We start from the raw sequence: 230686 nt of genomic DNA, 5'->3' as shown, positions 1-230686 counted from the left end.
AGTCTACGCTTTTATGGTCCCTTTCAGCCCCTACACATCGATCTACTTCAAATAACACGTACCATTAATGATCATGCCTATTTACATATCAGCGGCATGCTCTCCGAAGAACAGGGAGCAGCTTGTATCGGTCAAAATATGGAGCAAGAGCCGATTGTGATTCGTCAGTTGGATGATCAGGGACAATCGTTGAGAAGGCTGTTTCATGGGATTGTTACACGTATGTCCGTACACTGTGTGCAAGGCGTGTATACATTTGAACTGGAAGCCGCTTCCCATTCGTACCAGATGGATATCAAACGTAAAAGACGCTCCTACCAAGATATTCACCGCACCTATGATGATCTGGTCACTGCGCTGGTTCGAAAATATCAGTACGGAGATGCCATTGATACGGTAAGCAACCATGCCAAATTGGAGACATTTGTTTTACAATATGATGAGACGGATTGGGCGTTTTTAAAACGTCTCGCTTCTCGCTTTGGCTCCGTACTTGTGCCAGAGGTAACCGCAGCCTCACCCAAGGTTTTCTTTGGAATGCCAGAAGGCAAGCAGCATAAGGTGGAACGGGAAGTATTTTATCGTGTACGAAAAACGTTTCATGAACTGGATACGGAAAAGCCCGGAGAGCGTGCTGGCTCGTATGTCACCTATATGATCGAAAGTCTGCAATACTATGCGCTGGGCGACCTCATCACGTTACCTATAGGACAAGGAAAAGAACTGGTCGTAGTTCGGGCAGTGACCACATTAACGGATGGCTTACTGCGTACCCGTTACGATCTTCAATCCGAACAGGATATCCGCTATGCCCGGTATGAAAACGATCTGTCCACCGGGATTTCGCTGACAGGAACGGTGCTCAAGGTACAACGGGATTTTGTACAGCTTCAACTGGACATCGACTCGAAGCAAGATACTGCCAAAGCCTGCTGGTTTCCCGTAGCCACCCGTTATGTCGCGGAAGAGCATAGCGGCTGGTACGATATGCCTGAGATCGGGGAACAGGTGGAATTGTATCTGCCTACCCACCGCGAACAAGATGCCTATATAACGGATTCACTGCAACAACAACGCCACGCAAATGGACAGCCGAACGTGAAGGTATGGCACATGTGCAAGGTAGCGGCGTAGAAATGTCTGAGCATGAACTAACTCTATCCACCTCCGGTGAATTTTCCATTACACTGCATGAAGGTAACGGCATTACCATCGATAGTCCGGGGAATGTGCAGATTCAGGGTGGTCACGTGAAGCTCAATGCTGGCGAGGAACTTTCATTGGAAGCTGGAACGGCGCTGTATTTAAAAGGCGGAGCTAGCTGCATGGTGCTGGATGGTGAGACGGATACCAAAGCTCCGGTGATTTATCAGGAAGGTACGGTGAAAGCTCCTGTTTTCGTAGCTGACCTCCCTCCTGCGCCTGAGCCACCATTGATGAGCATCAAAGCCTACGAGGCGGCGCAAGCTCCATCAGCAGCTAAGACATCAAGCAGCACTCCTACCGCTAAAGTGACAAGTCCGGCTGCACTTCAACAGGCCAATTCTTTGTTGGGCACGGTATCCAAGCTATTAGGCTCCATTCCAGTGATGGGAAAAGTGGCTGGTGTTGTTGCGGGAGCGTTAAGTGGACCTGCGGCGGGCGTCATTCTAAAAGCAACCGCAGTTATCCCCGTTCGGAGCAAAGGAACTCCTACGATTGGAGGCGGTAAGGGGAACGGCATTCATCCGTTGAAACACTTGGCTGGTTTAGCAATGCAAGGGTTGATTACTCAATATGAGCATGAGCAAGCGAGACATGCCTACTATAGCAAATGGATTCTGGGAAAAGTGTATACAAGCGCACGTCAATTAGCGCATTCCGGTGGCCCATTAGAGCTGGTTCAAAACTTGCTGGCAGCATCAAAAACTATGGTTCATGCCTATCAACAGGTACCTAAAAGTGTTAAAGATAGAATGCTGAGGGAATATAAAGAACAAGAAAAAGCTAGGGCTGAAACTGCTCTTAAAGCAGAAAAAGAAGCTAGAGCTAAAGCTGCCCTTAAAGCAAAAAAAGAAAATACTCCTCCTAAGATCAGTGATGAAGAGTATGAGAAAATTAATAGAGACCATCTCCATTGGGCTGCATATGAAAATTATAGACCTGAAATTCCGCTAGGAAGCTACCGTGCTGAGGACGGGGTAGTACGTAAAGCTAATGGAGATCCAGACTTTAAATACTACGATGACTGGAAACAAAATTATCCAGGTGATTTTTTGATTTTATCCAATCAAGTAGGTATTACTCCAGAGGAACAACGATGGATGAGCTACGCAAACTTATCAGCAGAGCCAGTACCACTTGACGGTCGAGGTGGTGAAGGTAGAGCCCTCAAAAATGAATTCTCCAGAATGGGAAAAGAAGGGGCTTCTGAGAGTGCTAGGCTTGCAAAAGAAAATGTGAGGAGAATTCAACAAAAGATAGATCAAAAAAGCATTACAACCAAAAATTCTGCCGAACCTATTGAGAACACATCAGAAGCTATGCCTTCAAGATCAGGCAACCCAAAGGAGAAAGCGCCTAAAACTGAGGGGACGGCTAAAGCTAGTGAATCTTACTTATCACCAGAGATGGAGCAAAAAATATTAGGGGGAGAGAGAATACCAGGTAAAAATGGACTTAGAGGAGGTCATTCTCCTAATGTGGTAAATAATGCAAATCCAAATTATGCAGTAGAAGTTCTCAGGGAGAATCCAGACGGAACTAAATTTGTTCAATTTTACCATCAGTTTCCAGATGGAACTCTCGCAAAGCTTAAAAAAAGCACAGTATTTCCTAATTCATGGAGTGATGAGAAAACTATAAGCTCTATAAAAAAAATTAGCGATACGCCAGCAGTTGGAAGTCGTACTTCAGATGGGGTAACTACAACTTTGCATAGCGGTACTGTAGATGGTGTTGAAATAGATGTTATTAAAGAAGGCAATAACATTACTGCTGGATATCCGGTGGGAGGTAAACCAACTCCAGGATTTGAACCAATAAATTAGTGGAGGCAAATTTATGAAATATGAGGAATTTGACAAATTAATAACCGAAATGTCTGGAGAGAATGCTTCAGATGATTATTGGTATGATGTTGGAGTAAATGATGCGATGACCTTGTTGGAAAAATTTTCTGAAATAGATTGGGAAGTGCTTGGAAGAAATATAATGGATAAGTCGTTAGAGTGGCAAAAAAGAGTAGTATATTGCTTTGAAGAAGAAAATGATGCAAGAGAAATTAATATAATATTATCACTTATTGAAACAACAGACAAAGAACTATTTGAAATGTGTATTGATTCTTTAAGATTTTTAATTAATGATAGTAATAAAGATTGTATAATAAATAACAATGAACTTTTGGATAAATTGAGAAAAATGGCATTAATTGATAATTTGTCAGGTAGAATATGTAGGGAGTTTCTTAATAAATTACAATAGAGATGATAATATATGAGTTGTTAAATTTTCATAACAATAGGCTGCAAAACTTATTATTTCTAATTGACTTATAATGATATTTATTAACATTGCTTCATATAACGAAATCATTATGAACAGTTCAGATTTCTATAATTGTTTGAAAGAAATATGTATGGAAATTTATTGGTGAATGTCCGGAACAGAAAGACCAAGTGCATTTTCTTATGGACAAGATAAAGGCTATTTTTAATTTGTGAAAATTCCACACTGAGTTGAGTAAACCAATCAATCAAAAAATGAAAAATAGGTAGGTTTACAAAGTGACAACAAGATCATACAATACAACCAACAATGCCACAATGCGAGCTAGCCGCCCGTGTTGTGGTCTTTTATATCCTCTGATATGAATGGCGGGTAGATGAAATAGATCCCACCCAGTGCCGAATGAATCCAACATTCAACCAATAACACATATAACCCATGTAATACCCGTATAAAGATTTCGTCATTTTGTTTGTACGCACATTAAGTCTTTAATTTTATAACCTAAATAACGCTATTCCTTTACATCAAACAGGTTGATTATGGTCAGATACCACCGTAATTGACCTGTTTTTGTTATGTTCTTTTTCTCACAGTTTTTTGAAATCAACCGTAACTGTAGCATACATCGCCCCGATAGGGAGGCTGAAAAGGCAAAGCATCTTTTGAGATAGATAGCCCGACCATTAATATTGTCAGAATTAATCTGCAAATTGTTCGCAACGACGGAGCTACTTGCCGTGATGGTTACAGTGAACGAACAATCTGGAGAGCTAACATAGAACAGGTAAGGATACGTTTTAGGCTAGCCGCCTTCATGACTGCATAGCCGCCGTGCGGCGGTATAACCAAAACGAGTAAGGTATGGATTGAAATGACAACAAGGACGAATGATAAATAAACACCAAATGTTTGCTCATCATTTAATTTCTAGAAAAACTTAAAATTATGGAGTTACTTCATTAAGTATTTCCTTCAACTCAAACTAGACTCGCATAAAAATGCACCCCCTAGCGTTCATCAGACAAACCAAGAGGTTTGATCCAATGTCTACACTAGGGGGTGCTCTTCTAATAAGGGAAAATTTGATTTACCCCTTAACTGACCCTGCCGCGATTCCTTCCACAATCCGGTCACTCATGATGAGAAACACGAGCAAAATGGGCAAAATGCTGATCATCAACGTAGCTCCGATAGCTCCCCAGTCGGTCGTATATTGTCCAATAAAGTTTTGGACGCCTACAGTCAGTGTTTTGTTTTCGTCCGAGCTGATGAACGTATTGACGAAAATAAACTCATTCCAGTTATAGATCATGTTAATAATAGATGTCGTTGCCATGACCGGGGTTGTCATGGGCAGCACGATTCGGAAGAACATCCGGTTGACAGAGCAGCCGTCCATAACGGCTGCTTCTTCCACTTCACGGGGCAAGGCGTAATAGAAGCCCAGCAAGATCATCATCGTTGTCGGCAGATTAAAAGCGACATACGACAGGATGATGGAGAGTGAAGTGTCTGTTAAATGCAGTTTGAGAAACATACTGAACAACGGAATCAAGGTGGAATGGACCGGAATCATCAGTCCTACCATAAAGAGTCCGAGAACCAGCTGGCTTCCTTTCCACCGCATACGTGTAATGGCGAACGTTACAAAGCTGGCTAGCAGCACCGTCAACGCCACGGATATGACCGTAATCCACACACTATTGAAAAAATACCGCCCGATATTGCCGCTGGTCCAAACATTCATATAGTTCTCCCAATGCGGCTGGGACGGGAGTGCAAACGGCGGAAGGTTAAACACTTCCTGATTATTTTTAAGTGAGAAAAGCATCAGCCACACCAGCGGTAAAAGCTGCGTCACCGCCAAGATGATTAAAATGATATACAAAGCGGCATAACCGACCCGAGTTAACATTTTGCCGCGGGTAGCGACTCCAAGCGGATAGCTGGCGGCTGCCTGGGTTTTCATGTCCGTTCCTCCCTCTTCCTGTCCTTTGTTACCACCATCTATTGCATGACTGCATTATGAATACTGGATTGTGTCACTCGAAGCCGTAACCTTGCGGATCAGCCACGTAGCGATCAGACAGATGAGCAGCAGGGCAAAGGATGTGGCGCTGCCGTATCCAAAATCAAAACTGCGGAATGCCTGGTGGTACATATAAGAGGCCATCACTTCACTGGCTCCATTCGGTCCACCGTCCGTCATGACGTAGATGAGGTCAAAATATTTGAGCGAGCCGACAATCGACAATATGATCGTCACGTTAATCACCTCGCGCAACAGGGGCAATTTGATACGAGTCGCAATCTGCCAGGCACTGGCCCCGTCGATCCGGGCAGCCTCCATCAGCGTTTCGGGAATGTTTTTCAGCCCGGCATAATAGATCAGGATATAAAAGCCTGCATATTGCCAAATAATCGGAATGAACAAAGCAAACAGCACCAAGGACGGATTAGCTAACCATTCAGGCGGATTGTGGACTCCGACCGACGCCAGTATGGAATTGAACACTCCGTTCGTTGGATGATACATTTTGAGCCATAGCTGTGCGATCGCTACAGATGACAACAGCATGGGAATCAGATAAATTTTCCGCAGCAGATTCGCTCCCTTGATTTTTCCTGACAAAATCATTGCAATGACCAGATAACCGATCAGACTGATGCCTGAAAACAAGGCCAACAACAGCGAATGCCAGGCACTTTGCCAGAATGCACTGTCTGTGAGCAAATGTTGATAATTGTCCAACCCCACAAAAGTCATAGAGCCGATTCCATTCCACTCATTCAGACCGTAATAGCCGGTCAGTACTATGGGTACATAAATCACAGCAAATAACAGCAGCAGGGAAGGCAACACATACAGAGCAATGACAATCTTATTGGACATGACCTTTTCCACGGCCGGACCTCCTTAGGTGGTCAATTTCAATTTCCTTTCTCGATGGCAGCCTTATGCTGGTCGGCAAATTGTTGTGGTGTCACCGCTTTACCAAACAACGCCTGAATCATATTCAAATGTACCTGTGCCGCATTCGGCTTCATCTGTACATCGGCGAACAATGTAATGCTGCTGGCTTGATTCAGTCCGTTCAGCAAATCAACATATAGCTTGGGCAATTTTTCTTTGGAGGTGTCCACTTTCGTCGCCGGAATTACGCCCGCCTGTGTGACCGATTGCTCTCCCCATTTGACTACGAAGTATTCAACGAACGCTTTGGCCTCTTCTTTTACCTTGGAATTTTCCGAAACGTACAAGCCTACTCCCGGACCTCCTACCCAACTGTTCTCGTTACCCTTGCCGCCTGCAACCATCGGGAATTTAAAGAAGCCGATTTGATCTTTAAATGCTTGCGGGATTGCGGGATTGGTCGTAAAATTCGGCAATTCCCAAGTAGCCATCAAATACATAGCTGCCTTGTCGTTCATAAATTCGGATTTTCCCTCATCATTGGACAAGCCGTTAAATCCCTTGTTAAAGGCATTCATATCCACAAGCGTCTGGATTTCGGAGGCCGCCTGAATTAAACCAGGGTCATCGAACGATCCTGAGCCGTCAATCGCTTTTTTCAGCGTTTCGTTACCCGCTATACGATCCGCCAGATACATGTACCAGAGCGAGCCGGTCCAGCGGTCTTTATTGCCCAATGCAATCGGTGCAACTCCATGATCCGTAAGTGTTTTCACAACCTGCTTAAACTCGTCAAATGTCGCAGGTACCTTCAAATTGTATTTTTGGAATATGGCTTTGTTGTAATAAATAGGTGTAATGTTCAATTCAATCGGAAGCGCATACGTTTTGCCATTCAGCGCATAGGCTTCGGTCGTTCCCGGTACGAATTTGTCCTTCAACTTGGAACCTTGCAACAGGTCATCCATCGGTGTAAACAATCCACCTTTAACGTAAGGCTCCATGAAGCCCGCTGCCCAGGTGATGCCGATATCTGGTAATTCATTGGAAGCTGACAACACTTTGAGTTTGTTTTTATATTGTTCATTTTCCAGCACTTCCTGCTGAATGACGACATTCGGGTGATCCTTTTGGTATTGATCTATAATCTGAGTCACAAGCTTGCTCTGCTGTGCCGAGCTTCCCTCTGGCCACAGGTGCATCATTTTGAGTGTAACCTTTCCCCCTTCTCCACTGGAACCGCCTTGACCATCCTTACCACCACCGCAACCGGATAGCACCAGCATGAATGACAGCAGCAGGGTCAACCCAGCAACCCATTTTCGGTGTGAGCGCTTACGAACTGAATACTCGTTGGACATCGTTAGGCCTCCGTTATTATAATTATATTTTTGTAACCGTTATCATATGTAAGTTTAGCACTCCATTCCTGCTTCCAACAGGGTACGCTCATTGGGTATAATTCCACTTTTATTGGGTTTGATCTGCCTACACTGTCAGTCGATATTCTCCGGCCCTGTACGCATCTGCTGCCTGTAGCGGCTGGGACTTATCCCCTCGGTCGCTTTGAATACTTTAATAAAATATTTATCTGTCCGGTAGCCTGAACGCTCGCCGATTTGGGCAATCGTCAACTGGGTATGCAGCAGCAGCTCCTTGGCCCGTTGGATCCGCAGCCGATGCAGATATTCGCTGAAGGACAAACCACTTTGCTCCTTAAATAAAACACTAAAATAGCTCGCATTCAGGTGTGAATGCGCAGCAGTCTGCGCCATCGTAATGGATTCGTGAAGATGCTCCGCCATATAAGTAAAGGCACGTCGTACTGGATCACTAAGAGTAGCCGCTTGGAGGTCAAGCTCTAACAGAACAGGGTCAGCCAGCTTGTCCAGCTTCTCGTACCGCTGCCGTTCCTCTTCCAGCCGGAGCGCTTCATTGACCGTATTCAGCAGCTCCTGCTTATCAATCGGTTTGAGCAAATAATTGACGGCTCCCAGACGAAGAGCCTGCTGAACATAATCAAACTCCGCATATCCCGAGATGACAATGATCGCTGGTCGTCGTGAATCCCGTTCCAGAGAGCGGATTAAATCCAGCCCACTGAATTCCGGCAACCGGACATCCGTGATCAACAGATGAACGGTCTTTGCACGCAGTATATTTAGTGCTTCCAAACCATTATCGAATGTCACAATCCGGTATTTCCCGGCGGCCCATTGCTCCAATGTCTGGTGTATCCCCTGACGTGTTCGCTGTTCATCGTCTACAATGACAATGGTTTTGGATGAAACACTCATTCCTACCGCCCTCCATATTCATCAGGTATTTCAAAAGCGACCACAGTTCCTTCCTGCTCAGCACTATGTATCAGCATACCGTCCGTTGGATAAGATGCGCTGTCATAATAGAGAGCGAGCCTGCGCTGCACATTCACTAGCCCCATACCGGTTCCCTTGCTCTCGCAGGCTGCTCCCCCCGTCAGCGCTGTCCGCATAGCCGCAAGTTCCTTCGGTGTCATTCCAGGTCCGTTATCTATGACCGCGATCTTGGTCCAACCCGGTCTGGCCGAAGGAGTGACACGGATTTCAACGCGGCCGTTGCCGATCCGATCTTCGACGCCATGCAAAATGGCATTCTCAAGAATGGGCTGGATCAGCAGCTTAGGAAGCGGAATTCTGGCTGTCTCCGGAGGCATATAAATTTGCCAGCTCAGACGTTCACCCAGACGCATCTCCATCAGTTCCAGATAACGCCGGACTTGTGCCATTTCTTCCCCGAGTGTCACCCAAGAGTCATGGTGAGCCGGTTCGATAACATAACGAAACAGTCGCGACATGGATACCATCAGCCCGGCAAGTTCCTCCTCTCCCTTTTCCTGTAGCGACCAGTTGAAAGCATCCAGCGTATTAAAAAGAAAATGCGGATTGATCTGCGCCTGCAGAGCTTTAAGTTCGGTCTGGCTTTGTAAAGCCTCCTTCTCGCAAATAACACGGATCAATTCATTGATATCGACAATCATCGTGTTGTACTCTGCGTTCAATTCCCGCAGTTCGACCGCTGCTGCCGGTTCTGGATTCAGGGCCAATGTCCCTTCCCGTGAACGACGCATCGCCTGAATCAACTGACCTATCGGTCTTGTAATCAACGTAGACAACATAAAGGACATGAACAGAAATAGCACGGCACCAAGAGACGCGGAAATGATAAGTGTAGTCCGTAAAACCGTAATTCCGTCTGTGACGACGCTAACCGGAATCAGGATCAGCAGCGACCAGCCCGTCCGCTCCGACTGCTGAACTGCCTTCACATATTCCCGCTCCCCAATATGAACCGTCTGTGTCTTGCTATGCAGTACACCTGACAAATCCGTCTGGTTCATAGGTTCACCCGACAGCAGCTGGCCTTGACGATCGACAAGCAGCATGGTCTCATCCGCTTCTTCATTGACCGCTGACGTACCATTCAGTCCAAAATAACTTCGCTCCATACGGGTAATCAGGTACCCTCCGCGTGAGAACCAGCGATCCACCAGGCTCACCTGCCGAATCGCCAGCAGTGACCGGGGGTCCTCGGGATCAATGCCGATCCAGACCAGTCTTCCTTTCATCTGATTCGCTTCCCGGATATCTGCCTGTCCGATACGTTCCTCCAGACTGCCCTCTCTAATCGGAAACAACATCTTCCCTTCGGCGGTATACAGCTCCAGCGAGCCGACACTCGGCATATATGCCTGATAGCTATGCATCACTTGCAGTAGGGATTGACGCTGTCCAAAATTTACCTTGCCCCCGTTGCGCTCCTCCAGCAAAATATGCTGAACAGACGGGTGATTCGCGACCTGCTCCGTCAAGCTGTCCATCTGGCCGATTAATGCATCCAGCCTACCGCTTGCTTGTACCGCGGTCTGACCAATATGTCGCTCGGCACTGTTTTTCAACAGGTGAGAGACATTGAGATAAATGAACGCCCCCGCTACACTCATCATAATAAGCATCACCAGTATAAATCCAATAAAAATCTGATTACGCAACGTGTTTAATGGTTGGAACCTTGAACGCATATGCCTTCTCCCCCTGGACCATCGTAGAAAAGTTGATAATGATAACGCTTTCTATTTTTCTATTCTATCGCATCGTTCTCCTTTGTTGGCATATTTTCAGCAGAGATTAATAAAGATGGACAGGACGGATATGAAATAGAAAAATCACAGGGTAAACGAAAAAGATGACTCCCAAAGAATGCAGGAGCCATCTACTCGCTAGTTATACCGAAGCTTCTTTCAAAGCGCCCAAACCAAACTAAGGTACAGTTCAGGCTCCAAAGCTTGCATATTTAATTTGTATCCTATTGGAGCGCAGCCAAAATGCGGTCGCACAGCTCCATCGTTTTCACGTTATCCCGTCCACTTGAATCAGGCGTCCGTCCTTCTTGGCAGCAGTTCATGAAATGTGCGATTTCACCAACAAAACCGCGCAAGTACAAATCACGGTATCCGCCCGACATCGCGGAGGCTGACGGTGTCAGAACCGTATCGTTTTCCGCAAGGGATTTCCAAGGAAGCTCTGTATGACTCTCCGACTTGTGAATGATCAGTGTATTCACCTCATCCGCGTTCGCAAAACCGTGATCAAAGGTTACCGTAATACCTTCACTCTCGCGTGTCCATGCTGTCATACCTGCGAAGTATAGGCTACCCACTACACCATTTTCAAATTTCAGGGCAATCGTATGGGAAATACACTCGCCGTTATCGTTCGCAAATCCGGTAACCTGCACCACTTCCCCGAACAAATAACGTACCAGGTCGACCATATGAACCGCCGCCAGCTTCATGAAATCTTCGCCAGTTTTACAAAACAGGGTACTGTCCACGAGAAATTTTGCCTGAAATGAGCGTGCGGCTCCAAGCGAGCCACCCTTAATCAATTCTTTTAATTTTATGTATACAGGCGCGTAGCGCTTCATGAAGCCGACCATCAGGACAACGCCTGCTGCTTCTGCCGCATCTGCAATTTGGGCCGCTTCCTCCGCATTCCAACCCAGTGGCTTGTCTACAAAGACATGTTTTCCAGCCTTAATGCAGTCTAGTACGAGCGAAGGATGATCTGCCGCTTGTGCAATCACGACAACTCCATCACAGTCTTCCTGCTCCAGCATAGCCTTGTAATTGTCATAAGGTGTGCCGCTGCTTCCAAACCGCTGAAGTGCTGCCTTCGATCTGCTTAGATCTCTAGTCGCAATCGCCTGAATTTCAGCACCTGCTCCAATAACAGCAGGATATATATTCGTTGAAGCGTGAAAGCCAGCCCCGATAAAACACAGCTTCGCCTTGCTCATGTTAGTCCCTCCCATGTGTATACCAAAATATTCCGATACTATCGTACCATACTGCCAAAGTATATATACAGTGGCATAAAGATCAAGGAATGATTTTTAAGGGGAACAAGCTAAAAAAGCCTTAACAAAGATAATCCCTTATCCTTGTTAAGGCTTTGTCTGCATCACCAGTAACAATCCTTAAAAATACATTCAATGTAAGGTTCAGACATTATCTTGTGGATAACGAAGCCCATTTTTGCTCCAGCCACTGATCAAACTCAGCACCCTTGTCACCTTCATAGACGTCATAAATATCGACTCTCATCTTGTGCAGCTTCTCGCGAAAATCGTTATAGGTATGGTCGGCTGGCAGGCTTTTTTTAATCCGCACCAGAATCTTCGTCAGGCCCTTAACAAGCTCACCCTCTTTACGCACAGGCGGCTGCACATTCTCGCCCCATTCCTGAAGCTTGCGGTAAGCGGCTTCCTGAACGGCATATACCGTATCATTATTTAATCGGTGTGTCAGCAAGTCAATCGTCTGCTGGTTCTTCCATGCACCCAGATCATTTACCGCAGCTAGACGCGTTTTCCAATCGGAAGTTCGGTTTACAGCTACTTTAAGTTGTTCATATACTTCTGCAAATTCCTGCTGAGTTTCGTTGTTTTCCAAAATAATCTCATCCTTTTCTATAACTGAGTCAATCTATATTCGATCCTGTAGCGGTTCCACCATCTGAACGCTTTGCACACTTGTTCTCCAGCCCTGTGGCTTTACTAAAAAAATCACTACATTTGCTGTTCATCATGATTGCCGTTTGTTAAATATAACATACTTGCAGGTCTTCTTCTAAAAAAAGATAAAAATGAAATGTATCGGACCCAAAGTTCAACTAATATGAACAAGAAAGAACCTGAGGTTTGTCTCAGGCTCACTGGTGCAGATCAGCAACTGAAAACCTGCATTTGTACATTTTTTTACATCGGACATGGACAGAAGGCGTTCATTCGCCTCTGTTGTCTGCCGCTGAAAGGCTTCGTAAATCCATCCAGATCTTGTGGGATATAAACCGTATTTAGTAAGGGAATTTATAGAAAATCTTCACGTGCTGGTGTAAATGCATCTAGCAGAATACCGCCATCCTCCAGTGGGATACAGCCATGAAGAGTATCGGATGGAAAATGGATGCTGTCTCCTTCTTTGACGGTCTGCACGTCCTTTGTTTCGCCATTATCGATCATGAACTTAAAACTTCCCTTTATTACATAAGTGACTTGTTCATGGACATGCTTATGCAACGGGATCTCCCCTGTTTGGGCTTTAGCAAACATCACTTTGACATACATAAGCTGGTCGCTGTGGGCCAGCACTTTCCGGGTGGTATTACTGTCAACGATATCAATTTGAATATCTTGGTCGTTAAAAAACATGGATAATTCCTCCTCTTTTAGAACACAAATTATTTAGATGAGTTATTTTAAAAACTTCATAAATCGATTTAGTTTAAAACCAGCGGAAAATAAGCCAAAGTACTCCGGAAAGGGTAGTAAAGTCCGGATCTGCGAACGTTACCCCTTCGGCACCCAAAAAAGAAAAGAGCGGCAAGGTGAGAGCCGGCAGCAGACAGAGCAAGAATCCATTAAGACAACTGGAAATAACAGCTCCTCTGAAACCACCGCTGGAATTGCCGAATATCGCGGCTGCACCACCAGCGAGGAAGCAGGCCATGATCCCCGGCACAATGACAGGCAATCCGACAAGCGGGAAAAAAAAGACGCAGGCAACGCCTGTGAAGAAGCTGACCAAGAAGCCTACCAACGCGGAATTGGGTGATTTGTCGAACAGTACCAGAACATCCACACCAGGGATTGCTCCAGGTGCGAACACTTGGGAGAACCCTTTGAAAGCGGGTACAATTTCAGTTGTGAACAGCTTAACACCTGCTTTTGCGATATACAAGCCGGCAGCAAAAATAGCTGACTGTTCGAGGATGAAGACGATGTATTCTTTGCCATCAGATAATTTGCTGACATATTCAGAACCAGCAACCAGTCCGGATACTAGCAAAAGCACAAGCATTGTCAAGGTCGTTGCAACATTGGGATCGCGTAAAAAACTGATGCGGTCATTAATTTTTACATTTTCGGTGTCATTTTTACGGTTGCCGAAAACTTTCCCTAAATAGGTGCCGAGAATGTAAGAGGTCATGGAAGCATGAGCAATCGTATATTCATCAGATTTGATAATATTTTTGCTGGCATTCCGGAGCAGGTAAGGGAACACCGCCATGTAGCTCCCAATTACCAAAGAACCGACGATGATCGTAGTCAGTGAGCTGAGACCCAGACCTTTCATAACGGCTGTAGCAGCAAAGCTCATGAACAGAATCAAGTGAAGAGACAAATAAATGTACTTGAACTTGGTCAGGCGTGCAAGCACGATGTTAAGGATCATGGAAAAGAGCAGAATGAGCGCAGCATCCGCCCCGACCTGATCAATGGTCAGTGCCATAATGGCTTCATTGCTTGGTACGACACCTTTAAGGTTGAACGCATAAGAAAAAATTTGGCTGAAGTTGGTAAGAACGCCTCCTAAAATTCCGCCGCCGACTTTGATCATGGTAAAGCCCATGAAAGAAAGGGTAGTTCCCGTAATGATCTCTGATACTTTCTTCCTCTGGAATATAAGGCCGAGTAATGTCACAATCGCGATAATGATGGATGGCTCTCTGATAATGCTCATAAACATTTCCATAGTGATCTCCGACTTTCTTTTATTTATTTTCCATTCTTACTAAATCGATTTAGTAATACTCGAAAAAAATTTCCCTCTCGGGAATGTAAAAAGAAGCAGAATCATATTTTTTGTGAATTAAATCACAACTCACTTCATACATTATTCGTTTAAGCTTCATTCCTCCCCTCTCTCTTCAATCGCAATCATCACTAAAATTAGGAAACAGAAATGAAAGGGTATTCATGACTCGAATCATAAGATCATTATAGCTCTTTATTTTCTTTTTACAATAGAATTCATAAAAACGTTTTCAAAAAGATTAAAAAGCCTTATTCAAATCATTCAGTTCAAATTTTGGACAGATTCTCTGTGGTTAATGGTCGGATTCAATCGGATGATTTCTGACAACTCCTCATGATCCTGTTCTTTTTGATCGATTTTCTCCAGCAGCAGCCTCGCACTTCTTTTCCCCATTTCAAAGCTCGGCTGAGAAACGGTAGTGATCGGCGGATTATAAAAAGACGCAAAGGATACATCATCTATGCCAATCAAGGAAAAGTCATTAGGTATGGTCAGACGGTTATTTTTTGCGTAAATCAGCACCTGCTCCAAAATCATGTCATTCGTAGCAATAATTGCAGAGGGCGGATTCTCCATGTGGAATAGTTGTCCAATCAGATTAGGCATTTCATCCAACCTGCCGCTTTTGATATAGTTTTCATTCACTTGGATGTCATGTTTGCCCAGCGTATTTCGATAACCGGACAGCCGCTCACTTCGTGTGGTGATCGCTTTTTTTCCTAAGGGGAACGTGATGATGCCAATGTTCTTATGACCATGCTCAATGAGTGCTTCAACCGCAAGCTCGCTGGCTTTTTCATTATTCAACAGCACCGTGTCTACGCTGATTTCATCGATTTTCCGGTCCACAAACACGAATGGATAGCCATTCTTGGCAAGGGAAACATATAAATTCTTATTCTCTTCCGTCGGAAAAATGATAAGTCCATCCACTTGCCGAGCAATCATCGACTGGACATACTTTTTCTCTTTGAGCGAATCATCATCGGTATTGCAGACAATGACCTGGACATTTTCCAGTTGGCATTCATCTTCAATTGCACGCACGATTTCTGTTGTAAATCTCGATAAAATGGTTGAAGAAATAACACCCACAATGAAGGTCTTCTTCTGCTTGAGACTGCGTGCCACCTCATTGGGAATATAACTGAGATCCTCAATCGCTTGCTCGATCTTCTTCTTGGTGTTTTCACTCATATAGTTGTATCTCTTTTGCAGAAACTGCGAAACTGTACTCTTCGACACCCCGGCACGTTCTGCAACTTCCTTCATCGTTGTTACCATAATTACCCTCCTTTCTTTTTCTGCATATCAGGCATGTTAATTTTCAATATATATATTCTGCAACCTGTATGTAAAGTGAATTTCACTTTATTATATACCATCTCTTACAGCAGGAAAATATAATAAATCAAGAGTTAGAGCGTGCCCTCCAGCTTATAAACATTTCCCCACAAATGCTGGACACTTAGCCTGACCCTCCGTTGTTACAAATCTATTGAATTCAAACGAAATCTTAGAAATATACGAATTTTATGAACTTGTTTGATGGAAGATTTGAACATAAAATGAAATTGTAATCGGTTACAAAAACATTCAAATAAAGGAGGAAGCAAAAAACATGAAGAAAAAAGGATTAAAAAAAACATTTTTCGTCATTGCCTCCCTCGTAATGGGCTTCACACTGTATGGCTATACTCCCGCTTCAGCAGATGCAGCCAGTGTGAAAGGATATTATCACACCCAAGGAAACAAGATTGTAGACGAATCCGGGAAAGAGGCGGCATTTAACGGCCTGAACTGGTTCGGTCTGGAAACTCCTAATTACACCTTGCATGGACTGTGGAGCCGCTCAATGGACGACATGCTGGATCAGGTGAAGAAAGAAGGCTACAATCTCATCCGTCTGCCTTACAGCAATCAGTTGTTCGATGCCAGTTCCCGTCCGGACAGTATTGATTATCACAAAAATCCTGATCTGGTCGGATTGACTCCGATTCAAATTATGGACAAGGTGGTCGAAAAAGCTGGACAACGCGGTATTCAGATTATCCTTGACCGTCACCGTCCAGGCTCAGGTGGACAATCCGAGCTGTGGTACACATCCCAGTACCCTGAGTCCCGCTGGATTAGTGACTGGAAGATGTTAGCCGAACGTTATAAAAACAACCCGACCGTCATCGGTGCGGATTTGCATAACGAGCCACACGGTCAGGCAAGCTGGGGGACAGGCAATGTCTCCACAGACTGGCGTCTGGCGGCACAACGTGCAGGGAATGCGATTCTGTCCGTGAATCCGAATTGGCTGATTCTCGTAGAAGGTGTGGACCACAATGTTCAAGGCAACAATAGCCAATACTGGTGGGGCGGCAACCTGACAGGTGTAGCCAACGATCCTGTCGTTCTGGACGTACCGAACCGTGTCGTATATTCTCCGCATGATTACGGTCCTGGTGTATCGTCGCAGCCATGGTTCAACGACCCAGCCTTCCCGTCCAACCTGCCAGCCATCTGGGATCAAACCTGGGGCTACATCAGCAAGCAAAACATAGCTCCGGTACTGGTCGGTGAATTCGGCGGTCGTAATGTTGATTTGTCTACTACTGAGGGGAAATGGCAAAATGCACTCGTAGACTATATTGGTGCCAACAACCTGTACTTTACGTACTGGTCCCTGAATCCGAATAGCGGCGACACAGGCGGTCTGCTGCTGGATGACTGGGTTACCTGGAATCGTCCGAAGCAGGATATGCTGAGCCGGATTATGAAACCTGTTATTTTTGTAGCGGAGCAAGCGAAAGCAACCGCCAAATAAGCCTGTCGCCTGCTCCACGGGTGTATGACAACGGTCCATCCTTTGGGCGTTTGACACAGGAGGTCGAAATCAGTACGGTTTCGGAAGCATGTGTTAACGAATGACCACACTTTTAGGATTCGATTCGGTGCTGATGTTTCTGCCGTAGCACTTACTGGAGACCATTACGCCGCTGAGTGTGTAGCTTTTCTGGCGGGCTGCCCATGTTTTTTGCTGATTGTCGTGAATGAGTAACTACGTGGTATTCTCATTGTAAAAGCCGCTTTTCCCCAGGATCAGGTCATGCCAGACCTATAAAGGGGTGAAAAAGCGGCTTTTTTACGTAAACTTACATATACGTATAACAGATATCGAAGATTGACAATGAGCTATTTACTAAATTATCATTACCTTTTAATGTATTTCATAATGAAGAGGTGGTGCTCACAAAATGTTTGGAATCGTAAATTATGAAGTATTTTTGCTTACTGGAATCCTCCTAAATCTAATTCCTGGTGCAGACACAATGTATATAATTGGGAAAAGTATTGCACAGGGGAGAAAAGCCGGTGTGTATTCTGTTTTCGGTATCATTAGTGGTTCTTTGATCCATACGTTGTTAGTTGCTTTTGGTTTATCAATTATACTTACAAAGTCAATTATCTTGTTCAACATGATTAAAATAATTGGAGTTATTTATTTAGTTTATCTAGGAGTTAGAATGTTATTGGATAAAACAAATGCAAGTTTTAGTGCATCTGAATCCAATAAACAACACAGCAATAGAAAAACATATATACAAGGGATGTTGACAAGTCTTACGAATCCCAAGGTTTCTTTGTTTTTCATTGCCTTTCTTCCACAATTTATTGATACAAAGGCTTCTGGTCCCATTCCATTTATCCTTTTAGGGCTTACATTTTCGTTCACCGGATTGTTATGGTGCTTGTTTATTGCTTATTTTTCCTCTTACATTACCCAAAAAATAAAAGTCAACCAAAGGCTTGGCAGCTATTTAAACAAAATAACCGGGATAATCTTCATCGGATTAGGATTAAATCTTCTTCGAGCAAAGGCTCCTCAATAAACCTGAATAATTGTTCTCAAATGCTCCACTAACAGGAACGTTTTTGAATTCATCATGTGGCCGCCTATAGCTAAATGGTGGTCATATTTTTTTTCGAGAATCGACACAGTACAATAACAGACTAAGCTTTCTCTCCCCTTCTTGACGCTTCCCTTCCAGTTTTACACATTGTAACCCCCCCACTGAATGGGTAATTTTGTAAATTAAATCTCTCTTTTAACCGATAAATACATATGTTGGATTTGAATTATGAAAGTAATAGTTTGAAGAGGCTATCTATCATTTCGACGAGGGCACTCACCATGAAAGTAAACTAATCAGGAAGGAAGTTTTCATGTGATTATTTGGAAGGGTTTCGGTATTTTAAATATCGTTGTTCCAGGGGTTTTATTTGTTATTGTCGGGAGTTTAGTATCCGCTCTAGGGCTTGACTCCATAGATTCCCGGCTGCCGATGGCTTTTGTGTTCATTGTGTCGGGAGTTATTATCTGGCATTTGGGAAAAGCACTTAACGCCGACTCGGACAAAGTGCTAGTTGATATGGAAACGGGGCAACGCTATCGAATGGGAACCCAGCACAGTCTGTTTTTTATTCCTATGCATTATTGGGGCCCTGCCGGTCTAGTGATCGGATTTATTTTAATCGTTGCATCGATATTTACATAACGTTGATTGCAAAACATGAGCCATTCCTTGATCAAGGGTGCCTGTAAAGTAATATAGCAAAAACTATATAAAAGACCACAATGCGAGCCAGTTGCTCCCATCGTGGTCTTTTTCCTTTCGCAGGTCGATTATGATCTGATATCGCCATGGTTCACCTGTAATAAAGTTTTTCTCACAAGCTGGTCAGCTTGTCGAGTTGTCTCGGGTAAGCGATATTGTGGACAAAGCTTTAATATCCAGTTGCAGGCCGTTTCTAATGAAATACGATGACCTACGGATACAAAAAGAGGTTTAATGTTTTCCTGGGTTCTTAACACTCCGCCGATGATCTCCTCATGATCAACTAATAACGAACATGCCCCTCTTTCTTGAGAGGGTTCATTGAAATCACCCAATAGCCTCGTTTTACCACAACCGATTGTAGGAATATCAAACATAACCCCTAAATGACTAGCTAATCCGAATCGTCTAGGATGAGCAATTCCTTGTCCATCGCAGACGACCAGCTGAGGAGAGGTCTTGATTTGCTCAAATGCTTTGACTATAGGCGGTAGCTCCCTGAATGAAAACAATCCGGGTCTGTAAGGGAACTCTACAGAATCTTCCACTACTATAGATTCCACTATTTGTAATGAGCTTGCATCTAAAATAACGATGGCCGCTACTAAGAGATCACTTTGTTCACTATATGCGACGTCTACCCCAGCAACATATTGAATTTCAGGGAGTTGATCTTCTTTAATGACTTTTAAAGATAACTCCTGCTGTAATTTCACCGCTTCTTTTTCATCGATATCCCATTTATGATTTATGATCGGTTCCATTTTTTTGTGCCTCATTTCTATACACTTAGAATGGTAACTGGTTATTCAAACTTGCGAAAAAAGTAGCTGTCTAGCTATTGGGCCAATTGATTTGGGGCAGGTGAAAAACTAGCTCATGTTTCTCCCCAGCTGCTCAACCTTGCTCAGCCAATCGTTGCGCTGCTGATCCGATAATTTATTCATGAGATCAATCGCAGTAGAATGCACCGGCTTGACACCACATAGGTGCAGCGTGGAATCCTTCATCATCCGATGCCCAGGCTGTCCCTGGAAAAATCGGTAGTACCAGTGCGGACCGTCCATCGTTGTAATGAGACGGGCCGTTCTTCCTTTTAGAAGCTTGTCAGGCATGGGTTTTCCTTTTTGATACTTAAACGCAAACCCCGGCATAAAGGTACGGTCAATGAATCCTTTCATTAATGCAGGCAAGCTGCCCCACCAGATCGGAAAGACAAAAACGAGATGTTCTGCCCATTTAATCGACTCCTGTGCTTGGATCAAATCAGGTTCCAGCGGCAATTTATTACGATATCCACCTAATAGATTTGGATTAAAATCAAGCTCGGATAGCTGCAACAAACGAACCTCTGCCCCTCCAGCCTTCGCTCCTTTTACATAGGATTGAGCCAACGCTTCTCCATAACTGCCAGCGACCGGATTCCCTTGAATCACCAATATTTTTTTAGACATATAAACCACTTCCTACCCTCATATTATGATTTTAGTTAGAAAACACTAACTTTATATTTAAAAAGAAAAGGTCACTACTGACCTTTACTTAATAAAGCGGTTAAACGTTGTTTGACCTCTGTTGCAAATGGAACCAACTGCTGTGGAAGTTCACCTTCCAGGCTGGACACGGACAAGCGTGTAATAGCTCCAATGATGAGCACACCGGATAGCTGAGCATCCTGCTTCGGCAGTTCACCTTGTTGAATCCCCTGTTCGATGAATTCAGTCAACGCCTCCAGCGGCTGACGCACATTCTGGCTCTGACTTGCTTCAACATAAAGCTCATGGTGCTGTGATAGTAGAAGCAATCCATACTGGTCCTCATCATGCATATCCAGCACTTCATCCACCAGTTGATGGAAACGACTAACGAAGCTCCCACTCTGCTTGCGATAGAAGTCAATTAATGTGGTGTAGCTATTACAATACTGCCCGAATACTTCCAAGGCCATCGCATCTTTACTCTTAAAATGCTTATAAATCGCGGCATCCGTCACACCGGCAGCCTCTCCAATTTCTTTGACCGAAATCCCGTCAATTCCTTTGGTTGCAAATAAGCACATCGCTGCCTGCAGAATATCTTTCTTTTTGCTGTCTACATGTGTTTTCTTATTCATAAGCTTATAGTAAGTGATAACTAACTAAAATGCAAATTATATTTATGCAGGCTCATTCTGTCTTTATACCTTAGTTTAAAATTAAGTTGTAATCAACACAAAATACCATGTTTTTATAAGTTAATCACCATAAATATGTTAAATAATATGCGTATCATCTCATTTTATTCATATAACTTAGATATGTAACCGAATAAAAACGAGCGACTGAACCGTGAATAAAGAGGAGTGAACCCAATTGAGCTTATTGTTTCAACCACTTCAAATACGCAATGTAGAGCTAAAAAAAACGGATTATGATGTCTCCAATGGGTACCGTTTCAGCCGCAAAAGACGGTAAAGCAACCAATTGGCATACGCTGCATATGGCGCTCGGGCGCTAGGACAGGTGGGACTAATCATGCTTGAGGTGCATGCAGTCACCCAGCAGGGAAAAGATTCGGGTATCCTTGGCATATGTGACGAGCATATTTCCCCGCTGCAAAAAGTCGTGCAAGTCATCCATGACCAAGGCTCCAAAGCTGGTCTTCAGCTTTGGCATGTCGGACGCAAAGGCTCGGTGCCTCAAGAAACGGCTGTATCCGCCTCTGGTTTGCCTCACCACGAACGGGCGCCCCATGCACTGTCTATAGAAGAAATTCATAATCTTGTGCTTGCCTTCAAGGATGCCGCTGCACGGGCCTCGCAAGCCGGAATAGATGTCATTGAACTGCACGCTGCACACGGATATCTGATTAACGATTTTTTGTCCAAATATACGAATCAACGCAATGATGCATATGGCGGCTCGGAAGAGCGGCGTTATCAGTTTTTACGGGAAATTATTGATGCTATTCGTACCGTGTGGAATGGACCGTTATTTGTACGAATTTCCGCTGACGAATATAGCACGCTCGGCAATGGAATTCAGGATTCCATTCAATATGCCCGCTATATGAAGAAACAAGGTGTCGATTTAATTGATGTTAGCTCTGGCGGCGTACTACCAGACGCGCCGAGTGTGTATCCGGGCTATCAAGTACCCTACTCAGAGGCCATTCGTCAGGCTACTGATATGCCTACCGCTGCCGTAGGATTGATTACTCACGGTATTCAAGCCGAGGAAATTTTGCGTAATGGTCGGGCCGATCTGGTTGCGGTAGGACGGGAACTACTGCGTAATCCATTCTGGCCCAGACAGGCAGCCGAACAGCTCGGTGTTCGTATTGAAGGGCCTGCGCCATATAACCATTTTTGGTTTTGAAATAACCTCCATAATATGAGGCATTACATCGCGAACAGTGTCATGCACTGGATCGCACACTAAATTGAACAATTTCCACAATAATAGGTGTGCCGGAGACAATTGCCTCCCCTTCGTTGAGTTGAATCGTCAGCGATGCAGGTGTCAGACTGTACGATGTGCTTTCTTGTATCATTCCATTAATGTACAGATTGGCATAACTGTTGTTTCCGACGTTAAAACGCTGAAAAGCCTCCTGGACACCATCTACAGAAAATTGATCAGCCATAATCGTGACTGAAGATTCAATCTGATCAGGAGCAAAATAAAAATACCGCTCAGCCGTAGGGACAATTTCAATATTGGAAATGTCAGGCGCCGGGCCTGAAGGGCCTGGTACACCTTGGGGTCCAGTAGGGCCCGCTATGCCCTGCGCTCCAGTAGGGCCGGGCAAGCCTGTTGCACCTGAACTACCTTGGGCTCCGGCTGGACCCGGCACTCCTTGCGCTCCCTGTAATCCTGCTGGACCCGGTATTCCTTGGGCTCCCGGCGCTCCCGCAGTTCCTGGTATGCCCTGCAATCCTGCTAAACCTGAAATCCCTTGAACTCCTGTCAGGCCGGTTTGACCTTGCTGTCCTGCCAAACCGGGAATACCGTGTGCTTCTGCCGAGCCCGGTACGCCTCGCTTTCCCGTCTGCCCCAATCTCTCTCGCCGCTTTCCAGGAATATTGTAATATCGTCGTTGCAAGTTTAGCTTTGGATACTTTTTGGCATGGGACCCCGTTTTTCTTCTACCTTTGAATAGATGACTTGTTTTACATTTTTTACGATTGATGATTTTGCAATGTACGGTTCGCTTTCCATGCCTTCTTAGTGATGAATCGCGCCTCTTCATACCAGCCGTCTACACCTCCCTTTCTCATCCTCATGTATAATATGCACATTTCCCTTTAGGGTTTTAGGCATTTAAACAGACAAATACCAAGTGGTCGCTCCCATCTACACTTGCAGCAAAATAGGGCCTCCCCTATCCACCCCATTATTAATAAAAAAGTTAATGTGCCGTTTCCGAATAGGTTGAAAAATCATTTATTGATTAAGAGCCATCGAATGGCTCATGCCTGCAATGAAAGGAGATGAGAACCATGCCAATCATAAAACCTGTGTATCTAGCAGTAGCTACTGCCCCCGTAGCCTCTGGTGGTACCATAACTACGACCATTACCCCAGCCGTGACTCGTTTTTTCGCAACAATTACAGCCGGGATGATTGGAGCAACAGAAACAACCGTTCCTGCTGCAAGCTTTGTAGATGACGCCGATGCTCCAGTTGCTGCTTTGCCGACATTAACAGCTACTGATTCTGCTAATTATTATATTAACGGAGTTATTCAGCAGAGTTCCTTATTCACCCTAAGTACGGCAAGTCTGGTCATTGCCTCCATAGATATTACACCAGGTGTCCCAGTTGTCATAGAGATATCAGACTTTAGTGGAGCAACATCCACCATCACAACACAGCCTACTATCTCTCCTCCTACCGTCACTATCATCACTTAAGACGTTTCACTATTTTGATTCAAGATGGACTAAACATTCACTCTCACTGTACACTACCCCGCATAAGCCATAAAAGACCGGTTCAGATATATCTGAACCGATCTTTCCTGCTCAAAATGATAGTTAATCTTATTCAAACGACCCAATACGGGATGATTAAGGCAAAATAGCAAAGGAACGCACCGGAAATCCGGGGGAATCCTGAATGCTCGGAACGATATTATAAATGACCGCACCCGTCGGGGGCAGCTTGTCCAAATTCGTCAGCACCTCAACCTGATAACGATCCTGCTCCAATATGTAATATTCCCCTACCAGTTTGCCTGCTTTGCGATAAGCTACAGAGGAATCGGTATCCAGTGTTTCATGTCCGATGGCAGTGACATTCCGTTCTTCTACCAAAAAACGCAGCGCCTCCAGCGACCAGCCTGGGCAGTGTGCGTCTCCGGCGTCATCCTTGTTCGAGAAGGCATCTGAATCAGGCCAACGCTTGCTCCAATCACTGCGAAAGGCGACAAAAGACTGATCAGCAATGCGTCCATGCTCTTTTTCAAAGTCCAAAATATCCGTAACCGTAAGCTCATAGTCGGGGTTAGCTGCAACGGCTGCTGAACGGTCAATGACAACCAGCGGCAAAACCAGCTCCTTCAACGAAAGCTCATGCAAGTAACGTTTGCCCTTCACAAAATGAACGGGCGCGTCAATATGAGTTCCATACTGACCCGGAAAGCAGTATTGTTTTACAAAAAAGCCATCGTCGTGGGTAAACAGGGTATCCACCTGAACATTATCGAATACCGGAAAATGAGGGATTTCAGGATAAAAGGCGTGGGACAAATCCACCCACTCTTTTTGCTTCAACAACTTCAAAATATCTGCTAAATGCTCTGCCATGATGCCCATTCCTCCTCAGCTTTATTACAAGCATTTTACCTGAGGATTCTGCAAAAATCTATAAATCGACCTGTCATTCAGCAATTTATAGATCGAAATGATTTTAGTCTATATATCGCATCTGAGAGGGGTTTAGCCTTGACCATTATTGAACGACATACTGCTCGTTATTAGACTTTCTGACAAAGGAAAAGACATTCCATCCCTTGCGCCACTGCCCGCATCAATCCATCCTTTGTTCACATCCCAGTTAATAATTTTTCAAGAAAAATACAAAAACAATTCCATATATTCATATATACATTTCCTATCCCGTGTGATTGTTAACGTTTTCATTATTACATATACGCTTTGATTGGAAAAACCAGGGGCCTATTGAATTATATAAAAAATTCGACAAAAATTTTAGTATGTAACTTTTATTATATTAACAAATACTGGAACGCGAAGTATGATAGAAAATGTAGAAACCACAGGAGCACCCGGGACTCCCTTCGTTTATCTACTCCACTAACCCCATATACGGAGGTAACTTTATGAAAAAGAGATTTTCACTCGGCATTGCAGCAGCTCTGCTGTTCACTACCTTGTCTCCTCTTGGTGCACCTGCTCATGCAGCCAGCGATATTGGTAAAGAAACGCTCGGCAGCAAAAACGGTTGGGCAGCCTTTTCTACAGGCACAACGGGCGGAGCTGCTGCCTCTTCTTCCAATATTTTCACCGTAACGAATCGCAAGCAATTAGTCGATGCTTTGGGCAAAAGCAGCAATAGTACGCCTAAAATCATTTATGTCAAAGGCACAATCAACGCCAACGTGGATGACAATAACAAGCCATTGGGATTAAACGATTACAAGGACTCCAAATATGATTTCGATGCATACCTCAAAGCATATGATCCATCTACGTGGGGTAAAAAGGTTCCGTCCGGCACATTGGAAAAGGCACGTGAAGCTTCACAAAAAAATCAGGCCAGTCGAGTCATCATTGATATTCCGTCCAATACAACGATTGTCGGTCTGGGTAGCGATGCCGTCATTAACGGCGCAAACTTCCAACTAAAAAAAGGGACAGACAACGTTATTATCCGTAATATTGAATTCCAGGATGCCTACGATTATTTTCCTCAGTGGGACCCAACTGACGGTAGCACAGGCAACTGGAATTCGGAATATGACAGCATTACAATTAACGGCGCCACACATGTATGGGTAGACCACAACACCTTCAATGATGGGTCTCACCCCGATAGCCAAAACGGCACTTTTTACGGTCAAGAATACCAGCATCATGATGGACTTCTCGATGTGATTAACCAAGGTGATCTGGTTACCGTTTCTTACAATCACTTTTACGACCATGATAAATCGTCGATTATTGGCAACAGCGACAGCAAAACAGCAGATGAAGGAGCTTTACGTGTAACCCTGCATCACAATTATTATGAAAACACAGTACAACGCACACCACGCGTACGTTATGGACAAGTCCATCTGTACAACAATTACTATACAGGTGATGTAAATCGCTCTGAATACCCTACGCTGTATATATGGGGCGCGGGCAAATCCTCTAAAATCTTCGCTGAAAACAATGTCATTGACGTTGCGGGATTATCCGCAGCCAAAATTGTGACTGTTTTTGGAGGAACTGCCTTGTCAGACACGGGCACACTCCTGAATGGACAAGCCGTAAACGCAGGTTCAAGCGCGGGTCTTAGCTCCTCTGTAGGCTGGAAACCATCGCTGAACGATAAAATTTCCCCATCCGCCAGCGTGAAGGCAGAAGTCACTTCCCAAGCCGGTTCCGGTAAGCTGTAAACTGTAAACACTGCCCGCTAATACAAATAACCACAGGCTCACACAACCTGCGGTTTTACACCAAAAAGGCTGTTCCTCCGTAGAATTATTCCACACGGAGAGAACAGCCTTTTTTATTTCTCAATTGTTTATTTACAAATTAGATCGTGCTTTAACCGCCGTATTGTTCTACCAAAACCGGCTTTTCAAATGCGTTATCCAGCTTGCGAAGTTTAGCCTTTACCGCTTCGGGTGGCTCAACCGCAGGCGCATCTGGATGCAGCAACCATGATTTCACAAAGTGCGTATCGGATAATTGAAAGAGTGGAGGCTCTTTCTCAAAGTCAATTTTCATGGCATAAGCACTGCGGGCTGCAAAGGCATCCCCTACAGGTGGGTGAAGCAGATCCGGAGGTGTTCCCGGAATAGCTGCCAGCTTCTGACCATGGCTGTCCAAACTTGGCATGGAAGCGAGAAGGCCCCATGTATATGGATGTTTCGGGTTGTAGAAAATTTCATTAACCGTACCTGTTTCCACGATTTGCCCTGCATACATAACAGCAACGCGATCCGCCATCTTCGCCACAACACCGAGGTCATGAGTAATAAAGATGATAGAAGTATCGATCTTTTTCTGAAGATCCTTCATCAGCTCCAAAATTTGAGCTTGAATCGTTACGTCCAACGCAGTCGTCGGCTCATCGGCAATCAGAAGTTTCGGATTAGCAGCCAATGCCATGGCAATGACGACACGTTGACGCATACCGCCACTAAATTCATGCGGATATTGGTTAAAACGCTGTTCTGGATGTGGAATACCTACCAGATTCAGCAACTCAATACCCCGCTTGCGAGCAGCATCCTTGGATATTTTTTCATGCTTGAAAAGCACTTCCGTGATCTGCTTGCCCACTTTCATCGTCGGGTTAAGCGAAGTCATTGGGTCCTGAGAAATCAGGCCAATTTCCTTACCACGAATTTTTTGCATCTGTTTTTCCGTTTTATGAATCAGCTCTTGTCCGTCAAACATAATTTGACCCTTTTGATAAATGCCCGGAGGGGTCGGAATCAACTTCATAACAGCTTGTGAGGTTACGCTTTTGCCTGAGCCGGATTCGCCTACAATCGCCAGCGTCTCTCCTTTATTGACATGAAAGTTTACGCCACGAATGGCCTGCACTAGTCCCTGGCGGGTCTTGAAAGATATCGTTAAGTCCTTCACTTCCAAAAGGCGGTTCATCTCATCACTCTTTCATTTATTATTCATCACTATTATTGACCACTATCTAAAAAAACGACGTTCATGAGTCAAGGTATATACGAATAATTTTACTCAGTTTAGTACCTGCCAGTCAAGCAATATCTAAAATAACATCAAAAACCTGTCATCATTTGTTACATTAGCGGAATGTTTAAGTGAAAAAACGATCATTTTTAACCATTTCTGTACTCATTTATAACATGTGCTGAATATAGCTGAAGCGTGCCCCACCCAATGGTGAACGTGTGCAGAGTAGTTCTCCGTTCAATCGGGAAGCAATTTGACGGCAAATGGCCAATCCAAGACCTGTGACACCATTCGAGCCCGTATAGAATCTTCCGAACACTTCGGCTGCCTCTTGTTCGGTCAGCCCTTCCCCATCATCATCCACATGCATAACCCATACAACCTCCGGTGTTGTCCCCGCCTCCAAATGAATGGCAACCTCTGTAGAGGTGTGTCGAACTGCATTTTGCAACAAATTCAATATCATACGGAACAATTGCTCGGCCGGAACGGCCACATGCAGGCCCTCCCCCTCCACTCGAAGCGAGATAGAGCGTTCAGCAGCCACTGGCATCAACAAATGAACAGCGTCCTCCGCCATGTTTCTAAGATCAATCAGAGAGACAGGCCATTCTTCATTCAACGCCTCCAGCCTCGAAAGCTGAAGCAGCTTTTCCACCATATCAATTAATCGCTGGGACTGGACTTTGATGATACTCAGCCCCTCGTCCTGGGATACCACTTGATCCTGAATGGCATATACATAGCCTTGAATGGACATTAACGGTGTCCTTAGCTCATGAGATACATTTTGCAGAAATTCAATTTGACCGTGGTGGTGCTGCTGAATACGGGCGGACATGGAATGAAAGGTGCCGATCAGTTCGCCAATCTCGCTTTTGTCCGCCTGCGGAAAATTACTATCCTGCGGCTGATTCGGCTCATAGTTGCCTACCGCCTCCTTCAATCGTTTGAGTGGACGCACCAGACGTGAAACAACCATTAGACCAATGACGAGAATCACCAGAAAACCCGCGACGATAGACAGTAATGTGGTTCTCATTAACGGTACATACAGTGCTCTTAAAGAAGATAATGGTGAGTATACAAAAATGCGAAAAGGTTGTCCGGGCAATTCTTCATTCGTAAACAGTATCTTTTTACCTTGAAGTACAGCAACTCCTTCATGTGTAGCGGCCAGGTCGTGGACAGACGGATGAACCGATGCAAAAAATCCCTGGCGCATTAAAAGCAAACTCTCTATCTTTTTGTCTTCCATTCCAGAGACGCTTGAGTCGATGATGCGGTTATCCGTGCTTAAAATAAAGTAATCGGCAGATAAAAGCACGCCCTTGATAACATAGTTAAATTCAGCATTATCCAGTCGGTCAAAGCCTCCGTCACTCATAATATGGACGGCTTTGCGTGCCTGTTCATGAAGCTTGGATTTGGCCTGATTCACCAGAATGTCGTCAATGAGCCTGATGAACAAAACCACTGTAATACATACGGTAATAAGCATTGCGATGGATAAGGACAGCAGTATTTTAGCTCTCATCGTACGCATGGCTACAACTCCTGAACCGTTGCTTTATATCCGAATCCCCATACGGTGTTAATGACAAGCGTAGAGTGGTATTCAGTCAGCTTTTTACGTATCCGTTTGACCAGATCGTCTACAACTCTCACATCACCTATAAAATCATAGCTCCACACCTGCTGAATCAGATGCTCCCTGCCAAAAGGTCTCTCCAGATGATTCGCAAGAAACAGCAGCAGGTCGAATTCACGTGAGGTCAAATTTAGCTCTTGTCCGTCCACTGTGACTTTACGAAAGTCAGCAAAAATACACAGATTGCCCGCATGGCATATATCTGCGCTCGCTGCTGCTTGCTTATCGTCTGATGCAGACATTCCAGCCCTGCTCAGTCTCAGCATCGCCTTGACCCTTCCTACCAACTCCCGTGGATTAAAGGGCTTGGTCAAAAAATCGCTGCATCCCAGCTCCAGCCCGTGAATACGGTCATTTTCTTCTCCGCGGGCAGAGATCATAATGATTAGCAATTCCGTAAACTCACGGAGCTGAGTCAGTAGGGAAAGCCCATCAATGCCCGGCATCATAATATCCAGAACGAGACAATCCGGGCGGTTCGTACGGATATGCTCTACCAGTGTTTTACCACTCGAAAAGGAAGTTACCTCGTAGGATTCTTTTTTCAAATATTCAGATATTAATTGCAGAATGAACACATCGTCATCCACTACTACTATTTTTGTCATGGCCTTAACCCCTTGCCGTTGTTCTGATGCTTGCATCCTCTCTTTAAGCTTAACAGACGCGCCACAGAATAGACAAAAGACGGGTATACCGTTCCCGGTCCCGTCTTTCTTATCATGAATCCTTGCTGTATATGCCAGGCGAGCTGAAAACCTAACTACACTTCAACCTTATTTCTTGATTGTTACTACTTTAGCTGCCGCTTTTGGAGCTGTTTTCACTTTTTTTGGAGCTGTTTTTGCTGGGACTACTTTTTTAACTGGAGCTTTGTGGATCACTTTTTTAGCTACGACATGATGTACACGAGTTTTATGAGCCGTTGCTTTGTGTTTAACAGCGTTATGTTTTTTTACATGATGTTTAACTGTGCGGTGTTTCACTTTTACTGCTTTTGCTTTGTGACTTGCCACTTTTTTCGCAACGGCTTTTTTGGCAGGAGCTTTCTTCGCTTTGGTTGTTACTTTATGAGCTGTTGCAGCTTTTTTAACGGGTGCTTTCACCACAGGTGTTTTCGTCGCAGGTGCTTTTGCCGATGTTTTGGTAGCCGGAGTCGTAACCGCAGGAGCTTTGGTTGCGGGTGCAGTGGTCGCTGGAGCTGTTGTTGCTGTAGCGGCGAATGCGCTGCTTGCTCCTCCCAGTACGCTTACTACGGTCAATACGGCTGCTGCATTTTTAGTCCATTTTTTCATAATTGAATCACCTCTCCTTTAAAGTATCTTTAGCTTATCAGGAGAATTCGGGATAATTGTGGTGCAAATGTGTGAAAAGTATATGAAAAAGCGTGCAGCTCTGTATTTAGAAAATACATGAGTCTGCACGCTATGAGTTTTACATAACCGCCTTCACTAACCGATGGCAATCCAGGAAATAATACCGTAGTTATGCGCGGTTTCATTCCACTTGGTTACGACGATCACCGCTCCATTCGGCGTCTGAGATTTCAGCGTCGCATGGAAGAGAGGATGGTTGGTCATCGCTACTAACGTGTAGTCCGGGTTCATAAAGGGCTCCCCGAATACAATGGTCACTTCCGTCTCTCCTTCGCTGCCCTTCAAAAGAAACGGTGCTCTGCCAAACTGCTGCAATGCAGACTGATTCGCACAAGTTCGAACCGGGGTGATGCTCAAATGCTCCGGCTTCACTGCATTCAGCTCCAGCTCACGTGAGCCTACGGAGCCTTCCACCAGATGATGACCTTCAATGCTCCGCTCCGCCACATGATGGCTTTGTACCGCAGCGGCCTGTAGATGCTCCGATCCCACCGCTTCCGGGCTCAGCACCTCGCTGTCGACGGCCTGAGCTTTCAGATGGTTACGAGACACACTGTTTGCCTGAAGTCTGTCGCCACTGATACCTTCCTCCGGCAAAAGCCCAGAGAGATGAATATCTGTGGACAGTTGAGCCAGTGTCACCGAGCCGGGCTTCAGGTGATGCGTATCAATGACTTCCTCTGCAATATGGTGACCTTCAATAGCCTCCTCAGCCACATGGCGGGACTCCACCGTTCCATCTGCGAGCTTGCCGGATGTCACTGCTCCTTCCTGTAAAGCATCCTCTGACACCGCCTGCCAGCCGATATGCTGTGGTTGGATAGCCCCTGCTTGCAAATGCTCCGACTGGACAGAATCCAGTGAAATGTGCCTAGACTCCACTGCACCCTCTGCCAGTGCTGATCCTTGAATCGCCCCATCAGACAAATGCTGGGAGTGTATGGCATGCTCTGTCAAATGTACGGAGCTTACGCTGGCTTCCGCCAGATTCGAAGCACGTACCGCCCGAAGCGCAAGCTTCTCAGCGTTCACGCTGCCTGCCTGAAGCGCATGAACCGATACACTCCCCGGCGCAATATGCCGGGTCATCACTGCCGAAGCCTGCAAGTGGGCTGAGGTGACGGATTCCGGCGCCAGATGGCTCGACTGGATGGTCTCTTCTGCCAAATGATTGGCTTGCACAGCTTCGTCCGTAATATGCCACGGCTGTACGGAGTAGGCCGCTAGCTTGGCGGCAGTTACGCCCTCATCCGCCAGTTTGTTGGACGTAACGGACTTATCCTGTAAAGCATCGGTCGTTATCGCCTGGGGTGCGATATGCTCTCCCTGAATGGTTCCAGGTTGCAGATGGTGCGGTTGGATCGATTCCAGAGCAATGTGTACGGACTTCACTGCACCCTCTGCCAGCGCTGTATCCTGTACGGCACCAGTTGCCAAGTGCTGGGTGTGTATCGACTGTGCGGACAAATGTAAAGGGCCAACGCTGCCTTCCGCGAGATTCGTCGCTTGCACCGAGTGGGCCGCCAGCTTTTCCGACGTGACGCTTTCCGCTTGAAGCGCACTACTAGATACGCTATCCTGGGCCAGATGGCTCGTAAGCACCGCCGAAGCCTGCAGATGGGCAGAGGTGACGGATTCCTGGGCCAGATGGCTTGACTGGACGGACTCTTCTGCCAAATGATTTCCTCGCACAGCTTCGTCTGTAATGTGCCACGGCTGTACGGAGTGAGCCGACAGCTTGGCGGCAGTCACACCCTCATCCGCCAGTTTGTCAGACGTAACGGACTTATCCTGTAAAGCATCGGTCGATATCGCCTGAGATGCTATATACTCTCCCTGAATGGTTCCAGGTTGCAGATGTTGCGGCTGGATCGACTCCGGAGCGATATGCACGGATTTCACTGCCCCCTCTGCCAGCGCTCTATCCTGTACGGCTCCGGCTGCCAGATGCCGGCTGTGTACGGACTGTGCAGACAGATGTGAAGGGCCGACGCTACCTTCCGCGAGATTGGTCCCTTGCACCGAGCGCGCCGCCAGCTTTTCCGAGGTCACACTTTCCGCTTGTAGCGCACGACCGGATACACTATCCGGGGCCAGATGGCTCGTGAGCACTGCCGAAGCCTGCAAATGGCGAGAGGTGACGGATTCCGAGGCCAGATGGCTTGACTGGACGGACTCTTCTGCCAAATGATTTCCTCGCACAGCTTCGTCTGTAATGTGCCACGGGTGTACGGAGTGGGCCGCCAGCTTGGAGGCAGTCACACCCTCATCCGCCAGTTTGTCAGACGTAACAGACTCATCCTGCAAAGCATCGGTCGATATCGCCTGAGATGCGATATGTTCTCCCTCAATGGTTCCAGTTGATAGATGATGCGGCTGGATCGATTCCGGGGCAATGTGTACGGACTTTACTGCACCCTTTGCCAGCGCTGTATCCTGTACTGCGCCGGTTGCCAAATGCCGGGTGTGTACCGACTGTGCGGACAGATGTGGAGGGCCGACGCTGCCTTCCGCGAGATTCGCCCCTTGCACCGAGTGGGCCGCCAGCTTTTCCGACGTGACGCTTTCCGCTTGTAGCGCACGACCGGATACACTATCCGGGGCCAGATGGCTCGCAAGTACCGCCGAAGCCTGCAAATGGGTAGAGGTGACGGATTCCGAGGCCAGATGGCTTGACTGGACGGACTCTTCTGCCAAATGATTTCCTCGCACAGCTTCGTCTGTAATGTGCCACGGCTGTACGGAGTGAGCCGCCAGCTTGGCGGCAGTCACACCCTCATCCGCTAGTTTGTCAGACGTAACGGACTCATCCTGTAAAGCACCGGTCGTTATCGTCTGGGATGACATATGCTCTCCCTGAATGGTTCCAGGTTGCAAATGGTGCGGTTGAATCGACTCTGGAGCAATGTGTACGGATTTTACTGCTCCCTCTGCCAGCGCTCTATCCTGTACCGCTCCGGCTGCCAAATGCCGCGTGTGTATCGTCTGCGCAGACAGATGTGAAGGACCGATGCTGTCTTCTGCGAGGTTCACTCCTTGTACCGAGCGAACCGCTAGCTTTTCCGAGGTAACACTTTCCGCTTGTAGCGCACGACCGGACACACTATCCGGGGCCAAATGTCTCGTAAGCACCGAGGAAGCCTGTAGGTGCACCGAGGTGACCGCTCCGGCTGCCAGATGCGCCGAATCCACAGCTGCCACAGCCAAGTGGTTGCTTTGTACAGCTTCGTCCATAATATGCCCGGACTGCACTGCATGGGCTGACAACTTAGTGGGGGTCACGCTTCCCTCCGACAGTTTGGCAGAGGTAACCGCTTCATCCTGTAAGGCTGGAGTCGCAATAGCCTGCAATGCGATATGCTCTCCCTGAATGACTCCATTTTGCAAGTGCTCCGATTGGATAGATTCTGCCGCAAGATGCGCAGACTTCACAGCGTTCTGGGCTAATACCGTTTCCTGTACTGCTCCTGCTGCCAAATGCCTGGTTTGTACGGCCTGCGCAGCCAAATGTCCGGGACCCACGCTGTTTTCCGCCAAGTTGGTAGTCTGCACTGCCCGAGCCGCTAACTTCTCGGAAGTGACGCTTTCCGGCTGAAGTGCATGGCCGGATACACTATCCGGGGCGAGGTGTTTGGTTTGGACCGATGCAGATTGCAAATGGTTGGAGGTGACGGATTCCGGAGCGAGATGATTCGCCTCCACCGCTTCAACAGCCAGATGGTTACTCTGCACCGCTTTATCCGTAATGTGCCACGGCTGCACGGAACGAGCAGACAGCTTAGAGGAAGTAACACTGCCCTCAGCTAACTTAGGTGCAGTAATCGCCAAATCATTAATTTTATCCGTAGCCACACTTTCCGGCGATAGTTTCAGCGAAGTAACGGCATGATCCTGCAAATGATGGGAGTATACTGCTCCACTGGCCAGATGGGCGGTTTGAACAGCACCTTCACCCAGTATGTCTGCGGTAACGGACTGTTCTTGCAAAGCCGAGGTCCCAACACTGTCTTCCCCAAGATGTGTGCTCAGCACAGAACTCTGGGCCAGATGTGTCGAGTCAACTGATTGAGACTGCAATGCCTTTCCACCCACACTGTTGTTGGCAAGGTGGTTTTCACGAATTACGCCCGTTGCAATGTGTACGTGTGTAATGGCTTGAGACGCAATTTTATTTCCGGTTACCGCCCCTGTGCCAATTTTAGTTTCCGTCACTGCTTCGTCAGCGATTTTGTCAGACTTAATAGCGTTCGAAGCAATGTGATTTTCCTTGACAGCCTGATTCGCCACATGGTGATCCAGAACTGCGCCCTTCCCTAATTTCTCGCTCGTCACAGCCCCGGATTGCAAATGCCGCTCCGTAACCGCCTCTGATGCAATATGATCTTTCCGAATGATTTCGGACTGGAGATGCAAGGAAGAGACTGCCTCTGGGGAAATCTGAGGTCCTTGTATGGCTGCTGGAGCGATATGTCTGGTAAGTACCGCCTCATCGGCAATTTTGTGGGGCAGAATGCTCTGATCCGATATTTTGGATGAAGTGACGGATTGATCGACAATTTGCAACGAGCCTACAGACTGATCCGCCAGTTTATTGGACTGAATGCTCCGATCCGCCAGATGGCGGGCTGTCACTTGGCCCGTTCCAAGCTGCTCTTCCCCGATGGAGCCAGGACTCAGATGCTTTCGTTCAATCGCTCCAGCCTGAACGTGCGCACTGGTGACCGCCTCAGGCTCCAGATGACGCCCGCTGACAATGCCTTCCTCCAATTGGTCCTTGCCCACAATTCCGTTGGATAGCTGCTTGCGATTAATCGAACCGGGGGCCAGATGCCGGGCATGAACGGCATGCTCGGTCAGGTGTGCGCTCTCAATGCTGCCAGCCTGGATTTTAGATCCATCCACAGCCCCATCCCGCAGTTTGGAAGTGGTCACAGACTGATCACCAAGTTTGGAGCTGTCGACAGCTTCATTAGCCAAATTGTTCGATTGAATCGTACCGCTGCGGATTTTATCAGAGGTAACCGCCTGGTCTTGAAGCATATCTGAAGATACGATCCATTGTTTGAAGTGACGACTCTCAATGGAGCCATTCGCAATATGATCGCCGCTGATAATCTTATCGGCCAGCTTTTCTGGTGTGATGCTGCCATCCCGAAGTTTTTCACCGCCAATGGAACGATCCTGCAATTTGCTACCTGCCACAGATGCATCCGACAGATGCTCCACCGTAATGGAATCCGGCGCAATCTTCGAAGAAGTCACAGCACCGTCGGCTATTTTAATCGTATGAACGGCATAATCCGCCAGAGATTCCGTTTGGATACTCTCTTGTTTCAGCTTGCTGGAATCTATGGAAGCGGGAGCGATCTTCTCACCCGTCACAGCGAGATCGCTCAAATCGTCTGTATAGATGAAAGCGTTGTTTACATGCGGAGCCTTCTTATTGCTCAAAATTTCCTCCACATCAATTGGATCAGGTTGTGGCTCTGGCTCTTGGGGTTCCTCCATCGAAACTTGAGTCTCCTCTTCATCCGCACCTTCAACCTCTGTCTCGTGCGAAGCCTCGACTTCAGGTTCGACAACAGTCTGTAGCTCCGACTCCTCTGTTGTTGGGGGAGGCGGAGAAGCAACTTGATGAAGTCTTGCTTCTGTCTCCCTCTCCGCAGGCTGTAGCTTCACGCGCTGTATCATGCTTAATTCATTCATATCCGGGTCAATTACACGATAGAGCGGCTTTTTGTTTCTGGTGGTTTTGCGGCTCTTATTCTTCAAGCAGCTCTCTCCCTTCTCATGTTTATCGTTACAGCATCATATGCAGACCCTTAGGCACTTGCCACCCTGTACAGGGATACACTTTTTAGTAAAAAGGATACTTACTGAAATCCACGTTTGAAAAAAAATTGTTAAAAGTTAAAATAGTAAGGGTGAGATCGCTACAAGAAGAGAGGAATTACAATAACATGATTATCAAACCAAGAACACGTGGCTTTATCTGCACCACTGCTCATCCGGTGGGCTGTGCCCAACATGTTCAGGAGCAAATTGACTATGTACAGGCCCGTCCTGCTATCCAGGGACCCCGTAATGTGCTTGTGATCGGGGCATCTGCCGGATATGGGTTGGCCTCTCGAATTACTGCCGCTTTCGGTGCGCGTGCCAATACAATTGGTGTATATCGTCCTAGTAATGCTACGGCTACACGTACAGCATCGGCAGGCTGGTACAATTCTGCTGCATTTGAAAAAGCTGCGCAGGAAGCTGGGCTTAAATCCTTAAGCGTGACAGGAGATGCCTTCTCGGATGAGGTCAAAGCCAAAACCGTGGAAGCCATTCGCGAAGAACTGGGACAAGTCGATCTGGTGGTGTACAGTGTCGCTTCAGGTCGCCGTACAAATCCCCGCACAGGCGAAACGTTTAATTCCGTGCTTAAACCTATTGGTGAACCCTACACCAATAAGACCGTTAACTTCCACACCGGTGAAGTCAGCAGCGTGACGCTCGAACCCGCAACAGAAGAAGAAGTACAGAGGACTGTAGAGGTTATGGGCGGTGAGGACTGGAAAATATGGATTGACGCCTTGCGTGAAGGCGGTGTACTCGCTGATAACGCCACTACCTTCTCATTTTCGTATATCGGTTCAGATATTACACAAGCCATCTACAGAGAAGGCAGTATCGGAAGTGCAAAAGATCATCTGGAGTCGACAGCACGTCAGCTGAACGATCAACTGAAAGCTACAGGCGGACGCGCCTTCGTCGCAGTCACCAAAGGACTCGTTACCCAATCCAGCTCCGCCATCCCTGTCGTTCCTCTGTATATTTCCGCTTTATATAAGGTGATGAAGGAAAAAGGGCTGCATGAAGGGTGCGTAGAACAGAGCTACCGCCTGTTTGCCGAGCGTCTGTACGCACCAGAAACTCCTGTAGATGAAGAAGGTCGTATTCGCATTGATGATTGGGAACTGCGCGAAGACGTGCAGGCAGAGGTTGCGAAAATATGGGAGGCGCTGACGACAAGCAATATCTACGAATTGTCGGATCTTGAAGGATATCGTCGCGAATTTTTCCAACTGTTCGGCTTTGAGTTCGAGGGTGTGGACTATGATGCTGACATTGATCCCATCGTAAATATTCCTAACGTGCGCTAAGTCTTTTAGTGCTGTCCTTATGTCAGAAAAACATAAAAAAGCTGTCTCCGGCAGAGAAACATTTCGTTCTGCATGGAGGACAGCTTTTGTTTTTTAATTAAAAGGGACACTTGTGTCCGCTTTGAACTACAAAATAAAGCAAACATTGCAATTTTAAAATTCATTTGATATTGTACAAGTAGGCATAGCAAAATCCCTCTTTTTAACAAGAGGGTAGATACAGTTGGACAAGTCCTACCTTGACTAACCGTGATACTATTTGCTCAGCCCATCACATCCATATAAGGAGGTGAACAACATGGCAAAAGACGTTTTGTGTGAAGTCAACTCATGTACGTACTGGGCTCAAGACAACAAATGTAGCGCTAGCTCCATTTATATCGTAAGCAACAAACCTGCGAACACTCACACGTCCGAAGAAACAGACTGTAAAACCTTTGAAGCCAAGTAAACCTTTGATTTCAAGCCAAACCATAGCTTTATAATGAAGGAGCCCATGCCCGGGTTCCTTCTTTCTTATGATATTCTAACAAGAATGATAATTATTATCAAGTTCTTTTTGCAGTAATGGATTGAATCTTACGAAGCACAAAAGAAGCGTTGCCTGAACGATTCGCTCCGCTTCTTTTGTTTTTCTGTATAAGGTCAATTACTCAACGGGATTACCATTTCTAAGTCTTTATGGTATGTTTTAACCTCTTTACCCTGGGCATCCTTCATAGGCGCCCATTTCTTGTTGACGGTCAGCGTATACGGCCTGATGGTGATGGAAGAGGGTCTGGTTGCAAACGGAGCATACATTTCATCTTCGTGATATTTGAGCGCCGGAGCCTTGTAATAAATTCCCCTCATTTCTTGAGCAATCAGTTTGCCTTGCGGGTCCGCAATGTCATAATACATCTTGGTTGCACTCCAATTTCCAGTCTGTTTGGATGTACTCGGCACTTTACCATTGCTATCAATAATGATCCGGGTATTGGCCGAGGAGAGCTCAATCTGCTTGACGGTATAACTGAAATCTCCGCTGCTCTGCGTTTTTTCCGGCTTAAGGACCAGTTTGTCCTTCACCGTATTCTGCACAGGCACCTTAAATGCAAACGGTTCTTTAATGCCGCTAACATTGATTTTTAATGCCATTTCAAATGAGTCTGGCAGATTTTTTTCTGATAATCCTTTGTCTAATGTAATCTCTATTGTATTATCCAACATTTTCTTATTTTCGTCGAATACCGCGTTTGTGAGTCTCGTATAATTTATTTTTTCTCCATTAATAGATATTTGAGGATCTATTAGGTAACCCTTTTCTAACTTCTGGGATTTGTCCTTGCTGAAAGGAGGCATTGTACTGATCTTGTTGATCCCCTTGCGTTCAATTTGCACGGTCAGACGAATCCCGTCATATTTCACCTTTTTGACCGTCAGTGTGACGCCATCCCGGGTCAGACTGCTTGCGCTTGCCGTTGGGGCAGTTGATTGTGCAGCTGCTGCCTGGATTTGCGATGCAGTATCGGAAATCGTCACTCCTGTACCCATAATCATAGTTACTGAAGCTAGAATAGCCGATTTGAACATTATATGCTTCACTTTAATATATTGCTTCATTCGTATTTTCTCTCCTTTATCGTCCGGGTTGGGTTGTTTTATCATTGAGATGGGACTGGGATCGTCATTTCCAAATCCTTATGATATGTTTTGGCCCAATTTCCCTCTTGATCCTCTATCACAGACCAGTCCTTCTTAACCGTCATAGTGTACGGCTTGATCGTAATAGAGGTCGGTTTTTTTGCAAATGGACTGTATGCTTCATCCTCATGGTATTCGGAATCAGGACTGCGATGGAACAGACCTAACATATGTTGCTCCAGCTGATTTCCGTCCTGATCCACAATGTCGTAATACATTTTAGTCGCGCTTAAATCGCCTGATTGCTCCGCGGTGCTCGGTACTTTGCCCTTGCTGTCCACAATAAGACGGGTTGTTACCGGAGTCAGCTCGATCTGCTTCACCGTGTAACTGAACGTTCCGCTGCTCTGTGTCTTATCAGGCTTCAGCAAAATTTTGTTTTTGGATAAATTCTTCACCGGCACCTGAAATTCAAATGGCTCATGGAAGCCGCTCACATTCACTTTTACTGTAATCTCAAATTCGTCAGATAGATTTTTCTCCGACAGTCCTTTGATGATTTCATACATAGCCATATTGTTGATGAGCTTGCCGTCTTCCTTTTTGCCAACCGCGTCCGTAAACGAACCGTACACCATCTTTTGTCCTTCAATAAAGACCTTAGGTGTGAACAAATACCCCTTTTTTTGCTTTTCCACGGGTACCTTCTCCAATGTATTCCCCTCGACACTCACGGCATCCTCGGGCAAATAAGGGGACATAATCCTCTCATCTTCTACCCCTTGGCGTTCAATCATGAACACCAGCCGTGTTCCGTCAAACATAACCTCTTTGATGTTCAAGGTCACTCCATCGCGGGATACACTCAAATGGGGTGTCGTCGTCAATCCAGATTTACTGGCTTGCTGCAAGCTTCTGTCAAAATTATATTGGAATACGCTGCCGATCAACGGGATGTTTTTTAACGTTTCGGCCATAGCCGGAGACACAAAACCGCTTCCCAGCACCAGTCCTCCCAAAACTGCCGCAGCAGACGCACTAATAGCCACTCTTTGGGCCCATGTGCCTTTTTTATGAGTCAACTTCCTACTCACCATGTCCATTTCCCTCAACCTCTTCATAATGTCATCCGTATAGCTAACCTGAGGCATCTTCTTATTTTGGACCGTGCGGCGGATTTGCTCCATTTGCTCGTGTTCAGTTTGATCCTGCCATGCGCTCATTTGTTAGCCCTCCTTTTTTCATTTTTTGCTGAATCAGCTTTTTGCGTAACCGTTCATACTTTTTTCGCAAAGTCGCGGGCTTGCAATCCATAATTTCTCCGATCTCCTCAAAGCTGTACTGCTCAACAGCTTTCAACAGCACAAGATTTCTTTCTTCCGAATTCAGATTCATTAAAAGCTCATCGACTTCGCGGTCATCATCGGATGGATGGTAATCATCGAAATGTTGCTGTTGCTCTTTTTGTATCGATATTAATCGATGCCAGCGGCTTTTTTTCCTGATTTGATCCAGGCAGTGATAGTACGCTACTTTATAAAGCCACGCCGAAAAGGAAACCTGCTGTCGATATTTACCTATCGCCTGATATACTTTGATAAATATGTCCTGTACCGCATCCTCCGCTTCCTCGCGGTTTTTCAGGATGTAATAGCAATACGTATATATCTGCTTTTCAAAAGTACGTATGATGGTGGCATAAGCCTGTTGATCGCCAGCTTTGACGCGTTCCACGATGGATTCTACATGTTCTGTATGGTCGTTGGCCCCGGGGCTGAACCGTTCCATAGGATCACCTCCTTGTGTGTCCGTCATCATCCTGTATAACGAATACTGTCTTCATGATTGTGACAACTTCTATAAAAAACAAAAAAATTCTCGCTAAAGACAAAAAAAAGAAGCGTCGCTCTGAACGATTCGCTTCTTGTGCTTTATTTTTTGTAATAGTTCCTGCTTGGTTGGCTTCATTCGCACATGCTGTGAGATCTCGCCATAATGACCATTCGTTTTGCGGCTCTGTGCAGCGCAATAGGTTCCAGCGCGTTTCGCCTTGCTCAGCGCTTTTTGTGTTTGAGTACGTGCCATCCGGCTTCACTCTCCTTCATTGGACTCCTTTTATCATAACATCCAATAGTCAAATCGTGAATGGTTTGTCTGACTCAAGCATTCTTCAATTCATTAAATATCTGAAAAAATATCCGGATCGCCACTTGAGGCCGCCACAACTAAAACAACAACTAAGAAAATGATGATCAGCGCATAAATCAGTGTACCAATAATACTGCATACCAGTCCAGCAATGGCCATACCTCTGCCTTGCTCGCCATGACGGTTAATTTCCTTCAGGGAAAGACTGGACAAAATAATACCCACAATTCCGATAATCAACCCAAGATAGGGAATGACAACAGATAAAATCCCGAGCACCATCGAGGCAACAGCTTTACTGTTTGTAGGTGGAACCACTGGGGGCGGGTTAAATGGGGCGTTATAATCGTTCGTCTCCTGAAAAGGATCGGAAGATCGAGGCTCCTTGTAAAAATCACTCATCTGTTTAATTCAACTCCAATAAGTAAAATAGCAATATATAAGTTCTAGGGTACCACAATCTTACAAATCAGGACAGTACTTATTTCAAATTTCTAAATTAGAACGTTAAAAAGAAAAATCATAGCTACATAAGCACTTTTTGAGGTAACCGGGCATACAGTATTTTACCTATTACAGATAAATTGCGCTCCATGAGAGCATCCTGCCAAGGAGGACGGAGCTATGTTATATCGTGTAACATCCCGCAAAAAGGGCTCGCCTCACAAACGTTTAACCGCTGACACGCTCAGGAAAATATCTGCCGCTATGCTGCCATTTTACAAAGCTATTGCAACCCGCCGTGCTTTTGCCGTCCAATGGTCACGAGCTGTCGTTCAGGGCAATTTGGATCGGATGAAATCCCTCCTTTGCTCGGTAGCTCCATTTGCCGCCAAGCAAGGCTTAGGCACGAATGGCATCGGCTACTTTATTTCCTTTTTAGCTCAGCCGCCGATGCTCTATTATACGAACGGAACGACGATTCCACCGGGGACTGTGCAGTTTACGTTTGAGCCGAGGGTTCATCGCGCCATCGCCAAAGCCGTTTTTCCGCTGTATCGCGAATTGGCACGTAATCCATGTTTTGCTTCTGCCTTAGCCAAAGCGATCAACAGGCAAGACCAGCGTGCAGTTCATGTCATGATCCGTAGTTTAATTCCATCCTCTACGCTAAAATCCGTGCAAATTGAGGATGATGGCTTTGCATTACTTTTTAAGTACGCCTTTAGTAAGTATCCATATCGCAATCTACTCATTCGGGAGTTCACTTAAAAAGATCGCTACAAGCGTACTTGCTTGAGTTCTCCAATAAGTTCTTTTCCCAGTTGTATAGCCATGTCTGTCAGCACTCGAATCTCATCCTTGGTTGCATGATCCAAATGCGCCCCGCAGCAAATGGCAAAGTTGCCTGCAAACTCTTTTCGCAAACGAACTGCAATTTCTTCGGTAATATAAAATTCCTTGTGGGTTTGCAATTGCACAGTTTGAATCGGCTCGAGCCTGGCCCCTGCTGTAATCGTTCCCAAATGGGGTTGATCACCGCCTGAAATGAGTACAACAATATCTTCCCCCATAAAATAGGCATCCAGCACAAGACGGATACGCCCGCTTTCTTTTTGCAAATGAATCATATGATCCTCTCCTGCTTAAAAAAATATTATTGTGAAACGATTCACTTCATAGAATTCTATTCAATTGTATCGCTTCCTGAACGGTTCGACAATTTAAAAAAGACCCACAGCAGCCTCTATAAACCGGGGCTTGCTGTGGGCCTTCATTGCTATTCTAAAAAAAGCCTTCCATTCCCTACTCGCTGTTAACGGATCGTGATCGTATGCACAGTCTTACCGCTTGCGCCGTCATTATCCGTCACCGTTAGCTCTACGGTATACGTTCCGGCTGTGGTGAATTTATGCTTCACCTTGGAACCGATCGCTGTATCGCCATCGCCAAAATTCCAGCTGTAACTGACAATTTCACCATCTACATCACGTGAAGCTTTGGCGTTAAATTGTACATTTTTGTTCTTCTTGGCTGATTCGTTAGCCTGAATAATGGCTACTGGCTTTTCATTCGATGTAGGTGGATTCGGATCAGGGTCCTGTCCTCCACCATTGGTAACATACAATCTTCCCGGCGCCTCCGTCTCCACTTCATTTCCCGCTGCATCCCTTACCCGGATCACGATGACTCCGCCTTCCAGGTTCAAAGAAGATGAAGTGAAATAAGTACCTTCATAGTGGCCTGACGAAGTTTCGTTTAACGGAATTTCGTTGCTGGCCAAGGTGGACAAGTTGAAGGGCAGCTCCACATGGAAGGCCGCCTCCAAGCCGGATGCACTGTCAAAGGATACTCGTACCGGCTGTCCTGGAGTGATGCGCACATCCTCAGCAGGGCTAATATTTTCGAGCTTAGGCAGAGCTGTATCGACATACACCGAGCGGGTAACGGTCGTTTCGTTTTCGGCAAGATCCTTGGCCGTCACCGTAATTTGATTTTCACCTTCGTTGATAAGTAACCGCTTGTTAAAGCTGCCGTCACTTCCAAATTCGGCTGGCTCGCCGTTAATCGTCAATTCGGTGAGGAACTCGTCATACACCGTACCGACTACACTTACGACACCTGCATTCGTACGGGCTCCTTCATCTGGCGAAGTCAGGATCAGGCCCGGTTTAGTCTGGTCGAGCGTCACGACCACCGGCTCGGAACGATCCGTTAATTTGCCGTATACCGCTGCTTGAACACTTAGCGGATTAGCACCTGGCTGAAGATCGACCGACAGACTGAACTGACGATCCTTCACCTTGGTTGTGCCAGCCAGTTCCTTGCCGTTAAAGAGCTGAATATCGGCTCCTTCTGCTGGGGAAGTGCCTGTTATGGTAATCGACTCTTCCTGCGTATAGGTTGCCTTCGTAGGTGTTGTAATTGTTGGAGCATTCACCGGATATCTGACGATAGCCCGGATCATGTAATTGCCTTCGTCTTCAGGTGATTGGCTCCATGTGCCGCTCACACCCTGCCAGCTGCGAAGTGCATTCGGTCCACTCTCATCTGTAGCAAGACCCGGCGACTGTGTGCCTACAGCAGACTGCGTATAAACGATGTAAAAGTCACCTTGAACCGTCACCGGCTCTGGCAGCTGTACTGTCGTCCATTGTGTCTCATCCCGTACGGCAGTACCATCGAATGGACCAGCCAATAGACGTCCAGGTGCGCCCGCCGCACCGGAGGCATCATAGACAGAGTATTGGAATGCCGTTCCTCCCGGAGTCGGGAAGGCTGAGTTCCAGAACAAAAGTGATGCACCTGTCACTTGAGCCACTTCCGACTCAGGTGTCATTCTGACTGCCCAAGAGTTGCCCGCCGCGTTAAAGGCTCTGGCATTTTCTCCTGTACCGTCATCATAGGCGATGCCTCCCTGGAAGCCGATGAAAGGTTTCAACGTGACATTCGCTTCCACACTGCCGTTTGGAGGGGCAGTAACGGATACGCTATCGCTATAATAATTCTCGGCCGCAATGGACAATGTGTATGTTCCTTCCAGCACGTCCAGCGTAAATTCTCCAGCCTCATTCGTCTCTACCGGAGCAATACGTGCATCCTCCAGTACCAATACTTTCGCTTTTTGGATCGGTTCACCGGATTGCTTGTCGGTAATGACCCCGTGAATCGTACCATGAGGTACGGCCTGGAGACTAAAGTTCGCTCTAATTACCTTGTTATTCTCAATAGTAACTGCTTTCGTTTGAGGCACGTAACCATAGGCTTCAGCCTTCAACGTATAGTCACCCGCTACATGAGTGAAGCTGTATTTGCCCGTGGTCGGATCGGTTTTCACCGAACGGCCGGTTTCCAGTACCGTAACCGTAGCGCTGGCTGGAAGACTGTCGAGACCGACACGTCCACTATCCACCGTTGTTTCTGCTGGCTTCACTTTCTCCTGGAATTCACTCTTTTCAGTGCTTGTAATTTTGTACAGTGGGAATTGTTCTTCCGCTTTTTCCAACTTGATATTCGACTCAGGTACGAGATCCTTGGTCACTGTCGAAGCTGGAATGCCCAGCACACGGAAATCGTCAATGTACCAGCCGTTTTTGTTCACACTGTTATCCGATTTCAAGCGGAAGCGAATTTGGATCTCATTGCCGGTGTAGCTATCCAGATTGTAATAAACCGGTGCCCACTTTTTACCACTCGTGTTGTGAGAGAATTTACCCAGCTCTGTCCACGTGTCGCCATTGTTTTTGGACACTTCCACATAACCGTAGTCATAGCCTGCCTCAATTTCAAACCAGTGGTTGAAGGTCAGTGTTGCGTTGCGCACACCATTCAAATTAATTTTTGGAGAAACCAGCGAAAAGTCAGCTCCGTTCTCATAGTTGCTATCAAGATCGGTTGCCCACACATTCGGTTTGGACACTGCGCTCTCGGGTCCTACTTCCTTAGGAATGCCGCGTTCCCATTCATCCTTGGTACCGGAATGAGTCCAGCCATTATCCGAGCTGCCGTCAAAATGATCACTATACAGCGTATCGGGCACGTCTACTCTCAGAGAAGCCTCGTTCGACTTGATTCCTTCGTTACCGCTATAATCCTCGGCCGCCACTGCATAATGATAGGTCGCACCGCCGACGGTGATCGTATCTGTGAATGTCAGTCCCGAGGTTGTACCGATGGAAGTATAATTTTTGCCTGATTGGGTAGAACGATACACCTTATACTGCTTCACATCTTCATCGGATGAAGCATTCCAGGCCAGTGCAACGTTGCCCACAGTATCCGCTTCAGCAGTCAAGTTGCTCGGTGCAGCAGGTGCAGCGGTGTCTGGTTCCTGAATCGACAGATCGTCGATATACCAGCCATCTTTCACAATCGTATTGTCACTAGTAAAGTTGAACAGGAGGTATACCTTTTGACCCGCGAATGCTCGCAAATCAAGATATTGTGTTTTCCAGCCGCTGCTGGTGCCGGTAAACGATAATACCTGCTCAAACGCATTCTGATTGTTTGTGGTCGCTACGTACACTTTGCCGAAATCAGAATTGTTTTCAAGATCGTACCAATGCTTGAAGCTGACCAGTGCTCCTTTTGAGCTCTCGGTCAGATCAATCGGAGGGGCCATAAAATAACTGTTGGAGTTGGCCTGATATTGGCCTTCGAGATTGGTCGCGATGACCTTTGTACCCGAATGTGCGCTTTTAGGGCCGCTTGTCGGGGTTCCCCATTTCCAGACACTGCCCTGTCCACCGATATTGATACCGGCAATGTCTTTTTCAAAATCCTGTGTGTAGCCTGGTTTAACGCCTTTAGAGACATTAACCTTGTATACTTCAGTTTCAAATCCGTTATTACCGTAATCATTTACACGAATATAGTATTCCAGACCAGCGCTGTCCACCAAAAAAGTCGGGATGGACGCTTGATATGTACCGTCTTTGCTGTCGCCAGAGGTCCGTTCCAACGGAATATATACATAGTTTGACGTACCCGCTGTTTTGGCAAATGCCTCAACGGCTGTCACGCCGACATCATCCGTTACATGAGCAGTCAGAGGTATATCAATACCCTCGAATGCCGCAGCAGGCGGTGTATGCTCGAGAACAGGTGCTTCCAGATCGTCGCCACCCGTTACGACTTTACCGGATACGGAGCCCAGACCCTGCATGACCGATCCGACTGCATCCAGCGCATTAATGACACCATGTCCGTATCCATTGTTTGGCGAAGTAGGATATGTGCTGTCCGTGCGCGGTGTAGCAGTGTTCATCAAAATTTCCTCAAGCTGATCTACGGTAAGAGAATGATTCGCTTGTAACAACAGAGCTGCAAGTGCCGCAACATGAGGTCCCGCCATGGAAGTACCGTTATATCCGCCTTTATAGGCGCCACCAGCCACAGATGACCGGATATTCACACCCGGCGCGGAAACTTCAGGCTTTACCTCACCATATGGTGATGGTCCTAACAATGAGAAGCTTGCCAGTTTATCATTGCTATCAGTAGCTCCAGTGGCAAAGGATTCCGGATAGTTCGCCGGATTGGCTACCGATGCAGGTCCGCCCGGATTGGAAAGTGAGGTATTACCTGCGGAGAATTCGGGGAAGATTTGAGCATCCCGCCATGCCTGAACCACAGGCCGGAACCATTCATCAAGACCCGGTCCGCCTCCCCACGAGTTGTTCACTACGTCTGGAGCAAGCTCGGGATGAAGATTACCTTGGGCATCTTTTGGCGCAAGCAGCCATTGACCGCCATCCAGTATAATCGCATCCGTCGTTTCCGGATTAAAAATCCGAACCGCAATCCACTTCGCACCAGGTGCAACGCCAATTCGGTTCGTTCCGTTTTCTTCGGAGCCGACCATCGTGCCCATCGTATGTGTACCATGGGAATCGTCTTCCTGATCGACCGGAAGCGTCGCATGACTATGCGGATCGTACCAGCTCAGCTCGGGATTCACGACATTGCCTGCCGCGTCCAGACCCCGCCATTTGCGATGGAGAGCCGGATGTGTATAATCTACACCTGTATCGAGATTAGCAACCACGATTCCGGTTCCGTCGATTCCTTTTTCCCACACTTGTGGTGCGTTAATATGGGATATGTTCCATTCCACCGTAGACGGGTCTACAGCGTTCTTACCTGCATTGCCAGGCTTAGCCGATGTTTTGCCATCGTCCTTCTCCAGCTCTACAGCTTTCTCTGCCGTTTCAGACTTCGCCGTTTCTGTTGTCGCTTTTTCAGCCGTTTTGGCGTCTGCTCCCTCTGCTTGCTTGTCAACCGTCACCTTTTGCAGATAACGTGTTTCATTCGGCAAAACTTTGTCGACCTCAGGCAGCTGCGAAATATGATCCAGCACCTCCTTGGTGCTTGTTACAGCCAATGCATTGACAATAAAGTAGCTTTTATATTCCTTCACTCCGCCGCTCTCTGATTGTTTATCCAAATAATTTTCAAGCCCATATTGGGTTCTTGAAGCCGTTTCGCGCAGAGAGCTAATCACATGGCTGCGCGCAGCCATTTTGGCAGCGGAGGGCGTTATTTTCTCAAGTAAGGCCTTCTGGAGAGCATTTTTGGAAACCTTGTTGGTGTCTACCTGTTCTTTTAATTTGACCAGATAGGTAACATAGTTGTTCTCCTCAAACTGTTTGGTCAGTTTCGGGGATACCTTCGCGGTCGTGACCTTGTGCGAGGCTGATTTCAGCTCCAGCTTGGAGCCATCCGGTGTGTTATTCGCCAAAGCGGGTTGAACAAAAGAAAAGGCCATAAGCAAAGAGAGTCCGATAGATAGTGGTTTCTTGAATCGTTTAGGTTTAATCAATTACTTCTCCACTCCTTTTACTAGGTTTAATGTTTCTGGAATAACCTGTACAGAGTAAGACCTCATGCCTTGCACATCAAACACACGGGTTGCGCAACACGATGTGGTTGGCGACCACCTCCTTCATAGATTATAGAGGCACAAAAATATTTGGTTGTTCATAGGTGGCTGTACTTCATAGGTGAGTTTACGATCCCAATAGAAAAGCGATGAAATTCTGTAGATACCAAGGAGAAAAAGCAGGAGCACTTCGAAGAAAATACATGTTATATCATTACAGTTTATATTAAAAATTGATATATAATCATATATTATGGATAGTATAAAGTTACCAAAACAGATATACAAGTCATTTTTTTGCATTTTTCTTGAAATTTTATGACTTTTATATTCTTTTATGTACGAAAACCCCTTATTAGCGGCTACGTAAATAGTGCATCACACGGTTAGCAGGTGTATGCAATCTCTGTACGAGCCGCTCAAAGGGATTTTCGGGGTCTTTTTTAATCCTGTCTGATCATTCTAGTTCAGGATTATGCAAAATTCGATTTCAGTCGCTCCGAAGTGCAATATATAGACGAACTAAACCATTTCGATCTATATCTTGTTCATTGGAAATCGCTTATGGGATTTTTGCAAAATCCTCAGTTAAGTACTGAATTCACCGCAGCAAGCGCGTCGATCAGACCGTATCCGTAACCATTGTTCGGTGAAGTCCGATACTGGCTGTCTGTCAGCGGCGTCGCTGTTTTTGAAATAACATCCTCCAGTTGATCCACTGTCAAGGATGGTTTGGCCTGAAGCAGCAATGCCGCTAATCCGGCAGTATGCGGGCCTGCCATGGAGGTACCGTTCCATCCACCCTCATACACTCCGCCAGGTACAGAAGAACGGATGTTTACACCAGGAGCCGAAATTTCAGGCTTCACTTCGCCATAAGGAGAAGGACCGCGCAGCGAGAAGCTGGCCAGCTTGTTGTTAACGTCGGTGGCTCCTGTGGCATAGGCTTCCGGCAGATTTGCCGGATTGGCTACAGACCCAGGTCCACCCGGATTTGACAGTGTTGTGTTGCCTGCGGAGAACTCAGGGAAAATCTGAGCCGCTCTCCACGCCTTGGTGACTGGACGATACCATTCATCCAGGCCAGGTCCGCCGCCCCAAGAGTTATTCACCACATCCGGCGCAAGCTCAGGGTGCTTTTTACCGTTTTTATCTACAGGAGCAAGAATCCACTGTCCACCGTCCAGTAAGATGGAGTCGGTGGTATCTGGATTGAATACTCGAACCGCAATCCATTTGGCGCCAGGAGCAACACCGATTTCATTCGTACCGTTGCTGTCCGAGCCAACGCTCGTACCCATCGTATGTGTACCATGTCCATTTGAATCAGTTGGCAGCGATGCTCCATCAACCGCATCATACCAGCTCAGCTCTGGATTCACGACTTGACCGGAAGCGTTCAAACCGCGCCATTTTCTTTTCAGTGCCGGGTGAGTATATTCGACGCCTGTATCCAGATTGGCGACGACAATGCCTTTGCCGTCAATGCCTTTGGCCCAAACCTGTGGTGCTTTGATTTTAGAAATATTCCACTCGACACGGCTTGGCGTTACAGCATCCTTATAAACGGATTCTTCCACCGATTTTTGTGCATTTTCTTCCGTTACAGCTGTGTCTACAGCGGCTTGATCTGCAACCGCTTGGTCAGCTGTCGATTCCTCAACTACTGGCTGAGCATCCTTATCTATTTCTACCTTTTGCAGTTCTCGCTTTTCATCCGGTAAAATTTTGTCGATCTCAGGAAGTGTGGCGAGATTATCCATTACCTCTTTGGTACTGGTTACCGCAAATGCGTTCACGATGAAGTAGCTCTTGTACTTTTTGACGTTTCCGTTATTGACTTCCTTCTTTAAGTATTCTTCCACGGATTGTTGAGTTTTTTCTGCTGTATCCATGAGGGAGTTCACCACTGTTGTACGTACAGAAAGCTTAGCGGCAGCAGGGGAAATCTGCTCTGCAGAAGCCTTTTGGAAAGCATGCTTGGCAACCGATTCCGTGTCCACTTGATCTTTTAATTTAACCAGATAGGTGACGTACTCGCTGGTACTAAATTGCTGGTTCAGCTTGGCTGAAACCTTGGCGGAAATGGTCGATGCTCCTGCTGAGGAGGTTGTGCTGGAATCTCCATACGCTGGAGAAATCAGAGAAAAAGCAAGAAGAGCGGTAAAACTGACCGACAGCGTCTTTTTGATATTTTTCGATTTAATCAATACTTTCCATCTCCCTTTACTTGGTTTTTAATTCTCAAGGACAACCTTCCGACAGCTGTGACAAAAGCTCACAAAATAGCCTCTGGTACTCACCTCCTTTAAAAAATATAGATTCTGGGGTGAAATCCATAGGTCATCATTCTGAGGTGAACAACCCTTGGTGCAGACCACAAGGAGACGACAATCAGGTATGAACAGGTGGACAAGTCTTGAAAAAAGTAAGTGAAAAAAATGAAGAAAAAGGTAGGAAAGAAACTAGAAGTAATCGAGGAGGTTAATATGCATGTATTAAATACAATTTAAAACAAAAGAATGAAACATATGGTATCTTTTGAATCTAGTATAGTGTCATAAAATCAGATATTCAAGCATTTTTTTGAATTTTATTCCTTTTTTTCTTTAAGCAGAGAAAAATCTCTTCCATTTTCGAAGCAAAATGCGAGTCTTCATTGTGCACTTTGTTTCAGAAAATAGAAGAGATTTTTCGGCATTCAGCTACAAATTTAGAAGAATGCTATCTGCCACTATTTACAGGTATGGGAACCGAAACGGCTCCATCCGGAAAGGAAGATTTGGATTGCAGCGATCTGCGACACAGACTCGTACATTCCCGAAAAGCCATTTGCCTGCATCCACAGCATTGATCCTGATTCACCAGTGCAAGGGCTGCCGTAAGGGCCTCTCCCGTATGTTCGAAAAAATGCTTTTGTCCGATCATGTCGTAGCATCCGGTTTTCTGTAGTAACGCCAGCGGTTGAGACTGGAGTCCGGAAACAAGCACCGTCCCACCAGACTTCCGGTATCTCTGAATTAATGCGGTAAAGTTAGCCTCTCCCGTCATATCCATAAAAGGGACCTTTCCCATACGCAACAACAAAATCCCTTGTAGGTGGTCAGTCTGCCCCCCCACACCTGAGTTTTCCAATACCGAAGCTGCACCGAAAAACAGGGGACCTTCCACATTGTAAATAGCCACCTGCGGGCAATCATGCTGCTCTGTGACCATATGTGCGCCTACTTTTTCATGTTTTACAGAAGGATCAGGAAGTACCTTATCTACTGAAAGTGTATTGCTCATACGTTTGACAAACAGTACAATCGCCAGAATTAGACCCACCTCCACAGCCGTTGTCAGCGTCGTAAAAACCGTCAGCAAAAAGGTGACGACCAGCACAATAGAATCCGCTGTCCGCGTTTTGAGAATGTGCGCAAAATGCTTGCGCTCACTCATATTCCAGGCTACTACCATCAACACCGGAGCCATACTGGCCAACGGAATATTAGATGCATAAGGTGCAAAAAGCACCAGAATGAGGAGCACAACGAACCCATGCACGATGCCTGACATAGGAGAAACAGCCCCGTTGCGGATATTAGTGGCTGTGCGGGCAATTGCACCTGTTGCAGGAATGCCGCCGAACAGTGGTGTCAGCAAATTAGCAATCCCTTGTCCAACCAGTTCACGATTGCTGTTATGCCGGGCTCCCGTCATCCCGTCAGCTACCACCGCTGAAAGCAGAGATTCAATAGCTCCCAGCATCGCAATAACAAGTGCTGGCGGCAAGAGCTTCACGATCAAATCCCACGTCATCGCAGGAATATGAAGCTCGGGCAAAGATGCCGGAATCGCGCCATAAGCAGTTCCAATCGTAGCCACCTGCCCTGGAAAAAGCAAGGCTGCCACCAGCGTTGACAAGAGTAGGCCGACCAGTGAGCCGGGTATCTTGGGCCATTTTTTAGGCACCAAAATAAGCGCGGCAAGACAGATACAAGCCGTCAGGATACTATACACATTCAGTGAAGGAAGTCGATGGATGAGCTCTGCCATGGAAGGCAGAAAAGTTTCATGCCGCTCTACCCCGCGCAAGCCGAGAAAGTTAGCAATCTGACCACTGAAGATCGTCACGGCAATCCCGGCCGTAAAGCCAATCGTTACTGGCTTGGGAATAAACTTGATCAGTGCCCCCAGCCTTAGCACACCCATTAAAATGAGCATAATGCCCGCCATAAAACCGGCTATAAGTAAATTTTCATAACCGTATTGCATGACAATAGCCAGCAAAATCGGAATAAACGCACCTGTAGGCCCTCCGATCTGGAATTTGGACCCTCCCAGCAACGAAACCAAAATTCCCGCTACAATGGTTGTGTACAGCCCATATTCCGGCTTTACTCCTGATGCAATGGCAAACGCCATACCGAGCGGAATCGCCACAATCGCTACAATACTTCCGGAAATCAGATCCTTTCGCAAAGCCCCTGCGTTATAGCCTTCGAACCTTCCTGTCCACTTCATTCCTATAACCCTTCTTTTCTGTAGTAGCATTACTTCTCGTTACGTATACCTTCTAGCAACGAGATCGCTTCGACCAAATGATTGTCAAAAATTCGCCGCGCCACCGCAAGCAGCTCCGTCAAAAGCGGATCACGTAATGAGTACACGACCGTTGTACCTTCCTTGAAGCTGTTCACCAAATTTTTGGCCCGTAAAACGGCCAATTGCTGCGATACGGCAGAACCTTCGGAGCCGAGCGCAGTCTGCAGCTCGTTCACATTCCGTGCCCCTTCACTCAGCACCTCCAAAATACGGATGCGCAGAGGGTGAGCCAATGCTTTGAAAAAGTCGGCCTTAAACTTCTGGAGATCTCCTTCCATGCTTGCTCCGTCCCCCTCACAGAATTGTCCTATAAACGATCAACAATATCTGAATATTTGAATATTTAGTACAATAACAGCTTTGGTTCAATTGAACTATGATGTTACTCACACTCCACCATGAGTAAAGTCACATTTTTCCACTCTTCTGCCTTTCAGGGTTGACAGCTTCCACAGGTTTCCATTAACATAGCAGTTAACTTTAAGAAAAGGGGGCCGACAGACATGACTGAGCTTTACATGATAACGACAGACAGTCAGCATGATACAACCACATATTTGAATTTTCGTCTCATCGGCCCCGTTCGGGCGACATGATGGGTGATATCACGCTGTCTTACGGCGTGATTAGCCAGGCTTTTTTATTTTTTATGCTATTGGAAGAACAGGTTATTTTACGTATTTATGATGTACTGAATCATAAAATGTAATGACACTTTCGGTGCAGGAAGCCGTAGACGACAAGTCTGCGGTTTTTTTTGTTTTTTCAAATCATTTTATGCAAGTATTTATGAATTTACATGAAGAAGGGAACTACCCAATTATATGAATATACAGCATACAACCGACTCGTCCTTTCATGAAGGACCCTACAGCCATCTGATGAAGCTTCCGGCAGGTGATCTGACCGTATATGCTTCTCAGCAACTTTTCTCCTCGCTGGATTACAAAGTGTTCGAGATGGCTAATAACAATTTACAAATTCCAGGTATCCGCTATATGGGATACACACCAGATGTACATGTAGGCGTCGGAACCTGCATCGGTACGACTGCTGTATGGGGAATGGAGGACGGCTATGTATCTCCCTCCATCGTCGGTAGTGATATCGGCTGCGGCATGCGCGTACACCTGACCAATCTGCACAAGGATGCTTTGAAGGAAACCAAGCTGCGCCGTAAGTTGGTTAAGACTATCGACAAATACTTGCCTATGGAAGCCCACCAACGCGGGCATTATTCGGATATTCGACTGGAGCATATTGTACGCAAGGGTCTGCATGGCTTACCCAATAAATATATTCCGGATAGCTACACTCCTAAGAAGTCCACCTCACTCACCCATGTAGAGCACAGTAAGTTCTCATTTGACGAGGAGGTGCTGAATCTCGTAGAAGACCGTATATGGCATCGGGCTCACCGGCAGCTCGGCACGCTGGGTGGAGGCAATCATTTCGTCGAAATTCAGGCGATTGAAATCGCGGAAGAAAACCGCGAAACAGCTGAAGCTTGGGGTATGTTCGACGGTCAGGTGGCTGTGATGATTCATTCCGGATCACGGGCTTGGGGTGGAGCCGTCAGCCAGACCAGTTCATCTGCCATTGCCAAGGCGATGAGCCGTCTCGGACTCGGTACCTCCGACCCGAGACTGGTATTCGCACCGCTGGATCATCCCGAGGCTGCACATTATGTCGATATGATGTATTCGGCGCTGAATTATGCCGTGGTGAACCGACATCTAATCGCATATTCCGTGCGTGAAGCCTTCCGCGATGTCTTTGGTACAAAATGCGAGTTGCGTACTTTGTACGATCTGATGCACAATTATGCTTGGAAGGAATCCCATCCGGATCACGGCAGCGTGTTTGTGCATCGTAAAGGTGCTACGCGCGCTCTCCCAGCAGGGCACCCCGACAATCCGCGGCCTTATCAGGCGACAGGGCATCCGGCCCTGATCCCCGGCTCTATGGGGACAGCCTCTTATATTATGGTAGGTTTACCGGGCGGTCAGGATAACTTCCACTCCATTTGCCATGGAGCGGGCCGCATTCGTTCGCGTTCTGCGACCAAACGGCTCGTCAGTGTGGACGATTTTGCAGGGGCACTGGGTGTAGGGACAGACGACGAAATTGTGGTCAATCAGGCATCGCTGGAAAGCATTATCGACGAATCTCCGCAAGCCTACAAAAATGTAGATGATATTATCGAAAGTGTTACCGGGGCAGGACTCGCAGCAGTTGTAGCTAAATGCAAGCCGCTGGCCGCCCTGAAAGGAGCCAAATAATTTGAGTATAGACATCCCGGCTATTTACGAATTTGATGAACGTACAGATGGGCGCATTACCGGTTATGCCGCTTATGCCCGTCTGATCGACGGTATCAGTGAAGCACTCTATAACCGCTATGGCGTAAAATACGAGCTGTATGCCAGCGATGATCCCAATATTGAGTATTGGGATTTGCTGGAGGAGGATATTCGTTCAGCCAGCCCTGATCTGGAGCATGTGGCGCGGGTCTTCGATCGTTTGGAGGAACGCACCATCCAGTATGATGATGACGGGCCGACCCCAGAATACGGCGTGCATCTGTCGATGCGTAATAATGTATTCGCCTATCCCAAGTGGGGCATCGCGCTGGCGCGAGTTCCCTTTTTCCGTGATAATGGCGTATATAATGAAGATTACGTATTTGCGATAGGCGACCAGGAGCTGCAAGGCTTCCTCGCGGGAGTACGCGGTCGTGAACGCAAGCAAAATATGAAGCGTGTCACCGTCTTTACCGACACAAGCCGTGGACTTTCACGGCAGGCGGAGCCGATAACCCGCGCAATTACGCGGGATGACGTGATTTTGAAAGCGGAAATCAAGCGGGATATTTTCCGATCACTCGATCAGTTTTTTGAAGCAGATCGTTCTTTCTATCAGACTTATAACATTCCTTACAAGCGTGGTATTCTGCTATACGGCCATCCGGGCAACGGTAAAACAACACTTGTAAAATCAATTGCCAACAGTGTACCGGGTCCGGCCGCCTACTGGCAAATTACGGAGTATACAACCAGTGAATCGGTCAAAGAGGTGTTCGAGGCGGCTACTCGCCTGGCTCCGATGGTGCTGGTCATTGAGGACATTGATTCTATGCCTCAGGAGGTTCGTTCCTTTTTCCTGAATACCCTCGACGGTGCTACATCCAAGGAGGGCATCTTCCTGATCGGAACGACCAATTATCCCGAAAAAATTGACCCGGGTCTAATGAACCGGGCGGGTCGATTCGATCGGGCCTATGAAATCAGTTTACCTGACGAAGCGCTGCGACTTGCGTATCTCAAGCTGCGTAACTTCCTTGTTTTTGCAGGGGAGACAGGTACACAGAAGGCGGCAGCGATGACTGACGGCTTTTCCCTCGCTCAGCTCGGAGAACTGTATGTCAGCACTGCTTTGGAATGGCATGAGCAGGGAAAAGCCGATATTGAGCTGATTATTAAAGGTATGCGAGGCGAGCTCGATAAGAGCCGCAAGCAGGACTGGTTAAAAAATGTGGCCGAAGGACGAGTTGGGTTCTTCTGATTTTTTCTTTTTCGGACGTGTATCATCATATGCAAAGAACCTCTGATGCCCATATTGGCGCACTCAGAGGTTCTTTTCTCTTCTTTAGGGTTATATAAGCTGAACGCGACAAATTTACATGGAAAACGGAGTAAGCGGAGTGGTGCTGTACAAGCGGCAGCGTTCGCCTTTGCCCCCGGATTCTACCATTGAGTATTCAACCAGGAAATCTGGGGGCAACAGCGATGGGAAGCACCATCCGCCTGCGCAGTGGCGCACCATGGAATTTTCCAGCTCAACTTCTATGACCTCCCTTTATTCCGCTTCCCCGCTCAGACGATTCAAAAACTGAATAGCCCGTGGACTGGTGGGCTGCTCCAGAACCTCATGCGGCGTACCCTGCTCAACGATTACACCCTGATCCATCAAAATCACATGGTCCGCGACCTCGGCCGCAAATTTCATTTCATGGGTGACAATGACCATGGTCATCCCTTCGGCAGCCAGCTGCTTCATGACCTTGAGCACCTCACCTACCAACTCGGGATCAAGAGCGGAGGTCGGCTCGTCGAACAACAGTACCTCAGGTTCGACCGCCATTGCCCGGGCAATACCGACCCGTTGCTGCTGTCCTCCCGACAACTGATGCGGATAGGATTCCGCTTTATCAGCCAGTCCCACTTTTTTAAGCAACTCCAATGCACGTTTACGCGCCTCGTCCTTGCTCTTTTTCTGAACCGTGACTTGTCCCTCCATCACATTTTGTACTGCTGTCATATGCGGAAAGAGGTTGTAGGATTGAAATACCATCCCTGTCCGCTTACGCAGCGCCAAAATGTTTTCTTGCCGGAGCTTCGTTCCTTTCGCAAAATTCAGTGCAATATCTCCCACCTGAATCTCTCCCTGATCGGGAACCTCCAGCAAATTCAAGCAGCGTAAAAGCGTTGTTTTACCAGAACCGGAAGGACCGATAATAACAAGCACTTTCCCTTTACCCAACGTCACGTCAACACCCTTAAGTACTTCCAGCGAGCCGAACGATTTGTGTATATTCCGAATTTGGATCACCGGTACAATCTCCTTTATCTGACGGAAAAACGGCTCAGTCGCTTTTCCAGGTAATTTTGTAGCACAGTCAAAATGGTGCTAAACAGCAGGTAAATAACTCCCGCCTCGGTATACACCAATAACGGTTCGTATGTGGTAGCTACAATCTGGTTAGCTGTTCTGAACATTTCCACATAAGTGATGGTCGCAGCTAGTGAGGTATCCTTCACCAAGCTGATGAATGAATTAGCCAACGGAGGTACGGATACACGGGATGCTTGCGGAAGCACGATACGCCGCAACACTTGCCAGCGCGTCATCCCCAGGGAGTATCCCGCCTCCCATTGGCCTTCCTGAATGGAAATAATAGCCGCACGCATAATTTCAGAGCTATAGGCCCCCACGCTGAGTGTAAAGCCGATCACTGAAGCAATAAACGGGTCTAATGTAATACCAACGGAAGGTAAACCGTAGAAAATAATATACAATTGCACCAGCAAAGGAGTTCCCCGAATTACCCATACATAGAAGCCGAAAATCAGCTTGAGTATTCTCCATTTGGACAGCCGGGCCAACGCTGTAATCAACGCCAGCACGAGTCCAAGTGCAAAGGAGATAAGCGTGAGCGGAATCGTAAAAGAAACCCCTGCTTTTAGCAGAGGCAATAATGAATCCATAATGATTTGTATTTGGCGATCATCCATTGTACAGACATCCTTTGAAAAGATAGGTTTGAGAAGATTCGGTTCGACTTGGCGAACTTTTGGTCTTCATTTATTATTTGGATACGTCGGCTCCAAAATATTTCTCAGAAATTTTCAGGTACGTACCGTCAGCCTTCATATCAGCCAGCGCTTTGTTTACTTCCTTGATCAAATCTTCGCTTCCTTTATTAAATACAGCTGCGCTGTGTGAAGCATCTGAAGATTCGTCCACCTTTTTGATTGGAGCGTCAGGCTTTTGCTTTTTCAGATCAAGATAGGATAATCCGTCATTAACGGTCGCATCCACCCGTTTGGATGTGAGGAGGTCAATGGCTTGGTTGAATCCCTCTGTTGCCACAATTTCCGCACCGTTGCTTTTCGCGATTTGAGTCAGGTTACTAGTCAGGGATTGCCCAGCCTTTTTCCCTTTCAGATCAGCAAATTTCTGGATGTCCGTATTATCTTCGCTCACGATCAGAACCGCCTTGGAGACAATGTACGGATCGGAAAAATCATATTTTTGCTTGCGCTCATCTGTAATGGATACTTCATTGAACACCGTGTCAAACCGCTTGGAGTTCAATCCTGCGAATATGCCGTCCCATTGCGTCTCGATAAACTCCGGTTGTACACCCATGCGTTTACTCACTTCGGTCGCAATATCGACGTCGAAGCCTGTCAGTTTACCAGCAGCATCATGGTAGGTAAACGGAGCATAGGTGCCTTCCGTGCCAATTCTCAGCTTGCCGCTCGCTTTTACAGATTCAAGAGTAGCTGTAGCAGTTGTATCTGCTTTACCATTATTAGATCCGTTATCTCCGGTAGCTGCATTATTCGTATTGGCGCCTTTATCGTTGTTACCGCAGGCCGAAACCAGCAATGCTATCACGATGAGTATAATCGGCAAAAAACTAAATTTTTTCATGTTATCCACACTCTTTCCCTTTTTCTTGATAACCTAGCACGTGGCTGACTCATTGAATAGTACATCATTCATTTTCACGCGTCAATGCTTTTATCCAATAATCCCTATGCAAAAGGTAAGTTATATCTCATTTGCAGCCTAAAGTTATTCTAGGTTGACTCATTCATAGGCAGGCTATTCATCTTAACTTCCCTCACAGCAACTTTTTCTGTACAATATTACGTTACAGATTTAGTATAATAGGTTTCAATATGAAGTTTAGTAATATTTACCTCAACTCTGATTGAAAGGAATACATACTGTATTTTACAAATTGCTAATGGAGTGTGATCATGGATACCCAAAACTCAACCTTATCCTCTACTTCACCTGAAAGAAGTCCCTCGGCCTGGGCTACTTTCACTTCACCTTTAAAGCAATCCAAAGCGTTCACCCTGCTGTGGCTTGGACATTGGATCGCTATGCTAGGAAGTTCAGTCACCACAGTCATTTTGCCACTGGTTATCTATTCTCTGACAGGCTCGACTACCATCATGGGACTGGCGATGACTGTTTATATGCTGCCTAACGTACTTATTCTGCCTTTCGCAGGAATGATCGTGGACAGAATTGACCGAATCCGTCTCCTTCTGTTTACGAATATCGCCCGGTTTGGACTGATGTTCGTTGCGGCGGTACTGATGTTTACTGGCGGGATGAAATTGCCGTTTCTGTTCGTTGGCCTTGCGTTGTACGGATTGATGGACGGTATCTTTAATCCGGCTTATTCTGCCTTACGTGCACAGGTATTCACACCGGACATTCGCAATGCAGCCAACGCGCTTAGTCAGATCAGTATACAAGCCGTCCGTCTTCTCGGTCCTCCGTTAGGAGGCTTCATTGTATCCTTTTCCTCACCGGGTGTCGGCTTTGGACTGGATTCTATCACTTATCTCCTATCTTTTGCCTGCTTTTGGATGCTGAGCACTCATTTGGCCTCAATGTTCGGCAAGCGTCAGGCAGAGCCAGAACAGCAAGATCAGGGTGGACAGCATTTTCTCAAGGATTTTATAGCAGGCTTTACCATTCTCAAAAGCCACCCTTGGCTATGGATTACGATTCTTGCCTTTTCCTTCATTAATATTTGTTATTCAGGCATTATCGCTGTACTCATTCCGTGGCTGTTCAAGGTTCATCATATCTAAATTCCAGTCGTGTACGGCATCGCGATGGCAAGTAGCGGCATTGGCGCCATGCTGGGGGCGTTTGTGTATGGGTCACGCAAGCATTGGAAGCATCGCGGCCTACTCGCTTACTTAGGAGCTTTTGTCAGCGGTCTTGCTTTACTACTGTTATCTATAGTCACCTGGATGCCAGGATTGATTATGAGCATGATGCTTGAAGGATTTGGCATTATGATATTTGCGATTATCTGGGAGACAAGCCTTCAGGAATTAGTTCCCGCCGAGTCCTTTGGGCGTGTAGCTAGTCTGGATCTGATGTTTTCCTTTGCCCTGCTCCCTGTCGGCTATCTAGCAGTAGGTGCTATGGCGGACAAACTTGGTGGTATCTTCACAATTGGCATGTTTGCAACCATCGGCATGTGTATCGTACTGGGCGTTCTAAGTGTTCCTCATATCAGGCGGTTTCAATAGGAAAAACCCGTCATTTTTTCTCAAAAAAAGCTGCTCCCACAGGTTCATTTTGAACCTTACGGAAGCAGCTTTTTTCCATTTTAGCCTTGTGCCCCATGGGGGCTAGTCTATTCAATGATTCGTAAAGTTAGCCTCTGCTCCGTCCAACGGAACGGAAGATCAAGCTTACAATCACGACCAGCACAATCGCACCAATTAATGCAGGAACGATGTAGAACGATCCGATTTCAGGACCCCAGTCTCCCAGAATCAAGCTACCCAACCATGCACCGATAAAACCAGCGATGATGTTACCTATCACGCCACCCGGAACATCACGACCTGCGATAATTCCTGCCAACCAACCAATAATACCGCCAACAATCAATGCCCATAACCAACTCATTTTGCGTCACCTCGTTTAAGTTTTTATCGTTGTGTTCTATTATTAACCACTCGAACTCCTTTTGAACACACAGGGCACAATTGGTTAATATTACCATTAACGAAACACTGATTTAGGGGCTTGATACCATCCTACGTGCCTCCCCGACTATTTATACCCCGTGCATGAAAAGTGTGCCTAATATGCGTTTATCCTTGTATTCCTGCTTTTTTTGTGCCATCCTCACATTATGGCTTCATTGAAGTCACTTCATGCATAAGTTACAAAAATAACAGATTATAAGGAGTGACCCCAACTGGAGTGTCGAGTAGGATGCGCGGCGTGCTGTATTGCCATTACGATTTCTTCCCCTATTCCCGGCATGCCAGATGGAAAACCAGCTGGTGTGCCTTGCCCTCAGCTTACTCCGGATTACCGTTGCCGATTGTTTGGCAAACCTGAGCGCCCAGCCGTATGCAGTGGATTTCATGCTGATGAGGATACGTGCGGAAGCACTAATGAAAGAGCATTTGAGCTGCTGAGAGATCTCGAGGAGTCTACTTTACCGGGTAAAGCTTAAGGAGAAACTCATTCTATATGAAGGAGAATTTTTATTATGAATGTCATTGAAAAAAGAATTGACGAATTGAAGCAATATCGCCCCGATCTTACCGCCCCGAAGGATATAGATTTATTCTGGGACAAAACACTGGAAGAAGTCTACGCCAAACCTGTACGTGCGTTCAAAACTCCCATAGAAACTCCGTATCCTCATATTCTTGCCTACCGGGTTACTTTTGAGGGTGTCGATGATACGCCGCTGTATGCCTGGTATGTACGCCCTCGATTTGCCGGAGATCAAAAGCTGCCGTGTATCGTTCTATTTCATGGCTATACAGGCGGAAAAGGTTATCCTGAAGATTATTCCTCCTGGCTAATGCTTGGCTTCGCTGTATTGGCGGTAGATGTACGTGGTCAGGGGGGAGAAACGGGAGACCGTATGGATGATCCTCACGGTACGGTTAAAGGCTGGGTAACGAAAGGAATATTGGACAAGGATACCTGCTACTACAAAACCATTACGACCGATGCCCTTAGAGCCGTAGATTGGGTGGCAGAGCAGTCGGATGTCGATTCGGCTAAAATTGCAATCAGTGGCGCCAGCCAGGGCGGCGGAATTGCATTAATCGTGGCTGCGCTCAGCGATAAAGCTGCCATTACGGTAGCTGATATTCCCAATATGTGTCATATGGATTTTGGTATGATGAATTCTACCAGTTCACTGACGGAAGCTGCCGAATTTGCAAACCGATTCCCGGAGCATTTGGAGCAGGTACTACATACATTAAGTTATTTTGACGTGATGAATCTTGCTCATCGCATTCGTATCCCAGTCATGGTATCGGTAGGATTCAAGGATACTGTGTGTATGCCAGAAACGATTTTCGCTGCTTATAACCGCATTGAATCGCCGAAAACGATCGGAATTTATCCATTTACCGGACATTGGGTTGAAGGCTTCCAAAGACGCAAGGCAGCTGAATTTTTAGTTCAGCATTTTTCATAATTCCTCCGGTGCACAAAAAAAGAACACCACGCATCAAACTGCGTAATGTTCTTTTCTACTGCATCGGGGCCAGTCCCGCTTACGCCCGACAAACTCCTCGACAACTCACACGAAACAAATCTTCTAAGATTACGATGCAGCTCGCTGTTCTGCTGCCGAATCCCCAGTCCATTTTCGCACCCAAACAAAATCCATAATCATCAGACCAAACGGAATAAAAGATGCAAACATAATAAATAGAGGCCGCCGGATAGGCCAATGCAGCGCTGTTTTGCCATAGATCAAGGCAACGAGGAGCAACAGAAAGCTCACCCTGTATATGTTACCAATCGCCATAACCGCCTGGGTCAAGCCCGCAGCTTGCAGCGGCTGGTGGGTGAATAGTATCGCCAAATACGCTATAGCTTGAATCCAGAGCATGAGTCGGACACGCCCCAAAGGTGTTCTTAACACAAATTCATTCCCCTCTCCATAAGCAAGGATGTTCTCTCATCCTTTACACATCCTTTATTATAACGAAAAGGTCCCTAAACTCCAACCTATCCATTTTTGAGTTTTGACCTAATGAGTTGTGTCTGATACAGTTGTGTAAGAGGTGATTGCAAAATGCTTAAACTAGGTATACTGGACCAGTCTCATATTCCTGAAGGCGGTACCGCTCAGGATGCATTATCCAATACAACAGATTTAGCGCGTGAAGCTGATCAACTGGGATACAGCCGTTATTGGGTATCCGAGCATCATGCGTCCAAAACACTAGCGCACTCCAGCCCTGAGGTGCTGATTGCGCATTTGGCTGCTCATACATCACGTATTCGTGTGGGTTCAGGTGGTATCATGCTGCCACACTACAGCGCGTATAAAGTCGCCGAAAACTTCCGCTTGCTGGAGGCGCTCCATCCAGGACGCATCGACCTGGGAATAGGGCGTGCTCCCGGTGGTTTACCGCTAGCTACTCGCGCCCTGCAGGAAGGCAAGTACCAATCTGTCGAACAATATCCACAGCAGATTCTCGATTTAATCGACTACTTCCATGATTCGGTGCCTGACAATCATCGGTTTGCCGGTCTTCATGCCTCCCCGATGATATCGACCGTTCCTGAATTATGGTTGCTTGGCTCCAGCGGAGAGAGCGCCAGATTGGCCGCGATGATGGGTGCCTCCTATGCCTTTGCCCAATTTTTCGGGACTCCAGGTGGTGTAGAAGCTACCGCGCGTTACCACGAGCAATTCCAACCTTCTATCCTGGGTGATAAGCCCCACTCCATGGCGGCAGTTACGGTAGCCTGCGCTGAAACCGAAGAGGAAGCTGAGCAGCTGGCGTCCAGTGCTAGTTTGTATTTCCTTTTGCTCATGCAGGGTAAAGAAATGAGTTCTCTTCCGTCGGTAAAAACAGCAATGTCCTATCCGTACACGGAGTTGGATCGTGAGCGGCTGCGTCAGTCCGCAGCATGGCGTGTTGTTGGTACCCCTGAACAGTGTAAAGAACAGCTGCTAAGACTGGCTGAGCAGTATCGTACCGATGAGTTGTTGGTCGTTTCTTCTATTCATGACTTTGATAAACGTGTTCAGTCCTACCGTCTGCTGGCCAAAGCTTTTGATTTGGTATAAACGCGGTTGAACGGAGGGTGAGCTTCAGAAACATTAAAACCCCCGCCTGCCTATAATGGCAACAGCGGGGGTTTGTCGTAGAGAAGGGTCCATTGGAACCAAATCCTCTGCACTATGGAAGTAATTCAAGCACCACAAAAGTTGAATATCATATGGTACTTTGGTAGTACATACACCGAAACTAAAGTGTCAGTCGTTCCCTCCTAAAGTTCCAGTCCCCATATACCAAAGGCGCATACTGTATACTCCAAAGCTCGGAAAGATTGCACCCAAAAGTCCCATATCTTTACTCGTTCCGATAAAGTTAGTTACGGTTGGATTCTAAGGTTCTATGCCCCAAACCAGCTTACCCTGCTGATATACAGTGCCATGGTCCCAGTCTGCGAATGCTGTTTGGGTAGCACCATAGGAGTAATCGTTGGTCTCATCAAAATTGCTCCAATTTGCAGCATGAATACGGGGTTGAATTTCTCCACTTTCCCCGCCGGGCTGGATAGTTCCCGATCCATCTGTGAAAGAAATCTCCACATATTTATCAGCCTTGGCCTTCGGATTTGGCAATGTTACAAAAGTTGCTTGAACCTTTTCATTGCCAACCCTAGCCCAGTCCACAAAAAACTGCTGAGCTTGTTTGCTTTCATCTGTGTAATAGTAGCGAATTTTTAGATCACTCAACTTCACAGCTGTTTTCCCTGTATTTTTGATATTAAATTCAGGACGGATTGCGTTATCCTTGGCGTTCGTGTCATTGGTGCGATACTGTAGCACAATCCCTTGATCATTACTGCCTGGTGTACTTCCTCCGTTGCCGTTATCGCCGCCGTTGTTGCCACCACCGTTATCACCGCCAGTGTTGCCATCTCCGCCATTATTCCCACCGTTGTTTCTGCCTCCACCATTGTTGCTGGAGCCTTCCAAAATCGCCTGTTTTACGAATTTGCCGGAAGCGGACAATTGTGAATCAGGCCATCCGCCCTTACGGTCAGCCCCAGGCAACAGCGCAGCAGAGGTCTCATTTTTGTCTGCCAACGACCAGTTTGCCCAACTGATTCCACGGCTGGCCAGAAAATCAGTCCATACTTTGGCTTCATTCAGGAACGGACCACCGTTACCCGAAGCATCGCTTGTACCCCACTCGGTAGCAAATATGCCCACACCTTTGTTCAGCGCATAATCGACCCGATCGCGCAAGTACTGTCCATGCGTACCCGCATAGAAATGTACGGTATACATTGTATTCTTGTCTGGAAGTGGATGGTCTGCTGCATCATGTACATCCTGACTCCATGTACCTGTTCCTACAATAATAATATTGTCCGGGTCCTTAGCGCGAATAATCTGAGATACCTCAGACGCATAAGGTCGGATTTGATTGTTCCAGTTCACATTCCCATTCGGCTCATTGGCAAGTTCATAGATTACGTTAGGCAAATGGCCGTACTGAGTGGAAAATTCATTAAAGAAAGCTTTGGCTTCATTTTTATGAATGTTCGGATCGCCATCTGAAAGAATATGCCAGTCAATAATGACGTACAAGCCCAGTTTCTGTGCTGCCTCAATCGCTTCCTTCACTTTATTTTTCAATGAAGGATTGGCGATATAACCATCTTCTTCAGTGTACAACGCAACCCGAAATACGGAAATGCCCCAATCGTCCCGTAACCATTTCATAGAGTCCTGATTCACCAGATCCCCAAACCATTGGACGCCGTGAGAGCTAATACCTTTGAGTTGTACATGTTTACCATTTTTATCCACCAGTTTACCATTCTTTACTGAAAGTTGTCCGTAACGTTCCACAGGGGTCGTCCCAGCAGCCTCTGCTGTTTGCGTATTCCAGTTGAATCCGTTCGTTAACGTTAACAGTAATACTGCTGTTAGCATCACCGCTACTCTTTTTGCGATCCTCGGCAGGATCCATTGCCCATTCATCATTTACACATTCCTTCCTTTTTATAAAGTAGATGAGACTTATCAGTACGTTGTTCTCCGCTCTTTCGCCCCCTCCTTCATACAACAAGAGGATCAGGTCCAACATTCGATGTACTTACCTGTATATGGATGTTACTACTATTATAGTTAGTTTCATGTTACATTTCGACTTTATCATAGAAAATGAACAGGAAGTCACGGTTTTTGGGATGTGTACCACTTGGTTGGCTACTGTAGAGTACTCAAGGGACAAAAGACTCATTTACCCATTGCAAAATTTAGCGAATTTTAGCTGGTTAAAAGATTAAAAAAAAGTCTCTTACCACACTTTAACCTAAAAAAAGACTGCTTCCCGATGCCTTGGCTCGGTATAGCAGTCTTATAAATGATCTTATATGTGATCGAATAATGTTACAAATATCGTCTTAACGTATGATCTCCCTATTACCCCTGAGCGGCTGTCTGAGGTTCTTTGGTCGTCTGATCTTCCTTCATATCGCCGCCATCCGTCGCTTGATCTGTCAGTACAGTCTCAGATGAGTTACCCATTACCTTGTCTATAAGTTGCAGCCAAGGTTCTTCACTGCCTCCACAACTCTCAATATCACCGAGCAGGGACTCTAGCGTGGTTCCTTCTTCTGGCAAATCAATAACTAAACTGTCTTCGTCAACTTGGATGGTGCAGCAGGTTTTCATTGTAAATCCCTCGCTTAATTCATATTTGAGCATGCAGTAAGCTAGCTCAGATGGGATGAACTCCCATGGATTCCGGGATAAGCCCTTTGAATCCGTCTGAAATTATAAACCTAATGCACATCAATTGCAATGAACAAACCTTGAATTTTTAAGAATTAGCGAGTGTTACAGGTGAGAATGGATAACTAAACGAAGTGTTCGCGAGAGTATTTTGGATATACAGAGAATCATTTCAAACATTCAGCGAGCTTCGTAAAAATCACCCCAAGCGCATAAGCCCCCGCGTCTGGATAACCAAGGCTTCTCTCTCCGACCGTTCCGGCACGACCCATGCGCGCCACGATGTCTTCCGTCTTTTTGGCCCCTAATACAGCGGCTTGAGCACCTCTTACAAAGGCTGCCTTCATGTCAAAATCTGATTTCGCGCTCTCCAACCAGCTATCCGCACATGGCACTAATGCATCTATAAGCGTTTTATCGCCAACGACGGCTCCTCTGCCGAAAGAACGTTCGCCTGTCGATTGTATGCCTTGCACCGCAGTCTGCATCATATCCGCGAATTCAGAAACGGTGAGTTCGGTTCGTTCGCCCGCAGATCGTGCCGCTGCGCGAAATGCTGAGCCCCAGATCGGACCCGAAGCGCCACCGCAGTATTCCATGATGACGAGCGAGCATGAATGAAGAAAGGTTCCTATCGTCAAAGAATCTTGATTCAAGATGTCTCTCCATTCCCGTTTCAGCTGACGAAATCCCTTTGCAACGCTCATGCCAAAGTCGCCGTCGCCTGCATGAGAGTCAAGATCGCAGAAAGGCACCTCATTCTTGATGATAACCTCGCTCATCTTATCGACTAGGTAGATAAGATTGTTCAGCGTAATCTTGTTGTTTTCAATAACCGCGAAGGCAGAGTCCGTTTCTACCTCGAAGGATACTTGCCGCTTTTCGTCTGATGCAGTTGAAATATCCGTGAATACGACATGATCAACAGGTCCAGCCACCTTGAACGCAGGCGCGTTGCTTTCATGGGAAAGGAGCGTTTTCAGTTCGTCGTCCAGCTTCATGATGGAAACCGAGATACCTGCCATATCGATACTGGTCATATAATTGTTGACAAAAGTGCGATCGATCTTGATTCCCTTCGCTGCTAGTTCGCGAGTGACCGAATGGTTGAAGAGGTACAGTTCTTGCAGAGGCGTACCGCCGAAACCATTGATCAACAGGGCGATTTCTCCGCTGAATCCAGTTTCGATCTGCATGTCTCGAAGGAGATCGGTTACCATTCTGCCTGCCAACGTATCCGCATCCGTCAGCTTCTCGCGACTGGTCCCAGGCTCGCCGTGAATGCCGACGCCGTACTCGATTTCATCATGCCCGAGCTCTAATGTTGGCGAGCCCTTCGCCGGCACGGTACACGAAGTCAATGCGAATCCGATACTACGTACATTCGCAGCGGCTTTCTCGGCCACTGCTTTAACTTCCGCCAGACTCCGGCCCTCTTCCGCCGCTGCGCCCGCGATCTTATGGACGAGTACCGTTCCCGCCACCCCACGCCGTCCGACCGTATATAGGCTGTCTTCTACAGCGATGTCGTCTTCAACCTTTACATAGTCCACTTCCAGACCGTCTTCAGTGGCCAGATGGGCGCCGTTTCTAAAGTTCATAATATCGCCGCTGTAATTTTTGATAATCAGCAGCGCACCTTTTTTCCCGGTTGTCGCTCGGATGGCCTGATATACTTGAATTTGTGAGGGAGAGGCGAAGACATCACCGCAGACCGCGGCATCGAGCATCCCTTTGCCAACGAAGCCAGCGTGGGCGGGCTCGTGCCCGCTGCCACCGCCGCTGATGAGCGTTACTTTCTCCGCGTTCAATTCCTTTTTCTTGAGCACTTTATATTTTGGCAGAAATTCCAACTCGGGATGCGCGAGCGCAATACCGCTGCACATCTCAAGGACCAGATTTTCCGTACGGTTGATGACCTTTTTCATGCTACTTTACCTCCGCTTTGTACTGACTACCGATACGGTCAGCCGCAGCGATTGCCGCTGCAACCTGCTCCACTGTGACCGGAAACGGCATGGAATGAATCGATTCCTCCAGAATGCAGGCCTTTGCAGCTACTTCCATGAGTTCTTCCTGGCTGATATGATCTACGCCGATATCAGCCAAGCAGACCGGCAAACCAACGGTTAAACAGAAATCAAGTACCTGGTGCAATTCTTTCGTCGGCGCGTTTTCGAGCACCAGCTGTGCGATCGTGCCGAATGCAACTTTCTCTCCATGATAATAATGATGCGTGCCTTCCAAAATCGTGAGTCCATCATGAATCGCATGGGCCGCCGCAAGTCCGCCGCTTTCGAAGCCAAGACCTGAGAGTAAAATATTAGTTTCAATGATATTTTCGAGTGCTTGTGTAACTTGATTTTCATCACATGCGGCTTTTGCTTTGGCACCGTCTTTCAACAACATTTCATAACATAGCGTTGCAAGTGCAATCGCCGCATTCGTACCTACTGCTGGCGCACACTGTCCTTCGTGTACTCCGTTAGGCAATCCCGCATTGACCCTGGAGTAAGAACGGGAGGTCGCACGGGCTTCAAAGTAAGTCGACAGTGCATCACCCATACCTGATACGAGGAATCGGGTTGGTGCATTGGCGATTACGGTGGTGTCGACTAATACGACACTCGGGCTTTGCTTAAAATAGGCGTAATCGTCGAAAGCGCCTTCCGGGGTGTAAAGAACGGCCGAGTGACTTGTCGGTGCATCCGTCGCAGCAATCGTCGGACAGATGATAAGTGCTTCTCCTTGAGCCACGCATTTCGCCGCGTCGATCGCTTTCCCGCCGCCGAGACCAACGATGCAATCGCATCCATTCGCAGTGGCGATTTCCTGGAGTCTAGACACTTCCTGTCTGGAACACTCACCCATAAAACCGCTTTCAATAAAGGTCACGTTATATTTATCCAAAGTGGAATCAAGCTTATCTTTTACCCGAGCCACATCGGCAGGATGCGCAATCAATAAAGCGGATTTGCCGAAGGTGCTCACATAGTAACCCAAATTCAACAATTCGTTTTCACCTTGTACATATTTGCTTGGGCTGATAAAAGCTTTTCTCATCTATAATTCCTCCTTATGATTGTGTTGGCTTCGTTCTGATTAAAACTATAACCGAACCATGTAAACTTTACATTGGAGGAATCAAGGAATATATTATAATCTACAATCGTATTTTTTTGCACTGAAGATCACGAATTGTACTTTTTTGTTATTGCTTACAAGATAATTTACCATTAAGGGATGAGAATCTTGATACGTGAACATTTGAGCATCCAGAAAATTTTTGATTTGAAAAAGTGGGAGCAGTTGCAGGATTCATTAGCATCCGTTACCAAATTAGCCATTCTCACCGTCGATTATAAAGGGAATCCCGTAACTAGCCACAGCCAATGTCAATCGTTCTGCAAGAAGGTTCGCCAGGATGAGAATCTCCTTCCCTACTTAGTGCTTTATATATAAACAAGGTTTTCCCATGAAAAGTAACCTGATTCCCTAGTTCAAGGACATGATTAGTCTCTACAATATAGTCTATAAAATGGTTTTCTTGGATAGTAGCTGTACCATTTTCAGAAAAATAGCGGAAGGAAGACATACGTTTACTAATGGTATAATGATAATTTTCCAAGTTCACTGGGGCATTAACTTCTTCCACACCAAAATAGAATTTGGGGGTGCTAAACGTAGAAGCTGGCATGAGAGATGTATGATAACGTGAAGCGATCCGTTTAAGAAATTCCCAATCTGTTTCGCGGTACTGTATTGTTAGTTGATTTAATGATGCTCCTGCGGTTGCTGAGTCAATAATATCAATTCCAGGATAATCGTTAGCAATAACCTTCAATAATCCAGCCATTTTCATATGTTTATCTTGAAATGAACGACTCTTCTTACATATGTCAAGCTTGTAGGTATGAGATATAGCCTCAACTTCAAGATAGTATACCCCTCGTACGAATTTCACTTCAATCTCCAACACTATACCACTAAATATCAATAAATACTCGCCTTCCTCTGTAATCTGGGATACCTCGATTAAAGAATCTGCCTCAGTCATTTCTACGTAGGTATCCTTCAGTTCTTCGGGTACAATAGCAGTAAATTTTAAACGTGTGTGATGGTTCAATTGCTTCTCAATTGTCAACTCCTGTAGATTAACTAATTGATAGGGTGTAATTTGCACATTGCTGTATGTTGTACTTAAAACCTTCATATTAGTTCACCTTCCCTGTTGGCCTGAATTTCTAAAGACCCCATCATACCTTTTGCTATCGGCCGCCACAGTTTAACCTCTTCTTCCATACAGCTAAAAGTAATGATAAGAGCACGCTCCTCTAATGTGACAAAACAAGCCAGATTGTAGAGCGGTGTACTCAAAGTGGGCGTTATAAATTCACAATATCCAGCCAACTGATTTTTAATATTGATAATGCCGTCTCCGTACCATTCCATAAGCTTTTCTGTACTTTTAAGAATATTGACCATTTCATTTTTAAATGGCTCCATCTCGGACTCCGAAAGCTCACTTGATGTATGGTTAAATGTGAGATTTGTTGTACCCGTATTATTCGTAAAAATAAGTCCCGGTCGATGGCAAGATGGATACTTTAACAAAGCATCTTCTTCCTCCATTTTCTTAAACGTTTTCGGCATGGTCATGGATATACGCTCATTCAGCAAAATGCGTTCAGTTAAAGAAACAGTCTCACCGTTTAAATGTATTAACGTCTGCAGTGAAATCGTTGACCAGTCTTTTACAGATACAGATAACTTCTCTTGCTTTAATGAGTTCATTAATGCTAAGATTTGCTCGTCCATATACTCCATATCATCAGCTCCTTGGCCTCATTATCAACCCATCGATAATATGACCGTTTTCCAAATTGATTCTCTTACTCAATAGCTCCTATGACTCTAAACTGCTAATCTACCAGCATCCGTTGACCACCTGAGCGAGCGACACCCATGTTCATACGGCGTCCCCCTTTTTCCTCCAATACACGAGACATGACCTGATGTAACTTACTGGAATCGTAGTCTCGGTAAGCTGTCCCTGATCGGGATGACAAATAATGAAGAACGGCTTCACGTTCAATAAAGCCTTGATTTAGACACAGCATCGCAAAGGACAGATCAAATGGATCTGACGTTCCACGGCTGATAAGCTCACGTGCGAACATTTTGAAAATACAGGAAGGTAGCGTCGGCACAGTTGTACCTGCCTGTTGTACTTGAATAAGGTTAAATGTGTTGAACTCTGTTGCCAAATCGGCAAAATCCACATAATCAGATCGTAATAGAGCGCCTGTTTTGAGCTTAAATCTGCCTAATTCCAGCTCACGCTGATTAACTTGTTCCTCTTCGAGAGCAATTTCACCCAAATAACGCTGAAAATCAGCAGTGGATTGCTCTTCTTGAAATTTGATTTTCAACACCGACAGCCGCCCCGTGGCCGCATACGGCACTTCCTGCTCCTGCTCCAGCAGGTATAGTCTGTCCTTGTGCTTCACGATGCCTCTACCAATGGTCAGTGTGTGCTCTCCGACAGTTACGTTCATTCCGGTGATAATGCCATCCGAAAAATCCTGATACCGGATATCCAGAAAACTGCGAGAGTAGTCCCGCAGGTTCTCCAGCATCTCGGTTTTTAGAATACGGCCTTTTTCAAACTTCGGAACGATATGGGTTAACATGGTGCTCCCCTCCTTTCACTATTCTTCTTTATTTAGGGGAACGGATAGCCGATTTACACCGGGCGCAGGAGGCGGAACAGGAACTCCATCATCGGTGGGTTGAGCTTTACTTACTCCAAGTAATCCAGTAAATAGACGAAAATTCTTTTCTAAAAATCTGCGTATATCCATCGTGCTCCCCCTGATTGAAAACTACGGTTCATTATAGTCTTAGGATCTTATTTATCTGCCTTACATCCCGGCTCCGCGTTGAGCCTGCTCACGAAGGATATAGTCCAGCTCGCGTTTGTCCATAACATAAGTATGGGCAATCAGATCGTGGAGAGCCTGTTTTTTAGCCGTAAAGGCTGCCATAATAAAGCCGATGAACACAATGATGACCGATAGAAGCTTACTCCAGTAGCGGGCACTTGCACGTCCAAAGCTAAGCTTGTGATTAAACTCATCTACCACAACGATGCCGAGAGCCAGCTTGCCCACTGTGGCTTTGCATTTGGACGATTCCATGAGCGCATAATATAGCCATATAGCTCCCCAATTCAGCAAAGTCTGTCCTATTGCTTTAATTGTAAAAATAGAAGGCGATCCGGCTGAGAGCAAAGAGCTTTCTGCCGGAGATGGTATCCAATCCCCTAAGGCCCGAATTACAAACCAGATCAATCCAAATATTAAAAATAAAAACCATAAAATAAGACTATCGATGATATAAGCTAAGGTGCGTTTCCAAAAACCCGCATACAGCATGCTGTCCCCTCCAAATGTGTTTACTTTTCTTATTCATCTATTTCGTGCCGTCAAAGAAATCCAGCTCGGAGAGATCATTTTCGAAGGCAAAAAAGCGTTTGGGTCCCAGGTGCAGTAATTCATCTCGGCGGGTAATCGGCACTACATAAAAGCCCCAGCGGCTATCCCCCACAAAAACAAAATATTTCGTTTCCCCATTACGGATGGAGTCCGTATCATCCTGCGGGATATCCCGCCCGTACAACACGGCAATTTCCTCATACGGCATGGGTTCAAAAGCTTCTGGCCGACTGCGGTACACATGGCGCTGACGCAGCTTACCCCCGTTGGCCGTCAGGAAGAACTCCACCTCAGCCGCATGAGACGGCCGGGAAATGGAACCACGCACCCGGTTGCTCTCCAAACTCGCAATCAGCTCCTTCTCGCGTCCCGTATGCGTCCATGCGCTGACCGTGTACGGAATAGCCGGAATATGATTGGTAATGACAGGCTCAATCGTGCCCATTTTTTTAGCGTTCAGGTAACGGATAGCCCCGCGCAGACAGGCCATTTTCAACTCAGGTACCCGGCTCAGGTCCTCTGCCTTTTGACGAAACTCAATACTGCGCCCCGGTACAAATTCCTTGAGTGCTTCGCGAAATACGTCAATCCGGCAGGACTGCCCGGTTAGCTTGATAATCGAATAATCCTGCAAGCGTCCATCCTGATAAAAATCATCCAGAAACTTGCGCACTATATTGTAGATATCCGCTTTAAGAAGCTGCTGTATTTCCCGAATGTTAAACACCACATCAGGCAAACCATATTCATCACGAAAGCGTCCGTTTTCGATGACTGAAACCAGCCAACGGTCCATCACTGCAATGTTCAGGTCGCTTTCAGGGGATGATACCTGCTCGGATTCGAAACGGCTGCGCAATATACCCGTACGTAGAAAAAATTCCTTTTTCATATTTTCTGCCGCGCTCCACAACAGATGAAAATTGCTCAGCACCCGCTGATATTCATCCCGTGTAGCATGTTCATATTGTTTGAACGCGGTAGGCAAGATAGCCTCTGCCTCGCGGTAATGCTCTTCCAGTCCTGCATATACAGCATCTACACCAAACTCATCCACATGACGGTACAAATCTCCCGAAGGAATACCAATCAGGGCATCAATATCGGTGTCAGGCAAACGCGTCTCGGCAGCATAATAACCTGCAAATACAATTTTCATAAACTGCATAATCCGATATGTCAGATTGTTTCCACCAAAATTGGTATCCCCATTTTCATACGTTGTGTGAATATCCAGCTTGTAAGCAATACGTCCGTCCTCAATACGGAAGCGACAAGAAGACAAATCTGTGGTGCCTCCACCGCAATCAATGACAAGTGCCTGATACTCCTCACCGTCCGCAAAAGTCCCTCGTTCCATCTGGTCCGCCAGCGTGTTGTACAGCACAGCCAGCCCTTCGTCCAGTGCATCTTCCGTCTCAATCCGATAATCAGGCAAAATATCGCTAAACATCTCAATAAACTGGGGTTGCAGTTTGACGGGAGCAGAAAAGTGCAGGTTGCGGAACCGACACTTAAATTGCTGCTCGGCTGTAGCAATCACATAACGGATAAAAGCAGCTAAAATATCGCTGCGGGAAGCAGTTGCTGTATTCCCCTCGGAATCCATTAATTCCTCGATTCGCTTGTAGTCGTTAACCCAACGCTTGATCCCCCGCAATACTGTCGCACGACTGCCTGCCACGTCAGTTCCACGTAGTGCATCCTCCCCAAATACATAAACGATATGTTCCGGATTAGAGCAGTCCGCGACGCGAATGGCGGTCGGCAATACTTCGATCCAGTCGCCCTCTGCCCCTTCTGGGCCGGGGAATGATACATAATTGATGGCGTTCAGCCTTACCGTGCTGCTCATACCTTTATCAGGGGCAGTGACGTAGGAACTATCCAAATAAGCACCTGCCGTGGTGTTCGAGGTGCCAAAATCAATCGCCAGTACCGCATCTGTTGTTTCCGGGCCCCGAATGATCAGCTCTGCCACCGGAATCCGATGACCTTGAAGCTTCAGCGGCAGCATCGGCTTATCTCCATAGTAGAGATTATAAAAATATTCCGATTCCTGTCTTCGCAGAAACAATAGGCTATAACTATGATTGGACGTTTCTCGCAGTTCAGCGTCGCGATGACGCGAAAGATAATATACGCCTGTTCGTCCCTCATCCTTCACCAAATTCAAAACACCGCACAGCTCTCCCATCGCATTCACCAGCAGCACATTAGATGAGCTCAACCAAGGCAAATCGGATTCGATCCGGTAGTTGTCCATGCGACCTGTCCGCACACCCTGATACAGCGTGATTTTAGCGGGAACCCGAATACCGCCGCTCTCCTGCCGTCGATCATTCCAATTTCGCTGTAGTGCTGATTCCATGCGTTCAAAACTGCCAGGATTCGGCCTCGTGATAAGTAGATGCTCCTCCGCGCTCCGAAATCGCAAAATCACGCGAATCAATTCTTCACGTGCCAGACGATTGGCAAAGCCCTCGACCAGTCGCTCCTTATCGCATATCCCGCGCAACTGAAAGGTCGTCATTTGCTCCAATTCTGCCCGCGTGTATTTCGCCGTGAAGCGTATGCTTTTTCGATCGGTGAGCGGGTCTAGCAACCTGTATGTATAGGGTCCGTTCATCGTTCACATGTCCTTTCTTAGCCATTTAGCCTTAATAGAGGGCGATAGCGTCTATTTTCATCGTAGGATCTGCCTCCAAAATGCCGAAATGACTTGTCCAATACAATTCCGTCGTAAAACGTGCCGGAAGAAACAAATCCAGAATCAAATCCACTTTAATCCGTGACAACGGCGTCTCCTCTTGGCCGATATAGATGAGTAGTTCGTCTTTCTCCTCACAATTGGTGTAAATGATCGAGCGATGAAAGACGCGCCGCATCGTTTCTTTTAGCAGATGTACGGCTTCCCCCGTCTCATACAGGCGCAGTAGTCCTTCAGCAATCGCATCCTGATCCTCACGATTTAATTGTCCAAAGCCTTCCTTTACCTTCGGGCCAAAAATGCCCTCTGCAATATCACGCCGAACAAACTGGATATGGTACTCCCGCCGATTCATCCCTTGATACAAGTCCATTTCCGCCAGAAAATGCATCATAATATCAAATAGCGATTCTCTAAGCTCCAGATACTCTTCAGCATCCGGTGGAAACAGATCCCGAAAAATAGAATAAAAGCGGTAGTACGGATTTATTTCCACTACCTGCTCCAAATGGGAAGTATTCAACTCTGCCAGACTAAGCTCCATATACGGAGAGTAGCTGACAGCGGGTACGAAGCGGAATTTATCTACATCCAGCCCCTGTTCTCTCGCTCGCATGAGCAAATCCCAGACGTAATTCACACCCATTCTCCTTCACACTTGTACTCTGGAAAATACATCTGCACTTCCGATACCAGAAAGCTCATTAAATCGGATAAAATATAAGCAGGCGCGGTGGGCAAAACATCGTCAGAACCACGTCTGAACCCCAAACGCATGATCTGCTTGCCTTCCTCTGTCCGCACGTTATCGCTGACAAACGGATTTAACGGATACGTCTGGGTTTTGGTTAAAAGGTTGCTTACATCATTTCTCCCTGTACCTCCCAAGATGTCCACACATTCCAGCTCCAGCCCTTGCGCTGCTTCAAACGAGTTTACGATGCGCATGATTTCCGCCTTGGCACGGACAATCACGGCCTGTTTTCCAGCATATCGACCCAAAAAGCTGTCCTGTCGCCGATTTGACAATACCGGATAAGTCTGACGACTAAGTCTTGTCGTAGCTGGCTTCGTAACCTTCAACACATTCCATTCGCCAGATTTATCACGTGGTGTGACAATCGTCAGTTCCTCTTCTGTACGCTTGATATACCGGATATCGCCTTCAGTCCCGTCAATCAGGTAGCCATGCTCAGGTCCTGTTTTACGCAAAGGCAGCACATGCTCATAGTTCACACGATCCATAGCGGGTATAGGAAAACCGCTGTTCTTTAGAGCCAGCCTTTCAATGTTCCAAAGCGGAAAAACGTCGCCCTTCTTAAAAACGTCGAATTCCTCCAATGAAATTGTAATTTCATGAATTTCCTCATGGACGGCTGGCTCGCCGTCTCCTCCAATCAATACACAATCGACAAATTTATAAGCGTACGGGTGATTAATCGTTTTCCACGGCATGCCATTTTGCATAAACGTATGATATAGCTGCTCAATCTCCAAAATATAAGAACGGTTATGTTCCAGACGAAAACGAATCGGATAGTTTCCGGTTTCCGTTACCAACATTCCTGAGAAAATTCGCTTGCTGCGTACCAGCGCTGAGATTCGCTCGGTCTCCATCTCGAGAAAAAGCGTAAACAGCGGCATCGCCCCGCCTTCGCGTACCACCTCTGCCACACGACTGATGTCCACCTGTTTTTCCTCTGTATCGGACGGTAACACAGGATATAAAAATTCATGAATCGGGTCATAGTCCTCACGCGATGTCAATGACACGTACACATCAAATTTTTCTTCCGTATTCTCAATTTCCTCAAATACCCGCCGTTCTAGCTGGCGGGTCATTTCTTCCTGATATTCGACGAGGTTCATAAATACCCCAGCCATCATATTTTTCAGTAAACGTCTCTGCTCTAAATCGTCCATCTTGCTCAAACGGTCCTGCACCAGTTCTTTCACGACGTCTCACTCCTTTCCGGCTCCAGCATTCATTGAACATGAAAAACTTAACTTCCGTTCGCAGCAGCCCGATCTTGATTCTCTGAATCAGACGCCCCTGCTGCTTTAGAAGCGGAATCAGCAGTTCCTTGCTCTTTGTTGGTATCCACCTTGGCCGAAGGGGCAGTTCCATCGCCTATACCCATGCTCTTTGCAGCCGAAGTAGCCTCCTTCTTCGCGGGTGTAGTTCCCGCTGAAGCCGTCGGTGCAGTCTTCGTTTGCGATTCTGCAGCAGGAGTTGCAGCAGCGGAAGGCGAAGCTTCGCTCGCTGTGTCCCCTGCGTCCGTGTCGTTCAACGCTCCGTCAGACAATCCCAATCCAGCAGGAAGCTGACCATTTTTCTGCTGCTCCGCGCTCTGCTTTTCCTCCGCCTTGGCTATGCTCCGCTCCAATGCCAGAACACTTTCGAGCTTATCAATCTCCTGATAAATTTCCTGTGCCCCGCTATAGGCATCAATGGCTCCTTCATAATCGAGATCCTTCATCATCCGATCCCCTTTGGCCTGAAGTTTGCCAGCTTGAATCTCCTTGAGCTGCTGCTGAATAGCTGTCAATTTATCGTTGGCCTCGGTAATTTTCTTCTCCAGTTCTTTTTGCGCGGACGTATAACCGGATTCCATCGCAGCCTTGTTTGCTTTCTTGTACAGCTTAAGCGCATTCGTGTAATCTCCGCCCTGAAATTTTAAATCTCCGTCCTTCATCCAGCTCGCTGTCTCGGCATAGCTGTCCAATTGATCGATTTTATGCTCAATATCCTTCACATTAAACGGTGGATATAGCCCGGCGCTTTTCCGTGCTTTCTCGTAACTGGCTTCAGCTTTGGTAAAGTCCGCCTTTTCCACGTAGCCGTCTCCGTCCACCAGCAATTGAGATAGTTTCTGCTCGGCTGTATACAGTCGCTTGTGAATTTTATCGTTAATTTTAACCGCCGCGTTTTTCGCTTCGCTGTAGGACTTGAGCGCCTTCGCATAATCTCCTGCCCTTGCGTAATCATCTGCGGTCTGGGCTGATTCGATCATCGTTTCCAGTGCAGCCGCCTTATTCGCAGCCATACGCGCCAGCGTAATCCATGCTCCCCCGCCCACAACCATAAAGACAAGCAACGCAATCAAAATCCTTTTGATCAGCTTGCGGCGATTTTTAGGCTTTTCCTGAAAAACTTTGTTTACATAAATGGCGGCAGCCGTGTAATTATTCACAGCCCGGCGCTGTTTGCTCAGCAGGACCTCTTCCAATGTATCTGTCAGCATGACCGGGTCCTTCGCTTCCTCCAGGGCACCGAGCATTTCTGCCAGCTCGACGTCCTCCCACATCCCTGATGTGGCGAGCAGCATCACATCTCCATCTGCAAGTTGTGTCTTTTTGGCGTAATGGGCATGAACCCCATTCGGATTTCCCAGGTATTCGAGCAGATTGCCCCGTTCCTCGTGTGTGCTGGTCGCTTCGTCTGGAATACGTCCATCATCTGCCAATGACTGAGCCAGGCTATGATCCTTACTGCGAAAATTAAGCCTTCCATTGCGAAAATGATATAGCCGCACATTACCGCACGAAACATACACCATTTTGTTGTAGTTGGTCACTACCATCAGCAGACTGGCTTTGAGCCGAACACGACGGCTTTCAAATTGCAGCCATTCCTGCGCTTCACGCAGATCTCTCATCAAGCGCCGTTTGGACATGGAAGGCTTCTCCATGAAGTTTTCCAGCACCGTTTTGACAACCATTTCTGCGCTGCGCAGTTCCTGATCCGAATCCAGACCGTCTGCGAGGACATAACAGGCCATGTCGTCCGTCTCCATGAATGCAAAATAGTCCCGGTTGTCAATGTAAGAGCCCGCTTCCGACACAAAGGCGGTACTAAAATCGCTGTTGTCCTTGCGCATCGCTACCCCCGTCTTTCTTGTTTCATCCTATCGCCAAAATAAGTACTGTCGCATTATCCTGACTTTTAAAGCCTTTATCATTAATGGCGTCGATCATGGCATCCGCCATTTCCTGCGGTGTTCCACCCTTGCGCATGATCTCTTCCAGTTCAATCTCCGTTAACGCCTCCTGGATGCCATCGCTGCACAGCAACACATGATCGCCCGAATACAGACGAATCGGCGCAGTACCAAGTTCCATGCTCTCAAAGCCCTCATAGCCCAAGTAGTTGACCAGTTGATTACGCACTGGACTCGTTTTGGCTTCCTCCGAGGTCATTTGTCCGGCAAGCACTCGTTCCTCCAGCAGTGTTTCCGCTGTATGCTTGGAATTGACTGTCTGGAAATGACCATTGCGGTAAATCGTAATCAGGCTGTCGCCCACCGCTCCGTAATACAACTGATAACCGCACACAATGACCGCCGCCAGCGTCGTTCCACCGCCCTGCCCATTCAAATTTTGCAAAATGCCGCGATTGCTTTGAGTTGCCGCCTCTGCAAAATATCCGTTCAAATTCGTTGCATCTTCCAGCTTGGCAAACGCCTTCGTAAAAGTCGTCACCGCCAAGGTACTGGACATGCGTCCATTGGCCAGCCCACTGATACCGTCTGCGACAACAGCCAGCGTACCGACAGGTGTCGTCATACTGGAGAAATAATCATCCTGCTCGCTCCGGCTCCCGATCGTTTGACCATTTCCGATCTCAATTCCACTCATGGTACGGCTGCCGGAACTTCGTGTCAGTCGTATACGGATCATGAGAAGAACAACGAATAGCACCGCAGCTACACATACAACAAAATAAGGTTGCATATCGTTACCTCCCTGCACTATTGCCCACTTCCGTCCTAGTTTTCGTTATCCCACTCAAAATGGGCACCGCACAGCGGGATAAAGATAAATTTGCTGTGTCCCAGCTGAATCACGTCATAAGCAGCCAGCTCTGCTGGTGAATATACCGCCTCGTTATTGTGGTACGCCAAACCTGACGAATCGCCTGGCAGCAAGTAAAAGTTACGTTTCTTCGGATCATACACAATGACTGCATGATTTCTGCGGGAAATGGTGTTGTCCCCGATAATGCGGACATGCATTTCCTCTGCGCGCCCGATAAAGTTTTTCTCCGCCATAATGCGATAGTCCTGACCCACCTGTGCTCCTTCGATGCATACCAGCCATCCGGTTACCGGGTGAATCCCCACCGTCTCGCCCAAATACGGCATTGTTTTGTCGTTATCTCCCGCGACGTTTGTTTTCGCCACTGGCTCCGCGCTCTTGGGTGCAGCTATATTTACTACCGTGTTGCAATATGGACACGTATTTCCGTGCTTTCGTGTACTGAACATGTGTCCGTTCGGGCATCTTGTCAAACTCATAGTCGGTCCCTTCCCCCATTGTCATGATTGTCTTTTCAGCTATTTAACGAGCAGTCTCGTATTGGCAATATATAATAAATCACCTGAGTAAATCCGGTATGGCTCACCGCTTTCCAACTTCTTAGTTACACTTTCGTTGGCAGACCGCAAGCCTGTACCATTACCGGAATCTACATCCTCCACAAACCAGTCGCTGTTCACCCGGTTGAGCACCGCATGCTCCACACTTACCAGGGAGGCATAATCTGTACCTGCCAAATCAATATCCGCCTCCGAACGTGACGTTGTTTTACCGATTAATAGCGACGTTTCGCCTTCGATATACCATTCTTTAATGGACTCGCCCTCTTCATCAATCAACACCAGCTTGGCAATCCGCTGACGCTGTGCCTTTGGCTTAGCCATAGGTACAACGGACACCAGATTACGCAGTATGTATACAAGCACGCCGATTCCAATACCTATCGCGACCACGGTTTTCAGACCGCTGTAGCCTGTACGATTAAACACATAAAAGGCGATCGCCAGCATCAGCCCGAACATGGCAACATCTATGATGAAAACCCATCTGTTCTGCGCCGTTTTCACTGCTTGCTTCCCCCATTTCTATCCTGAAATCATCACTTTTTACGAATACCGAAAAATTGGTTAAACATCGCTGAGGTATCCGTCGGATCACCGGATTTTTTCGTTTTTTTCCCTGGTGAGCCCTCCTTCGTTTTCGGATGAAAACCAAAAAATTGCTCGAAATCAGTTCCTATATCAGCCGGATTGAATCCTTTGGCTGCCGTACGCGCACCGCCGGAAGATGCAGCCCCTCTCCCTCTCTCTTGCCGTTCTCCGCCAGCTCCCTCAGTTTTTCGGATGAGCTCGGCATCGTATGCCTGCCGCAATGCTTCGTCACGCAAGGTATTGTAAGCCTCGTGAATCAGCTTGAACTTGCGCGTTGCTTCCTCGCTTCCCTGGTTGGTATCAGGATGATACTTTTTGGCCAGTTTACGGTAAGCCTGCTTAATCTCTGCCTCCGAAGCATCCCGGCTGACACCGAGCAGCTCATAGTAGTTGGTCATTGTGTGATGTTCCCCTCTCCGAAAAAAATAAATATTAAGAGACCCGTAGGCCTCTTAATATTTATCCACCCTGCACTTTTATGCCGGGTGAGTGTGTGTTTAAGCTACACTTAACGTGAAGACGTTAAGCTTAAACCGGATATCCGCCGTCGATTGTAGCCAGCTCGGTTTTGTCTTTCTTTTGTTTGATGTAGAGTGTAAATGCACCTACACCTTCTGTGTCGCCGAAGTGCTCGTTGTAGTCTACAACGAAAGCATTCGGGAAGTGGATTTTACGCACAACTTGATCAGCTGCGATAACTTCCAGTGTTACTTTACGGTAGCTGTCTGCTTTTTCAGCAGGAACCAGAGACCACAAAGCCAGTTTCAGCGTGTCATCCGCGCTGTCACCGTCTACTGCTGTGATGATTTTGCCGCTGATGCGCAGCGTGGAGCCTACGTCAGTGGAGCGTGCATTGGAATCGTCCGGTGTATCGGTGTCATAAATAACCGTTTGGATGTTATCCAAGCCCAGCTCGATTGTTTCTTGTCCTTCTACTTTCAATCTGAATCCCATGTGTGTTGCCTCCTTGAAATTAGGTAATATGATGGCGGGAGATGCAGAGCTTCTCCGCGATTTATGTATAAAGACGGTTCTGGATAGAAACGCCTCTAACATCTTTCGTAGTGCTCGGATCATGATTTGACCGAGCTGGTTCCCTTAGTGATCATGACTTCCAGGTTCTTCACATTACCATTGAAGACCAGGTCGATATGGCACATATTGCTTTTCTCATCAATAATGAAGCTCATATCGTCTCCGTCCTGAATGATCGAGTTAACAGATCCTCTGCTGCTCAGCCACTTGCTCTTCTGACTGCTCGGATTGTTACTGAAGAAGCGGACGATATTTTCGTGTTTGAAGTCCCCTGTCTGGTAGCGCAAAATACGTTCAATGTACGTGCTGACCAGCGTCTTGTAGATGGAGTCGAAACCGTCTTCGGACATCGCCATGCTTCTCGCCTTGTAGACGGTAATCCGGCGGATATCCTTATCCTGGATCTGAGCATTCTCCGACGAGAATACAAAGCCGAAGTTTTTACGGTTGATGGCATCCTTGATCGTGTTGGTGAATCCGGTGATTTCCTTGGCCATCGTCGTTACCGTGCGCAGGCTGTTGTCTCCTGCTTCGATGTCGAAGCGTACGCCAGGGAAGTTTTTATTGACCGTTTTGAACGTCTCACGCAGGTACTCAGGACACTGATATGAAGCGACCAAGCCGGCGGCAACGTAGGCTGCACCCACATAAACGCCCTCGATCCACAACTTGAGAATATCCTCTTTCTCCTTAGAGAGCTGTACACCGTCTTCGGTCTGTAGCATTTTGCTGTCGATAATGACACCCGATTTGTCCTTAGGAATAATCGTAAAGTTCGGTACACAAGGAATGGCAAATTCGCTATATTCTCTGCGAACGAGACTGGCACATTTATCGACATATTTGTCGATACCTGCTGTCGCCATACTGTTGAAAGTCGTTTCTTCACCGGATTCAAAATTAAAGAACATTTGAATTTTGTAATCCTTCACGACTTGCAGTAGCATCGAGAGCGATTCCATAGAATTTCCGCCCTGCTTAACGACCTTCTCGTTGCCCTTGAAGCGTTCACGTGAAACCTTTACCTTACCAGCTGCCTCCAGTTCGACAGATGGAACGATACCGAACCAGATCGTGTCGCTGAATTCATTCTTAGCATTCACAGTGTTCAGGTACGTTTCCAGGCGCGGGATATTGCTGCTTTTCACCAGCATGTCCAGCTTGTTGTTCGCCACCAGCATTGTCGGCAGCATGCCTTTGCTCTTCGTTGCATATTGATCGAAGAACATTTTGACACCGAGGATTTTCTCCACAAGCGGCTTAACCGCCTTTACGAAATCGTCCTTGGCATTTTTATAGAACTCCAGATACGTGTTGTAGTTTTGAACTTCAACCGCTGTATCCACCTTGGTCTGAACAGCTGGCAGTGGCACAAATGTGCGAACCACCAAATCCTTCACATAGTCAGAAGGCGTATCTGTAATGGAGTTATAATCCTCTTCGAATACTTGGGAGAGATCGCCAGTGCTGTTCTCATCCAACAGCATCAGCTCAGTGCTGTCGCTCTTCGGCGCTTCAATAATTTTCAGTTCGCCGCTTTCCCCAATGGAGAGCATACCCACCTGAATCAGCTCACCGGAGTTTTCCTCTTGGGCGCCACCGAGCAGAAGGCGGGTTTTAATGTCCTCAATTGCCAGTGGGAGCATAGCCATAACGTTGTTATAGTTCTGACTCGCTTCCTCGAACATTCCATTCAGCTTGTCACCCATGTCGAGTTTCTTCGGATCGCCATCGTCCAGCTTGTCGTATTCACCGTACATATAGTGAATTTCTTTGCGGACTTGACGAATATCATCCATGACCTTTTTCGGTGAAATCATATCCAGCAGATTTTCAAATTTGAAATCTACATTGGTGATTCCTTGACTGCGCTTGGTATCAATGAGCGTAAACAACATTTTCAAAAAATCATTACTTTGATTTATACGAATTTCAGAAATGCTATCCTCATCAATTCCCTCTGGCTTTTTAAGGGTGTAGACGACTTTTTGATTGGCCGCGTTAAAAAACGAATACACGGTTGGTGAAAACTTATCCAAAAATTCGTCAAAGCTGCGCACCAGAAGGTGCTGATTAATTTCCTTGATCTTCTCATCGCTCAAGCTGTCAATACCCTTCACATCACCTACAATGGTGATCAGGTCCAGCTTTTCCGGGTTAATCTCTTCAAAAAGCATTGTCCGGTTGGTTTGATAAATGATTTCCATCGCTGTCGGCAAACGAATAAAGTATGAGTATAGGTCCATTGCTCCATATACAGACATGGGATGTCCAATTTGGAACGGACGAATGCCCATTTTAGTTCATTTGCCTCCTCCCCCCTACATAACATTTAAATTCGTCAAAGGATTCGGCTTATACCACATTCACGGTACAGGCATGTAACCTCGAAAATCGGTCCGAAGCGTTATTCGGCTTTTAATGGCAAAGCATGCAAATGAGATATAATTTTCAAAACCAAAAGTCAGATAACACAGAAATTTTAGATTTTTGATTTCGTATTCCTAACTTCAATCCCAATTTTTGCCGTTGATACGAGAGCTATCATACAAAGCACTCTTTAGTTTTGTCAATTTCTGTAGTCTCAGATTGAAACAGGGCATTTTGACTCATTTTATGCGTAAATACGTAATTTTTATGATATGTTAGACCTGTTTCTTCAGGGAAATATTCACAAATGGAACTCAATTACCGATAGAAGTCCATTGGATATTTCTGATAAGCGTAAAAGTATCAAATTCATGGCTAATGTGAGGTTTATCATCTGTTTTGATCCTTTATCCCTTATATCCCAAGGATTAGGAGAGTCGGTACACCCACATTGGCCTCGCCGATGGAGGAGCCTATGTTCAGAATAAGGAAACTAGGGATTATCATTTTCATGACTTTTGTACTATTTTTTCAAATGGGCTTAAATGGGGTCATTTGCACTGTAAATCAGGCTAATGCAGCATCTTTGGGAGCTGTCCCGGTCGAGGGTTATGATGCCGTTTTTGTGTTGGATACCAGTTATTCCATGAGGGATACCGATCCTGAGGGCATTGCCGCCGAAGTCATCAATATGTTTATGGACTTGAGTGATGCTGACCGTACACGCGTCGGATTCGTTGCCTACAATCACCACGTGGTCGCCTCAAAACCCCTTACCTCGATTGCCGTGGCAGCGCAAAAATCCCAAATTCAACAGGAAATCAGAACGCTAAACCGTTCTGGTTATACGGATTTGGGACTTGGGTTGCGTAAAGGTTCGGAACTGCTTGCCGCAGGAACATCCAAAGGACGTCAACCTTTTATGATTCTGTTATCAGATGGAGAGACTGATTTCGGTGCCTCCTCTGGTTCCCGATCCAAAGGGGACTCCAACAACGATGTGTCCTCAGTCATCAAATCTGCACAGACCAAGGGATATCCGGTATATACGATTGGTCTGAATCATGATGGTACGGTGAACCGGCAAGAGCTCGAACGGATCGCTTCTCAAACGGGAGGAGCTTCTTTTATTACGAGTAGTGCCGAGGATCTGCCGGAAATTCTAAACCGTATTTTCGCCAGTCAAATTCGCTCCAAGCTCGTTCCAGTTGCTGCAATTACGACCACTGGCGAGATGCAAGAATTAACAGTAACTCTACCGGACTCTAGTATGGAGGAAGCCAATCTGGTGCTTTTGTCAGAGCATCCCCTTCTGGAAACACAGCTATATTCCAATTCAGAAAATGTCCGTAGGTACAAGTCGAGCCGATATGCGATTTTAAAAATTGAGCATCCACAGGCAGGTAAAGTGAAGTTGAAACTACGGGGCATACGCGGGGATTTGGTCAAAATCAATTTACTTGGCAGCTATCGACTGGAAGCCGAAGCTACCATGGGAGGAAAGCAAGCAACAGCAACTAATGGCAACAAGCCAGTGCAGTTGCTGAAAGGGCAAGCCACACCTTTTCAAGCTCAGCTCCTGTTACCGGACAGTCAAAAGCTTACGGATGAAGCCGTATATACGTCTCTCCAAGCCCATATTATAGTTACCCCTGTAAAGGGTGGCACAGCCAAAAAGGTGCCTATGACCTATAAGTCAGGAGCCTTCCACACCGAATATGCGTTCCCTCAAATCGGGGATTATACTTGGCAACTATCTCTGGATAGTCCGCAATGGTACCGTAAGGGAACTGTACATAAGGTTCACGCGGCCAATGCAGCGCCGCAGGTCTTAAAAGACCTGACGATTCGCCTGGTAAAAGAAGACGGAGATTCCCGTCGAAGTTTATCGGATTTTTTTGTTGATCCCAATCATGACAAGCTGAACTATAAGCTGGATTCAGGAGCCTCCGGGGATGCGGTAAATGCTGAAATTAACGGTAGTGATCTGCTGCTATCCGAGCTCCACACAGGTGACTCTCAGCTAAAAATTATCGCTACCGATCCGGAAGGAGCATCCAGCAGCGCTACACTGACCGTTTCTGTACAATCCCGGTATACAGCCATTAAATGGACGATAGCCATCAGTGTCGTGGTAGCCGCTCTTCTGTACTGGTTTTTGCGGCCTAAACCGCAGTTTGCAGGTAGAATCGAAGGATATTTTCTCGCTACAGCAAGTGGACAGGAGATTCCGGTAAAATCTTGGCCGCTCACCTCCTTTCCGGGTCGTAAGGTCAGCTTGCAGGAGTTGTTCCGTACGCTTGACGTTCACGAACCGTTGCCAGAAGCGGAGCGGATCATATTTTCCGCAGGTAAAAAAGGGAGTCTGATCGTTAAACATGATACACGCTGCGCCTTACAGCATGGAAAGATCAGATTAACCCGTAACAAAAAAGCAATAATGGAGTACAGCGACAAACTGTACATTACGTTCGAGGATGGTGTCACTGAAATCGAACTGCGATACAAAGCGATTAAACCGAATACTTCAGTGTACACCGATCATATTCAAGCTCCGACAGGATAACGTCCGTCGGAACATAAGAAAAACGTCTATCGACGTACTTTCACGGAAACCAAACCGCCCTTAGCAGAAGTTTTTCTTGCGATTATAGAATTGTTCAGCTCCGCTGAAAATTTATAAATTCTATAATCTTAAAAAAGAGAAGCACCCTCTCTTACGATTAACGAACCGTAAGAGTAGGGCGCTTCCCTTTTTTTATCCAATATTCCGCACGTAGTGCGGCTTTAAACCATCGAAGTGAGCGGCAACGCTTGTTAGCCTGTACCTCCAGACCCCGCCGAATGACATACGGCAGCAGAGAAAGTCCTGCATTTTCAATCTGAATCCGCTCGGAATGATCTGCAAACAATCGGCCTGGCACATCTGGCGGAGGTGCTCCTTTTCGACAATAATACAGCGTGGCGGCCAAACTGTAGATATCCGACACAGGTCCCTGCTGCGAACGATTAGAGTAAAATTCCAGCGGAGAATAGCCCGCCGTGGTGAAGATCGGATGCTCTTTGCCTTCAAAATGCACAGCCGAACCGAAATCAATCAGCTTAATGTTGCCATTCTCCCCAATCATAATGTTCCCCGGCTTAATATCCCGATGAATAATTCCTTTGTCGTGAATGTACTCCATGGCATCAATTAAAGGTAGCAGCGTTTGGTACAAAAAAGTAGGATCAGACGTTGGCGCAGCCTCTTCTTTCATCATTCGATCCAGTGTCTTGCCTGCACAGTATTCCATGACCAGATAAGCAGTTCCATTTTCCTCAAAGTGATCTATATAACCGACAATCCCCGGATGACTTAACTCCTTCAACATTTGCCCTTCACGCAAAAAATAATGCATAAACTCCACATATTTGGATTGCATAGAAGCGCCGCAAGTGACCGTTTTTCGATCCGTCCCCCGCAAAGCCAGTGCATTCGGAAAAAATTCCTTCACAATGACCTTTTCTCGGTTATCCAACAGCCTTGCCGTATACACGATGGCCAGCTCACTGCGGGACAAGGCGCTTCGAATTTGATATGTATTTCGCAGCTTCGTATTGCGGGCAAGCAGATTCCCGCTTGTATCCACGATCATGACTCGTCCTCCTGTCAGGTTCTTAGCTTATGTCTTTTGTATATATCGGCTTATTACACTTCTTTTTATTATACCGTAAAATAGATTATTGGAAAAACAAATAACCTGCCATAATCTCCCTTAGAGAAATGATGACAGGTCTTTTGGCATTCATCTGGTCCTTTTTTCTCAAATCGTTTAACCCAGTTTCGTTCCGGGCTTCATGCTGCGCACACTGTTAGTATTTTTCTTCCGTTCACTGCGCAGTTTGCCTTTGCCTTGTTCTGGAGTGCGAATGGTGAGGGCAATCAGGAACGATACGACACACAGCACAGCAATCGTGGTAAAGGTCGGGATGAATCCGCCGAGCAAGGCTGCGATAAATGATCCCGCCAGCGCACCGAGGCCAAAGCCCTGATACACAATACCATAGTTTTTGCTTTGATTTTTCAGACCGAAGAAATCAGCTACGATGGCAGGAAAGACAGTAATGTTGCCGCCGAAGCAAAAAGCGATTCCTGCTACACAGGCAAAGAACAAACCATAATTCAGCGGTACCAGACTCAGCACTGTAACTGCGACCGCCGTTGTCAGCAACGCACCCGCTACCACTTTCAGACGACCTACTTTATCCGATAGCGCACCTAATATGATCCGACCCGCCGTGTTGAAAATAGCAACCATAGCGACCGCATTAGCGGCTGTTGCTACATCTAGTCCGGCCATCCGTACGCCGATATCTTTGACTACTCCAATCAAGTAGAGACCACTCATACAAGCGGTAAAGAACATTACGAACAGCAGGTATGCCTGCTTGGTGCGCAGCATTTCTTTAACGGTGTAGTCCCGCTGCACAACCCCATTTTGTACCGAAGGCTTGTTCACGACTACAGCTTCTCTCACCAGGAAAGAACCACCCACAATCATGATTAGCACGATCATTCCCCAATACAGAAACGCCTGCGATACGCCAACGGACTGAATCAGCGAACCATTAATATACTTGAATATAAGACTGCCTGTTCCGTATGCCCCAACCGAAATACCGGAAATGAGTCCTTTTTTCTCAGGAAACCATTTAATCAGATTCGACAGTGATGTAATATATGCCGTTCCATCTGCAAAACCTACGACAATACCCGCCAAAATGTAAAGTAGGGACAGCGAAGTTACCTGTGAACTGAGCATAAGTCCTGCCCCTAACACGACACCTGCACACAAAATCAGACGACGTAGTCCCCATTTATCCTGTAGCTTGCCTGCGAATAACGTAGCAAACGCCAGTGCAAAACTGGTAATTGAAAATGTAATGGCGACCGAACTGAGGTTCCAGCCAAAGCGGTCCACCAACGGTTGATTAAATAAACTCCATGTATAAATGGTTCCTAATCCCATCTGGACAATAATCGTTCCAAGTACAACCAGCCAACGGTTTCCGCTGTTTGTTTTCATATAAATCTCCTCTTTTCATTCCGGCTCTACAGCGTCAATTTGTTATCATGATAACCGGGAATCCAGTACGCTTTGCGCCTGTGGAGGAGCAAGACGGTAAGGATTCTCTCTACATGGGTTATTATAACGCTGCATGTCAGCCAGAAATCATTTGAGGAATGAAATGCACATATAGCGGAATGAAGTGCCTTTAAAGCCGCATAATTTGCCGAAATTCCTTGGCCTTGCTGCGGCTTACCGGAATTTCTGCTTCTAGTCCACGCAAACGCAGGAGATACGTATGATTGAACCAAGGTACAATTTCACGGATCTGCGACAGATTAACCGTGTAAGATCGGTGACAGCGGAAAAAGTCCTGCTGCGGCAGCCGGGCATGAAATTCCGAAATGCTCATCGGCATCGTATATTCCTCGTGCCTTGTAAAGACACGGGTCACCTTTTCCTGCGCGCACGCATAGTAAATATCGTTCGCATCCGTTACGATAATTTTGTCGTTTTTCAGCAGATTGATGCGGCCCGAAGCGCTGACCGTGCTTGTTTCAGTAGCTCGAGGCTGTGCAGTCGAGACAGCATCCTGTGACTGAACATTCCGCTGCTCATAGGCATTTTCCAACTTGCGCAGCATGGCGGCGATCCGTTTTTCATCATACGGCTTGAGAATGTAGTCGAACGCCTCCAGTTCAAAGGCCTGTGCCGCATGTTCTTTATAGGCGGTCGTAAAAATAATATAGGGCTTTTTGGCAAATTTGCTAATGTTCTGAGCCAACAGCATCCCATCCAGCGAAGGAATGTTAATGTCCAGAAAGATAGCATCCGTCTCTTGCTCCTGCAAAAACCGGAACACATCCAGTCCGTCCTCGAAACTATCGGTCACCTCAATGGTACTATGAGTCTGAATAAGATACTCCAGTTCTTCACGCGCCGGAAGTTCGTCTTCTACAATTATGGCCTTCATGACTTCTCCTTTGGTATGTCAAAATAAACTTCGGTGCCCGGCTCATGTTTAAGAATAATAACTCCTTCACCGTACATAAGCTTGAGTCGTCTATGCACATTGTACAAGCCTATCTGTTTAGCCGGAACCCGATCATGATACAGATTATCCACAACATCATCCCGTATACCCACCCCGGTATCTGCCACAGAAATACGCACCTTTTCTCCACGATCCTTTACAGAAATGGTTACTGTACCCGATCCCTTTTTCTTGAGGATTCCATGATTAATCGCATTCTCAACCAAGGGTTGGATAATAAGGCTTGGAATACGCACAGACACCTCATCCATTACATACTCCACCTGAAGCCGATTACCGAAGCGTGCTTTTTCAATTTCCACGTAATCAGACACCTGCTGAAGCTCTTTATGAATTTCGATCAAATCATCATTCAGCTCCAAATTATAACGCAGATAGCCCGACAAATTAATGATCAGCTCTCGCGCCTTATCCGGCTTGGTGCGAGTCGTAGAGGCAATGGCGTTCAGCGCGTTGAACAGAAAATGGGGATTAATTTTAGTCTGGAGCGCCTTCAATTCGGCTTTATTTGCCGCTTCCTTAATTTGCTCCACACGCGACACTTCCATTAATGTGGAAATGATTTGAGACAAGCCAATCGCCATCGTCTGCAACGGATACGTGATTTTATAAGCTTTACGGTAGTAAATTTTCAGGGTTCCGGTTACTTCTCCCCGCTCCTCTAGTGGAATAATGAGCAGAGACTGGATTTGGGGCGTTTTATCGTCAGCAATATGGTTGCGGATCGTGATTTTACCGCTGCGGATCGTCGATTTAGTCACATCGCTAATGATCTCATCCCCGATATGATAACGCTCTTCGCCAAAACCGACATAGGCCAGCACATCTCTGGTATCCGTAATCGCCACCGCGTCCGCCTTGATATCTTCTTTTATAATCGAACAAATGGTATGCAAGGATTCCGTATTAATGGAGCGAAAATAAGGCAACGTCTTGTTGGCAATATCCAGTGCCAGCTTGGCCTGTCTGGCCGCGATATTCTCCTTTTCCCCCTCCACACTCTGGATCAACAGAACGATTAAACCGATACTGACTTCTCCGATAATCATCGGTAGACCGATCTTGGAAACGATGTCCAATCCAAGGTCATAGGGTTGTGCCATCACCAGAATGAGCAGCATCGTCAACGCTTCGCAGACCATACCTGCGGCGATACCGACCAGCCATCTCTTGGATCGATTAACCCGGCGGCCGATGTATCCTGACACCACACCCGCCAGGATACTCGTAATGAGACACGGAATCGAGGTCACTCCCCCGATATCAATTAGATAACGATGGATACCCGATACAATACCTGTAACGATCCCAACCCATGGTCCAAACAAAATACCGCCCGCCATAATTGCAATGATTCGAACGTTAACAAGCGAACCTTCGACTTCAATTCCGGTGTACGTACCGAACAGTGCAAACATGCAAAAAATCAATGTTAGTATAGCCAGCTCTGCCGGAGAATGGCTGTTCTTTTGCAAGGTTTCCTTAAAACGTGGAATACGTGTAATAAAAAATAAACAAATCAGTAACAACGCTGCGCGCTCAAATAGCTGCATCAGCATTTCCAACAAGGCGTTCACCTGCGTTCCTCCCAAATAAAAACGGATATGCCTACATAGGTTATGTTAATTATTCACATATTTCAATACTCACCCTGCCATCACGGGCACGGATGCTAGCCTTCCCGCCAATTGGATATGTAAACTGCGGCGTGGTATGACCAAAATCAGCATCTGCAATCACTGGGATGGAGGTCAATTCCCTTTTCGAGCTAATGATTTGCCGCAGCAATGCTTCTGTCATATGCGACGCCTGCTGAAATCGTCCTATGATGATCCCCTTAACTTGATCAAATCCAGGCTGGTGCAACAGTGATTGCAAATCCCGATCAAATGTTGCAGGAGAGCTTTCATAATCATCCTCAACAAATAGAATGCTTCCTTCCAGACTCGGCATATACGGAGTTCCCTGCAACAAATTTAGGGTACACAAGTTTCCGCCCACAATCGTACCCGCTGCTTCCCCTTCATGAATCGCATACGGACCCGCATTGCGGTGAAAGCTTCTTTGATCCTGATCTAGATACCAGGTATCGTCACTCCACTCCGACGAAGACTCGATTTGAATGCTGCCTTCTTCCAACATCAACCTTTGAAAATACGCCGTCGTATAATCATTTCCTCGCAACATGGCAAACGTCAAAAAATGAGGTCCTGCATACGTAATAAGTCCCGTTTTGGCATAAATCGCGTGGCTTAACGCTGTTATATCCGAATAACCACATAATCGTTTAGGATGAGCTCCAATCAGTTCATAGTCAAGATGGGCAAGGAGCTGATTGGCATTATAGCCCCCAATTGAAGTCAGAATGCCCTTTACCTTTGGATCGACAAAAGCTTCGTGCAAGTCTGCGACTCTGAACTCTATCGAGGAAGATGTAAAATCATCACTTTCCAGCACATGTTGCGAAAAGCTCACTTTAAACCCAATCTCTTCCAGTCTTTGTTTGGCAATCAAACGATTTTCCTCAGAAACGATAGACAAGCTTCTGGACGGCGAAAGAATGCGTATCTCGTCTCCAGCTTTTAATTTGGGTGCTTGCTTTCCTATGATCATGGTCATCCCCCTTAGTCACAAAGCATTTAAACTGCCACAAATTATACCATCAACTTCCATCTAATTATAGCTTCTAGAAATCCCCTCTTCATCTCCCTTCTTCAAACGCAGTAAAAAACCGGAGAGTACCGCTTGATAGCGATAATCCCCGGATCTCTAGTCCGCTAATGAAGCATTTCAGTTATTTGCTTTTGCTGATTTCGGTAGGAATGTTGTCCTCCTTCTGATCATGTACCAGTTCTTTTAACTGGATAATCAACGTCTCCAGCTCATTAAACCCGGTCACCATATTGGAGGTTATATTTCGTTGCTCCTCTACTCCAGCCAAAATTTGCTCTGACGCTGCACTCGCTTGTTCTGTAACGCTTGAAAACTCCTCCATCTCTTGAACGACCTGAGATGAGAATTGCTGCATACTATTCGTACTGGCTTCCACCTCCACGGCCTGCAGCAGCACTTTATTGGCATTTTGCAGGATATCCTCCAGTACAATTTCGGTCGAATGGGCCGATTCCATACTCTGCTGTAGTCTTTGCTGTCCCATGTCAAATTGGCTTACGACAGAATCCATCTGAGTTCTCAGTTGGGTCAAAATACCTTCCATTGCCACCGAGGTATTCCCTACCATTTCAGCCAAATTACGCACTTCGCCAGCCACGATGGCAAATCCTTTTCCATGCTCTCCCGCTCTGGCGGCCTCAATGGATGCATTCAAGGACAGCAAATTAGTTTGTTTCGAGATTTGAGTAATATCTTTGAGCATGGCAGACATATTATCACTTTGTGTTTTAAACTCGTCCAACTCTTCTTTGGTACGACTCATAACCAGACCCAAATCCTTAATTTGAGACGTTAATGCAAGCAGTTGATTGCTCCCTCTGCTCCCGGCACTTTTCGTATCTTCGGAGAGCTGCTTCAATTCTCGGGAATGATCGGCAACCTCGCGCACGTGCTGGTCAGACTGAGCCAAGTTATCCGTTACCTCAGTGATATTCGAAGCTTGCATTTCTACCCCTTTGGCAACCTCCTGAAACCCGATGGCGACTTCATTCGTCACGCTGCCCGTAGCATCCACTTGATTCCTGAATCGTTCTGTGAAGCTATGCAATCCAGCTACAGCCTGTCTCACTTGTTCAAACAAAAATTCAATACGTTGCCTTGTGGCATCCATATCTTTATTTTGCTCTTCCGTTTTCTTAAACTGCTTTTGATTTAACACCGATACCACTAACAATAGCAAACCAATCAGTAAAACAATAATAAACTCGTGCACATAACGCAAAGGACCGGTAGCCGGGGGAGTTGCTGGCGTACCGATGGTAATTTGTATAAAAATATTACACAGATTTAAGACCATTGCTATCAAAAAGTATCGGTAAGATGGGTAGAGCAACAACAATGAGCAAATAAAGATCGTAGTCACTGCCTCCACGCTAGATAAGTTCACAAATATACATATTAATACGCTATATAACGTAATAATCCAAGGAATAAGGCGGATTCCTTTCTTTTTCATATTCAGAATCGTCAAAACTGCGGCGACTACAAATCCTACACCACTAGACACCCACACCGATGGATTAGATAATGCCGGGATGGTGCTGCTCAAGGTCATAATCCAAAAAATAATGATCACCAATTTGTTTCTTTGCCACAACAATTCATTCGTTCTGTCCATGATTGTGTACGCGCTCCTTAGATATATATTAGGTATTTATAAAATAAAAATGTAAATACCATACTATATATATCGTCATATCAGAACGCGTATTGAATGAAAATCGTACAAACACCACATTCCCTTTTAAACACCAAATCACAACAGGACAACTTTTTAAAGAGAAAGAGTATGTAAGTGTAAATAAATGAATGCAAAAAATCGCCCCCTAGCAGGGAGCGATTTTGAATACCTTTTTGATGATCTTCTGCAATTGAAAAAGATTCATAAACCAACTGAAAACATTAGGATTCCTTGTTTTCGGAAGCCTCTTCAGTGCCTTCAGTTGCCGCTGCATCACCTTCCACAGCAGCATTTTCTACTTCAACTGCACGCGGAACGATAATAGAAGCAAGCAGTTCTTCTTCAGGGACGTGCAGTGTTACTCCTTTAGGGAGCTTCAAGTCGCTAGCGCTCAGCTTGTCGCCAACATCCAGTGCGGATACATCCACCTCAATGGTAGATGGTAAATCAGCAGGAAGACCTTCGACTTCAACTTCCGTTTCCTGAACTTGCAGAATACCGCCTGTTTTTGTACCTACAGGTGTACCCTGATAATCAATAGAAACACGCACGCGAAGCGGTTTGTTTTTGGCAATTTTCAAAAAATCGGCATGCAGCCATTGGTTGTCACGCTGTTGATAATCTTTAATAATAACCGGAATGGTTTCTCCACCCTCTACAGTGAGGTTAAACACCTCTGAACGTCCGGTTTTGACTACTTTATTAAATTCCTTGGCATCGACATGTACAGGGGTTCCTTCAAGCTCAGAGCCGTAAACCACAGCTGGAATCCGTCCTTTTAACCTCAATTCACGAATAGCCGAACCCTTCTTCTCTGTTCTCGGCTGGGCGGTCAGTTGAATACTTCCTCCATTAGAACTCATGATATACAACCTCCTTCAGGTTACCTTACAAATGATTTTCCTCCAAGAATCTTGCCTGTTTACCAGTCGTACTACAGGATATAAGCCAGCAAGCTGGCAAAACTAAACAAGTCTATAATTCTATTTTACCCCTTTTTTCTGAAACTGACACACATTTACATAAAAAAATAGCATTTCTCGAAATAATCGAAAAATGCTACTTTCGTATATATAGCGACCAAGCATACAAGTCTATCCGGCCCGATTATCATTTACCAGTAGCAAATATTCTTCTCTGCCACTATGAATCAATACCTGCATCACAGACTGGTTCAGGTCTATATCAATATAGCGATCTGCCTCAACATCCTTGGCATCCCAGTGATTAAGCCGGACAATGTAGCCAATTCGCTGTATATCAGGAGCCACCTGAATACGCGCTATTGCACGACCGTCATCCAAATCACGAAATTCGACATGTCCGTCGCGGTGCCCAGTTCCCCATACCCATACGTTCCAGCCAGTGTATTGCCGATCTGCACGCTCGTAGATCAGCTCAATCGTGCGAAATGGAGCGACTTCACTATCTTTTCCTTTTCCAAGCTGGACATCTGTCAACGCCATGGCTGTACCTGCAATTTCTTGATCTGTTCCCTCATCCGAGTCTTCCAATTCGTTCTCCGCCTGACGATTAGCCTGATCTTGTTCAGTCACAAAAGAGACTCGCGCAGGTTCTTCCTGATCATATAACACCATCATCGACCAGCGTGATACGGTTACACGATGGCCTACGACTTCATACCGTGTCTCATTACCAGCCCCGTGTGCGTCCACGACCACATGCCAACGATCCGATTCCGCAGGCAATAATATCGTTTGCTCTACATCCGAGCCGTTATAAATCACCACAATATGATTCCAGGCATCGCCGTTAGCGTGGTGCCTCAAAGCAAAAGCGACCACATGCCCACTGCTTTGCAGCACTTCCATATGCTGCTCCACCAGCTCACGATGGTCCATTCGGAATGCCGGGTGGTTGCGCCGCAAAGCAATTAAGCCTTGGTAGTAATCAAACACTGGGCGAAACCTCGCCTTGTTATCCCAATGGATGGCATTCACCACATCTGAGCTTCGGTAGCTATTATGGTCTCCATATTTGGAGCGCAGCAGTTCATCCCCTGCATGAATAAAAGGGATGCCTTGCGATGTGAGCACCATACCGTTAGCCAACAGGGACTTGCGTACGGTTTCGTTCTCTAGCAAGTTATCTTCATCCAGTTCCCAATACGGGTCTGCTTCGGCAACAGCTTGTTCAGGTGTCCTCCCATCCTGTGGCTTCCCCTGCTCCCATTGTGGAAAACGACAGTGCTCCCGCAAATGTCTTACCGTCAAAATTTTATCCCACAGATTGAGATTATCGTGGGCAGTTACATAATTGACGGTCTCCGATGGCTGAGCTGTGAAATCATGAATAGCCCCAAAAGCACCTTTGAGCACCTGTTCCTCCTGATGTTCTGCCCCCGTGGCAAACCCGCTCCCAGTACCGTCGCTATCCCCCTTAATAGCAGAACGGTAGTTGTCATTAAAAACGGCAAAGCCTTTGTCACGTTGCGTTCCTTTTAGCGTAAGCAAGGGTTGCGGAGATTCTCCTCCCGTCCAAGGCTCACCATAGATCAGCAGATCGGGACGCACTTCAGAGCGAAGCTCCTGGGTAAGCTGCTCTACGGTCGGTGTATCAATCAGCCCCATCAGATCAAATCGAAAGCCGTCTATATGATATTCCTCTGCCCAATAGCGTAGTGAATCCTTGATATACTTGCGCACCATCGGACGTTCGGTTGCCACCTCATTACCTACACCTGATCCGTTGGTGAGCTGCCCTTGCTCATCCGTGCGGTAATAATATCCAGGTACAACAGGCTCAAAGGGCCCCTGTTCCACCGAAAAAGTATGGTTGTATACGACGTCCATAATGACACCGATGCCGGCAGTATGCAAAGTCTGTACCAGTAGTTTCAGCTCTCGTATACGCGTCTCCGGGTCAGCCGGATTGGAAGAATAAGACCCCTCCGGCACATTATAATGCTGGGGATCATATCCCCAGTTATATCCAGTTTCGAATTCCGCAAAGTCATTCACCGTATGAAAGTCAGCCACTGGAAGCAAATGAACATGTGTAATGCCGAGCTCCAGCAAATGATCCAGCCCGATGCTGTTACCCAGGGTATCCTTCAATCCCGTATACGTAAAGGCTGCAAACCGCCCCTGAGCGGCAGATAAGTCTTTTTCACCCGTATTAAAATGGGGATCCATCGAAAAATCACGCACATGAAGCTCATATATAATGGCATCCGTCGCCCGCTCAAGTGTAGGTCCCGCATCCAATTCCCATCCGTCCGGGTTGGTTTGAGCCAAATCAATGATAGCCGTACGCTGCCCGTTGGCTGATACCGCTGTGGCATATGGATCGGCAGCATAATGAATGGTGTTGTCCGCCCACTCCAGCCTGTACATGTAATAATATCTGTTCCAGTCGCCTTCCAACTCTACAGACCATACACCTTGATCATCACGGCTCATGAGAAATTCCTGACCACCGCCGTGCTCCTGAACGATCCCTTCCTGATCGTACACCCCCGCGTCGTTATACAACGCTATATGGACCTGCTGCGCAGTCGGTGCCCATACCTTAAACTTGCTGCCCTCAGGCGTATAAGTAAGACCCAAATCATAACCTTCATATATGGGATATGTTGTGTGCTCAAGCTCCTTGAGCTGATTGAAATCAGACATTCCTGTTCACCACCCATTTCTGTACATCGGCTTACAGCCTCTGTTCATCCATCATTTATGATGTTTATGACTTGTCAATATACCTCAGGATTTTGCAAAATTCGATTCCAGTCGCTCCAAGATACAATATATAGAGGAATAAAACCATCTTAATCTATATATTGCAGATTACACGTCGCTTTGTGGATTTTTGCAAAATCCTCACCTAATAGGCTATCAAAATAAGACAAGCTTGAAAAGCTGGATGATTTAAATAAGGATGACGCTTCCATTTCAACGCACACTCCATTTTATGACAAAACCATGAACAGGCTACAGCTTTTGCCCTCAAGGTATAACAATAATTTCCTGGATTTCATCACCTATACGCAAAAAAGTACGCTAAAAAAGTACGTTAGAAAAGTCAGGACAGTCGACGGTTATCCATTTGAAAAATATCGTCAGCAATCCGCATGGTAGAGCTTCGATGCGAAACAAGAATAATCGTTTTATCTTGCTGCTGTTCCTTTAACGATTTTAAAATAATCGCTTCGTTCAGGCTATCCAAATTGCTGGTTGGTTCGTCGAGCAGTAAGAGAGGCGCATCATGGACAAAGGCTCTGGCCAGCCCCAACCTCTGACGTTCTCCACCAGACAGCCTGTCCCCCAATTCTCCGACTCGGCTCTCATATCCTTGAGGCAATGTCATAATAAATTCGTGCACTGATGCCTTGCGGGCTGCTTCCACAACCTGCTCATGTGTAGCATCAGGCTTTCCGATTTTGATATTAGCTGCAATTGAATCATCAAACAGGAACGTATGCTGGTCGACGTAGCTCTGTAAGCCTCTCAAATGTCGGGTTCCAATTTCCTTTAAATCGTGTCCAGATAGCAAAATTCCACCTTGTTGCGGGTCCCTGAATCGCATCAGCAACTTCAGCAGCGTAGACTTGCCAGAGCCGCTTTTACCCTGAATGCCTATAATCCGCTTATGCGGTATCGTGAGACTTACATCATTCAGCACCGTTTGACCATCGTATGCAAAAGTCACCTTGTCTACCCGTGCTCCAGTAAAGGCAACGCTCATTCCTTCGATATTTTCCTCTATCTCCGGGGTTTCCTCCAGTAGACTTAGCACTCGTTCCCCGCTCGCCAGCGTTTGAAGCAAATTGTTGGACAAATTGCTCAGCGCGACCACCGGACCAAATGAACTAAACAGAGCAATGACAGAAATCAGCATACCTGTAAAGTCGACCTGACCTTTAGTCATACCGTACAATCCAGCCAGCAGCATCAAGAATGAAAATCCGACTACAGCCGCATCTGTGATTGCTCTTGTGATGCCTTCATGATGTTTCAAGTCCTTCTGCTTGGCATCCAATTGATCCGTGCGACGGTTAATCTCATTCAATCGTTGTTCTCCTTGCCCATATTGCACAATTTCCTTCATACCCCGTAGGCTGTCCAAAAAATAACTGCTCAGCTTGCCAAAGCTGCTTCGGTATTCCATCCCCTGACGCTTGCCCATACGCGACGTGAGTAAGGGAATAAATAAACCGACAGTTATGTAAGCAAGCGCAGCGAGCCAGCCTAGCAGAGGCTCATAAAAACCAATAAATAACACCATTAGCATTGAAGTGATGATACCGATCATAACAGGCGCTATCGTATGCGCATAAAAAACTTCCAGCAGCTCAATATCACTCGTAATGAGCGAAATCAGATTCCCCTTGTCCTTGCCTTCAAGTTTGGCTGGAGCCAGTCTGCGCAGGGCATGAAGCACCTTGTCACGCAGCACAGCCAGCAGCTTGAAAGCGAGGTAATGACCACTCATTTGCTCGCCATAACGGAATACGCCGCGCAATACGGCACACACCACGATCACTGTCAGCAAAAACGACATGGTGTAGTCTGTCGTGATGCCTGTTGCTGTAAGCAGAGCAAGGGCTCCATAAACTATAATGCCGATAGCACATACAAAACCAAGCACTCCTGTAACAATCGTTATGAGCAGCACAGGTAAAAGAGGTCCCGCTAATACCAATAATTGGCCCATGATCCGTAATCCGTGTCTACGCATATACAGCCCCCCCTTTTGCAAACTGCTCTATTCGGTGTTGACTGAGATACATCTCCGCATAATGTCCCTGCTGGCTCAACAGCTCATGATGCGTTCCGGATTCTGCCACCAAACCGTTTTGCAGCACATAAATACGGTCGGATTGGACCACGTTTTCCAGTCTGTGAGAGATGAGAATCACTGTTTTTTGACCTGCCAGCGCATGTATAACCTCCATAATGCCTTCCTCACTCTCACTGTCTATGTTAGAGGTAGCCTCGTCAAAAATGTACACACGACTATCGTGCAGCAACGCTCTGGCCAGTGCTAGCCGTTGGCGCTGCCCTCCTGACAGATTCGCTCCCTGCTCCTCCAGTTCTGCTTCCAGTCCTCCTTCTGAGAGAATGAAATCATACAGCTTCACTTGTCGCAAAGCTTCGAGCATTTGTTGCTCATCCGCGTGCTCATTGCCCATTTTTAAATTTGCTTCCACTGTACCTTTAAAAATGTAGCTGTTAAAACCGATCCAGGTCATGTGACGCATGCGGCTTTCTTCCGAAATGGCGGTAACCTCGGTTCCTCCAATCGTCAGGCTTCCTTGATAACCCTCGTGATGCCCAACGATCAATCCGGCTACCGTACTTTTACCAGAGCCTGATTCTCCAACAATTGAAACAAAACTGCCTTTGGGAATATCCATGGTTATATTTCGTAAGGTATCCCTTTCGTCGTAGGCGAAACTCACCTGTTCCAGTCGAATATCTGTGGTTTCTATGCTTTCTTGTCCTTGTATAAGGTCCTCTGTACTCAACATTTGAAATATTTTGTCGCTTGCTGCCATTCCGTTCATGGCGATATGAAAGTAAGAACCCAACAGACGCAGCGGAATGAAAAACTCTGCCGACAGCAAAACAATGATGATCGCTCCTGCCAAGCCAATATGGCCCGAAGAATATTCGCTTACCGCGACCAGCACACCCGCAGCGGCACCACCAAATGCGATAAGATCCATGACGGCAACGGAGTTAAGCTGCATAGTCAGCACTTTCATCGTCATTTTGCGAAAATCCTCAGCCGCCGTGTTCATTTCCTGATGTTTATCCTGGTCTGTCCCGTACATTTTGAGCGTAGTCAGACCTTGTACATTTTCCAAAAAGCTGTGACCCAGATTGACGTAACTGCCCCAATATTTCCGAAACAGCTTTTTAGCCATCCTCATAATGACAATGATCGACACTGGAATTAAGGGAACGCAGATCAATAGAATAATGGCCGCTTTGAAGCTGACAAAAGAGAGGGTGATGAACAACGTTAGGGGTGCAAGCAGACTGTAAAATAGCTGAGGCATGTATCTGCCGAAATAGGTTTCAAGCTGCTCCACCCCTTCTACAGCAACCTGAATAACCCCCGAGGTGGAGGTATGATCTGTATATGCTGGCCCTATCTTCAGCAACTTGCCGTAAATTTGCGAACGCAGCGTTTTTTTAGCATTTACCGAAGCCCGATAGGACAGCATACTGGATGCATAATTGCTCAGGCAACGAACTGCAATGGCAGCAATGACAATAACCGTCATAGATAGAATCAGCTTGCGAGTCACTTGTCCTTCCCATGCCTGTTGCATAACAAAGGCCATAGACAAAACAGCGGCTATACTCCCTAAAAGACCGATCCACTGCACAAGCACACCCAATACGATATATTTTCGAGAATGTTCTACTAGACCGAGCAGACGGTTGTCGACCATTTTAGACCTTTTTTTCGGTGTAATGGCAGATGAAGAGGAAGGCGTTATTTCCGCTGCAGCGTCTCTCACTGTTCCGATTCGGAATATAAAGTAATAATATTTAAAAAGGATGACCAAGACGATGAGCGTTTTGCCCCATACATTAGGAGTGAAAATAAAACCTGTAATCAACATAGCTGACGCTAAGCCCAATGTCGCGATTTTCGTAGATAACTTCAACGACCTTGTTTGAACAAAACTCTCCAGATACTTATGGTACAAAGAGGTATTCGAAAACCACTGGTGAATCCTTTCGGATCCCCGCATAAAGAAAAAGGTCGCCAGCAGCAGAAACGGTGTAGTGGGCAGCAATGGTATCACTACGCCAATCACTCCAAGCGCCAAAAATAGAAACCCTAAGGTAATATAGATCAGTTTCACTGTAATCCTCTCCTAAATAGATATAATAATGATTCCGTATTATAGATAATGATAATCATTATCAATATAAACAATTTAGGCAGGTTGTTATGTGATGTAAATCACGCATATAAAAATCCTCTTGAAGCACATCTCTACAGAACACTTTAGTGTTGATGTAGAGATTTTGTCTTCAAGAGGATTATCGAAAATAGTGCGCGACATTTCGTTGTTTTATGAACTTATAATATCATATTGCTCCAATACCTGCCGATGCAACGGGTGATCTGCGGGTATGGATGTATAACGCGTCAGCGCCACACCCAGTCCTTCGCTGCGGATCACCTGCTGAAGCTCGACTGCCTCGGGGTCTTCCGTAATATCAAATTTACAGGCAGCTGCCATTCCTAACGCCAGATGATCCGTCGGGATGCCATACTCCTGCGCTTGCAGCGCGGGACGTACAAGACGGTCATTGGGAGACAGCTTGCGCAACGGTGAACGTCCGACCCGGGTAACCTCGTCTGTCAGATTAGGATTACGGAAGCGATCCAAAATTTTAGAGATGTACTTCTTATGCTCCCCTTGATCCAAACCGAAGCGCTTCACAAGCACCGCTCCTGTTTCCTCCAGTGCCCCTTGTATCGAATCCACCACCTTGTTATCCTTCATGGCCTCCTGAATCGTAGCATAACCTGCGGTATAACCAAGATAGGCCGCCACGCAATGCCCCGTATTCACCGTGAACAGCTTTCGTTCAATGTAAGGCTCTAGATCCTGCACGTACAGGATACCTTCGATTTCTTCATGCTCAGGTGCCATTTGCGAACGATCCACAACCCACTCGTAAAAAGGCTCTACCTGCACATGCAACGGGTCCTCGTGGTGCTGGATCGGCACAATCCGGTCTACAGCAGCATTTGGAAAATACACCGAAACCTCGGCCTTGGCACGGGTCGCCTCATCCAATAGGGCAAAAACATGCTCTTTCAGTTGGGCGCTGCCTCCGATTGCATTTTCACAGGCAATCACATGCAGCGGCCTTGCTCCTCGCTCTACCCGCCGCTTGATTCCCTCCGCAATGCCTGCTGCTATGTGCTTGAGGATGCTGACCCCTACTGCGGTCGTTACCAGATCAGCGTGGTCTACCGCATCGGCTACAGCCGCTGCATCCTTGCCGTCAATCGCCGTTACATTCGTGACCAGCTCCGTATCCTTTGTATCATTGGCTAACTCAACGGTGTATTGTTTACGACGACGTAACTCGGATACAAGGGTGTCGTTGACATCTGAAAAGACAACCTCATAGCCTGCACGCGACAGAATCAATCCGATAAAGCCGCGACCGATATTTCCTGCTCCAAAGTGGACGGCTCTCATAGCTCCAGCTCACTTTCGAACAGATCTATAATTTCCTGTGGGGTCACCGCGTTGCGAAGTTTATCCATATTTTCTTCCTCCGCACACACCACAGCGATACTCGTCAAAATCTCCATATGATCGCCGCCTTGTGCTGCAATGCCGATTACCATGTATGCTTTTTCTTCCCCAAAATCTATGCCTTGCGGAAACTGAACGATGGAGATGCCTGTGGATTGAATAAGCATCTTGGATTCCTTGGTGCCATGTGGAATAGCCAGCCCGTTCCCGATATAGGTGGACACGATCTCCTCGCGTTCCAGCATCTTGTCAATGTACTCACTTGAAATATGTCCTGCATCCAGCAGGATTTGTCCAGCCATACGAATCGCCTCATATTTGTCTTTAGCGGTTGCGTTCATTTTTACTTTGTCTATCGTCATAATACTCACGGTAGGTTCCTCCCTGTCCCTAATTTACTGTGGAAAAATTCAGCCAGCTCACTCGATATATAGTTGACAATATGATCCCTGCTACCGTGTTCCAGTAGCGTAACCATGTCTTCCTGCAAGAGTAATGCACTAATCTCGCTCAATACCTCCAAGCTTTCTCTCGGCAGCTCACGAGGTCCCAACATCAGCAGCACGCATTCTACCTGTTCGTCTGCATTCGCCAGCAACGGCTCTGCCAGCCTATACAAGGTAAGCGAAGGTCCGCGAATATAGTGGCTGCGCGTATGAACTAAAGCAATGGAGGTATCAGAGATCACCTGACTACCTTGACGCTCTCTTTCCATGAGTTGTGCAGCAACAGCAGAAGGCTCTGTGACATTCCCACGCCCCGCCTCCAACATGCATATAGCCTCTACGGTAGCCCGCATATCCATCCCCTGATTTTCCAGCGGATATACTTGAAATTGCTGTACAATGTGTACAATTTCCTCGAGACTTTTCCGCAACCCGGTAAGCCACTCCATGCCCTGGCCGGGCTGAACGGTCTGTTCCTGCTGATGATCATTAGGATGATTGAGTGTAATATGCTGAATGAAATGGCGCAGGCGTTCACTCTCCTCCTGCGTCAGCAGCGGGCTGATCTTGAGATACCGATCCGGTTCAAGCGGCAGTTCCACTGTCGAAATGATCAGATCATAATCCTCCTTGGGAATCCGCGCCGCCTCGTACCATGAGGCCCTATCCACAATTTTGATCTGTGGCAGCTCTTTGGCGAGCCTTGTTGCTAGAAGTCTGGATGATCCAATGCCGCTCGTGCAGACTACGATGGCTCGCACCTCCCGCCGCAATTGTCGCAGCCGCTCCAGCGAAGCGCCGAAATGCATGACAAGAAATCCGATCTCTTCATCAGGCACTTTCATTTCTGTCATGTCTGCCGCAGCCTTTTTCACCGAGTCGAACAAGCTGCTGTAATCCTTGCGGATTTGCTGAAGGAGCGGGTTACGGATCGACCTGCCTTCCTTCAAACGTTTGAGTACCGGAGCCATATGGGCAATCAGTCCTTCACGCAGAACACGGTCCTCTTCCAATGGCGTGCCTGTCTCTTCCCCCACACGACGAATCAACTCGCAAACCGACTCCAACAGTACGAGATCATCCAACGGCAGCAGCCGGGTGGAGTGATCCTCGGCATCACGAAATAACAGTCTGAAATAAGATCGTTCCGGCTCTGGAAATTCAATATTCAGCGCCTCTGACAACTCCGTGCATATGCGATCCACCATAGCTGTGCGCAGCATGATATTCTCATCCGAATCTGTTTTTAAATACGAGAGAAGATGATCCACAACGTACCCGAGTCGCAGACGTGCCAGCGAAACGCAAATTTGAATCAGCAGCTCCATATATTTGCTTTCCACCATGTTTTCCAGCCATTTCTCATGGGGCTGCCAGAGGGCTTTTTCCACGGTCAGCAGGTTCTCTCTGCCAATCATCTCCAGCAACTTGTCGGCGACACGGGTCACAGGACGAAGCTCTTCCCGGCTGGAGAACAGATCTGATTCATCCAAATATTCGAGAGCCAGCTCGGATATCGCTCGTCTCTTGTCTATCTCCCGCCCTGTAATCTCGACGCCGTACCCCCGTCTGCGCACAAGCACGAGTCCCCGTTCACCGATCCAACCTTCCAATTCGTCCAGATCATGACTGACCGTAGTTACCGTGACTTTCAAATCTGAAGCCAACGCCTGTAGCTTGATCGGCTCCTGTGTATCCAGAAGCATGCAGAGAACCACGATCTTTCTCTCCTCAGCCGAATATTCGTCCGACTTTGTATGCATCAATTGCTTCCGCAGATATACAAGCTGAGCCGGGTCAGCATCCACATAGATACCGATCCCTGACTTTTTCTCCAGCTTTACTTCATGAGCCGCCAGCCAATACTCGACTGCGGTGAGTTCCCGGTGGACTGTCCTTGTGCTGACATTGATCTTCGTGGCAATTTCCCCGGCTGTAACCTCTTTGGACTGCTCCAGAAGATATTCCACGATGTCACGTTGTCGTTTCGTAATATTCATAAGCGCATACCGTTCCTTCCCAAGCTCATCCCTTCAGCAGGAAACACAAACTGCACACAGGCGTCCTGACTACTACGGGGATTAAGAATCGGATTTCAGACGTTCAACCAGCGCTTCGTATTCAGGACTCTTCAGAAAATTGTCAATGGAAATGTGTTCAGCATTCGGGGCTACCGTTTTAGCCCGGTCTGTCAACGTTTTTTGCGTAATAACAATATCCGCATCCTGTGGAATTTCACTGATTGCTGTGTTCGTTACCGTAACGTCCACACCCGCCTGCTTCATTTTTTTTCGTAAAATCGAGGCGCCCATAGCGCTTGAACCCATACCTGCATCACAGGAAAAGACGATCTTGTTTACTTCGGATTTATCCTTGAGCGTTCGATCTGCGGCAATTTCGGCAGCACGATCAGATTCGCGGTTATCTTCTGTTACAGTGGCGTTAGCACTTGCACTCTTGCTTTGACTTTTCATATCTTTCAGGCGGGATGCGGCTTCCTCCAGCCCCTCTTCTTTTTGCTTACCTGTCTTGAGTAATACTGCAGCCACAGCAAAGGATACGACCGCAGCAGCGATCACACCGCTCAGCATTGGCAAATATCCGCCTTTTGGCGTCATCAGGAAATAAGCGATGATACTGCCCGGTGAAGGAGCAGCAACCAGTCCGGCACCTGTTAACATGAAACAGAAAGTTCCCACAACACCCCCTGCTACAGCAGCGAGAATCAGAATCGGCTTCATCAAAATGTAAGGGAAATAAATTTCATGAATCCCGCCGAAAAAGTGAATGATTACTGCGCCAGGAGCCGACGACTTCGCAGAGCCTTTGCCAAACAGGCAGTATGCCAGCAAAATACCGAGCCCCGGCCCAGGGTTGGATTCAAGCATGAACAAAACGGATTTGCCTGTTCTTGCAGCTTCCTCCAGCGCAATCGGACTCAATACTCCGTGGTTCAATGCGTTGTTTAGAAATAATACTTTACCGGGCTCAATAATGAGGTTTACGAGCGGCAGCAACCCTGCGTTCACGAGAAACTGTACCCCTGCCGACAACACTTGACTGATAATTTGTACAAACGGGCCGATCGCCACATGGGCAAGCAGTGCTAGAATGGCACCGATAATCCCGGCCGAGAAATTATTGACCAGCATTTCAAAACCTGATCTGACTTTGCCTTCAATAGCCTTGTCGAACTTCTTCAATATCCATGCAGCCAGCGGACCAGCTACCATCGCGCCCAGGAACATCGGGATGTCCGCCCCGACAATGACACCCATCGTCATAATGCCCCCGATCACACCTCCGCGCTGTCCGTGAATCATCGTGCCACCTGTGTAACCAATCAGCAGCGGCAGCAAATAATTTTTCATCGGATCAACCAGTTGTGCAAAACCCTCGTTCGGGAACCATCCAGTTGGAATAAAGAGTGCCGTGATCAACCCCCACGCGATAAAGGCCCCCATATTGGGCATAACCATACCGCTAAGAAAACGGCCAAAACGCTGTACAACGACGCGAGCGCCTCCGTTTGAATTGGACTTTGCGTCCACTTTGCTCATATTCATTTCCTCCTTGTAGGTAAATAGCATCACTACCTTTTCTTAAAATTCATACTAAGTGAAAACGCTATCTTCATCAACGAAATGAAAACGTACTTTCGTCATGAACGTTGATGACAACATTTAAATTTAAAATAACCGGGAAGATATTGTACCTGCATAATTCCTCTTAATATGGCCTATAACGATAGAAATTAGTCGAAAAAGCATGCTGTAATCTGTACAATTCTTATACGGGGATAATCCTCTAAACCAGAGTAAAACACGTAATTACGCTTGCAAAAAGACAAAAAAAAAATAGCCGCAATGACATATCATAGCGACTATTTTATACAAAAATCGAGCGGACAAACGACACTCTTATTTCATACTACATTGCTCCATTATTGCTCATCGGAAATCAACTGCTCGTACTGATCCGCAGACAGTAGCTTGCCCAATGCTTCCTCCACATCTTTACCGATCTCCACTTCGACCATCCAACCTTTTTCATAGGGAGATTCATTCACAAGTTCAGGCGTACTTTCCAGTGCTTCATTCACTTTCAATACGGTTCCCGTCACCGGAGCGAAAAGGTCGGATACTGTCTTCACCGATTCAATCGTACCAATCTCCGCCCCCTGCTCAATCGTTGCTCCCGCCCCAGGTAATTCCACAAAAACAATATCACCCAGTTGATGCTGTGCAAAGTCTGTAATACCGATTCGCACCGTTCCATCCTCTGTGCGCTGAACCCACTCATGTTCGTCCGTATACCAAAGTTGCTGTTTCACTTCACTCATCCTGTTCCGCCTCACTTTCATATGAATAAAATCGCTTTTGCTCACCTGTATTAGACAGGTTAAGATTATGACAACAAGAACATCCATGTCAATAATACTAACAAAAATACTTCATAACACCTTATGAAGCGTACGATATAAAAATATGATAGCTTATAATAAACGCTTACATATCCTTATTTATATATTAAATGTTTTTTCGATTGTTTTTGATGACATTTTTATTGACATTTTGAATGAATTTGCGTATTAATGGGTTATAGCAAATGCTTTTGGAAACACCCCGACAACTACATACGCGGATGAACGCGGAGGGAGAGACTACCAAAAAGATTCGCATAGCTGTTGCCGATTGTGAGACATAGGTGGACGCGAATCGGATCAAGTTGTTATCTGCAAAACCAGGTAACATACCGTTGATCCCAAAGGTAGCGCCGAAGGAGTAAACCTGCACTGCAGGTGAATCTCTCAGGCAAAAGGACCTCTGCCGGACGCATCTCTGGAGAGCATTCGCTATGGAGCGGATCACCCAAGGGGAAACCTGGTACACACCGGGGTAACTTTCAGGTATCAAGGACAGAGCTGAAAAAAGAGTATGGACTGCCGTCTATACGTTTTTTTCGGCCTGTCTTTTTTGTTTAGCCGATCACACCGGATAGGAGTGGAAAAATGACTAATTTGCGAAAAACGCCACTATATTCGTCCTACGGGACGCGGCCTGGGGTTCGTTGTATTGACTTTGGCGGCTGGGAGCTCCCCGTTCAGTTTAGCGGGATTCAAAAGGAGCATGAGGCCGTCCGGCAACGTGCGGGTTTATTCGATGTATCGCATATGGGCGAGTTTTTGGTTGAAGGCAAGGAGGCCGAAGCTTTTCTGCAAAGGGTAACCACGAATGATGTCAGCCAGTTGGAACCGGGTCAGGCACAATATTCGCTCCTGTGTTACCCCGATGGAGGTGTAGTAGACGACTTACTTGTTTACTGCAAAGGCCCGGAGCGCTACATGCTCGTTGTGAACGCCTCCAACATCGATAAGGATTGGGATTGGCTACTTCGTCATGTACCCGCATCCGTTCACATGGAGAATGTGTCTGATGCGATAGCATTGCTGGCGTTGCAAGGACCGGAAGCAGCACGTATTGTCGCAGCCGTGGCAGATACGGATATTACGAATCTGGCATCTTTCCGATTCCATGAGAACGTGCAATTGTTCGGAGCAAAAGCGCTTGTCTCACGAACCGGATATACGGGCGAAGACGGTTTTGAATTTTATGTACCTGCTGCGGAAGCACCAGCCGTATGGGATGGTTTGCTTCGTTCCGGTGAGTCGTATGGGCTGATTCCCGCTGGACTTGGTGCTCGGGATACACTGCGCTTTGAGGCGCGGTTGCCGCTGTACGGACAGGAGTTATCTGCCACGATTACACCACTCGAAGCTGGTCTAGGTTTCTTCGTCAAGCTAAATAAAGGAGATTTTATCGGCAGAGAAGCGCTGCAACGCCAGAAAGAACAAGGGATTCCTCGCAAGTTGATCGGGCTGGAAATGATTGATCGCGGTATCCCACGCGCCCATTATCCGGTATTCGCAGAAGGACAACACATCGGTGAGGTCACAACGGGAACCCAATCGCCCACCTTGAAGCGTAATCTGGGTCTGGCTCTGGTGGACAGTCGTTTTAGCGCCCTATCCACACCGCTGGAGGTTGAGATTCGTGGTAAACGCCTGCGTGCCGAGGTGGTGGCAGCACCCTTTTATAAACGCCCACGCTAATCTTAAACTCTCTTCATTTCTATAGAGCGAACATGTCAGATATGAACTTCTGGATTTTCCATTTCACGATTATTTATTAGCTAATTTACGATTTTAAATTTTGCTTTTCGAAAGGAGCCAGAACCTATGAAGCAGCATCGCTATCTCCCCATGACCGAACAGGATCAAACCGAAATGCTGCGTGTGGTGGGCGTATCATCCATTGATGATTTATTCAGTGATATTCCAGAGGCTATTCGATATCAAGGGGAACTCCCTCTTTCTTCCCGACTTGACGAGAGAGCCTTAACCCGCCACTTGGCTAAGCTGGCCGGACGCAACGCCAATACAGATACACATGCCAGCTTTCTTGGTGCAGGAATTTATGATCATCATATTCCATCCGTCATCCAGCACATCACTTCACGTTCGGAATTTTACACAGCCTACACCCCTTATCAGCCGGAAGTAAGTCAAGGCGAGCTGCAAGCCATATTTGAATTTCAGTCGTATATCTGCGAATTGACGGGCATGGCTGTAGCTAATGCCAGCATGTACGACGGAGCGACTGCACTGGCGGAAGCGGGCTCACTGGCCGCCGCAGCCACCCGCCGTAAACAGCTTATCGTATCAAGGTCCGTCCATCCGGAGGCACGTCAGGTATTGGCAGCCTATGCACGCGGATTGGATTTGGACATCGTGGAGATCGGATGTTCGGACGGCGTAACGGATGTCCATGCGTTAGCGGCTGCCGTATCGGAACAGACGGCGGCTGTTTTGGTCCAAAGTCCCAACTTTTTCGGAGCCGTGGAAAATCTGAAGCCGATGGCTGACCTGATCCATGCGCACAAAGGGCTTTTGGTCGTCAGTGCCAACCCGCTGGCACTTGGCTTGCTGGAGACACCCGGCAAACAGGGCGCGGATATTGTCGTAGGAGACGCGCAGCCGCTTGGCATCTCCTCTTCTCTCGGTGGTCCGACCTGCGGTTACTTTGCCGTTTCTCAGGCACATATGCGCCGTATCCCCGGCCGTATTGTCGGTCAGACCACAGACCGTAACGGTAAACGCGGCTTCGTGCTGACCTTGCAAGCGCGGGAACAGCATATCCGCCGCGAAAAGGCCACGTCTAACATATGCTCCAACCAGGCGTTGCTTGCTTTATCTGCATCTGTATACTTGTCCGTCATGGGTAGACAGGGTATCAGGGAAGTAGCCGAGCTAAATTTGCATAAAAGCCATTATGCTTTAGAGCAATTGCTGAGCTTGAAGGGCGTAACTGCCTCGTTTAACGCACCGACCTTTAACGAGTTTGCCCTTAGACTGCCTGAGGGTACGGATATGAGCAAACTTCAGGACGAGCTGCTAGCTGCGGGATTTATCGCTGGCTACGATTTGGGCCGGGACTATGAAGAACTTACTGGGCACATGCTGATTGCCGTGACGGAGCAAAGAACAAAAGAAGAGATCGACCAATTTGTACACACCTTGGGGGGATTGCTATGACACACACCGGACAGGATCAGAAACAAGGGCTGTTGAAGGAACACGATCAAGCGCTCATTTTTGAATTGAGCCGTCCGGGTCGCATCGCCTATTCCCTACCCGAGTGCGACGTTCCCCGTCGCCCGGTGGCAGAGCTTTTGCCGGATTATGCACTGCGCAGCGAACCTGCGGCATTACCCGAGGTATACGAAGTAGACGTTATTCGGCATTATACCGCCCTGTCCCGGCGTAATTTTGGCGTCGACAACGGATTTTATCCGCTCGGCTCCTGTACGATGAAATACAATCCGAAGGTGAATGAGGACGTCGCCCGTTATACAGGCTTCGCCAAAATTCATCCATATCAGCCTGAGGACAGCATCCAGGGTGCCATGGAGCTGCTGCATACGCTCCAAAATGATCTGGCTGCGTTAACCGGCATGGATGCCGTCACTCTTCAGCCCGCTGCTGGCGCCCATGGGGAATGGACCGGGCTGATGATGATCCGCTCGTACCACGAAGCACGTGGTGAGCGACGTACCAAGGTGCTCGTGCCGGATTCCTCGCACGGAACGAATCCCGCCAGCGCAACCGTCGCGGGCTTCGAAACAGTCACCCTCCCCTCCACTCCTGAGGGGCTGGTGGATCTGGATGCGCTGCGTCAAGCCGTAGGCAACGACACCGCTGCGCTCATGCTGACCAATCCGAACACGCTTGGCCTGTTCGAGAAGCAAATCACTGACATTGCTGCCATCGTGCATGACGCGGGTGGTCTGCTCTACTATGACGGGGCGAACTCCAACGCCATCATGGGAATTACCCGTCCCGGGGATATGGGCTTCGATGTAGTGCATCTCAATTTGCACAAAACGATGAGTACCCCGCACGGCGGCGGCGGCCCCGGCGCTGGGCCCGTCGGCGTAAAGCAGCGGCTCATTCCCTATTTGCCCAAGCCGCTTGTCGTACGTGATCCGCAGGGTATGTACCGCTGGGACCGGGAGCAAGGAGATTCCATTGGGCGGGTCAAAGCCTTTTACGGCAACTTCGGCATTCTCGTCCGTGCCTATGCCTATATCCGCAGCTACGGTCCTGATGGCTTAAAGCGGGTATCCGAATGCGCCGTACTCAATGCCAATTACATGATGCATCGGCTCGCTCCGCATTTTGACCTGCCCTACCCTGGACATTGCAAACACGAATTCGTGATGTCTGGGCGTGGCTTGAAGAAATTTGGAGTACGCACGCTTGATGTAGCCAAACGATTGCTTGATTTCGGCTACCATCCGCCTACGATTTATTTCCCGCTGAATGTAGAGGAATGCATCATGATCGAACCGACGGAAACGGAAAGCAAGGAGACGCTTGATGCTTTTGTCGACACTATGATTCATATTGCGCGGGAAGCGGAAGAGAACCCAGAGCTGTTGCTCAATGCACCATATACCACTCCAGTCACACGACTGGACGAAACCACCGCAGCCCGTAAACCTGTATTGAATTGCTCATGCAGTTAAAAACAAATTAAACTTAAAGCATACAAAAAAGCCGGTATCTGTTTAGATACCGGCTGCTGTATGTACACAGCAATTTTTTGTTGGAAAAAGATATAACCTTTGAAAATGTGATACTCTTCCTTATCCTTCGATGCTTTGTACCAATTCAACAACCTGCTCGGCTGTTTGCATGTCCAGAGCTTTTGTAGCCAGTTTCTCCATGTCCGCACGGGACAACTTGGAGATTTGACTACGTGCTGGCAGAATGGAAGTTGCGCTCATGCTGAACTCATCAAGTCCCAGACCCAGCAGCAACGGAATTGCTGTTGTGTCTCCTGCCATTTCACCACACATACCAACCCAACGTCCTTCACGGTGAGCGGCATCAATAACCATTTTCACCAGACGCAGAATGGATGGATTGTATGGTTGATACAGGTATGAAACCCGCTCGTTCATGCGATCCGCTGCCATTGTGTATTGAATCAGATCGTTTGTGCCGATACTGAAGAAATCTACTTCTTTTGCGAATTGGTCAGCCAATACCGCCGTAGAAGGAATTTCTACCATGATGCCCAACTGAATTTCTTCAGATACGGATACACCCTCGGCTACCAACTTTTCCTTTTCCTCCAACAAAACAGCTTTAGCTTCACGGAATTCGTTCAGCGTAGCAATCATCGGGAACATGATGCGCAGGTTACCATGCACACTCGCCCGCAACAAAGCACGCAATTGAGTGCGGAAAATATCCTGGCGATCCAAACACAGACGAATAGCACGGAATCCGAGGAACGGATTCATTTCTTTCGGCAGGTCCAGATAAGGAAGTTCTTTGTCGCCACCGATGTCCAAAGTGCGGACTACAACTGGTTTACCTTCCATTCTTTCCAGAACGGTTTTGTACGCCGTATACTGTACTTCTTCGGATGGAAGCTTATCGCGTCCCATGTACAAGAACTCCGTACGGTACAAGCCAACGCCTTCACCACCGTTATCCAGAACACCAGCTACATCGTTAGGCGTACCAATATTGGCAGCCAGTTCGACATGAACACCATCGACAGAAACCGTAGCTTCGCCGCGCAGCTTACGCCACTCTTCGCGTTGCTTGTCATATGCCACCTGTTTAGCACGGTATTCCGCAACGATCTCTTCGGAAGGGTTCACGAATACGTGACCATCCAGACCATCGACGATAATCAAATCGCCGCTTTTAGCTTGAGACAATATATTTTTCGTTCCCACAACTGCAGGAATTTCAAGTGAGCGAGCCATAATAGCCGAATGCGAAGTACGTCCGCCGATGTTCGTTGCAAAGCCCTTAACAAATTCACGGTTCAGCTGAGCTGTGTCGGAAGGTGTCAAATCTTCTGCAAGCACAATCGTTTCTTCGGCAATTTCTGCAGGACTGACAAAATGAACACCAAGCAGGTGATTCAGGATCCGCTTGGTTACATCACGCATGTCCGATGCGCGTTCTTGCAAATAGGCACTTTTCATGTTTTCAAACATGGAAATAAACTGTGTAGCTACTTCATCCAAAGCATAGTCAGCATTAAGTTGCTCGTCTTTGATTTTAGCTTTAACTGGATCGATCAATTCAGGATCATTCAGGATCAATAGGTGAGATGCAAAAATTTCTGCTTTTTTCTCCCCCAGCTCCTGAAGCGTTTTTTCCTTAATCGCTTCCAATTCGGTTTGAGATTCTGCTAAAGCCGCATCCAATCTTGCAATTTCAGCTTCAACATCACCAACCGCGCGTCTCTCTACAGCGTAATTCGGATGCTCCAAGATAAACGCCCGGGCAATGGCGATGCCTGCCGAAGCGGCAATCCCGGAAATTTTAAGCATGAACTTCGCCCAGCCCTTCGTTAACGATTACATTTTCAAGAGCTTTCAATGCTTCGGCAGCTTCAGCGCCTTCGCAGATAATGTTAATGGTATCACCTTGTTCCAGACCAAGAGACAATACACCCAGAATGGATTTCAAAGTTACTTTTTTACCGTTAGCTTCGGCAAAAGATTCAGCACCGCTGAATTTGTTAGCTGTATTTACCAGCGCAGTTGCAGGACGTGCATGGATACCGTCTTCATCCGTAATTCTAAAAGTTGTTTGCATAATTTGTTCCTCCCACTTTCCTAAAGATAATATTTGTTTACACGCAGTATACCGGGCTGATGATCAGACGGCCTAAGCCGCCCAATCAACTAATCCGAAACACATAGAGTTTATTTTATCGTAATTATACCATCTTCGCCAGCCTTCAATACTCCAGTTTTGTTTAAAGTTACCGAAGAGCCTTCTGGAAGGTTGGTAAAAATGACAGGTGAGATGATGGATTTAGCGTTTGCCTTCACGTATTCCAGGTCTACTTTCATAATAGGCTGGCCGGCTGACACAAGATCGCCTTCGTTCACCAAAACGTCAAATCCTTGACCTTTAAGCTTCACTGTATTCACCCCGATATGAACAAGCACTTCTTTACCGCCATCGGATTGGATACCAATAGCATGCTTGCTTGGGAATACATTGAATACTTTACCATAAACAGGGGACACAATCGTTCCATCATTTGGCACGACCGCAAAGCCGTCTCCTGTCATACGTTCTGCAAATACCGGATCGGGAACTGTCGAGATATCAACCAATTCGCCGTTAACAGGCATCACAATATCTTCTACAATAATGGTCTGTTTCTCTTCTCCAGCTTCTTTCTCCTCTTGTGGAGCAGGTTGTGCCGGAGCTGGTGCAGGTGTGCGTCCAGCCATAATATCAGCCATTTGAGATTTAATGGTGTCGGAACGTGTACCGAAAATCGCCTGTACGTTGTTGCCGACTTCAAGGACACCCGATGCGCCAAGTTGTTTCAGACGAGCTTTGTCAACGTTTGATTTCTCATTAACTTCGATCCGAAGACGTGTAATACATGCATCCAGATGTTTGATATTCGATGAACCGCCGAAAGCTGCCAAAATGTTGTGTGGGAGCTCGTCACTACTACCGGTTGCTGCGCTATCCACATTTTCTGTAGCTTCTTCACGTCCTGGTGTTTTCAAGTTGAACTTCCGTATGATGAATCGGAATCCGAAGTAGTAAATAACCGCCAAAATCAGACCGACGATGATTACATACCACCAAGGCGTACGGGTTGGAATAATCCCGAAAATCAGGAAGTCAATAAATCCGCCAGAGAAGGTCATACCGATTTTGACATGTAAAATTTGCATGGTCATAAATGACAGACCTGCGAATACACAGTGTACTGCAAACAGCAGTGGAGCTACGAACAGGAAGGAAAATTCCAGTGGCTCCGTAATACCTGTCAGGAAAGAAGTCAATGCTGCTGAACCCATGATACCTGCTACATATTTTTTGTGTTCCGGTCTTGCTTCATGGTACATCGCAAGCGCTGCTGCTGGCAAACCGAACATCATGAATGGGAATTTACCCACTTGGAACGTACTTGCTGTCAACGCCACTCCGTCGCGAAGCTGGCTGAAGAAGATCTGCTGGTCACCGTGAACGGTTTGACCTGCTTTATTCACATATTCGCCAAACTCAAACCAGAACGGTGAATACCAGATGTGATGCAAACCAAATGGAATAAGCGCGCGTTCGATAACCCCGAACAGGAACGCCGACAAAGTCGGGTTGGAATACACCATAAAGTGAGATACTGCGTTAAGTCCTTGTTGAACTGGAGGCCAGATCAGAACCAGTGCAAGTCCGACAATCAATGAGGATACCGCTGTTGCAATTGGAACGAAACGCTTACCTGCAAAAAATCCCAGATACGAAGGAAGCTCAATTTTGAAAAAGCGGTTGTACATGGCAGCAGCCAGTATACCGATGATTATCCCGCCGAACACCCCGGTTTGAAGCGTTGGAATCCCCAACACGTTTGCATAGCCCGGGACTTTTTGAGCAATCAGACCAGGTGTGACACCCACGGCTGTACCCAGCGTAATGTTCATAACGAGGTAACCGATGATCGCAGCCAAACCTGCTACACCTTCTCCGCCCGCCAGACCGACGGCTACGCCGACTGCGAACAACAGTGCCAGATTATCAAAAACGATTTGTCCGGCATTCATCATGATCGTCGCTACCGATTGAACCCAGCCCGCATTTAATGCCGGAATGTACTGAAGAAAATCAGGATTGACCAGCATGTTACCGATACCCAATAGAAGCCCCGCAGCTGGCAAAATCGCTACAGGAAGCATTAATGCTTTACCGACACGCTGTAAAACGCCGAAAAGCTTTTTAAACATACCTTCCACATCCTTCTCTGAAATTTAGAACAGAGGCAAAACAACAAAAAAGGCATGAGCCGATTTAAGTATGTTTGAACACAACCTTGGGATATAGCTTACCCCATTAGGCTGTAAACAATCATAACTTAAAGCAACTCATGCCTGATCGAATCAGTAACACGTTAAATGTTCAGTTGTTGTCTTCCTCATTGCAGAATTGATTATAGCACCCCACTAAAAGTGAGGCAATACTTTTTTATTCCGGTTTTATCACTGTTTGTTGCTCTCCCTGCTCTTTGCGTTGGGACAACCGCTGCAGATGCATCGTCAAATAGCTAACCTCAGCCGGATACACAGATTTACGGAGTCTTTTCTCCATAATCTTCGTGAGCTTCCATGCCAGCATATACATTTCCGGATACTCCTCATTCAAAAGCTTGTCCAATCGGTAAATCTCCTGCACGATCTCTCCCCGGCGCACACGTTCAATCGCAAACCTCAGATGAGTCAGCAGACGAGAATAATCAAGGGATTGGAGAGGAATACGATAATCCAGCGTCGTCTCGACTACCTGAACCATATCAGCAATCAGACGAGAATCCTTCCTAACCTCGGAAATATGCTGGTTCGTCATGGCGCTATAAATATGCAAGGCCACGAATCCGATTTCATCTTCTCCCAGATCTACATCCATCTTATCCTTGATTAAGGCAACAGCCTGCTCAGCCATCTTGTATTCCTGAGGATATATTTCCCTAGTTTCATACAAAAACGGATTATGAATCGTAATCCCCTGTTTATGACGGTTAATGGAAAAAGCGATATGGTCGGTTAAAGCAATCAGTATGTGCTCATTTAGAGGCTTCTTAGCTTGAAGTTGAACAAGATGAAGCACCTCACCGATGACCTCAATGAGCTTTTCATCCAGCTCAGGAAGCAATCGTTTGTATTGCTCCTGCTCTTCATGGCTTTTTAATATAAATAATTTTTCAACTGAATCCAACGGCATAAGATCGCCGGGTCTGCGATTGAAACCGATTCCTTTTCCAATCACGACAACCTCATCATGCTCGGGATGCATCCCTATAATCACATTGTTATTCAGCGCTTTGGCCACTTTTAGGCTGCTCACATCCGCACCTCTTTTATCAGAACCTTGATCCTAAGAATTATAGCATGAAGCTCAGAGGAATCCACGTTAAAGTACCAAATATTCCGCTAAAGGTCAATAAAAAGAAAACGCTTTTCATCACAATTTCCGGGAAATGTTGTGATGAAAAGCGGTCTTTTGGTTCGGGGGCATATGCTCCCCAAAGGCTTATCGTTATTCTTTATCCGTTGGTGCTACCTCAACCGGGGCTTGAATGTTCAGCTTATTCGCTTCACCGGAGGACGGTACGGAATGAAGACCATTTTTCCCAGTGGTTAGCCCCTTGATTAACTGCTCCACATCAATACCGGATACACTCTTAAGCATCTCGGGGGCCGTCGCCATCAGTTCGGTGACATAATTGCTGACACGCGCTGCTCCTTCTCCTTTACCCGTATCAACAACGGTGAGCTTATCAATGGACGCAATCGGTTCGGCAATGCGTCCAGCCAGATCAGGCAGCATTCTCACGATAATATCGAGCACAGCGGCCTCTCCAAACTTCTGGAACGCCTCCGCCAGTTTTTCCTTAGCCTCGGCTTCCGCCAAACCACGCAAACGGATGACGTCTGCGTCTGCCGTACCTTTGGCACGTTCTGCATCCGCTTCTGCTTGCCCGTTTAGACGTTTTTGTTCAGCTGACGCTTTAGCCTGTGTCTCGATCGAGTATTGCAGCGATTCCGCCTCACGCATTTTACGCGATTTATCTGCTTCCGCCGCTTGTTCTACCGCATACCGATCGGCTTCCGCCTTCTTTTTCACTTCCGCATCATATTGCTTTTCACGTACCTGAATTTCCTTCGTTTGAAGATCAATTTCCCGTTCCTTACGCACCAGCTCGACCTTCATCTGCTCCTCGACGGCAGTTTGTTTGGCACGGGCCTCCTGAATGTGATAGGCCTGATCAGCTTCTGCCTTCGCTGTATCCTGTTCTTTCTTAAACGAAGCCACTTTCAGTTCCTTCTCCTTGGCTGCCTCGGCAATGTTGGTATCCCGCAGCAGTTCGGCCTTTTGACCCTCCTGTTCCGCACGTGCCTTCTGAATCCGGGCATCCCGCACGGCTTCAGCTTCTGCGATCTCTGCATCCCGTTTCACAGCGGCAATTCTCGGCTTACCGAGCGCATCCAGATATCCATGTTTATCACGCACATCTTTGATGGTGAATGAAACGATTTGCAAGCCCATTTTTTTCAGATCGCGAGCAGCCACGCCCTGTACTTCCTGCGCAAACCGATCTCGATTACGATATACTTCCTCCACTGTCATCGAGCCGAGGATTGCGCGCAAATGTCCCTCCAGCACTTCCTGAGCCTCTCCCCTAAGAGCCTCCAATGGTTTTCCGATGAACTGTTCGGCTGCTGTGGCTACATCCTCAATAGAACTGCCGACCTTGATGATCGCCACACCATCCGCAATCACGGGAACTCCTTGCTCCGTATACACTTCCGGTGTGGTTACGTCCAGTTTGTGGGACAACAGAGAGATAAATTCGGACTGCTGGAAAATAGGCCAAATGAAGGCACCCCCACCACGTACAATTTTAATTTTGCGACCAGAGTCATCCTCGGAAATATTTTTATTTCCCAGAAAAGAACCTGTCACGATCATCCCTTCATCCGGTCCTACCGTTTTGTAGCGGGCCCAAAAAGCGATCCCTAATATGATGATAACGATGACAACAATTCCAGGGACCAACACAACATCTTGCAAATTTGACACTCCCGATCACGCTCCCTTCATGTTAAGCGAATGCGCCGTCTATGTGTCCAGGTACGCTACGCGGACGACGCCCTCTGCGACCTCAACCACGACGATACGGGTTCCCGCAGCTAGCGGCTTGTGATCGAAGCTCGATGCTGTATGTATGGTGTTGCCTGCACCCAAGCGGATCATAACTTCCCCGTAACCAACCTCAGGTACAGGAATGGTGACCTCACCGATCCTGCCAGTCAGCTCACGCATGGAGAAGCCGCTGGATACCTCCGAATTCGCCATGGGCTTTATAAAAGCAAAGAACACGAGTATTCCGATGACAAACGCAATCCCTAAAGCAAGCACAACCACCCACCCCATGCTCAGCCCGGTATACTTTGTCAGTAGTACACCAGCCCCGCCAAAAGCGGTCATGGCTCCAAGTAAAACGACTGGTCTGAACCAATCGAGGCCCGGCAGCTCCAATGCACCATCCAGCCAACCACCGAGTACATCCCCGATCAGCACACTAACTACAGTAAAGATAGCGCCCCCTGCCAATAGCCACCAAAATATGGTTTCCATGCGACTCCTCCTTCCATATACCTTTTCAGTCTGGTTTCCAGTCTATAACTATGTTTACGTATTCAACCTTAAAAAGTTTCAAAATTTTCCTCCAATATTCCAATTCAAACCCAAAAAAGCACGTTCGTACGCCTAATGACGCACAAACGTGCTTAAAATAATCCAAATGCCGGTTTATAGGGATGCTTTGTAAATTTCGACTACATCTTCGCGATTGAGCTTGTTAAAGCCACCGAAAGATCCGAATTTCACAGCTTTATCAGCCATAACATCGATTTTGGACGCATCAATATCGTAATCAGCCAGACGGCTTGGTGCGCCAATCGAGTTCCAGAAATCACGCAACGCCTGAATACCTTCCAGCGCCACTTCTTCATCACTCTTGCCTTCTGGGTTCACATGGAACACATTTACAGCCAGTTGCTTGAAGCGTTCAGGCTTCACATGCAGATTGTGTTTCATCCAGTTCGGGAACAGAATAGCCAGTCCTCCACCATGTGGAATGTCATAAACAGCAGACACAGCATGTTCAATATTGTGAGTAGCCCAGTCACCCGTCAGCCCCATGTTCAGGAAGCCATTCAGGGCCATCGTACCACAATACATAATCGTTTCACGCAACTCGTAGTTTTCCAGATCGTTCACCAGACCCGGAGCCGCATCAATGACCGTACGCAAAATCGTTTCGCACCAGCCAAGTTGGACCGGAGTGTTAGATTCCAAATGGAAATAATGCTCCAGCGTATGTGACATCATATCCACGATTCCGTAAACGGTTTGATTTTGTGGCAGAGAGTATGTGTTCACCGGATCAAGAATAGAAAACGCAGGGAACGCAAATACGCTGCCCCATCCCAATTTTTCCTGTGTTTTTTCATTTGTAATGACAGAACCCGCATTCATTTCAGAACCGGTGGCTGCCATTGTCAAAACCGTACCTAGTGGCAATGCTGCCTGTGGGGAAGCTTTACGCTCAGCAAAATCCCACATGTCGCCATCATATTTTGCACCGACAGCAATGGCTTTAGAGCAATCCAGTACACTACCACCGCCCACAGCCAGTACGAGATCGATTTGATGTGTTTTACACAATTCCACGCCTTTATGTACTGTAGATAAGCGAGGATTCGGTTCTACACCGGCCAGTTCCGTTACCTCTGCACCGATTTCACCTAGCAAGCTTATTACATTATCGTACAAACCGCTGCGTTTAATGCTGCCGCCGCCATATACAAGCAGTACACGTTTACCATATTTAGGAACTTCACGCTTGAGAGCCTCCAATTGTCCTTTACCGAAGATCAATTGTGTAGGATTATAAAATTCGAATGCTTTCATCGCAAACGCTCGCCTCCAATATTTCTAAAGTTTAATGTTAAGAAACTACTCTATTATAACCTTTTCGGTTACAGGAAACAAATCTGCTTTATTTTCAGAAAAAAAACCACACTCCTTGAGGAGCATGGTTCCATGGTTAATATCTTGGGAGGGTTCTCATACTGTATTATGTGTTGCGCAAGCTATTTTATTCTCCCAAAGTATATCCCAATTGTTTCATAAAACGACCAAAAGCCTGCTGACCGGACGGATTCCGTTTATACACTCCTGCATGCTCTAAAATTTCACTGAATTTCAGTCCGACCTCATTTTGTACGGTACGAACAGCCGATTCCTTGTCAGACAGACGACCGAACTGGGTTTTTAAGTGGTAAATCCAGTCTGCATGCTTAAACAGCGGATGTTCTTCCTGCTGCATAGCCACAGTCAGCTCGTCGTCCCCACACAAAATATCTGCAATTCCATCCAGTTCATCCTTAAGCCGCCCCGGTAATATAGCAAGTCCCATAACTTCAATCAGACCGATATTTTCCTTCTTGATATGATGCATCTCGCGATGAGGATGAAAAATACCTTCCGGGTACTCTTCACTCGTTCGGTTGTTGCGCAGTACGAGATCCATCTGATACCTTCCTTCGGAATCCCGGCGCACAATCGGCGTCACTGTATTATGCGGAATCGTTTCCCCCTCCTGCTCTGTATGAGAGAGGACGTCGGCTACAGGATCACTATAAGCTTTCCAGGCCTCTAAAGCAGCATTCCCCGCCTCCAACAGCGCCTCGGCATCTGTTGACGTAAAACGGATTACCGACATCGGCCAGTTTACAATACCTGCCGTAACCTGCGGAAACGCTTCATTACGGTATACGCCGTCCACACCCGCTTTTTCAATCGGGAATGTATGACGACCACCCTGAAAATGGTCATGGGTTAGGATCGATCCACCGACAATCGGCAGATCCGCATTGGAACCAATAAAATAGTGCGGAAACGCTTTCGTAAAGGCTAGCAACCGCCGCAGCGTATCCTTCGTGAGCTTCATCGGTACATGATCATGATGGAACACGATGCAATGCTCGTTGTAATACACATAGGGTGAATATTGAAAAAACCACGGTTCCCCATTCAATTCCACCGGAATGATACGCAAATTTTGACGGGACGGATGATTTACCCTTCCGGCATATCCGACGTTTTCACGGCATAATTGACACTTGGGATAAACAGGTGGCGGAAGAAGCTTCGCCATCGCAATTTCATTGGGACTTTTTTCTGGCTTGGACAAATTAATCGTGATTTCCATCTCTCCGTAAGATGTCGGCTGATTCCAGTACACATTGCTGGCAACCCGATCCATTCGGATGTAGTTCGAATCGATGGATAATTGATAAAAAGCATCTGTCGCTGCCTCTATGCCACGTTCAGCCTCCGTTTGATGAAAGTCACGGATGACTTCAGACGGTCTCGCCATCAGCAGTCCCATGATTTTGGAATCCAGCAAATCACGATACGTATCTGTGTTTTCAGGGATAAGTCCAGTGGCAAAACCATAATCTATCAATACATTAAGCACAGGTTGGAGGGCTTCAGGGGCAATAATGCCCCCTGCTTCCCCACCTGAATAAGGCTCCGAAAACCCGAACTGCTCCAACAGCAGATTACGGCTGTAATCTGTATCTTGCGGACCAATCAAGCCCCTTTTTTGTACGAATGCAACCAGTTGCTCCACCGCATATAGAGCAGATTGCTGTACAGTTTCGCCGATGTCACGGGCCAGATGCCGGGAATGTTCCCGGCCTTGGCCTTTATCTGCGGAATGGCGCTCGCTCATATGTCATCGTCTCCCGTCTATTCGTCGCCGTAGCCGTGAGGGTGCGACTGATGCCATCCCCATGCTCCGCTAATAATATCCTCCAGTTGGGTACGTGTTGGACTCCAGCCCAGCACAGAACGGGCCTTGTCGGAAGATGCAACCAACACTGCGGGATCACCTGCGCGGCGTGGTTCTGTAACAACTGGAATGTCGAGCCCAGTGACCTTGCGTGCCGTCTCAATAACTTCTTTCACGGAGAAGCCCTGTCCGTTGCCCAGATTGAATACGTTGCTCTCATTGCCTTCCCGCAAGTAATTTACTGCACGCACATGAGCATCCGCCAGATCACTCACGTGAATGTAATCCCGAATGCACGTTCCGTCCGGTGTCGCATAATCATCACCAAACACAGAGATGTGTGGACGCTGTTTCAATGCTGTCTGGAGCACCAACGGGATCAGATGGCTTTCTGGTCGGTGATCTTCACCGATCTTGCCGCTCTCATGCGCACCAGCCGCATTAAAATACCGTAAAGACACATATTTGATGCCTAAGACTTTATCAAACCACGACATCATGCGCTCCATCATCAGCTTTGTTTCACCATACACGTTGGTTGGCTCTGTACGGTCACCCTCTTCAATCGGCACCTTTTCCGGTTCGCCGTAGGTAGCCGCAGTAGAGGAAAACACGATTCGGCGCACTCCAGCATCCTTCATCGCCTCCAGCAAGCTCAGCGTGCCAAATACGTTGTTGTCATAATATTTACCAGGATTTTGCATACTTTCCCCAACCAGTGAGTTGGCTGCAAAATGGATAACTGCGTCGATACTATTTTCAGAGAACAGTTTGGACAGTAATTCTTTATCCCTCAAATCCCCTTCATACAACTTGCCCCCAAGCAATGCTGCTTTGTGCCCGGTTTGCAAATTATCCAGCACCACAACTTCTTCTCCCAGATCCAACAGTTCTGCTACGGTATGTGAACCAATATATCCAGCTCCGCCTGTGACTAAAATGGCCATGTTATTCGTCCTCCTTCAGTTCTTTAACTCCGTCTCCTGCCTTGCATACATAAAAGCTGGCTTCCAGCCCTGTGCGGGTCTGATAAGCTTCGCCGACTTCCTTCACAAAACGTTCCACATCGTCCTCATGAACCAACGAAACCGTACAGCCCCCAAATCCGGCTCCTGTCATACGAGCACCCAGCGTGCCAGAAATGCGTCGTGCTTCTTCGACCATGACGTCCAGCTCCGTGCAGCTGACCTCATACAAATCGCGTAATGAATCATGAGAAGCATTCATTAACTGACCAAAAGTTGCAAGTTCATTCGCCGCGAGAGCATCGACAGAGGCCAACACACGAGCGTTTTCCTCCACCACATGCTGTGCCCGCCGACGCACTGTTTCGTCCGCGATGTGATGCTGAAGCTCTTCGAAACGCTTCTCATCCAGCTGAGCGAGGTATTCCAGTGACGGCTCCTGTTGCTGCAAAATGGACAGTGCTTCGGCACATTGACTACGACGCTCGTTATAGGCTGAGTCCACCAAACCGCGACGCTTGTTTGTATTGCCGATCACCAACTTATAATCTCCCGTGCGGAATGGCACTTTACGGTAATCCAACGTATCGCACATCAGTAGAATTGCATGATCAGCTGCTCCGTTCGCTACAGCGAACTGGTCCATAATGCCGCAATTGACACCAACGTAATTGTTTTCTGCCCGCTGGGACAACAAAGCGATTTCGACCGTATCTGTTTTCTGTTTTTCGATAGTGAGGAACGCGTATCCTGTAACAACCTCAATGGAGGCTGAAGAGGATAATCCAGCACCGTTCGGTATTTCTCCGTGATAGAGCAGATCATATCCGTTAGACGGATAAACTCCCTTTTCAGCTAGCTCCACCAGCACACCCACCGGATAGTCCACCCACTCATCCGTTTTGTTTTTACCTATTTCTCCGCGGGAGATAGACACTTCATACGACAGGTTTGTCGAAGCAAAATGAATTTCATCATCATTGCGCGCACGAAGGATCAGCGTCGTTCCGAATTCCAGCGCAGCCGGGAGTACATAACCACCGTTATAGTCGATATGCTCTCCAATCAGATTGACACGTCCAGGTGCATGAAATATCCGCAGTTCATAACTGCTTTCACCATATTTTTCAATAAAATGTTTCTTTAATTCAGTAGAGTTCATATCCGCATCCACCTCATTCACCGTTAGTAAAGGTCCCCCTGATTTCCCTGTAATCATCTTAATCAGGTTGACATTTCTTATGATTTCAGTATAAATGAAAGCGTCACACAATGTAATGCATCCATGTGTTTAAGCTATGGATAAATGTGACTTGGATATGTACAATGTAAGTATACCGCATCCGCTAAACTATTCACAAATGCAGGAAGGATGACCCTATTTTGCAAGCGCATTCATATAGTTATGCTGTCGCCTCTAATCCGGTGTTTTATGAAAATAGCCCGCTGCATGTGCTTTTTGCAGGAGAGAGCCAAACCAAATCGGGTCATGCCGTGGGCCCGAAAATCTATGATTACTATCTGCTTCACTTTGTAGAATCGGGCAAAGGCATCTTCCGAACGGAACAGCACACATATCAGCTTGAAGAAAACGATTTTTTTCTTATCCATCCCGGTCAGCTGGTGAGCTATACTTCCGATGAAGAATATCCGTGGCGTTATCGTTGGTCTGCGTTTACCGGACACCATACTGAGCAAGTTGTGCAGGAAGCAGGACTGCGTATTCATCAGCCTGTCTTCCATGCTTCCGATAAAAGTCCCATCCCCGGTTATTTGGAGCAAATGCAGTTGGCCTTTTACAGTAGAAAATCTAGTTCACATCTTTCAGCTCTGGGCTATTTGTACCTGATTATGGGGGAAGCGGGCAATTATCTGAGTGACTGGACTGATCCGTCCGGGGCGGATTCACAAATTCGACGTACAGTCAAGCATATGGTTCAATATATGTCCACTCAGTACGCACATCCTGTTTCCATTGAGCAAATGTCTGAAGGACTGGGTTATAACCGTGCGTATTTGTCACGGATATTCAAAAAGGAAACGGGCATCTCACCCGTCACCTATCTGCTTAAGCTACGGATCGACAAATCACGTCAACTGCTGCGCGAGCGTCCTGAGCTATCGGTAGAGCAAGTGGCCGCTTCGGTTGGATTAACTGATGCTTTATATTTCTCACGTCAATTCAAACGCTTCTGTGGTCAGTCTCCGACCGAGTATCGAAGCAAAGTTAAGCAATATCCACAGCCATAGAGTAGGCTTTAACAGTTTGCATGGGGTCTGCGTTTCTGTCAGACAATTGATCTTCTTTTACAGAGAGGCAATGACAGGTACAGCATGGTCTCCAAAATCCCCAAAATGACAAACAGCCCGCATCCTTCAACGGATGCGGGCTGTTACGTATAAGAGGATGTGAAATTAAGCCAATGCATTACAAATATCTTTTTGCCTTACGCTGTACCGTTGTCCTGTCCGTTCCCGGCATTCAGAATCGAATCAATCCGATCCAGTTCCTCCTGAGAAAAGTCCAGATTGGATAAGGCAGCAACATTTTCTTCAATTTGGCTGACACGACTGGCCCCAATCAGGACAGAGGTCAGACGTTCACCGCGCAGAGCCCAGGCCAGCGAGAATTGAGCCAGACTTTGTCCACGCGCGGCTGCCATCTGATTCAGGGCGCGAACCTTGCGAAGTGTCTCGGGCGTCACATGATTCTCATTCAGGAAAACCGATGTACTCGCTGCACGTGAATCCTCGGGAATCCCGTTCAAATATTTATTCGTCAACAATCCCTGAGCCAGAGGGCAAAAGGCAATGCTGCCTATCCCGTTTTCGTCCAGTACATCTTGTAATCCGTTTTCAATCCAGCGGTCGAGCAAAGAGTATTTCGGCTGATGAATCAGAAGCGGGGTTCCCAACTCCTTCAAAATGCGAGCTGCTTCTGCCGTTTGCTCCGCAGTATAATTAGACACGCCCACATACAGGGCTTTGCCGGAACGTACGATATGATCCAGTGCCCCCATCGTTTCTTCCAGCGGCGTATCAGGATCAAATCGGTGAGAGTAGAATATGTCGACATAGTCCAGCCCCATCCGCTTCAGGCTCTGATCCAGACTAGATATCATATACTTGCGAGATCCCCAGTCACCATAAGGCCCTGCCCACATATGGTAGCCCGCTTTGGTGGAAATGACCATCTCATCCCGGTACGGTTTCATATCACTGGCTAATACTTGTCCGAAAAATTCCTCAGCTGATCCCGCAGGGGGGCCATAGTTATTAGCTAAATCAAAATGCGTAATTCCCAGATCAAAGGAGCGAGTAATCATGTTACGGCCATTCTCCGCGTTGTTAATCCCGCCAAAATTGTGCCACAAGCCCAGCGAAATAGCGGGCAATTTAAGACCCGATCTCCCTGTACGGTTATATTTCATACTTTCATAACGATCCTCGCCAGCTAAATAAACCATGCTATCCCAGCCTCTCTCGAAACATTGTTATGTCCATCACAACATCATCATAGCGCTTTTATCCGGGCGTTGACAAGAAAACGATTACAAACCCAATTGATGACCGAGTTTTTCCATAACCTTACCGATTGGATCGGTGATCAAAAGATCCGCCTTGTGATCATACGAGGTGGGATCTGTATTTAGCAGCACTGTATGTTTACCGCGAAAATAAGTAATCAGACCCGCCGCAGGATGCACTGTCAGCGACGTTCCTCCAATTAACAGCAGATCTGCTTGAGAAATGGCCTGAACGGATTGAATAATGGTATCCTGATTCAGCTCCTCCTCATATAAAACGACATCCGGTTTGATAATTCCTCCATCTATCGGACATTTGGGTACTACCTCAGAGCTGTTCATCACTTCATTTAGACTGTAAAAGCGTCCGCATTCCATACAGTGGTTGCGATGCACCGAGCCGTGAAGTTCCAGTACATTCACACTGCCTGCAGCCTGATGTAATCCGTCAATATTTTGTGTCACAACAGCTTTAAGGCGGCCTTGCTTTTCCAATGACGCCAGGAAATGATGGCAGCCGTTCGGCTCCGCATCGGGATGCAGCATTTTGCTGCGATAGAAGCCGAAGAACACTTCAGGATGCTTCACAAAAAAAGAACGGCTAAGCATAACCTCAGGGGAATAAGGCAATTTTTCCTCACTCTGATACAAGCCTGCTGCCGAACGAAAATCCGGAATACCGCTTTCCGTCGATGTCCCTGCTCCACCGAAAAAAACAATATTCTGCGATTGCTGTATCCATTCCGCCAACGTATTTACTTTCATGCTCTACGCACCTCCAGCTCTTCATATCCACGAACGACCTTATCCGCATCCAGCAAATGACCGGAACGTTCCGGCTCCGGCGCAAATCCAATGGCTAACCGTACTCCGGCACGCTTGCCCATCTGCATATCCCCATTGCTGTCTCCAATGACTACTACGTCCGCCGGCGACAGTCCTAGTAACGCGCAGGCTTTTTCAGCCATTTCCGGGTCAGGCTTGCCGTATGTAACCCTATCGTGTCCGATGACCTCGTCAAAATAAGATGTCAGCCCCATCCACTCCAAATGCTCCTGTGCAGCCTCTGTACTGTCAGAGGTCACAACCGCCAGCTTCAATCCGGCGCGGCGGCTTTGCTCCAGCAACGTCCGCAACCCCGGAAACACCTTTGCTGCCCGATGTCGCCGAATATCAGCCATCGCCGTTTTATTAAAGTCGCGAACAAGCCGCACAGCTTCATTCCACGGTACACCGGCAGTATAAAGCTGCCAAGCCAGTACACCCGTACTTTCGTCCACCGTCCCCATGGCCAGCGGGCCAGAAGGATCATAACCGATTACACGTCCCTCCAGATCGTGAACAGTACCTAGAACGTTGCCTTTTTCTACCGTAAAACCGGCACCCGCCACGGTAAGATGCTGCTCCATCATATCCAGTATAGAACGAGCCCAGGGGCCCCACAACTGAATAAAATCCAGCAACGTGCCATCTTTATCCAATAAAATGCCACGGCATGGGTACCGCTCCCCCTGCACGATCAGCTCAGACATGCAGCACACCTCCTTTACTGGTTCTTAGGAGCTGAATCCACACTCTCTTTCATCCAGTCCTGTAAAGCCGTTACCGTCTGATTCCATTGCTCGATAGCGCTAATTTTCGCAGAGTTATCCCCTTTTTGGGCACCATAACTGCCGAATTGGGCATGATTCCCGCCCTCGACTGTAAAATACAGCGTGTTAGCTGGTAAATAAGTTCTTCCACTTTGGACATTTTCCATCTGGATGACTCCGTCGTCACTTCCTAGTAGAGAAATAACTGGCAGATTTTTATCCTTTAAATTACCCTTGTTATCTGGGTAGGAAGCAAGGAAAAATACACCTTTGACCTGATCAGGATGTGCAGCTGCATATCGGGCCGCCATCACACCGCCTAACGAATGGCCTCCAATAACAAATGCTTCATTCGGATATGCCTTCAGCACTTCATTCGCCAGATCCGGGGAGATCATTGCAAGGTTCAGTGGCATTTTTACAATGATCACATGATGACCCTTTTCCGCCAGACGACGTGCCAAGGGCGCATAACTTTCGGGTTTCACCAACGCCCCTGGATACAAAATGACTCCCGCTCCGCTTCTTTTTACAGGCTCAAAACCGACCCAATGTTCTTGTTCATTTACCTTCACAGCATCTGCTACTTCAGCTAATGCAGCAGCGGCCGTCTCGTCAGGCTGATAAGGTGTAAATACCTTCCATGCTCCCCACCCTGCGATCAGCACAATGACAATCAGGATGCCTAAGAGAATTTTCCATATTTTCCGAGGACCGCGTGTCCCATATGAATTGTATGATCTTCTTGTTCTTCTTCTCATTGTAAAAGTTCCTTTCGACTTTCATGCCTCGTAATTCGTAATTTGAATATAAAATGTGTCGCTGTATTCATCAGCGTAACTATAGCCTTGTTAGGGTAACATCGTTCCACATACAGGGTCAAATCAGCATACATTTCCAGGCATTAGCCCATCTTTATCCGTTGTTCAAGCTTTCGCCACATAATAAGGACATGATAGCGCTTACCATTGTGAATAAAATCACAATGGTAAGATCCAGAGTATCGTACCTTGTTCCTTGTAAAGAATTATTTTTTAAATAGTTCAGTCGGCAGAAGCCGTTCGGAGGGAAACACATGACGACAAGCCATGATGTACAAGGGGAAAGCTTTTTTCTCAATTTGCGATTTCTGTTGATTATATGCGTATTTGCAGGGAATGCCCTGGAGCCACTGGTCGGTTCACTTCATATTGCCCAACAAGGGTTCAGCTGGATATTCATGTTTCATATGCCGTTGTTTGTACTCGTCACAGGCTACTTTGCCAAAACATCTTTGACCGGACTGGCAGGCCGAAAAGTTCTGCTTCAGATCGGTATGCAATATCTTATTTTCCAATCGCTCTATTCGATCTTGGATGTTGCACTCTTCCACGTTCCCCATATCCATCATTCTTTTTTTGCTCCTTATCTGCTACTCTGGTTCCTTGCCAGCCATATCTGTTGGAGACTGCTGATGCTGTCTTTTCAGAAAGTACCACCTGCCTTCCAATTGGGTATATCCGTGCTACTAGGTATCCTTGTCGGATATCTCCCAGTGGATGGTATATGGCTAAGCGTATGCAGAACCTTTGTTTATTTGCCTTACTTTGTAGCAGGTTATCATTTGAATTATGCGGACGTTCGACGCTTCTTCACAGCTCCAGTCCGCATAATTGCTGGCATTGTATCTCTTCTGCTTATGGTCCTGGCGGGAACATCATATTTCGGCATCCCGGCAGGCTGGCTCTATGGCAACATGACTTATGGTGAATTGGGCCATACCGAATGGTACGCAGGGATTTACCGCATCGGCATTTATGGAGTTCAATGGATAGCATCCATGGCGTTTCTAAGCTTTGTTCCAGCCATCACAGGACGTATAACCGAGATGGGACGGCGGACACTATATGTTTTTTTACTCCATGGCTTGATCGTCCGTACCGTTGTTGCGAAGGGAGTCTACGAATATATAGATACTCCAGTGGAAGTCATGTTAATTCTAGTGTGTGCCGCAGGTCTGTGCTGTCTGTTGACCATGCCTTGGGTTCGAACTGCAACACGGCCTCTGATTGAGCCACAGGTAGAGTGGATGCTGAAGCCAGCTCCTTATCTTTTTAGACGGTCCGCGTAATCTTTTTATCCATCTTTATTTAACAATGAACACGCGACAACCCACTTACAGACGAAAATGTAAGTGCCCCTAACCCCTCTTTACTTCGCATAGAGCCTGTTTCATATAGGCGTGATGTGGTAAGTAAAGGATGCGCGCAACAAAAAACAACTTTTTAATAAGGAGTGATTTGTAATGGCACGTAATCAAAATCAGGGTAAAATGAGTCGCGAAGAAGCAGGTCGTATGGGTGGAGAAGCTACTTCTAAGAAGCACAATAAGGAATTTTATCAGGAGATTGGTAAAAAAGGCGGGGAAGCAACCGCAAACTCTCATGATAAAGAATTTTATCAAGAAATCGGCAAAAAAGGCGGCGATGCTACAGCTGAGTCGCATGACAAAAATTTCTACAGAGACATCGGTCGTAAAGGCGGCAGAAATTAAGGTATAGTGTCATATTCCTCCCTCCTTTAACATAAAAACAAGCTTGAGCCCATCCGCTTTATTGCGGAATGGGCTCTTTCATATTTACCCTGATACGCAAACATATCAGTATATCAGAATTTCGAAAAATCAAATTCTAACCTTTTCTAGATGCAATATATAGACAAATAAAACTCCTCATATCTATATATTGTTGATTACAGAACACTTCTTATACTTTTTCAAAATCTTCATATATGTAGAAAAATGCGCACATCTATGATAGACTCTTTAGAAAACATCTGCGCTATTACGGCGTCAATTGAACGCCATACTATTTTTATACTTTGGGGGGAAACCAGCATCATGACAGCTAAGACGAAAATGCGTTCCGATATGATTAAAAAAGGCTTTGACCGCGCTCCTCACCGCAGCTTGCTGCGCGCAGCGGGTGTCAAGGAAGAAGATTTTGACAAACCGTTTATTGCGGTATGCAACTCGTATATTGACATCGTACCGGGCCACGTCCATTTGCAGGAATTTGGCAAAATTGTCAAGCAGGCCATTCGTGACGCAGGCGGTGTACCTTTCGAGTTTAACACCATTGGTGTAGATGACGGCATTGCCATGGGACACATCGGTATGCGTTATTCTCTGCCAAGTCGCGAAATTATTGCCGACTCTCTTGAAACTGTCGTTTCCGCGCACTGGTTTGACGGCATGGTCTGCATTCCTAACTGTGATAAAATTACTCCCGGCATGATGATGGGGGCATTGCGTGTTAACATTCCGACTATTTTCGTCAGCGGCGGTCCTATGAAAGCTGGTAAAGACAAGAACGGACGATCTATTTCCCTGACCTCCGTCTTCGAAGGCGTAGGTGCATACCAGGCTGGTAAAATCGATGATCAAAGCTTGCTTGAATTAGAACAATATGGCTGTCCAACATGTGGCTCCTGTTCAGGGATGTTCACAGCGAATTCCATGAACTGTCTCGCTGAAGCGATGGGTCTGGCTATGCCAGGTAACGGCACCATTCTCGCAGTAGCGGAAGAACGTAAAGAATTCGTCAAACAATCTGCACGCCAATTGATGGAATTGATTAAGCTCGATCTTAAACCACGTGATATCGTGACTAAAGAAGCCATTGATAATGCATTTGCACTCGATATGGCGATGGGCGGTTCCACGAATACAGTATTGCATACATTGGCACTTGCTCATGAAGCTGAAGTGGACTACCCTATCGAACGTATTAATGAAGTCGCAAACCGCGTACCTCATTTGTCCAAATTGGCACCTGCTTCCGACTACCACATCGAGGATGTTCATAATGCAGGCGGCGTAAGCGCGGTGCTGAATGAACTGTTGAAGAAACCGGGCGCACTGCATGGTGACTGTATTACTGTAACCGGAAAAACCATTCGTGAAAACGTAGAGGGTCAGGAAATTCTGGACACTAACGTCATCCACAAGCTGGACAACCCTTATTCCGAGCGCGGCGGTCTGGCTGTATTATTCGGCAATCTGGCACCGCAAGGCTCTATCATTAAAGTCGGTGCAGTTGATCCTTCTGTTGGTGGTTATCACAAAGGTCCTGCCATCTGCTTTGATTCACAGGAAGAAGCATTGGCTGGCATCGCCAACGGTAAAATCACCGAAGGACACGTTGTTGTTATCCGTTATGAAGGTCCAAAGGGCGGACCTGGTATGCCTGAAATGCTCGCTCCAACTTCGCAAATCGTGGGTATGGGGCTTGGTGCCAAGGTTGGTCTGATTACAGATGGACGCTTCTCAGGCGCTTCCCGTGGTATCTCCATCGGTCATATTTCTCCCGAAGCCGCAGAAGGCGGACCTATCGCTTTTGTTGAGGATGGCGATATCATTGAGCTGGACCTGAACAATCGTAAGATTGAGCTCCAAATTACGGACGAAGAATTCGAACGTCGTCGCGCCAACTGGAAAGGCTTCGAGCCGAAGGTGAAAACGGGCTACCTGGCGCGTTATTCCAAGCTGGTAACAAACGCAAGTAACGGCGGAATTATGAAAATCTAAAGCTTTGCTAAGACATGCTTTATGAACGGCTAAAAAGCCTCCCGACCCCTAACAAAGGATCGAGAGGCTTTTTTTATTAGGTCAATTGCTTGATCCTGTATCCGCTGCTTGTGAAGCCCTGACTGATGTCTGAACAGGATTAGCCTCTTCGGTCACTTCACGGTTGAGTGTATGGACAACATCCCTCTGATTAGTTTGATCAAGAGCTTGGTCTGAGCTGAGTGAGCCTCCCTGATGGAAACGGTCAAACAAGGTATCCATTGGCATCACAATCAGTTTCGGTACCATTACATCTTTTTTTTCACTCAACTGTTCTGAACCCGAAGGATGGATGACACTAAATAAAAGCTTTAAATATACGGTGGACACATGCTTGAACAGTCCTTGGGGAAGCTCTCGAACTTGAAATCCCAACTTCTCTGGTCCCCGATGAATCATACTTACTGCATAGATCGCCTTTACACCATTCATTCCAGAATCATGTACAATCCGTTGGGCAAGATCAGGAAGCTGTCTTTTCACAATCCGAATCAATTGAATAGCTAGATGCACCATAGACTTTGCCGTCGAACCCAATTGAAACAACATTTTATTATCAAAATGAAGCTCGATTACCGGGTCCCCTTTTTCTAGCCACCTGCCGTTCTCCATATTTACATTTGGCCCATGATAGATACGGCGACGATAATAAAAGATCGTATCCTCCTTGCTTACGGGACGAAGACGGAACAAAGCGTGGAATAACCGCTCGTACTGTAGCCATCCGAATACCAGCGTTCTTTTAAACCAGCCCGTACTGGACATCTCGGAGGCAGTGGGTTTATTGACAGACTGACGGCAAAACAATGTATCCACCCGTACGCTACGTAATTGCCGTTCTTGCGCGACCATCAGTAGCTTCTCCAGCGCGATTAGCATATTCTGTGGCGCTTCTACGTCTGCCCCCAATGTCGTACCACAATCATGGAGCAGCATCACCTCGCCACCCCTCAGCTTTTTGAGCATTCTCTCCGCTAATTGTTTCGCTCCGATGCTGGCCTTCCAGTCCCCGAACATGGAAGACCATAATACGATTCGACGACCATTGGTTTTGGAAATATCAAAAAAATTCACAATCCCCCAAGGCGGACGATAAAAGGTCGTTCCTTCGCCAGTTACTCGACGGATAACTGACTCTGTCTGGGCAATTTGTCTTCTGACGGTAACAGGCCGCATCAGCCAATTCGATTTGTGCACATAATTATGAATACCGATCAGATGACCTTCATCATGCATTCGTTTCAGAAGCTCAGGGTGTTTTTCTGCATTCATCCCTACAACAAAAAAAGTAGCCTTGGCATCAAAACGCTTTAGTAAATCAAGCAACTGTGATGTATACACTGGATCAGGACCATCATCAAAGGTGAGCGCATATTCTTGCTCACTTTTGCCGCGCCGGAACACCCGGAACCCAAATATACGACTAACCAGCGCCGGAACAAAAGCATAAAAAGTTGAAATGTAAAACATCCATAACAGCAAAGTCTGCACGTTTTATCCCCACTTTTCTATTCTGAACTCCCAAGCAGGCTTCCTGAGGAAAACTCACTTACTTATATGTTAGCATAAAGACGTAAGCATGCCGAGATTTCACTATTGTATATGGTCAGCATTGAGGTCCAATTTAGTGTACAATAAGTAAAAATCTTAAAGGAGTCGTTGTATACATATGCTTCCATTGTACAAAAAATATTGGCGTACCGTTTTTGATATCGGACTGATCGTATTAACCGTGTATTTAATTATGTTCGTATCCAGCAAACTGTACCAGCTGGCGGCACCTGTGTTCCTTTCGTTCGTCGTGTTCTGGTGCATTGAACCTGTCGCTCGTTATTTTCATCGCAAGGGAATGAAGAAGCCTTTCGCCTCTGCGCTCTCCGTATTGCTGTTTATCATCCTTTTACTTGCTATTTTTTTCGGACTGGGCCTGATTCTGGTTACGCAATTTACGAAAGTCGCGCAAAACCTCCCACATTATACGCAGATTATCCAAACGGAATTCACTCGGTATCTTCATCTTTCTCAAGATAAAATTGCTGCTTTACCTCCGGGTGTTACCGAACGTGTAAATGATTATTTTGCGACTGCCACCACCATTGCTACTAAATGGGCACAGCTAGGGTTATCCTTTTTCATACAATTCCTCAGCTCTTTCACTGTTTTTATGGGCAACTTTGCGGTTGCGATCATTTTAGCGTTCTTTTTAAGTATGGAAATTAATCTTTGGAAGGGAATTGCCCGTAGTAAAACACCCAAGACAGTAAAAACGGCTTACCTTTTTCTGAAAAATCACGTACTAAAAGCCATCTCCGCCTTTCTCAAAGCTCAAGCTCTATTGGTAGGGATTACCTTTATTCTCGTATTTATAGGTTTACTCATTTTGCAAGTGGATAATGCCCTATCGTTGGCGCTCGTGGCAGCTTTGTTTGATATCCTGCCCTTGTTGGGTGTGCCTGTTATTTTTATTCCGTGGGCAGTGTATTTGTTCATCACAGGCAATACCGGCCTGGCTATAGGGTTGCTTATTGTCATGGCTGTCACGGTTATCGTCCGCCAGCTGGCAGAGCCTAAAATTACTGGTAACTCCATCGGTGTTTCATCTGCCTATCTGATGCTTTCCTTTGCCATTATATCGTTATCCATCTTCGGATTGGCCGGATTAATCCTGTCCCCAATTCTGATCATTTTGCTCAAGGAATTGTGGCAGCAAGGTTATCTGCAGCAATGGATTCGGTTTCCGACAGAGGAATTTGATGAGCCTCCATTTATCGTCAAAATTCAGGAGGAAGATCGTGTAGCTACTCGTGGAACTGAGGAAGATTGAGCTAGTAGATCCATTACTTGACCGAACAGTGCTGTAGCTTGATTTGCAGAATGCGTTGAAGCATTTTGCACAAGGACGGCAACCGCATAACGAGGCCGCTCTACCGGACCATAACCAATAAACCACTGGTGATTTATGGGGCGACCGTCCTTTAAAGCTTGGGCTGTACCCGATTTGCCGGCCAGATTCCATGATTTATTACGCAAGGAGGCACCTGTACCGTGTGTCACAACCTTTTCCATTGCTTCACGAAGCGTGCGAGCCGTTGAGGTGTGAATCGAACGGCTTCCCTGGGGCGAAGGTGAAGCGTGAGCAGGTAGTTCCAATAAGGTACTTCCGTCTGCGTAGCTGATGCGTTTCACGAGACGTGGTGCATGTACTTGACCCTCGTGCAATAAGGTGACGATGAGATTGGCAGCTTGGAGAGGCGTAACCAGCACGTCGCGCTGACCGATAGCTGTCTGTACACGTACGCCCGGATCAGACGCATTCGTACGGGAGCCGAATACGGCTCCCTTTTCCTCGTGATCCAGCGGTCTGAATTGAGGTAGCCCTGCAAGATTCCGCTCCTGCCAGCCCACGGTTCGGCTCAATCCTAGTGCAGAGGCTGCAGCCTGAATTTGATCGGGGTTAAGCCGTTCGCCAAGATGAGCGAACACACTATTACAGGATACGGCAAGCCCTTCCTCCAGGTTCAGGGTGCCGTGTCCTTCTTTTTTCCAGCATGCCAAACCGTACTTGCCATAGGTTCCATGACAATGGAATTGCTCCTGCGGTTGGACAATACCTGATTCAAGTGCAGCAGCAGCCGTAACCAACTTAAAAATGGAACCGGGCGTTACCGCCTTGAGGGCACGATTAGACCAGTCTGTTCTTTGCTGCGGATCAACATGACCGGGGTTATAAAAAGGGCGAGACACCATTGCCAACACATCCGCATTACCTGCATCGAGCACAACTACCGCACCTTCTGCCAAATGACTAGTTTCCGTCAGCTTTTCAATCTGTTCCTGTAATGGGAGATCAATTGTAGTCTGCACCTGTAAAGGATAGTGAGCATTGGATGGAGCACTGACACGCAGCGGCAGATGAGCCAATGGACGACGCTGCGCATCTACAAACCGGGAGACGAACGTTTCACCGACGCCGCTCAGCAGCGGCTCCAGCGTTCTTTCCAGCCCGGCCGCCCCGACCGGCAGTTTACCCGCTCGATCGGCACGTTCATACAGAAAGCCTAGCCATTGCCTGCCATTGGGCAAATTTTTGTAACGTTTCGCATAAGGTACAAGTTCTATGAGCGAAGGGGCTAACTTCAGCAGCTTGCTCGCTTCATTCGGATTGATTTGTACGGGCTCTCCGCGCTCATCTCGCCATATTAGCGGGGATTGCAGTCCTTTCCATCGTGTCAGTAGTTGCTTCTTGCTTGTACGCAGTAGCTTGGCCAGTTCTTCGCCATGTAAAGCCGCTTTGCCATCTACATCGGGAAAAAGCACTGACGCCCATACTACTCCACCAGTCAAGGGTTGCCCATGTCGATCCGTAAAATGTCCACGCCCAGAGTCGATGGCAATTCCCTCCTGTCGCTGACGTGCTGACATTTCCTTAAGCGAATGCCCCCCATAAGCGGACATATGAATGCCCGCTGTCCCCTGAATCCAAGCCAGTCGGAATAATAAAATCAGCAGTAGTGCCATCATCCCCAAGGCCATATATGCAATTCGACGTTTTCGAATGAAACTGCTACCACGCCTGTGCACACGCATCCTACTTTCATCTTTTTTCCAGTAGTATGTCCTGTAGTTGAAAAAGAAAACCCACTCAACTTTTAACGTTGAATGGGTTTCCGAATTTAATTACATATTTATAGTATTTATCTTGACCTTTTCGAGGAAAAGCCCATAATCCGTTTCCTTCTTGAGAGATTTTAAAGCACATCCACATAAAAAAAGCACAAAACCACGGAGATCAGTGCACGCTCCTGATTCCCATGGTTTTGTTACACCTACACCGTAAATCGTGAAAGCTGCTCCTTCAAATTCACCGATACTCCTTCCAACTTATCAGACAAACCTACCAGTTGATTACCGATATTAGCCTGCTCAGTGCTGAGGGAAGCGACTTCCTGCGAAGTGGCCGAGGATTGCTCGGCTACCGCGCTTACGTTGGTCATTGCCTCGGACAAAGTTGTCTGCGATTCACTCAGTTCCTGAATGGAGGAGGTGACCGTTCCCAATCGAAGTGCAAACTCTCCCATTTGCTGCTGCACCGATTGGAAAATGTCCGTCGTTTCCTGCACGGCTCCCATCTGCTGCCGGAACAGCGGGTACACCTCGGATAACGCTTGTACCGTTTCATTCATCTCATTGACGATGTTGTTAATAATGCCTGTAGCCGTACGAATGGCTTGACGTGATTGTTCGGCCAACTGCCGAACTTCATTTGCTACCACCATAAAACCACGTCCGGCCGTCCCCGCTCGTGCCGCTTCAATCGTCGCATTCAGTGATAGAATATTCGTTTGTTTAGCAATATCCTGTAAAACGTCCAGCACCTTAAAGACATCGGAAGTTGTCTGCTTCAGTTCATCTACCTTGCCTACCAGAGCATGCGTAGTTTCTTCCGTAACCCGAGTCTTGCTTAACAGGTTTTTCAGCTGAATCGTCCCTTTTTCACTGGACTGTTCAACCTCCTGTGCAGCCAGGCTCATTTCATGATTAGAAGCCATCACCATATCCATTTGCTGAGATATATTCCTGGTTAGCCCGCTGCCACGTTCAGCCTCTGTTGCCAGACTGGCGGAGCCATGAGCAATTTCCTCCGTTGCCGCTGCAATTTCTTTGGCTGAAATGGCCGTCTTCTTCGAGGCATCACTCAGTTCCGTCGCTGTATTCAGAACCTCCTGAGCTGAGGCGTTCGTCTGCTCTACCAGCAATGTAATTTGCTCCATCATCATATCAAAGCTTTCAGACAATTGCCCAATTTCATCCTGAGCCTTATAGTTCGTTCGAATTTGCAAGTTGCCTTTGGCGCCTTCGACCATTAAATCCTTCAGATGCGTCAATGGACGAGCCACAAGGCGCACGATCCACAGACCAATGAACAATGCAATGAGTGCAGCCACCGCAGCAAATATCCAGGTTGTGGTTAGAATTCCCTTAGCGTCTTTCACCAGCTCAGATACAGGTACTACACCCACGAGAATCCACTTGGAAGTTCCCAGCGTATTATGAACCGTAAGCACATGTTGCTCTTTGCCGTCTGCTTCCTGCTCCATAATTTGATTTCCTTCGATCCCTTCAAGCTTGGAAACGTAATCCAGCTTTGTCTTTCCTCCTGCTAAGCTATCCTTGTTAGAGCCCACAAATTCACCCTTGTCTGTCACAAGGCTAATCATACTGCCTGAGCCCAAATTAACACCTTTCAACTCGTCCTCCACCGCACTGGACTTTAAATCCATAACCAGAACGTAGGTCCCTCCCAATCCAGACATACTGTTCATGGAACGTGCCAGACGAAAAGTTTTACTCCCATTGTCATTCACCTGCGTAGGTAACCAAACAATTCCTTTGTTTTTCAAAATATCCTTAAACCATGCTTCCTGCCGTACATCCTTTTGTGTGCCTGTGCCCATCGCAGCTAGACTGGTTTCTTCCGGGTACAAGTACAATGAATCAATCGCTTTATTCGTAAAAGCAAGATTCGTTAGCTTCTTGTTTACTTCGCCCATAGCAACAAAAGATTCAAAGGAGTTTTTCTCCTGCTTTACTGCCTTTTGCAACTGATCACTTAATTCAGTATCGAAAAATACTTGTGTCGATGTGTCTTGAAAGCGCTCTAGAATAATATCCAGCTTTTCTGAAGTTTGCTGAACGGTTTGCTGATAAGCCGTAGCCGCATTTTGCTCAATCGTACTTTTAGCCCTGTAGTATGAGAGCATCCCCAAGCTGACCACAAATAACATAATTGCCGCAAAAAAGATCAGAAACAATTTCATTCCAACCGAACGGATTGGATTATAGTTTTTGACCAAATGCATGAAATCCTTACTGTACCTTTCCGGCTTAAGTAAGCGCTTTAAATTATGTGTACCTTTACGAGTGGCCTTAGCTACCCGGGGGACAAGCTTCGAAGACATCGCAACCGTTTGTTCCCCTTTATCCGTGGTCACTTTACTGCCTTTCAAACCTTTCATTTGATCCGTTTTTTTGGGTTGCCTTTTTGCTGTATTCCCCTCTTTTTTCCGAAAACCCATTCCTCTCACCCGCCTCCATATAATTAGTTTCTTATTCCACGTCATCCATTATGTATCTATTATCTATATAACATCTATCGGAACTATTCGACAAGGAATGTAGCTTTCCTTTGAGTATTAACTAAATTTCATGAAACTTTTTTCCTAGAAAACTATTCAAAAAAAAACCTCTCCAACCGATAGGAGAGGCTTTTGAATCTTTTTCACCTGCGACTTAAGGCTTATTTACTTCTTTTTACGCATCATATCAAAATACGATACAGGCTGATCTACCTTCATTCTAATTCGTTGAAGCGGGTGACGGGCAGCATCCAATTCGTTGCCTTCCTCATCCCAGATCGTTCCGACCGTTTGTTTAAAGAATGTTCCGTTCGGACCGAAAAATTCAATTTCATGACCCGGTTTAAAATGGTTGCGTTGTTGAATAGTTGCGATGCCACTCGCGGTATCGTAGTCCATGACCAGTCCGGCAAAATCATAAGGGACTGCTTTTTCTTCCGGCTCATAAATATGATCCTCATGATCTGGTGTATCGTAGAAAAATCCTGTATTCAGCGGACGATTGGCTGCCTTGTTAATTTCTTCAATCCATTCTGGCTTGAGCACATAATTTTCAGGATCAGCCATATAGGAATCAATCGCTTGACGATAGACATTCACGACTGTAGCCACATAATGGATGGACTTCATACGTCCCTCCACTTTAAAGCTGTCTACACCCACATCAATCAGATCAGGGACATTTTCAATCATACACAGATCCTTGGAACCCATAGAAAAAGCATTATCGCTCTCTTCAAACAGTGGAAGCTGGTTAACACCGAGCTGGAACTGCTTCAGTACATTGCTGTCCTGTGCCTCTTCCTCAGATATCCAGACCTCATCCGGGCGAGCATCCTCAAACAAATCGTATTTCCAGCGGCAAGACTGACAACATCCCCCACGATTGGAATCTCGGTCTGTAAAGTGATTGGACAACACGCAGCGACCGGAAAATGAAGAGCACATCGCACCATGGACAAAAGCTTCGATTTCGATATCCACATGCTTTTTAATTTCTTCGATTTCCTCCAAGCTGGTTTCACGTCCCAGTACCACACGCGGCAGACCCTCGTTTTTCCAAAACTTTACCGCTTGCCAGTTCAGCGTGGACTGCTGTGTACTCAAATGCACTTCCAATCCGGGAACAGCACGCAATGCTACGGATACAATGGCCGGATCAGCGACGATAACGGCATGAATTCCCGCCTCGTACAGATTGCGCAAGTATTCCTCGATTCCGGCAATATCTTCATTGTGGGCATAGATATTGGTGGCCACAAGCACCTTAGCACCGTACTTGTTGGCAAATTCTACACCTTCGCGCATTTCTTCAAAGCTGAAATTATCGGCGTTAGAACGCAGGCCGTATTTTTGTCCACCAATATATACAGCATCCGCGCCATAGTGAACGGCAAACTTCAGCTTTTCCAAATTTCCGGCAGGAGCCAACAGCTCCGGCTTATCCAAACGATTCCGTTTACCTATATATTTTCTCGTTTTGGTCATCGTCCCCATGACGTTCCCCCCTCTGTGAATTCATTTTAAAATTAATAAACCTGCTCTTTATAGAAAAATCCGAAGGAAAGTTCCCGTTCAGGGTCTTGAAGACGGCGAACCTCATCCAGCCAGCTTTCATCATAAACATAAGCATCCGGGTCGGCTGTATAACTGTCTATTGCTTTACGATAAGCACGAACAACCGCCTCATTGTAAGCCGTAGGTTTCAATAAGCCCTCGATCTTAAAGCTATGCACACCCGCCTCCATCAGAATATGCAGGTCCTCCATGATACAAAAATCATCTGAACTCATAATATGTGTCCCATTAATATCCTCGTAGATGGGGAACTTCTCTTCCTTCCGCTCTGCTTCAATCAGAAACAAGCCCCGCCCTCTGCCCAGATCACCTTCTACAGTACGTCCCTGGTGCAGCATATAGCTTTGAACAAGCTTACGCTTGGAGTGATAAATATTGGTCATGCCATGTACCTGAACCTGCGCTTCTATATTCAACTTTGGTATCATTTCGGTAATTTCATCCATACTGAGCTCACGAGCCAAAATGACCCGAGAAGCCCCTTTCTCACCCCAATAGTTGGCGGTTGCGAAGTTGGTGGAGATCATCTCACCGTTCCAGAACAGCTTCAGATGGGGAGCATACTCCTTCACGGCCATGAGCACTGCCGGATCATTAAACTCAATGGCGTCTATGCCGCATCCAGCTAGGGTCTGCACATATTCGGGAAGGAGCGGCAACAGCTCGTTCGTCATCAAATTCGTCATAGATACATATACCTGCGCCGTATGCTTCCGTGCCTCTTCCACCACTTCACGGATTTGGTCCGGTGTAAAATGTCCCGGCAGCCGCATTCCAAAGCGGTCATCTCCAATAAGTAATGCAGTAGCTCCAGCCTCCAGCATATGGCGGGCATCCTCCGGAGAGCTGGCAGTTGCCAGTAGTTCGGGTTTGTAAGCCATAGGCTCACCTCCTAATTTGTCTTACGGTTACTTACCTGAATGTTATGCAAATGTTCTTTATACGTTTTGGCAAACAAATGTTCATGTGTCCCATCTTTTTTGGTCACATAAAATATATAATCTGTAGATTTCGGCTGTAAAGCAGCCACCACTGATTTCAAACTGGGACTTGCAATCGGTCCTGGCGGAAGTCCTTGATGCACATACGTATTGTAAGGACTTTCTACAGCCAAATCCTTGTAATACAGCCGTTCCTTTTGCTTATCCAGCATATATTGAACCGTAGCATCAATTTCCAGCTTCTTCTCCTGTTTGAGCCGGTTATAAATGACGCCAGCTACTACAGGCCGCTCATCATCCACAACCACCTCGCGCTCTACCAGAGAAGCAACCGTTAGCAGTTGATGCAGCGTTTCACCCCGCTGTTTCAGCTTGGCGTCCAAATCGGGAACAGTCTCCAGCCGTTTTTGCGTCTGCTCTAGCATGGCCTGTATAATATCTTTGGTCGTACTGCCCTTTTTCAGCTCATAGGTTTCCGGGAAAAGATAGCCTTCCAGCGCATAGCGAAGCCCCGCCTGCTTTGGAATGTCCCGCACCAGCGCGACGTCAAAAGCGGACGGATCGTTGGCCAGCTGCAAAAATTGCTGCCGGTCCGCCAGTCCTTCCTTTTGCAGCTTATCAGCCATCTGTCTAATCGTAAAACCTTCCGGGATCGTAAAACGAATCATTTCTTCTTTGACAACGTCCCCAGTCGATAGCTTAGCAATCAACTGATCAAAGGTTGCGCCAGGCTGCGCCTCATATTTTCCGGCCTGAAATGCGCTTCCTTGCTGTTTGAATTTTAGATAAGCCTTAAACACGAGCGCATTACGTATAAGTCCCTTTTGCTCCAGCGTATCTGCAATAGCTGATGTTCCAGTTCCCTTCACCACCGTAAAAGCAACGGGTTGTGTTTGGGGCTGAACAGGCTGCATGGCATTCCAAATATAGAAGGGTGCTCCTCCTGCTATAATGACAAGCAGTAGAAACAACGTAAACATCCTCGTCCTTCGCTTCACATCCACCCAACTCCTTCACAGCCAAAAAGGGCGGACTGGTCCGCCCTTTCAGGTTTGATCTCCTCGTTATCCAGACTTACAGCTCTTCCGGCAACGTACATTCGTCGTACAGCTCGGAAATATCTTCCCACTCATCATCATCTTCAATGGTGGTGATGGAGATTTCGCCGTCTGTGGATGAGCTTACATGATATAGCTCATGTTCGCCAGCAGCAGCCCCGGGTCTACGCAATACGGCGTACCGTTGCTCACCTACCTTGAACTCTGCTTCCAACTCCATGCGTATCGCATGGCCCTGTTCATCCTGCAACTCTACATCGCCGTCGAACGTTTCCTTCAAATCAGAGGTCCAACTCAGGTCTTCACGTGAATAGCTCGTCATTTCCCGTCTTCCTCTTCGTCTTCTTCTACAAATGTATTAAAGGTCTCTTCGACGATTTCCCATTCGGCATCGTCTTGGATCACAAACAATTTAATATCATCGCCTTCTTCCTCGTAACGGAAGGCGTACACATCGGACTCATCAGCTTCAGGGTCCACTGGCGCAACCATCATGTACTTCGCTTCGGAACCATCTACCTCAAACTTCATAATGACCTCGAACTCTTCCTCGTTGCCCTCGTCATCAGCAATGTAAATAATTTCCGGCTCTTCTTCCATACCCACTTGATTTTCAGCCATTACGAAATCCCCCTCACCTTGTACTGTGTGCGTCCAAATAGTTTTGCAAGATCAGGCTTGCGGCCAGTTTATCTACCACCTGCTTGCGTTTTTTTCGGCTGACGTCGGCCTCCAGAAGCGCACGCTCTGCCGAACGCGTCGTCAGCCGTTCATCCCAAAGGTGAACGGGTAAACCCAGTAACTCCTTGAGCCGGTTCGCAAACTCAATGCAAATCTCACCGCGTGGACCCACGGTTCCGTTCATGTTTTTCGGCAAGCCTACAACAACCTCGCCGACCTCATTGTCACGAACCAAATTTGCAATTTTACCGAACTCGCTGTCGTCACCGCGTCGTTCTATGACTTCCAATCCTTGGGCGGTCCAGCCGAAGGCATCACTTACGGCGACCCCGATCCGGCGATCCCCGTAATCCAATCCCATTACTTTCATGCCTGTCTCCTAACGGTGCTTGGCGAGATAGAAACGAACCAGCTCTTCAATCAATTCATCGCGCTCTTTTTTACGTACCAGGCTTCTGGCATTATTATGCCGTGGCACATAAGCCGGATCACCGGATAGCAAATACCCGACGATTTGATTGATCGGATTGTATTCTTTTTCTACCAACGCATCATATACGGTCAACAAAATCTCCTGAGCAGAAGCTTCCTTCTCATCCGCCTTGACATTAAATTTGACCGTTTTGTCCATGGAATCCATTGTTGACACCTCGCTTCCACAAAACATGTGTACATGTTTATGCCAGCTTATTCTTTTACATCATACCATAAGCAAAGCCCTTCAAGGAAATGTCTAAGTCCGTTTTTATCCAAAAATCCGCAAAAATTATCGAACTTTATCCTTGTGAGGCTGCCGACACCAGTTCATGCGCACGTTGAAGTGCTTCGTCCAGCTTGCTGGCATCTTTACCACCGGCTTGCGCCATGTCAGGCCGTCCGCCACCACCGCCACCGCATACGGCAGCAATTTCTTTCACGAGCTTGCCTGCATGAAGTCCAGCTTTGGTATGCTCTGCCGGAACAGCTACGACAAAATTAACTTTGTCGTCCATTGCAGCGCCGAGCACCAGCACAGCAGCCGGGAGCTTACCTTTCAGCTCATCAGCAATCGCACGCAACGCATCCATGCTGGAAGCCTGCACACGTGCAGCCAACAGCTGCACCCCACCAGCTTGCACGACCTGATCGGTCAGCTGACCCGCCTCAATAACGCTCAGCTTGCTTTGCAGCGATTCATTTTCACGACTGAGGTCTTTGATTTGTTGCTGCAAAGATTCGATGCGCTTTGGCACTTCGGACAGCTTGGATTTTACAAGCCCAGCTGACACCTTTAACAGCTCCAATTGACCTTCCATATATTCAAAACCAAAACGCCCGGTCACCGCTTCAATACGACGTACACCTGATCCGATGCCGCTCTCGCTGACCAGCTTGAACAAGCCAATTTGCGAAGTATTGCTGACATGACAACCACCACACAGTTCAATGCTGTAATCGCCTACTTTAACGACACGTACGATATCCCCATATTTTTCACCGAACAGCGCCATTGCTCCGAGAGCCTTGGCTTCATCAATCGGTTTCAGTTCAATATTAACATCCAGCTGGCTCCAGATGGCACGGTTTACCCGCAGTTCAATATCCGCCAGCTCTTCTGGTGTGATGCTTCCAAAATGGGAGAAGTCAAAACGCAAACGCCCAGGCTCTACCAAAGAACCCGCCTGATTGACATGGTCACCCAGCACTTCTTTAAGTGCTTTGTGAAGCAAGTGCGTAGCCGTATGGTTTTTTTCGATTTCTCCACGCGAGGCTTGGTCCACTTCTGCTTTCACCGTATCGCCAACGTGCAGCTCACCGGTCTCTACAACGACCTGATGCACATGCTGACCTTGCGGGGCCTTGAACAGTCCTTCAACCCTTGCCGTAACTGTGCCTCCACGCAGCAAGCCCTGGTCACTGACTTGCCCGCCGCTCTCGGCATAGAAAGGAGTCACATCCAGCACGACCTGACAAGACTGTCCTTCACTAACACTGTCCACCAGTACATCTTCATATACAATAGCCACAATTTTAGACTCAGTTATGAGGTCATTATATCCAACAAAATCACTTTTAACCGCCAAATCGGACAAAGCTCCGCCCTGAATCTTCATGCTGGCATTGTCCTGATGAGCGTCACGCGCACGTTTCCGCTGCTCCTGCATCGCTTCATCAAAGCCTTCACGGTCTACTTTCAAGCCCTGCTCGTCCGCATAATCCTCTGTGAGATCGAATGGGAACCCGTACGTATCATACAGTTTGAAAGCATCTGCTCCGCTAATGACATTGCGACCTTCAGCCTTCGCCTGAGCACTGATATCAGCCAAAATTGCCAATCCGTCTGTCAGCGTTTCATGAAAGCGTTCCTCTTCCGTTTTGATCACCTTGATGATGAAATCACGCTTGTCCACTACCTCAGGGTAGTACACACCCATAACATCCCCAACAGTTTCCACCAGTTCAAACATAAATGGACGGTTCATGCCCAACATTTTTCCATAACGCACAGCCCGGCGCAGCAAACGGCGGATCACATATCCCCGTCCTTCATTGGAGGGCAGTACACCATCACCAATCGCAAAAGCTACGGTGCGAACATGGTCAGCAATGACCTTGAGAGCCACGTCACTGTCCACATTTTCGTTATATTTAACTCCTGCCATTGCAGCTGTTTTCTGGATTAGTGGCTGGAAGATATCCGTATCAAAGTTGGAATCCACATTTTGCAAAATGGATGCAAAACGTTCCAAACCAGCCCCTGTATCAATATTTTTGTTTGGAAGCGGCGTGTAGCTACCGTCTTTGTTATGGTTGAATTGTGAGAATACGAGGTTCCACACTTCAAGATAACGCTCATTTTCTCCGCCCGGATACATTTCAGGGTCCGTCATGTCGCTGCCGTAGGCTTCGCCACGATCATAAAAGATTTCCGTACAGGGTCCACATGGACCTTCACCGATATCCCAGAAGTTATCTTCCAGTTTGATGATACGTTCCGCAGGAAGTCCAACTTTTTCGTTCCACAGCTTGTACGCTTCTTCATCCTCAGGGTACACAGTTACAGCCAGACGTTCCGGATCAAAGCCAATCCATTTCGGATCAGTCAGAAACTCCCATGCCCACGTAATGGCCTCTTCCTTAAAATAGTCACCTATGGAAAAGTTGCCGAGCATTTCGAAAAAGGTGTGATGACGACGCGTTTTACCGACATTTTCAATGTCGTTCGTCCGAATACATTTTTGCGAATTAGCGATACGTGGATTTTCTGGCTTCACACGTCCGTCAAAATAAGGCTTAAGCGGCGCCATACCCGCATTAATCCACAGCAGGGAAGGATCTTTATGTGGAACAAGCGGTGCGCTTGGTTCAATCACATGTCCTTTGCTTTCAAAAAACTCCAGCCATTTGGAGCGGATTTCACTAGCTTTCATAATAAGTAGCCTCCTAATTATGGTGTCACTGGTTTCTGGCACAGGCCATAAAAAATAGAAAAACGCCCCTGAACGGATCAGGGACGATTGTATCGCGGTACCACCCTGGTTATCGCCGTCCCCTCTGTACGAAATGCCAAATGCGCAAGCGCACACCAACATCTGCTTAACGGACGATCGATCGCCTTGTTTTCACTGGTAACGGGAGCATCCCGGCGGGTTCAGCCCGCACTTCGAAATGAGCTTTCCCTACTGGATAAACACATTTAAACATACTCAATTCAGTATATCCGTGTCATTTAGCCGTGTCAACGCGATTTCAGACAGCATGCATACGGTATATAGACAAAATCAGATCGTTTTCCGCTTCACGTAATAAGCAAAAAAATGCTGAAGCCCTACCTTCAATACCGCCATCACAGGAACTGCCAATATCAAGCCGGTAATTCCCGCAATTTCCCCACCCACTAGCAGAGCGAAAATAATGGCTATCGGATGCAGATGCAACGTTCGTCCCACCACCTGGGGAGAGATGACATTACTCTCCAGCACTTGAATAGAGGTGTTAACAACCACGACGAAAAGCACCATTTTTAAGGAAACCGTAGAAGCCATGACCACTGCCGGAGCGGCTCCCAAAAAGGGGCCCAAATACGGAACGATGTTAAAAATCGCCACCACTCCTGCAAGCAACAGCGCATAAGGCATGCCAATCAGCATATATCCGATATATGCCATCACTCCAATAATGACGCATACCAGCAATTGACCCCTGACATAGTTGCCAAGCGCCTGATCAATTTCCTTAAGCACCGTTACAATCGCCTTACGGCGAGAACGCGGGAGATAAGACACTATCGTCCGCTCGAACACATCAAAATCCTTCAAAATATAAAAAATGAGAAACGGCACAATGAACACATTGAACAGCATGTTGATCATTCCGCCGATGTTGTCCATAAAGGTAGAAATCCCTGTAGCCATCCGACTCTCCAGTTGGAAAAACCATTGATTCATACCGGTTCGCACCCCTTGGGGCAAAATACCACTATCCATATTCGTCATTAATCCCTGTGCATGCATGGTCAGCTCGGGCAGATGCTCATTCAGCTCATCCAGTTGTTCAATGAACATCGGAATCAGATTCATCAGGATAACAACAAGACTGGCCAAAAACACAGCGTAAATGAGCAGCACAGCTACACTTCGAGGTACCTTGCGACCGCCCAGCATACTGACAACGGGATTAAGTACATAGGAAATGATCATCGCTATCGCAAACGGGGCAATGATTGTTTTCAGAAATTCATACAAATGCAAAAACAAAGGTCGCAGCAGCCAGATAAAATATAAAATGACAAGTCCCAGCAGCGTCCATATTCCGTACCGGAACAGTCTACTTTTCGTTAATTGCTCCATTTCGTGCCCCCTTACCGGACTAGCCTCCTTTAAGTATATGCCTGTACCTCTACTTTAATCCTTCCCTCGAGTCTGGAATGACCTATAAATAACCATTGTAAAATAAAGATGAAATCGGAAAAAAAGATTAACAAAGTCATTCCATCTGACGATATAAGTACAAAGAACTATCCTAAGCTTTCACATTTCTGAATCATCGGGGGTCGTTACATGAACTTAAAAATGAAACTTATTCTCCTTTTCACTTGCATTGTTGTTGTTTCAGCTGGGCCTTTATCCGTCATTAGCATGACAAGCATTAAAAATCAGGCCAACCAAGATATCCAAGAACTTATGAACAGCAAAGCCTCCGAAACCGTCAATCAGCTCGACGGATGGATAAGCGGCAATGCCAAAATTATCGAGACACTGGCTGCAGGTCTGGAATCCAGCGATATTTCATCGGATGCCAAAATGGTATCTCTGAAAGCGGCCTTTCAAAACTATAAGGATCAAAATATTTCCAACATTTACGCCGGCTTTGAGGATGGAACATACTGGGGCGGCTCTGACTGGTTTGAAGAGGGTTATGATCCTCGCGTCCGTCCGTGGTACAAGGATGCCAAAACCAAGAGGGAAATGTATTATTCCTCACCTTACATTGATGCAGGTAGCAAGGATTTCACCATTTCGATTGCAAAGCCTCTCAAGGATTCGAATGGCTCCATCACTGGTGTAGTCAGCGAGGATATTTTGCTCAACGATATGACAAAAATGATTAAAAGCATTGACCTAAACGGATTGGGTTACGCATTTCTGATTGACCAAAATGGAGTCGTGGTCGCACATCCAGACAACCAGCTGGCTGGCAAAAACCTCAAGGACACGCCTGAATTGGGTTCATCAACCGCAGCCCTGCTAAGCGCAGCTTCGGGAAAAACAGACTATAGCTACAATGACAGTGACCGTCAGCTTTATTTTAAAAAGATGCCCAGCACAGGCTGGATTGTAGGATTATCTATTTCAAAAGACATAGCTTTTCAGGAGTACTACTCCACTCGTAACCAACTATTGATTACTGTTGCTATTATTTTGGTCGTTGCTATGCTTTTGGCGATCTGGGCTGCAAATAGCTTTATTAAGCCGATTCGGAAGCTTCAAGTGAACGTCAAACGGGTAGCTGAAGGGGATATGACAACAAGAGTAGACATTAAGGGTAAGGATGAAATTGCCAGTCTGGCTACGGATTTTAATCTCATGTCGGATAATCTCTCTAACCTGTTGCGTAAGGTGGCAGATACAGCTGCCGATGTCAGTTCAGCTTCCCATGATATGCATCAGCACGCCAAAGATACTGGAACCATTGCATCACAAATCTCCAGTGCAGTTCAGGAGCTTGCCCAAGGAGCGAGCGATCAAGCTGAGGCCGTATATTCCGGCTCTGAGAAGCTGACACACATGACAGGCTCCATCGACCAGATTGGCGAAAGTGTCAAACGGACCCAAACTGCCGTGTTCGAAACAGATTCTGCCGTGCTGGCAGGGTATGAAACAGCAGAGCGTCAAGCAAAACTGGCAGCCGAGTCCAGACAAACGACGACTGCGGCAGGAGAAGCGGTAGATTCACTCGCGCTGAAAACCCAGGATATTGAGCGGCTGGCTGGAGCCATCCACGATATCGCCGCACAAACAAACCTGCTGGCACTCAACGCGTCAATTGAAGCAGCACGAGCCGGGGAGCATGGACGAGGTTTTGCCGTCGTCGCAGGGGAAGTTCGCAAGCTGGCCGAACAAGCGGGAAGTTCCAGTGATAGTATCATGAATAAGTTGAAAGAAATTAAAAAAGCGGGATTACGAAGTGCGGAGGAAATGAAGAAAGTTCTCGCCGTAACTGTAGAGCAGGAGCATGCTGCCACCGAAACGAAACAGGCGTTTGAATCCATCCGTGATGCTTCTCAGCATATGCTTACCCAAATTGAGGATGTTTCCGCCGCAGCAGATCATCTCCGTGTGAATGCCGGACATATTTCCGATGTCATCTCCAGCGTTGTCGCCGTTTCTGAGCAAAGTGCAGCATCTACCGAGGAAGTCGCTTCCTCCGTACAAGAACAAGGTCACTCCATGAACAATATTGCCGACCTTTCCGCCAAACTTGACTCACACGCAGATCTTCTGCTGGAAGAGGTCAAACGTTTTAAACTGTAGAACTAGCTATCTTCACAAAAACGGTATACAAAAGAGGGTGCCCCCAGGCCAATACGACCATTCGGGGCACCCTCTTCGTTGTTTTTATCTAGCATTATCCAACCCACTAAGCTGTATTTCAAGCAATAGGTTGTAGATCACACCTCTTAGTAAGCAGCCTGTCCACTTCAAGTGCAAGCTTAGGAAGAAGCGTGGATTTGCGGCAGGTCCTGTTGTGCCATCTCATCTCCAAAGAATAGGTCGTCCAGCGAACTGAGCGTTCCATCCTCTTCCACTTGGTAGACAGACATTTTTTCACCATTCACCTGAAGTTCGATAAAGCATCCCCAGCAATAAAATTGATGGGAGCCAATTTTGCCGATATCTTTGGAATTACAATTCGGACATCTCAATAAACTCACCCTATCCATTAACAGAATATATGGCTTTTTCCAGACGTTGCTCGCTTAACGGGGGAACCATAACAGCATTTTCCCCGATGGACATATCTTCGGTGCAGGGCAGCCATTTCCGCCCTTCTATAATATCCGATACAAAACCATCGCTGATTTCCAAGCCTATTATGTTATTGCCCATTTCCTGGTCAAAATAAACATCCGAGATGTGCCCGAGCATAAGCCCTTGCTCTGTTAGCACGGATAGATCCTTCAGTTTACCGGGTCCAAGCAAATACGTATGTTGTATATCATGAGCCTCCGTTTTACGGACGGCCTGCTGATTGCGAATCATGATCGCATCCTCACCATAAGCAACGATGTCATCCCAAGCAACCATTTTCACGTGAGAAGAAAAAAGCCCTTTTCCTTCCAACTCGATCCCTGTTATTCGCCAATCAGCTGTCACGATAAAGTCATGTATTTTACCAATCTGCTTCCCGTCCTCCACATCGAAAACGGCAAGTCCGATCATATCTTGAAGCTTCATATATAGGGTACCTCCTCATTCTGCAATCCGAACGAAGGTGCGGTCCTTTTCCTACATGCCTGTCAGACCTTGCTTCCGTTCATGCAATGAAATGGAAAACCGCCCCTCCCTTCTTATTAAAATGCGGAGAAATCCCTAGTACCTAGTACGCAGCCGCTTCCATATGGTTTCAATTTTCTTGGCCGTGTATTCCATTTCTTCCGTAGTATTACCCAAACCGAAGCTAAACCGAATCGCTGAATTCAAAACATCTTCAGGAAGATCCATCGCTTCCAATACATGCGATAGCTCTAGAGACCCGGAAGTGCAGGCTGAGCCGCTGGCCGCTGCGATTCCTTCCATATCAAGATTCATCAGCATTGTCTCTGTTCCAATGGCCGGAAAGCTAACATTTAGGACATTAGGTAAAGAATGTTCAGGGTCACCGTTGATCACAAAATTTTGGCTACCCAGAGTGCCTTCCAACCCTTTTACCAGCGTCTGGCGAAGAGCCGTATCGTGCGCCCCACGCTCCTCAATGGAAGCATTGGCAAGAGTTGCGGCTTTAGCCAGACCAGCAATGCCGGCGATGTTTTCTGTACCGGCACGGCGTTTCTTCTCCTGAAGTCCCCCATGCATTAGCGGCTGAATGCTCGTACCCTGACGGATATACAAAGCACCAACCCCTTGCGGTCCGTTAATCTTATGGCCAGACACACTAAGTAAGTCAATTGGAAGGTTCCGGCAGTCAATTGGTATATGACCGAAAGCTTGAACCGCATCTACATGGAATACAATGCCCTGTTCTCTCGCAATCTGTCCTACTTCTTGGATCGGCTGAATGACGCCCACCTCATTGTTGGCATACATCATGCTGATCAAAAAAGTATCCGGTCGAATAGCTGCCTCGATATCCGCAGGGTTCACGCGCCCAAAACCGTTGACCGGGATATAGGTCACTTCGTATCCCGCTTTTTCCAGCTCATCGCAAGCATGAAGCACCGCGTGATGTTCAATCGCAGTTGTAATCATATGCCCGGAAGTACGACCTTCTGCCGTAGCCGTCCCAAACAGGGCCAGATTATCGCTTTCTGTCCCTCCGCTCGTAAATATAATTTCTTCAGGCTTGCAGCCCAAAGAGGCCGCAAAGGCATCCCGCGCAGCGCTGACGGTGCGCTTGGCATCGCGGCCAAAGGCATGAACGCTCGAAGCGTTGCCGAATTGGCCGGTCATAATGTCCATCATAGTCTGCGCAACCTCAGGATGCATAGGAGTCGATGCGGCATGATCCAGATAAATTCTGTTCATGTTAATCCACCTCAAATGTAGAACATCTTGTTTTTAGTGTTGCCGAAGTTCAATTATATACTTCTTTCCTAACATAATGCACTTTAAAAGTTTTTGTAAGAGGATTTCAAACGCAAGTATTCGCGGGTATTCGCCGGAATTGTGATTTTTTATGTGATTTTTTGTGATTCAAATAATCATGTTGCCCACATAAAATCGGTCCCATCAACAATTTCCTAACAATTGTATATCAAGGTGTGCAGAGCTAGCAATGATACCCTTATTGACTTTAATATTCCTATCGTTCTCCATCACCCATCGCATAATGATCTTTTGATCACAATCCCAGCCCTCAGGATTATGATGTGCCGTGTGTGTCACTCTTGTTAGCCCTTACAATAATCGATCATTCTGACCCGCTACTTTTCTTGCGTTCGTCGAGCCCCCCGTTAGACCATAATGTCAATGACACCCCAGTTCTAACAAAGATCGATATGCAAATGTGATTACCCATTTCACTTCACTCATTGTTTATTAATTACAATCGATAATTTGTAGTTTGCATGTTCGTTTAAACCTACTAGGAATTGATCTACGTGTTCATTGGATGGAAATCTGCACTCAAGAAGATAACAACCATCCCCTAATTTTATAATTATTTAATACGTATTTCTCTTGTGTTTTTATAAAGGAAAGATAAGGTTGGTGATAAGTGCTATCCATAGAGATCGTAATAAAAGCATGCATGTGACACCCTAATTTAGCTTGATTAACTTTAATGGTATAACCCTCAAGTACACCATTATCCTCTAGTTTTGCAACCCTCGATGCTGTTGCTTGTCCTGTCAAATGAACTTTCTCTCCTAATTCTTTCATTGTAATACGACTGTTCCTGGATAATTCATCCAATATTTGCTTATCTGTTTGATCCAACATAAATTACAATCCTTTCATGATTAGAAATAATTCATTAATGCATCGTTTCTAATAAATTGGACACCATTTGAAAAGCATATCCGCCTAGCGTTAATATGATCTGTCCCGTAATTCTTTCTCGATTGACTCCAATATTTTATCCAATAATTACAATCCATAGGTACGTATTTCCTCTTGAAGATTGATTAAATCAATAACAATTTCAAAAATCAAGTCAAAACGTTAAATGACTTGATTCTATCTATGTATCTGATAGTTGTTCATCGTGTACACTTATCACACAAAAGATAAGGAGATGATAAAATGAAAGTAACCCAAATTAGAAATGCAACTCTTGTGGTGGAATATGCTGGGAAGAAATTTTTGATTGACCCATTCTTGGCCGAAAAAGGTGCATACCCGCCTTTTCCAAACTCGTTAAGACAAGATCAATTTAATCCTCTGGTTAGCTTGCCAACGTCCCTCGATAATATTATAAATGTCGACGCTGTTATTGTAACGCATCTCCATTTAGATCACTTTGATGATGCTGCCAAAGAGGTATTGCCAAAAGATATAAAAATGTTCGTACAAAATGAAGAAGATGCCCAAGAAGTAAAAAAAGCAGGTTTTAGAAATGCAGAAGTTTTACAAGAAGATACAGTCTTTGAAGATATCCAACTCATTAAAACAAAAGGCGAGCACGGTAGAGGAGAAATCTTAAAAGTCGCAGGTAATGTATGTGGCGTTGTTTTTAAACACCCAACTGAAAATACTTTTTATATAGCTGGAGATACGGTCTGGTACGAAGCAGTTCGGGAGGTAATCGAAACACACAAACCAGAAATCATCGCAGTAAATGGTGGAGACAATCAGTTCCTACAAGGCGGTTCTCTAATCATGGGAAAAGACGATATCTATGAAGTGTTTAAAGCTGCCTCTAATGCAAAAATTATTGTCAGCCATATGGAAGCTGTAAACCACTGGACACTTTCAAGAAAAGAATTAAAAAGCTTCAATAATGAAAAAGGAATCTCCTCTTTTGTATTAATTCCAGATGACGGCGAATCCTATACTTTTTAAAATAAAAACAAAGTGAGGAAGACTAATCATGTCAGTTGAAACTAATAAAGTCGTTTTTATAAAGCACTTTACTCACCCTAGCTTCCAATTTTGGCAGCGTTATAAGGATGATTGCAGTCAGCGCCGCAAAAAATATTGAGGTAAATGAATTATAGATAATATCAGCTCCCTTTATTATTATGTCTATCTCATACCCGATGAAGAACTTTTACTACTTCACTACTAATTAAATAATAAGAAGGACTCTATCGGCTATATACCAGTGGAGTCCTTCTTTATTACATCTACTCTAAATTCAAACTGATTGCGGAGGAAATAAGATCCGTTAATCTTGATTGATTCCGGCGTTATCTTCTCGACTGTACCACATAGTCCACAACCTCTACCATATCTTCACTCAACGTCTGGACTACATATACTCTTACCTGACTTATTGCAGCCGCAAACAGTTCAATATCCGACTTTAACACTTTATATGTATGATTCATACTGATCACCTCAATAATTTATTCGGTCAAAGGTATGGTAATTCCTTCAACAAAATAAGCTCTGCCGACCAGTTAAGGTTAGCAGAGCTTTTTAATTTTATTTAGAGTATTCGCTTACTTCAAACGTCAGGATACGATCATACAGCATATAATCCTTACGGCTGCTGAATGGGCCTTTGTTGTTATCGTGTTTGTTAATGGCGTATGAAGCCGATCCAGATCCAGCCTGCTTGCTTTCGTACCATGAAATAAAGTCATTGACCTCTTTCATGCTTAGATCAAATTCCTTCTCCAAACCGGTTGTCATAGTAACTACTAGAATAGCATGATCCCCGTTTGAAGTTGGATCCTCTGTTCCTGGATTAGGAGTGGAGCTCGATACTTTAGACATCATCTCTAATTCGCTAAGAGCTAGATACTGACTTCCGTTATTTGCCTTAATATTAATTCTATAATTCTTATATGAATTAGAATTAGAAAAAGTGAATTTTTTAGGAGTGCTATCTACCCATCCAGTGATATTTGACTGAGTGTCTAGAACGTTCCAAGTAACTCCATCATTTGAGCCTTCAAAAGTCCAATCTTTAGGGGCTCGGTCAGTTACCGTTGTCTGTGGATAAATAACATATTGCTCAATAACTTCAGGATTAGGAAAGTCATATCTTAACCATGCTGTATTTTCATTTGATCCCCACGCGCTAGAGATAGTAGCAAAATCCCCGTCAAAAGCTCTATATGCGTATGAAAATTCGTTGCTTGCACTTGCCTCTCCAGATGGCAAAGTGTTAGATGTCATTTTTGGAATTAAATTTTCTGAATACTCTGCCTCGGCTGCAAAAGCATTCGATAAGGGAAGAGATAAAAGAACTAAAAATAAAATTGTTATACACGCTTTCTTCATTAAATAATCCTCCAATATGTGTAATAGAACTAAGAATAATTTAATTAAGGAATTGTGTCTAAACAAAAACTTGCTGATCTATAAATATAATCTAAATATTTGCATATTTATTTTTTATTGGGTATGAAAGAAGGGCTCATACTGGTTAAATACCAGTCGAGCCCTTCTTGACATCTATTCTAAATTCAAATTGATTACGGAAGAAATAAGATCCGTTAATCTTAATCGACTCCGGTGTAATCTATTCGACTGCACCACCGTAGTCCAAAACATCTATCAAATCCTCTCGCTAACGGCTGTACTACATATACTCCTACCTGGCTTAATGCAGCTGCAAACAGTTCTGTATCCGATTTTAACACTCTATATGTATGGTTCATGCTGATCACCTCGATAATTCATTCGGTGAACAATGTGGTAATTCCTTCAACAAAAAAATCCCCGCCGACCAGTTAAGGTTAGCGGGGATTTGCTTTGCTTACGTTTAAGCACCTCCGATGGTAACGTAAGGCTGAATACTATTGTGGTGGTTAAGGGCTTGATCCGACACAGTAACAATAAACAAAAAGCTAGCCGCGATGATTAGCAGTACCATTTTTCTCAACATTTCTTCTCCCACCTTTTCATGAGATTACTATATTTTTACCATTAGAGCTGTTTGCTTTACCTACGTTTAAGCACCTCCATGTTGTACAAGAGGTTGGATACTATTGTGATTATGTGGCTGAACAGGTACAGTTAGCAAAAATAAAAAGCTACTCGCAACGATTAGCATGACCACTTTTTTCAACATTTTTTTCCCACACCTTTTCAATGAAATTGTAAAACTCTGTTTTGGTTTCAGGAACCGCATGGACTTTGAAACGCACAAACAACCCCATACAATTTATAAAATATGTCTCATTATTTAGTATATGCGCTTTTACCATTGCACAAAACAACTGATTAAAACCATCACTGTATATGCCCTGATTTAAGTAATAGTAGGCTAATTCGTAACCACACCACGCGAAATAATCCGGTACCACTTGTTGAGTATACATATCACCTGACGCTAATTCTTGTGATAAAGACGCAATGTCTTTTTCAAAACGTTTAATTATATTATTCACATCTAACTTGTATCGGTTAGCCGCAATCATAATGTTCAATAGTTGAATAACCCTATCTTCTTGAGTTGTATCTACCGACGCATCAATATATTCAACATAATCTTGTAACACATTTATATCTCCAGATAAAAGCTTATTCACAATAACATTAGCTTTTGCCCAGTGCTCAAACAAGCCGATCCAGTATTGGGTATCCTCGTCGGTTTCTTTAACCCAATCTAAATTGGCATAGGCGTATGTATATTGAAGAGCTTGGTCGTAATCGCCTCGGGCTTCACAGACACTTGCACACAATAAATCGGCATAGGAAATGTATACAAACAAGGGACGACTTAGCTGCTTGTTAGTCTCGTCACACTCTCGATTCTTTTGTTGATGTTTCAACGAATATTGAGCTTTCGCTTTTTGCTTCATTTTTTTCGCTGTTTCATCAACCTTATCCCATTTACGCAATGAACGATACACGTTAGCTAAATCCTTCAATGCGTCAAGCTGGTTTATTTCATCTAGGCGTTCAACAAAAGCTTCAAATATCGTAGCTGCACTGAGATTGCGGCTTTGATCGTCTCCAACTTGAATAGTGAATATACGATATTGACAGATGGCTAAGCGTTCAGAATGTTGGTACTTCTCCGCTTCAGCTACACCCTCATAGAGCAGCAACGCAGCATTATGTCGTCCCTGTGCCAATAACGTTTCTGCAATCTCAAATAGTTTGGGCGAATAGAGTAGATTGTCCATGATGGTTCCCACCACTTGACGGATCGTACCCAGCTTGTCCAACTCCGCACAGCGAAACAAAAACGGCTCGATTCGCCTCATATTCGGGGGGGTGTCGATGATGTAGTTTTCTATAAATAAGTCGTAAAAGTAGCCCTCCGGTAAACCCATAGCCTCAGTAATTAGGTCAAGCTGGTTAATAGACATAGACTTATTCCCCGTCACAATAGCACTTACTATTCCCCTATTCATGCCAGCAATATGCCCGAATTGCGTTAGGCTCAAACCCTCTTGTTTTAGGTATCTGTCTAATTCCGCCCGAATCGTAGGTGTATGTTTCATGCCATAGCCACCCTTCACATAAAAATTCCAAAATTTTTATATTATTGCATTCTATTGTTGTCCATAATTTAACAGTTGTCAATAACTCTTTTGTTACTTTCGCGAGGTATTCCCTTTTGGTGAAATGTATGTGAGCAATATAACACAAAAAAAATACCCTACCAGCTAAATGCCAGTAGAGTCCTTCTTTACATCTACTCTTAAATTCAAACAGATTACGGCAGAAATAAAATCCCTCAACCTTAACGTAGTGGGGTTATGCCTTAAAGGGAAATTATTTTTGTTGGGTATACCATTTCCGGAGTTGATTAATATTTGCTGGATGATACCTGCTGTGATCAGATATGTGCCAAATCCCCCACTTGATGGTGGATTTTCTCCCCTCTTCATAGTTAACCACATCATTCAAATCTTCATCGTTCAATTGACAGCATATAGATTCCAACAGCTTAACCACAAAATCATAATCCGATAAGAGATCGTTAAGTGGAACATCCCTGCTTTGTGGAATATTATTATTTTTATCAACCATTGGACCATATTTTTCTTCAAGATATTCAGGAATATCTTCTCCTTTAATTCTGTAAACCCATTTTAAATCTACATAAGACAAATGCCACTTAGATCAAAAATTATTTAAAAACCTCATTTCATGGGAAGATATAATTCATCATATTTTCTATTACTTACTCTATTAGATTATTGATACAGTTTCCACACTGCTAGAGTCTCTCATCCTTATTTCACGATAAATTCAACTTTTATTCCGTCCGGATAATCATCCAGCTTGTGACCTACCCAACTACCTGCACCACGGAACCTCAAGACAAAGAGATTTTCTATTTGTTTGCTTTTTCGGGATTCCGTTCCGGGGAGTTATATTCTTTAAAGTGGACGGATATTGATTTTGAAAACAATACGATTAGAATTACAAAAACAATAGATGCTGACAGTTTTAAAAAGTATGAACTAACTACTCAATAAAGACTATGCACAAAGTACAAAAAATAAACTCCAGATCATTGGAGGTTTAATACCGTATAATGCCTATTTCCAGACGAGGAAATGTAATGATCTTTTGGTCACCATCCCAGCCCTCTATGATTACAATATAGAGCGTATATCGCTCTTGTTGTCCCCTTCTTCCCAAAGCCAGCAAACGCGCGCCCTTATGTCCACTACACTGCTACCTGTCTTTATCTCCAGTTCCTTCATGTTGGACCCCCGTCTTCGCTCAGCAGAATAATTGTAGAGTATTGGTAGTAGCGTTCGATATCGGGTAACAAAGCGTTCAACTTCTTTGTTACCCGGCGTTTCCGTATACTATACAGATCAGAACAATGAACGACGAAAGCGGACACAACTATTATGCAACAATAGCGGAATAGATGGTTGCCAAAGTTACACTAAACTTTTGCAGAAGTTTACGATGGCGCACGTGAAGCCATGGAAAGAATATGGGGGCGATATTCCTGAGCCAGTAGGATAAGACAAGAACAGCAGTAAATTTAGTGTGTATATTCCTAAGCCTACGTCGTCCATTGCCAAAAGGGGCTGCTGCCGAAAATTCTCCCTTGAACCAGCATTGCCTTTACAAATTGAGAAAATGAGGGATTTACAATAAAGTTCGGACCTCCCCCCCATTAACCCAGCCTAAACAGACGCATCGCAGTTCGTGCCAACCTCAAACGGCAGGTCATTCACCGCATTGGTGCCAAGATGCCAAAGGCTGAGGATAGCTGCGAGTTCCCAAAAAACAGTTTTCAATAAAGCGTACAATCGCAGCACGTTAGATACATTTAAACTAATCAGGAAATTATCCAAGTAGGAGGAAATAACCATGGCATTTGAAGGTTATAGAGAAGACAAGCGAGAACATTGGTTTGACTGGCCATTCCCCTTGTCGGTATCAATACTGTATGTGGATGCGGATGTAGATCTACATGTAGATGAAACAGAAACGAAATGGTATCTCATTGACGAACAAGAAAAACACTTGATCCGAATTAGGGATGAAAAGCAAATTGAACTGCTTCATCACTGCATGTATGGAGTCTTGTTAAATGACGAGAAGATCAATTGGATTATTGATAAAAATGGCGGTAGATTTACCTATCACGATAGTGTGCAAGATTTTATCAAATTCCAGAAAGAATACCTTGATACATTATAAGAGGCGTGAACAGTAAAAAGCTCTGCCGACCAATTAAGGTTAGCAGAGCTTTGTGTCTAATTCTGATTTCTGGCAGATTGCGGAAGAAACTTGATTGATGTGGGATTATCATACATTATTTCCACAAAATTAAACCCAACATGATTTAAGGATGATAACCAAAAGGATATAGAGCACCAAAATTGCCGCTGTAGAAGTCCCCACACCGCAAACAGTTGGACCTGCACATCCACTCATAGCTTAAGCCCTCCTTTATCTATCGGTCACCTTAGTATATGTGTAAATACACTCTGTGACCGGGCATTCAGGTAAACAAAAAAAGCTCTGCCGACCAATTAAGGTTAGCAGAGCTTTTGGATTACTCGACTATTTATTTTTTCTGAATATGAACATCCCAATAAGTGCAACAACTATTATAGCGGGAATTCGCCATGGATTCGGTAGAAATTTTGTTAGCCATAGGGCAGCAAATACTGTAGCTACATCTAAAGCCTTTATTAGCGCATCGACTTTGACAACATTAATAAGATTCTTTTTGACACTATCACTTACAGGAAGCCAATCGATTGTTGTTTTTATAACATTATCAATTTTGCTTGCCTGTGATTTAAGAGCTGCCTTTATTCCTTTAATTGTCCAAGAGACTTTTCCTTGCGTCGTTACATCTCCATTAAGACTTGGATCAGTACCGTTAATTACTGGTGGCACAACGCCTTCTGGTTGATTGGCGGATTCGCTATATGTAGAAGAAGTCACAGATGTACTTGCAGCAGAAGCGGAAAATGGAGACACAACAGAAAATAGCAGGGCAGCAGTTGCAGAGCTTAACATGATTTTTTTGTTAATGCATTTACACTCATTTCAAACTCTCCTTATTATTGTATTTACGTCTATTAATATATAATTAATCACATGTCGAAGTATGAGGAATAAAAGCACAAGAAAATAAACAGTCAGAAAGAACCATACTAAAATCCTTATATATTGCATCACCTCAACAAGTTAGTTCTGAAATTTTGACTTAATTCACTAATTCAATTTGTTACTTTTTACCTAATAGAATGCTGTTTTTATGTCGAAATACAAATAAAAGGACTCCATACTGGCTACATACCAGCGGAGTCCTTGTTCACATCTACTCTAAATTCAAACTGCTTACGCAAGAAATAAGATCCGTTAATCTTAACAGACTCTGGTGTAATCTTCTCCACTGGGCCGCCGTAGTCTACAATATCTAATCAAATCTTCGCCCAACGGCTGAACGACATATACTCTTACCTGGCTTAATGCAGCTGCAAACAGTTCAATATCCGACTTTAACACTTTATATGTATGGTTCATGCTGATCACCTCAGAAATAGGTATTCGGGTAAATCGTGTGGTAATTCCTGCACTGAAGAAAGCTCTGCCGACCATAAGGTTAGCAGAGCTTTTTAATGACGTTTAAGAACCTCCAACCTGTACAAGAATCTGGATACCAGGTACGGTTATGAAAACCAAAAAGCTACTCACAACAATTAACAGTGCCATTTTTTTCAACATTGTCTAACCACACCTTTTCAATTAGATTGGAGAACTCTGTCTTGATTTCAGGATTCGCATGGACTTGGAAACGCATAAACAGGCCAATACAATTTATGAAGTAAGTTTCATTATTTATTATATGCGACTTTACCATTGCATACATCAAGCATTTGAAGCCATCACTGTATTTCACCCGATGTAAATAATAATGAGCCATTTCGTAACCAAACCATGCGAAGTAATCCGGTATTACTTGTTGGGTGTACATATCAGTAGATATAGGGAGTTGAGTAAAGGCATCAATATCTACTTTAAACCTTGTAAGTACATCATCTACATCCAGATTATGTCGGTTAGCAGCTATCATAACGTTTAACAGCTTTGAAAGTTTCTCACCTTCCATGGTATGTGCTGTTTCGGCTATGTATTCAACATAGTCTGAGAGCACGCTGACATCTCCAGACAGGAGCTTATTTACATAAATATTGCATCGGGCCCAATCTTGATACATTTCTACCCAATAGAGGGTATCATCATCAGTCTCTCTAACCCAATCCAAGTCCGCATAGGCGTATGTATATTGTAGAGCTTGTTGGTAATCGCCTCGGGCATCACAGACACTCGCACATAGTAAGTCGGCATACGTGATGTACACAAACATCGGACGACTTAGTTTCTTAGCAGCCTCATTGCGTTCTTGGTTCTTCTGTTGATGTTTCCAATTGTATTGGATTTCCGCTTTAGCTCTCATTACCCTCGCTATTTCATCAACCTTGTCCCATTTACGCAAAGACCTGTACACATTAGCCAAATCCTTTAACGCATCAAGTTGTTCTAAATCATCTAGACGCTCGACATAAGGCTCAAATAGTATAGCTGCCTTGAGGTTGCGGCTTTGGTCGTCACCAATCTGAATCGTGAACATGCGATATTGACAAATCGCCAAACGTTCGGAGTGCTGGTACTTCTCTACTTCTGCTACGTTCTCATAGAGTATCAGTGCCGCAACATATCGTCCCTGTGCTAATAATGTTTCTGCAATCTCAAATAGTTTGGGCGAATAGAGAAGATTGTCCATGATGGCTCTCACCACTCGACGGATCGCATCCAGCTTGTCCAACTCCGCACAACGAAATAAAAATGGCTCGATTCGCCTCATATTCGGAGGATGGTCGATGATGTAGTTTTCTATAAACAGATCGTAAAAATGCCCTTCCGGTAAACCCATAGCCTCAGTAATTAGGTCAAGCTGGTTAACAGACATAGACTTATTTCCCGTCACAATAGCACTTACTAGTCCCCTATTCATGCCTGCAATATGCCCAAATTGTGCTATGCTCAAACCCTCTTGTTGTAGGTATCTGTCTAATTCCGCCCGAATCGTAGGTGTATGCTTCATGTCATATGCACCCTTCACATAAAAATTCCAAAATTTTTATATTATTGCATTCTATTGTTGTCCACAATTTAACAGTTGTCAATAACTTTTATTTTTTTGCAGTCATTGTCGATTCCTGTAGAATAAGCAGTTCCAAAGAATCATTTTCCAAAATATTAATATATTTATATAAATATTTCCTTTTTCATGTGGTATAATGGTTAAGTATTCCACATGTTATAGAAAAGGAAGTGCTTTCGAATATTAAGGTTGAAAAAAACAGCAGTTATCCTTACAGGTGTTTTAGCTCTCACGGCAGTAGCTCCGCTGGCTGCTTCTGCCGCACCAGTTACGGGGATTGAAGTATCGAAGGATCATGGAGGTATAGTTATCCAAAAAACTGGTCCAGAGACACATGAGGTTCTTGGTGGGACAAGTCCGTTGATGGAATTTACTGTTGAAAAAGGTTATGGGCACGTAAGTATTAAAGTGAAGAATGCAGGGACATCAACAATTACGTGGAGCTTGGTGCATAAAGATTCTGGGAGACAGTACATTACAAAGACCGTAGGCAAAAGAGACACATTACCATGGGATAGTCGCAATTCATTCCCAAATGGAATGCCTTCAGGGAAATACGAAGTTCAATTCAGAGCCAACGGAGACAGAGTTGAAGGCGAAGCTTGGGCTATTACTGGTCAGTACCCATCAGACATTAGCTAACCGTCACTACAAGCAATGGAGAATTATTAAATGCTAGATTAATTACCATTACGAAAAAAGGTGACTTTATAGTAAGTATGAGTAACCTTAATAATAGCGAAATATTATTAAATCGTGTTCATATAGTAAAAATAACTTACTTTATAGAAGAACGCCCTTCTACTAATTAGGGCGTTCTTCTTGCACCTATTTGCTTACTGTAGCTGTATTAGTTTTGTCGTTCCAATCCACTGTAGCGCCCTACGCCTCGCCCACGGCACGTAGCTGAACATAGGTTTTACCGTCGATCATATTAACGTCAGCGATAGTCTTACCGTTTACAATCACGTTAACCTTGTCCACTGTCTTATCCTCTTTAGTCTCTGCGAGCGACAGTATTGTTGAACAGAGCCCACTCTGCATTTCTACGGCGTGTCAGACCAGCCAACACCTTCCCGCCAGCCTTGTTATATTTCGTGATGTTGGCGGCAATCTGCGCCACCGTGCGTCCTTTACAGAGTGTTCTCAGACTTCCAGCCCCGCAGTTGTAACAGAAGCTAGTGAGCGCGTCGAACTGGCTTTGCGTGAGCTGGTCGGTTACCGGGACATAGGCCGGGTTGTTTACATACGCCTCGTATTTGGATAAATCCTCCACCAGCATAGCATCGGCCTTGGCTTGTGCTATGGTCATGCCTGCTTTAACGTCCGGTCCGTAATGCCCCCAACCTATGGTCCAGGACGTTTCGGTCGGAACAGGTTTATAAGCTGTCAAGCGGCAGCCCTCGAAGTTCTTAATTAAACTAAGGCCCGCTTTCGATACTTTCCGCATTACTTGTCAGCTCCCTTTTTCATTTGCTTGACCAACTGATTCCCGTACACGGCGAATGCTCCAGCAAGTACGCCCTGAATGACTGCCTGTGGCCCCCAACCTAGAATCCAGACCGTTAGGATCACAGCAACACCCGTGACGATATATACAATGCTCCAGTCCGGCACTTTAGGCGTTTGCTTGATCCCTATACCAATAACCCAACAAACAGCTACAACAATTAACAATTTAGGGTCGATTAACGACCATACTGTATTCCAATCCATTGTTAAATTCCTCCCGTTTCTTCTTTTCGATCAAGTCGTTTATGAGCCTGTTTCGCTGATTCTTTAACCCGCGTAACCCGTTCGGATAAGGCATCAATCCTTTGCCCCTGCACCCGCTGTTCGAGCCGAATGTCGTCCACACCGCGCTTGATGTAATCAACATCCGCACGCTGCAAAGCTTCCGCTCCCGCCTCTTGAATGATGTCTTGCCGCATTGACCTGCTGCGCCCGGCCCAACCTAAAATAATCCCACTAATCGCAGCAATTAACGAAAAAATAACTGTAATATCCATCGTGTTCCCCCGTCTCTCTGTTCAGGAAACTTTTCCTGAGCTATCATTGTCTATTTTCTGTTCCTTTTCCTCTTGGGCCTGTATCTCTGCTAATGCATTTCCTACTGCTATATCCAAACCTATAAGTATTTCTTTCCGGCGTGCTGGCTGCGAAGCAATGACAGCAGAAATGACTACAGTTAATTCTTCAACCGGTCTTGTTATATCCAATTGAATATCTAATGTAGATTTTATCTTTGCCACGGGTTTCCTCACCTCCTAAAAACTTAAAATAAGCCCCTGAGTTATCAGAGGCTTTCATACTTATACTTAAATTGGTTCTGCTGCTATAACGCTACGGATTTTAAAAACCCATATGTTATTAACCTAATACGAACGAGCAGGATAGTTGAATAACAGTAATCAATCTAAGGAGCATGGCGACCTACGCGAGGCTTCAGCCTAATCGGGACTACGCAGGTTGTAGTTAAATTACTATTGTGATAAACTGAATGTAATTTGATGATGGGAGTTGAACGGATACATGTAGAACTTTCTTGCTTCGAGATCACGAAAAGAACGGACTCAGCGATCGGCTGTGGTCGTTTTATTTCATCTCTGCAAGAAAGGTCTGCGTTACGTTTGCGCTCCCTCTCCGGACAGTCATACGGCCACTTGGAATGGGGCCGTATTTCCTCGTATGGATTAGAGCCGCAAGATAGCACCTTTCTTGCGGCTCTTTTTATATCCAAACGAAAGGATGATTGCCATGCCCGCCATTCAGGTAACCAATCTTACTTTTGCCTATCCAGGCAGCTATGACCCCATATTCGAAAATGTTCATTTTCAAATTGATACAGACTGGAAGTTGGGCTTTACGGGGCGAAACGGTCGGGGGAAAACGACGTTCTTAAACCTGCTGCAGGGGAAGTACGAATATAGCGGTACGATCTCCACACCAGTCGCCTTTGATTATTTTCCGTTTCCCGTCGAACACCCGGAGTATTTGACCTTAGACGTCGTCGAAGAGATCGTGCCAAGCTATGAGAGCTGGAAGTTGATGCGCGAACTGAACCTGCTTAAGGTTTCAGAAGACGTGTTGTACCGGCCTTTCGAATCGCTGTCCCAAGGAGAACAGACGAAGGTATTGCTGGCCGTGCTATTCATCCAAGACAATCGATTTCTGCTCATCGACGAGCCGACCAATCATCTCGACTTGCACGCACGCAAGCTTGTCGCCGATTATCTGAATACGAAGCGCGGTTTTATTCTTGTTTCACACGACCGGGCTTTTCTCGACCGCTGCGTGGACCATATTCTATCGATCAACAAATCGAATATCGAAATCCAAAAAGGCAACTTCTCCAGCTGGTGGACGAACAAAACTCGCCAGGATACGTTCGAAATAGCACAAAACGAAAAGCTGTACAAAGACATACAGCGTTTATCAGCTTCTGCTAAACGTACTAGCGGCTGGTCTTTCGAGACCGAAAAATCGAAAAACGGCACACGAAATTCCGGCTCCAAGCTTGACAAGGGTTACGTCGGGCATAAGGCAGCAAAAATGATGAAACGCTCGAAATCCATCGAACAGCGGCAACACGCCGCTTTAGAGGAAAAATCGAAACTGCTCCGAAATATCGAACAGTCAGAAAGCCTTGCGATCTCTCAGCTCGTGTATCCCAAATCGGAACTGGCGATGCTGGATCACGTCACGATTTACTACGGGGAAAGAGCGGTTTGCAAGAACGTTAGTCTGACGATCGAACCAGGAGATCGAATTGCAATTTCAGGTCCAAATGGTTCAGGTAAATCTAGCTTGCTCCGCCTGCTCAACGCTGAGGCGCTACACTATACAGGTACGTTTCAGCGGGAGCCGCAGCTTCGCGTTTCCTATGTATCCCAGAATACTTCTCATCTGCGAGGAACGCTTTCCGATTATGCAGCAGAGCACAGAATTGACGAAAGCTTATTTAAGGCCGTATTGCGTAAGCTAGATTTCGCCCGCATCCAGTTTGAGAAAGATATATCGGCGTTTAGCGGCGGGCAGAAGAAGAAGGTTCTGATCGCGAGAAGCCTATGTGAGGAGGCTCATCTGCATATTTGGGACGAACCGCTCAACTTTGTCGACGTGATTTCCCGGATGCAAATTGAGGAGCTGCTGCTTGAGTACACGCCGACCATTGTATTCGTGGAGCATGATCGGGAATTTCATGACCGTGTCGCCACGAAAACGATTGAACTCGGTGGGGATTAGAATTTTACAAAGTGACTTGGAGTAAGACATGATTTCAACGGCAGAAAGTTTGCACAGCAACTTTTATGAAAAGGGAAGAGATTGAACTAAAGGGACACAATAGTTCAATAAAAAAACGGCAGTCTAGGATTTTATTTTCTCGTCCATAGCTGCCGTTTATTCTATTTGAGTGCAGCCTAATACTTATTTCATCTTATAAAAACAAAAGCCCTCCATATTAAGAGGGCTTTTTGTGTATCTATATTGTATTCAGTGTTTAGTACCTTTTCACTACGTTTTTATCACATAAAGTACGACAGCACGCTTATTTTAGCGCTGCTATAGCCTTATTTATTTCTTCTAGTTCAGTCTTATATTTAGATAAATCTTCCTCGATGCCATTTAATTCTTTCTTTGTTTTGTTCACATTTTCTTCCCCAATTGCTAAGGCTTTGTCTGAATTAAAGGGATTTGATTCTAGTAACTTGTTAGCAATATCAAGTTCTTTCAATAATTTTTGCTTTCCATTTTCAGATTCCTGAATATTTTTCTAAATCCGATTTTCTTTGGTCTAGTCTCGATATACTCCAACCGTCATACTTTCCATCTTTTACTGCTTTATCAGAGTTCGCATTTGTGTTCGAACTAGGCACAGAAGTTGTATTAGTAACAACCGATGAATCTGTGTTTATCTGAATTGTTTTTCCATCCACTTTTAGATTCGCCTGCCACCTTTTCTCCGACCAAAGATTTGATTTGATCTACGAATGCGCTACCAGTTGTCCTTTGGGTGTAGTAGAAATATTTTAGTTGAACTTTGCACTTCCCAGCCGCAAGGCTGTTTAAATATATCAAAAAAAAGATCATATGTTCTTATATTTCTAAAAGTAAGGAGTCAAATCTGTGAAAAAGAAAGGAAGTTCCACGAAGAGGGAGTTGCCAACAAATGTCAGGGAACGTGATGGCAAGTATTCTTATCGCTACTACATTCCCACTACCAAATTCGTTGATGGGGAGGAAAAGAAAAGCAGCAAAGAAATGGATTCGCCTAGGTTTGACACGATTCAGGAGGCAGTTGATTTTGGGATATTGATCGAGGCGAAAAAGATACAGAAAAAGTTGAAATACACAGACGAGCTAACAGTAAGGACTTGGAGTCAGACATGGCTTAAAGCATACATCATGGAGCGAGAGCCAGCTGAAAACACGATCAAAAGTCGTATGTATGGACTAGGGGTTCTGTTGAAGCAATTTGGTGGCTTTGCGCTCGTAGACGTGACCGCGAGTCAATATCAGGATTTCCTTTATAAGCTAAAAGAAGAGGGTATGAGCCGCAGCACTACTACCACTATACACACCGCAGCTTCTCTTATGTTTGAACACGCTAAACGAAATGGCTTGATCGAGTTCGATCCAACCGCTGATGCAGTTATACCAAAGGAGAAAAAAAAACGCGGAAAACCGGAGAAAAAAGACAAGTCCTCCCCAAATTTCTTGAGAAGGACGAACTAAAAAACTTTTACAATTAGCCAAGTTTATGCTTACAACCAACATGTGGGCTTTTTTCATTGTACTAGCCTACACAGGCTTACGAATCAGTGAAGCAGCAGGACTTCAGTGGGACGATATTGATTTTGACGCACGAACGATTAATGTAAACAAACAGATTTACGGTACAAGCGTTCTTAAGTATTCCTTTATCCCTCCAAAGAATGAACAGAGTGAACGTATCGTAAGCTCTGGAGATACCGTAGCCAAGGCTCTCGGATTATTGCAGGAGTGGCAAAAGGATGAGCGCCTTTCTGCCAAATCAACAATTAGAAATGCGGGTAATTTGCGGGTAACTCGCTCGAATCCATAACCTCGAAAACCCTTGCCACATAAGGCAATTTGGCTATATAACTAGCTCTTGGCTAAATATAGAACATGTAATTATCCAATTCATCATGTTCTTGGTATGTGATCAAGTCCTTAAGTGTAGTAGAATCTAACACTTCAGCAATGCTGTCACGAATTCGCAGCCAGAGCTGGCGTTTTGCCGGATCGTCTTCTTCCGTGAAATCGACCGGAGAAATCGGACCTTCCAGTACACGAATGATGTCTCCCGCTGTTACCCCTGCCGGTTCATTCGCCAAAATATAACCGCCGTAAGCACCACGGATACTTTTTACCAAACCTGCATTACGCAAAGGCGCAATAAGCTGTTCCAGATAATGCTCCGACAGCTGATTTTTTTCGGCAATACTTTTCAAAGAAGTTGGCCCTTCGCCAAACCTGGCTGCAAGTTCCATCATAATGGTCAGGCCGTAGCGGCCTTTCGTTGATATTTTCAATTGTGCCACCTCACTTATAGTAACAATTCCGTTAAACACGCGGAATAACTGGTGTTGTAAACCTCTCTATTCCGATCCTAACCCTCAGCTTATGTTAACATATTAGGGCAGGTAAAGGGAAACATTACGGTAATAATCTTAAAAAAAGTTGCTTTCGGGCGATTTGGAACGGCTTTAGCCCGTTTTATGCAGCTTTCTTCCATCGTTCGCCGTGTCGTTTGATCGTCCAAACATCGTAACTTGTTATCGTTTATGTTACAATAGGTGGGTTCTACAACAATATTGAAAGAATTGGGTGATGACCATGGCTAAAGCCAATCATGAAACCCGTGTCGTCGTCGGGATGTCCGGTGGCGTCGACTCATCCGTTACCGCGCTGCTGCTGAAGGAGCAGGGCTATGACGTAATCGGCATCTTCATGAAAAACTGGGATGACACGGATGAATTTGGCCGTTGTACGGCTGAGGAGGATGCGGAGGATGTGCGCCGCGTCTGTGAACAGATCGACATTCCTTACTATACCGTCAACTTTGAAAAAGAATACTTTGATAAAGTATTCTCCTATTTTCTTGATGAATATAAAGCTGGACGCACACCCAACCCGGATGTCATGTGCAACCGTGAAATTAAATTCGGCGAGTTTCTAAATAAAGCGTTGGATTTGGGAGCAGATTATGTTGCTACTGGACATTATGCACGGGTTGTGGAAGAAAACGGCCGCTTTACTTTGCTGCGAGGTGTGGACAGCAACAAAGATCAGACTTATTTCCTGAATGCGTTAAGCCAAACACAGTTGTCCCGAGCAATGTTCCCCATCGGTCATCTGCCGAAACCAGAAGTACGTAAAATTGCGGAATCTGCGGGACTATATACGGCCAAGAAGAAAGACAGCACGGGCGTATGCTTTATCGGCGAGCGTAATTTCAAGGAGTTTCTAAGTGGATATCTGCCTGCAAAAGGTGGAGACATGGTGGATATCGCTACTGGTGAAGTTAAAGGACGCCACGATGGTCTGATGTACTATACACTGGGTCAACGACAAGGCTTGGGCATCGGCGGTTCAGGTTCAGGCGAACCGTGGTTCGTAGCGGATAAGGATCTGGAGAAGAATATCCTGTATGTGGTACAGGGTGATCGTCACCACAGCCTGTATTCCACCAGCCTGATTGCAACTGATGTGAATTGGATTGAAGGCGCAGATACCCGTCCGTCCGGCGAATTCCGCTGTACAGCCAAGTTCCGTTACCGCCAGCCTGACCAGCAAGTAACTTTACAATGGCTTGCGGATGGAACTGTACACGTCGTATTCGATGTACATCAAAAGGCCATTACCCCTGGACAAGCTGTTGTATTTTACGACGGGGAACAGTGTCTGGGTGGCGGAACCATTGATAAGGTAGAAAAGCTTCAGCCTGAAACGATTTAAATGAATGACCATTTTGCATTGATATAGCAGTAATTAAAAAGTCGTCTCTCCGGATTTGGGAGGGACGACTTTTTTTCTGAAAGATGTTTTTAGTCAATGGCTTAAAGAGAATTCATGATCTGCTCTTTAAATGGACTTCTAGCATGAATATTAACTTATCCCCTCTGTAATTCTTTCAACTATTTCTTTATCAAAATCATCGAGTTCAGACATTAACAGCTCATATTGTTTTATAGATTCAGAAGTATTCAATACTCGAAGCACAGCAATACTATAGTGTCCAAGAGTATCAATACCAAAAAGCTTGTTTATCTTGGGATCTCTGAACTGGCTGATATGTTTCAATTTTTCGATTATTTTCTCATTGCACAGTTTCTTTTTAGCGATCTGACTCATTGCATTCAACTGAACCTGATTATGCTGGATATCCAAACATTCCACCAATTGATCGTCACTTATTTTTCCCTCTCGTATTTCTTTAGATAAAGTAAGTAGCTTCATTTTATGATCTCCATTCAATCTAGTTTAACTGGTCCATAATTCTCTAAAAGATACTGCCGTTCATCTCTGTAATTGTTCCAAAGGTGTTCTGCAAGTTCCTTATTTCCAATCCTTTCTGCTTCTTTTATTTCCACCATATAGGCTCTAAGCTCCATGATAATCCTATTTTTGAATTCATATGTTACATCCAAACTAGGAAATCCTTTAGCTTTATCATCAAGAAAATGTTGGTACTCATGCCGTAGTGCACTAATTGAAGCATCCTCATATATATTCAATTGCCCAGGCTTCCCTGATCCTTTAGGTGCATACGCCATAATGTCTCTATCCAGAATCCTAACTTCAACTCCGGCTTCTTGTGTATTCTTAATAATGGCACTCCACTCTTCTGGATGAGAAAGTCGTCCAGGACCATATATATCCCTAAATGGGTCGGCATCATTCTTCCCTAACATCGTATCAGATAATCGATTCGAAGTCCCTTCTACTTCAATAGCAGCTCCAGATTTTACCTCAATTTTTATTAGAGATCCCAATCCAATTTTAGGCTTAATTACTGAGCTGACTCCTCCAAATATTCCTGCTGTACTGATCATGTTAGCCCAATGTTCCTTTGACCATGCATTTGTAGGAAACATTGCTTCTCTGATTGTTCCATGTACACCAAAAGTCCAGAAGTTAAAAAAATCATTCCCTGAATCAAACTGTTTGGATGCACGCTCTGCATATCCTTGATACAAACCTTTCGGAATACCAAACGTCCAATAGTCTAAAAATCCTCCTACAGAGTCATAGCGTTTTTCGTACCTGTCCTCCGCAGCAGCCATAAAATCCTCACCAAGCTCTACCAAACTATCTGCCGATTTTTCCAAAGCATTTCTAGTATCTAGAGCAGGAGCAGCACATAATTAGGTGGAGGTGGTAAGCAGCTTGTATCAATGTTACCTGCTTCCAGCAAATCAGCTAATCTGAATTTGTCCGCATGATGACGCAATTCTTTTGCAATAGAATCTGTTAGTGTAACAAAGTCATTCATATTCTTCTGAGATGTTTGAAATCTATAATAAAACTGCTCTTTGGTCAATCCATCCCACAATCGTTCCATTGATGAAATTTGTTTCACTAAATTGCAATTCATTTGGGTCACTGTTTGCTGTGCAAGTTCAAATTGCTTGGAGACAGTCATAAGCTGCTCAGGTGTCACTTTAATTGTTGTCATAATATACCTCTGGTTAGAGTTAATCATGACATAAAACACTATTCAAATTTATGGAGAACCATCCTAATTCCTAATTGTTATAAGAAGGATTAACCTTATTGCCTATGTCTAAAGACTTAAAACTTAAATTTTTAATTGTTGAACCTGAAGGAAATTTCGTGACCAGAAACATTACCAGTAGAATATCGTTAATAAAGACCATTAATATATAAGTAATTTTTGATAACACTCCCATTTGGGTATATGATGTAGACAAGATATTACTTCAATTGAAAAGGAGCGTGCCTTTATGTCTGATTCATTAGGAATGCTGACACCGGGTAAAAAAGTTTCTTTGAAAGAATGGGACCCCAAGGATACGAAGGGTATCAAAAGTAAAGAAGAAATCCGACAGGAAACAGATCAATTGAAGGAACGCTTCGCGGAATTACAGAGCAAATTATTTACGGAGAAAAAACAAGCCGTTTTGTTTGTATTTCAGGGTATGGATTGCAGCGGAAAAGATGGCGTTATCAAGCAGGTATTTTCCAATCTTAACCCTGCGGGGGTGACTGTCCACAGCTTTAAATCACCTACGGCTGAGGAATTAAGTCATGATTTCTTGTGGCGTGCTCATAGCGTAACCCCGGGACGTGGATATATTGCAGCATTCAACCGTTCTTACTATGAGGATGTGCTGATTACACGTGTTCACGGGCAGATATCCGATAAGCAGGCCAAACGGAATATTAAGCATATCAAGCATTTTGAACAGTTGTTGCTGGATAGTGGTGTAAAGGTGGTTAAAATCTTTTTACATATTTCAAAGCAATTCCAGTTGGAAAAGCTGATCGACCGGATTGAGAAGCCTCACAAAAACTGGAAGCTTGATCCAAGTGATTTGCAGGAACGAAAATTTTGGAAGCAATATACTCAATACTATGAGGATGTACTAGAATTGAGCGCAACCAAACAAGCTCCTTGGTATGTCGTCCCTTCTGATAACCGTTGGTATAGGGATTATACTGTGCTGCGGATTGCCGTCCAAACGCTGGAGGAAATGAAGCTGTCTGATCCTGATCCAAGGCCGGAGCTGGAATCCCTTTTGCCTGAGCTGTATAAAGAACGAGATAAAAAATAGCTGTATAGGAACAGCACTTAATGCAATACTTGATCATATATTCATAAACATACCAAATGAAAAAAGCTTCCGAACCCTTATTTACGGCTGAGAATGCCTTGAGTCGGGTTTGGGAAGCTTTTATTCCGTTTTGCAGTCTTATGTTGGTTGATCCGCCACGATCGCAAAGTTACCGTAAAGAATCAGCCTAGGAGCAGACAGCCGATCCAATTGATTAGCAGTACGCCAAGGGAAAATCCGCCCCAGCCGCAGGGCATCGTAATTGCCAGGCTGTAGCAAGCAGAGTGACGATATCGTACACACTTCGTATATCAGGTCGCTACATATATTAAGACTGTGAATCCCGCCAGCGCTGGTTTTGCCTGATTTTTGACTCATTCCCCTGCTCAGTAGCCTGGTAAAAGGTCTGGTCTGCTATCGAATCGGGCAAATATTGTTGTTTCACATAATGATTCGGAAAATTATGTGGGTATTGATAGCCGACATGCCCGAGCTTTTCCGAGCCTTTGTAGTGTGCGTCACGCAAATGCAGTGGCACCCCGGCTGATTTGATATCGTCCATAGCCGACATTGCCCGTGAAATCGCCGTATATACGGCATTCGATTTGGGGCTTTCCACAGCGAACAAAATGGCCTGTGCAATGTTCAGCTTGGCCTCGGGCCAGCCATTATTGCGATAGGCTTCAAGCGCACTCACTGCTTGTACCATTGCCTGCGGGTTCGCCAGGCCAATATCCTCACTGCTCGCCGCGATGAGGCGGCGGATAAATGTCATCGGGTCCATGCCGAGCTTTTCTACGGCGTACAGGAACCAGAACAGTGCGGCGTCGCTGGAGCCGCGAATACTTTTGTGAAAGGCCGACAGCACGTCATACTGCGTGGACTCATCTGCCTTGACAATCGGGCGGCGGATGGATTCCTCTGCAACTTCCAGCGTCACGTGAATCGTGCCGTCTGCCAGCGGAGGCGTCGTAAGCGCCGCCAGTTCCAGCGCGTTCAAAGCGCGGCGGATATCGCCGTTTGCCATGGACGCGATGTGATCCAGTGCAGCTTCATCTACCTGAAGCTGCATATAGCCAAGTCCCTTGTCTGCATCGCTCAAGGCGCGGCGCATAGCAGCCAGCGAATGCTCCTGCGTCAGAGCTTCAAGCTGGAACAACGTAGAACGGCTCATTAAAGCGCCGTTGACGTAGTGAAAGGGATTTTCAGTCGTGGCGCCAATAAACACGATCGTCCCCTTTTCCACCGCAGGCAGCAGTGCATCCTGACGTGAGCTGTTGAAACGGTGTACCTCGTCAAGGAACAGAATGGTCTTTTTGCCATACATGGATTTATTCGTTTGTGCACGGTCAATGACTTCTCTTACGTCCTTCACAGATGCTTCTACTGCATTCAGACGAACAAAATCGCCTTGTGTGTGTTGCGAGATGATATGTGCCAGCGTCGTTTTGCCACACCCCGGTGGTCCGTACAACAAAATAGAAGAAACCTGATCTGCCTCTATAGCTCTTCGCAGCAGCTTGCCCGGACCCACAACATGCTCCTGTCCAATATATTCATCCAGCGAAGTCGGACGCAGGCGATCTGCAAGCAACCGATTGCTTGGCGTTGACTCCTGGGAATATGAAAATAAGTCCATTTCATTCACTTCCTTATGGTTTATGAACGAACACTTTCTTTTTTTCTTTGAAAATATACTATATTATGTTCGCTCATACGGTTGAAAATCATGAAAATTCAAGTCATCTATGATCCTGAAACGGTATAAACCGCCTTTTATTCTACCATATCCGTTAACAAGTTGCAGATAGCATGTCACGGCACAGCTGTAAACTTACAAGTCTGTCGCCTACAAAAAAAGAAAGAACAGCCCTGGACGAAAGATGAATTTCGTGGCTGTTCTTCGACTAGGTAAACAGAAACTAATACAACAACTCAAATACACTCTACAACGCTTTTCTGCTTACTCCGACTGTGCCTGTACGTAACTTGGAAGTGAACCGCCATGCAATAGCCACAGCTCATGCAGCGCACGGGTACATCCCACATACAACAGCTTGGCATCCCATGCCCGTTCTCCATAATGCTCATTGTCGGCATCCGCCACAATAACTGCATCGAACTCCAGACCTTTGGACAGGTATACAGGCAGTACAGACAAGCCGCCTTCATATTGCTTTTTACCACCGTCAATCAAATTCACATCCAACCCCGCACTTGTGAAAACCTCATGCAACTCCACAGCCTCTTTTAAGGTGCGTGTTAGCACAGAAACAGTACGATACTCTTTGGAGGAAAGCTCTTTTAAAGCGGTGAGCAAACTCTGCTCACGCAGCGACGAGTCATAAGACACGGTGCGTACCGGATCGCCACTACGAAATACCGGAACTGCCGTAATGCCGCCACGAACTCCCTGCTCCAAAATCGTATTTGCAAATTCTATAATTTCCAAGGTTGATCTATAGCTTCGGGTCAGTGCAAAATACCCCGTATGTTCCGGTGCAAAAAGAGAACTCATTTCCTCCCACGCATGTACGCCACGATATTCATGAATCCCCTGCGATAAATCGCCCAATATGGTAAAGGAATGCCCTTTTACGAACAAATCCAGCAATGCGATATGAAAAGGTGAAAAATCCTGCGCTTCATCAATGACCACATGGTCAAAACGTTGAGATGATTCTACCTCATGAATCAGCACGTGAAGATACACCAAGGCAGTCAGATCCTCTTCACGGATAATTTGATTTCGCAAGTCCGATTGTGTGGCCTTAAAAATAACAGCCGGCAAAGAAGCCTTCATCTCCGCAGCCGTATCTGCGGGTAATCCTTTAGCTGCCTGAAAAAGCTGCTTGTAGAGTGTCAGTACGTCGTATTGGGGCCATTTTTTAGCATATGCCTTTTCCCGGGAACCAGCTTTTTTCTTGCGTTCCTTGAGCGCAGCCGCTGAAGGCGACTTTTTCAGCTCCATTTCAATCCAACGATGGACTCTTGCCAGCACACGCTCCTTCCGCTTCGCGAGCGGATATGGCTTATATTCCTCATTGAACCAATTCAAAATCTCAGCTCGCGGCAGCACCGCCCCATCCCATGGTGAAAAATCACCCTCCGGCACGGAAATGGACTCCAGCCGTTCTACAAAAGCTTGAAGCAGCTTCATAAAGTGAACCGAACCCTTGAATCTTCCCGGCGCCTCATCCATGGATTCCGTTCTCAAGCTGCCACTCTCAAACCAATAAGATAATGTATCGGCAGGATCAGCCAAAGGTAAATCCAGCCCTAACAAACCCAGCGCCCAGTCTGCAAATGTACTTTGCTGAATATTTCCGACCCCCAGCTCTGGAAGTACATCTGAAATATAATCGAGAAACATATGGTTTGGTGCGAAAATAACCATTTTGTCCGCCGACACCTGATCCTTGTATTGATACAACAAAAATGCGAGACGATGCAGCGCTACCGTCGTCTTGCCACTACCCGCTACCCCCTGAATAACAAGGGCTGTATTTTTAGCCGCGCGGATGATCTGATCCTGCTCCGCCTGAATGGTAGATACGATATCCCGTAAACGGTTATCCTTGTTCTCTCCCAAACGATAAACGAGAAACTCATCGGAAACGGCAGGCTCGTCGCTTTCACGATTGTACGTATCAGCTACCCGTTCCAGGATCCTTTTACGAATGACCACGTTACGCTTCAGATATACCAAGCCCTCAATGGTTCCCTCGGGAGCATCGTAGGACGCGGTTTCTTCACCACCTGTAAACGAATAAAACAAGCTGGCAATCGGTGCACGCCAATCAATCACCAACGGATACGCCGACGTTTCTTCACGCTCCACTCCGATTTTACCGATATAAAGCGGCTTCCGCTGCCCTCTGCCACGCTCGTCAAAATCCATACGCCCAAAATAAGGCTCCTGCGAGCTTTTGGCCAAAGCCTGACGTTTTTCCTCCCGTGCCGATTCCAGCACTTGCTCCGTAAAATCATGCCCGGTGTACACCGGCGTATTGCGAAGCCGTTCCAATCTCCGATCAATTTCCTCCATAGCAAGCGACAGCCTGTGCTGTTCTTCTTGATAGGCACTTTGAAACTCATTCTCCATTTCAGTTACCTCCTAAGAATATCAAGTCTCGATTTCTGCATCTCATTCACTTGCTCCGACACAAAAAAAGGAAAGTAAGCGTAACACATTTAACCACAAAAATCCAACCTTATTTCCTAATATGCAAGTTTTCATATATGAAAGACCTCAAGGCTCACTTCTACACAGCTTCATCCACAATTATCTCTTTTCATAAAAAAATCCCCCTTACAGCAGTAGGTTTTACGAATTAACCTGTCTGTTGTGAGGGGAACATATCACTTTGGGGACAGCCCTTTTTCATTAAAATGGGTCGGCTATGAACCGCATTGCCGTTATATTGCAGGTGGCGCTAGACATAAATATTCCAACATGATTGTGACTGCCAGTAAATCAGCGGAACCACCAGGACTAACATTTTTTTGCACAAAATCATCGTTCATTTGATGAATCATGGCGACACCTCTCTCTGACAAGATACCGCCCGCCTCTAGCGCCTGCTTGGCATATTGCTGGACATAGGTTAACATCTCCCTATCGTGTCTACCAACGACATTCGTATCTTCGTTGACAACCATCAGTTGTAACAGGGTTTGAACACAGATATCATTCACATGGTATCGTTGCGATGACTTCAACTCACGATAGACGGGCAGAGCATACTCTCGCACGGTGGGAAAGCCTGCTTCCACCTCACCACGTATGCCCGTCATGCCCCACTCTTTATATAACCGTTCGCCGACCGTTAAGCCTGTTGATTTTTTTAGGGATGCAAGCTCGCTCGCACATAAACCTTTGGTCATCTGAGCAATGGTCTCACAAATTATTTGTTCATCCAGCCTGCTAGCAACTGCTCGTGTCGTACAACAATACGCGGCGGCGGCACAAATAATTCCTAGCGAAAAAATAAGACCTTTATGTGTGTTCACCCCGCCTGTTGCGGCAAACATAGCCTGTTCGGCTTCCTGTCCCAAGGGGCGTAGATTCGCAAATAGTATACGGAGATCCTCTCCATGAAAGGAACCTCCCGCCTTTGTACATCTTTCAAAATAGCCGGAAAGTGCGGCCGCACTAGACATAAACGTAAAGAAGTCCATATCCTTGTGAGCACCACGATTAAACCGATCTACCAGTCCCGGCTTTGGGCTGGCGGAGACCTCTGTTAGCAGCGCAAGGACAGCCTGTTGACCAAGGCTTTCACTTAATAGGCTTGTTGCAATCATACATACTAACAACCTTCTTCCCTGGATTTTTTAATGATGATGAACGATCATGCTCGTTTGACTACTTGATGCTTTCGCGTATAACTGTCCACCAGTGCTTTGATAGCTTTCAGCAATTCGGGAAGTGCATGTGCTCTACTCCGTCCACAACCATGCGCAGCTTGCTCGCACATGAGACATTTTCGCTTGCCCAAGCCAAGTTCATCTCTGGAGATTGCCCTTCCATTGAGTCTAATCACATCCAGATCCAGTAATCTTCCTAGTGGATGCCCATCTTCAATCGCAATGACCAACTTTTTCAATATTCGCGCGTCTGCCTGAACGGCAACATATGCTTCTGGGCCTGTTAGCAGATCATACGCTTCACTGTGCAGCGGTGTCATTTGGTTCACCGCCAGCTGACTTATCAAGATACGATAGCCTTCTTGAAAAACGTATTCACTCGTTGGAGAGGACTTCTGTGGTCCTGGGATATTGATCGTCATGCTGATCAGAGGTACCGCGTACCTGCTGATCAGTTGTCTTTGTCTATCTGCCCGGTTTTCGCGTGCCTGTAGCATTTCTTCAAGGGTAACCTCATACGAATACATGTTATGACATCTCCCTGATACGCCTGATGATTTCTCCAGCTTCAACTGACAATAAAAACTGATAGGTCGTGTCCGGTACAAGCTGCTTCACTTTATCCATTTGACCCAGACGGATATATTTGCGGACCGCAGAGGCGCTGATTACGTCCCCTTCCCATAGCAGTCGCGGTATTTCCTCTACGTCGATTCCAACGGAAGGCAGTAATTTTTTCATGACCGTGTTATACCTGCAGGTCAAGACACAGCTTGGCTCCTGCCCGATATACCGTTTTTGAATATTTAGCAACGGAGCTATATACTGGATAAATATTTTTAAATCTAGTGCTATATGCGTACTTGCTGCCTCTTCATCATTTTTGAGGAAGTAAGAAGGAAACGTTGCGCCCGAGATGATATAGTCTTTGCCTTTGTGCAAGACCACATTGGCCAAATGTCTCACGCCTTCTTCCACTAGTCTGTATCTGGCATCTGATGGAAAAATGGATCGGTCCTCCCAGACTACAAAAAGATGTACCTTTTCCCAAACCGCCGCTGCATACTCGATTAAGTGCAGATGTCCAAGTGTGAATGGATTACAGTTCATGACAATCGCAGCCGAAGGTACGAGATCGCCCGATTCCTGCAAAAGCTCTTGCTGATACTGTCGCACACCATCCCATCGGTTTTCCAACAAGACAGCCTTGGAGGATTCCTCCACGATTGGATAAAAGCCGAGATTCTTGAAAATTTGTTTATTTACTGGTTTTGTATAAATAAACAGGTGAGCCCTTCCCCGCCTGTATTCTTCATTTACTAAATGGCTAACGATTTGTGCCGATAGCCCCTGGTCTTTATAAGCTTCATCCACAGCAATGCACTTCAGTACACTGCCTGAAAAGGAACCCGTACCGGCAATGTTGCTGCCATCTACAATTTCCATCGTATATTCAATTTGATGGTCTATTCTAAGACCTTGGCGCTTGAGGAAATCGCGAAACTTTCTTTGAGCATCTTCAGAGGTTGGATTTAAAATCTCTTCACGCAAATGTTCCATCCACATAGCCATAATTATCACCGTTTTTCTGCATGGAAATCAGAATAAGTAGAATGACGCATCCCACACTCTGCAAGCGAAAGTACAGGATGCGCATCCTGTTTCTTTGTTCTGAAAAGACAATGTCTTTATTTTCTTACAACACCGCTTTGTTCTGCGACGATTTTTACTGCTTTACTAACTGCTGCACTTACTCTTTTGTCAATCGCATCTGGAACGATATAGGTATCATCAAGCTCCTCGTCTGTTACCAGATCTGCGATGCTTCTGGCTGCCGCTAATTTCATTTCCATCGTGATGTCCGTGGCTTTGGCATCAAACGCGCCTCTGAAAATACCAGGGAATGCCAGCATGTTATTGATTTGGTTGTGAAAATCCGATCTGCCGGTCGCAACAATTCTTGCTCCGCCTTTGTGTGCTTCCTCCGGCAAAATTTCTGGAATCGGATTGGCAAGGGCAAAAATGATGCTTTCATTGCTCATGGTTTGCACCATTTCTTTTGTCATCACATCTGCAACCGATAAGCCGATAAAGATGTCCTTGCCTTTGATGACTTCTGCAAGACTGCCTGTTTCTTTATCACGATTCGTCACCTTGGCGATTTGCTGCTGAGGTTCATTGAGAGAGGTGTCGCCTTCGACCAAGGCACCATTAATATCGCAGAGAACCATATGCTTCGCTCCTGCAACAAGCAATAGCTTGGCGGTGGCAATACCCGAAGCTCCTGCTCCATTGATGAGGATGCGCACATCCTCCATTTTTTTGCCCACAAGTTTCAAGGCATTAAATAACCCTGCAAGTACAGCAACTGCCGTTCCATGCTGATCATCATGATAAACCGGAATGTTCAGTTTTTCTTTTAATTTGTCTTCAATATAGAAGCATTCTGGCGCCTTGATGTCTTCAAGATGAATGCCTCCAAAACCTGGGGCGATCACTTCAACCGTGCGCACAAACTCGTCTGGATCAGTGCTGTCGATACAGATAGGGAACGCATTCACCCCACCAAATTCTTTGAGCAACAAGGCCTTGCCCTCAATGACAGGTAGCCCTGCCTCAGGGCCAATATCCCCCAGACCCAGCACTGCTGTCCCATTCGTCAGAATCGCCACGGTGCTCCCTTTAATCGTGTATTCATAGGCTTTGCTCTTATCTTTGGCGATTTCCTTGCATGGCTCGGCAACGCCAGGTGTATAAGCTATCGCTAAATCCTGTTTACTTACGACCGGTACTGTCCCTACAATCTCCAGCTTACCGTTTCTTACGCGGTGTGCCTGTAAGGCGGCTTCTTTTATACTCATAAGTTTGTTTGTACTGAGCAGCTGCTCAATACTTCCTCCTCTTGGTTTATAATTTTAGCGTCCTTGTTTCACTTGACGAATTACATCAATTACAGAACCATCACGATATTTGATAACACCCACAATTTTATCCTCCCATTGAACCGGCTCTGGTTTGCCGACAATCCGCGTAGCCTTCTCTTGCAACTCTCCGATCGTGAAGACAGGGAGCTTGGCGGCTTTGAAGCTAGCCAGGAGATCTTGGCGGAGAGGGTTCACAGCGATGCCCTGATCGGTAATCAGTACGTCAACCGTATGACCTGGTGTGATAATGGTATTTACACGATCAAGAATGGCAGGCATTCTTCCGCGAATCAGCGGAGCGACGATGATGGATACTGCAGCGCCTGCGGCAGTGTCGCAGTGTCCGCCGGAAGCTCCACGGATGACCCCATCGGACCCGGTAATTACGTTCACATTAAAATTCAGATCAATCTCCAGCGCACTCAGCACAACAACATCCAGTTGGTGAGCAGCACAGCCTATATTTTCAGGGCTTGCATAATATTCCGCACAAATTTGTTGATGGAATTTGTTCTTTGTCAGCGATTCTACGGCACGCAGGTCGAAGCTCTGAACGTCCAAAAGCTTTTCAATCAATCCTTCTTCATGCAGGTCAACGATTTGTTGGGTAATACCACCAAGCGCAAAGCTTGCTTTGATATTGGCGGCAAGCATTTTTTCCCGCAGAAATCTGGTAGTTGCAAGCGCAGCACCCCCGGATCCGGTTTGCAATGAGAATCCATCCACGAAATATCCGGATGCTTCAATCACATCTGCAGCGTTTTTGGCAATTAACAGTTCCTTCGGATTCTTCGTGTAACGGGTAGCCCCTGAGACAATCCCCTTCTGATCACCGATACGATCCACGACGACCACATAATCCACCTGGGTTTCAGGAATGGCGAATGGAGTGTTCGGATAGGAGACCAAATTGTCAGTGATCATCACAACATTGCGCGCATACTGTGCATCTACCATGGCATAACCCAGGGAGCCGCATGCCGATGGAGCTTCGTTTACGCTGGAAGTTCCGTTTGCATTGCCGTATGCATCGCAAGAAGGAGCGCCCAAAAAGGCTACGTCAATCGGGCATTCCCCTGATGCAATCGCTCTTGCGCGACCACCGTGAGAGTTAATCGTCACCGGAATATCAAACAATCCGTAGGAATATGCCTGAGCCAGCTCGCCTCTAATGCCACTGGTCTCTATTCTGCAGATGACACCGTTTCGCACATGCTCTACCAACGGCGCATGAATATCCGTCAAGGAGCTGGCTGCCAGGACAAGATCACGAATACCCATTTTGGCGATTTTATCAATAACCATATTCACGATAAAGTCCCCGTTGCGGAAATGGTGGTGGAACGAGATCGTCATCCCATTACGCAAGCCTGTAGCTTCAATGGCTTTCTCCATCGAATCAATGATTTTGTTTTTGGCAGGATTTCGCTGGCGGTCTTTTAACCGCTCTGTATTTTTAAATTGCCCGTAAGTCGATTTGCGATCAAAAGGAGTTATCGCATCAAATCCCTCAATAGCTAGAGGAATTTCTCTCCCAGCACCATTTAGCATAACATTCACCTTACTCTACGTTTATTTTTGCCGCTTCCGCCAGGTCAATTACTCTACGTGCACGTTCTACAATCGGACGGTCAATCATTTTACCGTCGAGACTGATCACACCTGAGCCTTTTGCCTCCGCTTCGAGACTGGCCTCAATGATCCGCTTTGATTTTTTGATCTCTGCTTCTGTTGGCGTATAGATGCGGTTTACAATCTCGATCTGACGTGGGTTAATAATGGATTTGCCATCAAAGCCTAGCTGTTTGATCAGCTTCACCTCGTTGGCAAAGCCTTCCTCATTATTTACATCCGAGTAGACTGTATCGACAGCAGCAATGCCAGCAGCTCTTGCCGCAAATAATATAAGGCTTCGTGCTGTAAATAGCTCAATGCCTTCTGGCGAGCGCGTTGTCTTCAGGTCTGTAACAAAATCCTCCGCTCCAATGGCGATGCCGATAAGCCGCTTGCTGGCAACCGCAATTTGCGCCGCATTCAATGCGCCCTTGCCACTCTCAACCGCTGCAAAAAGCTTGATTGTCCCATGCTCCATGCCGATCTTTTGTTCAATTTCGGTAATCAATTCATCCGCCTCAATCACGTCATCGGCGGTCTCCGTTTTCGGCAATCGAATGGCAGTTGGCTTCGCTCGTACAATCGCTTCAAAATCGTCTCTGCCATACGGCGTATTGAGTGGGTTTACCCTGACCAGCACCTCGATGCCCCCGAAATCAAGAGTTTTCAAAGCCTGGTAAACCAGCAAACGTGCCGCATCTTTTTCGTATAGGGAAACGGAATCCTCAAGGTCGATCATAATCGAATCTGCCCCATAGATATGGGCGTCCCGGATCATCCCTGGGTTATTCCCTGGAACATACAACATGGTCCTTCTCAGTTTCTGCATCTATTCCGCCTCCCATGGTCGGCAGTCGCCCTCGACCACTCTGCTTACGGCTGTCATTACTCTAGCCTTAATGGCGCAATCCAGTGCGCCTTTATCATTCGCTCGAACATATGCATGTTCAATGCCCATTTCTTGTAATGTTTCGAGAATCACTTTGCGAATCTGGTTCCCAAACTGGTTCTCTACGGTACTTTTCAACTCGATTTCAATACCTTTCGTCCCGTTCGGCTCGATGGAAATCGTAATATCGCTTGATTCCAGTGTACCGGCCATGCCTACTTGCTGAATAATCAATGTCTACACCTCTTTTGCCAATTGAATGGTAGATACTCTCCATCTTCAGGATTGCAGAACCTTATAAATCATTTGTGCCATATCTGAACCTGCTGCAGGCTTACACATGTATTCATCAATGATCAATCTCTCCTTGCATGCCACCACATGATCCTCGACATAACCGGTAATCAGGATGATCTTCATACTTGGGTTGATTACCTTGATACGTTCAGCCAATTCCGTACCAGTCAGATAAGGCATTGCCTGATCCGTAATGACCAGATCGTAATTGTTTGGAGACTTTTCAAACCGCTGCAATGCTTCCACACTGTCTGATTCTGTCTCAACGTGGAAACTATACGATTCCAGTCCTCTTCTCATCGCTTTCAATACGCGCTGTTTATCATCGACCAAAAGAATGCGCTTTTGTTCAGTAAACACAGGGTTCTTATTTATCTCTGTCTCTTTTGCTACAAACTCCGTTCTCGGCAGATATACCGTAAACGTACTACCCTTGCCCAGCTCCGAATCCACGGTAATAAATCCTTGATGTTTTTCGAGAATGCTTTGGACAATATACAATCCAAGCCCCGTACCCTCTCCTGTCGGTTTGGTTGTGAAAAAAGGATCAAATATTTTCTGCAAGGTGTCGTCACTCATCCCCCTACCCGTATCCGAGACAGATAAAGTAACGTAATCGCTGACTTCCAAGACGTTCTCGCGGATTTTTTTTACCTCTAGCAAGGGAATGGTATCCAATATGATTTTTAGTTCGCCACCGGTTGTTTTCATTGCTTGATAGGCATTGTTGCACAGATTCATAATGACTTGATGAATCTGTACTTTATTTGCAAAAATAACGGCTGAATCTACCCGTTTTTTGAACACAGCATTCACTTTGGGCGAGAGGAAGGATTTTATGAGTCCCAGTGCCTCTTCGACCTGCTCTTCAACTTTGACCGGAGCGTTTTTCTTGACCTTTCCACTCTCCAGCCGGCTCAATAGCAGGATTTCCTCGATTATCAATCTTGCTTTCTCGGAAGCATCATAAATCTCACTGACGTAATCATAAATTTCTTCAATAGGTTCTATCCTGCTAAGCATGATTTCTGCATAGCCTCTGATAGGAGTTAGCAAATTATTAAAATCATGGGCAATTTCCCCTGATATCGTGCCGATCAACTGTAGCTTCTGCGAGTGCTGCAATTGTAGATCCTTTTTTCTCAACAGCTCGTTTTTGTTATTCAGTTCCCGCAAATACCTCGTCTCGTATTCCAGAGCCTCTTTATTTTTCTTCGTCCTCATGATGATATAAACGGCACAAGCCAACGTCAGGACGATCATTGAAAATATCTCAATGGTTTTAATTCGATTTTGTGCAATCGGTTCTCTCACATCATCGTAGTTCATGGCGGCGGCAACCACCCAAAACGAGTCACTGAGATGAACACGGGAAAATGCCTCGATCTTTTTCGTCTTGGCATAGAATTTGTCACCCCACCAGTACGAATGGTAGAAAGCTGAGCCTTGTTCCTGGGTAAGCTGCATTTTGAACAGTTTCTCCAGGTCGTGGTAATCAAGCCCCGGGTATTTGGCCTTAATCGCTGATAGCGATAACCCGATATTTTCTTCGCTCGGGTGCATGAGATAGTAGCCTTGCTGATCCTTGACATGGATATAACCCTTGGTCCCCACGCGAATCGGCTTCAACAGCTTCTCATATACAGCGTTTAGATTTACCACACTGATGAGCGCACCTTGAAATTTCCCATCGAGATATACAGGCTGAAACAGATGCACAATATAATTGCCTTGCTTCTCCAGCTTGGCACTTGCGATGAACGGTTTTTTTTCTCGCAGCACCCTTTGTATATCATCCTTGATTAATTCATAGGCTTTAATCGCATCCGCACGATTGCGCTTGGGAAAAGTGTGTACCACTCTCCCCTCTAGGTTCACCTGGCTAATCCGATAGATGCTATCTTTTTTGGCGGCATAATAAGCAGATAGGTTTTCGTCAATCACAGCTTCATTCTTATTTGCTATGGCGAGCGACATCTGCCGGTTGCCTGCCAATATTTGCATCGTGTGCATTTGTTCGTCGAAAAAAGATTCAATAGACGTGCTGTTTAACTTGGCAATCGTTAGCAATTGCTGCTGCTGCTGTTCAATTACGGTACGTTCTCCGTCCATATACGAGCCGTAGGCCATCCACAGCAGAACTAGGAAAGAAATCGGAAGCGCTAGCATAGTGATGAATGAAAAATGGCTTCGATAATGAAACAGTATCTCTCGTTGAAATCTCATCCTGTTTTACCTTCTCCATCGAGCTAGTAGCCCATCAGTCCCTAGTGCTAGGGCTAGGGCTAGTTCGTTTCCGATTATATCAAGTATTCATGTTCGTCTACTAAATAGTGTCTCAAGACAACTTCATTGTAATGACAAGATCTTAAAGTATCCTGTCAAATTATTAATTTTTTTTAAGATTTTGCTTCCTTAGTGTGTAAGGTATCGCAGCAGGAAAATAGCAAGTGTTACCGTTGCTGCACCACCGAGACGTGTGGATACCTGAGCAAATGGCAAGAGGACCATTCTATCGGCTGCAGAAAGAATCGCAACATCACCTGTTCCACCTTGGCTGCATCGAGTAGAAGTAATAATCGCAGCTTCAACCGGATACATTTTCATCCACTTACCAGCAAAATATCCACTCACAACCACGGTTAATACAGTTACAAAAATGGTGATGAAATAAGCAGGGCTAATTACAGAAATCAGGGCCTCCCATGGTGTTTTAGCAACACCTACCGCAAGCAGGAGCGGGTACGTTACGGCGATAACAAAGAAACGTTGCATCTGTTGCGCTCCGTCTTCAAGGAATTTTGGCAACCAACCAAAATATTTTGCCAGGAATGCCGCAAAGAGCATTACGATCGGACCAGGCAGACCAACTAACTCTGCGGCTAAGGTACCTAACATGAAGAATCCGATAGCTAAAATGGCTCCGGCAGCCATTTGGTAAAGATCAAGCGGTTTTTTGTTTTTATCCTCTGCAAGTCCCAAAACATCGCTATCCCCTGTTTTGAGTAGCGTGCCGTTACCGGTAAGTTCCGGTTTTCTATCTCCCAGTTGTTTCAACAAGCCGGACAGGATAATAGCGCACAAGCTACCCAACATGACCGCAGGAATAATCATGGCAAATTGTTCACCTTGGGTCGAACCTAAAATTTGGCTGTAGCCGATAGAGAGTGGAATCGCACCTTCACCAACGCCTCCCGCCATGATAGGAACAAGGATGTAAAACAAGGTATCATACGCAGGGATTCCCAAAGCCACACCTGTAAGCAAACCGACGCCTGTTCCGAGAATGGATCCGATCGTCAAAGGGACAGCCAATCTAACGACCGCTTTTACCATGAGTTCCCGGTTCATACCAAGGATACTGCCAGCGATAACAATTGCAATGTACACATACAGGAAATTGGTATTATCCATAAAGACAGTAACGGAATCAATTGCTGACTGCGGGAGAAGATGAGCATACACCATGTAAGAAGGAACAAACGTTGCCATAATTGCAGCGCCGCCGATATCCTTCAGAATAGGAATGCGCTTTCCAATTTCCGCCAGAATAAAACCATACAATACCATGACAGATACAGCCCCAGGCATATCATTACCGAGCTTTCCGGAGTTCATCAGCAAGTAGACAACAGCCATAAACGGGATATAAAGGCCTACAGGAATGACCCCTCCAATCTTGTAATTCAACACCTTTTGCCATTTGGACTCTGTTCGTGGCTGTAGCTTAAGCTCTGCGGCTTCTTGTAGATTATTACTGACCACTTGATCGCCTCCTAGATGATCAATCTGCGTTTTATCCTCGAATCAATCGCTAGCCCAGGTATTCACAAGACTTTGTAGTAGAACGCTTTCTCTCATTGGTGATTCGAGATAACTAAATTGTAAAAAGCAAATCTTAAAGTATTCTGACTAATCCTTAAATGTTTTTAAGAACCATGTGACAAAAATATGTCAACGTTTTCAAGGCAAAAAAACTACGGTTGACTCATTTACTAACACAGTTTGTTCAGCATTTTGCATAATTCCATTCCCAACGCTCGTAAGTACAATATATAGACGAACTAAAGCGTTTCGATCTTTATATTGCTGATTTGAAAACCCTCTTGGGATTTATGCAAAGTGCTCTGTTTTCAACGTGGTTGAGGTAGGCCAAAGGATCTCGATGAGCACGACAAACTCACCGCAGCGGAGAATATGTTCGTTCCCACTGCAGTGTCCCGTGGTTCGTCGGTGCATCGTCCTGGTTTGACTAAAAAACGTTCATGGTCATTATTCGTGCGAGGGATTTTGTGTCCGGTTTTATGTTAGCAGTCTGTCGCTACAATTTTATTAGAGGCATTGTGATGCCGCCCTCCAAAGTTATGTATTCCCTTATTACTAAATTAAGGATGGCTAGAGAAATAATCAGCCGTAGAAAAAAAAGCCCCCCGGGTTCATCGGGGTGCTTTCAAGAGAACAGAAGTATATAGTTAATCTATCTTTCAACGGAAAAACGATACCCGATTCCCCAGACGGTTTTGATATATTTCGGATTAGTGGGATTTTCCTCAATTTTGGTCCGCAGGTGTCTGATATAGACCATAATAGTATTATTATCGACAACCACATCTTTCCAGATGTTTTGATATAGCTGTTCTTTCGAGAAGACCTGATTGGGGTGCTCCATAAAAAATTTCATGAGTTGTAATTCTTTTGATGACAACGCGACTTCCTGATTATTTTTTTGAAACGTATAGGTATGATGATTGAATAGAAATGGTCCCAGCGCAATGTGTAAGGCTTGTTGTTTTGATTCCTGAAGCTGGCGATATCTTTTAATCTGGTTCTTTACCTGAGCACAAAGCACAGGAGGACTAAATGGCTTGGTAATATAGGCATCTGCCCCAAGTCCAAGTCCAATGATCTGATCTGTGTCTTCTTTTTTCCCGCTCAGAAAAATGATTGGCGTATGGATGCCCATATTACGCGTTTGACCAAGCACATCATAGCCATCAATATTTTCCATCATAATGTCCAGGAGGACGAGATCGAATGGCTCCTCGCTAATCATCCGCATGGCTTCCATACCGTTTTCAGCCTGAAGCACAACCATTCCATCGCCTTCAAGAACCGTTTTAATCAATTTTCTAACAGCGTTTTCATCATCAACAACCAATACTCTCGGTTTGCTCATTCTTGCCCCCATTCCTTTCTAAAAGTCCTCTTACGAAAACCCTTTTTAATAATACAAAAAAACATCACTTTTTTATTTATGACAAATATTTAAATATCTGCTATATAAATGAGTTTATACGGAGTCAATCCCATTTATTTCTTAGCGCGTTAATGGGAGCAATGACCCAAAAACAAAACGCGCCCTATGGGTTGCAACGCCTATGGTACTTCAAATATTCTCTCTTCTCGGTGTCCACTTTTTAGTCTAGCATCATATTAGCCAACTCTATATGTTGTATGTCATACAGCTTCAAAAAACTCCCTGATTCCTTGTTGAATATCTTTATAAAACCTTTTCTTCAATATTTCGGAAAAACTAATTCCGCCCCACTTGCTGTGGTGAGTGACATCTCCCAGTGCAGTGACATGGACTTTTCACATCATTCTTTTTGACTTTTTCCCCAGTTATAGCCTGAGCATTTTCTTAACGCAACACATTTAGTCGCAAAAATCTACTTTATTCTCTTTCCTCTAAAAACCCAAAGATCACTTCTTCACAGCTTCATTCACAATTATTTCTTTGCCCCTACTCTTATGTTTTGCTCTTATACTCTTGAACTTTGCCCTTGACCTTCCCTGCCCTTACATAAAAGTATGGACCTTTGCCGCAGCAGCGGAGCGGGTGATTTGAATCCGAAGAAGCGGAGCGATCGGAAGATCAAATCACACGCGCAGCGGCTTCTAAAGCTCTACCTTTTCCCCCATCTCCACAAACTGCTTTTGAGCCAGCTCTCGGTATACCTGATGGGACTCTAATAACTCGGTATGAGTTCCAGCACCAGTCACCTTGCCCTTGTCCAACACGATAATTTGATCGGAGTGAACCACCGTAGACAAACGATGAGCGATGACAATCGTCGTGCGTCCTTCCATCAAGTTCGCTAGGGCCTTCTGTACCTCATGCTCAGATGAGCTGTCCAGACTAGATGTAGCCTCATCCAGCATGAGAATGTCCGGGCTGCGGAGAAGCGCACGCGCAATGGCAATCCGTTGACGCTGCCCGCCGGACAGCTTCATTCCCCGTTCCCCTACCTCAGTGTCGTAGCCTTGAGGTAGATCCATAATAAATGTATCCGCATACGCCATCGTGGCTGCTCGTCTTACTTCTTCCAAATCAGCTTCGCGCCCCAAGCCATAAGTAATGTTATCTCTGACCGTTCCGGTCATCATCGAGCTTTCCTGCGATACATAACCAATTTTGGAGCGCCAAGAAGAAAGTGTATATGACGATATCGGTTCGTCTCCATAACGAATTTCTCCTGTATCTGGCACATAAAAGCGCTCCAACAATGAAAACAAGGTGGACTTACCACTCCCGCTTGGGCCCACGAATGCTGTCGTACGGTTAGCAGGAATGACCAAGTTCGCATTATGCAGAACCTCTTCACCTTCCGTATAGGAAAAGGCAACATCACGAAGTATAATATCTCTGCTCTCTTTTGCCGCTTCCTGCTTCAACTCCAACGGTTCCTCTTCATGATCCAAAATAGTCTGAATCCGTTCAGTGGCCCCAACCACCTTTTGCAGACGTGAATACAGGGTCGTAAATTGTGCCATCGGTGTAATCACCTGAAACAGTAGCAAAATAAAAGCCACCAAATCCCCAGCAGTCAGCACACCCGATGCGACGCGAACACCACCAACACCCAAAATAATGACCAGCACTGCAGTCAGCAAGAAGGTAGAAATTGGACCTACAAGGGCCAAAATACGTGACTCTTGCAAACCGAAGCGGAACATACGGTAAATACGATCCTCTCCGGCCTGTGCCTCTCTGCTTTCGGTTCCATAAGCCTTCACCAGCCTGATTTCGCCGATAACCTGACTCAACACTGAGGTCAGATCTGCCATCTCATCCTGTTGTTTTTTGGAGATACGGTACATTTTCCTGCCTACCGGAAATAAAATCAGGGCTGTTAGCGGAACAATAGCCATAATAATGAGCGTCATGACCCAATCCAGATAAAATAACAACGCAATACCACCAATAATTGCAATCACATTAGAAATCAAATTGACAAGATACTCCGTAATTAAGTTCATAATCAGGCTTGTATCATTGGTGACACGACTCATCGTATCTCCTGACCGATTCCGGTCAAAGTATGGGATGGGAAGAGATAAAATTTTATGCCATAAGCGTTTGCGCAAATTAGCCACAATTTTATGCCCTGCGTAGTTCAACATATAGATAGAAACAGCCGAAGCCACCGCTTGAAGCACAAAAGCGCCAAGCAGACCAAAAATGACCATACCGTTTAGTGAAGAAAAGGTCAAACCATCGATCAACCCTTTGGTCATCAGCGGTACAATTAAACCAGCAATCGTCTGAATCAGGGTCAGAATCAGGGCGATGATCAGAATGGCCTTGGGTGGATGCGCACTCGCAATCAATTTGATAAACCGACCCATGCCAGCCTTATCCGGTCTTTTACCCGGCTTTTCCTTCATCCGGTCCTCCTGATCATCTTGCTGTACATGATGATCTTTTTCCATATACCATTAACCTCGCTTCCTGTCTGACCATTCTTGTTCAAACAACAACACCCGCGCTCTGCGCGGGTATGAACAGTACAATCTATTTTCAAGTTTACTACACCAGAGAATGAAGCACAAAGTTAGCCACAAACAGTACAGAAATGATATATAATGCGACAGGCACTTCCTTACCCCGTCCTGCTGCCAGCTTGGCTACGGGGTATGCAATAAAACCAAATGCCATCCCGTCTACAATACTGTAAGTAAAGGGCATCATCACCATAATCAGAAATGCAGGAAACGCTTCGGTAAAATCACTGAAATCCATCTCTCGCACATTTTGTACCATTAGACCCCCAATGATGATTAACACGGGCGCAATGGCACTATCAGGAATATAAGCCAACAGTGGAATAAAGAAAAACGTCGCCCCGAATAAAATAGCAGTTACTAGCGGTGTCATTCCCGAACGTCCCCCCGCTGCAATACCAGCCGTCGATTCCGCAGCGGCTACCGCGGGACTGCTGCCCAAAATACCAGCAAAGATATTGGTCACAGCCAACACACGCAAACTGTTCTTAAATGTATCCGGTCTTCCAATCATGTTGGTTTGCGCAGTAATCATACCAATATTCTCGAATAGTACAATTAGTAACAGCAAAAAAACAGCAATCCAGAAGGCTACCGAGACGATACCGGAAAAGGAGAGCTCTCCAAACAATTGCCCATACTGCCGCACTGTTTCAGAGGTTTGCACCGTGCTTGCAGGCTCTACAGCTCCCAGTATGTAAGCAAGTCCAGTTCCCGCCAAAATACTGATTAGCAAACCTCCCTGAACATTACGCACAAACAATACAATAGCAAGCAGCAGCGTTACACAAGCCGTAATCACCTTGGGATCATTAAAATGACCAATAGCCACAAAAGTCGTTTGATGAGCAATCACGATGCCGCTTTTTTGCAAACCGATAAAGGTTAAAAACAAACCAATGCCTACCGTAATTCCGTGCTGCAAATTATGGGGAATCGCCTGACTAATCAGCTTGTACAAAGATGTAAAAGCCACAATGGCGAATAAAATCCCTGTGATGGCAACCACCATCAACGCTTCCTGCCAGCTCAGCTTCATAGAATGTACGAGCGTATAAGTGAAAAAAGCATTAATCCCCATCCCTGGTACGACGACCATTGGAGATTTCCCACCAAAAGCCATAAGCAGGCAGCCGATCATTGATGTCAGCAGCGTTCCGAGCATCGCCCCTTGGAGAGGAATCCCGGCATCTGCCAAAATAGTTGCATTAACCATAACAATATATACAACGGAAAAATAAGAAATGGCACCAGCGGCTAATTCCTTTTTCCAATGATGCTCGGGCTTGAAACCGAGACTTCTGGACCATAGTCCATCCTTCATACCAAAACCCTCCAGCAAGTTGTTCAATCTGTTTGCAGTAAGCAGCGCTTTTTCAAAACAAAAAGAGCTGTAGCCGACTGTGACACCAAGAATGTGATGCACAGAGCTACAGGCCTTCAAGTGAATACAGACTGCTGTAAATCTACGAATGTACTGCTATGCTACTTTTTCAACTTACACGCCAGCGTGCTCTAACAAATCCTTCACGGCCACACTAACCATGATCAGGCCTGCTACCGGAGGTACAAAAGCATTGCTTGCAGGCGGTTGCTTCGCCTTCCGGATTTCAGGTGCGTTTGCAGGTACAATTTTTTTTGTAATTTCTTCACGTGGCTTCATTGGCTCCTCATCGGAGAATACAACCTTGACGCCTTTGGTAATACCTTCCTTGCGCAACTTGGTGCGGATGACACGGGCAATCGGGTCCATTCTCGTTTGGGAAATATCCGCCACTTGAAAACGACTCGGATCCATTTTATTCGCAGCGCCCATACTGGAGATCATCGGAATCCCCCGTTTTAAGCATTCCTTAATTAAATGAATTTTGTAAATAATTGTATCCGAAGCATCCAGCACATAATCCAGTTCGTACTTGAACAGCTCCTCATATGTTTCTTCCGTATAAAACATGTTCAGTGCAATCGCTTCACATTCAGGATTAATCAGCTTCACACGCTCTACCATCAGATCAGCCTTTTTTTGACCTACCGTCGTCGTCAGCGCATGAATCTGGCGATTAATATTCGTAATATCTACGACATCTTTATCAATCAAAATGATGCGTCCAACACCCGTCCGCGCCAGCGCTTCCACTGCAATCGAACCGACACCGCCGATACCCAGCACGGCCACCGTGCTATTTTTCATAACCTCTAGACCTTCAGTTCCGATGGCCAATTCCGTTCGTGAAAATTGATGCAGCATATGGTATATCCTCCCTCACTAGTTTAAACTCTATGCTTGAAAATCCAGCATACAAACCACGAACCCATTATCCATAAGAGGGTAACGGGTTCATGGCATTCTATAAGCTATTCACAAGCCAATGGATGGCACTTGCAGAGCCAAACGTTCGTCTTAAGCTTTAGGAGCAACAGGCTTCGGAGCAAGTCGGATGTGCAGCTGTTCCAATTGAGCTTGATCCACTTCGGCTGGTGCATTCATAAGCGGGTCTGTCGCACTGGCTGTTTTCGGGAATGCAATGGTTTCGCGCAGGTTTGTACGACCTGCAAGCAGCATCACAAGACGGTCAAAGCCGAAAGCAATACCACCATGTGGAGGCGTACCATATTCGAACGCATCCAGCAGATAACCGAATTTATCATCAACTTCTTCCGGCGCCAGGTTGAGAGCTTTGAACATTTTCTCCTGAACCTCACGTTTGTAAATCCGCATCGAGCCGCCGCCCACTTCGTAGCCGTTCAGCACGATATCATAGGCTTGAGCACGAACTTGACCTGGTTCTGTGTCCAAGAGGGCAATGTCTTCGTCCTTCGGACGAGTAAACGGATGGTGTTCCGCCACATAACGTTTTTGTTCTTCGTCATAGCCAAGAAGCGGGAAGTCTACGACCCAGGCAAATTTGAATGTGTTATCGTCGATCAGCCCCAAATGACGGCCAATTTTCAGACGAAGCGCGCCCAATACATCAGCAACTACTTTTTTGTTATCCGCAGAGAAGAGCAACAAGTCGCCTTCTTCAGCTCCCGTGCGCTCCTTCAGTGCTTCGATTTCTTCCGGTGTAAAGAATTTAACGATAGGCCCCTTGAATTCGCCTTCCTTCACTTGAATCCAAGCCAAGCCTTTAGCTCCATAACGTGCAGCATAAGGACCCAGATCATCAATGTCCTTACGGCTCCATGTGCCACATCCTTTGGCATTGAGGACTTTTACCTCGCCACCCTTTTCAATTACGGAAGCGAACACTTTTACACCACTGGTTGCCACGATATCATTTACTTTAATCAACTCAAGACCAAAACGCAGGTCTGGCTTATCAGAGCCATATTTGTCCATCGCCTCAGCATGTGTGATTCGTTGGAACGGTGTTTCTAGTTCCACACCAATTGTTTCTTTGAACAGTTTGACCATAAGACGCTCCATCATAGGCAGCAAATCATCCTGTTGCATAAAGGAGGTCTCAATGTCGACCTGCGTAAATTCAGGCTGGCGATCAGCACGCAAGTCTTCATCACGGAAACAACGTGCAATTTGGTAGTAGCGCTCCAAGCCGCCCACCATGAGCAATTGCTTGTAAAGTTGTGGCGATTGCGGCAAGGCGAAAAACTCGCCTTCATGTACTCGGCTAGGTACCAGATAATCACGGGCGCCCTCAGGAGAGCTTTTCGTCAAAATCGGTGTTTCCACCTCGATGAAATCTTCACCGTCCAGGAAGTCACGGAATATTTTTGCTGCTTTGGAACGCAGTTTCAACGTCTGGTACATTTCCGGACGACGCAGGTCCAAATAACGGTATTTCAAACGCAGAGACTCGTCCACTTCCACGCCATCTTCAATGAAGAATGGAGGTGTTTTGGATGCATTCAATACTTCGATTTCAGTGACGCGCACTTCAATTTCACCTGTAGGCAGGTTCGCGTTAATAGTTTCCGCATCACGCTTGACAACGGTACCAGTAACCTCAAGCACATATTCACTACGAACACGGTCCGCAATTTGCAGTGCGTCACCGGAATATGCCGGATTAAACACAATTTGTACAATTCCGCTACGGTCACGCAGGTCAATAAAAAGTACGCCCCCCAAATCACGACGGGTTTGTACCCAACCGTTCAATGTAACTGTTTCTCCGATATGCGCATGAGTCAATGCGCCGCATTGATGACTCCTTTTCATAATACACACTCCTGTTTATGTTTAGTAGTTAATGCTATATGACAGCCAGAGGGAAGCTCCCCCCCGATTGATGTTACATAAGTTCTTTACCCTAATTCGTCCACCAGCTGATCCAGCTTGACGGTACGCTGCTCGCCAGTTTCCATGTATTTCAGTGCAATTTCACCTTGAACCAGCTCATCCTCACCTAGAATCGCAGTATACCTTGCTTTAAAGCGATCCGCTGATTTCATCTGCGCCTTCATTTTACGCCCCAGATAATCTCGCTCAGCGGAAAATCCGGCTTGACGTAACTTGAACAGTTGTTTGGTCACTTCCGTTTCTGCCGCTTCACCCAACGCTACCATATAGATATCCAACGGCTTGGCTTCGTTCAGTTTGACACCCTGATGCTCCAAGATCAGCTGAATTCGCTCCAGCCCAATGCCAAAACCAATACCCGGCTGATCCGGTCCGCCCAGATCTCCAACCAATCCGTTATAACGGCCGCCTCCACCAATCGTGTCGATGGCACCAATTCCTTCGGCTTTGAATTCGAACGCTGTCAACGTATAATAATCCAGCCCCCGTACCAAGCGCGGGTTAACTGTATATTCCACGCCCATAGCATCCAAATTTTGCTTCACTTTCTCAAAGTGCGTACGGGATTCCTCGTCCAAGCTATCCAAAATCGAAGGTGCACCGCCAAATTTGTCCTGGTCATCTTTGCTATCCAGCACTCGTAGCGGATTACGCTCAATGCGTGCTTGACTCTCCTTGGTCAACGTATCCTTAATCGGCATCAGGAAGTCCACCAGATGCTGTCGATAAGCTGCACGGCTGGCCGCATTACCGACGGAGTTAATCTCCACCTTTACCCCTTTCAAGCCCAGCTCACGGCAGAATTGATACCCGAAAGCAATAACTTCTGCATCCAGCGCCGGATCAACCGCCCCAAATGCTTCAATTCCAAATTGGTGAAACTGGCGCTGACGTCCAGCCTGTGGACGCTCATACCGGAACATTGGGCCGATATAATACAGCTTGGTTACATCCGGCTCCCCATATAGTTTGTTCTCCACATAAGAGCGGACAACACCTGCCGTTCCTTCCGGACGCAAAGTCATGCTACGCTTCCCTTTATCCTCAAAAGTATACATTTCTTTTTCCACCACATCCGTCGTTTCACCCACACCTCGAACGAACAAATTCGTTTGTTCGAACATTGGTGTACGAATCTCTCGGTAATTAAAGCGGCGGCTAATCTCACGGGCTTTTTCCTCGACAACTTGCCATTTTTCTACACTGCCCGGCAGTAAATCCTGTGTTCCCGTCGGTTTTTGAAAGGCCATTAACGTATCCCCCCGTCTGTACATTTCTTATTGTGCGCTTTCTTCTTGCTCCACTTTTCAATATAAAACAAAAAATCCCTCGTCCCTGTTAACATTAACAGGGACGAGGGATTGTCGTTTACAAATCACCCGTGGTACCACCCACATTCCGGAGTTTACCGGGACAGCCAGCGCGTAAAAACGCTCAGTGCCCGTCAGCCTTACACTGACTCCGCTCATACGTATAACGCCCGTAACGCGCAGTACGGCTATTATGCAGGATCATCCACTGTCAGCACAGTTGCAATGTACTTTCAATAGGTATTCCTCAATTGTTCGCCGCCTGTTCTCGGGGAGGTCATTCGTCCGCTCATCAAGGGAATTTTTACAGCCTGGAAATTCCTCTCTGCGCTTGTGGGTACGGAGTACTTGGTCCCGTCATCAAATCATTTTTCATTATTTTATGATTTTAATGAACCGCTTCGACAAAGTCAAGACATTCCCCCTAGAATCAGACAAATAAGTCTCATAAAAAGAAAATAACCTACGGAAACGGTCCGCAGGTTCAAAAAGATATATTAAAAGGGGGTCATGCCATTATTATAAACAACGAATATTAAGGAATGATGTTTCGAATATTACAATTGTATTACAGTCACTCTAGTGTGACTAAATTCCTCAAGTATCGACAATCTTGTGACACTCTCAGCTTTAATCCAGCTGCGCCACATATGCACGATTGGAACGCAGCTTATAAATGATCTCATCATAATCAGCATCATTCACCTTTGCGGACAATACATACCGCAATTCATCTTGATCGCCGTTAATATACACATCTGTCGCACGGAGCAAACCTCCATCATGATTCGTTGTTCCACTCCGATCCTCATTCAGATCCCTTTGGGCTGAGCCAGAGTTAACCTCGTCATCCTTCGCACTTGGTAGGATATTTTCGCCATAAGCAACCGCGGCAGGAATTCCCGCACCAGCAGAGCCTCCTGTGCTAACAGACCCCGTATTGTTATAGGGTACCAGCGGAATTAAAACCCTCGTCTCCCGACCGAGCGCATCATCCAGAGCACCTACCTCCAAATGTTCGGTTCTATAAGCCTGAAGCGAAGCTCTGGCACCCTCAGCTTCATCTTCTGTGCGAAAATAAGCCTGAATCTGCTTTGCCATATCAAATCCTCCTCGTATGGGAATTATACTGGCATACATTTATAGAATCATCCACAGCGATATTACAATGCCTTTAACAACTCACGGACAAAAGCAGGCTCATCCTTAGGAGTCCGAGACGTAATAAAGTTACCGTCCACAACCGCCTCTCGATCCTCAAAATGAGCACCCGCATTAATCAAGTCATCTTTCAATGGGGGATAAGCTGTAATCGTCCGGCCTTGTAATAAATCGGCACTCGCCAAAATTTGCGGCCCGTGACAGATAGCACCAATCGTTTTTTTGGACTCGTTAATTTCAGTCACAAATTTCAGAACATTTGCATCCAGTCGCAGATTTTCCGGGGATGATCCGCCGGGAATAACGACTGCATCATAGTCACTTGATTTCACATCTGCAATGGCTTTTTCAATGGTGTAGCTTGCTTTGCCTTGCTTACCGCTCACTTTCTCACCTTGTTTCAGCCCAATAATATCTGCCTCATGTCCAGCCTTTTTCAATTCATCGTAGGGTACCTTCATTTCGGAATCCTCAAATTGGTCAGCCAACAAAAATGCAATTTTACTCATTATCGTTCAGATCTCCTTTCCGGTTATCCTCAAACGAGTTTAAAGTTAAGTTTGTTTGTCTACCACGATTTGTTATTACCCGCTTGATCTGCTTTTATAACAATTCGCAGCAGCGAAAAAGAAAAAGGAGCCTTTCGGCTCCTCCTCTGATTTACTGCTACATGCTTTATTTTTGACCTCTTTATGCTAACTTCGGGTAGCATCTCGTTAACGCTTCATTCACTATTTAACCCGTTGTTACCTGCGCGGCAAAGTACCACGTCCCGGCTTATCTATGGCTGTTGCAACATGCTGCAATAACGCATCAGCGTTACGGGTAAGGCTGATCGCCTCCTGTATACTACCGGGAAAAAGCATCACAGCGCTTCGACATCCGTCCATTTTTGGGGTTTGACGCATAGCTTCGTCTCTCCTGTCACCCTTAAGGCTATCCGCCTGGCTAATCACCAACCGGGATGACATTATGGTCCCTCTGAACAGCTATTTTATTCTGCTCAGTGCTCAGATCATGTCCATGTACGCATAGCTACGAACGTTCGCTATCCAAAATTAGCGTCACTGGGCCCCAGTTCGTCAATGAAACATCCATCATAGCCCCAAAAATTCCCGTCTCGACCTCCAGTCCCTTGGCTCGAAGCTGGCTGTTGAAAAAATCATACAGCTTCTCCGCTTCCTCAGGTTTGGCCGCCCCCATAAAGTTGGGTCTTCTCCCTTTACGGCAGTCACCATACAACGTAAACTGAGAGACAGACAAAATGGCCCCACCGACATCCAGAACACTGTCGTTCATTTTACCTTCAGTATCCTCAAATATACGTAATCCCGCTGTTTTATCCGCCAAATAAACGGCATCGGCCGCCGTATCTCCCTGACCAATACCCACCAGCAGCATTAATCCGGTTCCGATCTTGCCGACCACCTTTTGATTCACCGTTACCTGAGCGTCTTTACAGCGCTGAATAATGATCTTCATCGCCTATCCGCTGTCTCCTTTAACCTTCCCCTTTAAAAGGTGCTCACAGCCGTATTACGACTCTTATAGCAACCTATGGGGCTTTGTACCCAATCTGTGTTACAAAGGCTACAAACCTACCTTTACGCTTAACAAGGTTATTGCATAATCCGATGCACGGTGTATACATCCTTCACCCGTTTGATCCGTTCGACAACAGAATGCAAATGATCCGTATTGCGAATGAGAATCGTGATGTGGATCATCGCCATTTTATTTTTATCCGTACGACCTGTAACGGCCGAGAAGCTGGTTTTGTTCTCAGAAATGGCCTGAAGCACCTCGTTCAGCAAACCGTTGCGGTCATGCCCCGTTATCTCAATATCAACGCTGTAATTGACCTCTGTTGCTGCTTCCCACTCAACTTCAATCACACGCGCCTGATCTTCGCCCGTACCCGAAGGAATATTTGGACAATCCGTCCGGTGAACGGATACTCCACGTCCACGTGTTACATAGCCGATGATGTCGTCTCCCGGTACGGGATTACAACATCGTGCAAAACGAACGAGCAAATTGTCGACGCCTCTGACGCTGACACCGTTGGTCGGTGTTTTTTTCCGTTCGCCCTGCGGCTTGTATTCCTTGACCTCGGTCGTCAGTTCGATCAGCCGTGCCTCTTCTTGTTCCCTACGTAGCTTCTCCGTCAGACGTGTACAGACCTGCGCGGCGGTTATACCGCCAAAGCCAATCGCAGACAGCATATCCTCGATATCGTTAAAAGAGAACTTTTGTGCCACTTCCTGAAGCTTGTCGTCGCTCATCCACACCGAAGGCTCGATATCACGTTTTCTTAGCTCACGTTCCAGATTTTCGCGGCCTTTTTCGACATTCTCCTCGCGCTTTTCTTTCTTGAACCATTGCTTGATTTTACTGCGCGCGTGAGAGGACTGAGCAATTTTAAGCCAGTCCTGACTAGGTCCATAAGAATGCTTGGACGTCATAATTTCGACGATATCGCCGGTTTTAAGCCGATAGTCCAAAGGTACAATTCTTCCATTTACCTTGGAACCAATCGTTCGATTGCCAACTTCGGTATGAATACGGAAAGCAAAGTCCAGCGGAACGGATCCGGCTGGCAACTCAATGACCTCTCCCTTAGGAGTAAATACAAACACAAGGTCTGAGAAAAAGTCCATTTTGAGCGATTCCACAAATTCCGACGCATCCTTCGCCTCATTTTGCAGCTCCAGAATTTCACGAAAAAAGGTGATTTTATCCTCAAAGTTAGTGTTGTTTGCTCCGTTGCCTTCTTTATAGGCCCAATGGGCCGCAATCCCGAATTCAGCGGTACGGTGCATATCCACCGTGCGAATTTGCACCTCGGTAGGCTCTCCGTTGGGACCTACTACTGTCGTATGAAGGGACTGATACATATTGGCCTTAGGCATGGCGATATAATCCTTAAACCGCCCCGGCATCGGCTTCCACAACGTATGGATAATCCCCAGTGTGGCATAACAGTCTTTAATGTTATCCACAATAATTCGAATCGCCAGCAAATCATATATTTCATTGAATTGCTTGTTTTTCGTCGTCATCTTTTTAAACACACTGTAAATATGTTTAGGGCGTCCGGACAGATCAGCCTGAATGCCCATCTCTTCCAGCTTCTCTCTGATACGCTGTATGACATTATCAATAAACTGCTCTCGCTCTGCCCGCTTCTTATGCATCAAATTGGCGATGCGATAATACTGCTGAGGATTCAGATAGCGCAAAGCAATATCTTCCATTTCCCATTTAATCGCTGAAATACCCAGTCGGTTCGCAACCGGACAGAAAATCTCCAGCGTTTCATAAGCGATTCGACGCTGGCTTTCCTCCGACTGATATTTCAAGGTACGCATATTATGCAGACGATCTGCCAACTTAATGACAATGACACGAATATCCTGCGCCATGGCAATAAACATTTTTCGATAATTTTCGTTCTGCTGTTCTTCCTTGGAACGGAACTGGATACGCTCCAGCTTCGTCAGACCATCGACAAGCATCGCACATGTATCGCCAAAATGCTCGCGAATCTGCGCCAAAGACACCGTCGTATCCTCCACAACGTCATGTAAAAGAGCGGCGATAATGGAGATGGTATCCATCTGCATATTAACGACGATATCAGCAACCGCAAGCGGATGCAGAATATAAGGTTCACCGGACTTACGAGTCTGGCCGGAATGGGCCTGCTCGGCAAAATCATAGGCGTCCCTGATGCGGATAAGATCTGCTTCTCTGGTATAGGCCCCGGCCTTTTTAAGTAATTGCTCTATCCCCATTCTGCTCTATTCCGTGTCCTTTCTATGCAAAATGGAACCCGCCGATCAATGTCGCGCAAAGGTTCCCTTTTAAAAGTGATTTCCTACAATTATGACGGTTAGCACGTCACACGTCAACTATTACAGGTTTGGCATTGTCGCATTATTCTGTCACACATGGATAAGTAAAATCAGGATTGTTGACGAAATGAAACGAATTATATTGAAAAAATTACGAAAAGTAATTAATGTATATAAGAATAATTGAAAGAACTAAGGAGTGAACTGCGTTGCAACGCGAAATTCAAGTTAATGAAAAGCTTCCGGCAGGACCTGGGTTCCTGCTCAGCGTACAGCATTTGTTTGCCATGTTTGGCAGCACCGTGCTGGTGCCGAATATTTTCGGCGTCGATCCTGGCATGATTTTGCTAATGAACGGTATTGGCACATTGTTGTACATTTGGATCTGCCGTGGCAAAATTCCCGCCTATCTCGGCTCCAGCTTCGCTTTTATCGCTCCCGTCAGTCTTGTGCTTAAAAGCAACCCCGGCAGCAACGGCTATGCTATGGCCCTTGGTGCTTTCATCGTTACAGGTATTATTTTCTGCCTCGTCGCACTGGTGATCAAATATGCCGGAACACGTTGGCTGGACATCGTTTTTCCACCGGCTGTCATGGGCTCCATCGTAGCCTTAATCGGTCTGGAGCTGGTTCCGGTTGCAGCAGGCATGGCAGGCATTATCAATGCCGATCCTACTAAAGCCTGGACTCCAGATCCCAAAACGATTACTCTTTCCCTCGTTACACTCGGAGTCACTGTTCTGGGTGCGGTATTGTTTCGCGGGTTTGCCAAAATCATTCATATTCTGATCGGTATCGTGGTGGGCTATGTGCTTGCTTATTTTATGGGCATGGTCAATACACAAGCCATTGCGGACGCTCCTTTTTTCGGACATCCCGCAATTACCACTCCGGTATTTAATACCTCGGCTATGCTGACGATTCTTCCTGTTGCTCTGGTCGTCATCGTAGAGCATATTGGTCACTTGCTTGTGACTAGCAATATCGTCGGACGCGAGCTTTCCAAAGATCCTGGTCTCCACCGCTCTCTGCTGGGTAACGGTATTTCCACCGTCATTTCCGGTTTTGTCGGTTCTACGCCTAATACGACTTATGGTGAAAATATTGGTGTCATGGCATTAACAAAAGTGTACTCTGTATGGGTCATTGGCGGAGCGGCTGTCATTGCCATCCTGCTGTCCTTCTCAGGCACATTCTCAGCGATTGTTTCTAATATCCCGGCTCCAGTTATGGGCGGCGTATCCTTGCTATTATTCGGTGTCATTGCTGCCTCCGGTCTAAGAATCTTCGTTGAGCAAAAGGTTGATTTCGCCAAGCCAACCAACATGCTGCTTGCGACCATCGTGCTTGTTGTCGGAATCAGCGGTACTACGCTCACTTGGGGCGCTGTCACCTTGAAAGGTATGGCATTGGCTACAATCATCGGCATCATCCTCAGCTTGTTCTTCAAGCTGATTGACGTGCTCGGCTGGTCCAATGATAAAACACAGGAACCTTTAACGGAAAAAACACCAGATTGATACCTGTTTTTAAACTTTAAAACGCCGCTCCATGTAGTCACGGATGAACACGCTCGGGTTGTTTAGACAAACGTGTAATGATCCGTCTCTCATGGAGTCGGCGTTTTTTTATGCACGGCCTTTATTTATTTAAAATAGATATTCCTTCACCTATCTCCAGAGCACCCCATCCACGTTTGTTGCAATTTCCGCTTTAACCCTCGATAAGCAATGATCAGCATTTTGACTTATTTCCGTATCTAGCTTCTGCTTAGCAAAAATATAAGACAAAAAACTGAAATGAACCCAATATGACCACCTCTGCTCCTTTTTTATTGTTCATCTTCATTTTTTGAATTTTTTTATAACTATTTCCAATAAAACAGTTGGTAGTTTGTGATAATCAAACAAAGCTCAAACTTAGAACACCGCTAAACAAAATAGTCCGATGGAGCAACTCTTTAGGTAAAGAGATGTTCCATCGGACTATTTAGGCGATCCATACATAAATATTTCCCGGGAAACCCCGGTTCGAAACAATTAGTACGTAATCAGGGTGAATACATCCACGTCAGGCAGTTTCGCCCGTCCGTTCAGATCAGACAGCTCGATAAGAAAAGCAGCTCCTGCCACATTGCCACCAAGCTGACGTACCAAGTTCACGGATGTAGCAATGGTTCCACCTGTAGCTAGCAGGTCATCCGCAATCAAAACATTTTGACCCGGCTCAATAGCATCCTTATGCATAGCCAGCGTATCCTTGCCATATTCCAAACCGTATGCTTCCTCAATCGTTTCCCCAGGCAGCTTTCCGCTTTTACGAATAGGAATAAAGCCAACGCCAAGCGCATAGGCCAGGGGCGCACCTATGACAAATCCGCGTGCTTCGGGACCCGCAATCAAATCAATTTTTAAATCCGATACCAGTTCCTTCATATCGTTGATAGCCTTGCGGTACAGTTCACCATTTTTCATCAGGGTCGTAATGTCCTTAAAACTAATCCCTGGTTGTGGAAAATCGGAAATCACCCGAATATATTCTTTGTAGTCCAACTTAGTTCCTCCTACTGTAACTTCTAATTAGTGTATACATTTTACAACATAAACTGCGAAGTAGTATCTTAAGACGCACCCTTCATAAGCGACATAATCCAGCTCGTCATCTGGGTGGTGTCCGCATCCAGCAAATACCGCTCCATCTCAGCCATATTATACAATTCCTGATAGCGCGGAGAAGCGGTTAAATCCCGCTTGGGTGGATTGGACACAAAACAGAATTGACCATCTGTACGCGTCATAAACTCAAGATCTTCGAAAATATCCAGTACTTTGGATAACATGCGTACTGAACAGGAACACTGCCGGCTAAGAGCAGGCAGCATTGCTTTTTCATCAATAGGCTGTGTCCCCATTCGGGAAAGCACAACGTAAATACGCTTGAACAGCTCTCTGTCGGGGCTTACGAGCCGACCGCCACGCTCACTGACCGAATGAAGGAGAAATACGTTCTCTACATTCTCAAAGGTAGACCATAATGCCTGGAATTGCTCAGGTGTATCTGGCGGCTCCAGCACGAATAGCGATTTCACAGATTGCTGTGCATCTCTTTGACCATCACTAGGAGTAACGCTGCCATCTTTATCATATAACCATAAGGATTCAGCGTCCACGGAGCCCGATGGACGAAGCCTGGATGACGGATGTATCAACACCGCAACGTCATTCTTTCTTTCCTCTATACGTGGATGAAAGATTTTCAGCCCCCGCTCCAGTTCAGCAAAAGGGTCCGATACTCCACGGTAATCAAAAATTTGCGGCGTCTGCACACGAATGTCCTGCATCATCAGCTGGAGGGACCGTTTACCGTTCCATTCGTTAATTGACAATTCACCCAACAGATCTATCTCCGTTTGTTGCTGTAAAAAATCAGCCAAATCGCCACGCCGGAAGGCAATCGCGTCCAGGGATAAACCGTTCTGCTCCAGCAGGAGCTTCACATGATTTTTCTCACGTCCCATTTTACGAGCCTCGCGCAATTGAAGACCCTGTAATACGAATCGTGGAGAAGGATTCCCCATACCGAAGGGCTGAAGCAATTCCAGTTCTTCAACCACTTGTAAAGATACCTCGTCCAGACGACAGACCATATCGGCCTCAGCTACAGGGATGAGATCTTCCGGTGTCAGAATGGAACCAGCATAGCGGTTCAGCTGCTCTTCAAACAATTCCAGATTGTCACGGGACAGCGTCATACCCGCAGCCGAAGGATGGCCACCAAAATGCTCCATAAGCTCATGGCTATCCGTAAGAGCACTATAAATATCCAATGCGGGAATAGAACGAGCAGAACCTTTGCACGTGCCTGTCTCCGCATCAATGCCAAGAATAATGGTTGGACGATAATAGCGGTCCAATAGCTTGGATGCCACAATTCCAACGACGCCGACATTCCAGCCTTCACCAGCCAACACAATAACAGACGGGAGCTTGCCTCCATTCAGTTTGGATGCCAATTGCTGCTCGGCTTGCTCCACAATACGTTCGACTACCTGTTGACGCTCACGATTGAGCAGGTCCAGCGCATGCGCAAGTTGATCTGCTTCTTCCTCTTTTTCTGTCGTCAGCAGGGAAACAGCTCGTCCCGCATGATCCAGGCGCCCGCTGGCATTAATCCGCGGAGCCAAGGCAAATGCGATGTTGACCGAAGTCACTATAGACATATCCACGCCCGCTACATGGAGCAGCGCCCGAATCCCTGGAAATGCAGAGTTTCTCATGGATTGAATCCCTCTACGTACCATCGTCCGATTTTCACCATGTAATGGCATCAGATCGGCTACCGTACCGATAGCGGCGATTTCAAACCATTCCTCGGGTACCTCACTCAACAGCGCCTGAGCCAGCTTCAGGGCAACACCAACACCTGCAAGGCCTTTAAATGGGTATGGGCAACCGGGTAGCTTCGGATTAATCAAAGTATACGCCTCAGGAAGCACAGCAGGCGGCTCATGATGGTCAGTCACAATAACATCTATCCCTAAGGAAGTCGCATAAGCAATTTGCTCTACTGCACTAATTCCCGTATCCACCGTAATGACCAGCGTAACTCCCTGCTGGTGAGCCCAATCAAGGGCATGGTTGTGCAGACCATATCCCTCATTAGAACGATGGGGAATATAAATATCATAAGAAGCCTTCAGAAAACGCATAAGCTGAATCATCAATGATGTACTGGATACTCCGTCCGCATCATAATCGCCATAGATTAATATATGCTCGCCACGCTCCAGAGCCTGGCGTATTCTCGGCACGGCCTCCTTCATGCCAAGAAGCAGAAAAGGGTCGTGTACATCATCCACGCTTCCGTACAAAAAGCGGTTTGCTTCCCCGGCCGTAGTGACGCCCCGGTTCACTAAAAGCCGGGACAACAATGGTGAAATCCCCAGCTCTTCTGTCAACGACTGAGCCGCTTCCAGCTTAACCTCCGGGGTCTTCCATCTGTACTGCGAATGAAGCAATCCTATTCACCTTTCTTTCATAGTCGCCCTACTTATTGCAGCAAGGACGACACATCATTATCTGGCAGTTCATGATTGGATTTGTAAGGATACCCGGCTTGATAAGAAATGAACTGCATTTGTACATGGGTCACCTGTGGAAAACGGGCTAACAGTAAATTTTTTGCCCGATCAGCAATTTCCTGCGCTTCCTGCACCGTAATCCGGGGGTTGACGCTTATTGTTACATCAACTGTTATGAAATGGCCCGTTTCCTGGGCATGTAAGTGTTCAACCGTTACAATACCATGCACCCGTTGAATCGTCTCCATAAAGCGCTGAGAGTCTTCCTCCTGCAAGGGCTGAGCAGGCACCTGATAAACGGTATTCATTACCATCAGATATCCTTTACGCAACACCAGACAGGCTACCAGCAAAGCTGCGGTTGGATCAAGATATAATAATGCAGGCCATTCCATTGCTTCACCAGTCATTGCGCCGATCATGCCGATCAATGCAATCAACGATGCATACAGCGAGTACCGTTCATGGTTAGCGTACCGATCTGCTTCCGCTTTATGACCATGTTTAATCGAGTAGCGATATTGAAACTGAAATAACGCTTCTCTCAACACCAAAGCAACAAAAACGGTAATTAATGCATACAGACCGGGAGCCTGCGGTTCCGAACTGCTCAATGAGCGAACAGCCGAGATAGCTAGCTGAAGACCGCTCATCAGCACCAAAATAGCCAGCACCACAGATATGACAGTCCGAACTTTTTCACCGTTCCGCAAACGTGCCAGCATTCCGTGCCCTGTACCACCTTTGGAAAACAGAAGCTCCTGCAAACGGGAAGCACTATCCGCAGCCGTGTGCAGTGCATCCCCCAACAACGCCTTGCTGTTTGCTGCATAACCGACGGTTCCCTTTAGAACAGCCAGCGCGAGATTACCTACAATCCCGCTCAACGCCGCAGTTTCCAATGATCGGCTGCGTTCGCTATTCACAACGTTTCCCCCTCAATCCTGAACTAACCATTTCCCGGTAAAGCTCCATTTCAAATATAACCGAACTCCTCAAACAAAACCATTCACATTCAAGTGTCCACTACTGGGCCTTGGCTCAAGGTAAATCTCAAAACCTTAGAAAACCGCGCCCAAGCAGACGCGGCTTCCTCTTTAATTTATACTACTGGTATTTGCGCAACTTAAGATTTTGCAGTTTTGGCCGCGCCACCGCCAGCTGTCGGAGATTTTTGTTTCCCCTTCATAGCCACCCACAGTGGACTGGCAATGAAAATGGAAGAATATGCACCAAACAACAAACCGATGACCATCGCGAGTGAGAACATACGGATCGATTCGCCGCCAAAAATGAACAAACATAAGGAGGCAATAAACACAGTAAACACGGTTGCAAGTGAACGAGTCATTGTCTGCGCAATACTGTGATCGACTACCTGCTCCAAGTCATCCCTGGACTTCTTCTTCGCAAATCGTAGGTTTTCACGAATACGGTCAAAGATAACGACGGTGTCATTTATGGAGAAACCGACAATCGTCAGAATTGCCGTAATAAAGGTCAAATCCACCTCAAGACGGAAAATCGAGAAAATACTGATGACGAGGAAGGCATCATGCAACAACGAAACAATTGCTGCAACGGCAAACCGCCATTCAAAACGGATTGAGATATAAATAGCGATAGCCACAGAAGCCAATAAAATCGCCCATAACGCATTTCGTTCTAGTTCTTGCGCCATTTCCGTATCCACTGTATTGACCTCAAAGGAAGCCTTCGGATCAAGCTCTTTATTAAAAGAAGTCTTAAAGTTATTCACTTGCTGATCCGTCAAAACCTGCGAGAAGCGAATACCGAAGCGTTCTTTACCCGGCGTATAATCAACCTCTTTGCCGATCCCCTGCTCGTTCAGCAAAGTCTGGATCTGTTCTTGTGTAACTACTTTGGTCAGATTGACATCCACATTGGAACCGGAACGGAAATCCACCCCGTAATTCAAACCAAATATCGATAAGCTTAAAATACCAAGCAGTGTGATAATAATCGAGAACGTGTAAAACCACTTGCTCATCTTGATATATTTCAAGTTCCAATTAAAGCGCACTGATATCACTCTCCTTCACACCAAAATACTTTGGCTTCTTCACAGCATCCGCTTTAACCAGCAGATTCAGCAAGAAGCGGGAGAAGAAGATATTCGTCAAAATACTGGTGACAATATCAACGATGAGCACCAGAGCGAATCCTCGAACGGAGCCTGTTCCCAGACCAAACATAACCGCTGCTGCTATAATTGTCGTAACATTGGCATCCATAACGGTACGGAACGAGGCCTTACTACCTGCAATGACAGAAGAACGAATCGTTTTGCCTGACTTGATTTCTTCTTTAATCCGTTCATACGTAATGATATTGGCATCGACCGCCATCCCGATCCCGAGCACGAAGGCTGCAATACCCGGAAGCGTAAGCACGAAACCGCCCAAATAGAAGATCGCAAGCACTACCCAGGTATGAACGATGAGACAGAAGCTAGCCACTAGTCCCGGTACACGGAACATCGCAATCATAAATACCAGAATAATGATCGAGCCGATCAAACCGGCACGGATCGTTTGATCCAGTGACAGTTGACCCAGCGTTGCGCCTACGCTCTGAGAATATTTTTCCGTCAACTTGAGCGGAAGTGCACCCAGATTAATCGTATCCGCCAGTTTGTTCGCTTCATCACGAGTGTAGCTGCCTGTGATAGACGCACTGCCATCCGTCAATTCTCCACGTACTGTAGGTGCAGACAGCAATTCCTGATCCAGGAAAATAGCCAACTCCTTGTTAAGAAGTCGCTTTGTAATCTCTGCAAATTTGGCTTTGTCTTTTACTTTGATACTAATTTCAGGTTGGTTCAGCTGGTCAAAGCCGACAACAGCGCCATTCTCCACAAAATCATTACCGCGAAGCTCAATTTTGCTGTATTGGCCTGGCTTTTTAGCATCCGCTGCCGTTGCACTGCGGAAGGTCAACTCGGCAGGCTTTTTCAGCATGGAGCGGACTTCTGCTTCATTGGAGACACCAGCAAGCCGCACACGAATACGGTTGGTACCCTCCGTTGTTACTTCCGGCTCAGTTGTACCAAGCGCGTTTATCCGTCTCTCCAGACTTTGAGCTGTTTGTATAAGAGACTGTCTGGTTACACTCTGCCCGGCTTCCAAAGGCTGGGCTTCATATAAAATTTCAAAGCCTCCCTTTAAATCGAGGCCTAATTTTAAACTGTTCAGCAGGCCCGGGCTTGTCCCGACCATAACACCAGTAGTTATGAGCACGACCACGATGAAACTTAAAATTCTTTTCATTCCGTCCCATGTTCCCCTTTCATTCTCAATATTCCTATTATAGCTACCCCTCAAAAAGCAGTCAATTTGAACGCAAAAAAAGACCCCCCTCTATTCGAAAGTGGAGCCCCGTAATGCGGACATAGTCAAATAGTTCATAAAGCTCGTCGCTTTAAGGGAAAGTATATCGTTAACGAGCTTGTGCAGCGGAGGAATACCCTCCTTTTCATATTTATGGCTGACGCAATTCCACACGTCCTTACTTGTGACATGCTTATAGCCTACGAGAATCAGCTCGTCCGCCTTACTTTGACATAGCATCTCAATTGCGTCATCCCAGTCCTGCTCATCCAGCTCTTCCATACCCACGATGGCTGTTCCTCCTCCCAGCGACTCCGGTTCCGCAGATCAGCAATTAGCGGGGTTATTGACTGCTTTATAGAACATTTCTGTCCTGATCCTGGAAAACCCTTCTTTTCGTCGAAAATAGCCGTAAATCAACAATATATGCATTCATTTCGTCCGTCAATAGCAGAATTCACCACCCTCCCTCTTATTGCCTTGATCACTTTGTTTCTGAACGGAAAAGCTTGTCATGAACATGGACAGGTCCAGCATATCTTCTAAAGTAACGCATAGACGTAGAATTACATTTTGGGGAAGAGGGAGTTGCGATTGAAAAAGCAGACATTCATCCATGGAGCAATTATTTTATTGGCAGCGGGAATCATCAATCGACTACTAGGTTTTATTCCCCGAATCGCACTCCCGCGCATCATCGGCCCCGAAGGAGTTGGCTTGTATCAGCAGGGGTATCCCTTTTTTATCGTACTGGTGACTCTTATTACCGGGGGTATCCCTCTTGCGGTAGCGAAGCTTGTAGCCGAAGTTGAAACGGCGGGACAACCCGAAATGTCGCGGCGTATTTTGCACACCAGCCTGCGCTTCACCGTTACACTCAGCCTGATCGCCATGGTGCTCTGTCTTGTGTTTGCACCTTGGATCACAAGCCATCTCCTGACCGACAGCCGCGTATACTATACATTTGTGAGCATGAGCCCAATGATTGTCATTGTTGCTGTTTCCTCAGCTTATAGGGGCTATTTTCAGGGAAAACAAAATATGATCCCGTCCGCCAGCTCCTCCATTGCGGAGACTGTCATGCGCATTTTTTGCGTCATTTGGTTTGCTTACTTGTTACTTCCCCATGGGGTAGCCTACGCTGCTGCAGGTGCCATGCTCGGTGCTCTGGCGGGTGAATTCATTGGTATGATTGTGCTGCTATGGCAATACGCGTGGAACCAGCGAAAAGATCGCATCCTTCAACCGAAGGCATCTTTACCCTCTGAGGTTCATCCCGAGCAGTCATCCATTTTGTCACGTCTTATGTCTATATCCGTTCCCGTTACTGCCGGAAGGCTTGTCGGTTCGTTATCCTATTTGCTCGAATCTATCTTATGCATGCGCAGCCTCGCCGTAGCAGGCATTGCAACTGGCGTGGCAACCGCACAATATGGAGCCATGCAGGGCATGGTCATTCCTGTGTTATTACTACCCGGTGTCCTTACCAGTTCGCTAGCGGTTTCACTCGTCCCTTCGTTATCCGAAGCGGCTGCCAAAGGGCATATTACAGCCATTCACAAACGTTTGCATCAATCGCTTCGACTCGCTTTGGTTGCAGGAGCCCCATTTGCCGTTATCATGTATGTATTGGCAGAGCCTCTGTGTTTGCTACTCTACAATAATGGCGATATTGCAGGTATGCTTAAGCTCATGGCACCCTTTGCTCTTTTTATGTACATTCAGGCCCCGCTTCAGGCAGCACTTCAGGCGTTAGATCGTCCTGGAAGTGCCTTATTGAATACCTTTATCGGAGCCGTCATCAAAATTGTGCTGATTGTCTGGCTTGCTTCCCAGCCTCAGTACGGTATCTACGGAGCTGTCATCGCCATTTGTATTAACAGTGCTATTGTTACCCTCCTACATGGCTTCAGTGTCAGCAGACTGCTTCGCTTTCGTGTACGTTTGCTCGATTTCTGGAAAACCGGGATGGGCATGATCATCATGGCGGCTGCGGTATTATATACCTATAGACATCTAACGTTGTTCGATCAAATGTGGCTTCAGTTTATTTTTGCCGCAGGCTTGGGAATTATACTGTACCTTTTCCTGATGACCTCAATCAAAATGATTGACTGGGACAATCTTACACGCATTCCCATTCTGAGAAGATGGTTTAAAGCCAAAGAAATCTAATCGAAAATCTAATCCGAAGATTCCCCATAGGCTGGTGGTGTAATATACACATCACCTCTATGGTTAACCGAGCATAAGAAAACATCCTTAAAATCTTTGTGTCCCTTCGCTTGAATCTGATTTTTAAGCCAAAAACGGTTCATATCCATCCGTTCCAAATTTCGGTCCAACACCTTGCCGTCCATAATTAATGGAATAGGCAGTCCCTCATATCTAAACTTTCCGCCGATTTGCGGAGAGGGATGGACTTTATTCACTTGTTGCTCTTTGTTTGTCAAATCTCTTTCGCTTAGTTCCTGCTTCATTTTTTCGTGTTCAGCTCTAACGTTATCATCCCTGCTTATAACCGTGAGCTTACCTGTCGTTTCTAAAATGACATATTCAACTTCATCCAGACTTTCTATATTTTGTTCGCGAAGTTGTAACAGCAAGTCATCTAAATTGTAACGTTGCTTAACCATTTCGTCCTTGTTTATTTGTCCATCGGAGTACAATACACTGGGCCTACCATCGAATAGTAAGCGCAGACGCCGACTTTTCAGACTGAAATAGGAAATCCCGATTTGCAAAATTAACAGCACTCCTAAAGGAATCAACCCTTCATAAAGTGGACGTTTTATATCCTCCAGGCTGAATACAGCAATTTCCGCAATCATAATGGATATTACGAGATCGAAAACAGACAATTTTCCGATCTCCCTTTTACCCATCAAACGCATCACCAGATATACAATAAAATACATGAGCAGCGTCCGAAAAATATGAGCAAAAATTTCGTGACTCAATATGTTCGCCTCCTCTCCTGTACTTGCGACAAGACATTAGTCGTTCATTGTACACGTATTCTGACCGTTCCTCACATGGCTCATACAAAAAACAAAAGGCTAAATTATTGAAATAAAGAAAAAGTCTGCTTACGACTTGGTACTAAGCCGGGAGGCTTGGCCATAGAATGATAATAGTTCAAACCTTGGTACAGGAGGAATTATCAATGGAGCTCATTCGCCGCTGGTGTTCGTTTCGTCTGGCCCATCCCATTTTATCCGGCTTATTTTATGCTTTTGCATGGATGCTGCTTGGCGCATTGATTCTTTCACTACTCTTGTGGCTGACACAGATGCAGGAACAGGACTTATCATTGTATACGTACATCGTCCACGCATTCGCCATGCTATCTGGCGGCTTCGTCGCCGGTAAAAGATCCACGAACAAAGGCTGGTATCAAGGCGGTATTACAGGCATCCTGTATGGACTAATCGTTCTTCTGGTCGGTTTTCTGGCATTGGATGCGGGCATGAACGGCAAGGACCTGTTACACTTAGGAGTCGCGTTTGTCATAGGCGCAGGTGGCGGGATGTTCGGCATTAACCTCAGCAAATAATCAAAATGTATGTGCCCATGTTATGAAACAACACAAAAAAACCGAGCCCCCTCAAAGGCTCGGTTTTTGCATATCGGTCATCAGCATTTTACGATTTGGAAACAACTTCCTCAGATGCCGTATCTTTTGCAATCGCATTGCTGATTGCACTACGGTCAAAGGTCAGCTTCGTGACATCATTCACACGCAAAACTACTACATCATCCGTAATCTCCACAATTGTACCGTGAAGACCTCCGATCGTAATCACTTTATCTCCCTTTTTCAAAGCTTGAAGCATCGTTTGACGCTGCTTTTGTTTTTTCTGATTCGGACGAATCAGCAAGAAATAGAAGATCACAAACATCAGAGCCAGTGGCCAGATCATTTGAAAAAGTCCGCCAGTTCCAGCGGGTGCAGCAGCGGCTGTAGCAAAATGAAACATGTTAAATCCCCCTTTCGTATACTCTCCCTAAAACTTAAAAGCCTTTATCATTATCATGAAGACCGTACTGCTCAAAAAATTCATCGCGGAAATCAAGCAGCCTGTCATCCATAATCGCTTGTCTGACATTACGCATCAATTGAATTAAGAAATGCAAATTATGATACGTTGTCAGTCTGAGCCCGAAGGTTTCATCCGCTTTAATCAAATGTCGCAAGTAAGCACGTGAATAATTGCGACAGGTATAACAATCACAAGCCGGATCAAGCGGGCCAAAATCGCTTGCATATTGGGCATTGCGAACGACAAGACGACCTTGGCTGGTCATCGTTGTCCCGTTGCGAGCAATTCGCGTTGGAAGTACACAATCAAACATATCCACACCACGGATAGCGCCTTCAACCAAGGCATCCGGAGAACCTACGCCCATCAAATATCTTGGCTTGTTGGTGGGAAGCAGAGGAAGCGTGTAATCAAGCACTTCATACATCAAATGCTTCGGCTCACCTACGCTCAGTCCACCAATAGCATACCCCGGGAAATCCATGGAAGTCAAATCCGCTGCACTTTGCTTGCGCAGATCTTCATGCATACCTCCTTGAACTATGGCAAACAACCCTTGATCATGAGGACGCGCGTGTGCCTCCAAACAACGCTCAGCCCAACGGCTGGTGCGTTCCAACGATTTTTTCACATACTCATATTCAGCCGGAAACGGCGGACATTCATCGAAGGCCATCATAATATCCGAGCCAAGCGAGTTTTGAATTTCCATCGCCACTTCCGGCGAAAGAAACTTCTTATCTCCATTCAGATGGGAACGAAAATGAACGCCCTCCTCCGTAATTTTACGCATTTCACTCAATGAGAACACTTGAAACCCACCGCTGTCCGTTAGTATAGGGCGATCCCAATTCATGAACTTGTGCAGTCCGCCCGCTTCACGGATAATATCGTGGCCGGGACGAAGAAACAGATGGTACGTGTTACTCAAAATAATTTGAGCATCCATCGCTTTCAGTTCCTCAGGACTCATCGTTTTAACAGTAGCTTGAGTTCCCACAGGCATAAAGGTTGGTGTCTCAATAACTCCATGAGGTGTGTGTACACGCCCGAGACGGGCTCCCGATTGTTTACAGGTTTTAATATGCTCGTATCTTATTGCTGGTGCCATATTTTCTCTACCATCCTTAATTAATAAATGAACATTGCGTCCCCGAAGCTGAAAAACCGATATTTTCGGTCAATCGCCTCCTGGTAAGCATGCATAATATTCTCCCTGCCCGCCAGTGCGCTGACCAGCATTACCAAGGTGGATTTAGGCAAATGAAAATTCGTAATCATCGCATCCACCACGCGGAATTCATAGCCTGGATAAATAAAAATCTGTGTCCAGCCACTGCTAGCCTGTAATACTCCATCTACGAATTTATTACCTACCGTTTCCAGCGTCCGGCAACTGGTCGTTCCCACCGCCACGACTCTTCCGCCGCGCGCCTTGGTTTCATTGAGTATATCCGCCGTTTCCTGCGACAATGAATAATATTCTTCGTGCATCACATGCTCTTCAATCGTATCCACGGACATCGGTCTGAACGTCCCTAAACCGACATGAAGTGTGATAAAGGCAACGGTAACGCCCTTCTCTCTAATTTGGTCCAGCAATTCTTCTGTAAAATGCAGCCCTGCCGTTGGAGCCGCAGCAGAACCTTCATGCCGAGCATAAACTGTCTGATAACGCTCACGATCATCCAGTTGCTCCTTGATATATGGCGGAAGCGGCATCTGACCCAGACGGTCCAGGATCTCCTGAAAAATACCATCATATGAAAATGAAAGCACCCTTCCGCCCATATCTCCTTCTTCCTCAATAACTGCTTTCAGCTCATCACCGAAAACGATAACAGCTCCCTTTTTCAGCTTTTTACCGGGTTTCACCAATGCTTCCCATCGGTCCCCTTGCAGTTGCTTAAGCAGTAAAACCTCGGCCTTAGCTCCCGTGTCTTCCTTGATCCCGAACAAGCGTGCAGGAATCACTCTCGTATCGTTCAACACCAGCGTATCCCCTGGCTGAAGATACTGCACAATATCGGAAAATGTATGATGACCCACTTCACCGTTATTTTTGTTCAATGTTAGTAATCTGGAAGCGCTCCGATCAAGCAAAGGCGTCTGTGCAATTAATGTTTCAGGTAGTTCAAAATCGTAGTCGTTTACGTTCATATATTGGTCAGTCCTTAACTATATCCACATTTTTATAATAGTGTTGCAAAATTTTCTTGTAATCATACCCCTGCTCGGCCAAACCGTTGGCACCCCATTGTGATAAGCCCAAACCATGACCATTCCCTTTGCCTGTAAAAATAAAGCTTTGTGTTTTGTCAATGACTCGTGCATGACGATCATCATTCATGACGATCACCCCGTTACCACTTGAAATGCTGCTACCAGAAGACGACAAGATTTGAGTGCCTTGTGTACCACTTACATGAGAAGTAGCCCCATCAGCGCCTAGTACAGTATAACTGCCGGTACTCGCAATATCAAACAGTGTGCTCGGGAGCCCTCCCATCGCTGAGCGATACATATCCGGATATTTCACTTTCAAAGGTGATCCGTTCGCTTCAACCTCCAACACTCGCCCTGACGGACCACGCTTGGTGACATCGAGGTGATTAATAGAGGACGGTACTGTGCCCGTTACTTTCCCTTGTAAGGATTTAGCAATCTGGGCTGCCGTAAAGGGTCCCCGCACCCATGCATAGTCTCCGGATTGAGGCACCTTTTCCAAAACAATCATCTCTTCACCCGGCTGCGCCTTAGCTATTGGCGCAGCAGTTGATTGGATTTGGGGAATAGGACGTACATTTGTATTTTCCGCAGTGACGGTGATTTTGTCTAACCCCGCTTCCGTGACTCCCTCCAGTTCCTTGGCATTATCCTCACGAATATAACCAGTCTTGCCGCTTGACAGAAGTACATGATACCACTCCTGTGCTCCTTTTTGCGCCGAAGTATCTCCCGAGCTGTCTATGCTGGCAAACGCTTCGCCACCACTGTTCCACACCTCGGAAGCATCTGCTGTCACACCGCCCGCATTAGATGAAAATACAGCTTCGACCACTTTCCCGCCACTTTTAATTACTTCACCAGCCGTTGCATCTACAGCCTCGTTGACATTCGCATGTTCCGAGCTCTTACCGTTGTATGCCTGGCTTAACGTTCCATCTACCACGTTGCCGATTTGAAACCGATTGCCTTGGGCAAGCGCATAGCTGCGAGCCGCTACCGCTTGAGCCTTGAGAGCTTCGTCTGGCCATGAGGAATAGACCTCTGCTCCTACCACGGAATACAAATACTGCTCCATAGGGACTTCATTTACAAGCGCCAGCTGTCCTGACGTTATGCCAATCTCCATGTCTCCGCGATATGTACGCTGTGATCTTTCGACCACTTGAATTCCATTATTACCGCCGTTGACAATTACCTTGCTATTATCAGAACCACTTAACATGTAATGAGACATCACCTGCGAGCCTGTCGTTACTCCTGCTTCCTGTCTTATGATGAGGCCGGTTTGAGTAGCATTAACTTTAGAAAGCGTGAGTCTGGGCTGCTTGCTCTCCAACTCTGTTTTCAAAGCCGACAGCTTGCTGTCATTACTTTCTTCTCCAACCCACACAGCATACTGACCTCTTGATTGAATCACAGTAAAAGCATCAAAGCCTGCGGCAGCAATTGTCGTTCGAACGAGATTAGCCTCCTGCTCGCTTCCGTAGCTTCCCGTAGACCAATGCTTGTTTCCCTTAACCTCGGCCTGCGCTCCGGTTGCGGAAGAAATCCGCTGTACAGCAGCCTGTGCGGCCTGTTCACTTGCATATATTCCCGCATATACCTGATAGACAGAGCTACCGTTTTTTGAACCGATAAAAACCGTAGGTTTATCATTGGTCTTTTGCAGTACTTGAGCCGCTTTTATCGCAGCTGCTTCATTTCCTTCAAGTACCTTCACACGATAGCTGTCTACACTAAAACGAGCCGTGCTGTCCGGTAGTCCCATCCAAGCCTGAAAACTGCCTCCACTGTTCTGTCCGACACTCAGACCCCCTGATGATTTCAAGGTTACAGCGGGGACTGTCGCTTTATATTTGCTACCTAGATCCGCAAAGATCACTACACGAATATCCTCTTGGATGGCAGCAGCGTGAACACCCGAAGACCAGGGTATGCAAACTGTAGCTAATACCATAATCGCTGCTGCTCGTTTGGCCCGGCCCGTCCATGCACCGAAAATCCTTTTTCGGTTCAATGCTTCTCCACTCATTTCTGGCTCCCCCAATTCTAGCTGTCTAGCACTTATATTGGTGATTTATCGGGATCTCGACCCTTGTCTGTCCCTTTAAATACATCGGCGTAATAAACCAAAATTTTGAACCCGCTCGAATCTTACTTACACACTCTCTTTCATCAATCCATCCGTCCCGCCAATATCCTATTCACCATAGTTGCGCTGGAATGATTATTAAAAGTACACCATTCCTAATCACCGTGGATCCGTTGGCATGGGAATTCCAAGATGAGCATATGCCGCCGGAGTCACCGTTCGTCCCCGAGGTGTTCTTTGTAAAAGACCAATTTGTAACAAATAGGGCTCGTACACATCCTCAATCGTCTGGCTCTCCTCACCAATGGTTGCAGCAATTGTGTCCAATCCTACAGGTCCGCCTCGGAATGAATGAATCATTGCCTTAAGCATTTTATGATCAATTTCATCCAGCCCGAGTGGATCTATTTGAAGTCTCTTTAGCGCCTCTGCGGCCAACTCTGAATGAATGATACCGTCTCCGGCAACTTGGGCAAAATCACGCACCCTTTTTAACAGTCGGTTAGCAATCCGCGGTGTCCCCCGTGAACGCAATGCGATTTCCTCCGCCGCATCCCCGACAATCTCAATCTCCATAATATCCGCGTTCCTGGACACGATGTAAGCCAGCTCGTCTGTCGTATAAAACTCTAACCGACTAATAACACCAAATCGGTCACGCAATGGCGCAGAAAGCAGCCCAGCGCGCGTAGTAGCCCCTATAAGGGTGAAAGGCGGTAAATCCAGACGGACCGAACGCGCACTCGGGCCTTTGCCAATCATAATGTCCAGCGCAAAATCCTCCATCGCCGGATACATGACTTCTTCCACCGTACGATGGAGGCGATGAATCTCATCAATGAACAAAACATCACCCTCTTGAAGATTGGTCAGCAATGCTGCCAAATCTCCGGGTCTTTCAATTGCAGGACCTGAAGTCGTACGCAAATTAACCCCCAACTCATTGGCGATAATGTTAGCAAGAGTCGTTTTACCCAATCCAGGCGGTCCGTACAACAGTACATGGTCCAGCGCTTCTTTACGCATCTTGGCCGCTTCAATATATATTTTCAGATTTTCCTTAACCTGATTCTGCCCGATATATTCATTTAGATAACGGGGGCGAAGGCTTAGCTCCGCCGTCTGGTCTTCCATCATCAAATTGGCGGAAATAATCCGGTCATCCATATTCCATCGCTCCTCTTTTCACCAGACTTATGTTAATGGACATCAGCGTCCTATCCGGCAAACAACAGTTGCAAAGCCCGCTTCATCAAAATGTCGGCAGATTCATCAGGTTTCGCATCTTTCTTCATTCTGCTCCATACCTTATCCAACTCAGAATCAGTGTAACCGAGCGCCTTGAGCGCCTCGCGTGCCTCGCCCCAATACGAACTTTCGCCCTCTTCTACGACAGGTTCCGCAAACAATCCGGTCGCCATCCCCAACGAGCCAATACCGTCCAGCTTATCTTTCAAATCCAGAATCATACGTTGTGCCGTCTTTTTACCGATCCCCGGTAATTTTGTGAGAAATGTGATATTCTCCTGATAAATCGCCGTCACCACATGAGCAGGTGTACCGCCTCCTAAAATACCAAGCGCCACACGCGGTCCAATGCCGGATACATCAATCAGTTTACGGAACAGCTGCTGCTCCTCACGGGTCGCAAAACCGAACAGTGAAATAGCATCCTCCCTCACATGATGGTGAATGTAAATAACCACTGGCCCTTCTGTTTTGGCGAAGGCGTAAGGATTCGGACAAAATACCCGGTACCCTACACCCTGCACGTCTAAAACGACATATTCATTTTCCAAATGGGCCACAGAACCACGCAAGAAATCTATCATTTTCGCAATACCTCATTTAATTTTGAATTTAGTCCATAGGAATGCGCATGACAAATAGCCACCGCCAAAGCATCCGCTACATCGTCCGGTTTGGGCACAGCTTGAAGCTTTAGAAACATTCTAACCATTTCCTGTACCTGTTTCTTCTCAGCCTTACCATATCCTACAATAGCCTGCTTTACCTGCATCGGCGTGTATTCCCCTATAGGCAAATTACGTTGTTTTGCAGCCAGCACCAGCACCCCACGTGCCTGACTTACAGACATAGCGGTTGTAACGTTGCGATTAAAAAAGAGCTTCTCCAGTGCTACCGCATCAGGCTTATATTTATCAATTAATTGCAACATGCCTTCGTACACATGAAGCAGCCTTTCTTCTTCTGGTGTATGGGCCTCCGTCTGGATGCAGCCATACTGCACAGGAACCACCTTACTGCCAATCTTGTCTACAAACCCGAAGCCCACAATGGCAATACCCGGATCAATTCCTAGAAAACGCAAAAAAATCTCTCCTCTATCGCTTAAACATGGCGTAACTAACCAACAGCGAGCGCTATCTTTAAATCATGGCCAAGCACCATACAAAGCGAACATATGTGTCGTTCTTTTCATTATAACAAAACTTTGTATCTAATAGAGGAAAAAATTTAACCGTGAGTGAAAACATAAAAAGAGACGCTACAAACCTCACCTCATGGGCAAAGCCTAACGTCTCCGTACTTGTAATCAATAGTGCTGCTTTAATACCCTCTGTGTTCGCTCCACCGCAAAGTCACTAAAAGTGGAGATTACACTGTTATACTCGTTCATATCCTGTACACGGATTCCCTGCTGAAGTTGTTTATACACCCCTTCTGGCAAGGCCGTCTCCATGGAGCCCACGTCCAATTGAAAAAAAGTGCGGATAACTTTCTCCTTTTTAGGCAGCCCTTCAAACAATGTAAGCTGGCCATCCGTGCTCAACCCCATGTAGCCACGCTCTTTGCATGACTCCGACAAGTCTTCAACCCTCCGCTCGAGCCACACCTCTCCTTTGGTATTAAGTCGTCCCTTCCAATCGGGATGTTGCTTCAGTAAGCTCTCTAGCTGCTGCGAACTTAGCGTTCCCAAGGAAATTGTTTCCGTACCACACACGTAGGTGGTTAACAGACGGGTCTTCCTGCTTATACCGGAAGTACGAATGCTTTGCAATAGTTGCATCTGTGAGGATCGATCTTCGGTCGGAGTCATATGTGAAGACTCCTCCATATCCACCTCTGCCATAACGGTAGTAGCGAGTGGCTGTGACAGCATAGCCTGCATATGATTTGAAAACAGAATACCCAAACCTGCCAGCAGACAAGCCGCACCAAAAATGGTACAGGCCCACACTGTTCTTCTCCACTGCTTCCAGCGCCGTTTCATCTGTTTTTTCCAACTTAATCGCTTCACAGTAATCCCTTCCGTCCCACTTTTTGTGTTAGTGTGACCTGACGATTACTGATTTATGCAACAAGGTAATAATATAATAAAAAAAGTCGCTGCTTCCAGCGACTTTCCTTTTAAATCGGGATGACACGATTTGAACATGCGACCCCCTGGTCCCAAACCAGGTGCTCTACCAAGCTGAGCTACATCCCGAAATAGATGCCGGTGAGAGGACTCGAACCTCCACGGTTTCCCTCACGATTTTGAGTCGCGCGCGTCTGCCAATTCCGCCACACCGGCTTATGAAGTTAATGGCGCGCCCTGAGAGATTCGAACTCCCGGCCTTTTGATTCGTAGTCAAACGCTCTATCCAGCTGAGCTAAGGGCGCAAATATGGAGCGGACGACGGGAATCGAACCCGCGACCCTCGCCTTGGCAAGGCGATGCTCTACCGCTGAGCCACGTCCGCAATATAATTATTCCATGACATATAAGTTCATGAATGGTGAGCCATGAAGGACTCGAACCTTCGACACCCTGATTAAAAGTCAGGTGCTCTACCAACTGAGCTAATGGCTCCCAACAGGGTAATGTAACTTTGTGAAAATGGCGGAACTGACGGGATTCGAACCCGCGATCTCCTGCGTGACAGGCAGGCATGTTAGGCCTCTACACCACAGTTCCATAGTAGTTTCCATTAAAAAATTAATTGGTTGCGGGGGCAGGATTTGAACCTGCGACCTTCGGGTTATGAGCCCGACGAGCTACCGAACTGCTCCACCCCGCGATAATGTTAGGGAATGCTATTAAAAATAAATGGTGGAGGCTGAGGGGATCGAACCCCCGACCCTCTGCTTGTAAGGCAGATGCTCTCCCAGCTGAGCTAAGCCTCCATATTACTTATGACCCGTAGGGGATTCGAACCCCTGTTACCTCCGTGAAAGGGAGGTGTCTTAACCCCTTGACCAACGGGCCATGCAATAAAATAATTCTGGCGGAGAGAGAGGGATTCGAACCCTCGAGACGCTTTTGGCGCCTACACGATTTCCAATCGTGCTCCTTCGGCCAACTCGGACACCTCTCCACATGGCTCCCCGAACAGGACTCGAACCTGTGACAACTCGATTAACAGTCGAGTGCTCTACCAACTGAGCTATCAGGGAATAATAATCATAAAACTCTGCTTGGCGGCGTCCTACTCTCCCAGGACCCTGCGGTCCAAGTACCATCGGCGCTGGAGGGCTTAACGGTCGTGTTCGGGATGGGTACGCGTGGAACCCCTCCGCTATCGCCACCAAACATGAATTTACACCGTAAATTCTACCGTATTGAAATTCGGTTCATCACAATCGTGTGAATGAACTTCAATGCGTATTTCGTATGTCTCTTGTACATACTTTCAAGGTGTTACACCCTGAAAACTGGATCCGAAACTCATTTGCGTTTTATTCTTTAGGATAAGCCCTCGACCGATTAGTATTGGTCAGCTCCATGCATTACTGCACTTCCACCCCCAACCTATCTACCTCGTCGTCTTCAAGGGGTCTTACATACTGGGAAATCTCATCTTGAGGGGGGCTTCACGCTTAGATGCTTTCAGCGCTTATCCCTTCCGTACATAGCTACCCAGCGGTGCTCCTGGCGGAACAACTGGTACACCAGCGGTACGTCCA

The 230686-nt window shown here is 46.2% G+C and carries 185 protein-coding genes, 11 tRNA genes, 2 rRNA genes, 11 pseudogenes and 2 riboswitches (1 of these 211 cut by a window edge); of the genes and pseudogenes, 41 read left to right on the top strand and 168 right to left on the bottom strand.

The window, feature by feature from the left end; translation table 11 throughout:
• The 3 genes and pseudogenes from AC6EJC_RS12695 to AC6EJC_RS12685 form a co-directional block, all read left to right on the top strand.
• Positions 1–1947, top strand: a pseudogene (locus AC6EJC_RS12695) (contractile injection system protein, VgrG/Pvc8 family) (its annotated part extends 33 nt beyond the left edge of the window); the annotation flags it as partial.
• A gap of 8 nt (positions 1948–1955) precedes the next feature.
• Positions 1956–3029, top strand: coding sequence for an EndoU domain-containing protein (locus AC6EJC_RS12690; protein WP_444954280.1), 1074 nt, complete (start codon positions 1956–1958; stop codon positions 3027–3029).
• A 13-nt stretch (positions 3030–3042) separates the two neighbouring features.
• Complete coding sequence (locus AC6EJC_RS12685; protein WP_444954258.1) at positions 3043–3465, top strand: hypothetical protein; 423 nt, start codon at positions 3043–3045, stop codon at positions 3463–3465.
• A gap of 1114 nt (positions 3466–4579) precedes the next feature.
• On the opposite strand, the gene AC6EJC_RS12680 is transcribed toward AC6EJC_RS12685, so the two are convergent.
• From AC6EJC_RS12680 to AC6EJC_RS12635, 10 genes are all read right to left on the bottom strand, one after another.
• The gene (locus tag AC6EJC_RS12680) at positions 4580–5461 is read right to left on the bottom strand and encodes a carbohydrate ABC transporter permease (RefSeq protein WP_444954257.1); all 882 of its coding nucleotides are present in this window, start codon (positions 5459–5461) and stop codon (positions 4580–4582) included.
• 54 nt (positions 5462–5515) lie between these two features.
• Positions 5516–6397: a carbohydrate ABC transporter permease gene (locus AC6EJC_RS12675; RefSeq protein WP_444954256.1), complete on the bottom strand. Its 882-nt coding sequence runs from the start codon at positions 6395–6397 to the stop codon at positions 5516–5518.
• 26 nt (positions 6398–6423) lie between these two features.
• Entirely contained in the window at positions 6424–7767 is a 1344-nt protein-coding gene (locus tag AC6EJC_RS12670; protein WP_444954255.1) for an extracellular solute-binding protein, read from the bottom strand.
• Positions 7768–7902: 135 nt separating this feature from the next.
• Entirely contained in the window at positions 7903–8703 is an 801-nt protein-coding gene (locus AC6EJC_RS12665) for a response regulator (protein ID WP_444954254.1), read from the bottom strand.
• 2 nt (positions 8704–8705) lie between these two features.
• On the bottom strand, positions 8706–10466 hold the full coding sequence (locus tag AC6EJC_RS12660; protein ID WP_444954253.1) for a cache domain-containing sensor histidine kinase: 1761 nt from the start codon (positions 10464–10466) through the stop codon (positions 8706–8708).
• Between the two features lie 284 nt (positions 10467–10750).
• Positions 10751–11743 carry a Gfo/Idh/MocA family protein gene (locus AC6EJC_RS12655; RefSeq protein ID WP_444954252.1) on the bottom strand — a complete coding sequence of 331 codons (993 nt, stop codon included), beginning with the start codon at positions 11741–11743 and terminating at the stop codon, positions 10751–10753.
• Positions 11744–11954: 211 nt separating this feature from the next.
• The gene (locus tag AC6EJC_RS12650; protein WP_444954251.1) at positions 11955–12398 is read right to left on the bottom strand and encodes a HEAT repeat domain-containing protein; all 444 of its coding nucleotides are present in this window, start codon (positions 12396–12398) and stop codon (positions 11955–11957) included.
• A gap of 416 nt (positions 12399–12814) precedes the next feature.
• Positions 12815–13156 (bottom strand): cupin domain-containing protein, encoded by a 342-nt coding sequence (locus tag AC6EJC_RS12645; RefSeq protein WP_444954250.1) that lies wholly within the window; start codon positions 13154–13156, stop codon positions 12815–12817.
• 73 nt (positions 13157–13229) lie between these two features.
• Positions 13230–14480, bottom strand: coding sequence for a PTS ascorbate transporter subunit IIC (gene ulaA / locus AC6EJC_RS12640; RefSeq protein ID WP_444954249.1), 1251 nt, complete (start codon positions 14478–14480; stop codon positions 13230–13232).
• A gap of 324 nt (positions 14481–14804) precedes the next feature.
• On the bottom strand, positions 14805–15827 hold the full coding sequence (locus AC6EJC_RS12635) for a substrate-binding domain-containing protein (protein ID WP_444954248.1): 1023 nt from the start codon (positions 15825–15827) through the stop codon (positions 14805–14807).
• A 337-nt stretch (positions 15828–16164) separates the two neighbouring features.
• Here AC6EJC_RS12635 and AC6EJC_RS12630 point away from each other — a divergent pair, with 337 nt between their 5' ends.
• The 3 genes from AC6EJC_RS12630 (at position 16165) to AC6EJC_RS12620 (ending at position 19090) form a co-directional block, all read left to right on the top strand.
• Positions 16165–17358 (top strand): glycoside hydrolase family 5 protein, encoded by a 1194-nt coding sequence (locus tag AC6EJC_RS12630; protein ID WP_444954247.1) that lies wholly within the window; start codon positions 16165–16167, stop codon positions 17356–17358.
• A gap of 430 nt (positions 17359–17788) precedes the next feature.
• Entirely contained in the window at positions 17789–18424 is a 636-nt protein-coding gene (locus AC6EJC_RS12625) for a LysE family translocator (protein ID WP_444954246.1), read from the top strand.
• Positions 18425–18760: 336 nt separating this feature from the next.
• A complete protein-coding gene (locus AC6EJC_RS12620) occupies positions 18761–19090 on the top strand; it encodes a hypothetical protein (RefSeq protein ID WP_444954245.1) in 330 nt (109 codons plus the stop codon).
• Between the two features lie 128 nt (positions 19091–19218).
• On the opposite strand, the gene nfi is transcribed toward AC6EJC_RS12620, so the two are convergent.
• From nfi to AC6EJC_RS12605, 3 genes are all read right to left on the bottom strand, one after another.
• Positions 19219–19929 (bottom strand): deoxyribonuclease V, encoded by a 711-nt coding sequence (gene nfi, locus AC6EJC_RS12615; RefSeq protein ID WP_444954244.1) that lies wholly within the window; start codon positions 19927–19929, stop codon positions 19219–19221.
• A 93-nt stretch (positions 19930–20022) separates the two neighbouring features.
• Entirely contained in the window at positions 20023–20604 is a 582-nt protein-coding gene (locus tag AC6EJC_RS12610; protein WP_444954243.1) for an NAD(P)H-dependent oxidoreductase, read from the bottom strand.
• 74 nt (positions 20605–20678) lie between these two features.
• Entirely contained in the window at positions 20679–21263 is a 585-nt protein-coding gene (locus AC6EJC_RS12605) for a TetR/AcrR family transcriptional regulator (protein WP_250270588.1), read from the bottom strand.
• Positions 21264–21501: 238 nt separating this feature from the next.
• Here AC6EJC_RS12605 and namA point away from each other — a divergent pair.
• Positions 21502–22506: pseudogene (gene namA / locus AC6EJC_RS12600) on the top strand (NADPH dehydrogenase NamA).
• A 40-nt stretch (positions 22507–22546) separates the two neighbouring features.
• Here the strand turns inward: namA and AC6EJC_RS12595 are convergent.
• Positions 22547–23380, bottom strand: a complete 834-nt coding sequence (locus AC6EJC_RS12595; protein ID WP_444954242.1) for a DUF4183 domain-containing protein — start codon at positions 23378–23380, stop codon at positions 22547–22549.
• A gap of 250 nt (positions 23381–23630) precedes the next feature.
• Between AC6EJC_RS12595 and AC6EJC_RS12590 the strand changes: the two genes are divergently transcribed.
• Positions 23631–24044, top strand: coding sequence for a DUF4183 domain-containing protein (locus AC6EJC_RS12590; RefSeq protein ID WP_444954241.1), 414 nt, complete (start codon positions 23631–23633; stop codon positions 24042–24044).
• A gap of 156 nt (positions 24045–24200) precedes the next feature.
• Here the strand turns inward: AC6EJC_RS12590 and AC6EJC_RS12585 are convergent, their stop codons facing one another.
• A complete protein-coding gene (locus AC6EJC_RS12585) occupies positions 24201–24938 on the bottom strand; it encodes a cyclase family protein (protein ID WP_444954240.1) in 738 nt (245 codons plus the stop codon).
• A gap of 536 nt (positions 24939–25474) precedes the next feature.
• Here AC6EJC_RS12585 and AC6EJC_RS12580 point away from each other — a divergent pair.
• Positions 25475–26758 carry a pectate lyase family protein gene (locus AC6EJC_RS12580; protein WP_444954239.1) on the top strand — a complete coding sequence of 428 codons (1284 nt, stop codon included), beginning with the start codon at positions 25475–25477 and terminating at the stop codon, positions 26756–26758.
• Between the two features lie 151 nt (positions 26759–26909).
• On the opposite strand, the gene AC6EJC_RS12575 is transcribed toward AC6EJC_RS12580, so the two are convergent.
• From AC6EJC_RS12575 to AC6EJC_RS12555, 5 genes are all read right to left on the bottom strand, one after another.
• Entirely contained in the window at positions 26910–27977 is a 1068-nt protein-coding gene (locus AC6EJC_RS12575; protein ID WP_444954238.1) for an ABC transporter ATP-binding protein, read from the bottom strand.
• A gap of 214 nt (positions 27978–28191) precedes the next feature.
• Positions 28192–29571 (bottom strand): sensor histidine kinase, encoded by a 1380-nt coding sequence (locus tag AC6EJC_RS12570; RefSeq protein WP_444954237.1) that lies wholly within the window; start codon positions 29569–29571, stop codon positions 28192–28194.
• A gap of 2 nt (positions 29572–29573) precedes the next feature.
• On the bottom strand, positions 29574–30284 hold the full coding sequence (locus AC6EJC_RS12565) for a response regulator transcription factor (RefSeq protein ID WP_444954236.1): 711 nt from the start codon (positions 30282–30284) through the stop codon (positions 29574–29576).
• 168 nt (positions 30285–30452) lie between these two features.
• Entirely contained in the window at positions 30453–30971 is a 519-nt protein-coding gene (locus AC6EJC_RS12560; protein ID WP_444954235.1) for a hypothetical protein, read from the bottom strand.
• A 156-nt stretch (positions 30972–31127) separates the two neighbouring features.
• Complete coding sequence (locus AC6EJC_RS12555) at positions 31128–36824, bottom strand: WIAG-tail domain (protein ID WP_444954234.1); 5697 nt, start codon at positions 36822–36824, stop codon at positions 31128–31130.
• A 188-nt stretch (positions 36825–37012) separates the two neighbouring features.
• Between AC6EJC_RS12555 and fabV the strand changes: the two genes are divergently transcribed.
• Together fabV and AC6EJC_RS12545 are read left to right on the top strand one after the other, a co-directional pair.
• On the top strand, positions 37013–38200 hold the full coding sequence (gene fabV, locus AC6EJC_RS12550; RefSeq protein WP_444954233.1) for an enoyl-ACP reductase FabV: 1188 nt from the start codon (positions 37013–37015) through the stop codon (positions 38198–38200).
• Between the two features lie 298 nt (positions 38201–38498).
• On the top strand, positions 38499–38651 hold the full coding sequence (locus AC6EJC_RS12545) for a DUF1540 domain-containing protein (RefSeq protein WP_017426780.1): 153 nt from the start codon (positions 38499–38501) through the stop codon (positions 38649–38651).
• 194 nt (positions 38652–38845) lie between these two features.
• Here the strand turns inward: AC6EJC_RS12545 and AC6EJC_RS12540 are convergent, their stop codons facing one another.
• The 5 genes from AC6EJC_RS12540 to AC6EJC_RS12520 form a co-directional block, all read right to left on the bottom strand.
• Entirely contained in the window at positions 38846–39802 is a 957-nt protein-coding gene (locus AC6EJC_RS12540; RefSeq protein WP_444954232.1) for a DUF5643 domain-containing protein, read from the bottom strand.
• A gap of 41 nt (positions 39803–39843) precedes the next feature.
• Positions 39844–41046: a DUF4179 domain-containing protein gene (locus tag AC6EJC_RS12535; protein WP_444954231.1), complete on the bottom strand. Its 1203-nt coding sequence runs from the start codon at positions 41044–41046 to the stop codon at positions 39844–39846.
• Positions 41021–41611 carry an RNA polymerase sigma factor gene (locus tag AC6EJC_RS12530; protein WP_444954230.1) on the bottom strand — a complete coding sequence of 197 codons (591 nt, stop codon included), beginning with the start codon at positions 41609–41611 and terminating at the stop codon, positions 41021–41023. The genes AC6EJC_RS12535 and AC6EJC_RS12530 overlap by 26 nt, the downstream gene beginning before the upstream one ends.
• Before the next feature lie 93 nt (positions 41612–41704).
• Positions 41705–41908, bottom strand: coding sequence for a ribosome rescue factor BrfA (gene brfA / locus AC6EJC_RS12525; protein ID WP_444954229.1), 204 nt, complete (start codon positions 41906–41908; stop codon positions 41705–41707).
• Positions 41909–42001: 93 nt separating this feature from the next.
• Positions 42002–42373 (bottom strand): DUF4190 domain-containing protein, encoded by a 372-nt coding sequence (locus AC6EJC_RS12520; RefSeq protein WP_444954228.1) that lies wholly within the window; start codon positions 42371–42373, stop codon positions 42002–42004.
• Between the two features lie 222 nt (positions 42374–42595).
• Between AC6EJC_RS12520 and AC6EJC_RS12515 the strand changes: the two genes are divergently transcribed.
• The gene (locus AC6EJC_RS12515; protein WP_444954227.1) at positions 42596–43183 is read left to right on the top strand and encodes a hypothetical protein; all 588 of its coding nucleotides are present in this window, start codon (positions 42596–42598) and stop codon (positions 43181–43183) included.
• A gap of 8 nt (positions 43184–43191) precedes the next feature.
• Here AC6EJC_RS12515 and lpdD read toward each other — a convergent pair whose 3' ends face one another.
• The 5 genes from lpdD to AC6EJC_RS12490 form a co-directional block, all read right to left on the bottom strand.
• Complete coding sequence (lpdD, locus tag AC6EJC_RS12510; RefSeq protein ID WP_444954226.1) at positions 43192–43542, bottom strand: prenylated flavin chaperone LpdD; 351 nt, start codon at positions 43540–43542, stop codon at positions 43192–43194.
• Between the two features lie 185 nt (positions 43543–43727).
• Complete coding sequence (locus AC6EJC_RS12505) at positions 43728–49232, bottom strand: S8 family serine peptidase (protein ID WP_444954225.1); 5505 nt, start codon at positions 49230–49232, stop codon at positions 43728–43730.
• A 644-nt stretch (positions 49233–49876) separates the two neighbouring features.
• Complete coding sequence (locus AC6EJC_RS12500; RefSeq protein ID WP_444954224.1) at positions 49877–51502, bottom strand: S8 family serine peptidase; 1626 nt, start codon at positions 51500–51502, stop codon at positions 49877–49879.
• Positions 51503–52016: 514 nt separating this feature from the next.
• Entirely contained in the window at positions 52017–53798 is a 1782-nt protein-coding gene (locus AC6EJC_RS12495; protein ID WP_444954223.1) for a SulP family inorganic anion transporter, read from the bottom strand.
• Positions 53799–53827: 29 nt separating this feature from the next.
• Complete coding sequence (locus AC6EJC_RS12490) at positions 53828–54157, bottom strand: ArsR/SmtB family transcription factor (RefSeq protein ID WP_444954222.1); 330 nt, start codon at positions 54155–54157, stop codon at positions 53828–53830.
• A gap of 546 nt (positions 54158–54703) precedes the next feature.
• Between AC6EJC_RS12490 and AC6EJC_RS12485 the strand changes: the two genes are divergently transcribed.
• Both AC6EJC_RS12485 and AC6EJC_RS12480 read left to right on the top strand, forming a co-directional pair.
• On the top strand, positions 54704–56161 hold the full coding sequence (locus AC6EJC_RS12485; protein WP_444954221.1) for an RtcB family protein: 1458 nt from the start codon (positions 54704–54706) through the stop codon (positions 56159–56161).
• Between the two features lies 1 nt (position 56162).
• Complete coding sequence (locus AC6EJC_RS12480) at positions 56163–57443, top strand: AAA family ATPase (protein WP_444954220.1); 1281 nt, start codon at positions 56163–56165, stop codon at positions 57441–57443.
• Positions 57444–57737: 294 nt separating this feature from the next.
• Here AC6EJC_RS12480 and AC6EJC_RS12475 read toward each other — a convergent pair whose 3' ends face one another.
• The 3 genes from AC6EJC_RS12475 to AC6EJC_RS12465 all read right to left on the bottom strand — a co-directional run bounded on the left by AC6EJC_RS12475 (position 57738) and on the right by AC6EJC_RS12465 (position 60098).
• Positions 57738–58490 (bottom strand): amino acid ABC transporter ATP-binding protein, encoded by a 753-nt coding sequence (locus tag AC6EJC_RS12475; RefSeq protein WP_103049382.1) that lies wholly within the window; start codon positions 58488–58490, stop codon positions 57738–57740.
• Positions 58491–58504: 14 nt separating this feature from the next.
• Positions 58505–59173 (bottom strand): amino acid ABC transporter permease, encoded by a 669-nt coding sequence (locus AC6EJC_RS12470; protein ID WP_025676010.1) that lies wholly within the window; start codon positions 59171–59173, stop codon positions 58505–58507.
• Positions 59174–59246: 73 nt separating this feature from the next.
• The gene (locus AC6EJC_RS12465; protein ID WP_444954219.1) at positions 59247–60098 is read right to left on the bottom strand and encodes an amino acid ABC transporter substrate-binding protein; all 852 of its coding nucleotides are present in this window, start codon (positions 60096–60098) and stop codon (positions 59247–59249) included.
• Between the two features lie 332 nt (positions 60099–60430).
• Between AC6EJC_RS12465 and AC6EJC_RS12460 the strand changes: the two are divergent.
• Positions 60431–61732, top strand: a pseudogene (locus tag AC6EJC_RS12460) (MFS transporter).
• Between the two features lie 127 nt (positions 61733–61859).
• Here the strand turns inward: AC6EJC_RS12460 and AC6EJC_RS12455 are convergent.
• Complete coding sequence (locus tag AC6EJC_RS12455) at positions 61860–62117, bottom strand: GlsB/YeaQ/YmgE family stress response membrane protein (RefSeq protein WP_025686368.1); 258 nt, start codon at positions 62115–62117, stop codon at positions 61860–61862.
• 295 nt (positions 62118–62412) lie between these two features.
• Between AC6EJC_RS12455 and AC6EJC_RS12450 the strand changes: the two genes are divergently transcribed.
• The gene (locus AC6EJC_RS12450) at positions 62413–62676 is read left to right on the top strand and encodes a YkgJ family cysteine cluster protein (RefSeq protein ID WP_444954279.1); all 264 of its coding nucleotides are present in this window, start codon (positions 62413–62415) and stop codon (positions 62674–62676) included.
• A gap of 36 nt (positions 62677–62712) precedes the next feature.
• Positions 62713–63663 carry an acetylxylan esterase gene (locus tag AC6EJC_RS12445; protein ID WP_444954218.1) on the top strand — a complete coding sequence of 317 codons (951 nt, stop codon included), beginning with the start codon at positions 62713–62715 and terminating at the stop codon, positions 63661–63663.
• 129 nt (positions 63664–63792) lie between these two features.
• On the opposite strand, the gene AC6EJC_RS12440 is transcribed toward AC6EJC_RS12445, so the two are convergent.
• Entirely contained in the window at positions 63793–64116 is a 324-nt protein-coding gene (locus AC6EJC_RS12440; protein ID WP_444954217.1) for a DUF3817 domain-containing protein, read from the bottom strand.
• A gap of 153 nt (positions 64117–64269) precedes the next feature.
• On the opposite strand from AC6EJC_RS12440, the gene AC6EJC_RS12435 reads away from it, so the two are divergent.
• Positions 64270–65274: an LLM class flavin-dependent oxidoreductase gene (locus AC6EJC_RS12435; protein ID WP_029515656.1), complete on the top strand. Its 1005-nt coding sequence runs from the start codon at positions 64270–64272 to the stop codon at positions 65272–65274.
• Between the two features lie 321 nt (positions 65275–65595).
• Here the strand turns inward: AC6EJC_RS12435 and AC6EJC_RS12430 are convergent, their stop codons facing one another.
• The 4 genes from AC6EJC_RS12430 to AC6EJC_RS12415 form a co-directional block, all read right to left on the bottom strand.
• Complete coding sequence (locus AC6EJC_RS12430) at positions 65596–67209, bottom strand: cellulase family glycosylhydrolase (RefSeq protein WP_444954216.1); 1614 nt, start codon at positions 67207–67209, stop codon at positions 65596–65598.
• 441 nt (positions 67210–67650) lie between these two features.
• Positions 67651–67902: a hypothetical protein gene (locus AC6EJC_RS12425; RefSeq protein WP_444954215.1), complete on the bottom strand. Its 252-nt coding sequence runs from the start codon at positions 67900–67902 to the stop codon at positions 67651–67653.
• Positions 67903–68129: 227 nt separating this feature from the next.
• Entirely contained in the window at positions 68130–69890 is a 1761-nt protein-coding gene (gene dhaK / locus AC6EJC_RS12420) for a dihydroxyacetone kinase subunit DhaK (protein WP_444954214.1), read from the bottom strand.
• Between the two features lies 1 nt (position 69891).
• Entirely contained in the window at positions 69892–71025 is a 1134-nt protein-coding gene (locus AC6EJC_RS12415; RefSeq protein ID WP_444954213.1) for a glycerol dehydrogenase, read from the bottom strand.
• 189 nt (positions 71026–71214) lie between these two features.
• On the opposite strand from AC6EJC_RS12415, the pseudogene AC6EJC_RS12410 reads away from it, so the two are divergent.
• A pseudogene (locus AC6EJC_RS12410) lies at positions 71215–71406 on the top strand (PocR ligand-binding domain-containing protein); the annotation flags it as partial.
• Here the strand turns inward: AC6EJC_RS12410 and AC6EJC_RS12405 are convergent.
• From AC6EJC_RS12405 to AC6EJC_RS12335, 15 genes are all read right to left on the bottom strand, one after another.
• Positions 71342–72175, bottom strand: a complete 834-nt coding sequence (locus tag AC6EJC_RS12405; protein WP_444954212.1) for a hypothetical protein — start codon at positions 72173–72175, stop codon at positions 71342–71344. The pseudogene AC6EJC_RS12410 and the gene AC6EJC_RS12405 overlap by 65 nt on opposite strands.
• On the bottom strand, positions 72172–72789 hold the full coding sequence (locus tag AC6EJC_RS12400; protein ID WP_444954211.1) for a hypothetical protein: 618 nt from the start codon (positions 72787–72789) through the stop codon (positions 72172–72174). Before AC6EJC_RS12400 ends, AC6EJC_RS12405 begins: the two co-directional genes overlap by 4 nt.
• 95 nt (positions 72790–72884) lie before the next feature.
• The gene (locus AC6EJC_RS12395; RefSeq protein WP_444954210.1) at positions 72885–73655 is read right to left on the bottom strand and encodes a DNA and RNA helicase; all 771 of its coding nucleotides are present in this window, start codon (positions 73653–73655) and stop codon (positions 72885–72887) included.
• 18 nt (positions 73656–73673) lie between these two features.
• Positions 73674–73826, bottom strand: a complete 153-nt coding sequence (locus AC6EJC_RS12390; protein WP_444954209.1) for a hypothetical protein — start codon at positions 73824–73826, stop codon at positions 73674–73676.
• A gap of 60 nt (positions 73827–73886) precedes the next feature.
• A complete protein-coding gene (locus tag AC6EJC_RS12385; protein ID WP_444954208.1) occupies positions 73887–74399 on the bottom strand; it encodes an RDD family protein in 513 nt (170 codons plus the stop codon).
• 37 nt (positions 74400–74436) lie between these two features.
• Positions 74437–77088 carry an Hsp70 family protein gene (locus tag AC6EJC_RS12380; protein WP_444954207.1) on the bottom strand — a complete coding sequence of 884 codons (2652 nt, stop codon included), beginning with the start codon at positions 77086–77088 and terminating at the stop codon, positions 74437–74439.
• Positions 77089–77119: 31 nt separating this feature from the next.
• A complete protein-coding gene (locus tag AC6EJC_RS12375) occupies positions 77120–77809 on the bottom strand; it encodes an iron-dependent peroxidase (RefSeq protein ID WP_444954206.1) in 690 nt (229 codons plus the stop codon).
• Entirely contained in the window at positions 77806–79125 is a 1320-nt protein-coding gene (locus tag AC6EJC_RS12370; RefSeq protein ID WP_444954205.1) for a normocyte-binding protein, read from the bottom strand. The genes AC6EJC_RS12375 and AC6EJC_RS12370 overlap by 4 nt, the downstream gene beginning before the upstream one ends.
• 47 nt (positions 79126–79172) lie before the next feature.
• On the bottom strand, positions 79173–81050 hold the full coding sequence (locus AC6EJC_RS12365) for a serine/threonine protein phosphatase (protein ID WP_444954204.1): 1878 nt from the start codon (positions 81048–81050) through the stop codon (positions 79173–79175).
• A 22-nt stretch (positions 81051–81072) separates the two neighbouring features.
• A complete protein-coding gene (locus AC6EJC_RS12360; RefSeq protein WP_444954203.1) occupies positions 81073–81903 on the bottom strand; it encodes a PP2C family protein-serine/threonine phosphatase in 831 nt (276 codons plus the stop codon).
• A gap of 35 nt (positions 81904–81938) precedes the next feature.
• Positions 81939–82466 (bottom strand): FHA domain-containing protein, encoded by a 528-nt coding sequence (locus tag AC6EJC_RS12355; protein ID WP_348620346.1) that lies wholly within the window; start codon positions 82464–82466, stop codon positions 81939–81941.
• Positions 82467–82505: 39 nt separating this feature from the next.
• Positions 82506–83054, bottom strand: a complete 549-nt coding sequence (locus AC6EJC_RS12350) for an FHA domain-containing protein (RefSeq protein WP_444954202.1) — start codon at positions 83052–83054, stop codon at positions 82506–82508.
• Positions 83055–83086: 32 nt separating this feature from the next.
• The gene (locus AC6EJC_RS12345; RefSeq protein ID WP_444954201.1) at positions 83087–83536 is read right to left on the bottom strand and encodes a J domain-containing protein; all 450 of its coding nucleotides are present in this window, start codon (positions 83534–83536) and stop codon (positions 83087–83089) included.
• A gap of 130 nt (positions 83537–83666) precedes the next feature.
• Positions 83667–84092 carry a hypothetical protein gene (locus AC6EJC_RS12340; RefSeq protein WP_013311475.1) on the bottom strand — a complete coding sequence of 142 codons (426 nt, stop codon included), beginning with the start codon at positions 84090–84092 and terminating at the stop codon, positions 83667–83669.
• A 119-nt stretch (positions 84093–84211) separates the two neighbouring features.
• The gene (locus tag AC6EJC_RS12335) at positions 84212–86380 is read right to left on the bottom strand and encodes a transcriptional regulator (RefSeq protein WP_444954278.1); all 2169 of its coding nucleotides are present in this window, start codon (positions 86378–86380) and stop codon (positions 84212–84214) included.
• A gap of 638 nt (positions 86381–87018) precedes the next feature.
• On the opposite strand from AC6EJC_RS12335, the gene AC6EJC_RS12330 reads away from it, so the two are divergent.
• Complete coding sequence (locus AC6EJC_RS12330; RefSeq protein WP_444954200.1) at positions 87019–89109, top strand: vWA domain-containing protein; 2091 nt, start codon at positions 87019–87021, stop codon at positions 89107–89109.
• A gap of 157 nt (positions 89110–89266) precedes the next feature.
• On the opposite strand, the gene AC6EJC_RS12325 is transcribed toward AC6EJC_RS12330, so the two are convergent.
• From AC6EJC_RS12325 to gcvH, 15 genes are all read right to left on the bottom strand, one after another.
• Positions 89267–90178: a serine/threonine protein kinase gene (locus tag AC6EJC_RS12325; protein WP_444954199.1), complete on the bottom strand. Its 912-nt coding sequence runs from the start codon at positions 90176–90178 to the stop codon at positions 89267–89269.
• Positions 90179–90355: 177 nt separating this feature from the next.
• On the bottom strand, positions 90356–91609 hold the full coding sequence (locus tag AC6EJC_RS12320; protein ID WP_023989863.1) for an L-lactate MFS transporter: 1254 nt from the start codon (positions 91607–91609) through the stop codon (positions 90356–90358).
• Between the two features lie 190 nt (positions 91610–91799).
• A complete protein-coding gene (locus AC6EJC_RS12315; protein WP_444954198.1) occupies positions 91800–92564 on the bottom strand; it encodes a LytR/AlgR family response regulator transcription factor in 765 nt (254 codons plus the stop codon).
• The gene (locus AC6EJC_RS12310) at positions 92561–94222 is read right to left on the bottom strand and encodes a LytS/YhcK type 5TM receptor domain-containing protein (RefSeq protein WP_444954197.1); all 1662 of its coding nucleotides are present in this window, start codon (positions 94220–94222) and stop codon (positions 92561–92563) included. Before AC6EJC_RS12310 ends, AC6EJC_RS12315 begins: the two co-directional genes overlap by 4 nt.
• A gap of 49 nt (positions 94223–94271) precedes the next feature.
• On the bottom strand, positions 94272–95258 hold the full coding sequence (locus AC6EJC_RS12305; RefSeq protein WP_444954196.1) for a S66 family peptidase: 987 nt from the start codon (positions 95256–95258) through the stop codon (positions 94272–94274).
• Positions 95259–95439: 181 nt separating this feature from the next.
• Entirely contained in the window at positions 95440–96936 is a 1497-nt protein-coding gene (locus tag AC6EJC_RS12300) for a methyl-accepting chemotaxis protein (protein WP_103049353.1), read from the bottom strand.
• Between the two features lie 284 nt (positions 96937–97220).
• On the bottom strand, positions 97221–97862 hold the full coding sequence (locus tag AC6EJC_RS12295; protein ID WP_061828704.1) for a 50S ribosomal protein L25: 642 nt from the start codon (positions 97860–97862) through the stop codon (positions 97221–97223).
• Positions 97863–98093: 231 nt separating this feature from the next.
• Complete coding sequence (gene pulA / locus AC6EJC_RS12290) at positions 98094–100634, bottom strand: type I pullulanase (RefSeq protein ID WP_444954195.1); 2541 nt, start codon at positions 100632–100634, stop codon at positions 98094–98096.
• A 403-nt stretch (positions 100635–101037) separates the two neighbouring features.
• Entirely contained in the window at positions 101038–102693 is a 1656-nt protein-coding gene (locus AC6EJC_RS12285) for an amino acid ABC transporter ATP-binding/permease protein (protein WP_444954194.1), read from the bottom strand.
• Positions 102686–104839, bottom strand: coding sequence for a DUF454 family protein (locus tag AC6EJC_RS12280; RefSeq protein ID WP_444954193.1), 2154 nt, complete (start codon positions 104837–104839; stop codon positions 102686–102688). Before AC6EJC_RS12280 ends, AC6EJC_RS12285 begins: the two co-directional genes overlap by 8 nt.
• A 213-nt stretch (positions 104840–105052) precedes the next feature.
• A complete protein-coding gene (locus AC6EJC_RS12275) occupies positions 105053–106198 on the bottom strand; it encodes a mannitol-1-phosphate 5-dehydrogenase (protein WP_444954192.1) in 1146 nt (381 codons plus the stop codon).
• A complete protein-coding gene (locus tag AC6EJC_RS12270; protein ID WP_134903669.1) occupies positions 106195–106629 on the bottom strand; it encodes a PTS mannitol transporter subunit IIA in 435 nt (144 codons plus the stop codon). The genes AC6EJC_RS12275 and AC6EJC_RS12270 overlap by 4 nt, the downstream gene beginning before the upstream one ends.
• Positions 106626–108704, bottom strand: a complete 2079-nt coding sequence (locus tag AC6EJC_RS12265) for a BglG family transcription antiterminator (protein ID WP_444954191.1) — start codon at positions 108702–108704, stop codon at positions 106626–106628. The genes AC6EJC_RS12270 and AC6EJC_RS12265 overlap by 4 nt, the downstream gene beginning before the upstream one ends.
• A gap of 81 nt (positions 108705–108785) precedes the next feature.
• Positions 108786–110264, bottom strand: coding sequence for a PTS mannitol transporter subunit IIBC (locus AC6EJC_RS12260; protein WP_444954190.1), 1479 nt, complete (start codon positions 110262–110264; stop codon positions 108786–108788).
• A gap of 383 nt (positions 110265–110647) precedes the next feature.
• Positions 110648–111046 carry a glycine cleavage system protein GcvH gene (gene gcvH / locus AC6EJC_RS12255; RefSeq protein WP_444954189.1) on the bottom strand — a complete coding sequence of 133 codons (399 nt, stop codon included), beginning with the start codon at positions 111044–111046 and terminating at the stop codon, positions 110648–110650.
• 302 nt (positions 111047–111348) lie between these two features.
• A riboswitch (glycine riboswitch) is annotated at positions 111349–111540 on the top strand.
• Positions 111541–111636: riboswitch (glycine riboswitch) on the top strand.
• Positions 111637–111715: 79 nt separating this feature from the next.
• Between gcvH and gcvT the strand changes: the two genes are divergently transcribed.
• From gcvT to gcvPB, 3 genes are all read left to right on the top strand, one after another.
• A complete protein-coding gene (gene gcvT, locus AC6EJC_RS12250) occupies positions 111716–112816 on the top strand; it encodes a glycine cleavage system aminomethyltransferase GcvT (protein ID WP_444954188.1) in 1101 nt (366 codons plus the stop codon).
• Between the two features lie 126 nt (positions 112817–112942).
• Entirely contained in the window at positions 112943–114298 is a 1356-nt protein-coding gene (gcvPA, locus tag AC6EJC_RS12245; protein ID WP_444954187.1) for an aminomethyl-transferring glycine dehydrogenase subunit GcvPA, read from the top strand.
• The gene (gcvPB, locus tag AC6EJC_RS12240) at positions 114295–115791 is read left to right on the top strand and encodes an aminomethyl-transferring glycine dehydrogenase subunit GcvPB (protein ID WP_444954186.1); all 1497 of its coding nucleotides are present in this window, start codon (positions 114295–114297) and stop codon (positions 115789–115791) included. Before gcvPA ends, gcvPB begins: the two co-directional genes overlap by 4 nt.
• Positions 115792–115911: 120 nt before the next feature.
• On the opposite strand, the gene ptsP is transcribed toward gcvPB, so the two are convergent.
• The 10 genes from ptsP to AC6EJC_RS12190 all read right to left on the bottom strand — a co-directional run bounded on the left by ptsP (position 115912) and on the right by AC6EJC_RS12190 (position 128813).
• Positions 115912–117624, bottom strand: coding sequence for a phosphoenolpyruvate--protein phosphotransferase (gene ptsP / locus AC6EJC_RS12235; RefSeq protein ID WP_444954185.1), 1713 nt, complete (start codon positions 117622–117624; stop codon positions 115912–115914).
• Complete coding sequence (locus tag AC6EJC_RS12230; protein ID WP_013372579.1) at positions 117617–117892, bottom strand: HPr family phosphocarrier protein; 276 nt, start codon at positions 117890–117892, stop codon at positions 117617–117619. The genes ptsP and AC6EJC_RS12230 overlap by 8 nt, the downstream gene beginning before the upstream one ends.
• 110 nt (positions 117893–118002) lie before the next feature.
• Positions 118003–120048, bottom strand: coding sequence for a glucose-specific PTS transporter subunit IIBC (gene ptsG / locus AC6EJC_RS12225; protein ID WP_444954184.1), 2046 nt, complete (start codon positions 120046–120048; stop codon positions 118003–118005).
• A 238-nt stretch (positions 120049–120286) separates the two neighbouring features.
• Positions 120287–121162 (bottom strand): glucose PTS transporter transcription antiterminator GlcT, encoded by an 876-nt coding sequence (glcT, locus tag AC6EJC_RS12220; protein ID WP_444954183.1) that lies wholly within the window; start codon positions 121160–121162, stop codon positions 120287–120289.
• Positions 121163–121354: 192 nt separating this feature from the next.
• On the bottom strand, positions 121355–122890 hold the full coding sequence (gene floT, locus AC6EJC_RS12215; protein ID WP_444954277.1) for a flotillin lipid rafts scaffold protein FloT: 1536 nt from the start codon (positions 122888–122890) through the stop codon (positions 121355–121357).
• A gap of 48 nt (positions 122891–122938) precedes the next feature.
• Positions 122939–123457: an NfeD family membrane protein gene (locus tag AC6EJC_RS12210; RefSeq protein WP_023989884.1), complete on the bottom strand. Its 519-nt coding sequence runs from the start codon at positions 123455–123457 to the stop codon at positions 122939–122941.
• 174 nt (positions 123458–123631) lie between these two features.
• The gene (locus AC6EJC_RS12205) at positions 123632–124795 is read right to left on the bottom strand and encodes an iron-containing alcohol dehydrogenase (protein WP_444954182.1); all 1164 of its coding nucleotides are present in this window, start codon (positions 124793–124795) and stop codon (positions 123632–123634) included.
• Between the two features lie 187 nt (positions 124796–124982).
• Entirely contained in the window at positions 124983–126626 is a 1644-nt protein-coding gene (locus AC6EJC_RS12200; RefSeq protein ID WP_444954181.1) for a UDP-glucose--hexose-1-phosphate uridylyltransferase, read from the bottom strand.
• Between the two features lie 17 nt (positions 126627–126643).
• On the bottom strand, positions 126644–127633 hold the full coding sequence (gene galE / locus AC6EJC_RS12195; RefSeq protein ID WP_444954180.1) for a UDP-glucose 4-epimerase GalE: 990 nt from the start codon (positions 127631–127633) through the stop codon (positions 126644–126646).
• Position 127634: 1 nt separating this feature from the next.
• Complete coding sequence (locus tag AC6EJC_RS12190) at positions 127635–128813, bottom strand: galactokinase (RefSeq protein WP_444954276.1); 1179 nt, start codon at positions 128811–128813, stop codon at positions 127635–127637.
• Positions 128814–129034: 221 nt separating this feature from the next.
• On the opposite strand from AC6EJC_RS12190, the gene AC6EJC_RS12185 reads away from it, so the two are divergent.
• Positions 129035–129901 carry a helix-turn-helix domain-containing protein gene (locus AC6EJC_RS12185; RefSeq protein WP_444954179.1) on the top strand — a complete coding sequence of 289 codons (867 nt, stop codon included), beginning with the start codon at positions 129035–129037 and terminating at the stop codon, positions 129899–129901.
• 197 nt (positions 129902–130098) lie between these two features.
• Here AC6EJC_RS12185 and mgrA read toward each other — a convergent pair whose 3' ends face one another.
• The 4 genes from mgrA to AC6EJC_RS12165 all read right to left on the bottom strand — a co-directional run bounded on the left by mgrA (position 130099) and on the right by AC6EJC_RS12165 (position 133531).
• Positions 130099–131118 (bottom strand): L-glyceraldehyde 3-phosphate reductase, encoded by a 1020-nt coding sequence (gene mgrA / locus AC6EJC_RS12180; protein ID WP_444954178.1) that lies wholly within the window; start codon positions 131116–131118, stop codon positions 130099–130101.
• 84 nt (positions 131119–131202) lie between these two features.
• A complete protein-coding gene (locus tag AC6EJC_RS12175) occupies positions 131203–131943 on the bottom strand; it encodes an NAD-dependent protein deacylase (RefSeq protein ID WP_444954177.1) in 741 nt (246 codons plus the stop codon).
• The gene (locus AC6EJC_RS12170) at positions 131940–132710 is read right to left on the bottom strand and encodes an HAD family hydrolase (protein WP_444954176.1); all 771 of its coding nucleotides are present in this window, start codon (positions 132708–132710) and stop codon (positions 131940–131942) included. Before AC6EJC_RS12170 ends, AC6EJC_RS12175 begins: the two co-directional genes overlap by 4 nt.
• A gap of 14 nt (positions 132711–132724) precedes the next feature.
• Positions 132725–133531 carry an alpha/beta fold hydrolase gene (locus AC6EJC_RS12165; protein WP_444954175.1) on the bottom strand — a complete coding sequence of 269 codons (807 nt, stop codon included), beginning with the start codon at positions 133529–133531 and terminating at the stop codon, positions 132725–132727.
• Positions 133532–133845: 314 nt separating this feature from the next.
• On the opposite strand from AC6EJC_RS12165, the gene AC6EJC_RS12160 reads away from it, so the two are divergent.
• From AC6EJC_RS12160 to ilvD, 3 genes and pseudogenes are all read left to right on the top strand, one after another.
• Entirely contained in the window at positions 133846–134880 is a 1035-nt protein-coding gene (locus AC6EJC_RS12160) for an acyltransferase family protein (protein ID WP_444954174.1), read from the top strand.
• Between the two features lie 174 nt (positions 134881–135054).
• A pseudogene (locus AC6EJC_RS12155) lies at positions 135055–135294 on the top strand (KGG domain-containing protein); the annotation flags it as partial.
• Positions 135295–135648: 354 nt separating this feature from the next.
• Positions 135649–137337 carry a dihydroxy-acid dehydratase gene (ilvD, locus tag AC6EJC_RS12150; protein WP_444954173.1) on the top strand — a complete coding sequence of 563 codons (1689 nt, stop codon included), beginning with the start codon at positions 135649–135651 and terminating at the stop codon, positions 137335–137337.
• A gap of 81 nt (positions 137338–137418) precedes the next feature.
• Here the strand turns inward: ilvD and AC6EJC_RS12145 are convergent, their stop codons facing one another.
• The gene (locus AC6EJC_RS12145) at positions 137419–138867 is read right to left on the bottom strand and encodes a polysaccharide deacetylase family protein (protein ID WP_444954172.1); all 1449 of its coding nucleotides are present in this window, start codon (positions 138865–138867) and stop codon (positions 137419–137421) included.
• A 178-nt stretch (positions 138868–139045) separates the two neighbouring features.
• On the opposite strand from AC6EJC_RS12145, the gene AC6EJC_RS12140 reads away from it, so the two are divergent.
• On the top strand, positions 139046–140200 hold the full coding sequence (locus AC6EJC_RS12140) for an AI-2E family transporter (RefSeq protein ID WP_444954171.1): 1155 nt from the start codon (positions 139046–139048) through the stop codon (positions 140198–140200).
• On the opposite strand, the gene AC6EJC_RS12135 is transcribed toward AC6EJC_RS12140, so the two are convergent.
• From AC6EJC_RS12135 to AC6EJC_RS12085, 11 genes are all read right to left on the bottom strand, one after another.
• Positions 140155–141963 carry a peptidoglycan D,D-transpeptidase FtsI family protein gene (locus AC6EJC_RS12135; RefSeq protein ID WP_444954170.1) on the bottom strand — a complete coding sequence of 603 codons (1809 nt, stop codon included), beginning with the start codon at positions 141961–141963 and terminating at the stop codon, positions 140155–140157. The two genes, AC6EJC_RS12140 and AC6EJC_RS12135, sit on opposite strands and share 46 nt — an antisense overlap.
• Positions 141964–142202: 239 nt before the next feature.
• The gene (locus tag AC6EJC_RS12130; RefSeq protein WP_444954169.1) at positions 142203–144452 is read right to left on the bottom strand and encodes a methyl-accepting chemotaxis protein; all 2250 of its coding nucleotides are present in this window, start codon (positions 144450–144452) and stop codon (positions 142203–142205) included.
• 225 nt (positions 144453–144677) lie between these two features.
• On the bottom strand, positions 144678–146009 hold the full coding sequence (locus AC6EJC_RS12125) for a peptidase U32 family protein (protein WP_442435093.1): 1332 nt from the start codon (positions 146007–146009) through the stop codon (positions 144678–144680).
• 32 nt (positions 146010–146041) lie between these two features.
• Complete coding sequence (locus AC6EJC_RS12120; RefSeq protein WP_442435094.1) at positions 146042–146971, bottom strand: peptidase U32 family protein; 930 nt, start codon at positions 146969–146971, stop codon at positions 146042–146044.
• Between the two features lie 11 nt (positions 146972–146982).
• Complete coding sequence (gene mltG, locus AC6EJC_RS12115) at positions 146983–148011, bottom strand: endolytic transglycosylase MltG (protein WP_444954275.1); 1029 nt, start codon at positions 148009–148011, stop codon at positions 146983–146985.
• Positions 148012–148105: 94 nt separating this feature from the next.
• Positions 148106–148411: a DUF1292 domain-containing protein gene (locus tag AC6EJC_RS12110; protein WP_444954168.1), complete on the bottom strand. Its 306-nt coding sequence runs from the start codon at positions 148409–148411 to the stop codon at positions 148106–148108.
• Entirely contained in the window at positions 148408–148710 is a 303-nt protein-coding gene (locus AC6EJC_RS12105; RefSeq protein ID WP_023989904.1) for a DUF1292 domain-containing protein, read from the bottom strand. The genes AC6EJC_RS12110 and AC6EJC_RS12105 overlap by 4 nt, the downstream gene beginning before the upstream one ends.
• Positions 148711–148723: 13 nt before the next feature.
• Positions 148724–149140, bottom strand: a complete 417-nt coding sequence (gene ruvX / locus AC6EJC_RS12100; RefSeq protein ID WP_061829280.1) for a Holliday junction resolvase RuvX — start codon at positions 149138–149140, stop codon at positions 148724–148726.
• Positions 149141–149149: 9 nt separating this feature from the next.
• Entirely contained in the window at positions 149150–149410 is a 261-nt protein-coding gene (locus AC6EJC_RS12095; protein ID WP_007431624.1) for an IreB family regulatory phosphoprotein, read from the bottom strand.
• Between the two features lie 136 nt (positions 149411–149546).
• Positions 149547–152180 (bottom strand): alanine--tRNA ligase, encoded by a 2634-nt coding sequence (gene alaS, locus AC6EJC_RS12090; RefSeq protein ID WP_444954167.1) that lies wholly within the window; start codon positions 152178–152180, stop codon positions 149547–149549.
• 351 nt (positions 152181–152531) lie between these two features.
• Positions 152532–153599, bottom strand: a complete 1068-nt coding sequence (locus tag AC6EJC_RS12085; protein ID WP_444954166.1) for an AI-2E family transporter — start codon at positions 153597–153599, stop codon at positions 152532–152534.
• A 210-nt stretch (positions 153600–153809) separates the two neighbouring features.
• Between AC6EJC_RS12085 and AC6EJC_RS12080 the strand changes: the two genes are divergently transcribed.
• Positions 153810–155783 (top strand): methyl-accepting chemotaxis protein, encoded by a 1974-nt coding sequence (locus AC6EJC_RS12080; protein WP_444954165.1) that lies wholly within the window; start codon positions 153810–153812, stop codon positions 155781–155783.
• Between the two features lie 179 nt (positions 155784–155962).
• Here AC6EJC_RS12080 and AC6EJC_RS12075 read toward each other — a convergent pair whose 3' ends face one another.
• The 4 genes and pseudogenes from AC6EJC_RS12075 to AC6EJC_RS12060 form a co-directional block, all read right to left on the bottom strand.
• Entirely contained in the window at positions 155963–156175 is a 213-nt protein-coding gene (locus AC6EJC_RS12075) for a YrzR-like zinc ribbon domain (protein ID WP_013311529.1), read from the bottom strand.
• Between the two features lie 10 nt (positions 156176–156185).
• The gene (locus tag AC6EJC_RS12070) at positions 156186–156707 is read right to left on the bottom strand and encodes a PRC-barrel domain-containing protein (protein WP_444954164.1); all 522 of its coding nucleotides are present in this window, start codon (positions 156705–156707) and stop codon (positions 156186–156188) included.
• A 135-nt stretch (positions 156708–156842) separates the two neighbouring features.
• The gene (locus AC6EJC_RS12065) at positions 156843–157994 is read right to left on the bottom strand and encodes a cysteine desulfurase family protein (protein ID WP_444954163.1); all 1152 of its coding nucleotides are present in this window, start codon (positions 157992–157994) and stop codon (positions 156843–156845) included.
• Positions 157995–158497: 503 nt separating this feature from the next.
• Positions 158498–158909, bottom strand: a pseudogene (locus AC6EJC_RS12060) (Lrp/AsnC family transcriptional regulator).
• Positions 158910–159212: 303 nt separating this feature from the next.
• On the opposite strand from AC6EJC_RS12060, the gene AC6EJC_RS12055 reads away from it, so the two are divergent.
• Entirely contained in the window at positions 159213–159971 is a 759-nt protein-coding gene (locus tag AC6EJC_RS12055; RefSeq protein WP_444954162.1) for an MBL fold metallo-hydrolase, read from the top strand.
• 252 nt (positions 159972–160223) lie between these two features.
• Here the strand turns inward: AC6EJC_RS12055 and AC6EJC_RS12050 are convergent.
• The 6 genes and pseudogenes from AC6EJC_RS12050 to AC6EJC_RS12025 all read right to left on the bottom strand — a co-directional run bounded on the left by AC6EJC_RS12050 (position 160224) and on the right by AC6EJC_RS12025 (position 164147).
• Positions 160224–160459, bottom strand: a pseudogene (locus tag AC6EJC_RS12050) (hypothetical protein).
• Between the two features lie 97 nt (positions 160460–160556).
• Complete coding sequence (locus AC6EJC_RS12045) at positions 160557–161360, bottom strand: discoidin domain-containing protein (RefSeq protein ID WP_444954161.1); 804 nt, start codon at positions 161358–161360, stop codon at positions 160557–160559.
• Between the two features lie 145 nt (positions 161361–161505).
• Positions 161506–161740 (bottom strand): annotated as a pseudogene (locus AC6EJC_RS12040) (hypothetical protein).
• 104 nt (positions 161741–161844) lie between these two features.
• A complete protein-coding gene (locus tag AC6EJC_RS12035) occupies positions 161845–161967 on the bottom strand; it encodes a hypothetical protein (RefSeq protein ID WP_444954160.1) in 123 nt (40 codons plus the stop codon).
• A gap of 148 nt (positions 161968–162115) precedes the next feature.
• Positions 162116–163534, bottom strand: coding sequence for a transcriptional regulator (locus tag AC6EJC_RS12030; protein WP_444954159.1), 1419 nt, complete (start codon positions 163532–163534; stop codon positions 162116–162118).
• 274 nt (positions 163535–163808) lie between these two features.
• Complete coding sequence (locus tag AC6EJC_RS12025) at positions 163809–164147, bottom strand: DinB family protein (RefSeq protein WP_444954158.1); 339 nt, start codon at positions 164145–164147, stop codon at positions 163809–163811.
• A 212-nt stretch (positions 164148–164359) separates the two neighbouring features.
• Here AC6EJC_RS12025 and AC6EJC_RS12020 point away from each other — a divergent pair.
• Together AC6EJC_RS12020 and AC6EJC_RS12015 are read left to right on the top strand one after the other, a co-directional pair.
• Positions 164360–164506, top strand: a pseudogene (locus AC6EJC_RS12020) (site-specific integrase); the annotation flags it as partial.
• Positions 164507–165374: 868 nt separating this feature from the next.
• Positions 165375–165707, top strand: coding sequence for a hypothetical protein (locus AC6EJC_RS12015; RefSeq protein WP_444954157.1), 333 nt, complete (start codon positions 165375–165377; stop codon positions 165705–165707).
• Between the two features lie 129 nt (positions 165708–165836).
• Here AC6EJC_RS12015 and AC6EJC_RS12010 read toward each other — a convergent pair whose 3' ends face one another.
• From AC6EJC_RS12010 to AC6EJC_RS11995, 4 genes and pseudogenes are all read right to left on the bottom strand, one after another.
• Positions 165837–165944, bottom strand: coding sequence for a YjcZ family sporulation protein (locus tag AC6EJC_RS12010; RefSeq protein ID WP_272638254.1), 108 nt, complete (start codon positions 165942–165944; stop codon positions 165837–165839).
• 129 nt (positions 165945–166073) lie between these two features.
• On the bottom strand, positions 166074–166463 hold the full coding sequence (locus tag AC6EJC_RS12005; protein WP_444954156.1) for a hypothetical protein: 390 nt from the start codon (positions 166461–166463) through the stop codon (positions 166074–166076).
• Between the two features lie 350 nt (positions 166464–166813).
• Positions 166814–167048 (bottom strand): annotated as a pseudogene (locus AC6EJC_RS12000) (hypothetical protein).
• 163 nt (positions 167049–167211) lie between these two features.
• Positions 167212–168630, bottom strand: a complete 1419-nt coding sequence (locus tag AC6EJC_RS11995) for a tetratricopeptide repeat protein (protein WP_444954155.1) — start codon at positions 168628–168630, stop codon at positions 167212–167214.
• A gap of 249 nt (positions 168631–168879) precedes the next feature.
• Between AC6EJC_RS11995 and AC6EJC_RS11990 the strand changes: the two genes are divergently transcribed.
• Complete coding sequence (locus AC6EJC_RS11990) at positions 168880–169332, top strand: hypothetical protein (protein ID WP_444954154.1); 453 nt, start codon at positions 168880–168882, stop codon at positions 169330–169332.
• Positions 169333–169687: 355 nt separating this feature from the next.
• Here the strand turns inward: AC6EJC_RS11990 and AC6EJC_RS11985 are convergent, their stop codons facing one another.
• From AC6EJC_RS11985 to AC6EJC_RS11970, 4 genes are read right to left on the bottom strand one after another with little or no spacing between them, the layout of a single operon-like run.
• Positions 169688–170140, bottom strand: coding sequence for a lysozyme (locus AC6EJC_RS11985; RefSeq protein ID WP_444954153.1), 453 nt, complete (start codon positions 170138–170140; stop codon positions 169688–169690).
• Positions 170140–170406, bottom strand: a complete 267-nt coding sequence (locus tag AC6EJC_RS11980) for a phage holin family protein (protein WP_444954152.1) — start codon at positions 170404–170406, stop codon at positions 170140–170142. The genes AC6EJC_RS11985 and AC6EJC_RS11980 overlap by 1 nt, the downstream gene beginning before the upstream one ends.
• 2 nt (positions 170407–170408) lie before the next feature.
• A complete protein-coding gene (locus AC6EJC_RS11975) occupies positions 170409–170699 on the bottom strand; it encodes a hypothetical protein (protein WP_444954151.1) in 291 nt (96 codons plus the stop codon).
• Positions 170700–170720: 21 nt separating this feature from the next.
• On the bottom strand, positions 170721–170942 hold the full coding sequence (locus AC6EJC_RS11970; RefSeq protein ID WP_444954150.1) for a hypothetical protein: 222 nt from the start codon (positions 170940–170942) through the stop codon (positions 170721–170723).
• 505 nt (positions 170943–171447) lie between these two features.
• On the opposite strand from AC6EJC_RS11970, the gene abc-f reads away from it, so the two are divergent.
• Entirely contained in the window at positions 171448–172935 is a 1488-nt protein-coding gene (gene abc-f / locus AC6EJC_RS11965) for a ribosomal protection-like ABC-F family protein (protein WP_444954149.1), read from the top strand.
• Positions 172936–173239: 304 nt separating this feature from the next.
• Here abc-f and AC6EJC_RS11960 read toward each other — a convergent pair whose 3' ends face one another.
• Positions 173240–173425: a hypothetical protein gene (locus tag AC6EJC_RS11960; protein WP_444954148.1), complete on the bottom strand. Its 186-nt coding sequence runs from the start codon at positions 173423–173425 to the stop codon at positions 173240–173242.
• A gap of 392 nt (positions 173426–173817) precedes the next feature.
• Between AC6EJC_RS11960 and AC6EJC_RS11955 the strand changes: the two genes are divergently transcribed.
• The gene (locus tag AC6EJC_RS11955; protein ID WP_444954147.1) at positions 173818–174426 is read left to right on the top strand and encodes a site-specific integrase; all 609 of its coding nucleotides are present in this window, start codon (positions 173818–173820) and stop codon (positions 174424–174426) included.
• 25 nt (positions 174427–174451) lie between these two features.
• The gene (locus tag AC6EJC_RS11950; protein WP_444954146.1) at positions 174452–174775 is read left to right on the top strand and encodes a site-specific integrase; all 324 of its coding nucleotides are present in this window, start codon (positions 174452–174454) and stop codon (positions 174773–174775) included.
• Positions 174776–174827: 52 nt separating this feature from the next.
• Here AC6EJC_RS11950 and cymR read toward each other — a convergent pair whose 3' ends face one another.
• A complete protein-coding gene (cymR, locus tag AC6EJC_RS11945) occupies positions 174828–175247 on the bottom strand; it encodes a cysteine metabolism transcriptional regulator CymR (protein WP_013311532.1) in 420 nt (139 codons plus the stop codon).
• A gap of 304 nt (positions 175248–175551) precedes the next feature.
• Between cymR and mnmA the strand changes: the two genes are divergently transcribed.
• Positions 175552–176673, top strand: a complete 1122-nt coding sequence (mnmA, locus tag AC6EJC_RS11940) for a tRNA 2-thiouridine(34) synthase MnmA (protein ID WP_444954145.1) — start codon at positions 175552–175554, stop codon at positions 176671–176673.
• Positions 176674–176823: 150 nt separating this feature from the next.
• Here mnmA and AC6EJC_RS11935 read toward each other — a convergent pair whose 3' ends face one another.
• Positions 176824–177174, bottom strand: coding sequence for a hypothetical protein (locus AC6EJC_RS11935; RefSeq protein ID WP_444954144.1), 351 nt, complete (start codon positions 177172–177174; stop codon positions 176824–176826).
• Between the two features lie 14 nt (positions 177175–177188).
• Positions 177189–178393, bottom strand: a pseudogene (locus tag AC6EJC_RS11930) (WXG100 family type VII secretion target).
• Positions 178394–178682: 289 nt separating this feature from the next.
• Between AC6EJC_RS11930 and AC6EJC_RS11925 the strand changes: the two are divergent.
• A complete protein-coding gene (locus AC6EJC_RS11925) occupies positions 178683–179513 on the top strand; it encodes a PPK2 family polyphosphate kinase (protein ID WP_444954143.1) in 831 nt (276 codons plus the stop codon).
• Between the two features lie 138 nt (positions 179514–179651).
• Here the strand turns inward: AC6EJC_RS11925 and AC6EJC_RS11920 are convergent, their stop codons facing one another.
• The 23 genes from AC6EJC_RS11920 to AC6EJC_RS11810 all read right to left on the bottom strand — a co-directional run bounded on the left by AC6EJC_RS11920 (position 179652) and on the right by AC6EJC_RS11810 (position 208921).
• Positions 179652–179891 (bottom strand): hypothetical protein, encoded by a 240-nt coding sequence (locus AC6EJC_RS11920; protein ID WP_498474715.1) that lies wholly within the window; start codon positions 179889–179891, stop codon positions 179652–179654.
• The gene (locus AC6EJC_RS11915; protein ID WP_444954142.1) at positions 179842–181152 is read right to left on the bottom strand and encodes a replication-associated recombination protein A; all 1311 of its coding nucleotides are present in this window, start codon (positions 181150–181152) and stop codon (positions 179842–179844) included. Before AC6EJC_RS11915 ends, AC6EJC_RS11920 begins: the two co-directional genes overlap by 50 nt.
• 324 nt (positions 181153–181476) lie before the next feature.
• Positions 181477–183618, bottom strand: a complete 2142-nt coding sequence (locus AC6EJC_RS11910) for a HelD family protein (protein WP_444954141.1) — start codon at positions 183616–183618, stop codon at positions 181477–181479.
• 314 nt (positions 183619–183932) lie between these two features.
• Positions 183933–184820 carry a triphosphoribosyl-dephospho-CoA synthase CitG gene (gene citG / locus AC6EJC_RS11905; protein ID WP_444954140.1) on the bottom strand — a complete coding sequence of 296 codons (888 nt, stop codon included), beginning with the start codon at positions 184818–184820 and terminating at the stop codon, positions 183933–183935.
• Between the two features lie 47 nt (positions 184821–184867).
• Positions 184868–185410 (bottom strand): citrate lyase holo-[acyl-carrier protein] synthase, encoded by a 543-nt coding sequence (gene citX, locus AC6EJC_RS11900; protein ID WP_444954139.1) that lies wholly within the window; start codon positions 185408–185410, stop codon positions 184868–184870.
• A gap of 1 nt (position 185411) precedes the next feature.
• A complete protein-coding gene (gene citC / locus AC6EJC_RS11895) occupies positions 185412–186455 on the bottom strand; it encodes a [citrate (pro-3S)-lyase] ligase (RefSeq protein WP_444954138.1) in 1044 nt (347 codons plus the stop codon).
• 116 nt (positions 186456–186571) lie between these two features.
• Positions 186572–187744, bottom strand: a complete 1173-nt coding sequence (locus AC6EJC_RS11890) for an NAD(P)-dependent malic enzyme (protein ID WP_444954137.1) — start codon at positions 187742–187744, stop codon at positions 186572–186574.
• A 54-nt stretch (positions 187745–187798) separates the two neighbouring features.
• Positions 187799–189358, bottom strand: a complete 1560-nt coding sequence (gene citF / locus AC6EJC_RS11885; protein ID WP_444954136.1) for a citrate lyase subunit alpha — start codon at positions 189356–189358, stop codon at positions 187799–187801.
• A gap of 10 nt (positions 189359–189368) precedes the next feature.
• Positions 189369–190250: a citrate (pro-3S)-lyase subunit beta gene (citE, locus tag AC6EJC_RS11880; RefSeq protein WP_444954135.1), complete on the bottom strand. Its 882-nt coding sequence runs from the start codon at positions 190248–190250 to the stop codon at positions 189369–189371.
• Positions 190251–190544, bottom strand: a complete 294-nt coding sequence (gene citD, locus AC6EJC_RS11875; RefSeq protein ID WP_160789916.1) for a citrate lyase acyl carrier protein — start codon at positions 190542–190544, stop codon at positions 190251–190253.
• 45 nt (positions 190545–190589) lie between these two features.
• Positions 190590–192833, bottom strand: coding sequence for an ATP-binding protein (locus tag AC6EJC_RS11870; protein WP_444954134.1), 2244 nt, complete (start codon positions 192831–192833; stop codon positions 190590–190592).
• Positions 192834–193022: 189 nt separating this feature from the next.
• Positions 193023–194372 carry a 2-hydroxycarboxylate transporter family protein gene (locus AC6EJC_RS11865; protein ID WP_444954133.1) on the bottom strand — a complete coding sequence of 450 codons (1350 nt, stop codon included), beginning with the start codon at positions 194370–194372 and terminating at the stop codon, positions 193023–193025.
• A gap of 712 nt (positions 194373–195084) precedes the next feature.
• A complete protein-coding gene (locus AC6EJC_RS11860; RefSeq protein ID WP_444954132.1) occupies positions 195085–195795 on the bottom strand; it encodes a response regulator transcription factor in 711 nt (236 codons plus the stop codon).
• 710 nt (positions 195796–196505) lie between these two features.
• Positions 196506–198320: an ABC transporter ATP-binding protein gene (locus AC6EJC_RS11855; RefSeq protein ID WP_444954131.1), complete on the bottom strand. Its 1815-nt coding sequence runs from the start codon at positions 198318–198320 to the stop codon at positions 196506–196508.
• A 97-nt stretch (positions 198321–198417) separates the two neighbouring features.
• A complete protein-coding gene (locus tag AC6EJC_RS11850; RefSeq protein ID WP_444954130.1) occupies positions 198418–199716 on the bottom strand; it encodes an NCS2 family permease in 1299 nt (432 codons plus the stop codon).
• A gap of 174 nt (positions 199717–199890) precedes the next feature.
• Entirely contained in the window at positions 199891–200640 is a 750-nt protein-coding gene (locus AC6EJC_RS11845) for a tRNA threonylcarbamoyladenosine dehydratase (protein ID WP_013311554.1), read from the bottom strand.
• A gap of 153 nt (positions 200641–200793) precedes the next feature.
• On the bottom strand, positions 200794–202572 hold the full coding sequence (aspS, locus tag AC6EJC_RS11840) for an aspartate--tRNA ligase (protein WP_444954129.1): 1779 nt from the start codon (positions 202570–202572) through the stop codon (positions 200794–200796).
• An 86-nt stretch (positions 202573–202658) separates the two neighbouring features.
• Positions 202659–203903, bottom strand: a complete 1245-nt coding sequence (gene hisS / locus AC6EJC_RS11835) for a histidine--tRNA ligase (RefSeq protein ID WP_444954128.1) — start codon at positions 203901–203903, stop codon at positions 202659–202661.
• A 690-nt stretch (positions 203904–204593) separates the two neighbouring features.
• Positions 204594–205064, bottom strand: coding sequence for a hypothetical protein (locus AC6EJC_RS11830; protein WP_444954127.1), 471 nt, complete (start codon positions 205062–205064; stop codon positions 204594–204596).
• A 62-nt stretch (positions 205065–205126) separates the two neighbouring features.
• Positions 205127–205633 (bottom strand): type 1 glutamine amidotransferase domain-containing protein, encoded by a 507-nt coding sequence (locus AC6EJC_RS11825; RefSeq protein WP_322252851.1) that lies wholly within the window; start codon positions 205631–205633, stop codon positions 205127–205129.
• 237 nt (positions 205634–205870) lie between these two features.
• On the bottom strand, positions 205871–206032 hold the full coding sequence (locus AC6EJC_RS11820; RefSeq protein ID WP_444954126.1) for a hypothetical protein: 162 nt from the start codon (positions 206030–206032) through the stop codon (positions 205871–205873).
• A 127-nt stretch (positions 206033–206159) separates the two neighbouring features.
• Positions 206160–206606, bottom strand: a complete 447-nt coding sequence (dtd, locus tag AC6EJC_RS11815) for a D-aminoacyl-tRNA deacylase (RefSeq protein ID WP_444954125.1) — start codon at positions 206604–206606, stop codon at positions 206160–206162.
• 137 nt (positions 206607–206743) lie between these two features.
• Positions 206744–208921, bottom strand: a complete 2178-nt coding sequence (locus AC6EJC_RS11810) for a RelA/SpoT family protein (RefSeq protein WP_444954124.1) — start codon at positions 208919–208921, stop codon at positions 206744–206746.
• A 269-nt stretch (positions 208922–209190) separates the two neighbouring features.
• Between AC6EJC_RS11810 and uraA the strand changes: the two genes are divergently transcribed.
• Positions 209191–210501, top strand: a complete 1311-nt coding sequence (gene uraA, locus AC6EJC_RS11805; protein WP_444954123.1) for a uracil permease — start codon at positions 209191–209193, stop codon at positions 210499–210501.
• Between the two features lie 519 nt (positions 210502–211020).
• On the opposite strand, the gene AC6EJC_RS11800 is transcribed toward uraA, so the two are convergent.
• From AC6EJC_RS11800 to AC6EJC_RS11775, 6 genes are all read right to left on the bottom strand, one after another.
• The gene (locus AC6EJC_RS11800; RefSeq protein ID WP_029514814.1) at positions 211021–211533 is read right to left on the bottom strand and encodes an adenine phosphoribosyltransferase; all 513 of its coding nucleotides are present in this window, start codon (positions 211531–211533) and stop codon (positions 211021–211023) included.
• Positions 211534–211601: 68 nt separating this feature from the next.
• The gene (gene recJ / locus AC6EJC_RS11795) at positions 211602–213998 is read right to left on the bottom strand and encodes a single-stranded-DNA-specific exonuclease RecJ (protein WP_444954122.1); all 2397 of its coding nucleotides are present in this window, start codon (positions 213996–213998) and stop codon (positions 211602–211604) included.
• A gap of 32 nt (positions 213999–214030) precedes the next feature.
• Complete coding sequence (locus tag AC6EJC_RS11790) at positions 214031–214987, bottom strand: cation diffusion facilitator family transporter (protein WP_444954121.1); 957 nt, start codon at positions 214985–214987, stop codon at positions 214031–214033.
• Positions 214988–215187: 200 nt separating this feature from the next.
• Positions 215188–216105, bottom strand: coding sequence for a protein translocase subunit SecF (gene secF / locus AC6EJC_RS11785; protein ID WP_444954120.1), 918 nt, complete (start codon positions 216103–216105; stop codon positions 215188–215190).
• Positions 216095–217351, bottom strand: a complete 1257-nt coding sequence (gene secD / locus AC6EJC_RS11780; RefSeq protein WP_444954119.1) for a protein translocase subunit SecD — start codon at positions 217349–217351, stop codon at positions 216095–216097. The genes secF and secD overlap by 11 nt, the downstream gene beginning before the upstream one ends.
• A 90-nt stretch (positions 217352–217441) precedes the next feature.
• Positions 217442–217699 (bottom strand): post-transcriptional regulator, encoded by a 258-nt coding sequence (locus AC6EJC_RS11775; RefSeq protein ID WP_444954118.1) that lies wholly within the window; start codon positions 217697–217699, stop codon positions 217442–217444.
• Positions 217700–218005: 306 nt separating this feature from the next.
• Here AC6EJC_RS11775 and spoVB point away from each other — a divergent pair, with 306 nt between their 5' ends.
• On the top strand, positions 218006–219586 hold the full coding sequence (spoVB, locus tag AC6EJC_RS11770; RefSeq protein ID WP_444954117.1) for a stage V sporulation protein B: 1581 nt from the start codon (positions 218006–218008) through the stop codon (positions 219584–219586).
• An 8-nt stretch (positions 219587–219594) separates the two neighbouring features.
• Here the strand turns inward: spoVB and AC6EJC_RS11765 are convergent, their stop codons facing one another.
• Positions 219595–220371: a YetF domain-containing protein gene (locus AC6EJC_RS11765; RefSeq protein ID WP_444954116.1), complete on the bottom strand. Its 777-nt coding sequence runs from the start codon at positions 220369–220371 to the stop codon at positions 219595–219597.
• 206 nt (positions 220372–220577) lie between these two features.
• On the opposite strand from AC6EJC_RS11765, the gene AC6EJC_RS11760 reads away from it, so the two are divergent.
• On the top strand, positions 220578–220967 hold the full coding sequence (locus tag AC6EJC_RS11760; protein ID WP_444954115.1) for a TIGR04086 family membrane protein: 390 nt from the start codon (positions 220578–220580) through the stop codon (positions 220965–220967).
• An 88-nt stretch (positions 220968–221055) separates the two neighbouring features.
• Here the strand turns inward: AC6EJC_RS11760 and yajC are convergent, their stop codons facing one another.
• The 21 genes from yajC to AC6EJC_RS11655 all read right to left on the bottom strand — a co-directional run.
• Positions 221056–221391 carry a preprotein translocase subunit YajC gene (gene yajC / locus AC6EJC_RS11755; protein ID WP_444954114.1) on the bottom strand — a complete coding sequence of 112 codons (336 nt, stop codon included), beginning with the start codon at positions 221389–221391 and terminating at the stop codon, positions 221056–221058.
• Positions 221392–221425: 34 nt separating this feature from the next.
• Positions 221426–222565 (bottom strand): tRNA guanosine(34) transglycosylase Tgt, encoded by a 1140-nt coding sequence (gene tgt, locus AC6EJC_RS11750; protein WP_444954113.1) that lies wholly within the window; start codon positions 222563–222565, stop codon positions 221426–221428.
• 20 nt (positions 222566–222585) lie between these two features.
• A complete protein-coding gene (gene queA, locus AC6EJC_RS11745; RefSeq protein WP_444954112.1) occupies positions 222586–223614 on the bottom strand; it encodes a tRNA preQ1(34) S-adenosylmethionine ribosyltransferase-isomerase QueA in 1029 nt (342 codons plus the stop codon).
• A 7-nt stretch (positions 223615–223621) separates the two neighbouring features.
• Positions 223622–225715, bottom strand: coding sequence for a SpoIID/LytB domain-containing protein (locus tag AC6EJC_RS11740; protein ID WP_444954111.1), 2094 nt, complete (start codon positions 225713–225715; stop codon positions 223622–223624).
• A gap of 219 nt (positions 225716–225934) precedes the next feature.
• On the bottom strand, positions 225935–226942 hold the full coding sequence (gene ruvB, locus AC6EJC_RS11735; protein ID WP_025716928.1) for a Holliday junction branch migration DNA helicase RuvB: 1008 nt from the start codon (positions 226940–226942) through the stop codon (positions 225935–225937).
• 50 nt (positions 226943–226992) lie between these two features.
• A complete protein-coding gene (gene ruvA / locus AC6EJC_RS11730; RefSeq protein WP_444954110.1) occupies positions 226993–227607 on the bottom strand; it encodes a Holliday junction branch migration protein RuvA in 615 nt (204 codons plus the stop codon).
• Positions 227604–228107, bottom strand: a complete 504-nt coding sequence (gene ruvC, locus AC6EJC_RS11725; protein WP_025716926.1) for a crossover junction endodeoxyribonuclease RuvC — start codon at positions 228105–228107, stop codon at positions 227604–227606. Before ruvC ends, ruvA begins: the two co-directional genes overlap by 4 nt.
• Positions 228108–228332: 225 nt before the next feature.
• Positions 228333–229037 (bottom strand): BofC C-terminal domain-containing protein, encoded by a 705-nt coding sequence (locus AC6EJC_RS11720; protein WP_444954109.1) that lies wholly within the window; start codon positions 229035–229037, stop codon positions 228333–228335.
• Between the two features lie 115 nt (positions 229038–229152).
• A tRNA-Pro gene (locus tag AC6EJC_RS11715) sits at positions 229153–229226 on the bottom strand.
• Positions 229227–229233: 7 nt separating this feature from the next.
• Positions 229234–229313: transfer RNA gene (locus AC6EJC_RS11710), tRNA-Leu, on the bottom strand.
• A 12-nt stretch (positions 229314–229325) separates the two neighbouring features.
• Positions 229326–229402: transfer RNA gene (locus AC6EJC_RS11705), tRNA-Arg, on the bottom strand.
• A gap of 5 nt (positions 229403–229407) precedes the next feature.
• Positions 229408–229482: transfer RNA gene (locus AC6EJC_RS11700), tRNA-Gly, on the bottom strand.
• A gap of 34 nt (positions 229483–229516) precedes the next feature.
• Positions 229517–229592 (bottom strand) — tRNA-Lys (locus AC6EJC_RS11695).
• Between the two features lie 28 nt (positions 229593–229620).
• A tRNA-Asp gene (locus AC6EJC_RS11690) sits at positions 229621–229697 on the bottom strand.
• Positions 229698–229723: 26 nt separating this feature from the next.
• Positions 229724–229800, bottom strand: a tRNA-Met gene (locus AC6EJC_RS11685).
• A gap of 30 nt (positions 229801–229830) precedes the next feature.
• Positions 229831–229906, bottom strand: a tRNA-Val gene (locus AC6EJC_RS11680).
• Positions 229907–229916: 10 nt separating this feature from the next.
• Positions 229917–229988: transfer RNA gene (locus AC6EJC_RS11675), tRNA-Glu, on the bottom strand.
• A 17-nt stretch (positions 229989–230005) separates the two neighbouring features.
• Positions 230006–230097, bottom strand: a tRNA-Ser gene (locus tag AC6EJC_RS11670).
• 3 nt (positions 230098–230100) lie between these two features.
• Positions 230101–230176: transfer RNA gene (locus tag AC6EJC_RS11665), tRNA-Asn, on the bottom strand.
• 19 nt (positions 230177–230195) lie between these two features.
• Positions 230196–230312: ribosomal RNA gene (gene rrf / locus AC6EJC_RS11660) — 5S ribosomal RNA — on the bottom strand.
• Between the two features lie 154 nt (positions 230313–230466).
• Positions 230467–230686 (bottom strand): 23S ribosomal RNA (locus AC6EJC_RS11655); the annotation flags it as partial.

It is taken from the genome of Paenibacillus sp. TY11 (assembly GCF_059772165.1).
Note: the sequence above shows the minus strand (reverse complement) of the source record. Positions and strands in the feature narration are given on the sequence as shown.

What these genes read in the sequence shown, in the direction of transcription:
- AC6EJC_RS12345 (WP_444954201.1), bottom strand. Translation starts at nt 83,536, where the DNA reads ATGACCAACTACTATGAGCTGCTCGGTGTCAGCCGGGATGCTTCGGAG.
- AC6EJC_RS12365 (WP_444954204.1), bottom strand. Translation starts at nt 81,050, where the DNA reads ATGCGCAAGGACAACAGCGATTTTAGTACCGCCTTTGTGTCGGAAGCG.
- ruvX (WP_061829280.1), bottom strand. Translation starts at nt 149,140, where the DNA reads ATGAAAGTAATGGGATTGGATTACGGGGATCGCCGGATCGGGGTCGCC.
- AC6EJC_RS12210 (WP_023989884.1), bottom strand. Translation starts at nt 123,457, where the DNA reads ATGGAAACCATATTTTGGTGGCTATTGGCAGGGGGCGCTATCTTTACT.
- citG (WP_444954140.1), bottom strand. Translation starts at nt 184,820, where the DNA reads ATGATTGCAACAAGCCTATTAAGTGAAAGCCTTGGTCAACAGGCTGTC.
- AC6EJC_RS12035 (WP_444954160.1), bottom strand. Translation starts at nt 161,967, where the DNA reads ATGTTGAGAAAAATGGTACTGCTAATCATCGCGGCTAGCTTTTTGTTT.
- AC6EJC_RS12330 (WP_444954200.1), top strand. Translation starts at nt 87,019, where the DNA reads ATGTTCAGAATAAGGAAACTAGGGATTATCATTTTCATGACTTTTGTA.
- AC6EJC_RS12110 (WP_444954168.1), bottom strand. Translation starts at nt 148,411, where the DNA reads ATGACGAGCTATTCACGTGAAGACCTGAGTTGGACCTCTGATTTGAAG.
- AC6EJC_RS12360 (WP_444954203.1), bottom strand. Translation starts at nt 81,903, where the DNA reads ATGCAACCTTATTTTGTTGTATGTGTAGCTGCGGTGCTATTCGTTGTT.
- AC6EJC_RS12665 (WP_444954254.1), bottom strand. Translation starts at nt 8,703, where the DNA reads ATGAGTGTTTCATCCAAAACCATTGTCATTGTAGACGATGAACAGCGA.
- AC6EJC_RS12120 (WP_442435094.1), bottom strand. Translation starts at nt 146,971, where the DNA reads ATGGCTTACAAACCCGAACTACTGGCAACTGCCAGCTCTCCGGAGGAT.
- AC6EJC_RS12295 (WP_061828704.1), bottom strand. Translation starts at nt 97,862, where the DNA reads ATGAGTTCTAATGGAGGAAGTATTCAACTGACCGCCCAGCCGAGAACA.
- AC6EJC_RS12095 (WP_007431624.1), bottom strand. Translation starts at nt 149,410, where the DNA reads ATGGATTCCATGGACAAAACGGTCAAATTTAATGTCAAGGCGGATGAG.
- AC6EJC_RS12625 (WP_444954246.1), top strand. Translation starts at nt 17,789, where the DNA reads ATGTTTGGAATCGTAAATTATGAAGTATTTTTGCTTACTGGAATCCTC.
- AC6EJC_RS12575 (WP_444954238.1), bottom strand. Translation starts at nt 27,977, where the DNA reads ATGAACCGCCTTTTGGAAGTGAAGGACTTAACGATATCTTTCAAGACC.
- AC6EJC_RS12175 (WP_444954177.1), bottom strand. Translation starts at nt 131,943, where the DNA reads ATGAAAGTAAATACGTTGGCGGAATGGATACAGCAATCGCAGAATATT.
- fabV (WP_444954233.1), top strand. Translation starts at nt 37,013, where the DNA reads ATGATTATCAAACCAAGAACACGTGGCTTTATCTGCACCACTGCTCAT.
- AC6EJC_RS12160 (WP_444954174.1), top strand. Translation starts at nt 133,846, where the DNA reads ATGACGACAAGCCATGATGTACAAGGGGAAAGCTTTTTTCTCAATTTG.
- AC6EJC_RS12080 (WP_444954165.1), top strand. Translation starts at nt 153,810, where the DNA reads ATGAACTTAAAAATGAAACTTATTCTCCTTTTCACTTGCATTGTTGTT.
- AC6EJC_RS11860 (WP_444954132.1), bottom strand. Translation starts at nt 195,795, where the DNA reads ATGGGGGCAAGAATGAGCAAACCGAGAGTATTGGTTGTTGATGATGAA.
- AC6EJC_RS12605 (WP_250270588.1), bottom strand. Translation starts at nt 21,263, where the DNA reads ATGAATAAGAAAACACATGTAGACAGCAAAAAGAAAGATATTCTGCAG.
- yajC (WP_444954114.1), bottom strand. Translation starts at nt 221,391, where the DNA reads ATGTTTCATTTTGCTACAGCCGCTGCTGCACCCGCTGGAACTGGCGGA.
- AC6EJC_RS11760 (WP_444954115.1), top strand. Translation starts at nt 220,578, where the DNA reads ATGGAGCTCATTCGCCGCTGGTGTTCGTTTCGTCTGGCCCATCCCATT.
- AC6EJC_RS12595 (WP_444954242.1), bottom strand. Translation starts at nt 23,380, where the DNA reads ATGAAGAGGCGCGATTCATCACTAAGAAGGCATGGAAAGCGAACCGTA.
- nfi (WP_444954244.1), bottom strand. Translation starts at nt 19,929, where the DNA reads ATGAGGCACAAAAAAATGGAACCGATCATAAATCATAAATGGGATATC.
- AC6EJC_RS12490 (WP_444954222.1), bottom strand. Translation starts at nt 54,157, where the DNA reads ATGGAAGGAGATCTCCAGAAGTTTAAGGCCGACTTTTTCAAAGCATTG.
- AC6EJC_RS12265 (WP_444954191.1), bottom strand. Translation starts at nt 108,704, where the DNA reads ATGAATATTACGAAACGACAACGTGACATCGTGGAATATCTTCTGGAG.
- AC6EJC_RS12530 (WP_444954230.1), bottom strand. Translation starts at nt 41,611, where the DNA reads ATGGAACGGTTCAGCCCCGGGGCCAACGACCATACAGAACATGTAGAA.
- AC6EJC_RS11825 (WP_322252851.1), bottom strand. Translation starts at nt 205,633, where the DNA reads ATGAGTAAAATTGCATTTTTGTTGGCTGACCAATTTGAGGATTCCGAA.
- AC6EJC_RS12445 (WP_444954218.1), top strand. Translation starts at nt 62,713, where the DNA reads ATGAATGTCATTGAAAAAAGAATTGACGAATTGAAGCAATATCGCCCC.
- AC6EJC_RS12660 (WP_444954253.1), bottom strand. Translation starts at nt 10,466, where the DNA reads ATGCGTTCAAGGTTCCAACCATTAAACACGTTGCGTAATCAGATTTTT.
- aspS (WP_444954129.1), bottom strand. Translation starts at nt 202,572, where the DNA reads ATGAAAAGGAGTCATCAATGCGGCGCATTGACTCATGCGCATATCGGA.
- AC6EJC_RS12200 (WP_444954181.1), bottom strand. Translation starts at nt 126,626, where the DNA reads ATGAGCGAGCGCCATTCCGCAGATAAAGGCCAAGGCCGGGAACATTCC.
- AC6EJC_RS12565 (WP_444954236.1), bottom strand. Translation starts at nt 30,284, where the DNA reads ATGACAAAAATAGTAGTAGTGGATGACGATGTGTTCATTCTGCAATTA.
- AC6EJC_RS12105 (WP_023989904.1), bottom strand. Translation starts at nt 148,710, where the DNA reads ATGGCTGAAAATCAAGTGGGTATGGAAGAAGAGCCGGAAATTATTTAC.
- AC6EJC_RS12390 (WP_444954209.1), bottom strand. Translation starts at nt 73,826, where the DNA reads ATGGATATACGCAGATTTTTAGAAAAGAATTTTCGTCTATTTACTGGA.
- AC6EJC_RS12395 (WP_444954210.1), bottom strand. Translation starts at nt 73,655, where the DNA reads ATGTTAACCCATATCGTTCCGAAGTTTGAAAAAGGCCGTATTCTAAAA.
- AC6EJC_RS12570 (WP_444954237.1), bottom strand. Translation starts at nt 29,571, where the DNA reads ATGCGTACGATGAGAGCTAAAATACTGCTGTCCTTATCCATCGCAATG.
- AC6EJC_RS11975 (WP_444954151.1), bottom strand. Translation starts at nt 170,699, where the DNA reads ATGGATATTACAGTTATTTTTTCGTTAATTGCTGCGATTAGTGGGATT.
- AC6EJC_RS11995 (WP_444954155.1), bottom strand. Translation starts at nt 168,630, where the DNA reads ATGAAGCATACACCTACGATTCGGGCGGAATTAGACAGATACCTACAA.
- AC6EJC_RS12205 (WP_444954182.1), bottom strand. Translation starts at nt 124,795, where the DNA reads ATGAAAGCATTCGAATTTTATAATCCTACACAATTGATCTTCGGTAAA.
- AC6EJC_RS12415 (WP_444954213.1), bottom strand. Translation starts at nt 71,025, where the DNA reads ATGAGAAAAGCTTTTATCAGCCCAAGCAAATATGTACAAGGTGAAAAC.
- AC6EJC_RS12540 (WP_444954232.1), bottom strand. Translation starts at nt 39,802, where the DNA reads ATGAAGCAATATATTAAAGTGAAGCATATAATGTTCAAATCGGCTATT.
- AC6EJC_RS12670 (WP_444954255.1), bottom strand. Translation starts at nt 7,767, where the DNA reads ATGTCCAACGAGTATTCAGTTCGTAAGCGCTCACACCGAAAATGGGTT.
- dhaK (WP_444954214.1), bottom strand. Translation starts at nt 69,890, where the DNA reads ATGAAAAAGGTCATCAACCGTACGGAAAATCTGGTCCTTGAGATGTGC.
- AC6EJC_RS11870 (WP_444954134.1), bottom strand. Translation starts at nt 192,833, where the DNA reads ATGAGATTTCAACGAGAGATACTGTTTCATTATCGAAGCCATTTTTCA.
- AC6EJC_RS12325 (WP_444954199.1), bottom strand. Translation starts at nt 90,178, where the DNA reads ATGATCGTGGATACAAGCGGGAATCTGCTTGCCCGCAATACGAAGCTG.
- AC6EJC_RS12435 (WP_029515656.1), top strand. Translation starts at nt 64,270, where the DNA reads ATGCTTAAACTAGGTATACTGGACCAGTCTCATATTCCTGAAGGCGGT.
- AC6EJC_RS12045 (WP_444954161.1), bottom strand. Translation starts at nt 161,360, where the DNA reads ATGAAGAAAGCGTGTATAACAATTTTATTTTTAGTTCTTTTATCTCTT.
- gcvPA (WP_444954187.1), top strand. Translation starts at nt 112,943, where the DNA reads ATGAAGCAGCATCGCTATCTCCCCATGACCGAACAGGATCAAACCGAA.
- AC6EJC_RS12645 (WP_444954250.1), bottom strand. Translation starts at nt 13,156, where the DNA reads ATGTTTTTTAACGACCAAGATATTCAAATTGATATCGTTGACAGTAAT.
- AC6EJC_RS12425 (WP_444954215.1), bottom strand. Translation starts at nt 67,902, where the DNA reads ATGAAAACCTGCTGCACCATCCAAGTTGACGAAGACAGTTTAGTTATT.
- AC6EJC_RS12010 (WP_272638254.1), bottom strand. Translation starts at nt 165,944, where the DNA reads ATGAGTGGATGTGCAGGTCCAACTGTTTGCGGTGTGGGGACTTCTACA.
- AC6EJC_RS12690 (WP_444954280.1), top strand. Translation starts at nt 1,956, where the DNA reads ATGCTGAGGGAATATAAAGAACAAGAAAAAGCTAGGGCTGAAACTGCT.
- AC6EJC_RS11985 (WP_444954153.1), bottom strand. Translation starts at nt 170,140, where the DNA reads ATGCGGAAAGTATCGAAAGCGGGCCTTAGTTTAATTAAGAACTTCGAG.
- AC6EJC_RS12230 (WP_013372579.1), bottom strand. Translation starts at nt 117,892, where the DNA reads ATGCAAACAACTTTTAGAATTACGGATGAAGACGGTATCCATGCACGT.
- tgt (WP_444954113.1), bottom strand. Translation starts at nt 222,565, where the DNA reads ATGGCACCAGCAATAAGATACGAGCATATTAAAACCTGTAAACAATCG.
- AC6EJC_RS11920 (WP_498474715.1), bottom strand. Translation starts at nt 179,891, where the DNA reads ATGAGTCAAAAATCAGGCAAAACCAGCGCTGGCGGGATTCACAGTCTT.
- AC6EJC_RS12495 (WP_444954223.1), bottom strand. Translation starts at nt 53,798, where the DNA reads ATGAAGTGGACAGGAAGGTTCGAAGGCTATAACGCAGGGGCTTTGCGA.
- ilvD (WP_444954173.1), top strand. Translation starts at nt 135,649, where the DNA reads ATGACAGCTAAGACGAAAATGCGTTCCGATATGATTAAAAAAGGCTTT.
- AC6EJC_RS11850 (WP_444954130.1), bottom strand. Translation starts at nt 199,716, where the DNA reads ATGAAGGATGGACTATGGTCCAGAAGTCTCGGTTTCAAGCCCGAGCAT.
- AC6EJC_RS12405 (WP_444954212.1), bottom strand. Translation starts at nt 72,175, where the DNA reads ATGAAGGTTTTAAGTACAACATACAGCAATGTGCAAATTACACCCTAT.
- ulaA (WP_444954249.1), bottom strand. Translation starts at nt 14,480, where the DNA reads ATGGAAATGTTTATGAGCATTATCAGAGAGCCATCCATCATTATCGCG.
- AC6EJC_RS11820 (WP_444954126.1), bottom strand. Translation starts at nt 206,032, where the DNA reads ATGCGTCAAACCCCAAAAATGGACGGATGTCGAAGCGCTGTGATGCTT.
- AC6EJC_RS12140 (WP_444954171.1), top strand. Translation starts at nt 139,046, where the DNA reads ATGCTTCCATTGTACAAAAAATATTGGCGTACCGTTTTTGATATCGGA.
- AC6EJC_RS12165 (WP_444954175.1), bottom strand. Translation starts at nt 133,531, where the DNA reads ATGAGAAGAAGAACAAGAAGATCATACAATTCATATGGGACACGCGGT.
- gcvH (WP_444954189.1), bottom strand. Translation starts at nt 111,046, where the DNA reads ATGAGTGAAGTGAAACAGCAACTTTGGTATACGGACGAACATGAGTGG.
- AC6EJC_RS11810 (WP_444954124.1), bottom strand. Translation starts at nt 208,921, where the DNA reads ATGGGGATAGAGCAATTACTTAAAAAGGCCGGGGCCTATACCAGAGAA.
- AC6EJC_RS11855 (WP_444954131.1), bottom strand. Translation starts at nt 198,320, where the DNA reads ATGGAAAAAGATCATCATGTACAGCAAGATGATCAGGAGGACCGGATG.
- AC6EJC_RS11980 (WP_444954152.1), bottom strand. Translation starts at nt 170,406, where the DNA reads ATGGATTGGAATACAGTATGGTCGTTAATCGACCCTAAATTGTTAATT.
- AC6EJC_RS12685 (WP_444954258.1), top strand. Translation starts at nt 3,043, where the DNA reads ATGAAATATGAGGAATTTGACAAATTAATAACCGAAATGTCTGGAGAG.
- AC6EJC_RS12055 (WP_444954162.1), top strand. Translation starts at nt 159,213, where the DNA reads ATGAAAGTAACCCAAATTAGAAATGCAACTCTTGTGGTGGAATATGCT.
- AC6EJC_RS11740 (WP_444954111.1), bottom strand. Translation starts at nt 225,715, where the DNA reads ATGAGTGGAGAAGCATTGAACCGAAAAAGGATTTTCGGTGCATGGACG.
- AC6EJC_RS11910 (WP_444954141.1), bottom strand. Translation starts at nt 183,618, where the DNA reads ATGGAGAATGAGTTTCAAAGTGCCTATCAAGAAGAACAGCACAGGCTG.
- AC6EJC_RS12655 (WP_444954252.1), bottom strand. Translation starts at nt 11,743, where the DNA reads ATGAGCAAGGCGAAGCTGTGTTTTATCGGGGCTGGCTTTCACGCTTCA.
- AC6EJC_RS12400 (WP_444954211.1), bottom strand. Translation starts at nt 72,789, where the DNA reads ATGGAGTATATGGACGAGCAAATCTTAGCATTAATGAACTCATTAAAG.
- AC6EJC_RS12535 (WP_444954231.1), bottom strand. Translation starts at nt 41,046, where the DNA reads ATGAGCGCATGGCAGGATCAAACTGAACACGAGCAAATGGAGCAAATC.
- AC6EJC_RS12335 (WP_444954278.1), bottom strand. Translation starts at nt 86,380, where the DNA reads ATGGAAATCATTTATCAAACCAACCGGACAATGCTTTTTGAAGAGATT.
- citX (WP_444954139.1), bottom strand. Translation starts at nt 185,410, where the DNA reads ATGTATTCGTATGAGGTTACCCTTGAAGAAATGCTACAGGCACGCGAA.
- AC6EJC_RS12130 (WP_444954169.1), bottom strand. Translation starts at nt 144,452, where the DNA reads ATGGGTTTTCGGAAAAAAGAGGGGAATACAGCAAAAAGGCAACCCAAA.
- brfA (WP_444954229.1), bottom strand. Translation starts at nt 41,908, where the DNA reads ATGGCACGTACTCAAACACAAAAAGCGCTGAGCAAGGCGAAACGCGCT.
- AC6EJC_RS11935 (WP_444954144.1), bottom strand. Translation starts at nt 177,174, where the DNA reads ATGAAGCTACTTACTTTATCTAAAGAAATACGAGAGGGAAAAATAAGT.
- AC6EJC_RS12580 (WP_444954239.1), top strand. Translation starts at nt 25,475, where the DNA reads ATGAAAAAGAGATTTTCACTCGGCATTGCAGCAGCTCTGCTGTTCACT.
- AC6EJC_RS11890 (WP_444954137.1), bottom strand. Translation starts at nt 187,744, where the DNA reads ATGAGTATAAAAGAAGCCGCCTTACAGGCACACCGCGTAAGAAACGGT.
- AC6EJC_RS12485 (WP_444954221.1), top strand. Translation starts at nt 54,704, where the DNA reads ATGAATATACAGCATACAACCGACTCGTCCTTTCATGAAGGACCCTAC.
- gcvT (WP_444954188.1), top strand. Translation starts at nt 111,716, where the DNA reads ATGACTAATTTGCGAAAAACGCCACTATATTCGTCCTACGGGACGCGG.
- AC6EJC_RS11915 (WP_444954142.1), bottom strand. Translation starts at nt 181,152, where the DNA reads ATGGACTTATTTTCATATTCCCAGGAGTCAACGCCAAGCAATCGGTTG.
- AC6EJC_RS12070 (WP_444954164.1), bottom strand. Translation starts at nt 156,707, where the DNA reads ATGAAGCTTCAAGATATGATCGGACTTGCCGTTTTCGATGTGGAGGAC.
- AC6EJC_RS11830 (WP_444954127.1), bottom strand. Translation starts at nt 205,064, where the DNA reads ATGGCAAAGCAGATTCAGGCTTATTTTCGCACAGAAGATGAAGCTGAG.
- alaS (WP_444954167.1), bottom strand. Translation starts at nt 152,180, where the DNA reads ATGAAAGCTAGTGAAATCCGCTCCAAATGGCTGGAGTTTTTTGAAAGC.
- AC6EJC_RS12470 (WP_025676010.1), bottom strand. Translation starts at nt 59,173, where the DNA reads ATGGATGATCGCCAAATACAAATCATTATGGATTCATTATTGCCTCTG.
- AC6EJC_RS12125 (WP_442435093.1), bottom strand. Translation starts at nt 146,009, where the DNA reads ATGGGGACGATGACCAAAACGAGAAAATATATAGGTAAACGGAATCGT.
- AC6EJC_RS12515 (WP_444954227.1), top strand. Translation starts at nt 42,596, where the DNA reads ATGTTATATCGTGTAACATCCCGCAAAAAGGGCTCGCCTCACAAACGT.
- AC6EJC_RS12680 (WP_444954257.1), bottom strand. Translation starts at nt 5,461, where the DNA reads ATGAAAACCCAGGCAGCCGCCAGCTATCCGCTTGGAGTCGCTACCCGC.
- AC6EJC_RS12085 (WP_444954166.1), bottom strand. Translation starts at nt 153,599, where the DNA reads ATGGAGCAATTAACGAAAAGTAGACTGTTCCGGTACGGAATATGGACG.
- hisS (WP_444954128.1), bottom strand. Translation starts at nt 203,903, where the DNA reads ATGGCCTTTCAAAAACCGACGGGAACACAGGATTTACTGCCGGGCAGT.
- mnmA (WP_444954145.1), top strand. Translation starts at nt 175,552, where the DNA reads ATGGCTAAAGCCAATCATGAAACCCGTGTCGTCGTCGGGATGTCCGGT.
- dtd (WP_444954125.1), bottom strand. Translation starts at nt 206,606, where the DNA reads ATGAAGATCATTATTCAGCGCTGTAAAGACGCTCAGGTAACGGTGAAT.
- mgrA (WP_444954178.1), bottom strand. Translation starts at nt 131,118, where the DNA reads ATGGTTTATTTAGCTGGCGAGGATCGTTATGAAAGTATGAAATATAAC.
- AC6EJC_RS12015 (WP_444954157.1), top strand. Translation starts at nt 165,375, where the DNA reads ATGGCATTTGAAGGTTATAGAGAAGACAAGCGAGAACATTGGTTTGAC.
- citE (WP_444954135.1), bottom strand. Translation starts at nt 190,250, where the DNA reads ATGCAGAAACTGAGAAGGACCATGTTGTATGTTCCAGGGAATAACCCA.
- AC6EJC_RS12545 (WP_017426780.1), top strand. Translation starts at nt 38,499, where the DNA reads ATGGCAAAAGACGTTTTGTGTGAAGTCAACTCATGTACGTACTGGGCT.
- AC6EJC_RS12300 (WP_103049353.1), bottom strand. Translation starts at nt 96,936, where the DNA reads ATGGACAGAACGAATGAATTGTTGTGGCAAAGAAACAAATTGGTGATC.
- AC6EJC_RS12315 (WP_444954198.1), bottom strand. Translation starts at nt 92,564, where the DNA reads ATGAAGGCCATAATTGTAGAAGACGAACTTCCGGCGCGTGAAGAACTG.
- ptsP (WP_444954185.1), bottom strand. Translation starts at nt 117,624, where the DNA reads ATGCTTAAAATTTCCGGGATTGCCGCTTCGGCAGGCATCGCCATTGCC.
- galE (WP_444954180.1), bottom strand. Translation starts at nt 127,633, where the DNA reads ATGGCCATTTTAGTCACAGGCGGAGCTGGATATATTGGTTCACATACC.
- citF (WP_444954136.1), bottom strand. Translation starts at nt 189,358, where the DNA reads ATGCTAAATGGTGCTGGGAGAGAAATTCCTCTAGCTATTGAGGGATTT.
- AC6EJC_RS12610 (WP_444954243.1), bottom strand. Translation starts at nt 20,604, where the DNA reads ATGTCTAAAAAAATATTGGTGATTCAAGGGAATCCGGTCGCTGGCAGT.
- AC6EJC_RS12135 (WP_444954170.1), bottom strand. Translation starts at nt 141,963, where the DNA reads ATGCGTGTGCACAGGCGTGGTAGCAGTTTCATTCGAAAACGTCGAATT.
- AC6EJC_RS12590 (WP_444954241.1), top strand. Translation starts at nt 23,631, where the DNA reads ATGCCAATCATAAAACCTGTGTATCTAGCAGTAGCTACTGCCCCCGTA.
- AC6EJC_RS12430 (WP_444954216.1), bottom strand. Translation starts at nt 67,209, where the DNA reads ATGATGAATGGGCAATGGATCCTGCCGAGGATCGCAAAAAGAGTAGCG.
- AC6EJC_RS12065 (WP_444954163.1), bottom strand. Translation starts at nt 157,994, where the DNA reads ATGAACAGAATTTATCTGGATCATGCCGCATCGACTCCTATGCATCCT.
- AC6EJC_RS11925 (WP_444954143.1), top strand. Translation starts at nt 178,683, where the DNA reads ATGTCTGATTCATTAGGAATGCTGACACCGGGTAAAAAAGTTTCTTTG.
- AC6EJC_RS12635 (WP_444954248.1), bottom strand. Translation starts at nt 15,827, where the DNA reads ATGGTAACAACGATGAAGGAAGTTGCAGAACGTGCCGGGGTGTCGAAG.
- AC6EJC_RS11845 (WP_013311554.1), bottom strand. Translation starts at nt 200,640, where the DNA reads ATGCTGCATCAATTTTCACGAACGGAATTGGCCATCGGAACTGAAGGT.
- AC6EJC_RS12385 (WP_444954208.1), bottom strand. Translation starts at nt 74,399, where the DNA reads ATGCTGTATGCGGGTTTTTGGAAACGCACCTTAGCTTATATCATCGAT.
- gcvPB (WP_444954186.1), top strand. Translation starts at nt 114,295, where the DNA reads ATGACACACACCGGACAGGATCAGAAACAAGGGCTGTTGAAGGAACAC.
- pulA (WP_444954195.1), bottom strand. Translation starts at nt 100,634, where the DNA reads ATGTCTGATTTCAATCAGCTCAAGGAGCTTGAGCACACAACATATCCC.
- AC6EJC_RS12560 (WP_444954235.1), bottom strand. Translation starts at nt 30,971, where the DNA reads ATGAAAAAATGGACTAAAAATGCAGCAGCCGTATTGACCGTAGTAAGC.
- AC6EJC_RS12190 (WP_444954276.1), bottom strand. Translation starts at nt 128,813, where the DNA reads ATGAACTCTACTGAATTAAAGAAACATTTTATTGAAAAATATGGTGAA.
- abc-f (WP_444954149.1), top strand. Translation starts at nt 171,448, where the DNA reads ATGCCCGCCATTCAGGTAACCAATCTTACTTTTGCCTATCCAGGCAGC.
- AC6EJC_RS12355 (WP_348620346.1), bottom strand. Translation starts at nt 82,466, where the DNA reads ATGAGTTTGACAAGATGCCCGAACGGACACATGTTCAGTACACGAAAG.
- citC (WP_444954138.1), bottom strand. Translation starts at nt 186,455, where the DNA reads ATGGCTATGTGGATGGAACATTTGCGTGAAGAGATTTTAAATCCAACC.
- AC6EJC_RS12320 (WP_023989863.1), bottom strand. Translation starts at nt 91,609, where the DNA reads ATGAAAACAAACAGCGGAAACCGTTGGCTGGTTGTACTTGGAACGATT.
- AC6EJC_RS12305 (WP_444954196.1), bottom strand. Translation starts at nt 95,258, where the DNA reads ATGATCATAGGAAAGCAAGCACCCAAATTAAAAGCTGGAGACGAGATA.
- AC6EJC_RS12285 (WP_444954194.1), bottom strand. Translation starts at nt 102,693, where the DNA reads ATGCGTAGACACGGATTACGGATCATGGGCCAATTATTGGTATTAGCG.
- AC6EJC_RS12030 (WP_444954159.1), bottom strand. Translation starts at nt 163,534, where the DNA reads ATGAAACATACACCTACGATTCGGGCGGAATTAGACAGATACCTAAAA.
- AC6EJC_RS12520 (WP_444954228.1), bottom strand. Translation starts at nt 42,373, where the DNA reads ATGAGTGATTTTTACAAGGAGCCTCGATCTTCCGATCCTTTTCAGGAG.
- ruvB (WP_025716928.1), bottom strand. Translation starts at nt 226,942, where the DNA reads ATGGATGACCGGATTATTTCCGCCAATTTGATGATGGAAGACCAGACG.
- AC6EJC_RS12275 (WP_444954192.1), bottom strand. Translation starts at nt 106,198, where the DNA reads ATGAGAGCCGTCCACTTTGGAGCAGGAAATATCGGTCGCGGCTTTATC.
- AC6EJC_RS12465 (WP_444954219.1), bottom strand. Translation starts at nt 60,098, where the DNA reads ATGAAAAAATTTAGTTTTTTGCCGATTATACTCATCGTGATAGCATTG.
- AC6EJC_RS12455 (WP_025686368.1), bottom strand. Translation starts at nt 62,117, where the DNA reads ATGAGTTGGTTATGGGCATTGATTGTTGGCGGTATTATTGGTTGGTTG.
- AC6EJC_RS12630 (WP_444954247.1), top strand. Translation starts at nt 16,165, where the DNA reads ATGAAGAAAAAAGGATTAAAAAAAACATTTTTCGTCATTGCCTCCCTC.
- AC6EJC_RS11950 (WP_444954146.1), top strand. Translation starts at nt 174,452, where the DNA reads ATGCTTACAACCAACATGTGGGCTTTTTTCATTGTACTAGCCTACACA.
- ptsG (WP_444954184.1), bottom strand. Translation starts at nt 120,048, where the DNA reads ATGTTTAAAAAGCTTTTCGGCGTTTTACAGCGTGTCGGTAAAGCATTA.
- queA (WP_444954112.1), bottom strand. Translation starts at nt 223,614, where the DNA reads ATGAACGTAAACGACTACGATTTTGAACTACCTGAAACATTAATTGCA.
- lpdD (WP_444954226.1), bottom strand. Translation starts at nt 43,542, where the DNA reads ATGATTCATTTGCAAAAAGAAAGCGGGCGTATCCGTCTTGTGCTGGAT.
- AC6EJC_RS12585 (WP_444954240.1), bottom strand. Translation starts at nt 24,938, where the DNA reads ATGGCAGAGCATTTAGCAGATATTTTGAAGTTGTTGAAGCAAAAAGAG.
- secD (WP_444954119.1), bottom strand. Translation starts at nt 217,351, where the DNA reads ATGAAAAGAATTTTAAGTTTCATCGTGGTCGTGCTCATAACTACTGGT.
- AC6EJC_RS12380 (WP_444954207.1), bottom strand. Translation starts at nt 77,088, where the DNA reads ATGAACGGACCCTATACATACAGGTTGCTAGACCCGCTCACCGATCGA.
- mltG (WP_444954275.1), bottom strand. Translation starts at nt 148,011, where the DNA reads ATGTTTACGTTGTTTCTACTGCTTGTCATTATAGCAGGAGGAGCACCC.
- AC6EJC_RS12170 (WP_444954176.1), bottom strand. Translation starts at nt 132,710, where the DNA reads ATGTCTGAGCTGATCGTGCAGGGGGAGCGGTACCCATGCCGTGGCATT.
- AC6EJC_RS12340 (WP_013311475.1), bottom strand. Translation starts at nt 84,092, where the DNA reads ATGGGATTCAGATTGAAAGTAGAAGGACAAGAAACAATCGAGCTGGGC.
- AC6EJC_RS12260 (WP_444954190.1), bottom strand. Translation starts at nt 110,264, where the DNA reads ATGAGCAAAGTGGACGCAAAGTCCAATTCAAACGGAGGCGCTCGCGTC.
- ruvA (WP_444954110.1), bottom strand. Translation starts at nt 227,607, where the DNA reads ATGATAGATTTCTTGCGTGGTTCTGTGGCCCATTTGGAAAATGAATAT.